This is a genomic window from Terriglobus roseus, from assembly GCF_900105625.1.
GTDB classification, from domain to species: domain Bacteria; phylum Acidobacteriota; class Terriglobia; order Terriglobales; family Acidobacteriaceae; genus Terriglobus; species Terriglobus roseus_B.
The window spans coordinates 2188619-2419304 of the sequence record NZ_FNSD01000001.1; the positions used below are offsets into that span (position 1 = coordinate 2188619).

The window sequence follows — 230686 nt, forward strand, 5'->3', positions numbered from 1 at the left end:
AAGCAGGAGCACTGCATATCGATATGGGCCTGGCAAAAGTAGTGTCGCTTCCCGCCGACGAGACTTCCGCACGTTGGAATGAAGTGACGCGGCAATGGCCCATGGTGAGCGTGGTAACGGAGGGCGTTGGACGCGATGCCTTCATGGCGCGCCACCGTGCAAACCACGTCAGCATTGCTTACGCCGGCAGCCGCGACCAGGCGATGCATGCGCTGCAGACTAAGGCTGCGATGTGTGCCGCGCTCGGCATCCGCGTAAATCTTTGTGGTGTGACGGTGTAGGCAGTCTCGACGGGAAGGAAACCAGCCACTAGGATGGCTGCACAGGTTTCCGGCCTCCGCATGAGTTCTGAACTTACGCACCCCGAACACGCTGAAGTCCTGCGCGCAACTGCGTTGACGAAGTCCTACGCCGGCGTGCGCGCGTTGCGTTCCGCGTCGCTGGATCTGCGGCGTGGCGAAGTGCATGCACTTATCGGCGAGAACGGCGCAGGCAAGTCCACGCTGACCAAGATCATCACGGGTGCCATTACCGCAGACCATGGGGACTTGCACGTCTTTGGGGAGCGGGTCAGGGAGAACGACCCTAACCGCTCGCGCGAACTTGGCATCTCTGCCATCTATCAGCAACCATCTATCTTCCCGGATCTGTCCGTCGCAGAGAACATCGCGCTGGCCCTGGAACAGGGCCGCAGTGGCTGGACGGTTCACTGGAAGTCGCGTCACGCGCGTGCCGGGGAACTGCTCGCATCGATGGGTGCTGACATTGATCCGTCACGCCCCGCACGCACGCTGAGCATGGCGGAGCAGCAGCTCGTCGAGATCGCCAAAGCCATCGGCGCGGATGCGAAGATCCTGCTGATGGACGAACCGACCGCTCTGCTGAGTGACCGCGAGACAGACAACCTGTTCGCACTGATCCGGAAGCTGCGTACGAAAGGTGTTGCCATCGTCTACATCTCGCATCGGTTGGAAGAGATCCTCTCTATCGCCGACCGCATCACGGTACTGCGTGATGGCGAGACCATCGCCGTGTGCGACGCGTGTGATGTAAATAAGGCCCAGCTGATCCAGTTGATGGTGGGCCGTGAGGTCGCGTCGGTCTATCCGAAGCGGCCCGTGCCGCTTGGCGATGTCGCTCTTGAAGTACGTGGTCTGTCGCTTGCCTCTGCAGGTCTTCGCAACATCTCGTTCCATGTACGCAGCGGCGAGATCCTCGGTTTCGCCGGTCTTGTCGGATCGGGCCGGACGGAGCTTGCCCGAGCGCTCTTTGGCCTGACGCCTTCGTCGACCGACATCTTCGTGCATGGCTCTCCCATCCGCATCGACGACCCAAGCGATGCGATCGCTGCGGGCATCGCCTATCTTCCCGAGGACCGGCGGCAGCATGGCGTGGTCCTGGACATGCCCATCGCACAGAACATCTCCATGGCTGACCTGCGCGAAGTATCGCGGCATGGTCTGATCCGTAGCGACAAGGAAGACGCGCTCGCGACCGGTTATCGCGACAACCTGCGCATCAAGGCGGCCAACATCCATGCGCCTGCCGGTACGTTGAGCGGCGGCAACCAGCAGAAGGTGGCTCTGGCGCGGTGGCTTGCAATCCATCCGAAGATCATGATCCTGGATGAACCGACGCAGGGCGTCGATGTGGGCTCGAAGTCGGAGATTCATGAGCTGATCATGGGCCTTGCCGAGCGCGGTATGGCGGTCATTCTGATCTCGTCTGAACTGCCCGAGGTGATGGGCATGAGCGACCGCATTGCAGTCTTCCACGCGGGCACCATCGCAGGCTTTGTCGAACGGGAACACGCTACGCAGGAACGCATCATGGCGATGGCCTTTGGCCATGCGGTGGAGACCGCCGCATGAAGCAGTACACCCGCGAGATCGCCATCGGCATCACCAATGTCCTGCTGCTCTTGCTGCTGGCCACGACGACGCATGGCTTCTTCACCGCCGACAACATTGCCGACCTCTTCCTCGCAAACATGCCGGTGATGCTGATGGCGCTGGGCATGACCGCGATCATCGTCACGGCTCAGATCGACATCTCCATCGGATCGATCTTCGCGTTATGCAGCATCGTGGCTGGGATCAGCGCCCGCGCCGGCTTGCCATCGCTTGCCTTCCTGCTCATTGCAATTGCCGTGGGTGCAGCCTGTGGTGCTTTGAACGGGGCGTTGACCGCTTATGTCAAAGTGCCTTCCATCGTCGTGACCCTCGCAACGATGGTGGCGCTGCGCGACGGTCTCCGCTGGGGCACACAGGGAGCGTGGGTGGGAGATCTGCCTCCAGGCTTTCTGCGTTTCGGTATCGGTCAGAGTGCGTACACGCTCCTGGTCCTGCTACTCACCGTGCTGTTGACGCTCGCCTCCGCCTGGGGCCTGCAACATCTGCGTGCAGGCCGCGCCGTCTTTGCGACGGGATCGAATGAGGCCGCGGCCACACAGCTTGGCATCAACACAAAGCTGGTTGTCTTCTCTGTCTTCACACTGACGGGGGCGCTCACCGGCCTGGCCGCAACATTGAACGCCGTGCGCTTTAACCAGGTACCAAGCAACAGCGGCCTTGGGCTTGAGATGAAGGTGATCGCAGCCGTCGCGGTGGGTGGCGCGGCCATTACCGGCGGCTCAGCCACGATCACCGGAACGGTGCTGGGCGTGATCCTGCTTGGCACCATTGGTCCCGCGCTTACGTTCCTGGGTGTCAGTGCTTATTGGGAGAAGGCTTTGCAGGGCGCGATCATTCTGCTTGCAGTCAGTGCCAATGCGTTGAGCGCCTACCGCCGGCGCAGAACCGCCGTGGAGGCGCCCGTTGCCGCCTGACACTCATCGCAAACCATTGCTCTCAACAGGCGAGTCAGCGCTGCTGCTTGCGCTGATCGCTGAAATTATCTTCTTCGCGTCGGCCGCACCGAGCTTTGCGTCGTTCGGAAACTTCTTTGAAGTCCTGCGGTTTTCCGTGGAGCTCGGTCTGTTGGCCGTTGCACTCACGCCCATCCTGATCACCGGCGGCATCGATCTCTCCGTTGGATCGACCATCGGCCTTACGGCTGTGCTCTTCGGTGTGATGACGCAGGCAATGCATCTGCCGATGCTCGTTGCCGTGCTACTGTCGTTGCTGCTTGGTATCGCAGCGGGAGCGCTGAATGCCGCACTGATTGCGGGCCTGCGGTTGCCTGCGCTGATCGTCACGCTCGGCACGTTCTCGCTCTATCGCGGCATCGCGGAAGGCATCACACACGGCGCAGTCAGCTTCACCGGTTATCCCGCGGGCTTCCTGCACTTCGGCCAGGGTTACTTCTGGAAGCTGGTGCCGGTCCAGTTGCCGATCTTCCTTCTGGTTGTGATCGCGTACGGCGTCCTGTTACATCGCTCTGTCATCGGGCGATCCCTGTATGCCATCGGCTTCAATGCGGAAGGTGCGCGCTATGCGGGCCTGCCCGTGCGTCGTCGGCTTGCGTTGATCTATGTGCTCTCGGGAGTTGTGGCATCGCTCGCCGCGATCATCTACGTCGCGCATCTTGGACTGGCGAAGAGCGACCTTGGCACCGGCTATGAGCTGCAGGCAATCGCAGCCGTTGTGCTCGGTGGCACGTCTGTCTTCGGTGGACGGGGCACCATCTTCGGATCGATGCTGGGACTGTTCTTCCTGTCGGTACTGCAGAACGGCATGCACCTGATGGCGTTGCCGTCGGAACTGTATGGCGTCCTCACGGGCCTTCTCCTGCTGTTGATCGTCTCTGCAGACCGACTGCGCACGAGCGCTGCAACCAAGCCGGACGAACTGACCGTGACGACGAGCCGCAGGCCGATCTACGCCATCGTCGCAGTTCTCGCAGTCGCGGGCGTCATCTTCGCGCTCCTTCATCGCGGTCACGCGGGCGGCAGTGGAGGCAAGCAATTAACGATTGCCGTCATGCCGAAGGCGAAGGGCGATCCTTACTTCATCAGCGCGCGCGCCGGTGCCGAAGAAGCAGCGAAGGAACTTCACATCAACCTGATCTGGGATGGGCCTACGAGTCTGGACGCATCCCAGCAAAACGAACTGGTGGAGAACTGGATCACGCGCGGTGTGAATGCCATCGTCGTTGCTGTAGAGAACAAGGGCAGCATCAGCACGGTGCTGCGCAAGGCGCGCGCACACGGGATCCCGGTGATGACATGGGATGCGGATGCGCAGACCGATGCGCGCGACTACTTTCTGAACCAGGCCACGCCGGAGGGTATCGGCACATCGCTTGCCGACGAGGCCGCTCGGCTGATGCCGCAGGGCGGACAGTACGCCATCGTGACCGGCGCACTGAGCGCAGAGAATCAGAACGACTGGATTCGCAACATCAAGGCACGCGTCGCAGCAGCGCATCCGAACCTGACGCTCGCGACCATCCAGCCCAGTGATGACGATCGCGATAAAGCCTTCAACGCAACGCAGACGATCCTGAAGGCCTATCCGCAGGTGAAGATGATCATCGCCATCTCAGCACCTGCGGTGCCCGGCGCGGCGGAAGCCGTCACGCAGTCCGGCCGCACAGGAGTGGATGTCATCGGACTCTCGCTGCCGTCGATCTGCCGCGCGTATATTCATGCCGGATCGGTGCAGACGATCTTCTTATGGAACACACGGGACCTTGGCTACCTCACGGTCTATGCGGGCGCGCTGAAGGCCCAGGGAAAGATTGCACCGGGCGCAACGTCGGTGCATGTCGGCCGCCTTGGAGACTTGAAAGTCCGCGGCAGCGAGATTGTGCTGGGCGTGCCGCTGAAGATCGACAGGAGCAATGTGGACCAACTGAAGTTCTAGAGGTTGCGCTCATGGCGCATCAACGCGGTCGCCAAGGGTGAATGCGGGTTCTATAATCGCGGCGTTGCGGTATGAGACGAACCTATCGTCCATGCGCTGAAAAGGCGTGGCGGGAGAACGTTAACGCATTTGGCGTCCGGGTGACCGGACGAAGCGAACTGCACAATTAGATCAACAAGGACGGACCATGCGGAACACGCGTCACCTGGTACTTTCGGCAAGCCTGCTCGTCGCCCTCACCGGATGCAAGTCCGCACCCAAGTCCGAGGCGCCTGCCGCGCCCGCGGGTCCAACCATGGAGACGGCCAAGGGACCGCGCATCTACGTTACGGACGAGGTCTCCGGCGAACTGACTGTCATTGACGCGACCACCATGAAGCAGTTGGAGCAGTTGAAGATCGGCACGCGTCCGCGCGGCATTCATGCCAGCCCGGATGGTAAGACGTTGTACATCGCACTGAGTGGCACGCCCATCGGCGGTCCGGGCGTGGATGAGAGCACGCTGCCACCCAGCGACCACTCCAAGGACGGCATCGGTGTCTTCGACATCGCAGCGAATAAGCTGCTGAAGATCATCCCGGGTGGCAGCGATCCGGAAAACTTCGACCTGAGCAAAGACGGCAAGAAGCTCTATGTGTCGAACGAAGATGAGAGCGCTGTTTCCATCATCGACATCGACAGCGGCAAGATCGACGCGACCCAGAAGATGGGCGCGCAGCCGGAGGGCGTGAAGACGTCGCCGGACGGCAGCTTTGTCTTTGTCACCTCGGAGGCAGGCGGAACCATCTCCGTGCTGGATCCGAAGACTGGCAAGATCACCGCGACCTTCCCGGTCGGCCATCGCCCACGCAACGTGGCCTTCACGCCTGACGGCAAGACCGCGTATATCAATGCGGAAAACGATGGCACAGTCACTGTCATCGATGTTGCAAAGAAGAAGATCGTGAAGACCATCGAACTCGGCAAGCCGGGTGAGGTGAAGCCCATGTTCGTGCTGATGTCGCCCGACGCGTCGAAGCTGTACACCAGCACCGGACGCGGTGGTAAGGTGGTCGTCATCGATACAAAGACACAGGCACCGGTGGGCGATGTGGCCGTGGGCAAGCGTCCCTGGGGTATCGCACTGTCACCCGACGGCAGCACGCTCTACACGGCCAACGGCCCTTCGAACGATGTGACCGCTGTCGACCTGGCCACCATGACCGTCAAGGCCAAGGCGCCCTCGGGCGGAAGCCCCTGGGGTCTGGTGGTTCTACCGTAGTTTTGCTCCTATGAAAGGCCGCGCCACAGCAGATCAAACGCGGGCGCGGCCTTTGCATCTTATGATTCGTCTTACCGTCGAACCCACTTCTGCCACCGGCCAATGCCGGGGCCAAAGGATTTACCCAGCATGCGCAACAGCAGCAAGGTTCTCTTCTCCAGCGTGGCCGTTCTTGGCCTGTCGTTCCTGAGCGCGGGCGCGCAGATGAGCGAAGCCGCCACCCACGGCAAGGCCACCTTCGACTCCAAGTGCGCCATCTGTCACAGCGCCGATACCACCGACAAGAAGATTGGCCCGGGCCTGAAAGGCCTGTACGCCCGCGGGGTGATGGCGGACGGCACCACCAAGGTTACCGACGAAACGGTGACCGATCGCATCATGAACGGCAAGGTTCCCATGCCGCCATTCAAGGACCAGTTGAAGCCCGTGGAGATCACGGAAGTCGTCGAGTATCTCAAGACGCTGTAATCGGCCTCTTCCCTTCTCGCTTATCGCAGGACCTGTCATCCTGAGCGAAGTCGAAGGACCTGCTTTCTCTTGCAGCGCTACAAATGTGTGTGGGAGTTCCCATGCACATTTCGAGCACCGCAGGCGGAATGCAGGTCCTTTGACTGCGCGCTGACGCTCAGGATGACAAGTCTTTGTGTGTGTGAGGGTCAGCGCTCCAGCACTGGCAATCCATCCGCCGCGGCCACCGTGCTCACCGGCCGGTCCGCATGGAAGTACTTCTTATAAGCCGCAACCCAGTCCGTTGCCAGCTCATGCTGAGCCGCCGTCAGATCCAGTTGGCCGCCGCAGACCATGCTGTGCAGCTTTGTCTCCAGCGCGTCTTTCGCCGTCGCATTCCAGACGGTTGAGTGATACGGCTCAGGCCATAAATTTTCGACATCGTCATCACCGCCGAGTTGCGGGTTGATCAGGTAATCCACCTGGTATCCGCGAGCCGCACGATCATCCATGCCATAGGCACGGAAGACGGCGCGCTGTTTCTCCACGGGCACCTTCGGATCCAGATCGTTGTCCGGCAAACTGCATAATTCGGACAACGCCACGGGACGCACGGCACCCGGAGTCAGCGCACGGACTGGCTTCGGGCCGGTCTCCTCATAGGGCCCCATCCGGTCCTGCAGTGGCCGGTACGCCTGCTGCCAAGCGATTGAGACTGCCAGCAGAGCGGCCACGGACGCCAGCCGCGCGAGCATTTTTGGTTGCCGCAATGTATGCAGCCAGGAAACTTCGCCACGGACAGCAGCAGCCTCCGCCAACCGGGATTGCAGATGGTTGCGCAACGCGTCCTCCGCTGCATCCGCAGGGACCACCTTGAGCTCGTCCAGATGCTCCGAAGCTGCCTTCAACGCTGCGTGTTTCGCCTGGCAGATCCTGCAACTGTACAGGTGCTTTGCAAACTCCGTTGCCTGCTGCTCCGACAACTCCCCCTCCTGCAACAGAAGGATGTCCTGGTCGCGAAGGTGTTGGCCGCGCAGGAAGAGTGTCATCGCGCGTCCATCCTCTGCAGTCGCTCGAATGAGCGCGCGAGCGACGCTGCGACGGATCCGAGGGAGATGCCGAGCGTACCGGCAATCTCGCGATACCGCATGCCATCCGCGCGCAGCCTCAGACACATCTGGTCCGTCTCCGGCAGCGCACGAACGACGGCGCGCAGGCGCTCCTGACGTTCGCTGAAAAGCACATGCTCTTCCGGCCCTGGACCGTCGTCGCACACCTGGATCTGGGCTGTCTCCTCCGGCACGGCAGCGCGATACTCGGCATGCACTGAAGCGCGACGCTTGAGCGAAAGATTGTGAGTCGTCCGGAAGGCCCAGCCGGAAAGGTTCTCACGCGAGCGACCGGCCTGCAGATGCCGGAAGAGCGCCAGGAAGCACTCCTGCAGAACATCTTCCGCATCATGACGTGCGATCCCGAACGACAGGCTGTACCGCAGCAGCCGATCACGCAGATCGTCAAACAGAGCCAGCACTTCAGCCTGCAGCGCCGCAGTGTCCTGCGATGAGACGGCTTCCACCCCCGGTGCACTCTGCGCGGCAGTGCGGAACAGGCTGATCGGATTGGAGAGGCCGGCCATGGAGAGGATAAGCAGCATTATGGCGCACGGACGTAACGCGTGTCATCGCACAAAGCTGCGCAGGGAAGCAGAAACAAACCCGCAAAAAAGGCTGAACAGATTGGTGCGCCCCGGAATATAGATGTGAATCCGCTCTCTTCTCCGCGATGTGCTCTTCATTCCGTGGAGCACGACATCTCCCGGTATCCACCCGGCCGCAGCACTTGTTTGTCTTGAAGGAATAAGCAGCATGCCGTTTGTTCGCAGTACCTTACTTCTGCCCGTTCTGCTCTCAGCCGCTGCATCTGCGATCGCGCAGGAGCCCATGAGTAGCATCCACCTGCAGGTGAACGATCCTGCGGGCCGCGCGCTCGTCTCGCACGGCGTGCTCTACGGGCCCAGCCCCAGCCGTCGTGTGCAGACGGAGAGCGATGGATCGCTTACGCTCTCCGACCTCGCCTTCGGCCGCTACACGCTGGTGTTGTCTAATAGCGGCTTCGCAGCGCAGACATTGCACTTCAATCTTCGCTCTACTGAGCCGGTGCAGCGCACCGTCGTGATGACCATCGGCAGCACGAACACCAGCGTGAATGTCATTGCATCCACTCCGATCGGATCGCTGGATGTCCCTCTGAGCGATGTGCCTCTGCCCGTTCAGACAGTCACCTCGCAGACCATCGAAGACACCAACGCCATTGACCTGACCGACACATTGAAACGCCGTCTGAACGGCGTTTATGTGAACGAGAATCAGAACAACCCCTTTCAGCCGGACGTGAACTATCGCGGCTACACCGCATCGCCGCTTGTCGGCGCGCCCGCGGGACTGTCGGTCTATCTCGACGGTGTTCGCCAGAACCAGCCCTTCGGCGATGTCGTGCAGTGGGATCTGATTCCCAAGGTCGCCATCAGCACCACGGAACTCATCCCCGGATCAAACCCTGTCTACGGCCTCAACACCCTGGGCGGCGCCATCGCGGTGCAGACGAAAGATGGCATCAGCAACAGCGGGTTCTCCATCAGCGGCTATGGCGGCGGCTTCGGCCGACGCGCCGTCGATGCGGAGTGGGGCGGCAGCAAAGGTCCGTGGAACTGGTTCGCAGCCGGCACGCTCTTTCATGAGGACGGATGGCGCGTTCAGTCGCCATCCAGCGTGAAGCAGTCCTTCGCAAAGATCGGCTATGCGCACAAAGACACACTGCTCTCGCTCTCCGGCGGCTATTCGATCAACAACCTCATCGGGAATGGCACGCAGGACTTCCGCGCGATGAATCGCACGACCGGCCTCAATCATGGCTATGGCAGCGTCTACTCGATCCCCGATGCCACTTACCAGCACCAGCCTTTCCTGACGCTCAACGTGACGCAGACCCTGAGCCACGGCTTGAGCATCAACGGCAATGCCTACATCCGTTCCACACGCACCAACACCAGCAACGGCGATGTCAACGACAACAGCTTCGATCAGTCGCTTTACACCCTGAGCACCGGGGACAAGACCGCTCTGACGGCGGCACACATTCCGTTCCCAACAACGCCCATCACCGCGGCGAACACTCCGTTCCCTTACCTGCGCTGTGTCGCGCAGACGCTCGAAAAGGCAGAGCCCGCGGAGAAATGTACCGGCGTAGACACGGACACGGTCAATCGTCAGCATGCCTATGGCGCCAGTGCCGCGCTCTCATGGAACACCACGCACAACAAGCTCGCCGTGGGTGCGGGGTTTGACCGTGGCGGTCTGACCTTCATCCAGACGTCGCAGTGGGGCTACCTGAACCCGGACGGCATCACCATCACACGTGTTCCCTCGTTCTCTGACGGCAGCGAGATTGACGATAGCGGCAGCCCGATCGACAGCCGCGTCAATCTGCATGGTGTGACGACAACGCCCAGCTTCTACCTCACAGACACGCTGAGCCTGGGCAAGTGGGTCTTCAACGCCGGCGGCCGCTACAACCACACCAACATCGACAACACAGACCGGCTGCCACCATCCGCCGCGCACGGTACGCTGACAGCCGTAAACATCTTTCAGCGTTTCAACCCGACTGCGGGTATGGTCTACAAGCCCAGCGCAATGCTCAATGCCTACTTCGATTACGGCGAAGCAAGCCGCGCACCAACCTCCACAGAGCTTGGCTGCGCCGACCCCGACTTTCCCTGCTCGCTGCCCAATGCGCTTGTCAGCGATCCGCCGCTGAAGCAGGTGGTCAGCCGCACCTACGAGTTCGGCTTCCGCGGCAATCCAGACGGCCGGTACCGCTACTCCGCCGGCTATTTCCACACAATCAATTACGACGACCTGCTCTTCGTCGCATCGCAGGCGACCGGTTTTGGCTACTTTCAGAACTTCGGCAAGACGCGGCGCCAGGGCGTTGAGGCATCAACCGCAGCACATCTGCGCAACGTGGATCTTGGGGTTGACTACACCTTCCTCGAAGCCACGTATCAGAGTCCGCAGGTCATCGAGGCCGACAGCAACAGCAGCAACAGCAACGCACTTGCGGGCGAGAAAGGCGTAACGGACGGCGGTCTGATCACCATCCTGCCCGGCAATCACATCCCGCAGGTGCCGCAACACATGTTCAAGACCTACGTGGACTACCACCCGCTGAAGAAGCTGGGGATCAGCGCCGACTTCAACGCCATCGGCAGCTCCTTCGTGAAGGGCAATGAAAACAACCTGCACCAGGCGGACGGTCAGTACTACCTGGGCAGCGGTAAGTCGCCGGGCTACGGCGTCGTCAATCTCGGCTCACGCTACACCTTCAATGCGCACCTGCAGCTCTTTGCAGAGATCAACAACCTGCTCAACCGGCACTACTACACCACCGGTCAGCTCGCCACGACGCCCTACGACAACAACGGCAACTTCATCGCGCGGCCCTTCACGGCGTATGCCAGCGGAGATTACCCGCTGCGCAACACCACCTACTTCTCGCCCGGTGCACCCATCACGCTCTTCGGTGGTGTAAAGGTCAGCTTCGGCACACGCTGAGCAGCCTCGCAGAGCCGCACGACGCAAGACAAGCATGCTCGAAAAGCCGCATCATAGAGTTCGTGGCGGAGAACTTTCGATCCCAACTCGTGGCATTTGACTGGTCGAAATCCGAACCACTCCATGCATTTCTCTGCCTGCCGGGCATCGCACTGCCGCTGATCGTCGGCCTGCATTTTGGCTATCCCGGTACAGCCGCACTGATGGTCGGCGGAGCACAGTGCGTCGGCTTCGGATCCTATCAACCGCCACTCTTCCATCGCTCCGGCGCGATGCTTGCTGCGTCCATCGGCATTGCCATCTCGGCACTGGTCGGAGCGCTCTGCCGGGACAGCACGACTGCGCTGCTGGTCACGTCCGTCGTGTGGGCTGTGCTCTACGGTCTGTCCAACAGCATCAGCACAGCGACCGCATGGGTCGGCCAGCAGTGCTGTATTTTTCTCGTCGTCTCGTCCGCAGCGCCAAGCACGCCCGGCACAACGCATGACCTGGTTTATTCCGCGCTGCTGCGTGGAGCGGGCGTGCTGGCGGGTGCCTTGCTCCAATACGCAATCCTGCTGCTCTGCCGATACTTCGTTGCAGCGGCGCAGACACGTTTCTCAAGCCCGGACTTTGATCCTACGCACTTCCAGCGAGCCTTCCTGCTGGAGCAGTTGAAGCCCCGCAGTGGCGCCTTTCAGTTCGCACTGCGTATGGGCGTCACAGCAGCGGTTTCCATCGCAATCTACCGGGCGCAGACGTGGACGAGCGCCTACTGGATCGGCATGACCGCGTTGTTAATCCCGAAACCGGAGTTTTCCGCCACGGCCCTGCGCGCCTTACTACGTGCTGCCGGCACACTCGCGGGCGCCGCACTCTGCACCGTCATTGTGGTGGAGCTGCAGCCTCGCGGCATGTGGCTCGCACTGCTGGTCCTCGTCTTCCAGTTCGCCGCCTACCTGCTGGCCAACGTGAACTATGGCGCTTTCGCGCTCGCGCTGACGGGTTACATCTGCTTTGTACTGGCGGTCGCACATCAGCCACCACGCGAGGTGATGCTGCATCGCGTTCTTGCCACGCTGGCCGGCACAGGCATTGCGCTCGCCGTGCACCTGGCGTTCATCCTTGGCCGTAAGGCGCTGAACATCACGCCGCCAACACTCCACTCCCTCGAAGAGCGGCTGTAACACCACCGATCCGGATGCCCGTCCATAAGCGATGCCGATGGACGGGAGTTTCGCAAAGTGCGGCAGGACTCACGACGGCTTCTGCGCTGAGTAGAACCCACTCATGCGCAAGAAGGCCGCGCATGAATGGGGCACACCGACGGCGTTGGATTACTGGACGCCGTGGCCGATGTCCGTCGCCGTACCAGCCTGGCGCAAATACTCCTCCATCGACTCCAGCAGGACGCCCTTCGCATCCAGGATCAGATCAATCGTGTCGCGACCCGCGCCATGTCCACCCGCGCTGGGCGTGACATAGTGCGCCGCGGCCTTCACCTGCTCACGCGCATTCCACGTCGCGACCGCAAGCCCAACTGCACGCATCGGCGGCAGGTCGATGATGTCGTCCCCGACATAGGCAATCTCATCCAGCGCGACATCCGCCTCTGCCATGATGGAGCGGATCGCCTCCATCTTCTGCTGCGATCCCTGGTGAATGAACTCAACTTTCAGGTCGCGCATGCGAACGGCAACCGTGTCGCTCGACCGCTTGGTGATAATGCCGAAGCGCAGCCCGGCAATGCGGCCGATGCCCATGCCCAGGCCGTCATGCGCGGAGAAGCCCTTGACCTCAACGGACGCGACAGAGCCATCCTCTTTCTTACCGGTGGGGATGAAGTACAGCATGCCGTCGGTCAGCACACCATCCACATCGAAGACGACAACTTTAATCTTTGCGGCGCGTTCCTGAAGTTCGATTTCCATAACTTCCATCTTCTCAGAGGACCAGATTGCACCAGAATCGAGGCGCCAAAGCGAACAAAGGACGAAGGCGATAGAATTCGGCATGGCCGCCTTCGCTCCCCTGCCGATTGCCGCAACACTGCCGGAGGTCCCTGCCGCCCTGGCGTGGGCGCACCCCGTGGTGCAGCGATGGTTCGTGGGAAAATTCGGCACACCGACGGAGCCGCAGATCGAGGGCTGGCCCGCCATTCTGCGCGGCGAACCCACACTGATCTCTGCACCGACCGGCAGCGGCAAGACACTCACGGCCTTTCTCGTCGCCATCAACCGCCTGGTCACGGAGGCGATGGCGGGCACACTGTCGCCATACACGCAGATCGTCTACGTCTCACCGCTCAAAGCGCTGAGCAACGATGTGCAGAAGAACCTGGAAGAGCCACTGCGCGAGATCCTGCAACTCGCGATGGAAGACGGCTATCTCTTCCCAGGCATCCGCACTGGCGTGCGCACCGGCGACACACTGCCAAAAGAGCGCGTGGCCATGCTGAAGCAGCCGCCACACATTCTGGTCACCACACCGGAGTCGCTCTACCTGTTGCTGACGAGCGCGAAGGCGCGCGAAAACCTGCGCTGCGTGCACACCGTCATCGTCGACGAAATTCACGCCATGGCCGACGACAAGCGCGGAGCGCATCTCGCACTCACCCTGGAACGCCTCGACGCACTCGTCACCGGAGAGAATCGCCTGACACCGGGCGCCATGCTGATGGGTATGGCCAAAGCACCACAACGCATCGGCCTCTCCGCAACGCAGAATCCGATCGAGCTGGTTGCGGATTTCCTCACGGGAGTGCCGAGTGGAAGGTTTAGAGAACAGGGAACAGGGAAGAGCGCCCCCTCTGAGATTTGTCATCCTCAGCGAAGCGCAGCGAAGTCGAAAGCCTGCCCTGAGCTTGTCGAAGGGGACCTGCATTCCGCGCGCACATCACAAATACCGGAGGAAGCCAGCAACTGTTCCCTGTTCCCTGTTTCCTATCCCCTTTACCGTCGCGCCACCATCGTCCAGGTAGGACAGCGTCGCACGCTCGATCTCGCCATCGAAATTCCCGCCACCGAACTCGGCAGCGTCCGCGACAGCAAGATGTGGATCGAGATCGTGGATCGCATGGCCGAACTTGCGCGCGAACACCGCTCCACGCTCGTCTTCGTCAACACCCGCAGCATGGTGGAACGACTGTGCTGCGCGCTGGGCGAACGGCTCGGGGAAGAGAACGTCGCAGCACACCACGGCTCCCTCTCGCGAGCACTACGTCTCGACGCGGAGCAGCGCCTCAAAGCCGGCGAGATCCAGTGCCTCGTCGCCACCGCATCGCTCGAACTGGGCATCGACATCGGTGCCGTCGACCTGGTCATCCAGCTCAACAGCACACGCGCCGTGGCCGTCGCCATGCAGCGTGTGGGACGCGCAGGCCACTGGCGCGGAGCCATCCCTAAGGGCCGCTTCTTCGCCTCCACGCGCGACGACCTGTTGGAGCAGGCAGCGCTCGTCCGCGCCATGCGCTTGGGCTCGCTCGACAAGCTGGAGATTCCACCGCAGCCGCGCGATGTATTGATGCAGCAGATGGTCGCCATGTGCGGCGCGGAGCCGTGGGAAGAGGATGCGATGTTCGCGCTGGTCACCCGCGCGTATCCGTATCGCGACCTCTCACGCACCGAGTTCGACGAGATCGTCACGTTGCTGCACACCGGCATTGAGAACTCTCGCGGACGCTACGGCGCGTACCTTCTGCGCGACGGTGTCGCCGGCGTGCTGCATCCACGGCGTGGCGCACGCATGACCGCCATCGGCAACGGTGGCGCCATCCCGGACACGGCGATGTTCTCCGTGGTCCTAATGCCCGAAGGCCACACCATCGCCACACTCGGCGAACACTTCGCCGTCGACAGCGGACCGGGCGATGTCATCCAGCTGGGCAACTCAAGCTGGCGCATTCTCACCGTCGAAAAAGAAGGCCGCGTCCTCGTCGAAGATGCGCACGGCGCGCCGCCCTCCGTGCCTTTCTGGGATGGTGAGGCACCGCAACGCACGGACGTCCTCAGCGACTTCGTCGGCGACCTCCGCAAAGCCATCAGCGACCGCACGCAAGGCGTGCACCATGAACGTGTCATTCCTGAAGATCCCGTCGTCGCGGACGCCGTCGCATGGCTGATGGAAGAATGCGCCGTGTGCCAAAGCGCCGCGATGCAACTGGTGCAATACATCGTCAGCGGCCGCGCCGTTTTGGGCTGCGTGCCCACCAAGACCACCATCGTCGCCGAGCGCTTTTTCGATGAGGGCGGCGGCATGCAGCTCATCCTGCACGCACCCTTCGGCGGCCGCATCAACAAGGCGTGGGGACTCGCGCTGCGTAAGCGCTTCTGCCGCGGCTTCAACTACGAGCTGCAAGCAGCCGCGACCGACAACGGCATCAACATCTGCCTGGCCGAACAGCACAGCTTCCCGCTCGCCGACGTCTTCCACTTCCTGACAGAACACACCGCGAAAGAGCTGCTCGAACAGGCCTCGCTCGCCTCCCCCATCTTCAAGACACGCTGGCGCTGGGCTGCGAACCGCTCGCTCCAACTGCTGCGCTTCAGCAAGGGCAAGAAGGTACCGCCGCAGATTCAACGCACGCGCGGTGAGGACCTGCTGGCCTCCGTCTTCCCGCAAGCCGCGGCATGCTTCGAGACGATCGTCGGCGACATTCAGATCCCGGATCACCCGCTCGTCCGTGAGGTGATGCAGGACGTGCTGCAGGAAGCAATGGATCTGGAAGGTCTGCAGCAGATCCTGCGCGCGATGCACGATGGCACCATCGAATGCATCGCCGTCGACACGCCCGTGCCCTCCCTTTTCTCGCACGAATTACTCAACGCCAACCAGAACGCCTTCCTCGACGAAGCCGACCTGGGCGAGCGCCGCGCCCGCGCCGTCTCCCTGCGAGGCACCATCCCCGACTCCGTCCTCGGCGAAGCAGGCCGACTCGACCCCGCAGCCATCCGCCAGACCCGCTGCGAGATCTGGCCCGACCTCCGCGACGAGCACGAGTTGCACGACCTGCTCTTCAGCACCATCGCTCTGCCGGTGGCACTGTTCAGAGAACAGGGATCAGGGAACAGCGAACAGCATCCGCGAGGCGAAAACGACCGGGTGCCCCATTCTTGCGAAGCAAGGGCGGGTTCCGATGCCTGCAATGACGAAGAAGTCCAGGCTCACCGAGCACAAGCAAGCCGCCACTGGCCGCTCTTCTTCGAGCGCCTGCAAGCACGCGGCCGCGCTCAGATCCTCCGTTTCGGCAAAGAAGACTGCTGGGTCGCAACCGAACGCCTCGAGCACGCACAGGCACTGCAAGCAATCACCTCAAACGCCGGCCCCGCAGCGAAAGGCGCAGAAACTGTTCTCTGTTCCCTGATCCCTGTTCCCTCTCACGAAGAAGCCCTCCGCCTCCTGACCCAGGGCATCCTCCAGATCCTCGGCCCCACCACCGCCCGCAGCATCGCCGCGCTCCTCTCACTCCAGCCACGAGCCCTCGTACAGCAACTCGTCGCCATGGAGATGCAGGGCCTCGCGCTCCGCGGCATCTTCGAAGCACCCGCCGCGGCCGAGGACGACAAGGACGTCGAGTGGTGCGAACGCCGTATCCTCCAGCGCATTCACCGCCTCACACTCGGCGCACTGCGCAAGCAGATCGAAGCTGTCACGCCCGCCGTCTTCATGCGCTGGCTTGTGCGCTGGCAGCATCTCGGGCCGCAGACGCAGCTCGCCGGAGAAGAGGGCGTGCTCGAAGCCCTCCTCCAACTCGAAGGCTTCGAAGCGCCTGCCATCGAGTGGGAGCGGAACCTGCTGCCGCAGCGCGTCAAGGACTACGACGGCAAGTGGCTCGACCAGCTCTGCCTCAGTGGCGCTGTCGGCTGGGGCCGCATCTCGCCGCACCCCGCGTGGGCCGCCGGCGACGGTGCCGCACCGCGCCGCGTCATCCCCACCAACATGGCGCCCATCACCTTCTTCCTGCGTGAAAGCGCCGACTGGCTACCGGCAGCGCTCGCCGCCAAGTGCATCGAAGAAGACAAACTCCAGCAAGCCCTCTCGCCCGAAGCGCTCTCCATCCGCAACACCCTGCGCGAGCGCGGCGCATGCTTCGCCAGCGACCTGCAGCGCATGTGCGTCCTCAGCAAGCAACAAACACAGACCGCCCTCTGGGAACTCGCCACCGCCGGCATCGCCTCTGCTGACGGCTTCGACCAGTTGCGCATCATGATGGATCCCAAGCGCAAGCCGCTGGCCGCCGAACCCGTCGTGAACGGCGCGCGCCGCGGCACACGCAGCACCGCGGGCCGCTGGTCGCTCTTCACAGAAGAAGAGCACCGCGAACTCTCCGCGCCCGAACGAGCCCGCGAGCAGGAAACCTCCCTAGCCGCCGCCGCACGCATGTTGCTGGCGCGCTACGGCGTCGTCTTCCGCGACCTTCTGCAACGCGAGGCCAACGTGCCCAAATGGCGCGACCTGGTCCGCATGCTGCGCCGCCTGGAGGCGCGCGGTGAGATTCGTGGTGGCCGCTTTGTCCACGGCTTCAACGGCGAGCAGTTCGCGCTGCCCGAGGCCGTCGAAAGCCTGCGCGCCACACGTGATCTGAAGCAGGACGACGTGGTGACACTCGCCGCCAGCGACCCCGTCAACCTCATCGGCGTCATCGTCCCTGGCGAGCGCACCAACGCCGTCGCCGGCAAAAAAGTCCACCTGCGCGGCGGCGTGCCGTGTGACGTAGCAGGAGAGCCTCTTGACGCAGTCGCAACACCGCAGGGCATCCGCCGCAACACCGCGCCGCGCGTAGACAAACCCATCCCCGTCCTCGAGCCTCCACAAAGCGGCCTCTTCGCATGAGCGACTCGCAGCAGCCCCTGGCCGACGAAGACACCTACTACGACGGTCCATTCCTCGTTTTCACCGCGGCTTATCTGCGTAAACGCGGTACCTGCTGCAACAACGGCTGCCGACACTGCCCCTACGACGAGAATGGCGAGATCGTGCCGGGTAAGGGCGAGCGCGATGGAACGCCCGCCCGCTAACAGATCGCCCAGCCATGTTGATCCCACAGCACTCCGCCGATCCTGCACCGGTACAATCAGAGGTGGTTTAGGAGCACGGATCGACATGGCACACATGGTTTTCTGTTCGAAGTACAAGGCTGAGATGGAAGGGCTGGATGAGCCGCCCTTCGATTCCGATTTTGGCAACAAGATCTACAACACCGTCAGCAAGAAGGCATGGGGCGAGTGGATTGAGCGTCAGAAGATGCTGCTGAACGAATACCGTCTGCAGCCCTGGACACCGCAGGCGCAGGAGTTTCTCGTCGAGCAGATGAACGACTTCTTCTACGGTTCCGGCGGCGAGCTGCCGAAGGAGTTCGTCGCTCCGACGGCGTAGCAGATGACCGACGTTTCAACAGTTGTCAAAATGTCAAAACAACGCGCTGACGGCCTGTCTGACAGCCGCTTTGTCCGTGCCTGCCTGTGTCAGCCGGTCGACCGCACCCCCGTGTGGTTCCTGCGCCAGGCCGGCCGTTACATGCCGGAGTACATGGCCGTACGCCGCAACCATTCGCTGCTGGAGATCTGCCGCACGCCCGATGTTGCCGCCGAGGTGACCATCACCGCGGCCGAGCGCCTCGACGTGGACGCCGCCATCATCTTCGCGGACCTGTTGCTGCCCTTCACGCCCATGGGTCTCGACTTCGAGTTCGTCAACGGCGAAGGTCCCGTGGTGCATCAGCCCATCCGCACCCGCGAGCAGGTCGAAGCGCTGCGGACCGACCGCGCGGATGAGTTGAACTACGTCGCGCGCGCGATTGAGCAGGTCGCGAAGCACTTCGCACCAGCCCGTCCGGACGGCGATCGCCTGGGCATCATCGGCTTCATCGGCGCTCCGTTCACGCTCGCCAGTTACATGATCGAAGGCGGATCCTCTCGCAACTACGTCGAGATGAAGAAGCTGATGTACAGCGACCGCACCGCGTGGTCCATGCTGATGGACAAGCTGAACACCGTGCTCGCAGCCTACGCCGCACAGCAGGTGCAGGCCGGCGCGGACGTCATCCAGATCTTTGATAGCTGGGCCGGTGCGCTCTCCGTCGCGGACTATCGTGACTTCGTTCTGCCCTTCACCACCGAGCTTGTGCAGCGCGTCAAGGCACTGGGCGTCCCCGTCATCTACTTCGGTGTCGACACTGCGTCGCTGCTCAGCACCATGCGCGAGACCGGCGCAGACGTGCTCGGCCTGGACTGGCGCGTGCCGCTCGAGGAAGGCTGGCGTCTCGCGGGCGAAGGCGTCGCCGTACAGGGCAATCTCGATCCCATTGCACTCTTCGCACCGGAAGACCTGCTGAAGCAGCGTGTGCAGCAGGTACTGGATGCGGCAGGCAATCGTAACGGTCATATCTTCAATCTGGGACATGGCATCGTTCCCGGCACACCCGTCGACGCCGTCATCAACGTGTCGAAGTGGGTCAAGGAGCTGAGTGCGCGATGATCAAGGACCTTCCCTATTTTCTGATTGGGCTCGCCGCGGAAAAGCTGAACCTCGAAGAGCAACTTAATCCGAACGACCGGGCGCCCCACGCCTCGCCTCCGAGACATGGGAGTGATGCTTCCGTAGGTAAGGAGGCTCGCATCCTCGCGCAGTATGAGGTCAGCAACGCCGACCAGATCGCCGCAGCGATGGCCGCGCCCGAAGTGAAGCAGCCGGAGCCGGAACACTTCGACGCCATCCTTCTGCTGGCACACGGCACCCCCGATGTGCTGGGCGAGATGGATGCGTACCTGAAGCTGGTCACCGGTGGACGTGGCGTCCCGCCGCACGTGGTGCACGAACTGCAGGAGCGCTATGCCGAGATCGGTCTGCGCGACGAACCCACCGCAGAAGGTCCGCACCTGACCCGGTGGACGCTGCTGCAGGGCAAGCTGCTCCAGCAGCGCATCGGCACGCCGGTGTACGTGGGCATGCGCAACTGGAAGCCCTTCATCGCCGACACCGTCGCGCAGATGAAGGACGCAGGCGTGAAGAAGATTCGCGCCATCTGCCTCGCGCCGCAGAACTCGCGGACCAGCGTCGGCCTCTATCGCCGAGCGCTGGAAGATGCGGCAGCAGGTGCGTTTGAGATTGACTTCGTCTCCGGCTGGAGTGAGCACACACTCCTCGTCCGCGCCTTTGCAGAGAAGATGCGCAAGGCCTATGAGACCGCACTTGCAACCGGCGGGAAGACGGCCATCCTGTTCACCGCGCATTCGGTTCCCTGCCGCACCATTCAAGCAAAGCCCAGCGAACATCACGGCATGATGCTGACGACCGATGCTGATACCTACGCCATCGAATGCAAGGCAACGGCGAAGCACATCGCCGAAGAGTTGAGCGACATCCTGGACGAGAAAGACTGGTACTTCTGCTTCCAGAGCCAGGGCCTCAGCGGTGGCCCATGGATCGGACCAGGCGTGCCGGACCTGCTGGCTGCGCTGAAGCAGGAAGGCTACACGCGCGCCGTACTGCAGCCCGTGGGCTTCCTCTGCGATCACGTCGAGATCCTCTACGACATCGACATCGACTTCCAGAAGGTCGCTGCGGAGATCGGCGGCATCACCGTCTCCCGTGCCGAGAGCCTGAACGATTCGCCCACGTTGATCGCTGCACTCGCGGACCTTTCCCGGCGCGGCGTGCGGAGCCTCCCGACCCATCCTGTGCAACAGCCGCACGTTGCTGCAGAGATCCTGCTGACGCTCGCTCCCGTGGAAGAAGCACAGACTGTGAGCGCCTGACCGATGGCTCGCTCCGTTGCTATCATCGGCGGCGGCATCGCTGGACTCGCCGCAGCCTACGAACTGCAGCGGATGCGCGAGGCTGGTGCGGATGTCTCCTTCACACTCTTCGAACAATCGAATCGTCTCGGCGGCATTGTGGAGACACATCGCCAGGATGGTTTCGTCATTGAGTGCGGCCCCGATGGCTGGGTGACGGACAAGCCGTGGGCACGCGAACTGGCCGAGGAGCTTGGCCTGGGCGACGAGGTCATCCCGTCCCAAGACGAGGCGCGCGTCACGTGGGTGCTCCGCGATGGCAAGCTGGTCGCCATGCCCGACGGCATGCGCATGATGGTGCCAGAGCGGCTGGATGCCGTGATGCAATCGCCGCTGTTCAGCGAGACCGCGCGCGCCGCATACGCTGCGGAACCGGGCCGCGCCGACGAGTTGAAGGCGTCGGCACCAGATCATGATGAGTCCGTTGCAAGTTTCGTAAGGCGTCACTTCGGCGAAGAGGTACTGCGCGTCGTGGGCGCACCGCTGCTTGGCGGTGTCTTTGGCGGCGACGTCGAAAAGCTGAGCGTGCGTTCGGTCATGGCGCCGTTCGTTGCCATGGAGCGCGAACACGGATCGCTGACGCTTGCACTTCAGGCCCGCGCAGCAGAGCGGGGCGGCAGGCGTGCGGCGACGGTCTTCACCTCGCTGCGCAGCGGTACGGCGACGCTGATCGATCGCATGGTCGCCGCAATCTCTCCAGACGCCATCTGGATCGGACGCGGCATTGTCTCGATGGAACGCACGTCCGTGGGATGGCAGCTGCAGGACACGCTGGGCGCCGAAAAAACATACGACCACGTGATGCTCGCAGCACCTGTCCACGTGGCTGCTTCGCTGCTTGAGCCGGTCAATGCCGAGGCTGCAGCGCTGCTCAATATCCCATCAAGCTCCGCCGTCATCGCAGGCTTTGGCTACGCGGCTGACGCCGCACCGAAGCTCCCCGCAGGCTTCGGCTTTCTCTCACCCGATGGCGAAGATTGCCAACTACTCGCAGGCACCTTTGCCGATCAGAAGTTCGACGGACGCGTCCCGCCGAGCGGCAAGTCCGTTCGCGCGTACTTCGGTGGCGCCCGCGCCGATGCACTGATCCCCTGCAGCGATGAAGAGATCGCCGCGACCGCAAAGCATGAGTTGAAGAAGGTACTGGGTCCGTTGCCTGAAGCCGCTGTAACCATCGTGCGCCGCTGGCCTGACGCGCTGCCGCAGTATGAAGTGGGCCACGGCGATCGCATGGCGCAGTTGCAGCAGTATGTCGATGCCATTGGTGCGCTGCACCTGCTGGGCAACGGCTACCGCGGTGTCGGCCTGCCAGACCTGGTCCGCGACGGTCGCGCAGCAGCACGATCCCTTATCGCGTAAGTGACGCCGTCACTTGCGAGCAAATGCTTGTTTTTCAGAGGGACATGGCTTCAGCCATGTCGTATCGGTGCAAAAGAAACGCGGCTTTAGCCGCTGAGGCGAATTCTTTAGGGGCTGAAGCCCATGCATCACTCGACTAAGAATGGCAGGGCTAAAGCCCTGTCCCTCCAAAAGCGTTGCTCCGCTCAGCACCCTCGCCAAAGAAGCTGAACCGTTGCATGTATTCCCACGGGCCATCGAGATAGCGCCAGAGATCCAGTCCAACCGCACGCACTGGGATCGGCTCAAACCGCACGAGCAGCAATGCCAGCGTCTCCTTCGCAACCTCAGGCGTGACCTTGTTTTGCACCACCACGTGCGGCCGGAATCCCTGACGATCCTGCGCGCTCAGGTGCTCCGCAAACGCCACGGACAACCTGCGATGGAGCAGCACGGCGGACGGCGCGTCGAAGAAGTAAGCTACACCGCGGCCGATGGATTTCGGTGCGGTCATGTCCAAAGAAAAAGCAGCCTGCGAGCCGCTAATCTCCCGCAGACGCGCGACTGTCTCGTCCGTCTCCGGCAGCGTATGGAAGAGCGTCAGATGGGCGGGGATGCGATTGCGCGCGATCGGGAAGTGCCGCTGGCGCAGCGACTCGAAGCGGTCTTGCGCTTCGTCGTCGAGCGCCAGCGTTAGAACACAGCTCATTACTTCTTGGTGGCAGGTGCGGCCGGCTTCGCCGTTGTGGTGGAGGGCTTCGCTGCGGGTGCAGCGGGCGCAGCAGCAGGTGCCGGTGCGGCGGCCTGCATCTTCTTTGCGTAGTCTTCCGTCATGGCGCCCAGCTTCGGCTGCAGATCCTTGATCTTGTCCTGCACCATCGTCATGGTCTTACCGGCAATCTCCGGGCTCTTGGTCAGCAGCGCCATGCCTGCCGGCGACTTGTAGAACGCGATGATCCCGTCGAGGTCCGCATCGGTAAAGGTGTCAGCGTAACTCTGTACGACGGCCGGGCGCAGCTTCTCCCAACCAACTTCGTCATTGGTCAGGTCCTGTACCTGCTTCAGGTAAGTGGTGGTCAGCGTCGTCTGCGCGGGCGTCAGCGTACCCTGGCCGGACTGCTGCTTCGCCATGCCGTTAATGCGCTCCTGCAGGTTGGAAAGCTGTTCCTTCATCATGCTGTCAGTGTGGGTCAGTTGCAGCATCTGCTCAGCCTTGGCGCGGTGGCTGGCATCATCGGCATGCGCGAAGGGCGCAGCGGCCAGGCAGAGTGCAACGGCGAGGGTGTGCATGGAACGCATGAGTCGATCTCCAATGTTGTTGCTGGGGCTGGCGCAGAACATCGCGCGTGAGTGCTGCTGGGCGTTGGACGGAGCGCGCTGCAAATTGGCTCTCATCCCCTCCAGACAGGATACGCGTTCCCGGCCCATGTACCCTCAGGAACATGGCACTGTTGTCCTGTTCTGACGCGTTACAAATCGTTGCTTCCAAGATGCCGTCCCAGGCCCTGAGTACTGCGACGGAGCGTATCCCGCTCACATCCGCCCGCGGCCGCGTCCTGGCGCAGGCGATCATGGCAGACCGTGACCAGCCCCCCTTTCCACGATCGACGCGCGACGGTTTCGCCCTGCGATCCAGCGATGCAAACTCGCCCATGCGATTAATCGGTGCAATCCGCGCCGGCGAGCAGTGGACCGGAGCGCCTCTGCAGCCGGGGGAGGCGCTTGAGATCATGACCGGCGCTCCCGTCCCCGAAGGCGCCGACGCCGTGGTGATGGTGGAACACGTCACTATCGAAGACGCGATGCTGACGCTGCAGCCGGGCCGCACCCTGTCCGTCGGCGAGAACATCGTCCCGCGTGCCGCCGAGGCCCGCGCCGGAGATGTCCTGCTCCAGGCCGGCGTGTGTATGGGTGCTGCGGAGATTGCATTGGCCGCATCGGTCGGGGCGGCAGAGATCGCGGTCTTCGCGCAACCGGTCGTAGCCGTGCTTGCCACCGGCGATGAACTGGTCGCGCTCGACATCACTCCGGATGCGATGCAGATCCGCAACTCCAACTCACACGCACTCGCCGCGCTGGTGCAGGAACATGGCGGGGTCGCGCGTATCCTGCCACCCGCGGCGGACACGCGCGAGTCGCTGCATGCCGCCATCACCGGAGCGCGCGATGCCGCGATGCTGGTGCTCTCCGGCGGCGTCTCCGCAGGCAAGTACGACTTTGTGGAGGACGTCCTGCTCTCGCTGGGCGCGGAGTTCTTCTTTACGGGCGTCGCCATGCAGCCCGGCAAACCAGCCGTCTTCGGCCGCATCCCACCGACCGCGGAATTCCCCGAGCAGTGGCTCTTCGGCCTGCCCGGCAACCCCGTCTCCACGCAGGTGACGGCACTGCTCTTCGCCATGCCTATGGTCCGCGCGCTCGCCGGGGAAGCCGAAGCGCAAGCCAATTTTGCATTGGCGAAGCTGACCGTTGAAGTCAAAGTCAGGCCGGGCCTTACGCGATTTCTTCCCGCGCGCATGGACTCGTCCCTGGCCGGTGCGACCGTGAAGCCCACGGGCTGGCAAGGTTCCGGCGACCTGAACGCGAACGCCCGCGCCAACTGCTACCTGGTCGTACCGCCGGACGCCACCGCGCTGCAGCCGGGCGACGTCGTGACGGTCCTGCTGCGTTCGCGGTAAGCTCGTCCGCATGAGGCCGGATCGCACCAACCCGGAACCGCGCGAACTCACGGCAAGCGAGCGCGCCGGCGCCATGCTGATCGTAGCGGCCATCGTGCTGCCGGTGCTGTGTACCGTGGCCATCCTCGTCACAAAGCACTTCCTCTGGGTGCACTACAACACGCACACCATCGAACTGTGGCTGGTACTCGACGCAGCCATGCTGATCACAGGTGTCCTGCTGCGCGGTGAACAGCACTCCTGAAGCTCACTGCGGTACGCTGAAGTCATGAGCACGGAACGCCGACACACCATGCGGGGCACCATCGCAAAAGCAATGATCGCACTGGCAGTGCTGGCGCCGGCCCTGCTGCTGCTGAGTGTCTTCATTGCCCGCAACTTCGGGCGTAATGTCGTCTGGAGCCGCAGCTTCGTGCAGACGATGTTTATCGTCTCCGCAGGACTGCTGGGTGCGGGCCTGCTGCTGCACCGTGGAGAAGACCTGTGAGTACACACCGAGACGGCGCAAAACTATCGCACTTCAACGACGCCGGTGAAGCGCACATGGTCGACGTCAGTGACAAGAAGCCAACACGCCGCGAGGCTGTCGCCGAGGCCTTCGTCGAACTAAACGCCGACGTGCTCGCCGCACTGCCGCAGAACCCCAAGGGCAATCCGCTGGAGGTCGCACGCTTCGCCGGCATCACCGCCGCCAAAAAGACCGCGGACCTCATCCCCATGTGTCACCCGCTGCCGCTCTCGTTCATCGATGTCGAAGCGACCATCGTGCATCCGGCCGCGCTGCTCAAGACCGGCGGTGGCGTTCGCATCCGCGCAACCGCCGCGACCGTCGCAGGCACCGGCGTCGAGATGGAAGCGATGACCGCCGCAGCCGTCGCCGCACTCACCGTCTATGACATGACGAAGGCGCTGGACAAGGGCATCCGCATCCGCGAGATCGTTCTGCTCAGCAAGAAGGGCGGGAAGAGTGGGGACTACGTACGCAGCGCCGAGCCGCTATAGATTGAAGAGTTCGCGCAGCCGTTTGATCTGCGCGCGTGCCACGGGAATCTCCGTGGCCTTGCGATCGTCCATCCGCAGCAGGTAGCTCGACTTGAACCACGGCACCACCTCGCGGATATGCTGGATATTCACGACAAAGCTGCGATGCGCGCGCCAGAATGTCTCCGGATCCAGCTGGTCTGTCAATTCTTCCAGTGTGCGGACGTTGCTCATGCCTTCGATCGCCGGTGTCACAACGGAGATCGCGCCCTCTTCAATTGAAGCAAAGCAGATCTCACGCTGATCGACCAGCAACAACCGCTGCGCGGAACGCACGACCACCTTGCCGGAACGCGGACGCGTCTGCGTTGCGGCAGCGGTCGCCTGTGTCTCCAGTAGCTTCAGCAGTGACTCCAGCCGCTCCTCCGCGCTTGCCTGGGGCACGGTCTCAATCGCAGTTTCGGACTGCGCCGTCGATGCGGCGGCGCGGCGCATCCTTGCCTTCTCGATCGCCAGTGCCACACGCTTTTCTTCAAAGGGCTTCAACAGGTAATCAATCGCGTTCACTTCAAACGCGCGCACCGCGTACTGATCGTAGGCCGTGGCGAAAATAACCTCCGGCATCACGAATTCGCGATTTTCCATCAACCGCTTCAACACGGCGAAGCCGTCCAGCCCCGGCATCTGCACATCCATGAAAACCACATCCGGCGCATGACTGCGAACCGTCTCAACGGCCTCGATACCATTGGAGGCCTCGGCAACCACCTCCACCTCGCCCACCCGATCCAGCAGGTAACGAAGCTCGCGCCGCGCAAGCGCCTCATCATCGACGATGACTGCAGATAAACCCATCGAGAGAAGTATAGGCGCGTAGGAATCCAGCAGTATTCTCAGGGCATGATCGACGCCGTCGCATGCATCGGCCTCCTGCTCATCGGCGGCGTCTTCGGCAGAAGCCTTCCTGCTCCAACCCTGATCTGTCATCCTGAGCGAAACAAAGCGCAGCGTCGTGCAATCGAAGGACCTGCATTTCGCTTCGCGGTTTCACAAATGTGGAGGGCGCTCCAGCCATATTTGTGCCGCCACCAGCAGGATGCGGGTCCTTCGACTTCGCTGCGCTTCGCTCAGGATGACAGCTCCTAGTGAGGCGGTCCGTTCTGCGCTTCGCTCAGGATGACAGCGCGAGCAAGGGAACGATCCGGCCCTGAAAGCAACGCAATCTGGCTCTGAAACCAACTACATGTTCGTGTGGCCGCCGCGCATCTCTTCGTTAAAGGTGGGACGCGTGAAGGCAAGTGCCTCGGCCATACGCTCCTCGTACTCGCCGTGGTGGCTCATCAGAGGCTCGGTGCTCGCGGCAAACTCGAACTTCGGATCGAGCTTCAGGATGCCCTCGCCGGCCAGTGCCTCAGCCGTCTTCTTCAACGACTCAACCGTTGTGTTGAGGTACTGCGCATCGCGCGGATCTGCAATCCACACCGGCTCACCGCCGCCCAGGATGCCGCTGGCCCAGTAGACCTTGGCCGCAAGGAAATCCGCGCGCTGCTGCTCGTCGGTGTCATTGAAGATGAAGCGGCCCTGCTTCGCCGAGTAGTAGCGCGTCGTCACCGGCACCGGCTGGCGGTTGCCGCTCTTCGTCAGTTCGATCTGGCCCTGATCCAGGATCTTGCGGACGGCGTTGTAGATAAAGCTCTCCGCAAAGATCTGCTCAGGCGCCGGAACGACCTCGGCAAACGTGACCGTCATGCTGGCCGAAACCTTGGCCTTGAGCTGCTGATCGGCGGGCGTCTTGCCGTCTTCCAGCTTGGTGTCGCCGTGCACGATGTAGGTGTCGGCGCCGCTGGTGGACAGGTGGAACGGCCACTGCCAGCCGCTCATGCTCATGGGCAGGCCGCCCAGCGTGACGTAAACATCAGGCCGAGGATTGCGCAGACGCTGCGCGACTTCCAGCAGGAAAGTATGCACGGGCTTGCTGCAGACAGGGTTCGCCAGGTCGAAGCCAACACCCAGTTCCAACTGCAGGGTCTTCTCCGGCGCGGACGGCAGCGCCAACGTGTACTTCTCGGTCGGCGCGCCGTTAAAGCCAGAACTGACGACACCATCCAACACGGCCAGACCGGCCTCTTGCGCAGCCTTCTGCACACCCTGCGACAACTTCGTATCCAATGCGATTGCCATTGCTGCTCTAAGCCCTCTTGCGGTTTCCGTACGCAGCCCTCACAGGGCCGCGCCAAATCTGAAATTTCGTGACACTCCATGGTAACGCGACGGGCCGGACGGGCCTAAACCGGCCGGTCTCCACGAGATCGTCCCGATGCCGGGTGCCCCCTCAGAGTTGTCATCCTGAGCGGAACGGAGCGTGGCGTAGTGCAGTCGAAGGACCTGCATTCTGTTTGTCGTTGCACACAGGTTGACGGCAGACCTCGCACATCTTTGCCGCTGCAAGCGGAATGCAGGTCCTTCGACTCCTCTACGCTCCGCTCAGAATGACAAATCCAGGAGGAGGACAACTCGAGATGATGACAACTCACTCAGGAGGAAACATCGAGAGAATGACAACTCGCTCGGACGACAACTCGAGGGGATCGCCATTCAGGCCCATTGAGTCCCGCTCCCGCGAACCCGTACCATGGAGGACGATGGCAAAGCGCCCCACCAAGACGGCAACTGCGGACGATTCGCTGGAAGTGCGCCTCCGCTACCGCTTCCGCGACGCCGCTCTGCTGCAACTGGCGCTTACGCACAGCTCCCTTGCCTTTGAAGCGGGAGACGGCCGTACCAACGCTACCGGCGAAGACAACGAACAGCTCGAATTCCTGGGCGACGCCGTCGTCGGCCTGCTCATCACGGAATTGCTCGTCCGCCACTTCCCGGAGCGCCGCGAGGGCGACCTGACCCGCATGCGCGCCATGCTGGTCAGCGGCAAGGGCATGGGCGAGGTGGGCGTCCGGCTGGGCCTTGGACGCGATCTGCATCTGGGCAAGGGTGAGGACGCCAGCGGCGGACGCACCAAGTCTGCCTTGCTGGCCGACGCCGTCGAGGCACTCGTCGCCGCAATCTATCTCGATGCGAACGCAGCCACACCCGGCGGCAACGGTGGCGCCGGCCTGAAGGCCGCGCGATCGTTCGTCGAACGAGAGATCTTCCAGCCGCGCCTGGCCGAACTGAAGTCTGCCGCGCAGCAGGGCGCACGTTTCGGCGGCATCGTCGGCGATTGGAAATCGGCACTGCAGGAGCTGCTGCAGGCGCGCGCAGCCGGCCAGCCGCTCTACCGGACGGTGGAAGAGATCGGCAACGACCATAACAAACGCTTCCGCGTGGAGGTTCTGCTGGGCGACCGCGTCCTCGCCGAAGGTGAAGGCACCAGCAAGAAGTCTGCGCAGCAGGCTGCCGCGCGCGTGGCGTACGACGTCCTCTCTCCTGCAGTGGGCGAACTCGCGGACGACTCCGGCATTCCGGCTACGGGCACGCAGGGATGATGGCCCGTATGGGCAATGCGTTCGCGGACGCCCTGGGGCAGGTGGTGGGATCGCTTGCGCGCCTGACGGTGGTCTCACTCTTCATCATCACGTTCCTCGTGCAGCCCTCGCAGATCCCCACCAGCTCCATGGAACCGACGATGCTTGTCGGCGACTTCGTCCTGGTGAACAAGCAGGTCTTTGCAACACCCGGCCACTGGCGCTGGCTGCTGCCCTACCGCGAGCCGCGCCGCGACGACATCATCGTCTTCCACTACCCGGTCGACCCATCGGAACTGCTGGTGAAACGTGTCATCGCCACGCCGACAGACCGCATCCACCTTCGCCGAGGGGCTGTCGTCCTCAATGGCAGGCCCGTCGCTGAGCCCTTTGCCGCGTACTCTCCTGCGGAACGCTCCGCCTACCGCGATGAGTTCCCTAACCTGCAGCGTGCCGACCCGGCAGCCGAAGCGACATGGTGGATCGAGCTGCGGCATCGCATTCGCGGAGCCGATCTACCAATCCCGGACAGCCGCTACTTTGCCATGGGCGACAACCGCAACAACAGCCAGGACAGCCGCTTCTGGGGCTTCGTGCCCCGCGAAAACATCGTGGGCGAACCACTGATGGTCTACCTGAGCACCGAACGCACGACCGGATCTGCACGAGGGCGGCTGCGCTGGGATCGCATCGGCATGGTGCTGCGATAGGCAGCCGGATGCCGACCCCACCAGACTTGTCATCCTGAGCGGAGCGTAGCGAGGTCGAAGGACCTGTATTCCGGTTGCAGCCACAGAGGTGCCAGGCATGCCTTCCATATGTTTGCCGCCATTAGGCAGAATGCAGGTCCTTCGACTGCACTCCGCTGCGCTGCGTTCCGCTCCGGATGACAAACTCTCTTTTCGACTTCGCTACGCTTGCTCAGGATGACAAGTCGGTGGGGGCTCGAGGAAGCGCCGGGACACGAATCTGCCCGGCCCCTCGTAATTCCCACTAACCGGCAATGCATCGCCGCCACGGCTCCGGTAATCTAAGAGCACACTATGCGCCTCTTCCGCGCCACCATTGCCGCTCTCTTCGGCGCTTTTATCGCACTCGCGTTCTACCTTGCGTGGTTCTTCCGGATCACGCACCACGACACGCCATGGGATGGCGCGCCGGTAGGATTCATTGCGCTGACAGCGGTAATCGCGGTGATCTGCGGCCTGATTGGCGGCTACCTGGCTGCTGTGCTCGCGCCGGAGACACCGCGCGGATCGGCAGAGGGCGCTGCTGGCTTCATCGCACTGGCAGCGCTGTTTGCGGAGACGCACACGCCCGGCCAGCATCACTACGCGCAGATGGTCGCGCTGCTGGCACTCGCTCCCGCAGCTTATGTCATCGGCCGCACGCGCCAGCCCAGGCTCGCAGACACGTCCTCGTAAACAGACTGACCCGGGTCAAACCGTTCCAAACTTCTGGCGCTCCGCGTGCGGTGCTATGTTTTGAGCGATGAGCTTCCGACCCTCGCGCCGCCGCTTCCTTGAGACATCCTCCCTCGCTGCTGCGGCCCTTGCGCTGCCGTCTATCTTGCACGCGCAGGACGCTGGGCCCTCTCCAGTCACGCTGAAGATCGGCTCGGGGGTTGGTCCGAAGGTGCCGGTGGACTTCATCGGCCTCTCGTACGAGAACATGCAGCTTGAGGATCCGACGTTCTTCGCACCGGAGAATATCGGGCTGGTGCAGCAGTTCCGCAACATGAGCGCACGCGGCGTCCTGAGGCTTGGCGGCAACACCAGTGAGTTCGGATGGTGGCAGCCCACGCCGGAGACACCCGCTCCCAAGCGAGTCGATTCGCCCTGGAAGCATGAAGGCGAGCCGACCTCTGCAACGGTCTTCGCCATCACGCCCAAGGCCATCGACAACCTGGACGGCTTTCTGAAGGCGACAGGATGGACCTGCATCTACGGCCTGAACCTGGGCTATGGCACACCGGAGACCGACATCGCCGAGGCGACGTACGTCTTCCACAAGCTGGGTTCGCGGCTGCAATACTTTCAGGTGGGCAACGAGGTCGACCTGTTCAAAGGCCACCTTCGTGATCCCGAGACATGGAACGTGGACGCCTACCTGGCGGAGTGGCTGAAGATCGCGCGCGCTGTGCAGAAGGCGCTGCCGGCCGCGAAGTTCGGCATCCCGGACGTAGCCAGCGATGTGACCTGGCTGCCGCAGATCGCCGAACGCTGGGCCGGCCTTGAGGACAAGCCGAACGTCATCACCCTGTCGCACCACTACTACTGGAGCGGCCCGCCCTCAAATCCCGCAGCCAACATCGAGAACCTGCTGAAGATCGACCCGAAGGTCGCGAAGCATGCGGCTATGACGAAAGAGGCTGCGGTAAAGATGGGCCCATCGGTCACCTGGCGCATGACCGAGGGCAACACCGTCTATCGCGGCGGCAAGAGTGGCGTGAGCGACGTGCTGGCAGCCGCCCTGTGGGGCGCGGACTACCTCTTCCAACTGATGAGCGATGGCTATTGCGGAGTGAACCTGCATGGCGGGTCGGGCCACGCACAGGCCGTCTCAGTCGGCGGCGTCTTCCATGGTGAGGCCCTGATGAAGGACCCGACCGCCCCTCACCCCAAGCCCTTCTACACGCCCATCGCCAACGAGGGTACGCTGGCCGGAGCAGGTGTCGACGGCAAGCTGAACGGCAAGTACGTCATGGAGCCGGCGGGCTACGGCATGAAGTTCGCCGCAGCCTTCGCAGGGTCTACGATGCTTCCGGTCGAGTTCGATCCGGGCGGTAAGAACGCCGTTGCCTACGCGGCAAAGCGGCCCGACGGCAAGACGATCGTCGCCATCCTGAACAAGGAAGCAAGTGAGCCGATCCGAATCACGGCTCCGCAATTTGAGACGATTCACGTCCTGACCGGATCCGCTCTTGATTCCCCGGAAGCCCATGTAAATACAGTAGTTAGAGAGACAAGCAGCAGACGCTCGGCGACCGGCCAAATCTTCACACTTCCGCCGCACATGGCGACGCTGATCGTGCTGAACTAGGCCTCGGACAATCACCCCAAGACAACCGCTCCGACATCTGTTCGAATGCTCATCGTGAATGCATTCGTCGAAGCAGGCTCTCTGAACCGCCGCAAGCTGCTGAAGTCCGCAGCGATGCTGGGCGCTGCGCAGGTTGCGCAGACGCTGTTACCCGCGCCCATGCTGGGCCAATACACCAAGCGCGACCTGACGACTCGTCCCGCGCCTGAGGCCCGTCTCTTCCGCTCCGCAGCGGTCGAAGAAGCGATCACGGTCGTCGGCCGGTCGATGGTTGATTCGGAGCTGCGAACGATCTTCGCCAACTGCCTGCCGAACACGCTGGACACGACCGTCTTCCACGGCACACGCGGCGGCAAGGCGGATACCTTCGTCATCACCGGCGACATCGACGCGCTGTGGCTGCGCGACTCCTCCGCGCAGATGCACCCCTACCTGCCCTTCGTAAAGCAGGACGCTGCGCTGGCTCGCCTGATCGTAGGGCTGATCCACAGGCATGCGCAGTGCATCCTGCTGGATCCTTATGCCAATGCGTTCCGCCGCAACCCGAACGACTCCCCGCTGGACTGGGCCGTGAAGGATGCCACGGATCACAAGCCCGGCGTGGGCGAACGAAAGTGGGAGGTCGATTCGCTCTGCTACCCCATTCGCCTGGCACATGGCTACTGGAAGGCGACGGGCGACACCAAGGCCTTCGACAGCGAGTGGGTCGCCGCCGCAACGCTGACCATCAAGACCTTTCGCGAACAGCAGAGGCAGCATGACCGCGGTCCTTATCATTTTCAGCGGTCGGCGAAGAGTCCCACGGACACCGTAATGCTCGATGGCTACGGCGCGCCCACGCGGCCCAATGGCATGTTGCATTCCATCTTCCGTCCTTCGGATGATGCGTGTACCTATCCACTGTTTGTTCCGGCGAACCTGTTTGCGGTGGTCGCCCTGCGGATGTTGGCGGAAATCGCATCCGCGATTCACAACGTCAAACTCGCAGGCGATGCCACCGCGCTTGCGGACGAGGTACTCGTTGCAACGGCTCATCATGGCCGCGTGACGCATCCTCGCATGGGCGAGATCTGGGCTTACGAGATCGATGGTTTCGGCAACGTAAACCTGATGGACGATGCCAATGCACCCGGACTGCTCTCCATCGCGTACCTGGGCGCGACGGGCCGAGACAGCAACGGCCAGCCCGAAGATGCACTCTACGCAAGGACCCGTGCTTTCGCGCTGAGCGATGAGAATCCCTACTTCTTCAAGGGCCGCGCCGCAGAAGGCATCGGCGGTCCGCACGTCGGTCTGGGCTTCATCTGGCCGATGAGCATCACGATGCGGGCGCTGACCAGTACGGACGACGCAGAGATCCGCACCTGCCTGCGCACGCTGCGCGACTGCACAGCTGGCACCCATTACATGCATGAGGCCTTCCACAAAGACGACCCCACGAAGTTTACGAGGCCGTGGTTCGCATGGGCGAACACGCTCTTCGGTGAGCTGATTCTCAAGCTCCATCGCGAACGCCCGGCGGTCCTGCGCGAGCCTCTCTAGCGGACCAGAAGTCCGCCGAATGCCCTGTCCCCGGCCATTTGCTCATTCGCCCCCGGCAGGCGCGTCTAAACTGAAGCTATGAGCCTCAAGGAACGCCGTGATGTCGTGGGACTGTGCCAGGCAGCCGGGTCCGGCGCGAGCGGCGTGCTGTTCAGCCTGGTGGCTGTACGTGGATCGTCCTACCGGCGATCCGGCGCACGGCTGCTGGCGCTGCCGGATGGACGCGCTGCCGGAACCTTGAGCGGTGGCTGCCTGGAAGCGGAACTACTGCGGCGTTCCGCCTGGTTCATTCGCGATGGCGCGCGCCTGGAACACTTCAGCACATCCTTCGATGACACTGCGGAGATTCCGTACGGCCTGGGCTGCGGCGGCGAGTTGGACCTGCTGGCAGAGCCACTCCATGCACCCGAAGCCGTCGCGCTCGCAGACGCCCTGCATGCCACCTTAAACGGCGAGCATCGCACCATCGCCACGCTGCTCCCGCAGGACGGTCAGCCGCTACAGCGCTTCGTGATGGATGCGCATGGCGATGTGCTCTTTGCGAGTGAATCTATCGAGACAGAAGACATTGTGGAGTACCGCCGAACCGCATTGCGCGCAGCGCACGGGAGTATGACAGGCCGCATCTTCACGGAGCGGATCGATCCGGCGCAGCGCCTGGTCATCTTTGGCGCGGGTGAGGATGCTCGCCCGCTGGCTCAACTGGCGCATGCGATGGGATGGGCTGTGGCCGTGGTGGACAGCCGTGCGGACCGTGCTGCGACCTCCCGCTTTCCTTCAGCAGAACAAGTACTTGTTGCGACCGATGTGGCCTCCGTGCCGGTGCACGCACACGACGCCGCCGTGCTGATGACGCATTCGTATGAGCAGGACCGGCGACTGCTGGCAGAGCTGCTGCCTCTGCAGCCTCGCTACCTGGGCGTACTGGGCGCGCGCCACCGGTCTGCTCTGCTGTTATCGGAAGCCGCCGAGCTAGCCGGACTGCCGTTGGCCGATGCACTGGAGCGCACGCATGCTCCCATTGGACTGGAACTGGGCGGGGACGGACCAGAGGCTGTGGCCCTCTCCATCGTCGCGCAGTTACAGCGAATCTTCACGCAGGACACGGCACCGCCATATAACCGCAGCGCCGAGACTGTCGCGCCAAGACGCATGTCTTTGGATGATCTTGAACATCTGCTTGCGGACGGGCCCGCGCGTCCCGCGGTAGAGAACTGCGCGATCTACACGGAAAACGAAATTTATGTGGAGACCGTGATTTCAACGTCGCCGGCAGACCGACCTGGGGTTAACGGATGAGCCGCAAGGTGGCCGCACTGGTGCTGGCGGCCGGCGGATCTTCGCGTCTGGGCCAGCCGAAACAACTGGTGGAATATCACGGGGAGCGCCTGATCGATCGCGCCATCCGCATCGCGCGGGAGGCGGGTGCCTCGCCAATCTTCGTCGTGCTGGGTGCCGAGTACGAAAGCATCCTGAAAGTGCTGACCCCGTTTGACAGCACCATACGCATCCTGATCAACAAGGGATGGAAGCGCGGTATGGCTTCATCCATTGCGCTGGGTGCATCGGCCGCGGAGCGCGTGGGCGCGGACGATCTGCTGATATTGACCTGTGACCAGGTCTCAGTGACGCGGGAACACCTGAAGAAACTGATGGAGTCGTCGCGTCGCGAGCATGTGGTGGCCTCGTACTACTGGGAACGGCGCGGCATTCCCGCGCTGTTTCCGGACTTCGCCTTTCACGCTCTGCAGGAACTGACCGGCGATACGGGCGCACGCGATCTGCTGCAGGACGACGCTGTCTTCACGGTACCGCTGCCCGGCGGCGAATTCGACGTGGATACGCCGGGAGACCTCGAACGCCTGCGCGCGATGGAGCACGACGCCGGCCACAAACGGGACACCACCAGCCCTGAACCAGAGGGCAATCCGTCAGCGACGGCAGGCACGTCTGGCTTCTGACGGGCGACCCTGATGGCAGCTTGCGCCGTACCAACGAAGTGGCCATCTGGTTGCCATGTAATCGAGTGCTATCAAAAAGTATTGCGTGTGGAGGACACCACGCGCTCTTATGCCTGAATCTGACATACAACACCAGCGTGATCTCCGCGCTTCCGCCATTGCTGCCGGAAGCGTAACGTGAATCAACTGTTGGATGTATCGAGGGAGCGCGTTGGACAAGCGTGTTGTCATAGTGGGTGCGGGACCGGGCGGACTGGCATCTGCCATGTTGCTGGCGTCGTCGGGCGTTGATGTCACGATCGTTGAGAAGCGCGACCACGTGGGCGGTCGCACCAGTACGTTCGAGCAGGACGGCTTCCACTTCGACTACGGTCCAACTTTCTTTCTATATCCGCGCGTTCTGCGGGAGATCTTCGCGGCTTCCGGCTACTCGCTGGAGCGTGAAGTACCCATGGTGCGACTGGATCCGCAGTACCGCCTGGTCTTCGGCCAGGGTGGTGAACTACTTGCGACCGGCGATCAGGAGCGCATGAAGGCCGCAGTCGCGCGGCTGTGTCCTGCCGATGCGAAGAATCTCGACCGCTTCATGCGGGATAACCGCGACAAGCTGCAGAAGTTCCTGCCCTTCCTGGAGTCGCCCTTCGAAGGCTGGAGTGACCTGCTGAAGCCGGGCATGCTAAAGCTGCTGCCCATCTTGGCGCCATGGCGTTCGCTGGATGACGAACTGCGGCAGTACTTCAGCGATGAACGCATCCGGCTGGGCTTCTCCTTCCAGTCAAAGTACCTGGGCATGTCGCCCTTCCGCTGTCCGGGCCTGTTCTCCATCCTGTCGTTCCTCGAGTATGAGTATGGTGTCTTCCATCCCATCGGCGGCTGCGGCGCCATCACGCGCGCCATGGCCCACATCTGCGAAGAAATGGGTGTCAAGATTCTCTGCGACGAAGCTGTCGAAGGCATCGAGTTCACCGGTCGCAAGGCAACGGGTGTGAAGACCGCAAAGCGTCAACTGAAGGCGGACGCCGTTGTGATGAACGCCGAGTTCGCCGAAGCTGCGCGACGGCTGATTCCACAGCATCTGCGTTCGCGCTGGTCCGACGACAAGATCGAGAAAAAGGACCATTCCTGCTCGACCTTCATGCTCTACCTCGGTATCGAGGGGCGCTACGACGACGTCTCGCACCACACCATCTACCTGTCGAAGGACTATCGCGGCAACCTGCACGACATTGAAAAGAACCATATGCTGTCGGCTGATCCCTCGATCTATGTACAGAACGCCAGCGTCAGCGATGACACACTCGCACCGCAGGGTATGAGTTCCCTGTACGTCCTTGCGCCCGTGACACACGGCTGCGATGGCGTGAACTGGGAGCGCGATGTTGCCCCCTTCCGCGAACGCGTGCTGGACCAGATGGGCAGCATCGGCATGGGCGATGTACGCAAGCGCATCCGCACGGAACGCGTTCTGACACCGGCCAACTGGGCGGCAGAGTTCGCCCTGCACAAGGGCAGCACCTTCAGCATGGCGCACAGCCTGAAACAGATGCTGCACCTTCGGCCGCACAATCGGTTTGAAGAGACCGAGGGTGTCTACCTCGCAGGCGGCGGCACGCACCCGGGTTCGGGTCTTCCTGTGATCTTTGAGTCTGCTCGCATCTCCGCGCAGTTGATGCTGGATGACATGGGTCTCAAGCACGCGTGGAACTTCGATCGATCCGCCTTCGACCAGTCGCATCTGCAGGACCGCGACCTCGCAGTGCAATAGGCTAAGGCACCGATCTTTGAAATACCCGTATTACCGTTAAGGGGCTCGGCCCCAGGAGTTCGCACATGCGCGTTGCAGTCATTGGTTCCGGTCTCGCAGGTCTTGCCGCAGCAGCAACACTTGCGGCACGCGGCTACAACGTTGAAGTCTTCGAGAAGAATCCGTGGCTGGGCGGCAAGGCTGCCGTGCTGCAGGAGCAGGGCTTCCGCTTCGACATGGGCCCAACCATTCTGATTCAGCCGTCGATGCTTCGCAAGATCTTTGCCGAAGCAGGCCGCAAACTGGAAGACTACCTCGCCATGGTGCGGCTCGACCCTTCGTGGCGATGCTTCTTCGAAGACGGCACTGTCATCGATCTGAAGGATTCCACACCAGAGATGATCCGCTCGCTGAACCAGAAGCAGGCAGGCCTTGGCGACAAGTATGGCGAGTTCCTGAAGGTCAGTGAAGATCTCCACGACATCAGCGACAAGTTCTTCTTCTGGAAGCCAGTCGGCTCCATGCTGGACACGCTCGACTGGCGCGGCGCATTCGACATCAACGTGCTGAAAGACGTGATGAAGATGCGCATGGGCAAGACCGTCAGCGGCGTCATCCGCGAGCACATCAGCGACGACAACACAGCCCAGATGCTGGACCACTTCGTCCAATATGTTGGTTCTTCCCCGGATGCATCGCCCGCGATCCTTTGTGCGATCGGTCACATGCAGACGCAGGAGGGCATCTGGTATCCCATGGGCGGCACGCGCGCTGTGCCGGAGGCGCTGGTCAAGCTTGGCGAAGAGCTCGGCGTGAAGTATCACGTGAACGCCGACGTCGCACGCATCGAAATCAAGCAGGGACGTGAGGCGAAGGAAGTCACCGGCATCACGATGACAACGGGCGAGCGTTACAGCTTTGACGCTGTCGTTTCCAACGAAGACGCGGTGCGCACCTATCGCGAACTGCTGAAGGACACCGACGCCAGCGCAGCCTTCGACCGGCGCAAGAACTGGGAGCCTGCGTGCAGCGGCGTGGTGCTCTATCTTGGCCTGAACAAGCGCTACGACCACATCGCACATCATGACTTCGTCTTCTCGCGCGATCCGCACGAGGAGTTCAACGCAATCTACAACCTGGGTATGCCGGCGCCTGATCCGACGTGCTACCTCGCGTCCACAGCACGGACAGAGCCGGCGACCGCGCCGCCGGGAGGCGATGCTCTGTACGTCCTGGTCCACACGCCTTATCTAAGGCCCAATCACGATTGGCGCAAGATGTTCCCGGGCTATCGCCAGGTCATTCTCGACAAGCTCAAGCGCACCGGAGGCATGCCCGATATCGAAGACCGCATCGTCTTTGAGCACGCCCTGACGCCGCAGGATATTCACGACCGTTATCGCGTTCTGGACGGAGCCATCTATGGCCTGAGTTCACACGGCCGCATGAACGGCGCCTTCAAGCCGTCGAATGTTGTTCGCGGCATTGAGGGTCTGTTCCTTGCAGGTGGAGCGGCGCACCCTGGCCCCGGCATGCCCATGGTGATGATGAGCGGATGGATCGCAGCCGATGCGCTCGACCGCCTCTATCAAAAGGGCAGTTCTACTAACCATTTCAGCGCTGCCGATCGAAAAGTGATTCAACGCGAAGAGGCAGAGACGATCAGCTTTTAGCCTGCATCTCTGCCCCTCTGCGACTAGCCCTGAATAAACTTCAGGATCTCCGCATTCACCGCATCCGCATCCACCGCGCACATACCGTGCGGTTGCCCCGGCAGGACGACCAGTGTGGAGCCCGGTACCAGCGTGTGGCCGATCTTCGCCGCGTCGTCGATGGGAACGATCTGGTCGTCGTCGCCGTGCAGAAAGAGCACGGGAATCTTCAGGCTCTTCAGGTCTTCGGTGAAGTCCGTCTCGCTGAACGCTTTCACGCAGTCATACAGGCCCTTGATGCCGCCCTGCATGCCCTGGTACCAGAAGTTGTCGATGACACCCTGGCTCTTCCTGGCACCGTCGCGGTTGTAGCCATAGAACGGGATCGCGAGGTCCTTGAAGTACTGTGAACGGTCGCCCAGAGTACCGGCGCGAATGCCGTCGAAGACATCGATCGGCAGGCCACCGGGATTCTTCTCGCTCTTGAGCATGACAGGCGGAACGGCGCCGATCAGGATCGCCTTCTTCACGCGCGAGGAGCCGTGACGGCCAAGGTAGTGCGCGACCTCCCCACCGCCCGTGGAGTGGCCGATCATGATGGCGTCCTTCAGATCCAGAGCTTCAAACAGCGCCGCCAGATCGTCCGCATAGGTGTCCATTTCATTGCCGTCCCACGTCTGCGTGCTCCGGCCGTGGCCGCGACGATCGTGCGCAATCACGCGATAGCCCTTGCTGCCCAGAAACATCATCTGCGGATCCCAGGCATCGGCGTTCAGCGGCCAGCCGTGGGAGAAAACAACCGGCGTACCGGTACCCCAGTCCTTGTAGAAAATCTCTGCGCCATCTTTGACCTTGATCGTTGGCATCTGTCTGCTCCTTAGTTGAGGGTTGAACCCTGAAGATCGCATTCCACGGGCCGCGTGTCCACACGAAGCTGTGTGAAAGTACGACGACCAAAGCTGCCGTCAGTCCACGTCGCCGCGACCGGATCCTGCATCCAAACCGGCTGTGAGTCTGCCTCTGTCATCCCCGATTCTTCCCATGCTCGCTAAGCGCGTGGACGCGATTCCAGGCGAAGGTGCCTGGAGTTTTGAGCCGAAGTGGGACGGTTTTCGAGCGGTCATCTTTCGCAATGGTGATGAACTGCTGATCCAAAGTCGCGATGGCAAACCTTTGGACCGCTACTTCCCGGAGCTGCGAGGACCGCTGTTGCAGCAACTGCCGCAGCAATGTGTTCTGGATGGCGAAATCGTCATCAAGCGCGCGAGTGGCCTGGACTTCGACGCCCTATCGCTGCGCATCCACCCGGCCGCTTCACGCGTGAAGACGCTGGCAGCGCAGATGCCCGCATCCGTTGTCTTCTTCGATCTGCTGTATGCAGACGACCGCGATCTACGAGACGCGCCCTTTCACGAACGACGTGCGGAATTGGAACGCCTCCTCGCGAAGGCCGAGGCGCCGCTCCACTTGACTCCCGCAACACGTGAGCAGGCTGTTGCACAGGACTGGTTCACACGCTTCGAAGGTGCCGGGTTGGATGGTGTGATGGCCAAGCCTCTGGAAGGTCCGTATACGCCGGACAAACGCACCATGCTGAAGGTGAAGCATGAGCGTGATTGCGACTGCGTCGTAGCCGGTTTCCGCTGGCATAAGGATGGCGAGGGATCGGCAGTCGGATCTTTGCTGCTCGGACTCTATGACGATGCTGGTGCGCTGCAGCACGTGGGTGTGTGTGCAAGCTTCACAGGAGCGAAGCGCAAAGAGCTCGTTGCATTCCTGGCACCCTATCGCGAAGACGCCCTGTCGAATCATCCATGGGCAAACTGGGCCGATGAAGCGGCGCAAGCGAGCGGACGCATGCCCGGCGGGCAGTCGCGCTGGAGCAATGGCAAAGATCTAAGCTGGCAGCCGCTGCGCATTGAACTGGTCGTTGAAGTCGCCTATGAGCACATGCAGGGAGATCGCTTCCGGCACCTGGCGCATTTTCGTCGTTGGCGTCCAGACAAGCCCGTGGGACAGTGCACCTACGCGCAGCTCGAGGTCGTACCACCGCAGGAATTGATGACCATCTTCTCCGGGGAGCGCTGAACTCAATAGCGGTTGCGAAACATCCGTTACACGCATCGTGCTTCCCTGTTGCTATCCATACGCGCACAATAAAGCCATGCCCACTTCCGCCAACACTCCGCTCCTGACGCCGCGCGAGGCAGCCCACATGCTTGGCATCAGTTATCCCACCATCAAGCAGTGGATCCTGAACGGAAAGCTTGCGACTACGGCCACCCCGGGCGGCCATCATCGTATCGCGTTGAGCAGTCTCAAGCCGCTGTTGCAGCAGGATGCCAGGAAGCCCGCGGCGGAGTCGCGCGAGCGCTTTCGAAAGGTCAGCGGGCGCAATCAACTCATCGGCAAAATTGTCAGCGTACGGATTGACGGCCTGCTGGCGCAGGTGGTTCTGGCCGTCGGTGATGCGGAAATCACAAGCATCATCACCGCCGATGCAGCGCGCGATATGCAACTTAAAAAAGGGGATACAGCCGCTGCCCTGGTCAAGTCGACTGATGTGATGATCGAGCGGATGGACTAAGTCTGAGCGCAACCTTAAGAACTGCAGGAGATCTCTCCACCTCTGCCTCCATTAGCGCAACCTTTGCGGTTACCGGTGTTTGTAAAGAGGTGAACGACGGACGGTCTGACCGCATCTGACGTTCCCGAGGTACGTATGAAGAACTCGATGTTTCGCACATCTGCGCTATTGATCTCCAGCATGAGTTTACTGCTGACCGGATGCAAGAACAATCAGGTTGGCCAACCCGCGCCTATTGTCGACGGAAATGCAGCCTTTAGCGATCCCGCCGCGGCGAACCTGATCGGCACACAGGTGGCTGCAGCCAGCTATGAGAATCAGCCGCAGAGCTCCGCTACCAGCTATGCTCCACTGGCGCCTGCGCCGCCGTACGGGACTTCGCGCCAGAATGAGGCCTACCAATACAACACCCAGCCAAATCAGGGACAGCCGACGCAGGGCTACCAGCAGGGTTACGCAGGCGATCCGCAAAGCGATGCCGATGAGTACGACCAGTACTCTCAGTTGTTAGACCCCGGCGACGGCGCAACGCAACCGCCACCCCCGCTGCCCGCTGATTACCAGCAGCCACCGGCTCCCGGCCCGGACTATCTGTGGACGCCCGGCTACTGGGATTATGCCAACACGGGCTACTACTATGTGCCTGGAACCTGGGTTGCTGCGCCCTACCAGGGTGCTCTGTGGACGCCTGGCTGGTGGGGTTATGTGGGTCATCGCTATCGCTTCCATCACGGCTATTGGGGACGCCACGTCGGGTACTACGGCGGCATTAATTATGGCTTCGGTTACATCGGCTTCGGCTACCAGGGTGGTTACTGGAACGGGGACCATTTCTTCTATAACCGGGAGGTCAACCGGGTTGATCCGCGGCGCGTAAACAACTACATCTACAGCCGCAACATCAGCGTGACGAATCGCGAATACATCAACAACACCCGCGTCTCGTACTACGGGCCGGGAGGCCTGAACCGTCGACCCGCACCTCAGGAGTTTGCCGCACTGCGAGAGCAGCACACGGCCCCCATGCAGGCGCAGATCGAGAATCGCCGCGTCGCGGAAGGAAACCGCCAGCAGTTCTTCGCGGCCAATAACGGTCGTCCGGCCACAGTGTTCGCGGCACGTCCACTGCAGGCCGACCGCAACATCGCAGCTCCGCCCCGCACCATGGTCCCGAACTTCGTCAACAACGGCCACCCTGGTGTGCCGAATGTACAGATGCCTGCAACTGCATCGCCCCAGCAGCGTCAGCAGTTCGAGCAGCAGCGCATGCAGCAACAGCAGGCAAACGTGCAACAGATGCAACAGCGCAACCTGATGGATCAGCAGCGGCAGCAGAATCTGCAGCAGCGCGGCCAGAACATCCAGCAGCAACAGGCCAACGTCCTGCAGCGTCAACAGTTCCAACAGCAGCAGCGCGTACAGCAGCAGCAGGCCAACGTGCAGCAGATGCAACAGCGCCAGCAGATGGAACAGCAGAGTAACCAGAATCTGCAGCAGCGTGGTCAGAACATCCAGCAGCAACAGGCCAACGTCCAGCAGCGCCAACAGCTGGAGCAACAGCGCCAGCAGATGCAACAGCAGCGTCAGCAGGCCGCGAACGTACAGCAGCAGCAACGACAGCAGCAGACGCAGCAGTTAAATCAGCAGCGTCAACAACAGCAACAGGCCAACGTGCAGCGTGAGCAGCTCGCGAACCAGCAGCGTCAGCAGCAGGAGCAGCAGCGCGTGCAGCAGCAAGCCAATGTGCAGCGAGAGCAACTCGCGAATCAACAACGCCAGCAACAGATGCAGGCGCAACAGCAACAACGTGCACAACAGATCCAGCAACAACAGGCACAGCAGCAGCAGCGCGTACAGCAGATGCAACAGCAGCAGCACGTTCAGGAGCAGCATCAGCAATCGATGCAGGCACGCCCCGCGGCACCTGCACCGCATTTTGAGGCTCCCCATCCAGGGCCTGCCCCGCATGCGGAAGGACCCCACGGTGGACCGCACCACTAGATGCAGGAACTCTAAACAAGAACGCCCCTCGCGAAATGCGAGGGGCGTTTTCCTTTGCGCTGCTTCTCGTTCTCTGTGGCTACCTCCCTAATTGCATGTTGAAGAAGCTGGCCATATAGCCCCAGGCTTCGCGTGTCTCCGGCAGCGTGCTGTTGTTCCAGAAGACGTGTGGCAGCGCTTCGAAGACGATCAGTCGCGCATCCCCACCGGCCTTCAGAAACGCACGATGCATATTGCTGGTGCTGCTCAGCAGCAGGTCTCGCTCACTCGTGATGAAGAGTGTCGGTGGCATACCACGCAGGTCCGCATAGATTGGCGATAGGACAGGATCCTTCGGATCGGTTGCGCCAACGTACTCACTGTTGATGGCGCCGCTCGCAACAGGGACATAGCCGCGCAAGCCATCGGTGTTGTAGAGCGACCGCGTGTCACCGCCTTCATCCATCCCGGCCTGTGTTGAGAAAGGTCCCAAGGCTGCAGGCATTGGCAGCTTCAACTGCTTCAGCTTCACCGCAGTCTCAAGCGTCAGACCGGCCCCCGCAGAGCTGCCAAAAATCCCGATGCGATTCGCTTTATAGGTCTTCAACAGTTCGCGATACACCGCGACTGCATCATCCACAGCCGCAGGGAATGGATGTTCCGGCGCCATGCGGTAGAGCACACTGACCACACGTGTGCCCGTCAGACCCGCAACAGGAATCGACTCAGAGTAGGAGCCCGAATCAGCGTTGAAGCCGCCGCCATGCAGGCAGATAAGGACGCGATCGGTGTGCTGCAGCTTCGACGGGATTACGTCCCGCACCGGAACGCCGGCAACGGTCTTGTCCGTGATGGTAGCCGGGAACATCTTCAACAACTCATCGCGATGTTTGGCCTGCGATGTATCGAGCTGCGAGCGACGCTCGGCAAGAGTCTGCGGCACGCTCACATCACCGGCCGGACGGCTGAGCCACGCCTGCGCCTCCGGGCTGATGGTGCGTGGCAGCGGCATTACTCGCTGCATCCGCACCGTACCATCGGCTTCTGTCACCGCGTGATTCGTTGTGATGGAAGAGGCGGGCGAGCCCTGTTGCGATTGAGCAGTCAGCGTAAACAGAGTTGCGAGCAGGACGAGATAGGGAGCGCGCATTGCGAAGATCTCCTGGAGTAGCAGGAGAACTTTACTTCAGATCCCGTTGCTCTGCAGAGATCTCAAGCGCTGAACATCTGCCAGAGCAGGACACAGTTGAGGCCGATGATAAGCGACGCTACCAACCAGCCTGCATAAGCCGTAAAGCGGTTGTTGCGAAACTCGCGCATGACGGTCTTCCTTCCGGTAAGGATCAAAAGCGGCACCAGTGCGAACGGTATGCCGAATGAAAGCACTGCCTGCGACAGCAGCAGCACCTTCAATTCATCCAGGCCCATGGCGATGACGATGATCGCGGGGATGACGGTAATCAGTCGTCGCAGGTAGATCGGGAATCTCACTTCCAGGAAGCCTTCGATGACGACCTGCCCTGCCAGCACACCGATTGTGGACGATGACAGGCCACTGCACAGCAGCGCGACAGCAAAGGCGACCTGTGCCAGCGAACCCAGCAGCGGTCCCAACGTCTGGTGCGCACCTTCCAGCTTGCTGATCGCAGCCTCTGGAACGCCAGACAGCGCGGCTGCGGCCATGATGAGCATGGCACTGTTGATGAGCCAGGCGCCATTCATGGCGACGATGATGTCGATCCGCTCAAACTTCAGATAGCGGTGGCGGAAGTCCTGCAGTTTCGCAGATGCTTCGGCCTTCGCCATGTTGGTGCTGACACCGTGTTGTACGAAGCTGGTCATGCGCGGCTGCATCAACGACGAGTGCAGGTAAATGACATGCGGCATGACCGTCGCACCCAGCATTGCGACGGCGATGTACAGCGTCTCGTGGTTCAGGTGTGGGACGAGGACGCCACGCGCCGCGCGCGACCAGTCCGGATGCACCAGGAAGATTTCGATCGCGTAGCAAAAGCCAATGGCACTGACCAGTGCAATGATGATGCCTTCAAAGTGCCGGAAGCCACTCTGATTCAACGCAAGCAGAAGGAAGACGAACACGGTCGTCGCCAGCGCGGCCAGCAGCATCACCGACGTTCGATTCATCCCATGCGCCAGGAAGTATGGGCCCACTAGCAGGTAGAAACCGAGCGCAGCCCCAAGGAACTCAGCAAGGTCGGTCGCGATGGCACTGACCTCCGCACCTATCCACAACACCCAGACCACCGGTCGTGAAAAATGTTCGCGACAGCATTGCGGTAGCGTGCGGCCGGTTGCAATGCCCAGCTTGGCGGACAGGTACTGCACCAGCATGGCCATCGCATTCGACCACAGCAGGACCCACAGCAGGGTGTAGCCGTAGCGTGCGCCGCCCACAATGTTACTGGCGAAGTTGCCGGGGTCAATATATGCGACCGAAGCAACGAAGGCGGGCCCAAAATAAGCCGACAGCTCACGCAGCGTAATGCGAGGCTTGGTTACTTCCACCGTTCTGTCCGGATTTAGGCTCACCTAAATCAGTATAGTGCAGCAACCGTCTGCGATATAACCGGAGATAGAGACAAACAGCGTGGGGTACCTCGCGCAGCAAGTGTTGTGGAGGATGCATTGAAGGTTCTGGTCATTGGTGGCGGCGGGCGTGAGCACGCAATTTGCTGGGCTCTGCGGCGTTCCGCCCGCGTGACGGATGTCGTGTGCGCACCGGGCAATGCCGGCATTGCCGCCGTCGCGACCTGCGTTCCCGTCCTTCAGGACGATGTGGCGGACATGCTCCGCGTCGTCAACCAAACTGAGCCACAACTGGTAGTGATTGGACCAGAAGTACCGCTAGCCGCTGGCATCGTCGATGCCCTTGAAACACGCGGCGTCCGTGTCTTTGGACCTACACGGGAAGCCGCACAGCTCGAGAGCAGCAAGGCCTTCACGAAGGACTTCCTGCAGCGTCACAACATCCCAACGGCCCGCTACCGTACGGTTCACACCATGGAAGAGGCGCGTGAGGCGCTTCCTCAGTTCTCCCTGCCCATCGTGGTCAAGGCAGACGGACTGGCGGCGGGAAAAGGTGTCGTCATCGCCGCAACGCAGGCGGAAGCCGATGCCGCCGTCGTGGAATTGCTGCCGATGAACGGCTCCGTGGTCATTGAAGAATTTCTGGAAGGCGAGGAACTCTCGTTTTTCGCGCTGTGTGATGGAACGCACGCCATTACCATTGCCGCCGCGCAGGATCACAAGCGCATTGGCGAAGGCGACACTGGTCCAAACACAGGTGGCATGGGGGCCTACTCTACTGATGCCCTGTTGCCAGACGAACTGCGGACGTGGCTCCTTCGGCATGTGGCCCAGCCCACTGTGGACGGCATGCGTGCCGAGGGCACTCCCTTCAAAGGCATCCTCTTCTGCGGCATCATGATGACCCCGGCGAAGGGCGTCGCAGGCGAGAATGTCGTCAGCGGCTTCGCTCCGAAGGTGCTCGAGTTCAATACTCGATGGGGCGATCCCGAGACCCAGGCGATCCTGCTTCGCATGGAGACGGACCTGCTGGACCTGGTGAATGCTTCGATCGATGGCACTGCCGATGAAATCTCTGTGAAGATGAAGCCCGGCGCCAGCATCTGTGTGATCCTCGCCAGCGCCGGATATCCCGCTGGCGCGGAGAAGGGTGTCGCGATCCACGGCCTGGATACGAGCACGCCCGCCGGCGTTGAAATCTTCCACTCCGGCACGGCGTTGAATGCAATTGGCGACACCGTCACAGCAGGCGGGCGCGTGCTGGGTGTCACAGCACAGGCCGAAAACCTCCGCCGAGCCAGCGGAAAAGCCTATGACGCGCTCGCGGGCATCAGTTTCCGAGGCATGCAGTTCCGGCGCGACATTGGCTGGCGCGCCTTGAATCGAGAGCGCGGCCAGGGTTGATGCTGGCATAACAACAGCCTGTGATTACCTACGGCCCGGGCCGCTGGAGTGTGCTCGCAAGAGGCAATAATCGGACAATTGGCCGCAGATGGCGCATAAGTCCGCGCGCTGCAGTTCGTTGACCTTACTCGTTTGCAGTCCTATACTCTAGTTGAGCTCTGGCGCCTTTGAGATTTGCGCGGGCTACTCCTGACATTTCGCATCTGTGTTTCGTCTACGGCTTTCATGCCGTACGTCTTCACGTCGAAACCGTTGCTGAGCCGGAAGTGGGCCTTCTGAATCCCCGAAGGACGTCAAGGCGTCAAACGCTTAGACCCGCCAACCACGGGTCCCAAGCAAAAATTGCTAGCGACCCAAACCATCGCTAAATCCCGCTTACTGAGAGCAAATCCCTGAGCACTGAACTGGAAACCATGCCGACCGAAACTTCCACCACCAACCCTGACACCCTCCACGAGGCCAACGGCCCTGTGACCGAGACGGTGGCTAACCCCGCTATGGGCGCCAACCACCTCGTCACACCCGCGCCTGAGACCGTTTCCGCCGCAGCCGATGGCCCTGATGACATCGACTACGACGCCGCCGACTTCGCTGCAGCGCTCGAGAACTTCGACCGCGAGCAGGCTGAAGACAAGGCTGCCGCCTCTGCCGCTATGGAAGAGGACAAGGTCATCACCGGTACTGTCGTGAAGATCACCGACAAGTATGTGGTGGTCGACATCGGCCTGAAGAGCGAAGGTCTCATCCCGAAGGAGCAGGTGCTCGACCACACCGGTGAGCCGAAGCTCGCAGTGGGCGATGCTGTGGAAGTGGTCGTCGAGCGTGAGGATCACGAAGGCGGCTACCTGGTTTCGTACGAGAAGGCTCAGCGTCATCGCCTTTGGGACCAGCTGGAGAAGGCTGCTGCAGACAAGACGCCCGTTACCGGCACCGTCCTGTCGCGCGTCAAGGGTGGTCTGACGGTTGATATCGGCGTCAAGGCGTTCCTCCCCGGCTCGCAGGTAGAGATTCGCCCCGTCCGCAACCTGGACACGTATCTGGGCACGCAGCTGGACGTTCGCGTCATCAAGCTGAACAAGAAGCGCGGCAACGTCGTCATCTCCCGCAAGGAAATCCTTGAGGAAGAGCAGAACGCACGCAAGTCCGTGACGCTTGAGACCCTGGAAGAGGGTGCTGTCCTGACCGGTGTCGTCAAGAACCTGACCGACTACGGCGCATTCGTTGAGCTGGGCGGCCTCGATGGCCTGCTCCACATCACCGACATGAGCTGGGGCCGCCTGACCCATCCGCGTGACCTGGTACAGGTTGGCGATGAGATCCAGGTCAAGGTTCTGAAGTTCGACAAGGATAAGCACCGCGTTTCGCTTGGCTTCAAGCAGCTGACGCCTGACCCGTGGCTGGACGCGATCGAGCGCTACCCCATCGGTGCGCAGGTCAAGGGCCGCGTTCTCTCCGTTACCGACTACGGCGCATTCGTTGAGCTGGAGCAGGGCATCGAAGGCCTGGTCCACGTCTCGGAGATGACCTGGTCCAAGCGGATGAAGCACCCGTCGAAGATGGTCAAGCCCGGCGATGAAGTCGACACCATCATCCTCGCAGTGAACCCGAACGATCGCCGCATCTCGCTTGGCATGAAGCAGCTGCAGGACAATCCATGGGAGCAGCTGGAGAACAAGTACCCCATCGGCGCAACGGTCGAAGGCCGCGTACGCAACCTGACCGACTTCGGTGCATTCATCGAGATCGAAGACGGTATCGATGGCCTGGTACACGTGTCGAACCTGAGCTGGACCAAGCGCATCAAGCATCCTTCGGAGGTCCTGAAGAAGGGCGAGAAGGTCAAGGCTGTCGTCCTCGGCGTTGAGCCGGAGAATCGCCGCCTGTCGCTTGGCGTCAAGCAGCTGGAGCCCGACGTCTGGGATACGTTCTTCGCGCAGCACCGCGTGGGTGATGTGGTGAAGGGCAAGGTCCTTCGTACGGCACAGTTCGGCGCATTCGTTGAGATCGCCGAGGGTGTTGAGGGTCTCTGCCACGTCTCTGAGGCTGTTGATCAGACCGGCAAGCAGTCCGCACTGGAAGTGGGTTCGGAACACGAGTTCAAGATCGTGAAGATGAGCCCCGAAGAGAAGAAGGTCGGCCTGAGCCTCCGCGGTGTTGGTGAAGAAGCCAGCCGTGAAGAGGTGGAGAGCTACAAGACGCCTTCCAACCAGTCTTCATCCTCCTCCTCGTCCTCCAGCACCACGCTGGGCGACCTGCTGAACTGGAAGCGCAGCGAACGCGAGTAATACTCGCTCCGCAGCAAGAAGTGAAAGGGCCACCCATCGCGGGTGGCCCTTTCTTCGTCTTCGATATCATCCATGTTCGAGCTGTGTGGCCAGCAGTTAACCCACTTTCGGCACCGCCAGCAATGTCAGGCCAGCTCCCTACCGCTCGCATGCTCCCTTCGCCACGCTCTCACGTCTCGTGAGCTATCCGTGCGCCCATAGCATCGTTGCGCCTTACTTCTCCAGGCGATCGGGCTTGGGCGCCTCAGTGGGTTCACCCAGCGCGTTCATTTTGGCAGATGCGCGGTGGAAGACTTCGATTTCAGCCGCGGCAAACGCCTCTGGCGGAATGCCGCCAATGGCAACATAGCCAGGATCCTGTCCGAGCAGCTCGGATATTTGGTTCCAGCGATGGAATGGTGACGTGGTGGGCAGCAGGATGAACTTTCGCTGCGGCTCTGGCACGGCGAAGTAGTAGATCCAGATCAACTCCACGACGCAGTTGGTCGCGGTATGGATAAGACCGTAGGTGCTGTACAGTACGCGTGGCTGCAGGAAGTAATTCGACTGCAGGGTGTTGATCAAGGAAAGCACAAACAGACCAATGCCCGTGCCGAAGATGCGACTACGAACCGACAGCCCCATCGGCTGGATCGCAATCCCGACGAAGAGCACCAGGCTGACCGTAATGATGCCACTGGCATGCTGCAACTGGCTGATCAGCGACTGGAAGAGCTCGTAGAAGTCCTTGCTCGGCTGCACACCCGCCTGCAGGGCGAGGACGACCGAGATGGCTGCCGCCCATAGGTACACGATGCGGCCCAGGCTCTGCAGGCCCTTCAAGGGACGCATGGCATTGTGGAGGATGCTGTAGGTCAGCGCAATTGCAGCCACTGCCTCGAACGCGAAGAGCGTCCAGTACATGAAGTAGAAGGTCGCATAGGCGTGTTGCGCACTGAAGTAGCGGAAGCGCTTCAGCAGTAGCAAAGCGAAATACGGCGGGGCCTGCCAGAGAGAGAGCACAAGCACCGGCCAATACGTCCCTACGGCCTTGGCTCGGATCAATAGGGCGAGCGTTAGCAGACCCAGCACAATCTCGATCCAACTCAGGCCCAGGTATAGCGTTGCGCTCGACACGGTCTTCGCTGCTCCTCCTAGACGGAGCATACTCAAGCCCGTACGGAACAGCAACGGAACAGGGCCGACCCGTGTGGGTCGGCCCTGCAATCAAAGAGAGAGTCGCGAAATCCTACTGGTAGATACCGCAGCCGTTGGGGTCGTTCGCGGGGCAGGTGGGAACCGGGATGGCGGCGGGCTGCGGCGTGGTCTTCTTGACCTGAGCCTGAGCGACGGGAGCGGAGACGGTGTACACGGAACCAACCAGCGCAAACAGGGCGACCGAAGTAAATACGAGTTTCTTCATAGTAAGGAAATCCTCCAGAAAACTTAGCGCTGGAATGGCCAGGCAGGACTTACACTAAGTCGCTCTTGAAGGAAGGTCCACTACTTAGACAGGTATGTCAGATCGTACAACGAGAAAGATTACTGAAGTCATCGAGTTGCTGTGCAGAACCGTCCAAAGCTTGCTCGTGAAGCAAGCTTTTGACGCAAAGCTCCTGTTTACCCATGGAATAGCAATGCGAGCCCCAATCAGCAACAGCGCCCCCGAGAACTGGCGGGCGCTGTTCATGTTAGTGACCATGCGCCCACTGTCAATCCAGAATATGTGGGATAGTGAAATTCAGAAGTACCCCCTGCTCATCGTTCCCTGTGAAGAAATACGAGTGGCAACGCGGAATGGATGACACAAAGTAAGTCAATTACGCTTCAAAGTAGAGATACTTTCGCCAGGTGGCATCCCCAGATCCCAGCATCCGCATGATGTGTCGCGACGTATGCAGGGAGAACGGCCGGGGCTCGCGAGCCAGCCGCATGTCCTGTAGTTCATGCAACAGTTGATTGCCCTTGCGGCGATTGCAGTCGTGGCAGCAGGCCACCAGGTTCTCCCACGTCGACAGGCCGCCACGCGACCTCGGCAGTACATGGTCGAGGGTCAAATCGCCCGTGGTCAGGATGCAGCCGCAGTATTGGCAGGTATTGCGATCGCGTAGAAGGATGTTCTTGCGCGACAGTGCGCGCGTCTGGTGCGGGATCCGGCGATACTCCAGCAGCCGGATCACCGATGGCATGGGCATGCGCACACGTGCAGCATGCAGCATGTTGTCCTGCTCTTCCTCCGTGCGAGCGACCCCTTTCAACACCAGCACCAGGGCGCGCCGGGCGCCACAGATATTGATCGGTTCATACGAAGCGTTCAGGACCAGCACCGGGGTCTGCAGCGGCGTGGCGCCGCGACGGGGTCTGTGATCTTCCCCGGGCGGGGTCTGCGCGTGGCACTTAACGAGTGACTTCTGTTTGCGGGCTTTGGCGGAATGCATCGATCACGGCTCCTGGCGGATGTTTCGATCTCGTTCTGTCTGGCCTTGCTGTTCTGTCGTTCGGTCTCGCTTGATTTGGGGACTGCATCTGAGTCGTGTCAGAAAGGCTTGGGCAGGTTCATCTGCGGGCCTGCGCGCGCCGCGATCTCTGGCGGAGGTTGCCAGCGCACAGCAATGTCGCGGCCTGCGCGTGCAAGCGTTGCCACCCGGACACTTTGGGCGCCTGCCTTCAATAGCACGCGCGTACATTCCGCAGCGGTGGCTCCCGTGGTGTAGACGTCGTCGACCAGCAAAATGTCCTGTCCGTTGACATCGCCGCGAACGGCGAAGGCTCCGCGAACATTCTCGCGGCGCTGGGCGGGTGTAAGCGAAAACTGACTGTCCGTCTTTCGAGACCGGACAAGGATGCCCTGGGCCAGTCGCAGCCGCCATCCCGGCGCCGTAAGGTGCACGCGCTTCAAGGCGCTCTGCGCCAGCAGGACGCTCTGGTTATAGCGGCGCTTCCCGCGGAAGAGTGGCACCGGAACGACCGTCATCGCTTCCGGCGCATCTACGCGCAACGAGAGGATCGCCTCCGCCAGCAGAAACCCAAGCGGGCGAGCCAGCGCGGGGACACCTTCAAACTTCATCAGGCGGATGGCGGGGCGCAGATCGTCATAGAGGCCGAAGGCGACGGCACGCGTAAATTTTGGCGGCTGTGTCTTGCAAGCAGCACAGAGAGACGTTGCCGACCGGGACAGATCGGCCGCCGCCACTGACTCAAACCCAAGCGGCTCGCAGCACAGGCTACAGACCCCGGAAAGAACGCTGGCGGCAAACCAGTCCGTGCAGTGATCGCATACGGGATAGTCCACCGCACGATTCAATGAGGCATGGCAAAGACGGCAATTGCCCGGCGCCAGGAGCGAGATGATGCTGTTTACAAAGTGCTGCGGAAGTGAAAAGAGCGGGTGACGCGATTCCGGGGCGCAGGAAGATCTCAGTCCTGCCGCGACCGCGCCGGATTCGGCAACTGCCCAACTCGCCGTAGGGAAGACGCACCTCACTCGGCTCCATCCGTGCGTTCCGGCTGCGGGAGCAATTGCGTCCAGCGCCGTGAAAAAGATGGATTGCCCGCAGTATATGCCCCCGCGTGTAGCGACGAAAGCACCATTCGCAGAATCGCCGCTGGTTCTACTTTTGCTCCTATGAAGCGTCGTGCGTTTGTCGGTGACGAGACCCATCTCCCGCCGTATGCTCTTTTTCACGGTGGCGGACGAACATCGCCGCGTATCGTGTTTTTCGGGTCAACAAGCGACAGGGTCATCGGTCCCAATCGGCATCAGCGTGCATCCAATTGCCCTGCGTGCCCTTGGCATGTCCCAACTTCTTCTCGCCCTCAAACGCTGAGGGCCCAGCGTGAAAGGCTCCCAGCATGGCAACCATGGCCCTTAGCCCCGCCACAAGTTCTGTCGTCGACAGCGCCGGTTCCGTGGCAAACGCGCTGCTCGTTCGATACCGAGCGGCCCGCGCCGCCACCGCGCACTGTTGTGCGCCGCTATCCGCGGAAGACCAGATGGTGCAATCCTGCGCCGAGGCCAGCCCCACCAAGTGGCACCAGGCACACACCAGTTGGTTCTTCGAAACCTTCGTCTTAACCCCTCTTCTGCCTGGCTACCGCCCCTTCCACCCCGATTTTCATTGGCTCTTCAACAGCTACTACAAGTCTCTCGGGAACGAGATTCCTGAGAAAAAGCTGCGCGCCTCCTTTTCTCGGCCGTCGCTGGAGCAGATCCTGGCCTTCCGGGCGCATGTGGATCACCATGTGGATCAGCTGCTGCAACGTCCAGACGTCCCTGAAGATGCTCTCCGTCGCATCGTGCTCGGCATTCAGCACGAGCAGCAGCACCTGGAACTCCTGCTGACCGACATCAAACACGCCTTCTTCACCAACCCGCTACATCCTGTCTATCGCGAGAACGCTTCCCTGCCCACGCGTCTGCCGCAACCAGGACAATGGGTGGAGTTCGATGGAGGTCTGCAGCAGATCGGCTATCCACTGGACGCGGCGAACCCTCTCGACTTCTCCTTCGACAACGAGACACCACGGCACACGGTCTACCTTCAGCCCTATGCCCTGGAGAACCGGACCGTCACCTGCGCGGAGTATTTCGACTTCATGAACGACAACGGTTACAACCGCGCCGAACTGTGGCTCAGTGAGGGCTGGGACACCGTCGAATCCGAACGTTGGGACGCACCGCTGTACTGGCAACGGTCCCCCGCGGAACCGAGCGGCTGGCGCATTTTCACACTCGGCGGATGGCGCCCCCTGAGCGAGATGCTTCACACTCCGGTGTGCCACGTCAGCCTGTTCGAAGCGGACGCCTACGCACGCTGGCGCGGTTGTCGACTTCCCACAGAAGCGGAATGGGAGTACGCTGCCGCCTCTTCGCCCGCAGATAACGGGAGTCTTCTGGAAGACAGCACTCTGCATCCGCAGGCATCGACATCCCGCGATCTGACGCAGATGCTGGGCGGCTGTTGGGAGTGGACCTCGTCCGCATATACCGGCTACCCCGGCTATGCACCGCTGCCGGGCGCTTTGGGTGAGTACAACGGCAAGTTCATGAGCAGCCAGATCATCCTCCGCGGCGGCTCCGCCCTTACCCCCGAAAGCCATATCCGCGCGGCATACCGAAACTTCTTTTCGCCAGCCACGCGCTGGCAGATCTCCGGCATCCGGCTGGCCCGCGCCTTTGCGGCCGAGCAGCCCACAGCATCGAACGGATCGGCACAGTGAGCACATCGTCTACCGCACCTGAAGTGATTGCATTACCCGCTGCAACGCCCGTAAATGAAGCCGTAGCACAAGCCGTCCTGGACGGCCTGTCGTCCACGCCGAAGTGGCTGCCTGCGTGGTTGTTCTATGACGCCCAGGGCTCGCGTCTGTTTGAGCGCATCACCCTGCTGCCGGAGTACTACCTCACACGCACCGAGCGCGCCATCTTCACCGGCTACTCCGACGGCATTATCGCGGCAGCGATTGACGCTTACGCCGCAGCAGGCGGCAAAGGTACAGGCAAGTTGCGTTTGCTGGAACTCGGCGCTGGATCGGCGGCAAAGACAGGAGTCCTGCTGGATGCGGCCGTCCGCTCCCAGGGCTCCACGGAGTATCTGCCGATCGACGTCTCCGAAACCGCGATGGAAGAGGCCTGCGAGTCCATCGCGCGCTCGTCAAGCGGCGTCGTGGTGCAGCCGCAGGTGGCGAACTATGTCACCGACACACTCAGCATTCCACCGCACGACGGCCCGACGCTGGCGCTCTATATCGGCAGCAGCATCGGCAATTTCGCACCGGATGAGGCCATCGCCATCCTGCAAAACTTGCGCGCGCAACTGCGCCCGGGCGACACCTTGCTGCTCGGCACAGATCTTGTCAAGGACTCGAGCAAACTCATCGCGGCGTATAACGATCACGATGGCGTCACCGAGGCCTTTAATATCAACATTCTGCGACGTATCAATCGTGACCTGCGCGCGAACTTTGATCTTGCGGCGTTCACCCACCAGGCTATCTGGAACGCAGAACAGTCGCGCATGGAAATGCATCTGCAAAGCACCAAGGTGCAGATGGTCCGCATCGGCGCCCTGCGCACCTCGTTCAACTTCGAAGCTGGTGAGACGATCCACACGGAAAACAGCTACAAGTTCACGCAGGAAGCAATCCGCAACCTCTTCTCCGACTCCGGCTTCCGGATCGCTCACCAGTGGACCGACGAAGATGGCTATTTCGCCGTGACCGTCGCGTCTGTTTCATAGTCCGGACCTGAACAACAAAAGGCCGCCAGTGACCACTGGCGGCCTTCCTTTTGTTCGGAATGCGTTTAGCGGTTCGTTAGCCCGGCAACGATGTCCATGACATCAGCGACGATCCGCGTGGTCGGATTGTAGGCAACGACGTAGCCGTCATAGTAACCGTACTGGTAGCCCGGCGGCGGCGCTGCCATGCCGTTCCAATAGGAGCGTGGCACAGGGCGAATTGCATAATTCCGCGGAATCACGTAACCCGGTGTAAAGTTCGGCCGGCGCTTGTTGTTCTGCCAGCGCCTCGCATCGCTGCCATAGTGCTGAGCGAACTGATTGCGATTGTTCTGATCGAAGTGGAAGTCAGGGCGCCCCTGCTGTCCGCGCGGCCCGCCTTGGCCACGGTTGTCGTCATGACGAACTTGGCCCGGAGGTGGCATACCATGCCCCGGCTGCGCGACAGCGGTGGCGGCAGATGCCATCATAGCTGCGGCAAGGGTGAAGGATACGATACGGTGCAAGGTCTTTCCTGTGTGCATGTGTCTTCTCCCTCGTGTGTGATGCGAACGCACTCACAATGACTGCTTGAACACATACTTTCGCGATAAGTCGCTTCTCTACGCAGGATGACGTCCACCGCTTCACAGCGTTACCCTGAAGGCGATGAACATCACAAAGTCCTATCACCGTGTCTGGCTGTGTTGCTTGGCTCTGGCAGCTTGCGTATTTCTTACTCCCGCAAACGCACAGGCGCCGGTCGCTCAAACTCTTGTCTCCGATGTTGATCCGTTCATTGGTACAGGTCCGGAGGGACATACCTTTCCCGGCGCAACGGTTCCCTTTGGCATGGTGCAGTTATCGCCCGATACGCAGATACGCCCTTTTAAGCAGAGCTATAAGTGGGCCGCAGGCTACCGGTATGAAGACACGACAATCCTCGGCTTTTCACACACGCATTTTTCCGGCGCAGGTCACAGCGATCTGGGTGACGTGCTGCTACAACCGATCAGCGGTGATGTCCGCCTGGAGCCAGGTGATATTGACAAGCCTGAGTCGGGCTATCGCTCGAAATTCTCCCATACCTCTGAGAAGGCCTCACCCGGCTACTATGCCGTCACTCTGGAAGATTACGGCATCCGTGCTGAGCTCACCGCATCGGCCCGCGTTGGTGTTCACCGATACAAATATCCAGCCGGTAAGTCAGAGCATGTGTTACTCGACCTACGATCGTCGATTTATAACTACCCTGGAAAAGTGCTGTGGTCACGCGTCCGTGTGCGCGCCGATGGCACCATCACCGGCGTGCGCGAGACACGCGGTTGGGCACCAGGTCGGCAGCAGTACTTTGCCATGCGCTTTTCGCAACCCATGGCATCGCACGAGCTCTATGACCGCGAGCCACTCCCTGTTGAATACAAGGGCTTCAAGACGCCGGGCAGCACACCACAGGACACGCAGAGTATCGAGGGCCGCGGCCTTATCGGTGTCTTCGACTTTGCCTCCTCTTCGGAACCGCTAGTTGTGAAAGTAGCGTTGTCCTCCGTGAGCGAAGACAATGCCATCGCCAATATGACCGCCGAAGTTCCCGCCTTCGATTTCGAGTCGGTGCACGCGGCCGCTGCAGCGCAATGGCAAAACGCTCTCAGCGTCATAGAGATCACTGCCCCCGAGCCCGTGCGTAAGAGCTTGTACACCGCGATGTATCACGCACTGCTGGCTCCATCGCTCAGCATGGATGTCGATGGCAGCTACCGCGGACCGGACAATCAGGTCCATAAGGCCAACGGGTTTCACTACGTCAGCAGTCTCTCACTCTGGGATACCTATCGCGCAGAGCAGCCTCTGATGACGCTGCTGCAACCACCCGATCGCACCAGCGATCTCGTAAATTCGCTCATTGCGTCGCAGCAGGAGAGCCCCTTCGGAATTCTTCCGGTGTGGCAGTTCCAGGGCATCGAAACATGGTGCATGATCGGCTATCACGCAGTACCGATCATCGCCGATGCTTACCTGAAAGGCATCAAGGGATTCGACGAAAAAGCAGCCCTCAACGCCATGGTTGCAAGTGCAAACTACGCGCCCTACGGCAACCTGGGCACTTACATGAAGCAGGGCTACGTGCCCGTCGACAACGATGGCGAGGCTGCATCGAAGACTGTGGAATATGCCTTCGACGACTGGACCATTGCACGTACCGCGGCGGCGATGCATCGCAAGGACGTCGCCTCAACGTTTTACAAGCGCGCGGGATATTGGCGAAACAACTTCAACACCGCAGACGGTTTCGTAGAACCGCGCCTGGTGAACGGCGACTATCGTAAACCCTTCGATCCCACCAAGGCGGGCGCGAACAGCGGCTTTACCGAAGGCAATGCATGGCAGTACTCCTGGTACCAGCCGCAGGATGAGCAGGGACTTATCGGCCTGCTCGGCGGACCAGATAGGTTAGTTGCAAAACTAGACGAGATGTTCGATCAGAAGGTTGATCCCGCGAAGTATGCGGATGTGGAAGATATCTCCGGCATGATCGGCCAGTACATTCACGGCAATGAACCGAGTCACCACCTGCCGTATCTCTACATGTACGCTGGACAACCCTGGCGCACACAGGCGCGGTTGAAGCAGATCATCGATACACAATACAAGCCGGCACCCGATGGTCTGGTGGGCAACGATGACCTGGGACAGATGTCCGCATGGTTTGTCTTTACATCGCTTGGCTTCTATCCGGTTGCACCTGGATCGAATCAGTATGTACTCGGACGTCCTTTTGTGGATCGCGCCGTGCTGCACTTACCCAATGGCAAGACACTCACGATTGTCGCGGACAGACTGACCGAGACGAATGCCTTCGTGCAATCCGTCACGCTGAATGGAAAAGCTCTGGATCGTAGCTTCGTCACCCACCAAGAACTCATGAGCGGTGGCGAGCTCCGCTTCGTGATGAGTCCGAAAGATAAAGCAGCCTGGTCCCTGCATGCGCAGCAGCCTCCCTACTCGATGAGCACAGCGAAATAAAGCGGGGCGCGACTGTTACGTGTCGCGCCCTTTTGGATCGACTACAGACGTTGCAGTTAGAAGATGATCTTCAAACCAAACTGCACGATGCGAGGATCCAGCGTCGACGTGATCGTGCCACCCGTAAGAGTGGTGCCGCTACCAGCCACGCCGCCTGCTGTTGCGAAGTTGGTATGGTTCAGGATGTTGTAAAGCTCACCGCGGAACTCCATGTTCAGGCGTTCGATTGGTGTGTTGAAGCGCTTGTTGAACGCCATGTTCAGGTAGTTAATGGCTGGGCTACGACCTGCGTTGCGTGCCAGGCTGCCAAATGGATTCGCTGTCGAAATAGATAGTGGCGACCCGCTCGTTGGTGTGTAAGCTCCAACATTCAGATATTGCAGCGCTGTGCCGGTAGAGCGTTTCTTGTCCAACGTGTAGAGCGGGCTGGTACCGACGCGATTGGGACGATAGATATTGCCGCCACGATAGCTTGGTACGCTGCTGGCCGTGACTTGGATCGCGGCCACCGGAGTATCCGTGATGTTGAACTGGTAGCCGCTTGCAGCGGAGTTGATGGCCGATACCTGCCACTGCCCCAGCACGGCATTCACGATGCCGCCGGTGTTCAGGAAGCGCTTGCCCCGGCCGAATGGCAGGTCATACACAAGGCTGGTCGTGTTGTAAATCGGCTGGTTGTAGTCGCTGTTGCCGTAGTCTCCGCGCAGATTCCGCAGGTCCTGCGGTGCTGGGGTTGCACTCTCAAGCGATGCGCCTGCGTTGTCCAGGGCGTGGCCGTAGGTGAAGCTATTCAATAGAGTCAGGCCAGCCACCATCTGCTGCTCATACTTCACCTGCAAAGAGTCATAGTGCGAATAGGCCTCACGGATCGGGTAGGTAATATCGCCGTACGCAGGCAGGGGACGAACAAAGTTATTACTTGGATCTTTCTGGTTGTAGTTCGCGAGCTGCAGCAGCTTCACACCGTGGTTCCCAACGTACGCAATATCCAGAAGTGTGTTCTTCGCCAGCTGTCGTTGCACGCTCAGGTAGTAGCTCTCCACGTAGCTGTCGCGGTAGCGCTTGCCATCGATATAGCTGGGGTTGGCCGTGACCGGATTGAAGGTGAGCGTGTTGGACGGGAAGCCCGCGTCGAAGCGGACATAGCCTGCTGCACTGCCACCGGCCTGCGGCGCCACCTGAGAGGCATTGGTGAAGAGCGCATTGGGTGGGTTGATGGCGAGCACGTTCCCGCTGCCAGCCCGGTCATAGTGAGCAAAACTGATGCCGAAGGCGCCCCGCACGCTGGTGTTCCCGTCCGGCGAGTAGGCAAAACCGAAGCGCGGCGCAAAGTTATTTTTGTCCGGGCTGAAGCCATACTTGTTGCTGTCGGTCGCAGGGACAAACGCGCTGATGGAACCAGTGGTCGCACCGGTTGAGGTGGGATCGAAATTTGTCAGGCGCTTCTGCCCATCGCTGTACGGCGAAACATACTCGTAACGAAGGCCGGCATTGATGGTAAGTTGCGGCGTGACCTTCCAGTCATCCTGCACATAACCAAAATTCGCCACTGTACGCAGCTGCGCTACGAAGTAGCTGGAGAGCGAATAAATACTGGATGCGCCGAAGAGGAAGTCTGCGACATAGTTATCACTGGTGGCTGTCTCCGTTGTCTTGCCACCGACATACTGGCGCGAGAAGCCACCGCCGAAGGTGTACCCACCATAGAGCGGGTTGGTATCCTGCACATCCATCCACACCTTCTGGAATTCATAGCCGAACTTCAACGAATGCTTGCCGCGGATCCATGAATAGTTCACCTTCGGGTTGAAGATGGCCGGGTTCTGGAACTGCGGATTGGTCGTCTGGCGGCCCAACGCGCTGAAGCCAGTGATGCCGATACCGGGGATGCCACCGGCAACCGCAGGGTCCGTCGGCAGTCCCGCAAAGGTGAAACCTGGGTTTGTACCAATGGACGTCGAAAACTTACCCGCCTTGGTTTTGGAGATACCGACACGCACATCCAGCAGCTGGTTTGCACCAACCACGCGCGTGTAGCCAACGGCTAGCTGCTGATCGAGAATGCGCTGGTACCCGTTCGAATTGCCATCGAGCGGCAGACCAAAGATCGGATAGTCGATTGCATTGGTCTTCAACTGCGACGCGCGCACGAACATGGAATTCCGAGGATTGAAGGTCCAGTCCAGCCGCAGATCCCCCTTGTCTCCCTTATTGGTGGAACGCTGCAGCGTGGTGAAGTTGGAAGCGGCTGCAGTCCCCGGTCCAAGCTGCGCAATGAAACCCGCGATCTGGCGCGCGATGGGCGAAACGTTTGGGGAGCTGAAGATAGAAGTTCCTGCCGCATACGCTGTGCCGGTATACGGGTCGTACACGGTCTTGGAGAAGACGCCACCAAGTTGGTTAGGCGTAGGCAGCGTGGCGCTGGCAACCTGCTTACGAACCTGGCGCAACCCCTCATAGTCCAGAAAGAAGAACGCATGGTCGCGAACGATGCGGCCGCCGATGTTGCCACCGAACTGGTTGCGGTTGAACTGCGGCTTCTTCCCACCGGGAGGGTTGAAGAAGCCGACGGCGTTCAGATCAGTGTTGCGAATGAACTCGTAGACGCGGCCATGGAAGGTGTTCGTTCCCTGTGCAGATGCGACGTTAATGGTCGCACCCGCGCCGCGTCCGTATTCTGCACCCGCATTATTCGTGACCACCTGGAACGCTGCAACGGAGTCAGGAATGGTCGGAATGATCTCATTGCTGAAGCCCTGGTTACTTTCGCCATAGGCGTTATTGTCCATGCCATCCAGAAGATAGTTGTTAAACATGGATCGCTGACCGTTCACATTGAACGAACCTTCACGGACCAGGCCGGTATTGCTGGTGGTCTGCACCCCGTTCGCGGTGGCACGCACGCCCGGTGCAAGGCCGACCAGGTCGCTGAAGTTACGGCTCACCAGCGGCAGGCTTACAGTCTGTCGCTGAGTTACAGTTTCACCACGCTGGCTCGTGTCGGTTTCCACCCCCAGCGCAACATCACTGACTTCGACGCTTGTGGCAGCAGATCCAATGTTAAGGGTCATGTCAACGCGCTGACGGGATGACACCAGGATGGTGATGTTTGTAGCCGTGGCGGCCGCGAAGCCTTCCTTCTCTACCTTTACGTCGTACTGACCCACACGCAATGCGGGCACTTCGAAGTTTCCCTGATCATCGCTCTGGCGCTTGCTCGACACGCCGGTGGCTCGGTTTGTGACGGTCACCGTGGCATCGGCAATGGCAGCTCCGCTGCTGTCACGTGCGGTGCCCACAACGCTGCCGTTCTCATACTGTCCGAGCATGGCGGCAGGCGCGGACAGACACACGGCCGCCACAAACAAAGGGGTCAAACGAAAAGTTCGCATGGGCCGAAACTAGGTTGGTTGTGTCAACGGCAAGCGAACAGAGTGTGAAAGACCTGTTACGCCAGCTATCTACTTTCAACAGCCGTCGGAGACTTGCCCAAGATAGGTGAGCAGCATGGTGTTTCGCGCGGCTCAAATTCCATCATCTCCACGCGCGATAAGTCGGGATCGTACAGGTTCATCTGCACCTTACCGTCCAGACCCACCTGCGACTTACCGCACTCGGCGTCACTGCAGCCGTTGGCCCTCAGCGCGGCTTCCACCTGCGCCATGTCTTTCGTGCCCAGCGAGACATGATCGTTGACACCGATCGACTTGAGGCTGGCATCAGCGGGAATGTTCAGCATGAATTCAACCCAGTCCGTTCCGTCTGGCACCTGCAAACTTACCCAGCTTCTGACGTTGTTTCGGCCTCCATGCCAGTACGGACGAAAACCCAGCAGGTCCTGATAGAAAGCTGTCTCTCTCGCCTCATCCTTCACCACATAGCCAACGTGGATCAGCCGTTGTGAGACGGCACGCGGCGCGGGCTTCGTATTCGCCACACGCTTGTTTGCCCCGGCCTGCACGAACCAGACCTGGTTGCCCTCCGGATCACGCACAGCGAAGATGCCATTCCGTAAGGGCTCTTCGACGACGACACCCTTGGACTTAACGAAACGTTGTAAGGCGGCAACATCACGCGTGGTGAATCCAACGGCCTCCATGCGTGATTTCATCCCTTCCGGCAGGGGTACCGTCTCGATCCACTGAAGAGAATTCACTGGATAGATAGTGGCCTTCCCGGCCTTTAGTTGGGAAAGTCCAAGTACGCTGCCATAAACATGCTGAGACGCACCGGCCTCTGCTGTGTAGAAGCGTGCAAAGGCAACGCCAGTGATCGCAGGACGAGTCACCTGCGCCGTCAACGGCAGCGCACAACAGAACAGGATCGTTTTCAGCACAAGAAAGGCAGGGCGTTTCATCGCCCAAATACTTTAGGCCGACCGCCGCTCCAGGGTCAAAGCAGCGGCAGTCTTTTCGGTATTAATTCAAGCGCAACCCGGCAGGCACAAAGTCACTCGACAGCAATTTGTAGTTATCTGTCAGGTAGAAGGTCTGTATCTTCGGTTGCTGCTCTTCAATCAGCTGCAGTGTACGGAAGTCAAAGCTCTGCACCGCTGCGCGGCCTTCCATGCGTTCCTTCAGGATGATGCCTGCCAGCGCATCAACAAAGGCCTGCGGTGGCAAAGTCTGGTTCTTGTACATCTCTGCAGGAACCTTGGGATCCTGGGCCCCGGCGACTGCAGGCGGCAGACGATCCGGCAAGACCTTCGTTTCAATATTGAAGCGTACGGTCCGCGCATTCGCGGCGCGCTCTTCCGCGTGCGGTGTTCCCTTGCCCGGTCCTACGGAGTAGTACTCGACATAGAAGCGGACAAACCGGAACAGCTCCGCAACATAGGTCGGCGAATAGATGCTGGGGCGACCTTCTTTGGCTGAAAAAGCAACCGTCACCGGTGACAACGACGGATCGTTCTTCTGGTCAGCACCGAAGTGCAGCTTGTCACAGATGAACGTCTTCTGCGCCTCGGTCGAAGAGATATCGCGCAGATAGATACGGTTTGCAATTGTGTACTCACTGCCGTCAGCCTTGCGGCACGCCTGTGGATTGAAGAACTGGTCGTGCCAGATGAGTGATACATGATCCGTTGAGACACCGGTGTCCGTTTCCAGTTCCGTGGAGAGCTGATCCAGGCCGCTCTCAAACGAAGGCAGTGTGTTTTCAGGGCGCAGGCCGCGTCCGCCACGGTGCGCGCTCACAACAAAGCGCTTCAGCTTCGCATCCTCGGGCCGCGCTGCGCGCTCTTCGGCGAGCACTTTCTGCAACAGGTCCGGACGGTCGCTGATCAGGCCATCGACACCGGTGCGGATCACCGCGCGCATCGCCTCGGGATCGTTTGTCGTCCATGGCACTACGCGGATGCCCTTCGCCTGCAGATCGGCAACCGGTACCAGCGGGGCATCGGCCGGCGTGCTCTTCATCCGTACCACGCTGTGGTCTACCGGGCTCAGGAGCGGCGTCGGTGCGCCGTGCGCATGGGCATGCGCCGCCGCCTTCGTCATCAATTGCGTCCATGGGTTGGGTACAACCGCTGCGTTCGTCACAGTTGGTGTAGATGCGCCGGTCTGGCCTGGAAGTGGTGCCGTGAGCAGCACAGCGGCAATTCCAACGGTGGAGAAAGCGATTCGTACGTTCATAGCAATCAGCATGCCTGCCCTTTGTTGCGTAGTAGTGAATGACCGTCAAAACTCGGCAAAGCAGTAGGAGCCGGGCGATCTCTCGCCCGGCTCCTACGCCCTGATTTCGAACGCTTACTTCTGTAGCGTGAAGGCATACATCGTATCGCCGGCACCGACCAGGATGTACTGCTGGCTGTCCAGCATGTAGCTCTCCGGGGCGTTGGTGGGATTGATGTGTGTGTGCCACAGCGGCTTGCCGGTTGCCGCGTCATGCGCCACCAGGTTGCCGCGTGCGTCATTGGCGAAGAGCAAGTGGCCTGCGGTCGTCAGCAGACCATTCATGCCACCGCCGGCCGTGACGCCGGGGTAGCGAATCTTCCACGCGGGCTTGCCCGTGTGATAGTCCATCGCCACAAGGTAGCTGCCAAGCGAGCCCAGCCCCAGCTCATCCTTACCGCCCAGCCCCATCGCTCCGCGCGGATCAGTGGTGGCCAGGTAGTACATGGCGTAGCTCTCCTGCGCGTGCGCATAAAACAGGCCGGTCTGTGGGCTGTACGCCGGCGGTGGCCAGTTCACAATGCCGCCGTTCGCTGGTGAGACGAGTGCACCACCCAGGTCATAGTCCTTTGCCGGGATGCGCACCGGATGACCGTCCTTATCCAGCTTCTCGTCTGCCCAGTTTGGCGAATCGACCAGTTTGCTTGTCAGCAGATGCTCGCCGGTCAGTCGATCAATGACAAAGAAGTAGCCGTTGCGAGCTGCCGTCAGAACCAGCTTGCGCGGCTTTCCATTCCACGTGCCATCGACAAGCGTCGGCGTCTGTGTGGAATCGAAATCATGCGTGTCATGCGGCGAGGTCTGGTAATACCACTTCATCTTGCCGGTTTCGATGTCCAGCGCAACCAGCGAACATGTATACAGGTTGGCCCCGGGCCCACGGTTCATCGACGTGTAGGCAGCAGTGGGATTGCCCGTTCCGATGATGTAGAGCTTTGTCTCCGGATCGTACGCGCCCGGCACCCACATATTGCCGCCGCCATGCGACGCTGCATCCAGATTCTTCCAGGTATCCAGCCCGGGATCGCCTTCCTTCATTGGCACGGGATAGAACTTCCATTGGACCTCGCCCGTCTGCGGATCGAACGATTGCAGCAGGCCGGGTTCGTCGAGATCATTCCCAGTGCCGACAAGCAGGTGGTTGCCAACAACGATCGGCGACATCGTCGAGAAATACTGCAGATCGAAGCTGGCGATCTCTTTGTGCCAGATCTCTTTGCCGGTCTTGTTCTCCAGCGATACCAGGTAGTTATCCGGAGTCTCAAAGAAGAGGCGATCCTTCCAGATGCCCACGCCGCGGTTGCCAATGTGCGTACCGCCACGTGTCTTCCATAAGTAGTGCCAAAGTTCATGCCCATCGCGTGCGTCGAGCGCCCACACATTGTCTGGTGTGGTGACGTAGATCACGCCATCTACCTGGAGCATAGCGCCCTTGATCTGGCCCATCGGTGCTTCCAACGTGCCGATGCCGCCGACAATCGTCTTCACTGCCGGCGCAGCCGGACCAAACGGAGCTGCCTGCGGCGCTACGGAACCCGCAGTCAGACGTTGCGACCAGGCCAGGCTCAAGCCCTTCACGTTGGCCGTATTGATTTCCGTCAGCTTGCTGTAGCGATCGCTCGTGTAATCCCCCGAGTACGTCGGCCAGCTATCGGCCTTGGGGTGCAAAATATCGGCCGGGTCAAGAGACTGCGCGCGCGACGCGGCAGGTGCCGTAAGTGCCACGGCGAATCCCAATGCAAGTGCAAGCTTTGCTGATTTCCGCATCGTCATCCTCTTCACTTCAACGAAACCAGGTAGGCCGTGATGTCGTGAATATCCTTATCGTTGTACTTGCGCATCAGTGCGCGGTGCTCCGCCAGCGGGTCATGAATATCGACCTTCGGCATGCCGTTGTTCCGTGTCCACCGATGCGTCTCGCCATCGTCCGTGACGACCGAGACATAGAAGTCATCGATAGCCTCAAGCCTGCCCGTCACCTTCTGCGTTGGAGATGCCGTCACTGTCGCGGTCACTGGCGGCACGTGCAACTGCACCTGCGGACCTGCCGGCCCAGGCCCACCGCGTCCACCGGCACCGCCCGGCAACATCCATGCCTGCTGCATTGCGCGCGGGTCAGTGTACTTCGCTGCGAAGCCCTTCAGGTCGCCCGACACCGAGTGGCACGAGCCACAGGTACGATCGAACGCGGCCTTTCCTTCATTCGCGTTGCCCACCACGATGTTGATCTTCTCTGTCATGACGGCGCGGCTGCTGACCTTCAGGCTGTGCAGCCATGCCGCAATGTCCTTCACCTGCGCGTCATTGATGTCGATCTTAGGCATGCCCTTCTCAACGCGTGCGCCGTGCACGATCGGCATGATCAGTTCGCCATCCTTGTCCTGCAGGACAACTTCACTGCGCAGCAGGTTTGGTCCCACCGATCCGCCACCAGCGTCCGAGCCATGGCAGAAGGCGCAGTTCACACCGAAGTTTGCTTTGCCACGTTCCAATACGGCAGCGGGCGCCTTCGGACGATCGGGATAGGCGACGAGGCCACCGCGTGCTGCGGGTCCGGCCGGTGCCTGCCCATGCTCCGGATCAGCAGCAACTGCCTGCGCTCCCTCGCCAGGACCAGCAGCAGCACCACCTGTTGCATTCTGCGATCCGCCCGCAGCGGGTGCTCCACCGCGTGGTCGCGCGGCCGCGGGAGCCTGTTGCTGCGCGAGAACCTTGGTTGAGTTGGGAATCGCGTATCCTGCGAACACAACACCAAACGCAACTGCGACACCGGTAAATAGGCTTCGGCGAAGAACGTTCGAGGGCTTTTTCATGGAGCCAACCTTGAATGGACCGTTTACGGTGCGCAACGTTTGTAACACCTTCCGCATAGCGCGGAAAAGGGACTTGGGGCCCTCCCCGGAAATTATTGATAATCCCGCATTACCCGGAGATTTTAGGCATGTCACAACGCTTCGCCGCTCCAACGCTTGGACTTACTGCCCTTGCCTTCCTTCTTCCTGCTGCCTCCATCGCGCAGAACACACAAATTCGACCGCACAGCATGTATGAGCCGCCCGCCGCTGCCGCCGCCGTCTCGCTTGCAGCCAGCACAAAGGACGTACCCGCTGACGAGCTCACCACCGGCGAAAAGACCAGCTTCGAGAAGACCGCGCGCTACCAGGAAGTCATCGACCTGGCCCGCCTGTACGAGAAGCGGTCGAAGTACATCAAGGTAATCACCTTCGGCACCACCCCCGAAGGCCGGCCCATGACGGCCATCATCGTCAGTAAGGACAAGGCCTTTACCCCCGAAGCAGCACATAAGACCGACAAGGCCGTCGTGCTGATCCAGAGCGGTATCCACTCCGGTGAGATTGAGGGCAAGGACACAGCGCTGATGCTGATCCGTGACATGGCCGTGACTAATCACCCAAAGCAGGCGGCATGGCTGGACAAGACCATCTTCGTTATCATTCCGCTCTTTGAGATCGACGGCCACGAAGATCGCAGCCCATTCAACCGCGCGCAGCAGCAGGGTCCGGACATCACCGGCACTCGCCCGCAGGAGCAGCAACTCAACCTGAACCGCGACTACATCAAGGCAGACGCGCCGGAGATGCGCGCCTTTCTGAAGCTGTACAACGATTGGCTGCCTGACTTTATGTTCGACAACCACGTTACCGACGGCGCGGACTTTCAGTACGACGTCACCTGGGATATGACGCAGCATGAGGACATCGGTCCCGGCAGTCGCGCGTGGGTCAACAGCCGCTTTGTGCCCGAACTGAATAAGCGCATGGAAGCAGACGGCCATCTCGTCGCTCCGTATGGTGGACTCCGCGGAGACTTCCCAGGCACCGGCGGCGCCGGCCTAGCGAATGGAAACGCTCCCGGCGCTCGTGCCGCAGCAGCAGGTGCGCCAGGTGCGGGCGGGGGCGATGATCGCGCGGCCCGCTCTGCTCGACCGTCAGGCAATGGTCAGCGCGACTTCAATGTTGAGGTCTTCTCGCCCCGCTACAGCCACTACTGGTCCGGCGCACGGAACCGTCCCTGCCTGCTGGTCGAGACACACTCGCTGAAAACGGCAAAGACACGTGCCTGGGCAAACTACGACATCATGGTGCACTCCATCGACATCGTCGCGGAAGATCCTCAGGCGCTGCGGAAGGCGGTGCGCGACAGCGATGCTGCAGACGCCGCGATGGCCGGCCACAAGGATCTGCAGATGTTCCTTGGCGGTAAGACAGCCGACAGCTCACACCCCATCGTCTATCACTCGCTCAAGCGCGCCAGTGAGATCAGCCCGATCACCGGCAAACCCGTGATGCACTTCACCGCAGAAAAAGACGACATCACCGTGAACATGCACGATGGAGTCGATACCACCGCTGCCGCCCCTGTACCCACTGGCTTCCTGATCCCGCTCGCATGGAAGTCGATTGCGGACGAGCTCGCACTGCAGGGCGTCGTCATGGAACGGACGACGAAGGATCTTGGCGATCAGACCTTCGACACCTGGCGCTTCACAAGCGCGAAGAAGCAGTCCACCCCCTTCGAAGGCCGCACCTTCACGGACTACACATTGCAGCCCGTCAGCGAGAGGGTGCACATGCCCGCCGGCAGTTATTACGTGCCCATGAACCAGCCGCGCGCACGCATCATCATGGCCATGCTGCATCCGGCCGCGCCGGACGCCCTTGTACGCTGGGGCTTTATGGACGCGATCTTCGAAGGCTTTGGGCGCATTGGCGCAGGTGAATACCTCTCCGTGCCCATCGCAACCAAGATGGCCGCTGACCATCCAGAGTTGTGGACCGAGTTCGATGTCAAGGTGAAAGCCGACCCAGCCTTTGCTGACGACGCCGACGCACGCCTCCGTTGGTGGATGAGCCGCAGCAACTACCAGCCCAGCGCTGCGAACAAGTACCCGATTGCAGAGGTCTGGACGAAGAACTGGTAAGTCTCCGTATCCAAAGCCGCAGAGACAAAGACCTGCAAGGGAGTCCTTTCGACTTTCCTGCAGGTCTTTTTCTGTAAATTGTGCCGTCCGTCGGTTACGTCGCAGAACAATCAGGGCAATGGCTTTATACTCCTCGCATTCTGAACGGGCATTTCATTGAAGACTTTCGCTGCTGCGTTTGCACTGCTGCTTGCCACGACGACTGCCTGCCATGCTCAGCTTGGCCTTTACGGTGGCTTCACCACCTCAACCCTCAAGCTTGCGAACACGCCCCGCCTGAACGGCGGTACCTTCGGTCTCTATTACGACACGACATATGGTCAGGTCGTCGCCTTAGGAATCGATGCGCGGGTTGAAATTGTCACCAACACGACGAACCCTGGCACCACGGTCACCTCTGTACTGTTAGGTCCTCGTCTCGCGATACCGTTACCGGCGGTGGGGCTGCGCCCTTATATTGAAGTGCTCGTCGGTGGAGCGCATAGCAAAGCAGGACAGGGTTTTGCTTCCACCGACAGCGGTGGAGTGGTTGCCGGCGGCGCTGTGGGAGCCGACCTTCGCATCCTTCCCCACGTCGATTGGCGCGTGCTTGATTACAGCTACATGCGCGTCCAGGGTCTCAACACCTATCAGCAAAGCTTCACCACGGGCGTTGTTGTGCGATTCAAGTGAACGTGGGCGTTGCAAGCACCGTTGCACAACAGTCCGTTGAACCACGCAGCAATCCGTCGCGCAGACTCAACCCGCACGGGGCGCCCGGTACAGCTCTTTCTGAGGTGCTTGTTTTGGTGCATCAATTCCCTGCCCCTTCCGAAGCCGCTCCAAAGCAGTTTCTGTTTGTTGATGCCGTCCGCTTCTGGAGCATGCTTGCCGTTGTCGCGCTGCATTCCACCCAGTGGATCGTCAGCAAGCCTTCGGAGGGTATCTTCCCACTCGCAGCAGAGTGCCTCTTCAAGTACGGAACGATCAGTTTTTTTCTGATCTCGGGATTTCTGCTTGGAAACCGGATCGACACGGCTGCTCCGTTGCCCTATCTTTCGCGGCGACTCAAAACCCTTCTGGTTCCCTGGACGTTCTGGTTTGGTCTGTACGTCCTTTACCTGATCGTGGGAGACTTCGGCCACCGTCGCATCGTTTCGTTATCCCTGGTCTCGTGGGCCGACATGGTTTTGACCGATGTATGGATCGCAGCATTCTCGACCTCCTTCTGGTTCGTTCCAAACCTCGCTCTGGGCCTGTGCATTCTCGTGCTCTTCCGCCGCTATCTGCACCATGCAGGACTCGGAGTGGCGCTCTTCTCCATCAACTTCCTCTACGTCCTGAATATCTACAAAGAATGGTTCCCGCCCCGACATACCTACGCGCTCTTTGCCTTCGTCAGCTTTCTCTGGCTTGGAAGCTTCGCCGCGCAGAATTTCTCGCGTGTCAGCCGCGTGCTTGACGGCGTTCCCATGCCGGTGATCGTGGCTCTTGCCGGTCTGTCTTACGCAGGAACTATCGTTGAGGTGCAGATCCTGACCGCTCGGCATTCTGTTGATCCACTGAATACGCTTCGGCTCAGTAATCAGGTGTTTTCTACTCTCCTGGTACTTCTGATCGTCAGGCTGAAGTCCGCTTCGTGGCCGGGCTTCATCCGTGTGCGCGAACAGACATTCGCCATCTACCTGACGCACACGATCTTTCTCCGCGCTGGATCATTCCCCCTGAACCACTGGATCCGCCCAGGCTTCGTCGAGGAGTCCGGCCCTGCCATGTCGTTTCTGCTTCGCGCCCTGCTTTTCATTTTTGCCTACGGCGGCAGCCTGCTTCTGGGCAGATGGATTTCGACCCGTGACCGTTGGCGTTGGACGATCGGGCTGAAGCCTCGTGCCGCCTCGGCGCAGACCGGAAGAGCGCTCGCCGGTGAAGAGGTGCCGACCTTTGGCTAACAAACGGTTGGCCGACGACCACTCTCAAGTCGCGTTAGTTTTCCCCACGCGATCGCACTGGGCGCGCAAGCGGTTACTGCTGTTTCCGGTTACTGGTCTGGTGGCAATGCTCGGGTGCAAGACTGTCGTAAGCGTGGTCGCGGAAGCAAATCCGGTAAGTACAACAACCACAACGACGCCGACTCCCGCGCCGTCACCGACACCCACCCCAACGCCTCCGCCAACACCGACTCCTCCTCCGACCAACCTGAGTCCGGAACTCAATGCGACATCGATCTTCATCGGTGCTTCCATCATTAACCGCTGGCCACTACCTCTACACAACGCCGGTATCTCCGGTGAAACAAGTGGCCAGGTGCTGCAGCGTTTCGCAAGGGATGTTCTGGGGCACGGATACTCCCGGGTCATTATCCAGGTAGGCAGTAACGACGTCCTGCAGCAAGTCAAGGACCCGCCGAGTACGGTGTCAGCCAACATTGCATCGATGGGAGAAGAGGCACAAGCGGCCAGCATGCCTGTTTACGTCATCTCCTTAGGTCCCATCACCTCGGGAGGCCAAAACCTTGATGCATCGGTGATCGCAGTCAACTCAGCTCTCCGCGACCTCGCGACGAAACGGGGCTATGGGTATGTGGACATCTTCACTCCCATGCAGGGACACCAGGAGTTCTTCGTCGATGGGCTCCATCCAAGCGCTGATGGATACGCGGTCATCGAGCGCGCGCTGGCGCAGGTGTTGGCGAGTAAGTAATAGATAAGTTAGTTATCGAACTTACCTAAGGACCTCTCAGCTGCGATACACGATTTCAGAGCAGCATCATTCATGACTCAACCTCATGGTCAATTACTCCTTCGTTGCAGGAATGGAGCATACATTACCTGCTCCGTTTCCTAAGTAACGTTAACTGTGCATCAGTTTGCTTAGTTTTGGTGCGCAAGTGCTTTTCATCAGGGATAATGTAGGCGTGAAGCCCACTTACATGAATTATTTGTGCGCGTGCGTACTTATTGGTTTTGCGTCGTCGGCTATCGCCGGCGCGCAAGCTGTCGCGACTGCGAGCCGTTCGGTCTCGCCGTCAGCATTTGTTATGGGTTCCGCTGTTTACACAGGGCTCGAAGCCAACGGATCCACCTCCTGGGGGGGTGGCAAGAATGTGGGCGTGACCGCCGGCTTTGATATCGGTGTGTATGCGTTGGGCCGGTACGTCCTGGGCATCGAAGCTCGCGGCCGCTTGCCCGTGGACAAGGGCAACATCGTGTCCGAGACGAACGTGATGGGGGGCCTGCGGATCGCCCGTGAGCCGGTTGAGGGCGGGCGTTTCCGGCCCTATGTCGACGGCCTCTTTGGACGTGGACAAATGACTTATCAGAACGGCGGCTTTGTCTACACGAACCTGCTCTACACCCAAACGGCAGGCGCCGTTTATGGCGGCGGCGTCGGCGTCGAGTACGACGTGTCCCAGCACTTCTCCGCAAAAATCGATGGACAGGTCGAGCACTGGAGCACACCGGTCACTACGAATGGTTCCGTTCACAGCACAGTCGCGAGCGTGGGAGTGGCCTACCGGTTTGGAGCGGGCGAAGGACCGCGCTAGATCGCAGCACCGAATACAACTTGAGACCAAGGCCCGCGTGAAGCGGGCCTAATCTTGCTGTTTGCGACGACGCCGAAGGAATGCGAATCCGCTGACGCCGCACGTGGTGCAGACCGCGACCAGCAGGGCCAGCAGGGCAACCACCGCCAGCAGCGCCGGTACAAGGTGCGTAAAGACGGCAAGCAGCAGAGAGGCGATCGCCTGCACGATGGCATGGATCAGAAACGTAATGATCTTGAAGACAGCCACGTGGAAATACCTGTGTCGCATGGGATGCGGTTTGTGCAAAGCAGGATGACGTCGCTTGCAGGTAACTTTGCGAAAGCGCAGCCGGATCGGTGCGTGCCCTATACTCCGAGACATGGACAGGCTCTGGACACCCTGGCGATACGCCTACATCACTGGCTCCAAGCCCTCCCGTCCAGGCGTTCCCGCGGAACTGGAAGCCTACCCGGATGATCTGGGATCCGTCTTCCTCAATCTCATTGGTGCCGTTCAGTGGGCGATCGCAAGCGGCTCATTTTCTGCAACCGTAGCGGAGAGGTCCGGCGGGGTCCTGTTGCGGGCAGAGCATAACTTCGTCTGCCTGAACGCCTATCCCTACACCTCTGGCCATGTGATGGTGGTTCCCTACCAGCAGCTGGATTCTCTCGCCAAGCTACCTGTCGAGGCCGCAGAGGAGATGATGTCTCTCGCCCAGCGTCTGGAGACAGTCCTGCGCGAGGTGTATCGGCCCGACGGTATCAACCTGGGCATGAACCTCGGCGAGGCCGCAGGTGCCGGCGTCGCCGAGCACCTGCACCTGCACCTGCTTCCCCGCTGGTTTGGCGATAGCAACTTCATGACCGCCACCGCAGAGACACGGGTGCTGCCAGAGTCCCTGGGAACGACATGGACACGCCTAAGGCAGGGCCTGCGTCAGCCGATACTCTGACCTCGGAAGGAGATTCCTGAGGTTGGGCACAGATCGACATTTGGCCAAGTTGATCTGTTCGCCACCCGACAGGGCAACTCCCGTTCCCGCGACGCCATCCGACCATAGAACAGCAGCGACCTTTCAACGGGCCACGGGCCCACAACGCAATACAGTCGGGGTTACTTATGATCGGGACTCGTCGTGCCTGGCCCACCGATATCGTTTCTGGCATCGCTTCGCGTAAGCCGGAGATTGCAACATTAATGGTTGCAGGTTCACTGCATGGTCGCCGCAACGCGGTAGCCTCGGCGGAACCGGAAGACGCTCACATTACGGGAATGACCCGATCCCTCGACCGGCGCCTTCTGGCGCTCAATCTCAAACCAGTCGCTTCGGCGTCCACTTCGACCATGCGGACTCTTCGCGTGGCGTAACGTCCCTCCCTCAGGATGTACAGAAAGCCCCGCTGCGGCGGGGCTTGTCTGCGCTCACGATCAGAGTAGGTTTGAACTCTTGCTGTCACTGACGGCCGTGGGGATTCGCCTCGATCGGCATGCCGCGTTGCATATCTGTCTCGTCGCCGTGCGGCCCTGAGACGCGCGTCGCTTCAAAGTTCAGCACGCGCCACTGTCCACCCTGAGTGCGGGCATAGACCTTGGTGTAGCGGTAGATTCCGTCAATCACGTGGCCGTCCAACTGGCCGGTGACGCGGGCCTGAGAGATCACAACGGCGGACATGGGCTGCACGCGAACCTTAGTATCCATCAGATCGATGCGCGAGAACTGGTTCGCATGGGATCCCAGGCGACGCAGATACTGCTCCTTATCGCTGAGCGTGCCATTCGCGGAGATCGCCAGGAAGTCGTCTCCCATCAGCTTTTCCAGCAAAGCGGTATCGGACTTCAGAAGGGCCTGCCGCCAGTTCTCTTCAAGACTTTCAATCTCGCGCGATTCCATGCGCTTGTTTTCTTTCTTGAGCTTGACGGTCTTTTCGGCGTATGCAGAACATACGGCGCCTGACACCAGACACAGGACCACTGTCGCCGCCAGAGCGCGGGCGATGCGTGCCGGGATGGAGAGCCGCAGGTCCATCGCGTAGGGCATCCTATTCTCAGGATTCATGCTTCGTCAAAACGGTTGCATGATCCGCACAGGACAAGGCACGTCTCGATGCGCCGGGAGACTGGCATCTCATACAGCACCAGTGTCCTCATCTTCGCGCACAAACCTTGATCTGTGGTCGTTTCTTTTCTAGACGATTTCCTGCAGCGTCTCTAGAGTGCGTTCGCGCAACTTGCGGTAGAGCCCGTTGGTGGCCCACTGCTCGAAATGCGGTGAGCTGCGGTGCGCCTCCAGCGCCTCTGCGTCGCGGTACTGCTCGTAGATCAAGACAGTGTCTGGATCGTTTTCAAGGGTGTGGGCCACATAGTTCGCGCAGCCGGGCTCCTGCCGCGAGGCAGCCCCCAGATTCTGCAGGATCGAGCGGATCTCCGCGCGATCCTCTTTGGCGAAACGCATACGAACCGTAAACGAGATCACGCGGATACTCCTGCATTGGTTGCGATGTCGAAATCCGGCACGGCAAAGGTTTCGTTACGGTCGGGCCCGGTGCTCACCATACCGATACGTGCGCCGCTATTGTCTTCCAGGAAGCGCAGGTACTTCTGCGCGTTAGCCGGCAGAGCCTCCATGCTCTTGGCGCCAACAGTCGACGTCTGCCAACCAGGCAGGTTGGTATACACCGGCTCAATCCGGTCAAACTGACGGATGTCTGCCGGGATGACATCGGTCTCGACACCGTCGATCCTGTAGTGCGTGCAGACCGGAATCTCGGCCAGCGAATCCAGCACGTCAAGCTTGGTGACAACCAGCCATTCCGTGCCGTTGATCATGTTCGAGTAGCGGAGCAGCGGCAGATCGAGCCAACCACACCGGCGCGGCCGGCCAGTGGTCGCACCGTACTCCTGCCCGCGGGCGCGCAGTTCGTCGCCGGCTGCAGTGAAATCTTCCGTTGGGAATGGGCCTTCGCCTACGCGCGTGACATACGCCTTCGTAACGCCGATGACGGTGCCGATCGTGGTCGGACCAACGCCCGTGCCAATCACCGCGCCACCCGCCGTTGCAGACGAGGACGTGACGAACGGATAGGTGCCATGGTCGATGTCCAGTAAGGCGCCCTGTGCGCCTTCAAACATGACGGACTCGCCATTCTTGATGGCCTTGTTCAGCAGCACGGCAGTATCGGTAACGTAAGGAGCAATCTGTTCGGCGAAGCGAGCATACTCCTCGTAAATCTTCACGGGATTCAGAGGCTCCGTGCCGAACAGCGCATGGGCAATCTGATTCTTCTCATTGCACGCGTTCGTGATGTGGGTACGCAGCAGCTGCGTATTCAGCAGGTCAACGATGCGAAGACCGTTGCGGTGCATCTTGTCTTCGTAGGCGGGGCCGATGCCGCGTGAGGTGGTGCCGATCTTCGTACGGCCTGGGGCGTTCTCTGCCGCCAGTTCGATCATGCGGTGGTACGGCAGGATGACCTGCGCACGGTTTGAGACAAAGAGCTGTCCATCGACCGGCAGGCCCTGATCCTTCAACATGCGGATTTCCGTCAGCAGAGCCGCTGGATCCACCACAACGCCATTGCCGATGATGCCCAGGCAGCCCGGCCGAAGAACACCGCACGGGATCAGGTGCAACACGAACTTCTTACCATCGATGATGACGGTATGGCCGGCATTATGGCCGCCCGCATAGCGCGCCACTACCTTATACCGCTCACTCAGGACATCAACAATCTTGCCCTTACCCTCATCGCCCCACTGCGCGCCAAGCACAACAGCTGTTTTTTTCATGGTCATAACTTTCCCAAATCTCCGCAGGCGCACAAGGGTCGCGGCGCGCGGGCCGCGAAGCAAAGTCGCAATTGTCTTGGACGCAAAGCAGGTAGGCGAACGAGATCGTACGTCTTCCCAAACAATTTTACCCCGGCCCGGCAGCGATGGCACCACGGAAGCCGAACTGCCTTTGGCGCAACGAAAAGAGAGCCGGGGACACTTGCCCCGGCTCTCCTGATTCTGCGAACCGACTACATGCGGCCGGCGAACTCGCGACCTTCAGTTGCGATCTTGATCTTGTCGCCTTCCTTCACGAAGGACGGCACACGCATGACGAGGCCCGTCTCCATGGTGGCTGGCTTGCTGGTGGTGCCGGTGGCGGTATCGCCCTTAAAGCCCGGTTCTGTCTCCTTGACGGTCAGTTCCACGTGCATGGGAAGCTGCAGACCGATGGGATTGCCCTCAAACTTTTCGATCTGGACGGCAGTTCCTTCCAGTAGGAATTCCAGTGCATCGCCCAACATTTCGTTACTCAATTGAAGCGTCTCAAAACTCGTCTGATCCAGGAAGTAAGCGCCGTCTCCATCGCTGTAAAGGTACGTCGCTTCAACGTCTTCCAGGTCAGGTTCCTTAAACTTGTCATCCGCCTTGAAGGTCTTGTCAAAGACTGCGCGCGTCAGCAGGTTGCGCATCTTCAGGCGTACCAGGGTCTGTCCGCCGCGCGCTGTCGGCGTGCTGATTTCCTTGTCCAGGCAGTGGTAGGGCACGCCCTCAAGTTCGAAGTACATCTTGCGCTTGACGTCGATCGCGTCGATCAGTGAGGCCATGGGTGCTGCTCCCTTTTGCGGTAAAAACCTCACACCAGCATAGCGGAAGCTCCCGCCGCTGGCGCGCATCCAATCCTAGCGATGCCGGAACTCCCTGAAGTCGAAACCGTAGCCAATGGTGTCCACGAGCGTGTGCATGGCGCTCGCATTGATGCCGTCACCATCGGTCCACACAAAGAGCCGCTGAAGTCCACGCCCGCGCACATCGAAGAGACGCTCACGGGAGCACGCATCGAACGAGTCAGGCGCGTCGGCAAAACCATCGTGATGGATGTCGCGCAGCGCAACTGCAAACCCGCGCAGATGACCGTGCACCTTGGCATGACAGGCAGACTCCTCGTAAGCAAACGGGACGTGCCCATGCCGCCGCACACGCACGTTACGCTGCATCTGCACGATGGCCGCGATGTACGCTTCGTCGATCCGCGCCGCTTCGGCCGCGTCGGCATTGTGGACGATGGCACCGCGTATGAAGGACCCGGGAAGGAGCCGCTGACCGTCTCGCTCGACGACTTCGTCGCACTCTTCAAAGGCCGCAAGACACCGATCAAGTCTGCCCTGCTAAATCAGTCGCTGCTGCATGGTGTCGGCAACATCTACGCGGACGAGAGTCTCTTCCGGGCCGGCATTCGGCCCAAGCGCCACGCAGGCCGCCTTACCCGCGCCGAACTCACCAAGCTCCACGCGGCATTGAAGACAGTGCTGAAACACGCGATCCAATTGGGCGGATCCTCCGTCAGCGACTATGTGGACGCCGACGGTGTGCGCGGCTTCTTTCAACTGGAACACCGCGTCTACAGCCGCACCGGCGAACCCTGCAAAGACTGTGGCGTACCCATTGAGAAGATCGTGCTAGGAGGCAGGTCAACACATTTCTGCAAGAACTGCCAGAAGTAGACATCACCTTGTGAACTCAGTAGAGAACGGCTTCAGCCGCCAAGATGAAGGATCAGGCCCCGGAACGGGCAGCAGATCATGCGCACCAGGCAAACATACGAATCCCCGCGACACCCGCGGCTCCCGAATCCACGCAAGCCTGAGCATTTGAGTCGTCCACGCCCCCCAGCGCGAAGACCGGCATGCCTTCTGCCGCAGCGCAGGCTTCGCGCAGCAGATCGAGCCCAACGCCCTCGCTCACCAGTTCGCCTGCAACACGCTTCTCGAAGACAGGCCCAAACAGGATCAGGTCCGCAAACTCCGCGGCACGCCGGACATCGGCAATGGTGTGGCACGAGGCGCTGACGATCAGGCCACGCATTGTTTGCAGGTTCTGCGAGAAGGTCGTGGACGACAAGTGAACGCCATCGGCGCCTGCCCACTGCGCCAGTGCAGCCGTGCCGTTCAGCAGCAGTTTGGTCGATCCGCCCGCGGCTGTTAACGCAGCGCGTATTGTCTTGACCAGCGCGACGGTCTCACTCTCGGAGAGGTCTTTTTCGCGCAGTTGCAGATACTCCACGCCGTCGCGTGCCAAAGTCGCGGCCTGTGTCGCTAACGCCTCGCGGCGTCCCTGTTCATCACCCGGAAACATGCTCCGGTCTGTAATCGCATATCGCAGCATCGTTCTTCCACGATACTTGCGAAAGCATGCGCCATGCTCGCGACCGCTGCAAAGAGAAGGAGCCAAAGCGGTTTGCCGTGCATCCCACACAAGACGGATCTACGGAGAAACGATGAGCCCCATGCAGGAACAGCAGCATCCCGCGCCGCGGAGCTATGAGCGGGAACAGCAGGCACAGGACACGCAGGCAAACGAAAATCGTGCGGGCACCTCTGCAAAAGATCTTGAGATCTCTTTCTGCAATCACATGATCCACACCGTGGGTAAGCCGCTGGAGGCAGCGTCCACACTGGACCAGTACCACGCATTGTCAGCCGTAGTGCGCGATCGCCTGATGGACCAATGGCTTGAGACGATCGAGACCTACCGCGCGAATGACGTCCGCGTGGTCAGCTATCTGTCGGCGGAGTACCTGCTTGGGCCACATCTTGAAAATGATCTGTTGAACCTCGAACTGACGGCACAGGCCGAGGAAGCCTTGAGAAACCTCGGGCTCGACCTGAAGACCATTGCTGCGGAGGAGCCCGAACCGGGTCTCGGCAATGGCGGCCTGGGTCGGCTGGCCGCGTGTTTTCTTGACTCGCTCTCTACGCTCGATATGCCCGTGGTCGGCTATGGTTTGCGTTATGAATTCGGTATCTTCCGGCAGGAGATTCAGGACGGCTGGCAGGTCGAGAAATCCGACAAATGGCTGCAATATGGCAATCCGTGGGAGATCGCTGCCTCCATGTCGTACGAGGTAGGCTTCTTTGGTCACACGGAAACCTATACCGATGACAAGGGAGCTCTGCGACACAAGTGGCTGCCGGGTCAGCTCGTCAAGGGTGTTCCCTACGACACGCCGATACCCGGCTTCCAGACCCGCACGGTGAACCGCCTGCGGCTGTGGAAGAGTGAAGCTGTCGACAGCTTCGACCTGGCCACCTTCAACACTGGCGATTACATGGGCGCGGTGCGCGCCAAAATGGAGTCAGAGACCATCAGCAAGGTGCTGTATCCGCCAGACGAAAAGATTGAAGGCAAGCGCCTGCGGCTGATGCAGCAGTTCTTCTTCACGTCATGCTCTCTGCAGGACATGGTCTGGATGCACCTGTCACTCGGCAAACCGTTGACCGAATTCGATAAGAAGTGGACCGTGCAACTGAATGACACGCATCCGTCGATCGGCATTGCGGAGCTGATGCGGTTGCTGATCGATGAGCACGACATCCCGTGGGATGAAGCATGGCGCGTGACGCAGAACACCTTCGGCTACACCAACCACACACTGCTGCCGGAGGCGTTGGAGCGTTGGCCGCTGGAGATGTTCGGCAATTTGCTGCCGCGCCATCTCGAAATCATCGACGAAATCAATGAGCACTTCCTGGATGCCATGCGGCTGAAGTTCCCCAACGATGACGCGCGCATGCGCCGCATGAGCATCATCGGGGAAGACGGAGAACGCAGCGTACAGATGGCAAAGCTTGCTGTCGTCGGCAGCAAGGCCGTGAACGGCGTTGCAGAGCTGCATACGCATCTTCTGGAGGAGAACACGCTACACGATTACTACGAGGCCTTTCCGGAACGCTTCAGCAACAAAACCAACGGCGTCACCCCACGACGCTGGTTGATGCTGTCGAACCCGGAGCTGAGTGCGCTACTCAATGAGAGCATCGGCACAGCCTGGCATAAAGATCTGTACCAACTGAAAGCGCTTGAAAAGTTTGTCGACGACAACGGGTTCCTGGAGCGCTGGCGCAAAGCTCAGGAGGATTCAAAGGCGCGTCTGGGCAGCTTCATCAAAGACACCATGTCGATTGACCTCGACCCCGCATCGATGTTCGATGCGCAGGTGAAGCGGCTGCACGAATACAAGCGCCAGCATCTGAATGCATTGCACATCCTTTCGCTCTACTGCGCTATCAAGAATGGCACTGCGAAGAATCTGACACCGCGCACGTTCCTCTTTGGCGGCAAGGCCGCGCCGAGCTACACGATGGCGAAGCTCATCATCAAGCTGATCTGCAGCGTGGGGGAATTAGTAAACAACGATCCCCAGACGCGCGACCTGTTGAAGGTCGTCTTCGTACCGAATTACTCGGTCTCGGTCGGACAACGCATCTATCCTGCGGCGGATCTTTCGGAACAGATCTCAACAGCCGGCCTGGAAGCAAGTGGCACGGGCTGCATGAAATTCATGATGAACGGGGCAGTCGCCATCGGCACGCTGGACGGCGCCAACATCGAAATCCGAGAAGAGGCAGGCGAAGAGAACTTTTTCCTGTTTGGTCTGACGACGCCACAGATCGCCGAGCTCAAAAAAGGCGGATACAAACCAACAACGTACTACGACAAGAGCCCGGCGCTGAAAGAAGTGATGGATGGCTTGCGCGACGGTCGCTTTTCGAACGGAGATCGCGACCTGTTTGCTCCACTGGTCAATGAGTTAATGACCACCGATCGATACTTTGTCCTTGCCGACTTTGACGCGTACGCTGCGGCGCAAGCGGAGGCGGGGAGCGCGTACGCCGATTTCGCACGATGGGGCCGCATGTCGCTGCTGAATACGGCACGCTCCGGCAAGTTCTCAAGCGATCGTACGATTCGCCAATATGCTCAGGACATCTGGAAGGTGCCGACGCGATAACTACCGCTTCGGAGAGGACATTAAGCGTCAATGAGCCGCGGTGCTGTCCACCGCGGCTTTCACCTTTGCCCAGAACGATGCGCGCGCCGCGGTGTGCGAGGCTCCGGTCGCTTCCGGCCAGTCGCCCAGCGTGACGATCACCAGTTTCCGTTGCGGGTCGATCAGAATGGACTGCCCAAAGATGCCCAGCGCGGCGAAACTACCGTCCGGCTGCGGCCACCAGCCGTAACCGTAGGCGGTATTGCCGGCCTTCACCTGGGCGCGGGTCGCCTCTGGGAACCAGTCAGGGCTGACCGCGCCGTCACCGCCACGCAGAACCCAAAGGCCCAGCCGCCCGAAATCGCGCAGACTTGCGGACAATCCCGACCCGCCGAACTCTTCGCCGGCTGCGCCGGGTGCCGTCGCAATCCAGGTCGCGTCGTGCTCCATGCCTGCATGCTTCCATATGGCGGCCGAGAGTTGCTCCCCCAGAGTCTTCCCCGTGGCACGGCGCAGCAGGACACCCAGCAGGTCGGTTTCACCCGTGTTGTAGTGCCAGCGAGCACCCGGAGGAGCGTCGCGTGGGAGAGTCCGCATGTACTCCACGGTGTTGTTCTTTCCGGCGGCGCTGGACGTGGTGTAGAGACGGACGTTGTCCGCGTCCGAGGAGGTGTAGCTCTCGTTCCAGCCCACGCCACTGGTCATGGTCATCAACTGCCGCACCGTGACGCCGTCATAGGCACTGCCGCGCATCTCCGGCAGATAGGCTGTTACAGCATCGTCCAGGGACCGCAGCGATCCGTCGCGCAGGGCGGTCCCGGCCAGCGTGTCGGTGACTGCCTTTGTGACGGAGAAACCAGTCCAGTGGCCGCTCGGTTTCAGTCCCAGCGCATATCGTTCAGCCCACACCTTGCCGTCCTTCAGCACCAGAACTCCCGCCAGGTGTTCGGCAGCCATGTACCCGGCCACCTCCGTATCGAGCAGACGGCGCCCGGGGGGCAGCGGCAGGACCGGCTGTCTGCCTCTGCGAACGACATGCACCGGGAAGACCTTATCCATCTGCTGGAAGCGGTCATCCCTTTGCGCGACCGTCCAGTTCAGGTCATCCGCGAGCCGTTGACCAACCGTTTGCGATGGCGCTCCCAGGTCTGTACTGGGGCCATCAGCATGCGCCGTAACGACAAAGATGAGGAGTAGCGCAAGGGCTAAATTCCTGCTCCGAGCTGAGGAACGCAAAGTGCAATCTGTGGAAAGCGCGGATTTCGTAAATTCTCGCCGGAACATCACCTTCATGCCCTATTCATATTGCAGGTTTCGCCAAACACATGATTGCAGGGATGATAGCGCACAAATTCACATAAGCGGCGAAGTGCGACGTCGCTGTAACAATATAGACCGGTCCAAAGCTGCACGGCGATCCACAGAAATTTCCACAGCTTGGAGTGTTCGAGAGCGAGCATTTGCCGCCTATGTGCGGCTAAACACTTGAAAGGGCAGAACCAATCGGTTCTGCCCTTCCAGGATGCTTCAATCGAATGCGCTTCGACTTACTTGGCAGCCGGCTTGGGAGCTGCAGGGCGGGGTGCCGTGCGGGCGGGTGCAGGGCCGGCAGCAGGCTGCGCTGCAACGCCCGAGCTGGTGTTGTATGCATCGATGACGGCGCGCGTCACGTCGGTCTGCGGTGCAGCAAACAGGACAGCGCTCTGCTGACCGCTTACATCCAGCATCAGGGTATAGCCGTTGTCGGAGGCGTACTTCTGCATGACTACATTGAACTTCTGGGCGACCTTCTGATAGGCCTCCTGCAGGTCGTTCTGGTACGCAGTCTGGGCGTCCTCACCGTCGCGCTGCAGTGCCTTCTGCTTCGCATCGATGGTTCGAACGCGGCTTGCGCGGTCTTCTTCCGAGATGGTCGTGGCAGCCTGCAACTGCTTCTGCAGGCTTTCGATCTCTGCCTCTGAGGCGGCGATCTTGTTCTTCTGGGGCTCGTACTTCTTGCCTACATCGCCCAGAGCCTTCTGGCCCTCGTTGGTTGCGAAGACTGCCTGCTCAAACGCGATCAGAGCGATCTTGGCGGGAATAGCCTGCGGCGCAACAGGGGCAGCAGCGGTCGGCTGCGGAGCAGCGGCCTGGGCAAACATGGCGGGGGAGCACGCAAGAGTAGCGATTCCGACGACCAGCGCCGAGAACTTGGAGACGTGATTCATGAGATTTGGTATTGCTCCTTGGGACCCGAAGATCCATCATGGGCCCGGCGCCCAAAGGGCAGCCGTTAGCCTTGCTCCTGTGCGGTGTGTGAGCGCGCGACAGGGAGAGCCGCGTCGCCGACGAAACGCCCGGCAATGCTACGGATTATAGGGGTCTGCAAAGTGCGGGTCAAACAGGACGCGGACTTCGTGCGCCAGCCATCGTCAGGCTGTTGCAGGCGCCACCGCTGCCGTCCGGCCGATGACAGCCGCACCCACCACGACCATCTCCAGGTTCTCCGGACGGATCTCGATCGAGAACGCCTGCAGCGGACTCATGCGCACCATCTGCTGCACGTAGTGGTTCAGCAGCGGAAGCTCAACGAACCGGACGTTATAGCCCGTCAGATAGAACTTTCCGGCACCAGCCATGTGGATCGAGCTGGCCGTGCCTGCAGCCAGCGCCTTATGCCACAGCTTCTTGAACTCAATGCAGCGCTGGTCGCCTTTATCCGCTCCCTCGAAGACGTCCTCAGGCTCCATGTCCAGGAACCGGAGGCGCATGGCGCGGTGCCCCATGATGCCCTCAATGTGGCCTCGGCCACCGCAGCCGCAGTAGGTCTCCCGGTCGTCGAGCGTCACCACCGTATGGCCACCCTCACCTACGCCGTCCACCATGGGATACCGTCCAAAGCCGATGCCGGTACCGATGGTCCAGACACGGATCATGCTATCCAGCTTTCCCTGCTGCTGCGCCAGACCGGCTGCAGCCGCGTCGGCATCGTTCACGGCAGTCACCGGGACATCAATTCCGTGCTCCTTCAAGAGAGCAGAAAGCTCTGCGACGATGCGCGCGCCCTTCATCTGCGGCAGGTTGGGCGCATCTTCCACCACGCCATGGCGCACGACGCCGGGAAGTGCAACGCCGATGCCACCCAGCTCCGCACCCTTGTTCTCCCTGGCGACCGCAACAATCTGCTCGCACATGGCCGCGATCAGATGCTCGCGTGGCATCTCCACCAGTGCATCCTCATAAGCCTGGTCTTCCGGATAGGAGAGAAGATCGCCAATCAAACCCTCAGGTCCAACCAGCCCTGCGATGATGCGTTTCGATAGCGTCAGTCCAATGGTGCGTGCCTGTTCGGTCATGGCTGGTATCTGCTTTCTGTGTCTTAGATTGCGAGTCCGAAGTTCTGTCCGAGTCGTTCAGGCCGCCCGCGGAGAGCGGCGGCAGGTAATGCAAGGCGGAAGGTGCCGTGCCGCGGATTATGAACCCGCAAGGGCCGCAAGCGCAAGCGGTCCTACGCCCTTGGACTTTTTAAGTCAGAAAAGGCACCTGCGTTGAGACGATTCAGAACATAGAGCCGAGGCCGGGAACGGCGTCGCTACTTCGCCGCTGCGTTCTGCTGCTTGAGCCAGCGATACAGCGGAGCAAAGTAGTCGAGCATGGGCTGCGCGTCGAGGTGATCCGTGCCCGTCATCGCTTTCAGCGTCTCCTGCCACGGCTGTGACTGACCCGCCATCAGCATCGCATTCAGCTTGTCGCCCGCTGCCTTCGATCCGTAGAAGCTGCAGCGGTTCAACGCGCCCTTATAGCCGCTGGCGTCGCACATGGCTTTGTAGAACTGGAACTGGTAGACACGGGCCAGGAAGTATCGAGCGTAGGGCACGTTGGCGGGTACATGCATCTTCGCGCCTGGATCGAAGTCGGTTTCGGAGCGCTCCACCGGCGGCACGATGCCCTGGTACTTTGCGCGGAGCTGCCACCATGCCTTGTTGTAGTCGGCCGGCTTGATCTCGCCGCTGAAGACCTGCCAGCGCCATGTATCGAGCGCAAGGGCGAAGGGCAGGAACGCCACCTTATCCAGCGCCGTGCGCAGTTGCAACGGGATGTCCGCTTCTGCAGGTGGTTCGGTGTTTGCGAGCTTCAACTGGTTCAGATAGCCGGGTGTGATGCTGAGCGCGACCGCGTCGCCGATGGCCTCGTGGAAGCCGTCGTTCGCACCGTTGCGGAAGAGCATGGGCTGCTTGTTATAGGCGCGCTGATAAAAGTTGTGGCCCAGCTCGTGGTGCACCGTGGTGAAGTAGTCGTCGCTGACAGTGATGCACATCTTCACGCGGAGATCGTCCGCCTGGTCGATGTCCCATGCGCTGGCGTGGCAGACCACATCACGGTCGCGCGGATGCACGAACTGCGAACGCTCCCAGAAGGTCTGCGGCAGTGCGGGAAAGCCGAGCGACGTGAAGAAGCTCTCGCCGTACTTCACCATGTCCTTCGCAGCAGCGGTCTGCGCTGCGTGTCCCTTGTCGTCGCTCAGGTCCGCCGCCGTTACGAACGAAGCTGCTGCGGCCGGGTCCTTTGCAGCGATCTGCTGCTTCAGTGCCGCCTCAAGATCCAGCGGCTTGAATTGCGACAGCTTCGGATCGGTCGGCGCGACGATGTCGTAGATGTTGCCCCACTCCTGCGCCCAGGTATTGCCCAGCAACTGCGCTGGAATCAGACCATCCTTGCGATCGGCAACCGCGCCGTACTTTGCGATCAGGCGATGACGCACATAGGTATGCAGCTCCCGGTAGAGCGGTTCGAGCTGCGTCCATGCGCGATTCAGCTCCGCTGAGAACTCCGCAGGCTTCATGTCATAGCCCGCACGCCAGAGTTCGCCGGTGTCCTTATAGCCCTGCTCCTTCGCGCCGATGTTCTGCAGATTGACGAGGCGAGCATACTGCTGCCGCATGGGTGCCCCTACGCTGTGCCAGCCCACCCACACCTTCGTCAGCGCATCCGCATCGCGGGTCTTCGCCATGAAGGTGTCGACGTCATCGATGCTCATGCACTTGTCCGGTGTGGGACAGTACTTCCCTTTGCCGTATGCACCGGTTAGTGCGGCAGCCAGTTGCGACTCTTCTGCCAGCAGCTTCGGATCGTGTGGCGCGGCGGGTGCGTTCACCTGCAGCAGCATCATCTGGCGGCGCATGTCCGCGGGCAGCGTCAGCTTGTCGAACTTGTGGCTCTCTTCGATCAGGTCCAGCGACAGCTTCGACGACTGCTCACTAAGCAATGCAGTCGTGGCCTCACTGTCTTCGTTGATGTACGTCTCCGCCAGCCACTCCGCGTGGCTGCCGTCGACCGCGGCCTTAAGCAGCGAAGCATTCGCGCGATCGAGGAACGCTTTGGCATCCGCCACGGTAGGTGGTGTCTGCGCGACTGCGGAGAGGGACAGCGAGGCTGCGAGGACGAGAGACGGAAAACGCATGGCGCGAGTGTATCGCGGGATTGGTCCCCTGGGCTTTGCTTGTTTGGCTTGGTCGCGCGTTGCGCGAACGGGGCGGGTGGTGGTGCTGCTGGGATGGAGTTGGAGCGTTGGGCAACTGCGGATCCCGGCTGGTCTCGCCTCGCGCGATACCCCACCCTTTGCTTCGCAAAGAAGGGGGAACCCGCTTTGGAGCCCGACTAGTGGCAAGCCATGGTGGATCACCTCCGCTCAGGTATTCCCTGGGCCCATCCACACCCGAATCTGCGCCATTCAATGAAAAGCATGGGTGGCAAATATCTAGGACCGAATTAGTCTTAATTCCAGAAGCAGCAGCGATGAGGGGCGTTGCTCTTTCCGGAAGCCCGCGTGAATCGCGGGTTTGAAGCCGATCCGTCGGAAGGAGTGCACCACGATGAGCCACAAGACGAAGTATAAGATTCAACGCGCACTCGGCCTGGAACTGCCCGGCCTGGGCAAGCCCGGGGCATTGGACAAGCGCAACTACCCACCGGGCCAGCACGGCCAGAGCCGTCGCGGCAAGCTGAGCGAGTACGCACTGCAGCTCCGCGAGAAGCAAAAAGTCATGTTCCACTACGGCCTTCGCGAAGAGCAGCTACGCCGCTTCGTGCGGCAGTCCATTGCAGCCTCCGGCGGATCGAACTGGATTGAGCAGTTGCTCAGCCTGCTGGAGCGGCGGCTGGACAATGTGGTGTTTCGCCTGGGCTTTGCGCGGAGCATGGCGGCGGCGCGGCAGCTTGTGTCACATGGGCATGTGCTGCTGAACGGCCGCGCCGTCAACATTGGCAGCATGGTCGTGCGCGTGGGGGACTTTATCAGGCTGACCGAGTACGCGGCAGGCAGCATGACGGAACCTGCCCGATCGAATCCGCGCCTGACATTGCCCAGCTACCTGCAGTTCGCCATGCCGGAGAACAACACGCATGGACGTGTGCTCTCGGTGCCTGGGTCGATCCATGTGCCGTTTGAACTGAATGCCAAGCAGGTGGCTGAGTACTATGCGCAGCGCGGTGTCTAGCGGTGGTCGTAAGAGCTACTCGCCTGTCTCGAAGACAGGCCATACCGTCCTTTGCTTTCGGGGGCTGGGCCCTGCCCCTTCCGAAAGCAGTTCATTCCGAGACTCGTCCTTCACGCCCGATAAGGAGAACCACCATGTGCACTTCAGACACGTACTCTCTCGCCGAACGCAAAACACTTGGCGGCGTCTCCATGTGTTCCTGCGGAACGATCCACCTGACTGTGGGCGGCATCACAATCCGTCTGGAGCCCGAAGCCTTCGGCGAGATGGTTCGCATGTGTCAGGATGCTGCCGACCGGCTGATGATGCATGCCGAGATGACGCCGGGACTCTCGAGGCTTGCCAACTAAGCCACCGATCTGTGCCAAGGGCAATGACTGCACAGTAAAGACAACGGTTGCACTTACTGGCGGACTGAAGGTCCGCGCCTTCCTAGCCCAGGGCAAAGCCCTGGGTCTTGGGAAGAGCGAAAGATTGCGGGCTGAAGGCCCGCGACAAACTTTCTTTGCTGCGAATGAGTTATCAAGGATTTCGCTCTTTGTCGCGGGCCTGCAGCCGTCTGACCTGTCCTCCGCGATCGCGACTTGTCATGAACTCTCTACCGACAGGATTTGAAAACGACGCACAGGTCATGGCACGCTTTATGCTCTTCACGAGGGTGCCATGGCCATCTCCGCTCGTTGCGTTCGCACGCTGTGCCGGCGGTTCGTGGGCCATAGCATGCTGCCGTTGCTGCTCGCGACCTCTGCCGGGGCACAGCAGGCCGATACGCTGCGCGCCACGAGCACGCTGGTGCTGGTACCCACGCGGGTGACGACAACCTCCAGCGCCTCCGGCAACGTCACGCTGCATGCAGAAGACTTCATGCTCACCGACAATGGTGTGCCGCAGATGCTGCGACTGGAAGAGGCCAGCCGCGAACCGCTGGCCATCATTATTCTGCTGCAGACGGGCGGTGCCGCACCGAAGCAGTTTGCCAACTATGGCGGCATCAGCAGCCTGCTGGAGTACGCGTTGGGATCGGTTCCCTATCGTGTATCGCTCATCACCTTCGACAGCAAGCCGGAAGATCGCTGGCCCTTCTCCAATGATGCGTCGAATCTACGCGATGCGTTCCAGAAGCCGACGCCCGGCGATGGAGGTGCAGCCGTGCTGGATGCCATCGACTATGGACTCGACTGGTTTGGGGATCAGCATCCGCGCGGCCGTCGCCTGATCCTGCTGGTGAGTGACGAACACTTCCGGGCCAGCGACGAGGCACTGCGACAGATGACGCGACGGCTGGCTGAGACGAACACCACCATCTACAGCCTGAGCTTCAATGCGCAGAAGACATACCTGATGGATGAGCTGAAACACAGTAGTCCAGAGAACCCGCCGCTCTTTATGTCACCCGATCATCCGCCCCTGCTGCACACCTTCAACCTCGACCGTCCGCTGCGACAGGCGTTGAGCGCGATGCAATCCAACGCGGCGGAGGGCGTGGCCGCACTCTCGGGCGGGACGTACATGCCCTTCACCAATCGCAAGGATTTGTAGTTGCGGTTGACGACGTTTGCGAACGACCTGAGCAATCGCTACATTCTGAGCTTCCAGCCGACGAACCCGACCGTGGGTCTGCATTCCTTGCAGGTGAGCCTGCCGCAGCATCCGGATCTGAAGGCCACAGCACGCACAGCATATTGGCATGCGGCTACCGACGAAAAGCACTAGGCGTAGTGTCCTGATCCTGCGAGACTGAAGACACTCCCTTTTGCATTTTGATTTGCAGTCCTACCGTTCTACTTATTGAAGGAGATCCATGCGATCGATCCGTATTGCCGGTGTTGCTGCCTGCGCTGCCTGCCTGCTTGCCACCAGCCTTTTCGCCCAGATGGGTTCCGGCCCTGCGCCGACCGGCATGGCTGGTGTGCCCGGTCCGCTTGCTGCGAAGTACAAGGCGACGGCTGACAAGATTCTGACTGCGGGCATGGCCGATGACGATGGCTATAAGGCGCTGACCTATCTGACGGACCACATCGGCAATCGCATTACCGGATCGACGCGGCTGAACGAGGCGACCAACTGGGGCGCGGAGTTGATGCGCAGGGCCGGTCTGCAGAACGTGAAGGTGCAGCCTGTGATGGTGCCTCACTGGATTCGCGGCAATGAGTCTGCCGAGATTGTTGGACCGGTGAAGAAGCCGCTGCACATGCTGGGCCTGGGTATGAGTGTTGGGACGCCGAAGGGTGGCATCACGGCTCCGGTCGTCTTCTTCAGCGACTTCAAGGAACTGGACGCGCTTGGCCCGGACGCGTTAAAGGGCAAGATTGCACTCTTCAACCCGGGCTGGAAGGGCTACGGTGTTGGATCGCAGTACCGGACCGGATCCGCTTCGAAGGCCGCTGCGCATGGCGCGGCTGCGGTGCTGGTCCGTTCGGCCACAGGGCTTGCGATGCAGACGCCACATACCGGCACGCTGCGCTATGACCCGGCGGTGCCCACGAAGATTCCTGCGGCTGCGCTGTCGGTCGAAGACGCTCTGCTGTTGGAGCGCCTGATCAAGGAAGGTCAACCTGTCACCGTGCATCTGCAGATGGACGCACGCCTGGAAGCGGATGTGGAGTCTGCCAATGTGATGGGCGAGATTACCGGCAGCGAAAAGCCGAATGAGGTGGTCGTGCTGGGTGGCCACATCGATAGCTGGGATGTGGGTCAGGGCGCGCAGGACGATGGTGGCGGCATCATGGCGACGTTTGAAGCTGTGTCGCTGCTACACAAGCTGGGATTAAAGCCGAAGCGCACGGTACGTGTGGTGTTCTGGGTGAGTGAGGAGAGCAACGACTCCGGCGGCATCGCCTACCGCAAGATGCTGGGCGACAAGGTCAGCGAGCACGTCGCGGCCATTGAGATGGATGGCGGCGCGGAGAAGCCGCTGGGCATGAGCTATGGCGGATTCGGACGTCGCAGCGCACCGGGCGCCGCTGCGCCTGCGACGTCGCCGGAAGATCAGCAGTCGCAGGCCGTGATGCTTGACATTGTGTCGCTGCTGGGACCGATTGATGCAGCAACGCTATCACCGGGTGGCGGTGGTTCGGACATCAGCCCACTCACGGCGGACGCTGTGCCCGGCCTGTCGCCCCGCACCGTGGGCGAGCACTACTTCGACTGGCACCACACGGAGGCTGACACGCTGGACAAGGTCGATCCGGACAGCTTCAAGCGCAACACCAGCATGCTGGCCGTGACCGCGTACATCCTGGCGGATATGGATGGGAAGCTGACCGGGCATAAGAGCCGCGGCGAATAAATCGGTCTTGCTGATTGCAAAGAAGGTCCGGCCGCGTGCCGGACCTTCTGCTTTTGGATGGGCTGGGAAATAGCATCGAATGTGCTGACATCCCTTCCCCCGAGGCCTGCCGTGCACTTGCTGCTCCTGCTTTTCCTGGTCGCAACTACCTCCTTCGCACAAGCGCCGGACTCGGATCGCGATGGGCTTTCCGATGCGCTGGAGAACGCGCTGCTGCAGCAGTACGCGCCCCGTCTTGAGATCTCATCGGACGATTGCTCCGTGCGGCCTGCCTCGTTTACCCCGGGAATCGCCGTGCCGACAGCTTTGGCGGATGACGGAACTTTGTACGGGCAGGCAATGCAACGACACGTCGCTGCGGGAGCGCCGCGTGAGATCGAGCTGCACTATTACCACCTCTGGCGACGCGATTGTGGCCGCATGGGGCATCCTCTGGATGCAGAGCATGTGGCCACGCTGTTGCGTCTCAACGACCCGGCGAAGCCGACCGAGCCCGATAGCTGGCACGCCGCGTACTGGTATGCGGCGGCGCATGAAGACACCGTTTGCGACGCCAGCCACCTCACGAGGGCCAGCACTATTGGCGCGGAGACGCGTGGTGCGCGCGTTTGGGTCTCCACAGGCAAGCATGGTTCGTTTCTGACCGAGAAGATGTGTACGCACGGCTGCGGTGGCGACCGTTGCGAACGGACCGTGGAGCTCAAGAGCCCGCCCGTTGTGAATCTGGGTGAGCTGCATGTGCCGATGAATGGTGCAGTCTGGAGCACCTCACCCAACTGGCCGGGACCGCTAAGCGACAAGATGCTGCGCAGCGACTTTCTGCCGGAGCGCACGGCGCGCGTGGACAGCCTGCGGAAGACCGACGTGGCCTGGGCCAATCCGGCGAAGCGGCCGGCGCAGGCTGCAATCCTTGGCGGGAATTCGGCCATCGATGGCGCGGTGGTCGGCGGTGACTCTACGGGAAAAGCGATCTCCGTTGCGGGAGACCAGACCGGCGACGCGCTCGGCACAGCGGCGCACAAGACCGGCCACGCTCTAGGCAAGAGCTGGCACGCCGTCCGCAAGGCACTGGGAGGCGGCGAGGCCGCGGCGGCGAAGTAGCGTGGCCACAGATATTCTGGAAGGCATGAGCGAATCAACCGCATTCACACTGCGCCGGTGCGCTGCCGGCGATGAGGCGCGCCTGCAACTGGTGGGCGGCGCCAGCTTTCTGGAGGCCTTTGCCGACATCCTGAACGGCGACGACATCCTGGCACACTTCCACAAGAACCACTCGGTGGAGACGTACGCGAAGTACCTGGCCATGCCGACGGGACGCACCGCCGTTGCGGAGGTGCCACCGGGTGACGGGCCGGTCGGCTACATTGTCTGCTGCGAGCCGGACCTGCCGGTCGATGTGACGCCCGAAGACTACGAGCTGCGCCGCATCTACCTGCTCCACCGCTTCCAGGGTCTCGGCATCGGCAAAGCGTTAATGGACCAGGCGATCGCGTACGCGCAGGAACTCGGCCGGAAGCGACTGCTGCTGGGTGTCTATGGAAAGAATCATGCTGCCATTAGGTTCTACGAGAAGGCTGGCTTCGCCCAGATCGGCGAGCGATATTTCACCGTAGGCGCGACGACGCACCACGATGCTGTGATGGCCCGACCACTGTAGTGCGGGGATGACCGGCAAAGACAAAGGGCGCTCGAATGAGCGCCCTTTGCGTATGCTTTACGACCGGAGCTCTACCACTGGCCCCATGCGCGGGTGAAGTAGTCCAGCATGGACATCATCACGAGCACGAAAAACGTGAAGAAGCCGGCTGAGACCGTCAGCTTTACCAGGCGCGAGCTGTACTTCACGTGCATGAAGAACAGCACGACGAATACAGCCTTCGTGCAGGCAATCGCGATGGCGATTGGGGCGTTGAAGATGCCGAGAGGAAGCATCGACGCGCCGACCGTCGCCAGGGTGCCGATCATCAGCACACCGAAGATCATGCCGTAGACGGCGGGGCTGACGATGTGGTGCGCCACATGCTCCGGGTTTGTGACGTTCATCGGATCGTGATAGTCGAGATTGTGGTGCTCGCTATCGACGGGAGCCAGATTGTGGGATGTAACTGGTTCGCTCATGCTGCTTCCTCAAAGTGTGCTGTTGCGGTGGCGGCGGCTCTTGCTGCACGGCCCGGCATCAATGTCGGTTGATCAGGTACAGGAACGGGAATAGGAAGATCCACACAATATCGACAAAGTGCCAGTACAGGCCGAAGTTCTCGATGGGTTGGACATACCCCGTTGTGTACAGGCCGGATCTCGCCTTCACCAGCAGCACAAACAGGATGGCGATTCCGATGATCATGTGCAGCGCGTGGACGCCGGTCATGGCGAAGTACAGCGAGAAGTAGATCTGCGTGTGGTTCGCCATGTCGACGGTCAGCGGCTTTTCCTTGCTGTCCGCGGGCGGATGCACAAAGTCGCGGATGTCGAATGAAGCGCCGGGCACGTGATGCTCTTCAAACTTCTGCGTGTATTCCACGGACTTGATGCCGAGGAAGATGAAGCCCAGACCGATGGTTGCGATCAGCGACCATTCCAGAAACTTCTTGTTGCGGATCTCTGCGGACCACACACCCATCGCCATGGTGAATGACGAGCTGATGAGGACGACCGTGTTGATCAGGCCCAAGGGCATGCTGATCGAGTTCGAGGCCGCTACAAATGCGTCGTAGTACCAGTTGCGGTACAGCAGGTACGCGAAGAACAGCCCGCCGAAGAACATGATTTCCGTCAGCAGGAAGAGCCACATACCAAAGGACGCCGCCTCGCGCTGCTGCTCGGCCGTCTCAAAGTGGTGCTTCTGGTAAAACGGGTGCTCGTGCACGTCGTGCGACGCGTGGATCTCGGGCTCCGGCGGATGCGTGATGGTCGAAGCGATCGACATGCAAAACCCTCTCAGGTACAGCGTAGTTCGTCTGTTACGAAACTCGTTTGAAACCCGGCGGACCCGACACCTGTCCGGTCCGCCGATAATGCTTAGCCGACGTGCTGCAGCTCGCGCTGTGTCTTGCGCTCAAGCCATTCGTAGTCGTATGCCTCGTGATCCACAATCGGCGTCTCGAGGAAGTTCTCCGTCAACGGTGGCGACTGAATCTGCCACTCGAGGCCGGTAGCCTGCCACGGGTTGTTGCCCGCAACTGCACCATACTTCAGCGACCAGGCGAGGTAGAAGATCGGCAACATGTAGCCGACACCCAGCACCGTTGCACCTGCGGTCGACAGTACGTTCAACACCTGGAACTCAGCCGGGTAGGCTGCGTAACGGCGTGGCATACCGAGGTAGCCGACGATGAACTGCGGGAAGAACGTCAGGATAAAGCCGATGAAGGTGACGACCGCGGCAAACTTGGACATACCTTCGGGATACATGCGGCCGGTCATCTTGGGCCACCAGAAGTGGATACCCGCGAGGAATGCCATCAGCATGCCGCCGACCATGACGAAGTGGAAGTGCGCCACGATGAAGTAGGTCTCGGTCAGGTGAACGTCCATACCGAGCGAACCCAGGAAGACGCCGGTCAGTCCACCGATGGTAAACAGGCCGATAAATCCGAAGGCGTACAGCATCGGGGTCTCAAACGTAATGGAACCCTTCTGCAGTGTGAACGCCCAGTTGAAGATCTTAATGGCCGAAGGTACAGCGACCAGCATCGTCAGCAGCGAGAATACGAGCGCCGAGTAGTTCGACACACCCATGATGAACATGTGGTGGGCCCAGACGAAGAAGCCGAAGACCGCGATGGCGACTGAGGAGAATGCGACTGCCGTGTAACCGAAGACGCGCTTACGGCTGAATGTCGAGATCACTTCCGAGATCACACCGAAGCCGGGCAGAATCATGATGTACACGGCCGGGTGTGAATAGAACCAGAACAAGTGCTGGAAGAGCAGCGGATCGCCGCCCTTGGACGGGTCAAAGAAGCCCAGTCCGAAAGCACGCTCGAGAGCGACCAGGACGATGGCAATTGCGAGAACCGGCGTGCCCAGAACCATCAGGACCGATGCCGCGTAGTTCGACCACACGAAGAGCGGCAGGCGGAACCACGTCATACCCGGCGCACGCATGCGGTGAACCGTCACGATGAAGTTCAGGCCGGTGAAGATCGACGAGAAGCCGGCGATGAAGATGGCCGTCGCGGTGGTGACCACGTGCGTGTTCAGGTAGTGCGTCGACAGCGGCGTGGTGAACGTCCAGCCGGTATCAACACCACCCAGGACCAGCGTGGTCAGGACGAAGATGCCGCCGGCCATGTACAGGTACCAGCTCAGCAGGTTGATCTTCGGGAACGCGAGATCCTTCGCACCGATCATGATCGGGATGAAGAAGTTGCCAAGCGTCGCCGGGACAGACGGCACCAGGAACAGGAAGATCATCACGATACCGTGCATCGTGAACATCTTGTTGTAGGTGTCGGCTGCCATCAGATCGCCCGCGGGCGTCAGCAGCTCAAGGCGTACCATGCCGGCGAAGAAGCCACCGATGAAGAAGAAGAACGTGATGCTGAACAGGTACAGCATCGCGATCCGCTTGTGGTCCGCGGTCAGCAGCCAGCTCAGCAGGCCATGCTCAGCCGTAATGTAGTTCTTCTTCGGCACAACGGCCGTCGCCTGGTCAGGCAGGGAGACGATGGTACTCATTGCGTCACCTTTTCGGGCACCATGGGCGCCGCGTCGTTTGACTTGGAAGTGTCCAGCGTCTGCTGCACACGGTAGTTGGTCTTCAGGCCCTTGATGTACTCCACCAGATCGATCAGACCTTCTTCGCTGATCTGACCCTGGTAGGTCGGCATAATCGGCTTGTAGCCCAGTGGGACGTGCTGCGAAGGATTGAGGATGGTGTCGCGCAGCCAGCCGTCGGTCGCTACCTGCTCGGTACCGTCATCCATCCTGATTTTAGACCCGTAGACGCCTGCGAGGTTCGGGCCGGCTGCCGTTGCGTTTCCACTGTGGCAGCTATTGCAGCCCATGGACGCAAACAGTCGCTCGCCGTTCTGAGCAAGGCTCATGCCGCTGGTAGACTCTTCCGTCCAGCGCTGGTAGTCTTCCGGCGCCATGGCAACAATGTCACCGATCATGCCGGAGTGAAGCGTACCGCAATACTGTGTGCAGAACAGGTGATATGTCCCCGCCTTGGTCGCGTTGAACCAGACGGTCGTATAACGACCCGGAATGACTTCACGCTTCACGCGGAACGCCGGGATTGAGTACGAGTGGAAGACGTCCTGCGAGATCATGGTCAACTGGACTGGACGACCGGTAGGGACGTGCAGAGCGTTGATCTCATGCTGGCCACCGGGATGCTCGGCCTTCCACATCCACTGCTTGCCCACAACGTAGACCTGCATCGCGTCTGCGGGCGGGTTGTAGATACGGAAGTAGAGCCACGCACCCCAGACGAAGACGAACAGAAAGATTCCCAGAGGGATGATGGTCCACGTTGCTTCCAACAGCGTGGAGCCTTCGATCTGCGTCGCAACCGGGCTCTTCTCTTTGCGGTACTTGATGCTGAAAACAAGCAGCAGGGTGCCCACCAGCACCAGGCCCAGAAGCGTCACCAGCCAAAGGAAGATGTAAAGCGCATCCGCCCATGGCGCGATGGTGGAGGCCTCCTGCGGCCATAGCGCCGAGGTGGTGAGCCACTTGGTTAGAAACTGCCAAAGTACTGGACTGATTCCCATCGTCTGCCTTTATCTCTTCCTGTCCGGATCTCTCGTTGCGGTGCTGCTGTTTCGGCGGCGGTTTCAAACTGCGCTGGAACCTACGTATGGTCCTGGTCCTTGCGGGTCAGAGCATGGTCGCGCCCTAATTTCAGGTCACGCCGAAACATCAAAAACATGAATCCACCCAGACCCGCCACCGTGATCATGCCGCCAAATTGCACCACGCGGGCGACGATCAGGCTGTGCTTGTTGCGATGGGGGTCGTAGTGGTAGCAATACGTCAAAATATTCGCGACCGGCGATCCGATCTTGTGGTCCGAAGACTCCACTAGACCCAGCATCAGGTCCTTCGGGGAGTACTCCACGCCCAAGTAGTACTGGGAGATCTTTGCTTCCGGCGTCAGCAGCTGGATGGCGCTGGCGTGGGCAAACTGCGTCGTCTTGCCGTCCGGCGAAGGGATCTTCACATAACCGAAACCCACGGCTTTCGTGACGGCGTCGATCGATGCCTGCTGCCCGGTCAGGAAGTGCCAGCCGGCCTCGGTCCCCGGACGGGCGTAGCGGCGGGTGTAGAGCGCCTTCTTCTTTGCCGCCTCGGCAGGCGTATCCGTCGGATCGATGCTGATGACGAGGACGTTGAAATCCTTCGAAGGATCCAGGTGCACCATGGCCAGGGACTGCACCAGGCCATCCAGCTCTTCCGAGCAGAGCATGGGGCACTTGAAGTAAACCAGGGCCAGTACTGCAGGCTTGCCATGACCGAAGTAGTCGGCCGTATTCACGGGCTTCCCTGTCTCATCGACAAAGGGCACGCCGGGCAAGGTGGTGTTGAGGTGCTGGTCGATTGCCGCGCCCTTCAGGACGGCCGGCAGTTCGTTGCCATACTCTGATCCGGTCTGCTTGTCCCCGTAGCTGGAGACCTGGCTACGCGACGGCAGCGCAGAACACAGCAGGCCGAGCGTCAGCGCCAACAGGCCGAGCCTGTTGGTCGTACGCTTCATCCGAATTGTGTTCTGCTGCTGCATTGTCGCTCCCTGCTTCTGTACGACTTACTTCTTTGCTTCGGCTGGATTCTCACCCAGGCTCATCTTCTGTTCGCGGCTCTCGATCTGGTCGAGTTCGTAGCCGGTGCGGGCGAACCCGCTGGTCAGCGGTGCGACTGCCGTGTACTGCTTGTCACCGGTCAGCTTGCCCTGCGTGGCGCTTGCCATCGAAGACGCTGCCGGCAGACCGCGCTTCACGACGAGCTCCATTGCCTTTTCGATCGGGATACGAACCGTTCCAGCCGGTCCCTCAGAGGCTTCTGCTGCGGTGTAGTGCTCCAGCAGAAGATCTTCCCGGGCGTGCATGTCCGCCGTCTCCTGATTATCGTCGTCGGTCGGGACGCGGGGTGTCGGGAAGCTCTGTGCGATCTTCGCTGCCGCTTCCTGCTCCTGCACCGGGTTGTTTGCCAGGCTCTCGCCGCGGCGCTGAATGCCGGCCGGGCTGCCGCCTGCAAGGGCTGACTTCGAAGCTTCATCCACGTCCTGCTTCAACAGGCCGTAGTTGATCGCCTTACCCATCGCGTAGCAGAGCACGAAAAAAACGATGAGGAAGCCCATGAGGCCGCCAAGGAAGACGACGACGCCGCGGGTGTTGACGTCCGTGGTCTCATAGCCCGGGTGCTCCGCGTCAAACTTCTCGGACGGGTGCGGAACCGGCTTGGGAAGGCCATGCTCGTCGTGCGAGGTGGACGGCCCCTTGACGCTCTCTACGTGATCGCGGTCATTGAACTCAGTGGGCATGTTCGGGCTCCAGGACCTCGGCGGTGTGCGGGTCGTTCAGGACGATCACCGGACGCGAGGCCAGGTTGGTCAGGTAGAAGTACAGCCACACACCAAGCACGAATACGGGCACAGTGATGTAGGCAAAGATGCCGAAGCTGAAATGCAGGTTCGCAGCCGCATCCGGGAAGTTCGGCTCGATCATCCAGAACAGATCGAAGCAGCGGGCGAAGATCATCCAGCCGGTGAGGGCGAGCATCTTGCGGCTGTCGTACTTGAACTGGCGGCTCAGCAGGAGGCAGAACGGCACAACCCAGTGGAAGATGAAGTCCAGCGAGCAGATAACCCACCAGCCGCCACGAATGCGGTTCAGGTACCAGGGAATTTCTTCCGGCGAATTGGCCGACCAGATGATGAGGAACTGCGCGAAGCTGAGATAGATGTTCAGCATCACGAAGCCCAGCATGAACTTGCCGAGATCGTACTGTTCCGTTTTACGGAGAGCGGTCCGCAACGGCTCAAACTTCGAGAGGCGGATGATGGTGTGGACACCCAGTGCCAGTACGCCGTAGCCCTGGCCGACCAGGAAGATGAGGCCATACATGGTGGAGTACCAGGTGATGTCCAGCGACATGACGAGGTCGATCGCCACAACAGTCAACAGTGCCACATAGATCAGGATGCCGATGCCGGAGAGGTTCTCGGCCTTGATGCGCCAGTACTCGAACGAGGTCAACGAACCTGCTGCGGGGTCTGCGTCACGCTGCAGGGACCACTTGCTGAGGATGCCGCCCCAGAGCGCCATGAATCCGAAGACCACGACGAACTCGATGATCACGCTCGTCGGGCTGAGCATAATGCGCTTCCAGTCGAGCGAATGTGCCTGGCCCTCGTCGAGGAGACCACTGTGCAGGGCGTTCTCGACCGCTTCGTGCGTCGGGAAGGCAGCCCACATCCAGAGGCGCTTGGCGAAGATCATCAGCGGGATGAACAGCACCACGATGACCGGGAGCGTGTTGCTCATGGCTTCCATGGGGCGACGCATGATGAGGCCCCACTTGCCGCCGGTGACGTACTGCAGCATCAGGAAGCATAGGCCGCCGCCGCAGAAGCCGAACGTCAGCATGAAGCCGAGCAGGTAGGCGCGCAGCACATGGTCAAAGCCGAGCGGTCCGCCCAGGAGGGCGATGATGGCCGACAGAATGAGGCCGGCACCGGCGGCGATGAGCGCGCGCGTCTTCCAGACCGCGACGACCGGCGGAGCGTTCAGGTCGGCGGGCAGCACCCGCGGGCCGTGATCGGCGTGCAGGGCGTGTGCCGCTGCGCCGGGGTCTCCGGCTCCTTCGTGGGCGAATTGTTCGTGTCCGTGTGCCATGCGTTGCGGGCCTTCTCGATTTCCTTCAGGACTTGGTTCTGTTACTTGCTTGCTGCGAGGAACGCGATGATGTCATCCACGTTCGCCGTCGTAAGTTGCGGGAACGCCGGCATCTTCACCGGGCCCGTCTGCGCGCCGTTTGCAACCTGCGCGTGAATGTGTGCCGCGCCTACGCGGGCAACGATGCCCACCAGGGACGGAATCATGGGCGCCATGCCAGCGCGGTTCGGCTGGTGGCACACACTGCAATTTGCCATGTACAACTTCTGCCCGTTTGCGACATCGCCTGCAGCAGCGTGCGGTGCGGCAGCCGAGGGTGCACTGGCGCTCGCTTCCGTCTTTGCTGCAGCCGCCGTCGCAACGGTGGGCTTGGCTCCGGCTGGCAGGGCAGATGCCAGAGGAGCCGTCTTAGGGTTTGCTTCAGAGACCTGGGCCGGCTTTGCTGCTTCGGCTGCCGGTGCGGGCATGGGGGCAGGCAGCGGAGCAGCGGCCGGAGCGGAGCCCTTGATCTGACCAGCCGTTGCCGGCAGGTCCCAATCCTTGATGAAGCCGGCGGCAAAGCCTTCGTGCGCCTCGACGTCTTCCATCTTTTCGATCTTCGCTCCACCAGCATCTGCAGTGGTCGCGTGCTGGCTCAGCTGGAGTGCGCGAACATACGCGGCAATCGCCCAGCGGTCAGCCGGCTCGATCTGTCCGGAATAGTCCGGCATGGCGCCGTAGCCGTTGGAGATCACGTTGAAGAAGTGACCCAGCGGTGCAGAGCGCAGACGCTCCGTGTGGAAGTTGCCTGCTGGCATGAAGCCACGCATCACGATCATGCCGCGACCGTTGCCGGTACGCGAGTGGCATGCGGTGCAGTACACGTTGTAGCGCTCCTGGCCCCGCTCGATGAGCTCGGCCGTCAGCGGTACAGGCAGACCATCACCCTCGGCGCCGTTCACCATTCCTGTGCGGAAGTACGATCCCGCATCTTCCTGGCCGCGCGCGATCGTGCCCTGCACCTGCGGACGGACCGAACGGCCGTCTGCATAGAAGCTGGTACCGCGCTGCGGATAGAACTTCGGCTGGTTGTGCATGTCCTGACGGCAACCTGCCAGTCCGAGCATGCTGGCGCAGGCGATAGTTGCCGCGGCAAGCCGCTGGAACCGTGTCCCCTTTGCCCTGTCTGTCGCCTGCAACTCAGGCTGGGACAGTGTTCCGTGTTGCTTGATCCCCAGAGCCTGCATTACAGATCTACCTCCACCACGCTGATCGCGCGGAACTGTTCCAGGAACTGGCGTGTGTTTCCCAGGTCGAACTGGGGGTCAGTCGCCTCCAGGCACAGAAAGAACTTGTCATCCGTGGCGCCAATGCGGAAGTTCGGAGCATTGAACAGCGGATGGTACGGCTGCGGCAGGCCATTCAGCGCGAGCATCGAGAACGCTGCCGACAGACCTGCGAACAGAATCGTCCACTCATATGCCGGGATAATGAACGCGGGCCACGAGAACAGCGGACGACCGGCAATGTTCTGCGGGTACGAGATCGCGGACATCCATGTCTGCATGGTGAACGCAGTGGTCAGGCCCATCAGGCCGCCCAACAACGTCAGCAGGGGCACACGATTGCGGTGCACATCCAGCGCGCTGGCCGCTTCTTCTACGGGATAGGGTGTGTAGCACTCCATCCGGCGGAAGCCCGCGTCCCGCGCCGCGAGGGTAGCTTTCACCATCGCCTGCGGCGTATTGAATTCGGCCAGGAGGCCGTAGACTCCCTCTTCGACTGGCATTAGACAGTCTCCTCGACGGTTTCTTCCGCATCCATGCCGCCCGCAAACTTAGTCTGCGGCAGCATCATCTTGATTTCGTTCATCGGGATCATCGGAGCGAACCGAACGAACAGCAGGAACAGGCTGGTAAAGATGCCCATGGTGCCGATGTACAGGAGGTAATCCCACTTCGTCGCGCGGTAGGTGCCCCACGAGGATGGCAGGAAGTCGCGGTAGAGCGATGTGACAACGATCACGAAACGCTCAAACCACATACCAATGTTGATCACAATGGAGATCGTGAACAGGTAGGCCACGTTGGTGCGCAGCTTGCGCCACCACAGCGTGCCCAGCGGAAGCGCGATGTTGAAGAGGATGAGCAGCCAGTAGCCCCAGCCCATCGGTCCGAACATGCGGTTCCACATCATGAAGAACTCCCAGTGGCTCGCGGAGTACCAGGCCATGAAGACTTCCAGGCCATAGCCATACGCCACGATCAGGCCGGTGCCCAGCATGACCTTACCCATGTTGTCCAGATGACGCAGGGTGACCAGATCTTCCATGTGGTAGAACTTCCGGATCGGAATGGCCAGCGTGAGCACCATGGCGAAACCGGAGTAAATAGCACCCGCGACGAAGTACGGCGGGAAGACTGTCGTGTGCCAGCCCGGCAGAGCAGCGACCGCAAAGTCGAAGCTGATGACGGTGTGCACAGAAAGCACGAGCGGTGTGGACAGGCCGGCGAGCAGCAGCGATGCCGTCTCATAACGCATCCAGTGGCGGGTCGAACCGCGCCAGCCGAGCGAGAGAAGACCGTAGGCCCACTTGGCGAAGGGCAGCTGAGCCTTGTCACGCAGGGTGCCGAAGTCAGGGATCATGCCGATGTACCAGAACACAACCGAGATGGTCGCGTAAGTGGACACAGCGAAAACGTCCCAGCAGAGCGGCGAACGGAACTGCGGCCAGATGTTCATGGTGTTGGGCAGTGGCAGTAGCCAGTAACCCAGCCAGGGACGGCCGATGTGCAGGACCGGGAAGATACCGGCGCAGACCACGGCGAAGATCGTCATGGCTTCTGCGAAACGGTTGATCGAGTTACGCCAGCTCTGCTTGAAGAGCAGCAGAATTGCCGAGATCAGCGTACCGGCGTGGCCGATACCGATCCACCAGACGAAGTTGACGATCGCGAAGCCCCACGCGCCCGGGATGGTGACACCCCAGATGCCGACGCCCTTGAGCACCAGCCACGTGATCGCGATAACCGCCAGCGAAGCCACACCACCGGCCACGATGAGGCCAAAGAACCAGCCGAGCGGCGTGTGCGAGGTGAGGACGACGTTCGCGATCTTGCGCGTAACGCTCGTAAAGTTGTGGCCCGGCGCGAGTACCGCAAACTCACCCGTGATCGGATCGATCATGGGGTCGTTTACCGGGTGGCGGTACGGATCAATGACAGGTTTGGTCGCCATTACGCCATCTCCAGCTCAGGGTTCGGGTTGGACACGCCTGCGGTGTAGCTGGTCCGCGGACGGTAGTTGAGGTCAGCGAGAACCTGGTAGTTCCGCTCCTCTGCCTTGCGCCGAGCGACCCGGCTGCCCTTGTCGTTAATGTTGCCGAAGACGATTGCGTCGGTCGGGCAGGCCTGCTGGCATGCCGTGACGATCTCGCCGTCGCGAATTGCGCGGCCTTCCTTGTCGGCCTCGATCTTCACGGCCTGGATGCGCTGGGTGCAGTACGTGCACTTTTCCATGACACCGCGCGAACGCACGCTGACGTCTGGATTGCGCATGAACTTCAAGCTCTCCGTGTCGTAATCCGAGTACAGCAGGAAGTTGAAGCGACGAACCTTGTATGGGCAGTTGTTCGAGCAGTAGCGTGTGCCCACGCAGCGGTTGTAGACCATCTGGTTCAGGCCTTCCGGCGTGTGAACCGTTGCGCCGACCGGGCAGACCTGCTCGCAGCCTGCATTTTCGCAATGCTGGCAGAGCATGGGCTGGAAGTGCGCCTTGGGCGCGTGCAGGTCACCTTCAAAGTAGGTGTCGATGCGGATCCAGTCCATTTTGCGACCGACCTTGACCTGTTCGCGGCCGACGACGGGGATGTTGTTTTCCGCATAGCAGCTGACCACGCAGGCGTTGCAGCCAATGCAGGAGTTCAGATCGATCGACATGCCCCAGGCGTTCTGAATCTGTCCGGTGGACTTATCGACGTTGTCGTACTTCCAGGCCTCCGGGAAGAAGCTATCGTCCTTCTTCGGAGTCTCGTACAGGAGGTTGCCCTCATGCGCGAAGCCGGGATTCTTCTGTGCCTCTGCCAGGGTTGCCGTGCGGATGACACCGCGCTCCATGGCTTCGTGGCCAGGTTCGGAGATGGCTGCGTTCGGATCGGTCTTGACGGCGAGATCGCTCTGCGCGAACTTGCCACGGTGATCGAGGTCGTGCACCTGCGTAACGCAGAGGTCGTACTTGCCCTCAGCAGGCTTGACCTTCACACCGCTCTGAGCCCACTGCGCGTCGATGGAGCGAAGCTTGTTCGCATCCGAGCCGACATACTGGCCGACACGACCGAACCAGCGGCCACCACCGAGATGCACCGTGATCACGCCTTCCGGGTGACCGGGCAGGGCGAACGGCGGGAAGACGACCTTCTGACCGTTGATCTCGAGCTCGATGAGATCGCGCTCTTCGATCTTCAACGCGGCCATGGTGTCGATACCCATGATGGCGGCGTTGTCCCACGCCATGCGTGTGACCTGCTTCGGCAGTTCCTGCAGCCAGCCGTTGTTGGCGAAGCGACCGTCATAGATCGACGGATCCGCCTTGAAGGCAATCTCGTACGTGCCGGCAAGTGCTGCGCTCATGGTCGGGGCGATGCTGCCGCCCTTGCCGCTGACGCCAGACTTCGGCTCGAATGCGGTGCCTTCGACCCAGCCGTCATGCAGGGCCTTCTGCCATGCCGCGGCGTCGCCGCCCTTGGCGTAGGTCTTGAAGTTTGCCTGAACGACTTCGTGCGAGGTCATCTGCGCGTTGTCGAGGGCAGCCTGCAGCATGTCATGCGCAGTCTTGCCACCGTAGAGCGGATCGATCATCGGCTGGATGACGGAGATGGTGCCGTCATACGAGCGGGCATCGGACCAGCTCTCAAGGTAATGTGCCGCGTTGACGTGCCAGTGAGCGCGCTGTGCGGTTTCATCGAGGTACAAACCGTGGTGCGCGACGAACGGCACCTTGGTCATGGCATCGCCGAAGCGGAGGTCAGCCGGTGCGTTGTACGCCGGGTTTGCACCCAGCATAACGAGGACGCGAACCTGGCCGGCGCGCATGGCGCTGACGAGAGCCTTCAGATCCTGGCCGCCTACCGAGGGCAGAGCCTGGACCGTCTCGGTGTAGACCACGGTCGATCCGACTGCGCCGAGCTGTGCGTTCAGGGCATGCGCGGCAGCCTGTACCGCGGGCGAACTCTGCTCACCGGCGACAACGACTGCCTTGCTGCCAGCCTTCTTCAGGTCGGCAACCACTTCCTTGAAGAACTTCTCAGCCCACTCGCTGCCATTAAAGCCCGAACCGGAGACGAGTGCTGCTGCAAACTTTTCGATGTCGCTGGGCTTCAGGCCGAGGCGATGCTCTGCCTTGCCACCGGTCACCGTCGGCATGCTTTCGACGACGTACAGGCGGTTCATGACCTTGCCGGTCTCGTAGCGATGACGCTCAGCGTACGCAGCCGACATGGGCAGGAAACCCGGGAAGGCGTTGGACGAGAGGAAGTCGGCATCGAGCGACAGGATCACATCGGCATTTTCGAGCTTGTACTGTGCGTCGTAGAAGTCGCCCAGGGCAGCCTTCGACGCGATGCGTGCCGAGTCATTGTTGACGGGGGACCACTGCACCAGCTTCGCGCTCGGATACTTGGCCACGAACTGCTTCCACTGCGCCGCCAGCGAGGGCGAAACGATGGGCTCGCTCAGGACATACACGCCCTGGCCGCCACCGCTCATCTGCAGGGCACTGCGAAGCGCGTCCGAGAAAGCACCGAAGTCAGAGTTCAGCGTAGCGCCACCGACGTGCTTGATCACGTGGGCCGAGCGGTCCGGGTCATACAGGTCCAGCAGGGTCGCCTGGGTAAAGACGTCCGAACGACCCTTGGAGACCGGGTGCTCCGGGTTACCATCGATCTTGATGGGCCGGTACGCCTCGCTCTTCACCAGCACCGGTACAGCACCAGTGGGGAACGGATAGGCCGTTGCGAAGTAGTTCGGCTTGCCGAGGACGAGGTCTTCGGGCGACTTCACGTAGGCGAAGATCGGCTCGTCCGGCTGCTTGGTGCAACCGGTGGTTGCGGCCAGCGCCAGCGACGCGCCCATGACCTTCATGAAGCCGCGGCGGCTCACGCCGTCGGTCAGTTCGGATGCCTGCCGCGGAAACTCCTCGTGCAGCATGTCTTCAAAACCCGGCGCGTCGGAGAGCTCGTTCATGCTCTGCCAGAAGCGCTTTCCGTTCTTGCCGTCCAAGCGCTTGCGCACGTCGGCCAGAGTCAGCTTCGCTGACTGGATCGTCGTGACAACCGTCGTGCTGGCAGTCGCGGGGGCGGTTGCGTCGAAATTTACTGACTCAGCCATTCCGTTTCCGTTCTTTTCCGTGTACGAGGTGCTCATCGGTGGCAGACCTCGCAGCTCTGCAGCTCATTCGGGGTACGAATGCGGTACTTGTCCGCCAGGTAGGTTCCCAGCGCCTGTTGCGAGGTGAACTTGTGGTAGCTGGCTGGCAGGATCGCCATGGGCGGTACGTCGGTCATGGTCTTGCCCGCGCCGCTGAGTGCGTTGGGGGAAAGCTGGACGCCGCTGCCCTTGTTCGATTCGCCATCGCTGGTGCGAGCAGTTGCGTTGGGCTGCTGCTCGGCCTGCAGGAATGCCAGCTGCGGATTCACCGAGCCGGGGTCCTTCGTGGTGCAGGTGACTGCCTGTGCCGTGGGAGCGAGCTTGCCCGTCTCAGCGCACCAGACAGGCTTGTTGCTGGAGGCACCGGCCCATGCCATGTTGTAGATCTCACTGGTCGGACGGAGATTCTTGACCGGGTCACGATGGCAGTTGAGGCACCACTCCATCTGTAGCGAATTTTCCGCGTACATGATGGGCATCTCGTCGACGCGACCGTGGCAGCTGGCGCAGCCGATACCCTTGTTCACGTGAATCTCGTGGTTGAAGTACACGTAGTCCGGCAGGTCGTGGATACGGATCCACTGGATCGATTCGCCCGTCGCCCAGCTCTTGCGAACCGGCTCCAGCATCTGCGCGTTGGTCCAGATCTCTGCATGACAGTTCATGCAGGTCTTGGTCGGCGGAATGCCTGCGTAGGCCGACTTCTCCACCGAGACGTGACAGTACTGGCACTGAATGCCAAGACCCTCAACGTGGTGGCGGTGCGAAAACGGTACCGGCTGGTCGGCGCGCTGTCCCTGCTTGGTTACCCAAGGGGAGCGCTGCAACTGGTTCAACGCCACGCCCAGTGCGACCACGATCAGGCCCGTCAACACCAGAGCGGCGCGGGCCAGAGCGTTCGAACTGCGGTCAAAAACTTGCGCCATGAGTGCGTCCTGCTTCCTCTAGTCCGTCCGGCAATCGTTCGCCCGGCGGGGGAACGCTGTCCAGAATTCTTCAAAACACCCCGGGAAGAGCCGCAAAGTGGCTCTCCCTGTCCTGGCCTCAATACCTTTCGGTAAGGGCGGAGTCTAAGTCGGATTTCTACCAAAACTATAGCAGTGCAATGACCCGGATAAACCTGCGCCAGTACCCGCCTGAGCTACTTTCCTTGGTTCAACTTCGATAATCGAACCCAGCGAAAAGTGCCGCTGCACAATATCTCGTGCACGCATTTCCTAAGTGTCGAAATGACCACAATATGTACCTTCTCGCGGAGGCATCCTGCTTGTAAATTACGGCCAATCTGGTCCGAGTTCGATCAGGCGATGATCGGTCAGAGGACCTTCCCAAGAGTGCCCGAGGAACGCGCTAAGCGCGGTGACGATCATCACAAATTGTCCCCGATCGATATCATCCGGCTCTTAATTTCGGTACTTGAGCCATGCCGGTCCCGATATGGGAGACTGGGTGGCAATGCCGCGCATGACTGCCACCCGCAAGCCGCCCTATCGCGCCGACGAGGCCATCGCAGCGCTCTCTGCTGCAGACCCGAAGCTGGCGCGGCTGATCGAGCGCGCCGGGCCCTTGCGGCTGCGCATCTCCGGATCCCTTTCGCCGTTTGAGGCGCTGGCCGAGTCGATCATCTATCAGCAACTCCACGGCAAAGCGGCAGCTGCTATCCACGCACGCATGGTGGAAGGCTTTGTCGAGGTCTGCGGGATCGGCGTTCACCCGTCGCCGGAACATCTGCTGGAGTGCCCGACGCAGCAGCTGCGTTCCGCAGGCCTCTCCGCGAACAAGACGCTCGCACTGCGCGACCTGGCCGCCAAGACACTCGACGGAACCGTGCCGCCGCTGGCGAAGATCCGCCGCATGAGCGATGAGGCCATCATCGAGCACCTGACGCAGGTACGCGGGATTGGCCGATGGACGGTGGAGATGATGCTGATCTTCCGCCTGGGTCGTCCGGATGTTTTCCCTACCAGCGACTACGGCGTGCGCAAGGGCTTCGCACTGACCTTCGGCAAACTGAAGCCCACGGACAAGATCACGCCCGCCGACCTGCCCAAGCCTGCGGAGATGGAGAAGCGTGCGAAGAAGTGGCACCCCTGGTGCTCGGTGGCGAGCTGGTATCTGTGGCGAGCCTGCGACCTGGCCAAGCCTGATGCGGCGGCGAAGCAGCCGATTTAAGACTGTTCGAATCAGCGGCGTGTGACACTAGGGACACCCATGGGCTTCCTGCTAATGATCGCGCGCGCATTCATCAACACCTTCGGCATTACGCAGCCGAGTGCCCAGGGCGAGCGCAACATGGCTTATTACATCGGTGGCCTGCTGGGGCTGATCGTGCTGGGCATGATTGTCGCGCTTGCAGCTTTTCTGCATCTGCGCGGATAGAACTCAGCGCTCGCGCACCATCCGCACAATGCCATACTCCTGCGGCGGCTGGAAGAGTCGAGGATCCGGCTCACTCCGATTGATGGACTGCATATCGAAGTCCTGCGCTCCGCCCCGCGGCTCAAAGCGCTTCACCTGCACATTCAGGCCGAGCAACGGCGAATACCAAAGCTCCTTCACTGTGGGCTCCGCATCTCCGAGGCGTGGTGAGACGGAGATCTCATGCGCGCCCTGCACCTGCAGGCTTTCCATTGTCTTTTGACCAATACTCTCGCGCGTGATCTTCAGACCGGCAGGCGTGGTCATGCTCGCGGGCAGAGGCAACGGATCGTCCACGGGCAGTGACGCTGCACGCACGGTGCACAGCCTGCGGACCGGTTCGCAGACCGTCAGCTCTTTGCGCGCCGGGTCGTAATAGTCCAATTCCGAAAGACGTGTGACATCCGTGTTGCCGGACGGCGAGAAGAAGCGACGCTCCTGAAAGATCCGTCCTGTGCTGTCACGCGCCACGGTGCGGTGGTTGTACACCGTCACCTGCGAACCATCCTCCAAGCGACGTTTCCAGGTCGTCGTGACCGTCGCCTGGAATGGCGCACCGGGCTTCGCTGTAATCGTCAGGCTTTGGATCGTCTCGCGTGTGCCGCCGTCCGGCGCATACGTAACCTGCGCAGCCGCAGAGAGAGTTGACAGGGCGATGGCGGAAGCCAGCAGAGCGCTTCGCAGACTCTTCGCTGAAACGATCATGAGAGCCGAGCTCCTTGTGAGCGGCAGTCTACGGCACCCGATGAGAGACCGCATCGGAAATGTCAGGAAGGCGTGGATTGGCGGTTGTACCGGTAGACCCAGTGGCGCTCGATGCCGCCGTGGGTCATTCTCACATCGCGTAACTCGCGAACGAAAAGGCTGCCGGCATCTTTGTGCTCGGTGAACCCCTCGTACTCATCCAGCGCTCGCAACATCTCTGGACCTTCCGGAATGGCAAACACTTCGCCGGGTACAGATTCCAGTTCTCCATCGAAGACAAGGCCCGGATACTCACCCAGGTCGAGCAGACGTCCCTTCACCGTGCCGGTCCCGAGCGAGACGAACTGTCGCGTCAGGTGGCGAACCTCAGCCGGTGCACGGTCCGGATGCAGTGTCCCGTAGACGAACAAACCGAGCTTCATCCCTGCTCAAGCGGCTTGCGTGCGAAGTAGTAGAGCGAGAAGGCCAGCAGGGCGAACATTGCGATCGCGATGGGATCCCGGTACAGCGGGTTATGTTCGCTGAAGCGTGGGAAGAGCCAGTGGCCGCCGCGCTCTTCGGAGATGCTCTCCATGGCGGCGACCGCGACGCCCAGCAGACCGGTGATGCCGCCTGCCGCGATGAGGCCGCTGGCGAAGAGTGAGCCGGGGCTGATCTCGTCATTGTCCAGGTCGGTGAGCGCATCGTTGTTGGTGAGTGCGGCCTCCTGCTCGTCGACGGTGGGGAGGACGGGCATGCCCGCGTCGTCGTAGCGCACGACGACCGTGGTGCCGACTGGTGCTACCGCAACGGCGCGATCGGCAAGGGCCAGCGCACGGTCTCGCGCACGTGCCTTCGCGACCGCGGCATCGGCCATCCAGCGCACGATGCTACCGACGAAGATGGCGAGCGTGGTCGCGATGGAGAGGTACGCGCCGACAGCCAGTGTGAGCGAACGGATGCCGGCAAGTTCCACCGCCAGCACCAGCGCGACGCCCAGCAGCACGAGCGACCAGGGCAGCTTGCGCGACAGGATGCCGTTGATGACCGTGGCCATCAGGCGGCCCTGCGGAGCGGCGACCTTTTCACTGCCGATGCCCTGCACCCATTGAATCTCAAGCTTGCCGGTCTGCCGGTTCATCAGGTACTTGCCGTCTTCCAACTGCGCGGAACCGATGGCGTTGATGAGCTCATAGTTCGTAGCGTCATTCACTTCGTGCTTGCTGCTGCTGTCCTTCGGATCGACGACGCTGATGTGCGGGCGCGTAAAAGCACCCTTGTCCTGCAGCCCTTCCGGCAGTGCTGACAGGCTATACGTCGCGGACGTGGGCATGGGACGGAAGCTCTCAAACGCCTTGTTCATCGCGCTGAGTGTGAGGCCGATGACAAAGGTCGACACGACCACGCCGATCATCACGGCGAGCTGCGTCTTCCACGGCGTTGCGCCGATGATGTAGCCCGTCTTCAGATCCTGAGCGGTATCACCTGCGTTACTCGCAGCGATGCAGACCACGCCGCCGATGGTGATGGCGAGCGCTCCGAAGGCGGGTGCGGTCCAGCCCTGCACGAGAAAGATGGCGGCGGTTGCCATGAGTGTCGCGATGGTCATGCCACTGACCGGCGATGCGGACGATCCAACGATGCCGACGATGCGTGCGCTTACCGTGACGAAGAGGAATCCGAAGACAACGATCAGCAGCGCTGCTGCCAGGTTCGCCAGCGCCCCTACCTGCGCTCCAGGTACGGGCTTGAAGTAGAGGAAGGCCCACATGATGATGATCAGCAGCACCGATCCGCCGTAGACAAAGCTGTTCGGCAGATCGTGAGAGGTGCGTGCGATCGTATCCGTGGTGTTGCCTGTGGTGGTCGCCGCGTTCTTCTTCGCTTTGAGAGAGCCGGTCACCGCGCTCACGATGGTCGGCAGCGTACGCAACAGCGTCAGGCAGCCCGCGGCGGCCACGGCGCCCGCGCCCATGGGGCGGATATACGTGCGCCACAGGTCGCTGGGGCTCATGTCATGGATGGGCACAGTGCCGGGATAGAGCGGCGCGGTCAGGTGCGATCCGAAGAAGTAGATGGCAGGCATCAGCACCAGCCAGCTGAAGACGCCGCCCGCCAGCATGATGCCCGCGATCTTTGGCCCGATGATGTAGCCGACGCCGAGGTATTCCGACGTCGCATCCACGCGAATCGAACCGCCCTTCAGCAGGTGCTGGTCGCCGATGTCGAAGTTCTTCGTCGGGGTGCCGGGCCAGAGCTTGAGCAGATTCTCATTCTGGAAGAGCGTGTAGAGCGACCCGAGCCCCATGCCGAGAAAGATGCGTGAGGCAAACGATCCGCCACGCTCGCCCGCGATCAGCACGTCCGCGCACGCCGTGCCTTCGGGATACAGGAGCGTTCCGTGCTCCTCGACAATGAGTTGTCGTCGCAGCGGAATCATGAAAAGAACGCCGATCCAGCCACCGAAGAGTGCCAGCGCAAAGATGCGTGCGTACTCCAGGTCAAAGCCCAGGAAGATCAACGCGGGCAATGTAAAGATGACGCCGCTGGCGATCGACTGGCCGGCGTTGCCGGTGGTCTGCACGATGTTATTTTCAAGGATCGACGACTTGCCCAGGACACGCAGGATGGAGATCGACAGCACCGAGATGGGGATCGAAGCCGCGACGGTCAGTCCGGCCTTCAGGCCCACGTAGACCGTGACCGCGCCGAACAGAATGCCGAAAAGCGCGCCGATCAACACGGCGCGGAACGTCAGCTCTGGCCGCGACTCGTGCGCGGGGACAAACGGTCGGAAGGCTGGGGTCTGCGGCGGGGGTGCGCTGGTTGTGGCCATCTGCGAATCACTCGGGTGTTGACGTTCCTGTGCCACTCGGCGCAAGTGGAGCGAGTGTATCAGCGCCGCGCAGTTCGGCGTCATGGCATGATTCCGACGAACGCACCGCGTCTTTCCGTGAGAAAAAGCGTCTGAATGAGCACGCGCCTGTGCGCATGAGGATCTGGAAATGAGCCGCAATCCCTGGAAGTCTGCCGTTCTATGCTGTGCTTTTCTGTCTGCCGTAAGCCTTTCTGCCATGGCGCAGAACGCAACCACCGGGGGCGATCAGCAACCGCAGCCCGATGCCCAGACGGGTGCGCAGGCCAGTGCACAGGGCCGTGGCCCCGGCGGCCCTCGTCGCGCCGGTGGTGGCGTTCGCGGCACGGTCACAGCGGTCAGTGGCGCGAATGTCACGGTGAAGGACGAAGCCGGCACCACGTGGACTGTCATCACCACGGACAACACGCGCATCATGCGGTCGCAGCAGGTAACCCCAATCAGCAGCGTGCAGGCGGGCGATGAGCTCATGGCCATGGGCATGCCCGATGCCGAGAAGCACGAGCTGCACGCCATGATGGTGATGGATGTCAGCGCGGCCGATGTCGCCAAGGCCAGGGCCAACATGGGCAAGACTTACATCGTCGGCCGTGTCACCGCGATCGACGATACGAAGGTCACGGTGATGCGCACGGACAAGGTTTCGCAGACGATCAACCTGGACGAGACCACTTCCCTGCACAAGGGCGGCCGTATGAACCCGGACGCCATGCGAGCTATGGGAGTGGACGCGGGCATGATGGGTGGCGTGGGTGGCGGGATGGGCATGGGGGGTGGACGTCGAGGAGGTGGCCAGGGTACGCCGGGCGCCGGTGCTCCTCCACCCGAAGCAGGTGAGGCCATCACGCTTGCAGACGTGAAGGTCGGCGATAGCGTCCTTGGCATCGGTTCGATCAAGGGCGGCAGCTTCGTTCCGACGGATCTGCGTGTGCAGGACCGGCCGATGGGTGGACGCCGCGGCCCGGGTGGCAGTGGTGCATCGCCCGCAGCACCACCGCAGTAAGGGCTCAGACGGGTGCCCCATTCTTTCGCGGCCCCATCGTGAAGGGTGGGTATTAGCACGAAGTGCGAACCGCCTTTCGCCCGGCGGCATCCTCAGCCCTAAGGGGAAAGGTCGCGCTAACGCGCGATAGCCCCACCCTTGCTTTCGCAAGAATTGGGCGCCCGGATTTGGAAGCCACTTCCGGTCAAGCTGCCTGTTTGGCACGTCCGCGAAGCCAGATCAGCCATGCGCCAAGCACCATGCAGACGGCGACACTGATCCCTGCATCGGCAAGCATGCCGCCGGTAAGGCCGTGCAGATCATAGATGTGCGAATCGATCAGCCCCATGTAGGTGATGGGCACACCGCTGGCTGCCATCAGCAGCGAGAACTGCGTACTAGCCAGCGGGTTGTCGCTGCCGATGCTTTCAAACGCGATGCCCGCCTCGACGGAGAACGCGGACGCCTGGAAGATGTTCTCGCCAATCAGTGCAAGCGCGAAGACCCACGGCATGCGCGGCATCGCCCACACGCCGAACGTAAAGAGCGCGCCGACCACACCGATGGCCAGGTAGAGACCTTTCAGCGGGATGCGACGCGCGAGGATCGGTACGGCGAGACTACCCGCAAGGCCGGCAAGCAACACCCCGATGCCGCCGGAAAAATTGATGACACTCGCGCTCGCATGAAAGTCTGCGCCCACACCAGCAAGGATGTTGCAGAGCGCAAACGACGCTGCCGGCATCAGGAAGAGGACCAGCACGATCAGCACTGTGCGCCGACGCAAAAGCGCGACGATCTCCCCGAAGAACTGGCGGAAGCTCTCACTGGCTAGGCGCCGGTCCGGCCCCGGCGCGGGTACGACGAGGTAGATCAGCGTTGGCAGCATCATCATGGCAGCGAGCGCCGCCGCCGCCGCCGCTGGGCGCAATCGAAAGACCAGGTCGCCACCGACCAGGATCATCAGCCCGCCAGCGCCGGTGTTGCCAATGGCGAACCATGCGCCCAGCTTTGCGTCGTCCTGCCGCGAGATCAACGACCCCATCCATCCGCCCACGGCGGCCTGCAGCAGGCTGGCAGCGGCGTAGGTGGCCACCATAACCATCTCGACCAGGAAGGAGTTGCCGTGGTGCATGACCGTGACGGCAACGCCGCTGGATGCGAGCGCGGCGAAGACGAGCGCGTAACGCCTCCGGCTGAAGCGGACATCGAGCATGGGCGAGAGGAAGAAGCTCCACACCAGTGCCAGCAGAATCCAGGCCACGATGGCGCCGATGCGACCACCGGAGACGCCCTGCGCAGCCAGCATCTCCGGCAGGACCACGCATGCAAAGCCGCCGGCCATGCCATAGGTTGAATTCGTCAGGCCCAACAGGAAGATGGGCGGCAATTTTGCTCTGCGATCCAAGATGAATTTCCTGTGACGATATTTCACACGCGCCGTTTACATCGGCAACCGTTAGCTTTCCTAACCAAATCCACCGAAACAAACGGGATGGCGCCTGCGTCTGTACTCTACAGAACAACGGCACGGCTTCCATACTTGTGAGGTTTACTTTTGCGCGCACGCCGTCCATGGCAGCGTCTTTCTCTGTCGGCTCCACTGCTCAGCGGCGCGATGTTCAGCGCTGCCATGCTGCACGCGCAGGTGACGACTCCGGCACCGGATGCGGCGGGACCCCCATCGCCCACGGCTCCCCAGTCGACGACCGCACCGGCCGAGGTCCAGGGCGGCATCATCACGGGTACGGTCACCAGCAGCACCACGGCAGACAACAGCGGCAAGAAGCCCACGGGAACACCGCTGCCGGGCGTGACGGTCACGGCGACGAACACTCTTACAGGTAAGAAGTACACCGCTGCGACCGACATTACGGGCAGCTACCGGATGACGATTCCGCGCAACGGGCGCTATGTGCTTCGCGCCGAGTTCGCCGCATTTGCACCCGTCACCGCAGAAGTTCTGCTGAACGCCACACAGCATGAGGGCAAGGCAGAGTTTGCGATGGAGCTGGCATCGCGCGCTGCGGCACGTGCTGCCGCAGCCGGGGAAGGCACCGGCATCACTGCTCTCGCGGGCGGATTGAGCGCACAGGCGCTGGGTCGAGGCCTGCAGGCCCTGCGTGCAAGTGTGGGGGGCGATGCCGACACAATTGCCAGCGGCGGCGCGGGCGCGGAGACCTCTGCGCTGCCCACCATGGCATCGCTTGGCGGTGCGGATAACAGTGGTTCGGATTCGGTTGCCATCAGCGGACAGGGTGGCCAGATCAACGGCCTTGCAGGCTTCAACGAAGACGACCTGCGGGACCGCATCCAGGGCGCCATTGCCGACGCGCAACGCAACGGTGGTGCGCAGGGCGACATCGCCAATTCCATCGTCAGCCTCATTGGCGGCATGGCCACGGGCGGTCCCGGAGGCTTTGGCGGACCGGGTGGCGGCGGTCCTGGAGGCTTCGGCGGCGGACCGGGTGGCGGTGGTGGTTTTGGTGGAGGGGGCTTCGGCGGGGGTGGTTTCGGCGGACGCGGCGGGGGTGGCTTCCGCAACTTCAACCCGACGGCGATCCACGGCAACGTTTACTACACGGCCGGCAACGGTGCCCTCGATGCAACGCAGTTCTCCATCACCGGCAACGCTCTGAAACCCGGCTACAGCACCAACCGCTACGGCATCGCGCTCAACGGCTCCCCGTACATCCCGGGGCTGACCAAGCCGAACACCAAGCAAAATCTCTTTCTGAACTGGACTGGCCAGCGCAACGAGAATCCGGTCAACATCTACGCGACGGTGCCCACACTGTTGCAGCGCACTGGTAACTTCAATGGCCTGACGCAGACAACCAACGGCGTCGTCGCCCCGGTGCTGCTCTACAACCCTGCTACCGGCACCACCTATGGCGACTGTTCCAGTTACCTGAATCCAGGCTGCAACGTCATCACCACGCCGCTCAGCGCGCAGGCACAGGCGCTGCTGCAGTACATCCCCACGCCGAACACGACCACCACAGGCACGGGCACTACCGCTGAGAATTACAACTACCAGCGCATCACCACGGCAGGGTCGAACAACTCGCAGATCTCTGCCCGCTTCACGCGTGCATTTGGCGCATCGGCAGGTCAGGGCTTCGGTGGTGGTGGTCGTGGGGGTGGCGGAGCCCGCGGCGGTGGTGGGCAGCGCGGCCAGGGTCAGCAGAACGTTAAGATGCTGCGTCAGAACATGAGCGCGAACTACTCCTACTCGCACTCGGCCAGTGATCTGCGTGGATTAATATCGGCGCTGGACGGTAAGACCGAGAGCAACGGCTACAACCTGACCACGGGCTACCAGCTTAGCTACGGCCGGTTGAGCAACAGCTTCACGCTTGGCTGGAACCGCGCGCACGCCATCACGACAAATAACTTTACCTACGGACAGGTGGATCCGGCACAGGCTGCTGGCATCAGCATCCCCAAGCCTGTCACAGCGCAAGCCGGTCTCTACAACGGCGTTCCGGGCATCACGCTCAGCAACTTCACCTCTGTCTCGGACACGCAGCCCGCGAACCGACTCCAGGAGACCTTCAGCCTGAGCGACGTGGTGAGCTGGCGCCACGCCAAGCACAACTTCCGTTTCGGCTTCGATCTGCGGCGCGCGCACAACGACCTGATCGCCGGCAGCAACAGCCTGGGGCAGTACAGCTTTACAGGGTACGCGACGAAGAACCCAGCCACCGGCAGCAGCACCAGCGCGGCGGTCAGTGGATCGTCCTTCGCAGATTTTCTGCTGGGTGCGCCGCAGAACTCCGCGATCCAGACAGGAGCGCAGAAGATCTACCTGCGCGAGTGGGTCTACGACGGCTATGCCAATGACGACTTCCGCGTCTCCAGCAACATCACGCTGAATGCGGGCCTGCGGTATGAGTATTTCTCACCTTATATCGAGGAAAACAATCGCCTCGTGAACCTGGATCACAATGCGGACTTCACCGCCTTCTCCCGCGTCACACCGGGTGTTACCGGCGTCTACAGCGGTGCGTTCCCGCGTTCGCTGGTGCAGCCGGATCGTTCGCTTATTTCGCCACGATTGGGCATTGCATGGCGTCCGAAGTGGACGAAGAACACCGTGATCCGGGCTGGCTATGGCATCAACTTCAACACGGGTCAGTACAGCAGCTTTGCGAATTCGCTGGCGTACCAGCAGCCCTTCGCCGTTACACAGAACAATGTCGCAGCGACGCAGGGCTGCGGCACGTTTACGACTCCAGGCACGACGGTCACAAATAACTTCACACTGACCAATGCCTTCAACTGCACCAGCAGCACGGTCCTGCAGAATACCTTCGCCATCAATCGCGCTTACCGCCTGGGCCGCGTGCAGGCCATCAACATGGATATTCAACGGACGCTGCCGTTGGGTACAGTCCTCAATATCGGCTACAACGGGTCGTTCGGCAGCAGCCTGGATCTACGCCGCGCACCGAACCGTAGCGCCACGACTGTCATCAGCAATGCGCAGTCGATCGTCTACGAAGACTCTATCGGCGAGTCGCGCTTTCATTCGCTGAGCGTCAACCTGCGCAAGCGACTGCAGAAGGGTGTCTCCATCCAGGCGACGTACCAGTACGGCCACTCCATAGACGACGCCAGTTCGATCGGCGGCACGGGGAACAACACCATCGTGCAGAACGACGCACGCATCGACCTGGAGTTCGGCAACAGCACCTTCGATGTGCGGCACAAGGTCACTGGCAACTATGTCTTTGAGTTGCCCTTCGGACCGAACCGGCTATTCCTGAACAAGGGCGGCAGGTTGTCCCGCGTGATGGACGGCTTCAGCGTGAGCGGCAACTTCACCTTTGCCACCGGCACGTATGCCACGCCGCAGTATCAGAACTCCATTGCGCAGGCCGCCACCGGCAACAACTATACGCTGCGCCCCGACCGGGTATTTTTGCAACCGATCGCAGGCGCGGGGACTCTGCGCAGCTGGTTCAACACCGCGGCGTTTGTCTCGCCGTCAGCCGCAGCGGTCTTCGGCACAGCATCGCGCAACAGCATTCAGTTGCCCGGCACCATCAGCAACGACATGTCCCTATCACGCACGGTCGCGCTGGGCGATCTGCGCAACTTTGAGGCGCGTGTCACCGCATCGAACGTCTTCAACACCGTTCAGTACAGCGGCATCAACACGGTGCTGAACTCGTCCACCTTCGGCCAGGTCACCGGCACCGCTGCACCGCGCAAACTCAGCTTTCAGGCGAGGTACAGGTTCTAATGACGACGCTCCGAACCCTAGCCTCAGTAGCGCTTTGTGCCACGCTTGCGGTTCCGCAGACCAACGCGCAACAGACGCCTGCGCCGCAGACCACGCAGCCGCCCGTGCAACTGAACACGCCGATGCAACAGGCTCCCGCACCGCAACCAGGAGCACCTGCATCCACCGGCACGACGATTCAGCAGGTAGGCAACAGCACGTCAGACAGCTTCACCCTGCGCGTCAACACGCAGCTTGTTTTGACGAACGTCGTTGTCCGCGACAAGAAGACGGGCAACGTCATCCGCGATCTGAAGGCGTCTGACTTCACCATCCTTGAAAACAACAAGCCGCAGAAGATCACTTCGTTTGATTTCCAGACGGTCGACGCGGCCGCGCGCCTGAATGAAGCGACAGTCAGTGGTACGTCGCCCACCATCGCGCAGATCCTTGATCGCAGCATGGGCGCCGACGCGAAGCAGCTGCGCGACCACCGCCTTATCGTGCTCTTCTTCGACCTGTCCAGCATGCAGGATGAGGACATTGACCGCGCTGTCGCTGCCGCGCAGGACTACATCAAGAACAAGATGGCGCCAGCCGATCTCGTTGCCGTTGCGAGCCTCAGCACAGCACTCACGCTCGACCATGACTTCACCGCGAACAAGGCCGATCTTCTTCGCGCCGTCGACAAGTACAACGGCAGCAATGAATCAGGCGCCTTCGCCGCCGGTGCTACGTCGACCACCGACGTCACCAGTGACGACACCACCGGCTTCACCGCGGATGACACCGAGTACAACAACCTGAACACCGACCGCGAACTGTATGCGATCCAGTCGATCGCGAAGTCGCTCGAACGGCTCGACCAGCGTAAAAGCATGCTGTACTTCTCCGGCGGCCTTGCCCGCAACGGTATCGAGAACCAGGCGAGCATGCGCGCGGCAACCAACGAAGCCGTCAAGGCCAACATGGCCATCTACACGGTGGATACGCGCGGGCTGGAAGCGTTGTCGCCGCTCGGCGACGCCTCCTCCGGATCGCTCCGCGGTACCTCTGCGTACAGTGGCCGAGCCATGCAATCGCGGCTCGACTCCAACTTTGCCTCGCAGGAGACTCTTGGCACGCTCGCCTCCGACACTGGAGGAAAGTTCTTCAGCGACTCCAACGACTTCGGCCCGGCGTTTCAGCAGATCCAGCACGACACCGAGGCGTATTACATCCTGGGCTTCCGCTCCTCTGATCCGAAGCGCGACGGCACCTTCCGCCACCTGACCGTGAAGCTGAACCGGCAGGACGCCAAGCTGGAGTACCGTCCCGGCTACTACGCTCCAGCAGACTTCCAGCACCAGAAGACGGAAGACCGCGAACTCGCACTGAGCGAACAGCTCAAGAGCGATCTGCCCGCCGTCGATATCTCGATGTATCTCGAGGCCTTCTACTTCCGCGAAAACCCCAACCTGTACTACGTGCCCATGTCGCTCATCGTGCCGGGCTCGCAGATCCCGTTCGTGAAGGCGAAGGACCAGGACAAGGCCACGCTGGATGTCATCGCACAGGTGAAGAACGCGCAGGGCATCGCCGTGGGCAATGTGCGCGACACGTTGAAGCTCGCGGTTGATGGCAACGTCGGCGCGGCTCGCCGCAACATCCAGTACTCCACCGGCTTTTCGCTGGCACCGGGGCACTACCACGTGAAGTTCGTGGCGCGTGAGAACGAGACAGGCAGCATGGGATCGTTCGAAACGGACCTTGTTGTCCCCGACCAAAAGAAGCAGTCGATGAAGCTTTCCAGCGTCGTTGTCAGTTCGCAGCGCACGCCCGCAGCGCAGCAGCCACGCCGACCCGGCCCCATGCCGCCGGGCATGCAGGCGCCCGTGAATCCGCTCATCCAGGATGGTCAGCAATTCGTACCCAACGTGCCGCACGTCTTCCGCCAGGACGCACATCTGTACCTGTTGTACGAGCTCTACGATCCGGCGAAGGAAGCGACCGCGGCAGCGGCCCAGGCGACGACACAGGCTGCCGCGCAGCAGAGCGGCCTGAAGGCACGCCAGTCGGCCGGTGGCATCCGCGTCCTCACGTCCATTGAGTTCCTGCAGAACGGCGCGAAAGTGCTGGAAACACCCATCGTCGCAACCGATGTGCTGAACGAGCCGGAGCGCGGCGCGGTGGCCTTTAACTTCGACGTACCGCTCGCGCAGCTGAAACCCGGCACCTACATCTGCCAGGTAAATGTAATCGACGATGCCGCGGGGGCGTTTATCTTCCCTCGGCTTGCGTTGAAGGTCGTGGCGCCACCGGCGGCGGTTGTGCCGGGTCCTCCGACGGCTCCGGCACCACCGCCTCCCGCAGGCAATTAGCCCTTCAAGATTTGTCATCTTGAGCGGAGCGCAGCTAATTTGTCATCCTGGGCGAAGCGTAACAAAGCCGATTTGTCATCTTGAGCGGAGCGCAGCGCAGTCGAAAGACCTGCATTCTTCTCCTGTGGCACAAATGTGGATGGACTGCCATAAATATTTGTGCCGCTCCATGCGGAATGCAGGTCCTTCGACTGCACTTCGCTTTGCTCCGTTTCGCTCAGGATGACAAATTTATTGTGCTGCCTCCGCTCACGATGACAGATCGATGGCACGTTAGATTGGATCTATGGCCACCACACGCGACATCCTTCTGCAGACGCCGCATCTGCAACAGGCCACAGACTTCTACCGTGACGTCCTTGGCCTGGAGGTCTTCCTGACCACGCCCGGCATGGTGGGCATGGAGGCCGGCAGCTTCCGCCTCTTTCTTGAGGACGCCGAGCCGCTCGGCCCCGTCCTCGAATTCCTGACGGACGACTTCGACACCACACGACGCGATCTGCTCGACCACGGCTGCACCCTGATCGTGGAGGATCCGGAGATTCCGCGCTGCTATCTGCGTGACCCTTTCGGGCTGATCTTCAACCTGGCATTGAATCCTCTCGCCAACCCCACCGCGCAGGCCGACGCGGACGACCCCACGCTCGACCGGGGGAACGAAAAGCCTCCACACTACTGACGCGCCACGCTGAGACATTACTTTGCGAGTCAAAGAAACCCTGCGCTAGACTGGTGCGCACCTCAGGGAGACCCCTTTCGTCATGCTCAATCGCCGTGACTTCGCCCGTCTTGCCGCTGCCACCGCCGCCGCTGCCACGCTTCCCTCCTCGCTGCTCGCACAGGCAGCGCCGCCGAAGAAGATCCGCTACGCTGCGATCGGGCTTGGCCGCATTTCGCTGCAGCACTTCATGCCGGGGACGAAGGCCAGCCAGTACGGCGTGATCACGGGACTTGTCAGCGGCCATCCTGAGAAGGCGCACAAGTATGCCGCGGAGTATGGCGTGCCCGAAGGCAACATCTACACTTACGAAAACTTCGACACCATCAAAAACAACCCCGACATCGATGCGGTGTATATCGGCCTGCCTAACAACATGCATGCGGAGTACACGATCCGTGCCGCGCAGGCGGGCAAGCATGTGCTGTGTGAGAAACCCATGGCGAATACGCCCAAAGACTGCGAGGCCATGATTGCAGCCTGCAAAAAGGCGAACCGCAAGCTGATGATTGCCTACCGCTGCCAGCTGCAATCGACCTGGCTGCAGGCAAAGCAGATGATCCACAACGGCGTCATTGGCAAAGTACAAGCCATCGAAAGCGCCAACGGCTTCAACATTGCCCCGGGTGAGTGGCGCAGCGATGCGAAGTTTGCGGGTGGCGGACCGTTGATGGACGTAGGCATCTATTCCCTCAACGGGTGCCGTTTCCTGCTGGGCGAGGAGCCGAAGGAGATCTCCGCCTACATGTACACGGACCCGCAGGATCCCCGCTTCAAGGGCGTCGAGGAGACTTTGGGCTGGACGATGAAGTTTCCGTCCGGAGTCATTGCCATCTGCAACACCACGTATGGCGCCAATATGGAAGGATTTACCCGCGTCCACGGGAGCAAAGGGACGCTGGAAATCTTTGGCTTCGGCTACGAAGGCATCCACATGACCGTGACACACAACCTGCCCAGCGGTCCCGGTCGCGCGGAAGAAACGCAGGTCGACAGTAGCAAGGATCCTGCGCAGTTCGTCGTGGAAAGCGACTATTTCTCCCGCTGCATTCTCGACAACAAGGAACCCGGTCCAAACGGCGAAGAGGGCCTGCGCGACCTGCAGCACATTGCGAATATCTATGCTGCAGCACGCCGATCCGCCTAAAGAACTGCTCTCGAACTTCGGGCATGGTCGTTTTACCGCTTTACTGCGAAAAATTGTCTTATTCTGACCTCGCCACGTGGGCGGGTATTCTAGCGTTGAGCTTTTCGTGTGGTTGCAGGCAGTATTGCGCCTGCTGTCATGACTCAGATGGAATGCGCTAGCCGGAGTATGTCGGCAGGGATTGGAAGCGGTTTGGCCTCAGTACAGAAAGTCGCGGAGCCGATGATGCCGGCCGCCACACACGGTGGGTCGCCCTTGGAACTGCGTCTCCGAGAATTCGCCGACGAAACCGAAGCCAGCCTCGCCAGCCTGTTGCAGGGCGATGGCCCGCCGGAGCTGAGCCGGGCCGAGCACTATGCTCTCTTCGGCAGCGCAAAGCGCTTCCGGCCGTTTCTTGCCGCAGCCTGTTTCGATCTGCTGGAGCTACCTGCCGAACAGGCGAAGACCGTCGGTGCCGCGGCAGAGATGGCGCACGCCGCCTCGCTGGTCTTTGATGACCTGCCCTGCATGGACGCCTCCGAGATTCGCCGGGCAGCGCCGTCCCTCTACCGCGCTACGGACGAGGCGACCGCCGTTCTCGCAGGACTATCACTGGTCCTGCGGGCCGTACAGCTTCTGACTTCACCGGCATCGGGCATCGATGCGGAACTCCGGGCACAACTGGCCATGAGATTTGCCGAAAGCTGCGGCGCGGCCGGCCTTGCGGGCGGACAGTTTCTCGACCTCGCCGGTGCCGTGACGAGCAACGCCCAGAAGACAGCGCCGCTGATGGGTTTCTGTTGCGAGGCTGCCGCCATCTGCGCCGGGAAATCGCCTGTGATCGTAGAGCAGTTCCGTGACTTTGGCGAAGCCCTGGGCCGACTCTACCAGCACCGCGACGACGAGCTGGACGACGACGGCACGGGCGAGCCTTCCGCCAAGCAGGTGGAATACGAGCGCACGCAGCATCTGCTGGCGCTACTGCCGAAGCCTGCGCCGGGGTCTGAACTCGGCGCGCTACTGCCCGCAATGGTGGATTGGGTCGCGGGCCGGGCAGCCTGAACGCTGCCCGGCGATCTTTTATCCCTTGATCACTGCCTTTACCGTGGGCGGCGCCGCGATTGCATCCTTGATGGCGGCGTTCGAGGCCATGGCATCGAGCAACAGGTGCACGATCTTCTCATCGGTCGTCGCGGCATCCTTGATCTCAACCGGGAACAGGACGGCGTACTGCAGGCCGTTCTCCGCCAGTTGCAGCCGCGGCTCGATGTGCGGTGCCTCCAGAGCGGTGTCCATCCATGTCTCCACCGTGTGGTGCTGTTTTTCGATCAACGCGCGATAGCTGTCATACGTGGTTTGCACCGCATGCAGGACAGCTTCGGTCGCCGGGCGGTAGTCCGTATCGGGTTTCAGTCGAACCGTAAGCTCATGCCAGGCGTATTCCGTGCCCGGCATCTGCTTGTAGAGCGGGGTTCCGCTCTGGAACAGGATGGAGTTCGCAAAGACCGCAACACGACCCGTTGGATGCAGCTCAGTGCCCGTCCCCGTCAGCTCCATCATGTAGAAGCGAACCAGGCCAACCTCCACTACGTCGCCCGTCACGCCCGCTACCGAGATCCGGTCGCCAACGCGCACGCCATACCGTCCGATGATGAAGAAGTACGCCGCAACTGACAGCAGGATGGTCTGCAGACCGACGGCGATACCTGCCGTAATGAATCCGGCAAAGGTGGCCAGCGAACTGAACTGCGTTACGAAGCCGAAGATGACAATCAGACCACCGAGGAAGCCAAGCACGGCTCGACGAATGAGCATGATCTGCCGCCGGCGTCGCAGGTCGCTGATGTACTTCACCGTCAGCCGCTTCCACACATAACTCGCGATGAAGAGCGCCAGCAGCGCCAGTGCGATGGTAAGCACACGCAATAGCAGTGACCGCAATACGGTGCTGTACTCCGCGTTCACGGCGGCACGCCAGCTCTGGAGATTGCTGCGCGTCTGTTCCAGCATCACCATCTCCTGGCTGAGCGGGATGACTGCAGTGGAGAGCACACGGAAGGTTGTAGCCAGTGTGTCGTAGCGCTTGCGGGTAGCCGCAAGGGTCTGTGCGTCGGACGCCGTTGCATCCGGAGCGGCCTGCATAGCCGCATCGCCCTGCGCGATGGTGGACTTGAGCAGGTTCACCACCGGCTCACGCATGCTGCTGGCCTGCTTGGTGAGCGCGTCGACCTCCCTGGTCATGTCGTCGATACTCGTGCGAGCGGCCAGCAACTGGAACAGGTTGACCGCCTGCGTGGAAACGCCACTGTCGCGTTCCGCGGCGAGGCTTTCAATGGGTGGCGGAGCCAGCGGCTTGTTCGCAGCGGCGCTGGAGAGTTCCGGAGCCGCGCGCAGCAGCCGCTGAATGTCGCCGGCAAGGCCGGTGCTGGTCTGTGCCTGGGCCATCGAAGCGACCTTGCCCAGGGCTTCCAGCATCGCCTTCTGCAGCTCTAACTGTCCCTCAATCTGCTCGTCTTTCTGACGGAGCGCGGGCAGTTCTTTCGCCTTGGCGGTCTGAATCTGCTTGTCCAGAGCCGCGTCCTGGGCGGTCAGGTCCGCCAGCCGCGCCTGCGTGGTGGCGCGGAATGCCGCAATTCGCTGCGCCTGCGTTGGCGCCGGCGGTTCATCGCCCGCTGGTGCGTTATCGCTGCCGGAATTGGGAGACGGCGCGACCGCACCGCCGGACAGCTTCGCCAGCAATGCAGCTTCGTTGCCCGCGGCCTGAAAGGCAAGTTGCGCAATCTGGGTCGACTGCTGCCTTAACTGCTCGCTGTACAGCACATCGCTCGGCTCGCCGATCTTCTGAATCTGCGCGGCGGCGCCCCGGTAGAAACGCAGGACGTCGTTGAGGTGATCCAGGATCTCTTTGCTGCGCGCGCTTACGTCTATCCCGGCATTGTCCAGCTTCGGCAGGGCTGCGATCTGCTGTGGCAGCGTCAGCGCGGCCGGTGCGGACGCTGCCGACTTCGCCGGTGCTGTCGGAGCGGCGGCCGTCGTGGTTGCTGCTCCACTTGCAGCGGGAACCGAAACGGTCGGCGCAGTGTGGCTCGCCTCAGTGGATGCAGCTGTACCGGCCGCCGGCGGGGACGCAGGCGCCTGCGTGGCCGCCATGGTCACACGGGGCAGGCTGAGCGCGGCGGGAAAACACAGCAGTGCAGCAACTAAGCCGGCACGCTTGACGAAGACGGATGACGCAATGCCCATCCCATAAGGATAGACGCCCTGCCGCCGTCGCATAAAAGGGGCCACCCAACAACGGCGTCTGCTCCGCGCGGTATCCTGAATCGATGCTTGCAAAGTGGTATGCGGACTGGATGATCCGCTGGGAGACCGAGTTAACGACGCGCGACACCAATCGCGTGGTGCGTCCACTCGAGTGGGGTTTCGACTGGCTGGCGGACTTCAGCCCGCTCGCCGCCGAATCGCGCGAGGACAGCCCGGATGCATTGAGCCGCATGGTCGCCATCAACCAGGACATTGTGGCCAGGGGCGAAGAGTTTTACGGCTACACCACGCCAACCGACTTCCGGCTGGAAGAGCGCCATCCCGAACTCTTTCCGACCAACGTACGGCCGGAGACGCTGGCACAGGCGCAGCAGGTGCGCGACGACGCCGCCAGCGGCAAGCTGAATCCGGCACGGTTCCTGCGTTTCACCTCGCCCGTGCGGACGAAGTATCCGGAAAACGACATCGTCAACGCGCGCTGGTACCCGGAGACTCCACACAAGGACCCGAAGCGCAAGAAGCAGGCCATCATCGTGATGCCGCAATGGAATGCGGACGCCTTTAGCCACAACGCACTCTGCAGCATCTACAACAAGTTCGGCGTGGCCGCCCTGCGGCTCTCGAAGCCGTACCACGATATCCGCCGCCCGGCCGAGCTGGAACGCAGCGACTACGCCGTCAGCAGCAATGTGGGCCGCACCATCGCCGCCTGCCGCCAGGCCGTCCACGACATCCGCGCCTGCGTCGACTGGCTGCAGTCGCAGGGCTATGAGCAGTTCGGCGTCATGGGCACGTCACTCGGCAGTTGCTACGCCTTCATGGCCGCGGCGTTCGATCCGCGCCTGCAGGTCTGCGCGTTCAACCACGCGTCGACCAACTTTGGAGACGTCCTGTGGCAGGGCCAGAGCACACGCCACGTGCAGGCTGCCTTTGAGCGCGCCGGCATCACGCAGGATCAGGTGCGTGCCATCTTTATGGCCAACAGCCCCAGCAGTGTGATGGATCGCTTCGCTGCCGATAAGACACGGCAATCGCTGGTGATCTACGCGCCATGGGACCTCACCTTTCCGCGAGCGTTGTCGCTGGACGTGCTGGCGAACTTCAAGGCGCGCGGCGTGAACTTTGAGAGCCGCATTCTGCCCTGCGGCCACTACACCACGGGCGAATCGCCCTTCAAGTTCATCGACGGCTGGTACCTCGGCTCGTTCATTCACCGTGCCTACAAGAAGATGCGAGAGCGTGCCATATGAGAAGCGTTCCTCAGGGGCTAAAGCCCAATTTTTTGCCCGGGATCTTCGGCACAGCTAGAGCTATGCCCTTCCGAACAACGGGCGCCGTTGCAGCAGCCGCGATGCTCTGCATCCTGGCACTCACTGGCTGCAAGACCATACCGCCACCCAAGCCGCTGGACCAACTCACCGCGCAGGAACAGGCTGGCCATGCAGCGTTCGTCACCAATTGCGGCGCCTGTCACTATGACCGCGAGAATGGATCGCTGCACGGGCCTTCGCTGCTTGGCACCTACAAGAAGGACTATCTGCCCAGCGGCGCGCCCGCAAACGACGACCGCATTACACATACCATCCTGTTCGGCCGCGGCAACATGCCCGCGCTCGGTTCGCAGGTGGGTAAAGACGACATCGCCGACATCCTCGCCTATCTGAAAACGCTGTAGAACCGGGTGCCATGTCTTGCTTCGTCGCACTCCGATACGATGGAGAAGCCTATGAGTGACGAGATCAAGCGCATCAAGCTGCCGCCCGGTTCCATACCGCCGCAGAAGACGTTCGAGGGCCCACGCATGCTGCCGGGTATGGCAATGATCGCCATCTTCATGCTCTTCATTGCGCTGGCAAATTCCATCAACGTGATCGCGCATCGCTCCACAACGCGGCCCAGCGCCACCTACGCGATCCTCTTCGTCTCAACGATGATCGTTCTCGGAGTCTTCGGCTTTCTGCGCCTGCGCCGCTGGGGATGGGCGCTGCTGCTGGGCGGCTGCTTCTTCTACTCGCTTGGTAACGTCGTGCTCTTCGCACAGACACATCTGCCCGGCTACCTGCTGCCCGCTGCCTTCAGCATGGTCTTCTTCCTCTACCTTGTCCGCACAGAGATTCGCGAACGCGTCCACTAGGAACGCTTCGGCGACCACATACCACCCTGCTTATAAGCGAGGTTTGCGATATGCCCCGCATTCGCGCAAGCAACACCAGCCTCGACCGGAGCATTCGGCTCCTTGCGTGACCGCATGCAGTCGAAGAAGTTTTGCATGTGATCCACCGTGCCGTCCTGGAAGCTGTCCGCCTTCAGCACGGGGTTCTGCTCTTTTCGTACGCGTTCGCGATAGACATTCATGCCACTGCGCGTCAGCTTCAGCGTCGCGTCGAAGCCGCGGAACTCCAGCCCGCCGTCATCAATCGACGAGTTGAGCGACCCTTCATAGACCACGTCAAAGCTGGGATAACGGAGCGCAGCCTGCTGCGTGTCCGGGCATTCCCACTTCTGCTGCACAAACTTGTCGCCCAGCATGAAGGCGGTCGTGGGCTCGTTCTCCTTCATCGCCCAGTGCGCCACATCGATCCAGTGCGCAAACAGGTCGGTCATCGCGCCGCTGCCAAAACTCCAGTACCAGCGCCACCGGTTGTACTTCTCCGTGTCGAACGGCTGATCCGGCGCGCCGCCCAGCCACATCTTCCAGTCCAGCTTCGATGTGTCGATGTTCTCGGGAATCCACGTGGTGTTGTAGTTCTGCCACCAGTAGGTGCGGATCTGCGTCACGCGACCGATCGCGCCGCTCTGGACCAGATTCACCGCGTCGCGAAAATGCTCCCAGCTCCGCTGTTGCATGCCGCACTGCAGGATCTGCTTGCTGGACCGCACCGCCTTCTTCAGAGTCACGCCCTCTTCCAGCGTGTGGTTGACCGGCTTCTCCAGGTACACATCCTTGCCCGCGGCCAGCGCTGCAACCGCAGCGCGCACATGCCAGTGATCCGGCGTTGCGATCAGCACGGCATCAATGGACTTGTTGTCCAGCACCTCATGAAAGTCGTTGTGAAGCGTGGCATTCGTGGCGCTGGGACGCGTCTTCACCTGCTCGCGATGCGGCTCATAGACGTCGCTGACGGCAGCAATCTCAAAGTTGAAGCCTGTTCGCTCCGCCGCGCCCGCCAGCGAACGCATCCGGCTCCCCGCACCGATAATGCCGAGGCGAAGTCGATCATTCGCTCCAAAGGCCGAGCGTGAAGCGAGAGCAGACATGCCCGTGGCAAGCAGAAAGGTGCGGCGGTTTGGCCTCATGGGCATCGTCTCCTCAGACAGGGTGAATGATTGCAATTTCTTGGTGGGCGAATCAGATCACGATTCTTATGCCGGGGACAAGCTGCCGACGACTGTGCCCTGATGAAAGAGCATCTGCCAGTTCTCTTCGGAGCGAATCCAAAGCGAAGAACGCAGAGACCTTCGCCCGTTTACGGTCACCCGATAGGTAAGCAGGGCCGACATGGCATTGATCTCTGCGCAACGAACATCGCTCATTTGGTATACCCGCTCTGCAGTCGATGCCAACTCTGCGAGGATCGACTCGCGGGTCCAGACTGTGCCTGATGCTCCGAACTCCACAAAGTCGGGCGCCAGCAGTCGCTCCATGCATTCGCGTGGGCACTCCGGACCAAGCCGAAGCAGCCGCGCCTCCAGTTCCTGCAGCTCTTCGCACAAGCTCATGCAGCCGAGCATAGAATAGAAAGCGTGACACCCGCCGCCGCAGCCGAGTTAATCCAGATCGATCTGTCGCCTCGTAAGCCGGAGCGCAAGCCCGAGTGGCTGAAGGCGCGCGCCCCCATGGGCGAGACCTTTCACGCACTGAAGGCGCTCACCCGCGAACTGGGTCTACATACCGTCTGCGAGAGCGCGCACTGCCCCAACATCGGCGAGTGCTGGAACCACAAGACCGCGACGTTCATGATGCTGGGCAACAGCTGCACCCGCCGCTGCGGCTTCTGCGCGGTACCTAGCGGCAAGCCTGACCCGATCGACTTCGATGAGCCGCGCCGCGTCGCCTATGCCGTCGCAAAGCTCGGCCTGCAGCACGCCGTGATCACCAGCGTGAATCGCGACGACGACAATACCGGCGCCGCCCGCGCCTTCGTGGAAGTCATCCGCGAGATCCGCGCACAGGCGCCCGGCTGCCAGGTGGAAGTGCTGACCCCCGACTTCCAGGGCACGGAGGAGGCCATCCGCCTCGTCGTCGCCGCGAAGCCCGAGATCCTGAACCACAACATTGAGACCGTGCCGCGGCTCTACCGCGTCGCCAAGTCCGGCGGCCGCTATGAGCGCTCCATCGGCTACCTGAAGCTGGCGAAGGACCTGAACCCGAACCAGGTGACCAAGACCGGCATCATCGTCGGCATGGGCGAAGAGACGCACGAACTGCTCGACGTCTTCCGCGATCTCGCCGCCATCAAGGTCGACATCCTCACCATCGGCCAGTACTTGCGCCCATCGAAGGATCACATCCCGATGAAGCGCTACTACACGCCGGAAGAGTTCGAGTTCCTGAAGATCGAAGCGCTGCGCATGGGCTTTCGCCATGTGGAGAGCGGCCCGCTCGTCCGCAGCAGCTATCACGCGCACGAACAGGCGCAGTCGACCGGCCTGCGGTAAGTCATGCGCGCGAACCGAATCGCGAGCAAATGGAATCACTTCATACAGCAATACACGCGGCGAGCGCAACGAGGCCAAGAGCCCAATGACCGTGGTTATGATCGCAAGGTTGAACAGACCTTGCGTCGTATGAAGCCTGAAGCCGTCGACGAATTGCTGAACGGTGATGTGGGCGATATAACTTCAGACGAAACCAAGCTGGAGCCATTCTGGAATGACGTTGACCGCTAAGACACTCCTTATATTTGCGTTGACGCTGCCCGCCTACGCCCAGCGCGAGGTCGCGCCCACCGACTTCGTCCAGCCCACAGCGAAGGACATCGTCATCGGCGGCAACGACCTGTCGAAGGACGTGACCTGTACCAACGGCAACTCTGTCTACGTGGAAGGCCAGCACAACGAGGTGCAGGTGCACGGCTCCTGCGGCAGCGTTCGCGTCCAGGGCAATCGCAACTTTGTGTGGGTGGATCACTTCACCACCGTGCCCGTCGAGGGCAACGACAACACCGTCTTCGTCAGTGACATCAAGACCCAGTACAGCAGCCGCGGCGAGGGCAATCGCTTCGAGAAATCGAAACATTAGAATCGCCGGAGGTACGATAAAGTACCTCCAGAGGTATCGCCATGCCGTCTAGAATCAAGCTTTCCGAAGACATCCAGCCGATGACCACCTTCCGGAACAACTCCGCGGAGATGCTGCGCCAGATGAAGAAGAACAAGCGTGCCGTCGTGTTGACTGTGAGTGGCAGGCCGCAGGCAGTAATCCAAACCGTAGAAGACTATGAGCGACTGCTCGACCTTGCATCCGAAGCCAGCGAAGAGGAAGGACTGCGGCAAGCGCTTGACGACCTGAAGAATGGACGCACCCGACCAGCAGAGGAAGTCTTCAAGGAGATACGTCAGCGCCATGGCTTTTCCGATAAAACTGACTCGGCGCGCCGAGCGTGATCTAGCCCACATTGCGAATTATGTTGATGTGCAATTGCACCTGGCTGCGAGCGACTGGTTTGTAGGCCTGACGGATACGATCCTTAGCCTGCGGCATCTCCCCAAACGGGGCTCTCTCGTGGCGGGAAAATCAGGTCGACGGCAGCTCTTCTACGGATCGAAACCGCACGTGTACAAGGTCATCTATGTGGTGAATGACGCGGCAGGAAAGGTGACGATCCTGCAGGTGCGCCATGGCGCGCGCCGCCCCATCCGATAGAATCGACAAGTCGCGCAAACGCGCTTGAGGGAAGCACTAATGGCATCACAGATGGCAAACATCCCCGCCCTGAAGGACCTGCAGGGCCAACTGACGGCACGCATGACGAAGGCCGTCGAGGACTTCCGGACGAACCTGATGGCAGTGCGCACGGGCCGCGCCAGCGTGCACATGCTGGACAACATCCGCGTGGACTACTACGGCAGCGAGATGCCCATCAACCAGCTGGCACAGCTCTCCGCGCCGGAGCCGCAGCAGATCGTCGTGCAGCCCTTCGACATCGGCGTTGTCGGCCTGATCGAAAAGGCCATCCGCACCAGCGGCCAGGGCTTCAACCCCATGCACGACGGCAAGACCATCCGCGTGCCCATTCCGCCGATGACGGAAGAGCGCCGCAAGGAAGCCGTCAAGCAGTTGGCTGGCATCCTGGAAGATCACAAGACGGCCATCCGCAACATCCGCCGCGACGGCAACGACACCATCAAGAAGGCGACCAAGGACAAGCTCATCAGCGCCGACGACGAGAAGCGCGCGCAGGAAGAGACACAGGCCATGACCGACGCCCAGATCAAGACGCTCGACGACATGTTCAAAGTGAAGGAAAAGGAACTCCTCACCGTCTGAGTGCTTCGCACCGTTCTCGACGCTTCGCGTGTACTTGCAACGATTGGAATTGGAGAAGCCCGGCCTCGCGCCGGGCTTTTGCATTAGTGCTCAAACGAAGGCTAGAACAGCCGCTCGGCGCGCCGTAGATTCCCTGCCGTGCCGATGTTTGCAAGCGAAAAGTTGAAGCGATACGCGTTCTCGTTGCGCACGCTGCCAAGTTCGTACTTGCGATACTCCGCGCTGAAGCCGCAGCAGTTCCAGTTGTAGCTGAACTGACCAGTGGCGTACTGCACCTGGCTCAGCTTGAGGTCCAGCCCCACGTTGCCTGCGATACTCAGGCCCGGTTTTGCGGGGTTGCCGTAGCCCATCAGGACGCGCAACTGGCTGAAGTCAGAGATGAGGGATGTAGCGGTCGTACCGCTACCCGTATCTGAGGTGAATCGTCCTGGTGCGTACAGCCGCGCATGGCTCAGGCCCGCGAAAAAACCGTTCTGGTGGACTTCAACAAAGACGTTGCTCTGCCGCATCGCGTTGGCCTTCAGGTCGTAGTTCATATCCCACTCGATGTCGATGTGGTCGGTCGCGCTCAGCTTCATCTGGCTCACGATCGGCGACGCGCTGCGGCGATCGGTGAGGAAGGCCACTCCGGAGAGATCCAGCGTGCTATCGAGCACATTGCGCCGGTTCAGAACGAGGATGCCGGAGGGGTTAGCGAGAGAGATGTAGCCTCCGAAGCTTTCATCGAAGTAGTGCCGCTGCAACAGCTTCCAACGGATGGTTTCGCGCGTTCCACCGCAGGTTCCGTCGGTCTCCGCCGGAGTCTCGCCCGTCTCACAGGCGCGTGTTTTGGTCGGCCGTAGAAAGAGCCGCTGCGTGAAGCCGTATTCCAGCTCGTTCTTGTTGGCGACGACGTCCGCATCGTCAAAGCGAAGCGTGCGGGAAAAGTCATCGACGCCGCTAGCATAGCGATAGTGCAGCTCGGGTTCGATGGTGTGTTTCGCCTCGCGCCCCAGCAGTTTGCCGAAGCTGCCCGTTTCAAACGTGCGCTCCAAAACTGGCATACGCACTTCCATCTCCGCCTCAGTCACCAGGCGATTCAGACCCGCGCCGCTCTCGGTGGGCGTGGGCCCCGGCAGCGGGGACGTGATGCGAGAGTGCGTGTAGTACGTGTCGCGTATGCCGACGGTTGGCCGGAAGTGAAAGCCCGCCAGCGCGAATGGCAGAGACAGCTTTGGATGCAGATCGACCCGGTTGGTAAAGTCCGACGCGAAACCAGTCTGCGCCACCGGCGTTCCCTGCGTGCGCTTCAGAGCCGCGTACTGCGCTGTTGCGCTCCAGACGAACGGCGTATTGGCGACATGCCGTTCCATCACCTCGCCCTGCAGCATGGGCGCGTGGAAGATGCGGATCTGCTCGCCTGTGCTGACGATTTTCAGGCCCTGGTAACGATCGACTTCGCCCGACGCAACGTAGCCGTTGCGTGCGTGCGTTCCATACGCATACGACGTAATGTCCGACGACACCGCCTGGTTAAAGTTGTCGGTGAAGGCCTCGCGATAGATGTAACTGCTCAGGTACTCGACGTTGGCAGCGACACGCGTGTGCTGCCCGATATCCCTTCGCCCACTGAAGGTGGCATCTTCACCGCCCTGGTTTACGTAGGTATTCGCGGTGGTCGTGGTGCCGTTGGCGTTGGTGGTCGTCACGTTCTGGTAGAAACCGCGGTCCAGCAGGCCAGAGTAGTGACTTTGGATGAAGTCCAGTCCCCGTCCACGCATTCGGAAGGTCGCCGACTGCTCCCAGCCACGCCGCGAGTAGTATTGCGCACCCACCGTCAGCTCCGACGATCGCCCCATGGCGAAGTAAATCTGCTCGCCGATCACGATTCCCTTGGAGGAAGAATTGCCGATCACCGGGATCAGAAAGCCGCTCTGCCGCTCTCCCTCCGCAGTGGGGTGTGTTGCGTAGGGCAAAAAGAAGACGGGTACGTTCAGCAGGCGGAAGATCGTCTTCGTTGCGCGCGCCTCACCGTCATGCACGCTGAAGTGAGCCGATGCCAACTGCCAGTCGGGCTTGGGCAATTGGCAGCTGGTGACTGTGCCGTCGTAGATATCGAATTCCGCCGGACCGTTCTTGACTACCATGCGTCCGGTAAAGAGGAATGGATTCGCCGTGGTGTAGACGTTACTCAACTGCGACGTATTCCCCATCACGCCGCCCATCGCCTGGTTCCCCGGGGATGCCGTGGCGTGCGATACCATGCGCACACCGACGGATCCGCTCACATCATAAAATTTGCCGGTCTCTGTTTTGATGTTGAGCGTCGCCCGCGAGGCATGGATGTTTTCGCTGCGGCTGGCGCCCGTGACCACGATATGGCCTGTCGCTTCCAAATCGCCGGTCGCCTGGTTGTAGGCGACGCGGTCCGCATCGACGCGGTAGTCACCATAGGTGATGGTGACATTGCCTTCCAGCAACACGGTGTCGCCGCTGCTCTTTTGCGAGAGACTTTCCCACGTGACCTTGGTCGAGGCTGGTTCCGGCACAGGTACGGCCACGGGATAAAGATCGGCGCCGGGCGAATCCGGCAGGCTGGAAGCGCTGTCCTGATGCGTCAGATCCGGCGGTGCCGAGGTCGTTCCACTCCCGGGCACCGGCGCATTGGCACCAGCGTGCACAACGGGTGCCGAAGTCGTTACCTGCTGCGCGCACGCCGAGACTCCAAGTGCCATGCCCAGCGTGATACACCAGCAGATACAGGCTTCCTTACGCTCCGATGCGGATCGTCCGAAGCTCGAGAACCGGCTCCATCGGCGTGTACGTTCCACCCGCGTAACCCGACCGAATGTGCCTTTGTTAACCACTGAAGTTTCTATTCTACGAAAGCGAGACGCCTTGAGCACCGCCAGCCCTCTCCCACTGCAGCCGTTGCCGACGTCCACCCTCTCCGAAGACGAAGCGCGCGCGCTGAAACAGCAGGTCGCCAACCGCCTCGCCGAGCACCGCCAGCGCCGTCCGCGCCCGCACGAATCGCAGCCCAGCCTACCGCTTGAGAACGCGCCCACCTCGCGCTATCGCGTCGCGGACCAGGTAGCCGCACGCTTCGCACAGTCTCTTTCGTACCGCGACTTCCTGCAGCAGGAAGCCGAGCAGGCCATCCGACAGGCTGAAGCTGCTGCCGAGGTCGCGCGTCGCAGTGCCGAGGCGATCACTGCCGTGCAGCAGGAGCTGCTGGACGAGATCCATCATTGGGACACGGAGGCAGGCGCCCCCCCGGCTGGCCCCGCGGAGGTCATCACCTTCGCGCCCACCACGGAAGAATCTTCCGTTCCCCTGCGCAGTGAAGCGGCAGTCGAGTTGCGCAGCGAGGCGACGGTAGTCCTGCGCAGCGAAGCCATTGCCTCCGAGCCTCAAGATCTCTCACCGACGATCAGCACACCGGCCGTTACGACGCCCGCGATCTTCGGCAGCATAACCGGCAGCTTTGCCGATAGTCTCCCTGCGGCGACCATCAGGACCAGCTACGTGGCTTCAATCGGCGACGGGACCGCCGAAGAGTACATTGTGGAGCCGGTGGAGCCTGCCGTCGCCCTGCCCGCCAACCTGATCGAATTCCCTCGTCAGCTTGTCGCTGCACGCCGTGCCCGTCCGCGTCTGGCGGAAGGTCCTCTGCGTGACGAGGCAGACAACTCTCCCGAACGCGCCCAGCTGCGGATCTTCGAGGTGGAAGCGAGCTCCGTCTCCATCGAGCCGATGACCGACAGCGTCCTGCCCGAATGGCACACCATCCGGCTTGAGGCGCAACTGCAGACCCGTACCACAGATGACGCGGATTCGGGGATCTCGTTTGGGATTCCGCTTCACGTCGCTCCCATTTCGCAGAGGATCATGGCAGCGACGGTCGACGGCTGCTGCATCGCGACGGGCTTCCTCGCAGCGGTCGCGGTTGCAGCATACGCATCGCCGAGTTTGCCCACCGGCATCCCCGCGGCCATCGCCGCCGCGGGATCGCTCTTCGCCTTCGCGCTGATGTACCTGACGCTCTTCTTTTCGCTCTCGGGCATCACGCCGGGCATGCGGTACGCCCGCATCGCCTTCTGCACCTTCAATGACGAGAATCCAAGCCGCTCCGCCATGCGCCGCCGCATCTTCGCTCTGCTGCTCGCCGGAGCTCCGGTTGGCCTGGGACTCGTCTGGGCCTGCATGGACGAAGACAAGCTCGGCTGGCACGACCGTATCTCGCGCATGTACCCGCGCGCCTATTAGTCACAGGACCGCGCGACAGGACCACACGAATCGGGTGCCCCATTCTTTCGCAGCTTCCTCGCGAAAGGGTGGGGTCTTCGCACGAAGTGCAAACCCTCTCGGCCCTCCCTGCCCCTCTGACGTCCCCCCGAAAAGCTCGCGCTCTATGCGAGACCCTATCCTTTTGCTTCGCAAAAGATTGGGGAACCCGGATCCATTGCCCGTAACACCCGCGATAGGCTCATCTCAGCATGTTTGAAGCCTCCACACCTCGACGCAACCGATTGATGCTTGCGGCGTTGTGGTTCTTCCTCTACGCATCGTTCGCCTTGCTCTCTCCCCCGCTGCTTGACGACGCAGACTCCGTCCACGCCGAAGTGGCGCGAGAGATGATTCAGCGGCATGACCCTGTGACGCTGTATGCGAACGGTATCCGCTACCTCGAAAAAGCGCCGGTCCTTTACTGGTCCATGGCTGCCAGCATGCGCGTCTTCGGCGTTGGAACCGCGCAGGCGCGCTTGCCGCTCGCGATTTTTGCACTGCTGCTCTTCCTGCTGACCGAGAACTTTGCCCGCCAAGCCTTTGGCAGCGCGCGCGCCGGCCTTTACGCAGGCGTGAGCCTGATGCTCAGTTTCGGACTCTTCATCTTCACGCGCATCCTGATCCCGGATGCCATCGTGTGCCTCTGGCTGACGGCTGCGGTGTTTTGCTTCTGGCTGACGGAACGCCACGGTGAAGGCCACGCGCCTGTGCTGCCCTGCCTTGGCTTCGCGGCAGCGTGCGCCATGAACGTTCTGACGAAGGGCCTTATCGGCCTCGTCTTCCCCGCCGGCACAGTTGCGCTCTACCTGCTGACGACCCGCGGCTTCAAGGGAACGTTACAGCGCATCGCGCAACTAAACCCGCTCTTCGCGGTATTAGCCTTTTTTGCCATTGCCGCACCGTGGCACATCCTCGCGGGCCAGGCGAACCCGACGGAAGGTCACCCCGTTGGCCTGACGCACACGGGCCACGCATGGATCTTCTGGAAGGGCTGGCAGGTCGGCTCGCCCGCGGTGGGCAGCGTGCATGGATGGACGTGGTTCTATTTCATGAATGAGCACCTGCTGCGTTATCTGAACCTGCGGGTGCCGCGCGACTATGACACCGTGCCGCTGCTGCTCTTCTGGGGGCTGGTGCTGGTGTGGATGATGCCGTGGAGTGCCTTCCTGTTCGAAGCGGTAGCCGCTGCGCCCTGGCGCGCCCTGCGCTCACGCGCGGAAGCAACGCAGCTTAACGGCGAATCCCGCACGCTGCTGCTGTTCTCCATCGCCGGCCTGTTGCCGATCGTCTTCTTCTCCTTCTCAACGCGGCAGGAGTACTACGTGCTTCCGTCCCTGCCGTTCTTCGCCCTCCTGGTTGCGCGCTGGCTGGACCGCGAGGCCATCGAAGCCGAGACGATGACGGTGCCGCCCGTGCTGACGCGCGCAGGACAGCGCATCTCGGTGTTGCTGCTGATCGGCGGGACAGTCGCTTCGCTGGCCTGCGTCTTCTTCCTGATGCACACGCAGGTGCCTCCGCCCAACGTGGACCTGGCTACACTGCTACAGCAGAATCCAGGAGACTACGCGCTCTCATTCGGCCACTTTCTGGACTTGAATGGTCCTGCGATGGGAGCCTTCCGGAGGCCCTTGACGTTCACGGTCGTCGCGCTCTTTGGTGGCACAGTCGCAAGCTGGTGGCTGCGTCGGAGCTTCCGTCCGCATGAGGCAAATATCGCGCTGGCGGCGGGCACGCTTCTGTTCCTGGTGGCGGCGCATATGGGCCTGACAATCTTTGCGCCGGTATTGTCATCGCAGAAGCTGGCTCGCGCCATCGCTCCGCTAATCAAGCCGAACAACATGATCTGCATCAACGACGAATACGAAGCGGGCTCAACGCTTGGCTTCTATCTGAAGCGAAATGACATTCACATCTGGCATGGCCACTCCGCGAACCTTTGGTACGGGTCGTTCTTCAACGATGCACCGGACATCTTCGAGACGGACCTCTCCATGCGCGAACGCTGGCTGGGGCCGCAACGCATCTTCCTGTGGACAGACCCGGCGAAGCTGCCTGCGCTTCCGAGCAAGGCATACGTCATCGCCGAAGGCGGTGGTAAAGAGATCATCAGTAACAAGGCCGGCGATTATTAGTACCGGCAGCATCTGAAAGGCAACATGCGTTCTGTTCTTCCGAACCACACGCGGCCCATCTGGGCCGAGATCTCTGCCTCGCGATTACGCGATAACTTCCACGCGTTGCAGGCGGCCGCCGGGCCACAGATCGAAGTGCTTGCTGTCATCAAGGCGGATGCCTATGGCCATGGCGCGACCGAGTGCGCACCCGTGCTGGCTGGCGCCGGCGCGCAGTGGCTCGGTGTTACGTCTGCGGAAGAGGGCCTTGCCGTACGGGCATCGCTCGCTATCCTGCCGCAGGGTATGTCGCCACGCGTGCTGGTGATGTGCGGCCTGTGGCCGGGCGAAGAAGCCGGCATTCTCGATCGCGGACTAACTCCCGTGGTGTGGGAACCGTATCACCTGGATCTTCTCGAAGCCGAGGCCCACCGCCGCAACCTGCCTGCGCAGTCTGTCGCAGTGCATGCCGAGATCGACACCGGCATGGCGCGGCAGGGCGTTACGCCGGGCGATCTGCTGGAACGTCTGCTTGCCCGCTTTACAACTGACTCACCCCTGAAGCTTGAGGGCGTAATGACGCACCTCGCATCCACCGAGGTTGGAGACGACCCGCAGAACCAGGTGCAGATGATCGCTTTTGCCTCGGCACTGCAGCAGGTCGCCGCCGCTGGCCTGAAGCCAGAGTACGTACACGCCGGAAACACCTCATCGACCGACAGTGGCTACATCCCGCAGGATCTGCCCGCACTCGCGGCAGGTCTGGGAGCACGCGCCATGACCCGCGCCGGGCTTGCCCTTTACGGCTACGCCCTGCCGCTGGAATCAGCAACAGATCGGGTGATCCAAAGCGAGGGCTTCCTGAAGCCGCATCTTGCCTCCAGCCTGAAGCCGGTGATGACCTGGAAGACCCGCATCGTCAGCCTGCGCGAGGTGCAGTGCGGCGACAGCATCGGCTACAACGCCACGTTCGTGGCACCTGGAACCATGCGTCTGGCGCTGCTGCCTGTGGGCTATGCAGATGGCTTTCGGCGAGCGCTCTCTGCCTCGAATGCGGAAGCGGGCGGATTGGTACTCCTGCACGGCAGACGAGCGCCCATCGTCGGCCGCGTGTCGATGGACCTGACGATCGTCGATGTCACCGCGATCCCCGAGTGCAGCATCGCCGATGAGGTCATCCTGCTGGGCGAAAGCAATGGTGAGCGCATCGGCGCGGACGAGCATGCGAGGCTCGCGGGCACGAGTGCCTACGAGGTGCTGTGCGGCATCAGCAACCGCGTGCCTCGCGTCGTCGTCTCTTAGCTTCTAGACGCCGAGTTCGGCACGGATCGCGTTTGCGATGGCGTCCGCATGGTGCCGCATGACGGTCTCATCTTCGGCTTCGATCATCACGCGTGCGAGCGCTTCTGTGCCGCTATAGCGGATGACCACACGTCCGGAGTCAAGTAGCGCTTTTTCAGCATCTTGGATCGCTGTGGCGACAGTATGAATCGATTCAAGTGGCTTCTTTTCGCGCACTTTGACGTTCACGATTACCTGCGGGAAGGTCTTTAGATCGGCCGCAAGCCCCGCCAGCGACTTTCCGCTGCGATGCACGATGTCAAGCAGCAGGAGCGCCGTCAGCAGGCCGTCGCCCGTGGTGCTTCGACCGGTGAAGAGGATGTGTCCGCTCTGCTCGCCACCGAGCGACGCCTTCGTCTCCTGCATCTGCTGGAGCACGTACTTGTCACCTACCGGCGCGCGCAGCATCCGGATGCCACTGCGCTTCAGAGCAGCCTCAAGTCCCATGTTGGACATAGTCGTGGCGACGACCGTGTTTTCGTGGAGCAGACCGCGCTCCTGCAGGTCGCGCGCGGCCAGCAGCATCACCGCGTCACCGTTGATGACGCGCCCATTCTCATCGGCGAACATGGCACGGTCAGCGTCGCCGTCGAAGGTAATGCCAATGTCCGCCTTGTCTTCGAGCACATACTTTGCGACAACCTCGGGCTTCGTCGCCCCGCAGTCCACGTTGATGTTGCGGCCGTCCGGGCTGGCGTTGCGAATGCGTACTTCGCCGCCCAGGCCCGCAAAGAGTTGCGGTGCCACGGACGAAGCTGCGCCGTTCGCACAGTCGATGACGATGCGCTTGCCGTCGAGGCTCAGGCCATCGACAGCGGCCAGCAGAGAGCGGACATACTCGGCGCGATCACTCTCTTCGACAGCAGGCGCAGCGGCGTCGTCCGCAGTCTCAACATGGTTGGTGGCGAGCTGCCTGAAGATCTCATCTTCAATGGCGAGTTCGGTTGCGTCCGGCAGCTTGTAGCCATCCGGCCCGAAGACCTTGATGCCGTTGTCCTGCCAGGGATTGTGCGACGCGCTGATGACTATGCCCGCGCTGAAACCATGCGAACGCGTGAGAAACGCGATGGCCGGTGTCGTGATCACGCCGGCGCTCTCGACGGTTGCACCACCTTTACGAAGACCCGCGGTGATCGTCGCTGCAATCCACTCGCTGGACTCGCGCGTGTCCATGCCGAGAATGATCTTTGGCTGCTCGCCGGCCTTTGCGACATGGTGCGCCAGTGCGACGCCAACAGCGAAGATGGTCTTGCGATCAAGGGGTGCTTCGCCTGCAACGGCGCGGATGCCGTCCGTTCCAAAGAGCTTTCTCATGCGTTTTCGTTTCCTGTTCCTGTGTTGCCGTTGACGTCAGACGAAAGGACGCGGGATCGCACTTCTCCCTCGCCCAGCCGTGTGCGAATTTCGTCACCGGCCGTTACATCCTTCGCGCTCCGCAGAAGTCTACCTTCCCCGTTGAAGACGAGGGCATAGCCGCGTTGCAGCACTGCCGTTGGGGACAGCGCATGCAACCGTGTCTCGGCGCGCGCCACACGTCGCGACGGTGTTGTCAGCAGCGAGGAACCTGCACGCAGCAGCCGCTCGCGCAGGCGTTCATTCTTTGTCTGCGCACGCAGAACACTGCGGTGCACATCCTGCCGCTGCAGGCGTTCCGTCAGCAAGCGCAGACGCGCGGCACGTTCGCGTAGCAGCGCTTCGGTCGCGGCTTCCAGGCGGAAGCGATCCTGATCCACACGTTGCTGCCGGCGGCCGATGCTGTCACGCATGCGCGCAAATGCGCTGGCCGCAGAGACGCGTGTGAAGCGCTGCTGCGCGTGCATCTGCTGATACCGCATGGCACGGAAGAGCCGCGCGGCCAGCGACTGCACACGCTCTTCCACGCGATGCTGCGCGGCCGTCACCAGCTCGGCTGCAGCCGAGGGGGTGGGTGCGCGAAGGTCTGCAACAAAGTCAGCAATGGTGAAGTCCGTCTCATGCCCTACGGCCGAGACGACCGGCAGATCGATCGCAGCGATGGCGCGTGCAAGCGCCTCATCGTTGAAGCCTGCGAGGTCTTCCGCCGACCCGCCTCCACGCGCAATGACGATGACATCGACGTTGTGTTGCGGGTTGGCGTTCAGATAGCGCAGACCGCGGATGACATCCGGCGCGCAGGTCACACCCTGCATCGCCGCAGGAAAGACAAGGATGTCGAGGCAGGCATGACGGCGTCGCACCACGGTGACAATGTCACGCAGCACCGCGCCCTGCGTCGACGTGATGACGCCGACGGTGCGCGGGAAGGCCGGCAACGGACGCTTGCGCTCCTGCTCGAACAATCCCTCGGCACGTAGCTTCGCCTTGAGCTGTTCGAAGGCAAGCTGCAGCGCACCGGCGCCACGCGGCTCCAGGGTTTCTGCAATAAGCTGCAGCTGTCCACGGCTCTCAAAGACGGAGATGCGGCCACGTGCCAGCACCGCCAGGCCATCGGTCGGTTTGAAGCGCAGAAGAGATGCCTCGCGCCGGAAGAGCACGACCAGTAACTGCGCATTGCCGTCCTTCAGCGTGAAATACAGGTGGCCGCTGGGAGCGGGGCGGCAGTTGGAGATTTCGCCCTCCACCCACACATCGCTGTACTCACGCTCCACCTTGCCACGTAGCGCGCTCACCAACTCGGCAACAGCCCACAGCTTGCGCTGTTGCGGGACCTGCGCTGGCGACGCGGGAGCCTCGATGCGTTCGCGCTCGGCGATCACGTCGGCAACGGTCACCGCGCCGTCTTCTGTGGCTGATTCCGGCTCTGAAAAAAGCAGTCCGAACTGACCGAGCTTGTCCGGCTTCGGCTTAAGCGACGACGGCGGCCCGGAGGACCTGCCAGCCGCTGCCCTGCGCCGGATGAACTGCGCGAGCGATGCTGGTGGGTTTTCCGGAGCCGCCATGGTGTCTGCGAAGCCCTTCCTGCGATTACTGCGCGGAGGGTCCGCTCAGTTTCTGCGTTGCGATCTCGGCCGAGGCGCTCTTGGGGTCCTTGTCCTTGATCTGTGCATAGATCTTCTTGGCTTCCGCCTGCTTGCCGTTGGCCTCATACATCTCAGCCAGTTCCAGCTGCGCCAGACCCGCGGGAACCAGCGTGCTGGGCTTCGCGATCACCTTGTTGTACTGCTCAATGGCAAGGGACTCGCGCGCAGTGCTGCGATACAGGCCGGCAAGCGCCATCTGTGAGAGCGTGGCGATGTCGTGGTTCCAGCTGTCGGAGGACTTCTTCAGCAGTTCCTCAGCGCTGGCGTTCTGGCCTGCCTGCATGGCGGTCACGCCCTGCAGATAGAGTGCGTTACGACCGGCATCGGTTGAACCGTATTTGTTTGCGACATCCGCAAACTGAGCATTGGCGGCCTTCGCGCGCTCTTCCAGACTGCTGAAGCTCTTCATGTTCGCGGGCACGGGCTGATCCGGTGTCGCGATGGGTGCGTCGTACGTCTGCATCGCCTCGGCCAGAGCACTGCTTGCAGCCTCAGCGCGGTGGCTGCTGACGAATGCGAACACGCTCGCGATGACGACGAGCGCAACGACCGCGACCGCAAGGCGGATGGCCAGCGCACGGTTGTTCTGGATGCGGTCGAAGAAAGCAGTGCTGCTGCTGTTGGTGTTGACGGCAAGAGGACCGTCTTCACGGATGGCAAGCGGCTTGGTGCGGGTCGGTGTATCCAAGGTCGGGAATCCTTTTGGCGGCGCGAAAGGCCGCAGATGAGCCGGCGCGGGTGCGGAATCCGCAGGTACATGCGCCATCCGTAAGTCTAGCAGCGGCAGGAAAGGTGGGCAAAAGGGTCGCCCGGTCGGGCCTCCCGTTTAACGGTGAGACAGCATAGGGCACGGCTGAAGCCGTGCCCTTACGACTCGTGCTGTCCGGCAGCGGCTGTTTCGTGCTGTCCCCCGCAGCGGCCGGGCGGTGGTGCTTGCCCATCGTTCCGTGAATCCATACTCTGAATACAGCACCGTTGAAGGATGGGCCCAGGCATGTATGAGGACTTTGTCGTAGTCGACAAGTGGACCGGCGAGCAGTTGCATTGCGTTTGGAAGGCGACCATGGTCGCCATTGCGACGCGTCACGCCGACGCTACGGATATCCGGTTCGACGTGAATGGCCGGCCCATGTGGATCGCCATGCCGAATGTTGCATGGGTGCAGATGAAGCGCGCCACCGGCTACGTCATCACGGACTACGCCGCGGCACAGGCTGCCGGGCGGTATCTGAAGACCATTGTGGAGAACGGCTATGACAATGGTCGCGAGATGTACACCATGACGGTCGAAGAGGTTCTGACCAACGTGAAGGCCGTGGTCGACCAGGCGGGCAGCACGCTCAACCTGCCCTCCCTGCCCGTCATTAACAACGACGTGAAGCCGGAAGAGTACGCAGGACATCTGCCAGGCGAAGGATAGGCTGATCTTCGGGGAACTCCGGGCGTATGCTGGTCAGCGTTCCCCGGAGTGCTCATGCTTGATCGCCGAAGCTTTCTTGCCACGCTGCCTGCAGCCGCGCTGCTTGCGCGCACGTCCTTCAGCCAGATGACACCGCCCACGCTCGGCACCCAGCGTGCCTTCATCGGCAGCACCGGTAAAGAGGCGCAGGGCATCTTCTCCACCTACTTCGATCCCAAGACAGGCAGTTTCTCTCAGCCGGAGATGGCGGCAAAGCTGCCCGGCAACGACAGCATGACACTGCATCCAGAGCGCCGGCGCCGTCTCTATGCAACATGCGTCGTCGACGGTATTGCGAACGTGGCCGCCTTTGAAATTGTGGACACGCCAGACCTTCTGCGCCCCATCAACCGTGAGACGGCGAAGGGTATGGGGCCGAATTTTCTCTCCATCGACCCCAGCGGCCGTGTTGCCATGGAGGCGAACTGGGGCAGTGGGGACATCTCGACCTACACGATTGCAAAGGACGGGACGCTGTCGCCGCTTGTCGAGCACATTGAGTACGGCGACGCCCACCACGGCCCCGCGCCTGCTCAGCCCCACAGCCGCTGCCACTCCATCCTGACGGCGCCAGGCGGCAGGTTTGTGTTGGTGAATGACTACGGCGCCGACAGGATCTACATCTACGCGCTGGACGCCGCAACGGCGAAGCTCACACCGCACGATCCGCCGTTCTATCAGGCTGCGCCCGGCTCTGCGCCGCGACACCTGGTCTTCTACCCCGGCGGTAAGTGGATCTACTGCAACAACGAACTGACCAACACCGTGGACCTGCTGGCCTGGGACGAGAAGCGTGGCACATTGACCAAAACGGGGTCGTGGCCGACGCTGCCTGCGGACGCCCCACCGAAGTGCCGCACGGCAGACATGGCATTGTCGCCGGATCACCGCTTCCTCTACGGCAGCGTGCGCGGGCTTGAGAGCATGGTGGTGTGGGCCGTGGGTAAAGACGCTCGGCTGCAGCAGATTCAACAGACCAAGGTGGATGGCGTGGAGAACCGTTGCATCACCCTTGATGCGACCGGCAAGTGGCTGATTGCGGCGAACCAGCGCAGCAATGACGTGACGGTCTTCCCGCGCGATCCGAAGACCGGGATGCTGAGCGCGCCCGCCAGCAGCGTCAAGATTGCGGGCGCGTGTTTCGTGTTGTGGGCGTAGCGATGTTTGTGCGACGGATCACCATCGAGCGTGTGACGGCGGACGGCGTGGTCATGCCGTGCCCTCTCAAGGCAATCGACAGCTTCTGCATGCGCAACTTCACGAATGACGCGGTCTTCGACGACACGATGCCGATTGCCGATGGGTTACTGGAAGCTGGTCTTCGCGTGCCGCTCCCTCTGCTGGAAGAGCGCATGACGGATTGGTTTCGGCGGAAGCGGTATCTGGGTGAGGGCGAGACATTGCGAGTGACGGAAGTGCTGCGGTGAGTCAGTAAACTCGGGCCGCTTCATCTTTTATGCATTTGTCATCCTGAGCAAAACACAGATCGCTCAGGATGACAGGTCATGGGAGAGAACGCAGATCGCTCAGGATGACAGGCAGATCGGCACAGGAAGCATCCCGCCGAACTGCGACAGCGGGCCAACCTGCTCATGATGTGACACCATCGTTAGCGAAGACCTTAAGCCGGAGAAGCACCATGTCACACGAACGGATTTTTCTGGGCACCAGCGGTAACGATGGCCGCGGCGTCTACACCGCTACCTTCGATACACAGACGGGCACGCTGACCGAACCCGTACTCTCGGCCGAACTGCCGAAGGCCAGCTTCCTCTGTTTCGATGGCCGCAATGAGAGCCGTCTCCTGGCCATCTCGCAGACACCCGGCGCGCCCGCCGGCGAGGTCGCATGCTTCCACATCGATGTTGCCGAGGCGAAGCTGACGGAGGTCCATCGCGCCAGTACACAGGGCACGGGCGCAGTGCATGTGTCCGCGCAGGGGGGCACCGTCGTGGTGGCGAACTATGTTGGTGGATCGGCCGCATCGTTCCACATGGATGCGGATGGCACGCTGCATCCGGCGTCGTTCTTTCAGTTCAACGCGGCGGATCACGGTCCGGACACGAAGCGTCAGGACCACGCCTACGCGCACGCCGCAGACATCACGCTGGACGGCGGCTACGTGCTGATCAATGACCTCGGACTTGATCGCATCCACGTCTTCAAGCTGGACGCGGAGACCGCGAAGATGACGCCGCACGGCGAGTGGCTGTCCGCACCAGGCGCGGGCCCGCGACACATCGCCCTGCACCCGAACGGCAAGTGGATCTACAACATCGATGAGATGGGCTGCACGATTAATCAACTCGCGTGGGATGCGATTGCGGGTACCTTGACCACGCTACAGACCATTGAGACGCTGCCACCGGGCGCGAGCAAGGTCGATGTGCGCGCCTGTGATCTCGTCTTCAGCAAGGACCTGCGCTTCCTGTACGCAGCGAACCGCGTGCATGAGGATTTCGTCGTGTTCTCGCTGGATGCTGCGACGGGCGCACTCACTGAGGCACATCGGCATGCCAATCCCGGCAAGGAGGCGCGCCACATCGCCATCGATCCATCGGGCAAGTGGTTCCTGAGCGCGAACCAGTTTTCGAACGAGGTTTCGGTCTTCCCGATCGATACGGCCACGGGCAAGCTGGGTGACCGCTCCAGCTCGGCACCCGTCAACAACCCAAGCTGCCTGCTGTTCGGCTGAGGAGAGAGATGCTGACACGCCGAAAGTTTTTAGGGAGCGCCGCAGCCGGTGCAGCCATGATGCTGCGCACAACAACGTCATCGGCGCGCGAGATGGCAGGGACGCAACGATTATTCGTTGGCACCAGCAGTCAGACGGAGTTTACCGGGCACGGCGAGGGCATCTTCGTCACATCCTTCCGCGATGGCCGGCTCGGTTCCCCGCGACTGCTCGCGAAGGTGACGAGTCCGAGCTTCCTTGCAGTACCGCAAGCCGGTCACCCGCTCTTCGCGGTACTTGGGGGAGACGACGGTGCGTCACGAGCCGCAAGCTACGCGATCTCGCAGGGTCATGACGTTGCGACGACCACACTTACTCCGATCGACACGGCAAGTTCCGGCGGTGGCGGCGGATGCCATGTGAGCGCCTCGCCGGACGGTCGTTGCGTCTTTGTCTCGAACTACGGCGGCGGCAGTGTGGCGTCGTTCCATGCGGACTCGTCAGGCAAGCTGACGCAGGCGAGCGTCATCCGCTTTCCGCCGACAGAGCATGGTCCCGTCCAAGATCGGCAGGAGGGCAGCCATGTGCACTCTGCGATGGTCTCGCCGGATGGCGCTTTCGTGCTGGTGAATGACTTCGGCCTCGATCGTATCCACGTCTTCGGGCTGGACCGAGCGACGGCAAAGCTCACACCGCACCGACCGGACCACTGGCTATCCGAGCCGGGCTCCGGGCCGCGTCACCTCGTCTTCCATCCGAATGGCCGCTGGATCTACTGCATCTGCGAACTGAACTCGACCGTGGTGCAACTGCAATGGAACGCCACCCACGGCGTCCTCACGCCGAAGAGTGTCGCCAAGACACTGCCGGATGGCGTGGATGCCGCGAAGGCACGCGGCTGCGAGATGGTCTTCTCGAAAGACATGCGGTTCCTGTACGCATCGAACCGCCGCGCCAGCGAGAGTTTCGCTGTCTTCGCGGTGGATGCATCGACCGGTGCGCTCACGAAGATCCAGAACAAGCCGAACCCAGGTCTGGAGGCTCGCCACATTGCCGTCGATCCATCCGGCAGGTGGTTCCTGGTAGCCAATCAGTTTTCGGGGGATGTTACTGTCTTCGCACTCGACATGGCAACTGGTCACATTGGAGAGCCGGTCTCAAAAATCGAAGTCAGCGGCGCGAGCTGCCTGTTGTTCGCGTAAGGATGTACCCTGGCCCGCGTCCTATCATCCTGAGCGGAACGCAGCGCAGCGGAGTGCCGTCGAAGGACCTGCATTCGGCTCGAAGCGGCACAGAGGTGTAAGGTCTGCCGTGCACTTTTGTGGGGCCGCGGGCGGGATGCAGGTTCTTCGACTTCGCTGCGCTTCGCTTCGCTCAGGATGACAGATCGATGATTACAGCGGCAGTTCCCAGAACTGGCCGATGAGCGGCACGCCAAAGCTCGCGTGAGGCTCTTCGCTGACCAGCTTGAAACCTTCGTTTTCGTAGATGCGCCGGGCGGAGCTGAGTATGCTGTTGGTCCACAGCGTCAGCTTCCCGTAACCGGCCTCGCGGGCGAAGGCGATGCAGGCTCGTACCAGCATTCGTCCTACGCCCAGGCCGCGTGCCGTGGGTTCGACCAGCAGCAGTCTCAGCTTCGCGGCCGATTCCGCAGAGCGGTCACGGACGAGGAAGACACACCCCAGAAAGACGCCATCGCGCTCGGCGATCCAGCAGCGTTCGCGCTCCGGCTCTAGCTGATCGATGAAGTCGGCGGTGATACGCGCGACCAGCGCCTCAAAGCGCTCGTCCCAACCGAACTCCTGCGCATACAAAACGCCGTGACGGTGCACCACCCAGCCCATATCTCCTGGCCTGTGGGGACGCAATGTCACGGCGCTCGTCTCGCTCACGTGCGGTTACTCGTTGTAATGGAGAAGGCTGTAGACGTCGACCTCCGGGAACTTCGACCGGCCCTTGAGGAAGTCGAGCTCCACGGCAAAGGCCACGCCGGCGATCTCGCCGCCAAGCTGCTTCACCAGCTGTACCGTAGCCTGCATGGTACCGCCGGTTGCGAGCAGATCGTCGACGATTACGACTCGCTGGCCGGGCTGGATCGCATCCAGGTGGATCTCGAGCGAGTCCGAGCCGTACTCCAGGTCATAGGTGACCTTGGCGGTGGCTGCCGGCAGCTTCTTCGGCTTGCGCACGGGCACGAAGCCAGCGTTCAGCCGGTAGGCCATGGCCGGTCCAAAGATGAAGCCGCGCGCCTCGATGCCGAGCACCAGGTCGACCTGCTTGTCGATGTAGTACGCCGCTAAGGCGTCGATCATCTGCGCAAAGCCGGCCTTGTCCTTCAGCAGCGTGGTGATGTCGTAGAACAGGATGCCGGGCTTCGGAAAGTCGGGAACGGTGCGGATGAGCTCCTTCAGGGGCTCGCAATTGATGGTGTGCGACATGGCTCCATTGTACGAGGGCCGCCAGCGCGGCAGCGAGATTCCGCATCCCAAAGCGAAGGAGGGTACCTTCATGTCCACCGAGAAGCACTACTTCGTCGAGGTCAATCACGACGGTCGGTTTGCCGTTCGTGCAAAGGGCAGCGAACGCGCCAGCGCCCTGTTCCACACGCAGGCCGAGGCCATTGCCGAGGCGAAACGCCTGAACCCCACCGACCATCCGAATGTCGAACGCGTAAGGGAACGCAGCGAAGGCGGCCCCGATAAGTGGCGCACCGCATAGCCCGCTCTGGCGGTCGCCCAAGCGCCGGCTAGAAGGCGCCCTCAATCACAAACGCCTTCAGATCCTCGGCCTCGCTGTCCTGCAGGTCGTGGATGTGGACCCGGTCGACACGGCTGCCGCGCGATCCCTTGTGGAGCGCCACCTCCAGCACGTCAATCTGGTCTGCCGAGCCTGCGGCGACAGCTTCCACATGTCCAGCGGTGGTGTTGCGCACCCATCCCCGCAGCCCAAGTTCCGCAGCCTCGCGATGTACAAACCAGCGGAAACCCACGCCCTGCACACGTCCTTCGATCTGGTAGTGACGAACCATAGGGTCGATTTTAGCTGGACCTAAGTTGGCTCACTGCCCAGCAGTGCGTTCGCCCAGATGCCGCAGGATCTCCTCCGCCACCAGCTGTGGGTTCTCGCGCTGCGGGAAGTGGCCAACGGAGTCGATGAGGACGCGACGGTAGCCGTTGGTGAAGTAGCGGCCCATGCCGTCACTGGTCTCTGGCAGGCCGCAACGATCTTCCAGGCCCTGCAGAAATACCGTCGGAACGTCCAGCGTTACCGTCCCCTCGAAGCGAGTCTGCAGCATGGCATAGCTCGGATCCAGCGGCGAGTGTCCCCAACGGGAGCGGTAGCTGTGAAGGACGACCTCCGTGAAGTCCTTGCCGGTCCAGCTCTTTGCCGCCTCCGCCAGGTCGGCCGGGGAGTACCAGCCTTCGGGGCTCCAGGTATCCCACATGCGCTTGCCGTACGCGACAGGGTCTTCGCGGAACGCCTTCATGCCGGGGTCGGTGCAAAGAAACCACTGGTACCAATACGCCTGCGACTGCGGCAAAGGCGGTGTCTTCGCAGGCCCCGGCTGAAAGACGGAGGACAGCACCACCATACGTTCCAGCCGCCGGGGAAAGAGCGCGGCCAACGCGTAGCCCGTACGGGCGCCCCAGTCGTGACCCACAAAAGCAAATGTCTGAAGCTTCAGCTCATCCGCCAGGTCGATGACATCCTGCGCAAAGGCCACTGGCTGGCCCGTCCGCCGTGGATTGCGCCCGAAAAGATGCGAACGGAAATGCGAGAGCCCGTAGCCGCGCAGGTACGGAACAATGGTCCGGTAGCCCGCAGCGTGCAGCGCGGGCAGAACCTTGTCCCACGTCCGCGGCGAGTCCGGCCAGCCGTGGACAAGAATCACAGGCTTGCCGCCCTTGGAGCCGCCCTCTTCGTAAACCATCTTCAGAACGGAGGTCTTGATCTCGTGAACGCGCATGGGATTAGGATGCACCCGTTGCTGGGGTCGTGTCGCTGCGATGCCGCGGGAAAGCTGTTGATTTCCTTCACCTGATGATCTCCAGCGCATGAGGAAGGGGTGGCACCGCTCGATGCGGCACCACCCCCTTTGGATCTTCGAGAGCCTCGTTTGTTATGCGCGTGACATGTAGGCGCCTTCTGCGGTGTCAATGCGGATCTTCTCACCCTCATTGATGAAGGCGGGAACCTGCACGACGAGACCGGTTTCGGTCGTCGCGGGCTTCGTCACGGACGATGCCGTGGCAGAGCGGATGCCCGGCTCCGTCTGGACGACGGTCATCTCGACGACGGTCGGCAGTTCCACGCCGACGGGCTTGCCGTCGATGAAGCTGATGTCGATCTTGATGTTGGGCAGCATGAAATCCACGGCATCGCCAAGGATGTCGCGACCCAGCGTGGTCTGCTCATAGTTGTTCATGTCCATGAACACGTAGTCGTCGCCGTCCTTGTACAGGAACTCCATCTCGATGTCATCGACGATGACGCGGTCGATCGCATCGCCGGAGCGGAAGCGGTGCTCAAAGATGGCGCCGGATTCAAGGTTGCGCAGCTTGGCCTGGATGAAGGCGCGCAGGTTGCCGGGGGTGCGGTGCTCCACGGCAAAGACCGAGTGCAGCTTTTCCTTGTGCTTGATGACCATACCGGGACGCATCTGTGTGGCGGGAATCGACATTGAAAACTTCCTAAGTTGCAGATCTTGATGGACCGGAGGGGCGCGAATCCACAGTTGTGGGCCACACGCAGGCACCCGGGCCGCAGGTTTGATTGTAGCGCGCTGGCTAATGCACCTGCAGCAGCGCGAGCACGGGCTCTGCGGTCGAGCGATCAAGTCCAAGCAGGGTTTCCGCTTCCCCCTGCAGCCGTCCGAAGCAGGCCTCGCAAAGGTCATGCAGCAACAGACGGTCGGCCGGCGGCAGATCGTGCAGTGCTCCAAGCATGCCCTGCTGCGTGACGGGAGCAAGCTTCGCATCCAGCGTGGCCAGTCGATTGCGCAACGAACCATCAGCCAATGCGAGCTGAGCGGGGCCACGCAACACAGCGTGCAGCGTGTTGCCGATGAGTATCCACGCGTTCAGGCTGAGTTCCGGGTCCATGCTGCCTTCCTGCGCCCTACTTCGACACGCCGAAGATGCGGCGGAAGAAGCGGCCGATGGCATGAAAAGGATTGGGACCGGCGGGCGGCGGTGCTGCACTTTCAATGCGCATATCGGTCGCGTCAGGGGCGGGGGGTGCCGGTCGGTTGGCTGGCGTAGGTGTCTGGCTTGTGACCGTCGCGGCCGGTATAGCCGGCGGTGCAGAAACGGCAGCCACGTCAGCCGGAGTCGTCGTCTGCCCGGGCGGCCCGCTTGCCGTGCCCGTCTCTCCGCTGTAGCTAAGTTGCGAGGTCACCTGTGCATGGACCTCCCCGACGGGTGCCTGTGGGGTGTCCGGTCTGACCAACCCCTGGCTTACGGCCTCTGGAAACGGGTTGGTCCTGACGGCTTCCGGGATTTTGCCGTCGCCGTGTTTGCCCTTGCCTGCCAGCACCAGGTTGTCGCCGTTGCGCGGGCAGCCACAGCTATTGGCCTCATGGTCTACGACCTCGCGCAGGCTGCCGCGCTCAAACAGCACACGCTGGCCGGGCCGGATGAAGTACGTTGCATCGCCGAAGGTCTGCGTTACGTGCAGAACGGGCGCGTCCTTGCCGACGTTTTCGACGCAGGTATCTCCGCTCGGCACAACTCGGATACGTAGATCAAGTGCCGCCGCGCCGGAGAGTTCAAAACGCAGGTCCGGCGTCAGGATGCTGTCCGTCTTCTCGGCCGAGGTATGAATCTCGACAGCTCCGCGATCCAGCGCAAGCATCAGCGGCGGCTTTGCGATGGTCATGGTGGTTTGCGAAATATGGATGGCGGAACCCGCGCAGACCTTCACCTCGCCGCCACGCTTCAGGCTGATCTGTGCCGGAAGCGCGCCTGCGGTGACCGCAGCACTGTTACCGATGGTGGCACGGCCATCGCTTACGGCGACCATGCCGCTGACTTCAGCGCCTTCGGTTTTGAGGGAACCCAACGGGGCTTGTGCGTGGATTGTTGTTGCAGCAACCAGCACGAATGCTGGCATCGCGAGCCGAAACCATGTCTCAGGGGCGAGCCACGGGGCACCCGTTTCTCTAGCGGGAACTTTCACGGCGATGGGGCGGGGTGGCATCCGCTACATCTTCAGGAAGTTTTCGATGAGGCGTTTGCCGCCGTTGGTCAGCACGCTCTCCGGATGGAACTGAACGCCTTCGATGGGCAGTGTGCGATGGCGCAAACCCATGATGACCTCGCCCTCCGGATCCTGCGTGCGGGCAGAGACTTCCAGTTCATCCGGCAGGCCCTCCGGGCTGACGATCAGCGAGTGGTATCGCGTGCAGGTCATGTCCTGGTCCAGTCCCTGGAAGATCGTCTTGCCGTCATGCTGCACCGCGCTGGTCTTGCCGTGCATCAGTCGCGCCGCGCGAATCACGTTGCCACCGAAGGCTGCGCCCAGCGCCTGGTGCCCCAGGCAGACACCAAGAATCGGCGTTGGCTTGCTCTTCTCCGCGTAGTGCCGGATCAGGTCAATGGAGACACCTGCCTCCTGCGGTGTGCACGGGCCGGGCGAGATCAGGATGTGATCGGGGTTGAGCGCTTCGATCTCTTCCGGCGACAGTTCATCGTTGCGCCGGATGACCATCTCCGCGCCAAGTTCGCCCATGTACTGCACCAGGTTGTAGGTGAACGAGTCGTAGTTGTCCAGAACAAAGACCATTGCGGAACCGCCTCACCCATAAGTGTAATCGCGTTGCAATCTCCCACGGGCAACTCTGAAATGCACCAATCGTTTTCCGGAAATGTCAACTCTGCCGAGTGTTGCACAGGCAACATTCGGCGAGCGTTAGGACTCACACTTCCAGAGATTGCTCAGCAAGATGTTTTGCGATGCTGCGGAGTGATGCAGCGACCCGAGAGCGTCGATAACAAAACAAAAGGAGAAAACACGGTGCGCGCACTTACCTTCACTGCTGCCCTTTTGCTTTCGTTACCCGCCTGCTGCTTCGCCGCCGAACACGCTGCGCCGGTCATGGTTTCCGCCGTTGATTCAATCCCTTCGATTCCTATCGCGCAGCCTGTCGCAGGGCCGGTCTCCGCGGGCGTTCTGGCCGCACTGCCGGAGGAACCGTCGACGAGCCGGTTGCCGGGCGCTCCGCTTTCGTTCTATCTCTACCGCCTGCGCGGTCGGGTGGAGACCAGGACGCCGGCACCTAGTGAACCCATCGAACAGATGGAAGCTCCCCGCTTCAACGACCAATCGATGCTGCACATGATCCAGGCTTCGCCGCTGGCAAGTATCTCGCGCGAGATTCGTGCGGACAAGTTCAATATCGATGACGGTGTCGCGGATGACTTTGCCATCTGCTATCGCATGAATGCACGCACCAGCGTGCAGGTGATCCCAGGTGACCCCGCGCCGGTGAAGCTGCCGATCACCAGCATGGCGAACAACATGGGCGTCACCGTGGGCATGGTCCTTCGGTTGTCACGCAACCGGTAGACGCAAGGAAGTCGTCCTTTACCGGCTGCCGTTTTCTATCTCCACCTCAACTCTGCTTCGACTGCATTTCCTTCCAGGGGATCCGGGCGATTTCGAACATGTCTCGTGTCGTCGCGTAGTCGCCACCGCCGTGCATGCGACCGATGAGACGCATCTGCGCCGGATCAATGTGCAGGCGTGATTCATCCTCGAAAGCATCGTGGCGAATGTGCATTTCGAGAGCCTTCGCGACCAGGATGGTGCTGCTGCCGCCGGGCTCGATGATCTGAAACGTGCGGCACTCCAGCGATACGGGTGAGCCCGCGATTCGGGGTGGCGCTACCTGCAGACTTGGAACGGTTGCAAGGCCGGCGAGCGTCAACTCATCCAAGCCGCGCGGTGCGTCCGTCGCGGTGATATTCATCGCCTCCGCGAGTTCCTCGGGCACGAGGTTTACCACCAATTCGCCCGTGCGACAGATGTTGGCAAGGGTGTCCTTCCCTTCGCGGTCCGGCGCGGCAGAGAAGCCGACCACGATCAGTGGCGGGTCTGCCGATACGACGTTGAAGAACGAGAACGGCGCGGCATTCGGTTTGCCGTCGTCATCGAGCGTAGTGATCCACGCGATGGGTCGCGGCAGAATGGTGGACGCCAGCAGCTTGTAGGTGTCGGACTTTGAAAGTGTGCGGAGATCAAATGCGGCGTGCGTGTCGCTCATGGGTATTGGATGTAATCCATGCGCCAACGGGATCGGGTGCCCCATTCGTGCGCGCTCTTGCGCATGAATGGGATTAGGCGAAGTACGCATTCTGTAAATCCATTCATGACGATGAAGCCATCATGAATGGGCCCCGATTCTGTCGACGGCTCTACGCTCGCGAGCGAGCTCGTTCGATCGCTCGCACGACTGCCTTGGACTTGTTGACGGTCTCTTCGAACTCCGTCTGCGGCACGGAGTCTGCCACAACGCCGCCGCCGCTCTGGATATAGCCGGTGTCACCGTGCATGAAGAGTGTGCGGATGGCGATGCAGCTATCCAGATTGCCGCTGAAGTCCGCATAGAAGACACTGCCGCCGTAGACGCCGCGGCGGGTTGGCTCCAGCTCTTCAATGACTTCCATGGCCCGGATCTTCGGAGCGCCCGAAAGCGTACCTGCGGGGAAGCAGGACTTGAACGCGTCGATCGGCGCCATATCTCCACGCAACTTGCCTTCGAGCGCGCTAACCAGGTGCATGACGTGCGAGTAGCGCTCGATGAACATCAGCTTCTTCACGCTGACGGTGCCGAACTCGCTGACGCGACCGACATCGTTACGGCCCAGGTCGACGAGCATCACATGCTCCGCAGTCTCTTTTGCATCGCGCAGCAAATCTTCTTCCAACCGCTTATCGCTGGCTTCATCGCTGCCGCGGGGACGCGTGCCGGCGATGGGATGGTACTCGATGGTGCGGTTGTGCACGCGCACCAGCAGCTCAGGTGACGAACCGACGATGTGTGCGAGTGTTTCTGTCGTCGCACCCGGGGCCTGCATGGGAAAGCGCAGGAAGTACATGTAAGGCGAGGGGTTCACGATGCGCAGCGAGCGGTAGATCTCAAACGGATCGACCTCGGGCTTGCAGTCGAAGCGCTGCGACAGAACGCACTGGAAGATGTCGCCCGCGGTGATGTAGTTCTTCACCTTGTCGACGGCCTTCATGTAGTCGCGCTTCTTGGTGCGGGGCGTCAGCTCAAGCGGGCCGAGCGGCTTCCTTCGTTTCGACACTGCCGGCAACGGGTTGGCGAGCTCCTTCTCCAGTCGGTCCAACCGCTTGAGGGCGCGCTTGTAGGCTTTCGCGGCATCTGGCTCGCGCGTAAGGTCCGCCGTCAGAATCAGGTAGATCTCCTTCTTGACGTGGTCGAAGGCGAGCACTTCGTCAAAGAACATCAGGCAGGCATCGGGCACGCCGAGTTCGTCGATCGCTGTCTCGGGCAGCCGCTCTATCTGGCGCACGACGTCATACGCGAAGAAGCCGACGGCGCCCGCGGTAAAGGGCGGCAGGCCGGGCAGCTTGGCAGGATTGTGCTCGCTAAGGGCGCGCTTCAGCTCTTCGAAGATGTCACCTTCAAAGCGGCGAAACCTCTTGCCCTCGGTCGCGACAATGGCCGTGCCACGCGACACAAGCTTTTTGTAAGGACGGATCCCAATGAAGGTGTGCCGGCCGACGTGTTCGCCGCCCTCCACGGACTCCAGCAGAAACGCCTCGGGCTCCTGTGCGGCGATGCGCAGGAAGACGGAGACCGGTGTCTCCAGGTCGGCGGTGACGGTGCGGTAGACGGGGATGAGGGTATGCTTCTTCTTCGCGAGGGCGAGGAAGGCCTTCTCATTCGGTGTGGCGGTCTGGCTTTGCTGGCGGGGCATGGCGGTTGAGAACCATCGTACAAGGCCGCTTACCCGAATTACGGGCAGGAAGCGAAACCGGTGTCCGGAGGCCGGTGTGCGGAGCGGCTCTCGCCTCTAGCGGGTCTCGAAAGGAGACGCCGGTTACAGCTTGCGGCCGTCGTCCAGAGGCATGCAGAGACGGGCAACGACGCAGGGAAAGATCACGGCGGCAAACGCCAAGAGAACAAGCGCCAGGTGATTCATGAGCAGATCCTCGAGCTCTCTTGTAAAACGTGGAGCTTACTTAAAGAACGATGCCCGTCGCATGGCAGATGCAGCGACGGGCATGACGCCAGCAGAGATCGCAAGATCAGCCGGGTTCAACCTCGCGACCGCGGTAGCGGATTGCGATGTAGCAGGGCATACCAAGCATAAAGAGATATACAACGACCGTCAGCAGAGTCAGCACTGTTCCCTCTTTTTTCCGGAGACTTTCGTTCTGTCTCTCTCTGCATGTACCTTCGCCCACGCCGTGCGAGAGGGCTATTCAACATTGGCGCGCCTGCTGTACCGGTTCGGGGATGCCCGATAACTTTGGTGTTAGCCGCGCCACGCGCGACCGGGAATGAAATAATCAAAAGGTATTTTGCCGCTGCGAATGGTTTCGCACGCAGGATTCATCCCAGTTTTGCCATCGGAAGGAACCCAAATGATTGATCTGCAGGCCCCGCTCTCAGTCTCCGACCCTGAGATTGCGGCACTAGTTGCGCAGGAAGTTACCCGCCAGCACGATGGCCTGGAGATGATCGCCAGCGAGAACTTCGTCTCGCGCGCCGTTCTGGAAGCTGCGGGCACCGTGTTTACCAACAAGTATGCGGAAGGCTATCCAGGCAAGCGCTACTACGGCGGCTGCGAGTTCGCAGACGTGGTGGAAGACATTGCGCGCGATCGCGCGAAGGCGATCTTCGGTGCGGAACATGTCAACGTGCAGCCGCACAGCGGCTCGCAGGCCAACGCCGCGGCCTACATGACGCTGATCAATCCGGGCGACACCATCCTGGGCCTTGACCTGGCGCACGGGGGCCACCTGACACATGGCCACAAACTCAACTTCAGCGGCAAGCTGTATCGCATTGTGGGCTACCAGGTCCGCCGGGATACCGAGACCGTCGATTATGACGAACTGGCGGCGCTGGCCGCACGTGAGCGGCCCAAGGTAATCGTTGGCGGCGGCAGCGCATATCCGCGCATCTGGGACTTTGAGCGTATGCGCGCCATTGCAGATTCGGTTGGCGCATACCTGATGGTCGACATGGCTCACTTCGCGGGATTGGTCGCCGGCGGCGTACACCCATCGCCTGTGCCGCATGCGCACATTGTGACTACCACCACGCATAAGACACTGCGCGGACCGCGCGCCGGTATGGTGCTGTGCAAGCAGGAGTTTGCCGCAGCCCTGGATCGTTCGGTCTTCCCGGGCCAGCAGGGTGGACCGTTGATGCACGTGATCGCCGCGAAGGCTGCGGCCTTCAAGGAAGCACTGCAGCCCGAGTTCAAGACGTACGCGCGTCAGACCGTCGCCAATGCTCAGGAACTGGCCGATGCGCTGGCAGGTGAAGGCTTCCGCATTGTCAGCGGCGGCACCGATACGCACCTGATGCTGGTTGACGTCTTCGCCAAGGGCATCCTTGGTTCGGAAGCGGAAGTGGCACTGGGCAAGGCTGGCATCACCGTCAACAAGAACGCGATCCCCTACGACACGAACCCACCGCTGAAGCCAAGCGGCGTACGTTTCGGCACGCCTGCTCTCACTACCCGAGGGATGAAGGAACCGGAGATGCGCCAGATCGCCTCATGGATCGCAGAGGCACTGGACCACCGCGGGGACGACGCAAAGCTGAAGTCGCTGCACGGTAAGGTGTCGGAGATGGCCGAGAATTTTCCGCTGTACGGCTGGCTGCAGCAGGGCGCTCCACACTTGGAAGAAGTACTCGCCGACTAAATCGCCGAAACCTCTGCGCTTCGTTGTGCCATCCGCGGCGAAGCGCAGGGTGTACCAATGACCGGCACCTGCGTGGTGACGCGGAAAATCATGAATCCTTTGGGGTCGCTACGGTAAGATGAACACACCGCCCCGGTTCTAACGGTGCAAGGATTTGTGAGCAGGTAGCGAATTTGCCGAAGTATTTTTCCTCAACCCTGTTCGTCAGACTGCTCGCCCTGACTTGTGCCGCGACCGCTCCATTCGCCTCTGCGCAGACGACGCCGTCCCCAATCACTGGCCAGAGCGGCTACACCGGTACCTCCATAACTGGCGCGAACCAGTCCGAGTACTGTCTCGACCCAAGCCTGGGCTGCATGACGGGTATGCCGCTGAATGGCAACAACCAGACAGGCCTGCCGGTCTCGGGTTCGGGTATCGGCATTAACGGCTACGGCAATGGGTTCGGCCAGAATTACGGCTCGCAGTACTCGCAGCAGAGCGGCAACGTTTATGTCGACTCCGCCGGCTTCCCAACGACAAACAATCAGAACAGCCAGACACCGCTCGGACCGCAGCCTTTAACCGATCTGCAGCGCCTGGCGCGTGAGTCCACCGGTGTCCTTCTGCCGATCTTTGGACAGGATCTGTTCTCAAAGCCACCGTCGACCTTTGCACCGGTGGACCAGATACCGGTTACGCCTGATTACGTGCTTGGGCCCGGCGATGAAGTGTTGCTGCGCATGTGGGGGCACAACAGTCTCAACGCCCGTTTGACCATTGATCGCACGGGATCCATCTACATTCCTCAGGTCGGGTCGGTACACCTGTCCGGCATGCACTTTGCCGAAATTCAGCCGCTTCTGCAGAAGGAGTTGAGCCGAACCTATAAGAACTTCGAATTCTCAGCAGACCTGGGTCGCCTGCGCTCGATCTCCGTTTTCGTCATGGGAGAGTCGCGACGGCCGGGCAGCTACACGGTCAGTGCCCTCTCGACCGCTGTGAATGCGATCTTTGCCTCCGGAGGCCCCACGCAACAGGGTTCGCTGCGGCACATTGAGATTCTTCGCGCGAGCAAAGTTGCCGCAACACTGGATCTCTACGACTTCCTGCTGAATGGCAATCGAACCACCGACATCCCTCTGCAGGATGGCGATGTTCTCTTTATTCCCTTTGTCGGTCCGCAGGTCGCAATCAGCGGAGCAGTGCGACATCCGGCAATCTATGAACTGCCGACGACGGCCCCGGCGAGTTCCGCACTGCCCGCAACGGCGCCTGTTGCGGCCACCGGAGTCTCGGTCGATGACCTGATCAAGCTGGCAGGCGGATTCACCTCCACCGCCGCTGCGTCGCGGCTGTCCATCGAACGGATTGAGAACCACCGCGAGCGCCGCGCCATCACGATTGCGCTGGACGCGGCCGGACTTGCCACGAAGGTTACGGACGGCGATGTACTGCGAGCTGATTCGGTTCTGCGGGGCTATCGCGACTCGGTTACCATCCGCGGAAACCTCGCGAACTCCGGTCGCTTTCCATGGCATCCGGGCATGCGTCTGAGTGAGATCCTGCCAGATCGCGAATCGCTGCTGACCCCTGAGTATTGGCAGGCACGCAACCGCCTTGGCTTGCCCACGCCGCTCTTCCAGCCCGCTCCAGCACCGCCCGTAACTGCCCCCACCACACCGGGCCGTGTCGGCGCTAACGCCGGTAACACCGTGGCGAATCAGATGAACGTCCCTGGCTCGTCTGTCCCGGCAGATGCGCAGGTCATTACCGGTGTCGACTCTGCAGCATCTGCGTCGACCAGCGGCCCTACCCGCCTGGTTGGCGCGACGGAACAGCGCGATGAAGTTCTGCCAAGCGCTGAAACACGCGCTGGTGCCTCAGCCATTGCGGAGCAGCAGGAGTCGGCGGCCGACCGGCTTATGGCGTCCAACGCTCGTCGCACGGACATTACAATCGCCGCGCCGGAGATCGATTGGTCTTACGCCGTGATTGAGCGTCTTGACGCAAATACGCTGCGTAACTCGCTCATTCCATTCCATCTGGGTCGCCTGGTGCAGGATCACGATGCGAACGAGGACAAGGAACTGCAGCCAGGAGACGTCATCACGATCCTGTCGCAGTCCGATATTCATGTGGCGCAGGATGAGCAGACGAAATACATCCGCCTCGAAGGTGAGTTCGGCAGCTCTGGCGTATACAGTGTCGCTCCCGGCGAGACGCTGGCGGATGTTGTGAAACGCGCTGGTGGCCTGACCCGGAATGCCTATCTCTATGGCGCATCCTTCACCCGCGAGAGCGCCCGTGTGCTGCAACAGCAGCGTCTCGATGAGTATGTGACGAGCCTGGAGCAGCAGGAAGAACGGGTCGGCTCAATCCGCGCGATCTCGGCTACCACGCCCTACGGAGCGTCGCAGACTGCCGAAGAGCGCGCCCAGTTGGAGCAATTGCGCAAGCTGCGTGCGACCGGTCGCGTTGTGCTTGAGTTCAGTCCGAACAGTGCTGGAGAAGCTGCCGTACCGGCGATCCCCCTGGAAAACGGCGACTCATTCCGCGTCCCGTCTCGTCCCGCCGTAATTAGTGTGGTCGGATCGGTTTATGGGCAGAACGTTTTTCTCTGGAACGGGTCTAGACGCTTGGGTGACTATCTCAACCTGGCGGGCAAACCCACCCGGATTGCGGATAAATCCCGGTCGTTTGTGATTCGTGCGGACGGGTCCGTTCTGAGCAAGCAGACCGTGAAGAGCGGTCTGTGGAGCAACAACTTCAATGCCCTGCTGGTCTTCCCCGGCGATACGATCGTTGTTCCGGAGAAGCCCATTAAACCCACCATGCTGCGTAACTTCCTTGATTACTCGCAGGTGTTATCGCAATTCGGCGTAGGTGCGGCAGCTATCACCGTGCTGAAGTAGAAGCCGGGATGATAAGTCCCGCACAACCTTTACGGGGTGGCCTGAACGCGGCTAATACCCTTTAATTTCAATGGCTTATGCCGCAACGGGTTGGCAACCAAAGCCATCGCCATTATGATGACACGAGCGCTTGAGAACGTACGGGAAACCAGCCGGGGATACATCGGCACCTGTCGGTTGGTTTGAAGCGATTGTAAGCAGTTCTCTTTTATCGCTCGTCACACGGAGCGCCTCCCTTTCCGCAGTCCAACGAAGCCAACCCACGAAACCAGAGAATCGATGAGCTACTGGAGCAGCGGATATCAAGGGCTATTGGGTGTCGCCGACATCGGCCTGCCAGCGCAGGACGCTGCGGGGGGCGAGACCGGCTACGCCACGGAGGCCGAGCTCTTCCGTAGTTTTGCGTACACGGGCTGGACGACGTCCGCCCGCAAGCGGGTCTTTGACGCAGCGATTGCGGTCCCTGCCCTGCTGGCGTTCCTGCCCCTGATGGGCGCGGTCGCCGTCCTCATCAAGTTCACCTCGTCTGGCCCTGTACTTTTCCGCCAGGAGCGCGTCGGCCTGGGACAGAGGCCTTTCACCATCTACAAGTTCCGCACGATGGTGCCAGCCTCCCATTGCTCCGGGCCTTCCGTCACGCGCCACGGCGACTGCCGCATGACTGGCATTGGTCGCGTTCTCCGCAAGCTGAAGCTCGACGAGATTCCCCAGTTGTTCAACGTTGTTCGCGGCGATATGAGCCTTGTAGGCCCGCGTCCCAAGCTGGCCGAGCATGAGCAGATGTACCTTTTCTGCCGTCCCGGCATCACCGGGGCCGCCACGCTCGTCTTCGCGCGTGAGGAAGAGATCCTGGCGAAGGTTCCCGAAGAGCACGTGGAAACCTACGCGGTTCACGTCCTGAATCCCATTAAGGCAAAGCTCGACCTGGACTATGCCCACAGCGCCACACTTCGGTCGGATCTGCGAATGTTGCTGGATACGGCATTCCGTCTGGGCAGTCGCGTTCGCGTCGAGCACCTGCCGGAGCTCTCCAAGGTATCGCTGCCGTCCAACTCCTAGCCTCCAATCGCGATATCCTCCGAGAGATGAGGAGCACGCATGACGGAACGCTATGACGCAGTTGTGATCGGTTCGGGCCAGGGTGGCAATCCACTGGCAAAAGCAATGGCAAAATACGGCTGGAAGACTGCCGTGATCGAGCGCCGCTATGCCGGCGGCACCTGCGTCAATGACGGCTGTACCCCCTCCAAGACAATTGATGCCAGCGCTCGCGTCGCCTACCTTGCGCGCCGGGGAGCAGACTTTGGCGTCCACGCCGGCGACATCCGTGTGGATATGGCGGAGGTCTACGCGCGCAAGCAGAAGATCGTGCTCACGTCCCGCGAGAACAATGCCAAGGGCCTCACATCGCAGGAGAACGGCTCTTTGCTGATGGGCGAGGCGAGCTTTGCCGAGCAGCAGCCCGGAGACGGCACCTACCTGCTCGATCTGAAGATGACCGACGGCACAGCGCGGCAGATCAGCGCAGCACGCGTCTTCTTGAACACTGGCGAACGGCCGCATATCCCCGAGGAGATTGAAGGCCTGCGCGATGTGCCGTACCTCGACAGCACCTCCATCATGGAGTTGCAGACGGTGCCCGCGAAGCTGGTCGTAATCGGCGCAGGCTACATCGCGCTGGAGTTTGCGCAGATGCTCCTGCGCTTTGGCTCGGAGGTCACGGTTCTGGAGCGCGGTGAACGGCTCGCTCCACACGAGGATGATGACGTTGCAGAATGTCTTCGCGGCATCCTGACCGAGGATGGTATCCGGATCATCACCTGCTCGGCCGTTTCGCACGTCTACGGCTCGGGAGAGGCTCTGAAGCTGGATGTGGTGACCGATGACGGTCCGCTGACCCTTGACGCCACGCATGTGCTGGTCGCGACCGGCCGTTCGCCGAACGTGGAGCCGCTGCACCTGGACCGCGCCGGGATCGCCCAGTCGAAGTCCGGCCATGTGCAGGTGAACGAAAAGCTGGAGACAACGGCGCCCAACGTCTGGGCGCTGGGCGATGTGAAGGGCGGCCCCGCCTTCACACACGTCTCCTACGACGACTTCCGGATCCTGCGCGACAACCTGCTGCAGGGCGGTCAGCGCTCCACGAAGGATCGTCTGCTGACCTATGCGATGTTCACCGACCCGGAACTGGCGCGGGTCGGCCTGAACGAAACCGATGCGAAGAAGCAGGGTCGCGAGGTACGCGTCGCCCAGATTCCCATGAAGTGGATGGCGCGCGCGCTGGAGATGGACGAGCCACGCGGCATGATGAAGGCGCTGGTCGATCCGAAGACCAACCTGATCCTGGGTGCCACTGTGCTCGGTGTCGAGGGCGGCGAGGTCGCCGCGCAGCTCCAGATCGCCATCATGGGTGGCCTTCCTTACACGGCGCTGCGCGAGGGCATCTTCGCCCACCCGACTAAGTCCGAGGCGCTGAACACGCTGTTTACCACCTTCCGGGACGGGAAGGAATAAGCCTCCAAGCACCCGGCTTGATGACAGAACGCAAGATGGCAGAAACACAAAGGGGATGCGCTCACGCGCATCCCCTTTGCTATTCCTTATCCATTGGTTCTGTTCCCTATCTCATTAGAACGTCGTGCTGACGCTCAACCGGATGGTCTTACGAGGTTCGCGCAGGATGTAATCTGCGCCGTAGAACTGCAGGGCCTGTGCGTACGAGTAACGGCCTGCTCCGGTATCCGGGAAGAACGACTTGAAGGTCGCCGAATCGGTTGCCAGTTGCTGGGGCAGCGTCTCGTAGAGACGCAGCGGGTTGTAGGCGTAGAAGAGCCGGAAGGGCGCGTTCACGATCGGCAGAATCACCTGAAGCTCGGCGCCGTTGGACATGCGCGGCACGTAGTTCGTACCGGGAGCCGTGTTCAACCGCGTCGGGAAGGTAAGCTGCTTGCCACCCGAGCATGCTCCGTTGGTGAAGGTGGGGCAGCCATACAGTGGGCTGGAAAGCGTTGCCGCGCCCAGAACGCTCTGCTGCAATTGGCCCGGCAGCGCGTTGAAGGTCATGTTGAAGTCCGTAAAGAACGCGAACGTGACCTGCGAGATGATCGGAATTCGATACTCGAGATTCGCCGTGAACGACGTATCGCCACCGACCGTGACCAGGCGATAGATCGGCAGAGGAATCTGCACGTTGCCCAGCGTATTATTCGTTGGGTCGCGCGGAACCACGGATCCGTCCGGGTTGGTCAGGTTGAACTGTACCCGCGTCGGGATAAAGACGTAGGGCGTTGCCGACCGGATATCGAAGCCACGGATATCGCTTTCGCCGCCGCCGTAGACGCGGTTGAAGGGAGGTGCAACCTGTCCGCCGAAGCCCTGCGCGTGCGCCAGCTGCATACGCATGCCGAGCACGTTGTGGCCTTCGCGGTTGATGCGCAGACCCTTCATCGGGAAGAACTGACGGAAGCTGGCGGCCGGTGAGAAGTACTTCACGTTGCCGCCCGCGCCTGCGACCTGGATGGCCAGGTTGAAGTCGCGACCGCTGTGCGGGCCAGCCGCACGATCCACCGACGAGTAGGTGAACGACGGCGTGATGACCGACGAGATGATGCCGCCAAGCGCATTGGTCTGCTGAATGCCGCTACGGAAGTTCAGCGTTTCAAAGACGTTCCGCGTGTTGTCGTTGAACGTTGTGATGTTCGAGCGCTGCAGTGCGTACGAAATACCCACGCGCTTGAATGAACGGCGGATGGGATATCCCAAGCTGACCGTCAGTCCCGTGCTGGACTGGTTGTAGTTTGTCAGCAGCGACTGCTGAGCATTGCTCAGGTTCGCGCTGGCGCCGGTCGCCTGGTAGCTCTTCGCAGGGTTGTAGTCATACTTGCTGGCGAAGACCTGGAAGCCGAGCGACAGTGGCTTGTTCCGCAGGTAAGGCTCGGTAAAGCCGAAGGTCAGGCTGCGCGACAGGTCGCCGATGTTGGCGACAACGCTGAGCGTCTCGCCGAGGCCCAGGAAGTTGTTCGTCTCGTAGTTCAAGCCCACGAAGGAGCCGGAGAGGCCGGATAGACCGCCATTCAGGCCGATCGAGTTCTTGCCCTTTTCCTTCAGCTTCAGCAACAGGTCGACGGTGCCTTCGTCGTTGTTGGTGCGGACTTCGCTGTCCTGGTCGGCCTTCAGCGTGTCGAAGTAGTTCAGCTGGTTCAACCGGAGGATGGATGTCTCCCACGCCTGGTTGTTATAGAGCTGTCCTTCTTCCAGCATCAGTTCGCGACGGATGACGCGATCGCGCGTGATGGTGTTGCCACTGAATTCAATGCGCGACACGTAGAAGCGCTTGCCCGGATCGATGTCGATCGTGAGGGTGATGGTCTTCTTTGCTTCATCGAAACTCGGTGTTGGCGTGCCAACGAAGTTGATGAAGCCGAGCGAGCCGTATGCCTTACGCAGGTTCTCAAGTCCCTTGCCGAAGACGGTGGCGTTGAAGTATTCGCCGTCCTTCTGCGCGAACTGAGCGCGCAGCGCACGCTCATTCACGATGGTCTTGTCGTAGCCAGTGAAGTTGATGGCCGCCAGCTTGTAGCGGGCACCCTCTTCAATTGGAATCTCGATGTCGATGCGCTTGCCTGACGACGGATGCATGGTCAGGATGTTAAGACCGCCTGCATCGCGCACCTTTGTGGCCGGCTCACCCGGCTGCACCTTGAAGTAACCGCGTTCGCGATACACCTGGCGAACGCGCTCCACGTCTTCATCCAGCTTGGTCGCGTCGAATGTCTGCGCGAACAGGTTTTCCAGGATGATGGAGTGCGGAATACCGATGGGCTTGGAATTCTTCATGGCCGCACGCAGCGTGCGGCTATTGATGCGCTCGTTACCGCTGAAGCCGATCTTTCCAACCTTGACGGTAGGACCTTCCTTCACGATGAAGGTGACGGCGACGCGTGCCGGCGGGATGGTGCGGATCTCCGTCTTGACCGTTGCAAACTGGTGGCCATGCTCTGCCAGAAGCTGCTTCAGGATGACTTCCTTGCGCTTGATGCGCGTGGGATCGTACTGACTCTCAACCGTGACGCCAACCTTGGCCTTTTTGTCACGCTCCAGAACGTCACTGACGGTGACGGAGCTCAGGCCCTTGTAGTTGATCTCGCCAATGGTCGGTTTTTCCGACACATAGATGATCAACTGCGCGCAGCCATTGCCCTCAGCACGTTCAATGATGATGTTCTCGAAGAAGCCTGAGTTCCACAGCGAATTGAAATCGCGCTCAACCGTGGCGGCGTCGTACGGATTGCCCTGGCGCGAGAAGAGCCGGGCGAGAATGGATTCCTTCGGGTAGCGGCGGTTGCCGATGACCTGGGGAGCGCACAGCGGTTCCTCCGCCGAGGGCGCCGCACTGGGCAGAGCCGTAGGGACAACCGGCCGCCCCGCAGTCTGCGCCCATGCGCCCGCAGGCAGCATGCCGGCAACCAGTACAGCCGCCATGGAGAGCCCAACGGCTCGCTCTCCAACGGTGGCGCGACCGGCCCCGATCAAACGATGAAGTGAGGAGTACCGCACATTCCGATGCTCATGGTCTGGGACGCCGACGGCGCCCTGTTTTACGGTTTTGATAACAACACCCTCACTGCCTGAAACTCGCCCGCACGCGCTTCCGCGAGGTCTCCGTTCGCGCGGTCTGCGTGTACGTATGTACGAAAGACGATTATAGGGGAACGAAGAGAGCGCGACCACGCCCGCAATCTCGTACAAGGTATCGAAGATCGCACTGTGCACCGAGCTTGGTGCAGCCCACCGAGTATTTTGAGGCGAATCTGCTTCGACCGAGGACCTGTGCGGCTTTGGCATTCCCGCAGTCGCAGCGGAAAATATGCAAATGCAGCGAGCCGAGGCCAGCCTCTGTGCACCTCTCATCCTGCGTTCAGGAAAGATGGCGATCCAGGCACGCGCCCGCAAAAAACTTCATACGCGTGAAGTGGCGCAAAGAAAGTAGCGTTCCTCGCCACCTTTCACGCGTCTCATCCTATGAACCCAACTGCTGGCCGAAACTTGCACCGCTTGAATCGCGATGCGTGTCCAGACGAGACGGTCCCTGAGGAGTTGCCTTGAAGCGGAAGCTGTCTGTGACCATCGTTCGCCACGCTGCGGCCCTGCTGGCCCTCACGGCCTGCCTGGCGGGCACAGCCCAGCAGGCATCTGCGCCGCGACTCCTCAACGCGCAGTACACACGCAACACGCCCCGCAACATAACCGGGACGGTGCATGATGGTGGCAACGAGCCGCTGCGGGGCGCTGTCGTCCAGGTGGAGCAGGAGGGCACGATGGTCATCCAGAGCTACGTCACGGATGAGCGCGGGACCTACCGCATACGCAACCTGAGTTCCAACAGCGACTACCAGGTATGGGCCACCTTCCGGGGACACCATTCGAAGCACTTCGACATCAGCAAATTCGACAAACAGGCCGACCGCGATATTGCGCTGGTCATCGATCTGACGAAGGAGTAGCTGCTCGTGCTCCCGTTGACAGCGACGCGAGCAACGAGAACAACCGTATACTCAAGAAGCAGGCGGACCGAACGATCGCTGCTGCCCTACGCACGTTTGTTGGGGCAGGGGAGGAAAGTCCGGACTCCGAGGGGCAGTGTGCCGGGTAACGCCCGGGATCGGCGCTTCAAGGCGACGAGACGGCCAGTGCCACAGAGAAGATACCGCCCTGAGCAATCGGGGTAAGGGTGAAAAGGTGCGGTAAGAGCGCACCGCGCCGGCAGTAATGCAGGCGGCATGGTAAACCCCACACGGAGCAAGACCAAATAGGCGGGAAGACTGCCTCCGCGCAAGCAGAGGCAAGATGCGTGCCGGCCCGGCGCGCCAGACTCGCGGGTAGGTTGCTGGAGCCATGCAGCAATGCATGGCCTAGAGGAATGATCGTTCAGGGCAGCAATGCCCGGACAGAATCCGGCTTACAGGTCCGCCTGCACATTAATCAGGGATTCAATCCCGCCGAAATAGCGGCTGACCCATGTCTCGCCTTTGAGACATGGGTTCTACCTCGGTGATCCCGCACGGGGATACCCGCGCGCTGCTCGTCTCAGGCACGAGACTAGCGGCACACGGCTTCGCTACTTGACCCAAGTCCCATCGTTTCCGACAAACAGCACGCTATGCACAGCGGCCAGGTGCAGCAAGGTAATGCTGAGGCCGATGGCGATGACGTCCTCCAGCAAAGCGACCGGCAGATCCGGCACCTTCAACGCAGTAACCACGCGCGTGCGCACGAACCAGCCGCCGAACGCCCCCGCAACGCCTCCAAGGGCGCCAAGCGCAGCGGCCGCGAAGAGGTTCAGTTGCAACGGCTGAGCCAGCAGCACGCCACCCAGGGCTCCGAAGACGATGCGCGCGCCGAGGCCCGGTGCCGCAGTGCGGGCCGGTGTGTTCGGCAGCTTGTCGCCGATATATTCCCCAAGCGCCGCCAGCGTGAAGATACCCACAGCGATGAGTGATGCCGTGAACGAGCGCCAGCCGGAGAAGTGCAGCAGTTGCCGATAGGCGAACCAGCAGAGCACGGCGATCGGCGTCATGGCGCGCAGCCCCGTGCACGCGCCCAGGAGAGTTACCAGCAGAAGATTCATGCTGCCTAGCTTGCACCACCGCGGCTCGGAATTCCAGTACAGTCTTCACCGGAAGAAGCAGCGCAGCGACCACGGGTTGTGATCGCTGCGTTCCTGCTTAGCGAGTCGACGGCAGTTGCAGCATCATGCTGCTGCTGCCGGCGGTCTCCACGCTGGGCAGTTGGCCGTTCCATCGTTCAATCAGCGCGCGCTGATTCTCCAGGGAACGCAGTTGCAGTAACTGCGGCGTGATGCTGGTCTGCCGAATGCGGTTGGCCTCCGCCTCACCCTGCGCACGGGTTACGCTGCTCTTCGCCTCGCCCTCCGCCTCCGCCACCTGCTTGGCAGCTTCCGCCTGGGTCTTGGCAAGTTCATTGCGAGCACGCTCTGCATCCTGGATCGCCTGAGCCTTACCCGTGATGGCATTCGCAATCACAGCGGGGACACGCGGCGCACCGATAAAGCCAAACTGCTGGATGCCGACACCCACTGCATCCATCTGTTGCTGAATGTGGCGCTGCACCTCATTCAGAAAAGCAGCCTTCTGCTCCCCGTAGATCTGCTCGACCGTGTAAGTCGATGCCACTTCATTCAGCGAGTTACGCACCACATCGCGAAGAATACCGTGCGTGAACTGGCCCAGGTCCGTGACCCGGTATTTTACATAGAAGTCAGGCACGCGCTTCGGCTCGATCGAGTAACTCAGACTTACATCCGAATAGATCTCCATGCCTTCCTTCGAGTTGAAGCTCATCGCTTCATCCGTCGCGCGACCTTCATTCAGATCGCGAGTCCACTTCACGGTCTGCACATACGTCGGGAACTCCACAATCTGCGAACGCAGGGGCGAGTAAAAGACCCAGCCAGTACGAATCGGAATCTCGGAAGCACCACGCTGCGAACCGCTGAGCACCACCTCAACACCCACGTGTCCCGCGCCGATGCGCGTGACCGACACGATGTAGTTGAACAGGATCGACAATGCCACAATGCTGGCAGTTAGCATGCCGCCGAGCTTGAATGCAACTTTCAGGCGGCGCATGCCGTCGTCGTCATTGTGATTACTACCATTAAAAACTTCTCCAAAGAGCGTCATCGCGCACTCCTCCTCCAGAGGAGTCGAACCATGGCTAAGAAACCGATCACCGAAACGGCAAGCAGGAGCTCACCCCCATAGAGGGCTTTATCGCTTGGCTTGTTCATCAGGGAGAACGCAGTCACCATCAACTTATAAGAAAGGACGGTAGACAAAAGCGTGAGGACTAACTTACGGTACTGCAGCGTACAATCGCCTGGCAGCGCACTACTTAGCGGCCTAACAACATCTCTATGTTAGATCCGATAACATACCGCTGCTAACTGATCGAAAGTGCTATGGACAGTGCAGGAAACCGGCGTATCATGAGTACAGTGAATTCCTAGGCGCGGCCAACCTGGCGGCGCCTTTCGTATTTTGCGGCTGGTATACCCTGATGCTGCGCATGAAGCTACGCAACGACAAGCTGGAGCCGGGCACACAGCCCGCAACCGAACTCATCTTTGGCGAGTGGTATCCGGCGTTACGGGCGGACACTCTTGCCAGGGGCAAAAGCACGACACTGCTTCTGCTGGGTGTGCCCCTGCTGATGGGTCGCAAGAACGATGGCAGCGTCTTTGCCATGCGGGACCTCTGTCCGCACCGCGGCATCCCTCTCTCCGCCGGCTGGTTCGACGGCGAGACAGTTCAGTGCCGCTACCATGGCTGGAAGTTCGAACCATGCGGTGGGCAGTGTACGGAAATCCCCTCGCTCACACAGATCGACACACTCGAGCCCTCGAAGATCTACGCTGGCGCCTACCCTTCCCGCGAGCTCGACGGCTACGCCTGGGTCTATCTGCCGGAAGCCGGCGCAGGCCGCATCACCGACGAGTCCAAGCTGCCGCCCGTTCCCGAAGTGCCCAAGTTCTCCCCGAAGTTTCGCAGCGCCCACCTCACCGCGGACCTTCCCTGCAACGTGGACCACGGCATTATCGGCCTCATGGATCCGGCGCACGGACCGTTCGTGCACCAGGCATGGTGGTGGCGCAGCTCCGCGTCCATCCACGAGAAGACGAAGCACTTTGAGCCCATCCCCGACGGCTTCCGCATGAGTTCCCACGCACCCAGCAAGAACTCCGCGCCGTACAAGCTGCTGGGTGTCTACGGGCAGGACGTGACGACCACCATCGACTTCACGCTGCCAAACCGGCGCTACGAAGTGATCCGCGCCGGCGAGAAGTGGTTCGCTTCCCTCACCACCGTCACGCCGGTCACGCCATCGTCATGCCGCATCGATGTCATGGCGTGCTGGAACATCTTCTACAACGTCCCGCTGGTACCCACCATCGCCTCCTACTTCGGCGCAAAGTTCGTCCGGCAGGACCAGGAAACCATGGTGCAACAAGCCGAAGGCCTACGCTACCGCCCCGCCATGATGCTGATCGACGACGCCGACAAACCCGCAAAGTGGTACTTCGCCCTCAAGCAACGCAGACTCACCGGCAAAGGGGAACACCCACTACAGGGGCCAGTCGAACTGCACTGGCGCTCGTAATCGATTCACGACTCACAACGATCTTGTCATCCTGAGCGAAGCGCAGCGGAGTCGAAGAACCTGCATTCTAATGGTCGTGCCGGAAATATGCACAGCAAGACCTGTAGATCTCGACCATCCACATTTTTGCGACTGCAAACGGAATGCAGGTCCTTCGACTGCACTTCGCTGCGCTCCGTTCCGCTCAGGATGACAAATCTTTACGACAAGAGCCAGGTCGCACTCTACCGCTGAATCGTCACGCTCTTGATCATCACCGGCGTAATCGGCCGGTTATGCCCCGTCCGCGGCACCCTCGCCATGCGATGCACCAACTCCACCGTCGCATCATCGCACTGCCCAAAGACGGTGAACTTGTTATCCAGCGTGTGCGCCGGCGCGTCCATCACAAAGAACGATGAGTCATTCTTCTCCGGCCCATCATTCGCCATCGCCAGCCGTCCGGGCCGGTCAAAGGTCAGCCCCGGCACCGGCTCAATGCCGTAAGCAAACCCTGCATCCTCCGCACCACCGGGATAGTCCTGCTGCTGCACCATGAAGTCGGGGATCACACGGTTGAAGTGCAGACCGTTATAAAACGGCTTTGTGGTCGTGATGTGCGTGGTGGGGTTGGTCCACGGCCGCTTGCCCTCCGCTAATTCCATGAATGTTGCCGTGGCGATCGGCGCCTGTTCGGTAAACAGCTTGCAAGTGAGCGTTCCCATTGTGGTGTCGATCACCGCGGTCGGCCCCTTCGGATCGGGGGATGGCAGCGTCTCGAGTGCGGGCGGCACGGGCTGCGGCACGATCTTCTTCGGATCGACATCCGGCGCAACGGGCGGCATCGGCTGGCCCGGCTGCACGATGGTCAATTTGTTGATGGCGATCGCCTTATCCGTGCGATTGCCCACGATCATCATGGCGTGCGAGATCTGCGCTGCGACCGCCACACCCGCGTCATCGCACTGCCCGAAGATCGCTCCGCGATGGCCCTTGTCGAACTCATCATCCGCGTGCAGCGTGATCAGGTAGAACGAACTGCTCACCTCGCCCAGCCGCGTCGCCATCGCAAGACGCCCAGGCCGGTCGAAGGTAACACCGGGAATCTTCTCCTCCTCGATGGGATCGTTCGCCGCGCCCTCTCCGCCGCCATAGCGGTCGCCGCCGCGAATACCGTCTGCAATGCCCGCGATGGCCGTGCCGTCATAGAACGGCGTGTTGTGCACGACGGACAGGTTCAGGTGGTCGTGCCAGTCCTTCGTACCCTGCGCCAGTGCAATGAAGTTAGCAACCGTCTTCGGCGCCTGCTTCGCGTACAGGCGGCAGCTAATGCGACCCATGGTCGTGTCGAAGACTGCCGTCGGCCCCGTCGGCTCAGGCCCCCGGTGTGGCTGGGCGAACGCGAAGGCGTTCGACAGGAGCAGGAAAGTGACGGCGGCAACGTTGCGCATGCACATTGCCTCATGATTTCACGAAGCAGCACCGTCTTCGCGTGGCAAGATGGGAGCGGAAAGCGGAGGTCAGGAATGCGAAGAATCGTATCGGTCGGTCTGCTCCTAGCAGGTTCAGCTGGGGTATACGCGCCTGCACAAACAACCTCTGCAGATGATGCGACCTTTCAGAAACTCCAGAACGATTGGGCAGAGGCCCGCAAAAAGCAGGACGTCCCATTCCTGGAACGCTTTTATACCGCTGAGTTCAGCGTCGGAAACATGAATGGCCAGGAGGCTACCCGCGAGCAGGACATCGACATGTTCCGCAGCAAAATCCTGAAGCCGGCAGTCATCACCGATACAGCCATGAAGGTCGTACGTATGGGAGACGCGGCGATGGTCACGGGCGCGGAACATCTCGAAGGCATCTACGCGGGACATAGCGGTTCGTACGATCTGCGCTTCACAAATGTGTATGTCCATCGGGATGGCCGTTGGCAACTGCTGCGACACCAGGCGACCCCGATTGGCAAGCCCTAAGTGTTCTCCAACGCACGTTCCAACTCCACCCTACCGTTCGTCACAAGACGTCCATGTCCGGTCGCAATACAGACCATCCGACATTCCAATAAGCGACGTGCCGACGCATCCGCTAACTGGAAATCCCACGTTGCCATCTTCGGCAGCGGGAAGTACCAGGGCGGATTCGTAACCGGATGCAGGCCCCCAATGGAGGTCAGGGCGTCGCCCGCGAAGAGCGTGCCGTCTCGCTCATCCAGAAAACTCATGTGCCCCGGTGTATGGCCCGGCGTACTGATGCAGCGCAGCGATCCGTAGAGTTCGCCATCGGTCAGCGTGTGTGTGGGCCTCGACTTCGCGCCGGGATAACTGCCCTTCAGTTTGCCCTTCGGTTCGTCCGCCCGGAGCGTCATGTCCTTATGCAACAAAGGCGCTTCCCGTTCGCTGATCGCAACATCCACCCCGCCCAGCAAATCATGCAAGGCGTCCAGCGAACCGATGTGATCTCCGTGTGCGTGCGTCAGCAGAATGCGCCGGATTTCGCCGCCGAACTCCCGCGCGGCCGCTGCGATCTGCTTCGCGCAACCACCTACGGACGTATCGATCACCGTGAATCCATCAGCCTCGCGCAGCAGGTAACAGTTGGAAAAACCAAGGAAGGTGATCTGGCGGAGATTGTTGCTGTGCTGTGTGATTTTCATCGCGATGCACCATACCGGTTCAATTCGAGCGAATCCAGAAGTAAGGATGCGAAGCGCGCGACGCGGTTTGTTTGGAACTCCGGATTCTGCGCCCTTCCAACGCCCCATAGAATCGTGAAGGCATGAATCGTGAAGGCATCAATGTAGACCCGCAAGGCCGCGTTGCAATCGTTCTGGTGCGTGCGCGCAATCCGCTCAACATCGGCGCAGCCGCTCGCGCGATGAGTAACTTCGGCTTTGACGATCTGCGCGTGGTGAACGACTATGACGTACCGTTCGCCGAGGCGCGGTCCGCAATCGATGCTGCCCCCGTGCTGGCCGCGGCGCGGCAGTTTGGCAGTGTGGCCGACGCCATCGCGGACTGCACACTGGTCTTCGGCACAACAGCCCTGGGCGATCGCCGCCTGCAGCATCCCGTTGAACTGCTTCGCGACGCCGGACCACACGCACAGGCGGCGAGAATGGCTGGCGGCACCGTTGCCATCCTCTTCGGATCGGAGAAGACCGGCCTGTCCGCCGAGGAGATGAGCCACTGCCACCGCCTGCTCACCATCCCGATGCACCGCGGCGGCGTCTCCATGAACCTGGGCCAGGCCGTCGCCGTCTGCCTGTATGAACTGGCGCGCGATGGCGCCGCTCCGCGCACACTGCCGGAAGAAGCACGGCCCGCAACCGCTGCGGAACTGGCGCGTTATGAGACGCTTTTGCGCGAGGTGCTGGTTACCAGCGAGTACGACCGGCGCTTCCCCGGCAACATGGGCGAAGACGCTTTGCGTCGCCTTGTCCGAAGACTGGCTCTGCAGGGCGATGACGTGGAAGTGTGGCTGGGCATGTTACGCCAGGTGCTTTGGAAGCTTCGCCAGTAAGCCGCTGATCGCTTGGTACACTCGCCAGCATGAGACTTTCCCATGTGTCCGCCGTTCCGATGTTTCTTTTCGGGACGCTGCTCGTTGCACAACAAAAGGTAGTGACGACGGCGGACTACGCGCGCGCCGAGAGCCGTCTCTCCGGCACCACGGCCGAATTGATCGACCACGCGGTGGCGTCAGTGAATTGGCTGAAGACCAGCCCCGGCACTACCGGTCCCGATCGCTTCTGGTACCGCGACATGGTCGGCAGCAACAGCACCTTCATGCTTGTGGACGCCGCGCAGGGCAAGTCTACGCAGGCGTTCGACCATGCCCGCATGGCATCGGCGCTGAATGCTGCGGGAATCCGCAATGCCTCGCCGGTTCATCTGCCCATCACCGAGATGGAGTTTGCGGACGGGGACAAAACTGCCGTCGTAACCGTCAGCGCGGAACGCTATCGTTGCGACCTGACGGCCTATGCCTGCGCCAAGCAGCCGATTCCGCTAGCCCGCCAGCAGGGCTCGAATGGAACAACGCCGCTGACGGGCGGGAACTCTGCAGCCGTGGATAGCCGTGCAACACAATCGCCGCTGGGGCCCGGCCATGACAAGGCAGTGGTATCCCCGGATGGCAAACGTGCTGTCTTCATTCGCAACTGGAATCTATGGGTCGTCGACACAGGCACCGGCGAAGAGAAGCAGTTGACGACAGACGGCGTCGAGAACTACGGCTACGCTACCGACAACGCCGGCTGGACTCACAGCGATCGCGCTGTCGTGGTGTGGTCTCCCGACTCGAAGATGGTGGCCACCTTCCAGCAGGACCAGCGCAAGACCGGGATGATGTATCTGGTCACCACCAACGTCGGCCATCCTTCGCTACAGGCCTGGAAATACCCCTTCGCCGGCGACAAGGATGTCACCATGATCGAGCGCGTGATCATCGATACGGACAAGGCCGTTGTGACACGACTGCAGATGCCAGCGGACGAGCACCGCTCGACACTCTGCGATGACATCAGCTGCCGGGGCGGCGGTTGGGATGATGTGCAGTGGGCAGCAGATGGGAAGACCCTGGCGTTTGTCTCCACGTCACGCGACCATCGCAAGGAAGATCTGCGGATGGCCGATGTCGCTACCGGCAAGGTTCGCGATGTTCTGCACGAAGAGGTGCCGACTTATTTTGAGAGCGGCGCCGGCCGCGTCAACTGGCGCTACCTGTCCAAGCGTAATGAAATTCTCTGGTTCAGCGAACGCAGCGACTGGGGCCAGCTTTACCTGTACGACGCGGGCACCGGTCAACTCAAGCATCCGGTCACCACCGGCGACTGGAACGTCGCGCAGGTGATGCGCGTCGATGAGGTGACAGGCGACATCCTGCTGCAGGGCGTGGGCCACGAGAAAGGCTGGGATCCGTACTACGCCGCGCTGTATCGCACGAACCTGGAGGGCGGACCAGTTCGTCTGCTGACACCGGAGAACAGCAACCACAGCCCCAAGCTGAGCGCTGACGGTAAATATTTTGTCGACACCTTCAGCACCACGCAGGTGCCGCCGGTGACGGTGCTGCGCGATACCGAGGGTCGACAGATTGCTGAGATCGCGAAGACCGATATCGCACGCCTGAAGGCATCGGGATGGAAGGCTCCGGAGAGCTTCACGGTGAAGGCTCGTGACGGCAAGACCGATCTGTACGGCATCATGTTCAAGCCGTCGAACTTCGATCCCAAGAAGAAATACCCGATCATCAACTACATCTATCCCGGACCGCAGACCGGCTCGGTGGGCTCGCGTTCGTTTGCTCCATTGCCGGGAGATGAAGCGAGTCTTGCACGCACGCGCGGCTATAACGCCGGTCTCGCGGAACTTGGATTCATCGTGGTGTCGATCGACGGCATGGGAACACCGGGCCGCTCGAAGAAGTTTCATGATGCGTACTTCGGCAATCTCGGCGACAACACACTGCCGGATCAGATCGCCGGCATGAAGGAGCTTGCAGCGAAATACTCCTGGATCGATCTCAGCCATGTCGGTATCTGGGGCCATAGTGGCGGCGGCTATGCCACGGCGGACGCGATGTTCCGGTATCCCGAGTTCTTCAAGGTGGGCTGGTCTGAGAGCGGCAATCACGACAATCGTAACTACGAAGACGACTGGGCCGAGAAGTGGATTGGCGTGAGCGATGCCACCACCAGGCAGGCCTACGAAGATCAGGCCAACCAGTCCCTTGCAAGCCACCTGACAGGCAAGCTGATGCTGACGCACGGCACGACCGACGACAACGTCCCGCCAACAAACACCTTGCTGGTGGTGGATGCGCTGATGCGCGCCGGGAAAGACTTCGATCTGCTGATGATCCCTAACTCGCGTCACGGTTACGGTGACGCAACACCCTACATCTCGCGCCGGCGCTGGGACTATTTTGTGACCAACCTGATGGGGGCCACGCCGCCGAAGGAATACCACTTCAAGTCACCTCAGTAACGACGACAAAAAGGCGGCGGAGCCAATGGCTCCGCCGCCTCTTGCGTTGCAGAAGAGCTACTGCACGATGCCGCTGTCGCCGGTCGCGCCCTTGGCCACGGGCTGCATCTTCCAGCCATCACTGGTCAGTACCAGCGTTGCCTTGCCGTTGTTGGTGGCGGTTAACGCGGTGCGCAACTGCGGAAACGCATTCTGCGTCTCTGCTGCCTGCGCCCAGTCCTTCACATCACCCAGCGTGTAGGTGTAGTTGACCGTGGTGGTGGCACCGGGCTCGGTCCCCGCGGGCGTGTTGCTCACGATGTCCTTCACCTTGCGGTGTGCGTAGCAGAAATTGCCATAGCCAGGCTGGTTCACATTCGGAGTCCAGTTGGTGCGGCCCTTGTCGGTGAGGTCGTAGCTGTTGGCCTCTTTTTTCAGCACCAGCAGCTTTGTCTTCTCGACTGGGGTGCGCGACAGCAGCCCCTGATCGACCAGCGCGTCAAAGGGCATCACCTTGGTCGCATCGTCCTTGTCATGCTGCTGCGGCATCTGGATGGGATCGGGCCACAAGCACTCCGGCCACTGGTCGTAATAGCCGTTGATCGCCGACTTCAGGTTGCTGCTCGTGTCCTTTGGCTGCTTGCAACCAGTGGTGACCAGAAGGGAGGTGGCAGCGAGTGCCACACACAATTGCAGATTAATTCTCATACTCTTCAACTCCAGGGCTTGTGTGAGCCCTCAATTCCGCTCACGCCTGCGATATAGATGCTTGCTCAAAGCAGTTCCGCCGCCCGGCCCGGTGGCTGCGCAGATTGATATGGTGCACATCCGGACGTCGGCTTAGGCTAGCCTTAGGGAGGAGAGCAATTGAGCACGTTGGCCGTCAAGGCAAAATCCGGAACAACGCCGACACGGACGAGCGAGTCGATCGACGACTACCTCAAGGCAGTTTTCACCCTGGGCGGAGATGAGCAGCGCCGCATCGGCAGCTCAGAACTTGCCGTACGTCTGCACGTCGCACCCGCCTCCGTAACCAACATGCTGCAGAAGCTGGCCGCCGAGCGCAAGCCGATGATCGAGTACGAGCGCGGCCGGGGTGTCCGCCTCTCCCTCTCCGGCAGGCGCCGTGCACTGGAGATCGTGCGGCATCATCGCCTGATCGAAACCTTTCTGTTCGAGATTCTGGGCTATCCCATCGAAGACCTGCACGATGAAGCTGAGAAGCTGGAACACTTCATCTCGGAGCACTTCGAACAGCGCATCGCTGCGAAGCTAGGGCATCCTGATACCGACCCGCACGGCCACTGCATTCCTGCGCTGGACGGCACCATGCCGGCGCGTCACGGCGTCAGCTGCCGCTGCGGTCTGGACTAGAAATCCGTCGGAAACAGATGCAACACACCTACATGTAATCCACGCCATACTGCACAGGAATCTGCGTAAAGGCAATCCGCGTGGGGGCCGAATCGCGCGCGGGCAGCATCCCTGCGAAGTGCAGCGTGGTGTGGCCGTACTTCAGGTTCAGCTTGTCCAGCGTGCGAGACAGTTGGCCGCGATTGTCCGCATCCGCAAACAGTGTTGGCTGCTGTTCACTCTCCGGGATCAGCCTCCCCAGCGTGACACCAACAAAGAACGGGCGTTGAAATTCGGGGCCCCTGGGTTGCTGCGACCATAGCTTCTGCAACGCCTCCAGCAGCGATAGCGTGTCCTGGCAGGTCGGAAAGCGCGCCTCCATGCCCCATGCATCGTGCTTGATACCGCTCTGATGGTGTCGAACTTTGCTGCGGCCCTCAGCCTCCTGCCGGTTGAGCTGATAACGGATCGTCAGTCCCAGGGACGCCGTTGCAAGCTTCTCCATCCGAAGTCGCATCGCGGCCTTGTGCAACAGCTTGTGAGCAATGGCCCACGATCCCTCCGGCGAACGATGATCCGGGCCCAGCACGTGCGAGTGGCCCAGAGACTTCTGCATCTCGTTGGGCAGCGGCGCGCCATCATCGCCCGTGTCGTGTCCGCGCAGCCAGTGATACAGCCGGTCGCCCCACACGGAGTTCCACAGCTTGTGCATGCCCTCGCGGTCCAGCTCCAGCAACTGCGGCATCGTTGTGATGCCCTTCCTGATCAGCATCTGCTCGGTCTTCGCGCCGACGCCGGGCAGGTCGCGCAGTTCCAGGTGCGTCAGCGCGCGCGGCAACTGCGACGGCAACAGGCCGATCAGGCCATCCGGCTTCTGCATGTCGCTGGCGATCTTTGCCAGGTAGCGATTTGGAGCCATCCCGATCGAGCAGCGAAGCGTATCGCCCACATCGTCATAGATAGCCTGCTTGATGTCGAGCGCGATGCGGCGTGCGAGCGGTGGTTCCCGTTCGCGCCCCATCAGCTGACAGGTGACTTCATCAATCGACGGGATGTGGGCCACCGGACAAACCCGCTCCACCGCGGCGTGGATGCGGTGCGAGTATTCGGCATAGGTGCTGTGATCGCCCTGGACCATGATGATGTCAGGGCAGATCTTCTTCATGTCTCCGACACGCGTGCCAGTCTTGATGCCCAGCGCCTTCGCCTCATAGCTGGCCGCAATAGCCACGGTCGTATCCGCAAAGGTGGGCACCACGGCCAGCGGGCGATTGCGATATTCAGGATGGATCTGCTGTTCGACGGACGCAAAGAAGCTATTCAGATCCACGTGCAGGAAGCTGAAGCGGTCGTCTGCCGCTGGGATTCGATGGTCACTCGCGAAAGGGTCAGCAGCGGACATGGCGTTGCCCCATTCTACCGCCTGGATTCGCCGCATCTTCGCTTTGTATGCTGCCGAAGAGCGGCGCGCTTACCATGGGGAGATGGTCGCATGCGTGGTGGTGAACTGGAACGGCTGGCGCGATACGATCGCGTGCCTCCGCACGCTTACAGAACAAACGGTGCCGCTTGAGGTCATCGTCGTCGACAACGGCTCGAGCAATGACTCCGTCGCCCGGATCAAAGCCTTCCTGGCAGAAGTGGCGCATTGCCAGGTATCAATTACGCTGATCGAACATACGGAAAACGGCGGCTTCGCCAAAGGCACCAACATTGGCATCCGCGTCGCCATGGAGCGCGATGCAGAGTTCGTCTGGCTCCTGAACAACGATACGGAATGCCCACCGGACACGCTCGCCAAGCTGCTGCGCGAGGCAGGCGGAAATCCCGGTATCGGCATTGTGGGAAGTGTCCTGTACTACCATCACGATCCAACCAAGGTGCAGGCCTGGAGCGGTGGCCGCATCAATCCATTGCTTGGTACCAGCATCCATTACTACGCGCCGACCGAGCAGATCCGCCACTCCTACACGACCTTCGCAAGTGTCCTGATTCGCACCGCAGTACTGCGCCAGATCGGGCTGCTGTATGAGGGGTTCTTCATGTATTACGACGACTCGGACCTATGCCTGCGCATGGAGCGCACCCCCTGGAAGATCGCCGTAGCGGCCGACACCGCGGTGCTTCACAAAGAGAGCGCGAGCACGGACGGTCCGCGAAATCCCTTCATGGAAAAGACCATCGCCGTCTCCGGGATGCGGTTCCTGCGGATGCACTCACCATTCTTCGCGCTTTCGCTACCGCTCTTTCTCGGGATCAAGCTCCTGAACCGAGCTCGTCGTGGCGAGTGGGCTGCCTGTCGCGCGGTCCTCGTAGCAATCGCAGAGTTCAGCCGCACCCCTTTGCCACCACCACCTATTCCCGAAATGACACGCCCGAATCGCTAAAAGACAGAAAAGCAGTCGGCTTCACGCCGGACTCGTCCGATCATGGAGTGGATGACGTCCTCGTTCCTCCGCTCAGATATTGATTTTGATTCGCTTGTGCCAGCCTTCAATCGCGGCAATCCCTTCCGTCACGTCATCATCGACAATTTCTTTCACGAGGATGTAGCGCAGCGACTTGCCGAGGAATTCCCGGCATTCGACGGACCTGCCTGGTCGGTGTATCACAATCCCATCGAGATCAAGAAGGCGCTCAACCACTGGGATCGCTTTCCAAAGACGACCTATGCTGCCTTCAGCTTTCTGAACTCCAAAGAGTTTGTCGCCGAGATGGCAAAGCTTGCGAACCTTCCTCTGTCGGCCGACCCCGGCCTGCACGGCGGCGGCTGGCATGCCCATGCGCAGGGCGGCAAGTTGAACGCGCACCTGGACTATTCCATCCATCCGAAGCTGGGCAAAGAACGCATTCTGAACCTGATCATCTACATCACGCCCGACTGGAAAGAAGAGTGGAACGGCGCGCTTGGGCTTTGGAAAGATGACAGCGGGGCCCCTGGCGAACTGGTTCGGCGCATTCCAAACCTATTTAATCGCGCCGTGATCTTCGACACGTCCCAAAAGTCCTGGCATGGACTGCCGGACCCGGTGGAATCACCCAAAGAAAAGGTCCGCAACAGCATGGCCGTGTATTACCTGTGCGAGCCACGCAAAGAAGCCAGCGACCGCGGTCGCGCTCTATTTGCACCCCATGGAGCCCAGGCCAACGACCCTGAGGTGCTCGAACTGATCAGGAAACGCAGCCAGGTCACGACGTCGGGATCGGTGTACCGCACGGGCGAAGAACAGAGCTAGCGAGACCCACATCGCAATGCATTCCCAGAACGGGGAGCCTTAATGCTCCCCGTTCTTTTGTGTCATTTCAAAATCAGGCCAAAGAATTTCCCAAAAACATCTGACAGTCGTGTCGGCAACAGGAAATTCAATTTGCCAAAGTTTCGCAGTCTGCTGAGCTGTCGTCAATTGACAGGCGCAGCGGATTACGTAATGCTTCCCTGAAACCAGTAAAAAAGCTTCTCCCCATGTGTCGATCTCGGTCGGTCCAGGCAGGATTAGCAGCTCGTAGCGCAGATATCCAGGTTTTGCGCATTTTCAGGAGGCAGTAGATGAAAAAGTTCTTGCTAGCCGCACCGCTGGCGATCGTCAGCGTGTCGGCCTACGGACAGGCCGTGTCCGTAAACGGTGGAGCGATCCAGGGCACCATTACCGATCCGTCCGGCGCCGCAGTTCCCAACGCGACCATCAACATCGTGAGCGCGGACCAGGGATCTACCAAGACCATCACCACCGACAAGAGTGGCTTCTACTCTGTCGGTCCCCTCAACCCCGGCACCTACACTATCAAGATCAGCGCCGCAGGCTTCCAGAACACGGAGGTTAAGACCCGCATTCTCACTGGCACAGCGACGCCCGGCAGCTTCAAACTCACCGTGGGCCAGTCGTCTGAGACCATCGAGGTCACCGCCGGCGACATCCAGGTCAATACGGACCAGGCCGGTGTCAGCGACGTCATCACTCGGGAGCAGATCGCAAGCCTCCCTGTGAACGGGCGTAACTTCCTCGACCTCGCGCAGATCGAGCCGGGCGTTCAGCTCACCAACGGAAATACCTTCGATCCCACCAAGTCGGGCTATACGGGCATCTCGGTCAACGGCACCTCGGGCCGTACCACGCGCATCCTGCTTGATGGCCAGGACATCACCGACGAGTTTGTCGGGACTACCATCTTCAACGTCTCGCAAGGCGCCATCAACGAGTTCCAGCTAAGCCGCTCCACGCAGGACGCAGCCGGTGAAGTCACCTCGCAGGGTTCTGTTCAGGTCTCCACGCGTTCCGGCACCAACAGCATCCATGGCGAAGCGTTCTATATCTTCCAGGATCAGCGCGCACTGGATGCGAACCCGAACTCGACCGCTAATGCGGCCGGTGCTCACGTAGCTCCGTACTTTCAGCGGAACCAGTACGGCGGCAGCGTAGGCTTTCCAATCATCAAGGACAAGCTTTTTGCCTTCGGTAACGCCGAGCGCATCGTGCAGAACAGTGCTTCGCCTTCGAATCTGGGTACCGTTTTCAACACGGCAGGCAACAACCCGGTCGGGCAGACGCAGACTCTCGCCTCTCTTTACCCCACAGTAGGGACACCCTACAGGCAGACATACTCCACAGCGCGTCTCGACTATCAGGGACCGTTCGGTGGACATTATTTCGCTCGCGGTAACTATAACGTCGATTCCACGCTGACAGCCGGTGGCACCACCCGTTTCGCGGCCTATCCGAATCGTGACAATACCTTCGGGGGCGCATTCGGCGCAGACTTCTCAAAAGGGCGGATGACTCACTCGTTCCGCGGGTCATACGAGAAATTTCACAACCTGATCGTGGACGGCAGCGCAACGTCTGGGTACGATCCACTCGTAACAGCCAACGGCCCCGTCGCAGTCAGCTATTCGGGGCAGATCTACTTTGGACCGAACGCTAACGCACCGCAGGCGACCTACCAGTCAGATAAGCAGCTCCGCTATGACGGCGGCTATACGGTCGGTAAGCACAACATCCGCTTCGGCGGTGCACTCAACCGTATCCAGTCTGGTGCATATGCCGCGTTCTATGGCATTGGTCCTCGTCTGAATCCGACTGCAAGTAACCTGCTTGCCGGCACTGTAACCGCAACCAATCCACTTGGCCTTGGTTGCAGTGGCGTCCCCGGTGCAGCAGCCTGCCCGGGCGACCCCATTAATGGCTACAACACCAGCTCTGCAACAATCGGCAATGGTCAGGGATACAGCAACAGTTCTCCCGCATTCGGACTTCCTGGTGGCGGCGTCGGCTCTTGGCGCTTCTCGTTTTATGCCGCTGATGCATGGAAGGTCACGCCCAGCCTGACGCTTACAGCGGGTCTGCGCTACAGTGCGGATACAAATCGCCAGAACAACTCCGTCAAGCTGCCTACCTGTGCTGACCTGAGCAGCACGGTCAGCTATGTTTGCGGAAGCGCATCCGGTTCCACGAATGCATTCAGCCTATTTAATTCTGCCTATACCGGTAGCTATGTAAATCAGCCATACGGGAACCTCGGACCGCAGGCCGGCATCGTTTATGCCCCTGGCAACCATAAAACAGTACTGCGAGCTGGTTTCGGTCTCTTCTACGAGAGCGTTGTATTCAACAACTCCTCCAATGCTGAGGGCGCGCTCCTGAAGGTTTCCCCGTCTTACTACTCCCGGAACCCCTGCACGTCGCTCACCGGCATCAACTTTCCGGATGGTAGCGTCGTCTCCACAACCCCTGACGGCACTTCCTTCACCACAAACTGCCTTGGCAGAACAATCGCACAGTCCGCGCCGCAGTTTGCCGCGCTCGAGAAGTCTCTGCAGGCAAATGCGCGGGCGAACTCGGCCACGGTCAACGGCAGTTACTTCGGCAATACTCTGAGCGCAAGCGGACTGTACGCTCCCGTCTACCGCCAGCCACTCTCCGAGCAGTGGAACTTTGGTCTGCAGCGGGAGCTGTTCAAGGGCGGAGTTCTTAGCGCCGACTACATTCACAACATGACTTGGCGAATCGGTCAGACCATCGACCTCAATCACCAAGGTGCCGCCCGCAACTTCAACGCCGCATATGCACTCGCAGCGATTAACCGCTTGTCAGCGACAGATGGCTGCGGAACAGCAACAACTGCTACGTCACAGGCCGTCGTCCAGTGCGAAATCGGAAAGGGCCGCTCGATCGCGAGTTTCGCGAGCGTAGGACTGGACTCGTCTTCGGTATACGACGCCAACAACAACTGGAAGTACGCCAAAGGTGACCCGGCAGCCGCGACCGCGACGGCCGCGGCAAAAGCAAATACTCCGGCCGCGTTTCCTGGCAGCAACCCCGACTTGGGCAGCGGTTCCTTCATTCGCCCCACTGGGCGGTCTGGCTATGACGCTCTGCAGGTTGTCTATCGCCAGTCCACTTCGCATCCCGTTCCGGGAATCGAGCACGGCAACTTCCAGATCTCTTACAACCTATCCCGCATCGTCTCCAACCTGACGTCATCGGACCAATTCTTCACCTCCGGTGCCTATGACGCCGATAATCCGAACCAGTACATCGGGCGCAACGGCCTCGACCGGAAGCACCAGCTTTCTTTCGGCGGCTCCATCAATCCGAAGTATGGTCCAGAAATCGGCGTCATCGGCCACTTCTTCTCCGCACTTCCGTCGACGCTGTACCTTGACTCGAATCTGGCATCCGGCAATATCTTCACGACTGATATCACCGGCGACGGAACCACGGGCGATGTCGCTCCCGGTACGCTGCCGGGTGATTACATGCACCGGATCAAGTCAGACACCCTTGGTCAGTACATCACTACCTTCAACGGCAGCTACGCCGGCAAGCCGACACCCGCAGGACAGGCTGTCATCAACTCTAATCTCATGAGCCTCTCGCAGCTCACGGCGCTGAAAGGCGTTATTCAGCCGGTCGCTCAGTTACCCACGACCCGCGCTGTAAACAACCCAATGTTCCGTTCTCTCGACGTGAACTTCTCGTACCCGATCCGCTTCAACAAGGTCCACGAGGGGTTCAGCCTTACGCCGAAGATTGCGTTCTACAACGTGGCGAACTTCAGCAATTTCGCCAGCACCGTCACGAATCCGGGTACCCTGCAGAACACCACCACCGCAGGCGGTGCGTTCAACAGCGGAACGGGTGGAGCTGGATTTATAACCGGCCCCAACAATTTCGCAACTTACTCAGCAAGCCGGACCTACCGCGGCGTCGGCACCTTCTCGCAGGGTGCGCCCCGCCAGACGGAATTCCAGCTGACGGCCACCTTCTAACTATCACTGCAACCAACATCGAAAAGGGACCGCCTCGGCGGTCCCTTTCGCTTTGTTATGGATCCGGCTAACTCTCCATGGCGGGCAGGCCTGGACCACGCGTTGGCCCGGTTGGTGGCGTAACCTTCACACTCCGTGCGGTCGCTGCCGACTTATAGATCGCTTCCACCAGACGCATATCCTGCAGACCTTCCTCGCCGCCCGTATGTGGTTGCTGGTTGTTCGTCACGCAGGATGCCATGTGATCCATCTCGAGCGCGAACTGGTCTTTGTCCTCGATCGACGGCGTCATCTCCGTGTCCTTGCCGTCCATCAGTTTCACGAACCGCAACTTCGATCCGTGATAACCGAAGGCGGGATCCATCTCGGCAAAACCGTCGCTGCCTTCAAGCCGCAGGAAGGCTGAGCGATGAGTGTCATAGGCCGTCGTGAACGTCGCCGTTACGCCGTTGGGAAAGCGGGCAATGACCTCACACCGGGCTTCCACCTCGCGAAAGCGCGGGTCATCCTTCGGCTGCACGACCGTCGCGAAGACTTCCTCCGGCTCGATCCCCGTGAGGAAGCGTGCAGCGTTCAGGCAGTAGATCCCCACATCCGGCATCGCTCCACCACCCGCCAGCTTCTTATTGAGACGCCACTGCGTCGGATCGCCCTGGTCCTGAGAGTTCGATGCCACAATGGAACGTAACGTCCCGATCCTCCCATCGCGAACGGCCTTTTCAAGCGTGCGATTCATCGGCTCATACTGCTGCCGATACGCGATCATCAGCTTCACATTCGCAGCCTTGCAGGCGGCGATCATCTCCTCGCACTCGGCGGCGCTGTTCGCCATGGGCTTCTCGCACAGGATGTGTTTGCCCATCTTTGCGGCGCGCATGACGAACTCGCGGTGCATGCCATTTGGCAGAACGATGTAGATCACATCGACGCCGGGCATCTCCTTCAGCTTCTCGAAGCCGGCGTAGTCGGTGATGCTCGTCTCTGCAATGCCATACTGCGCGGCAATCTTCAGCGCTTTCCCGCGGTCGCCGCTGACCAGTGCCACGGGCTTGCACGAGTCGCTCTTCGCGAAGGCCGGCAGAATTTGGTTCAGCGACAGCCGGCCCAGGCCAACGATGGCGAAACCAACGCGCCGGTTCGTTGGGAGAAATGGTCCGGGCGCTTTCTCCGCTGCTTCCGTGCTGGCGTGGATCTGCGATAGCTGCACTTCGTTTCCCGCGTTCGGTTTCTGCTGCGCTGCGGCAGCTCCCAAGGCAGTCACAGCGGCCACGGCGCCGCCAGCGGTCCTCAGGAAGCTACGTCGCGATGTGCCGGTCGTTTCGTTCGCTGCGATGTTTACGATCTCACTCATGCAACGTGGGATGCGGCGCCTCCCAGACACGAAAACCGCACTCCCATGCCAGAGCGTGCCAGTGCGCGGTATGCTTTGTGGGCCATGAAACTCAGCCGCATCGCGTTCACTCTATCGACTGCAATCCTCGCCACCGCCACCGCGCTCGCGCAGGGAAAAGGCTCTCTGCGTATTGCAGCCATCGACGTGGAGGGTGGGCAGGCAACACTGTTCGTCGCGCCCGGTGGTCAGTCACTGCTGGTAGACACCGGCTGGCCCGCTCACGATGGTCGCGACGCCGACCGCATCGTTGCTGCAGCCAAACAGATGGGGCTAAGCCGCATCGACACCGTGCTCCTGACGCACTACCACTCCGACCACGCAGGCGGCGTCCCGCAACTGGTTGCACGAATCCCCGTCGTCACCTTCCTGGACCACGGCGAACGCTTCAGACCCGACCCCAACTCACCTGTGGATTATGACGAATACCTCAAAATCATCGCCACCGGGAAGTACAAACGAGTCATCGTCAAGGCGGGTGATAGGCTGCCCATCCTAGGCTTCGACGCCATCGCTCTCAGCGCCGCGGGCAAGGTGATGAACACCTCCCTGCCCGGCGCGGGCAAGCCCAATGCCCTCTGCGCCAAGGCGCCCACACCCACTGAGGACATGCAGGAGAATGGCCAGTCCCTCGGCATCCTTCTCCGCTTCGCCGGTCTGAAGATCGTGGATGCGGGTGACCTCACCTCCGACCGCGAGCGCCTGCTCGTCTGCCCCGCGAACAAGATCGGCCGCGTGGACCTGATGATCGTCTCGCACCACGGCTCGGACTGGAGCAGCAGCAAGGTTTTCGTGCATTCGCTGCAGCCGCGCTTGGCCGTGATGGACAACGGCGACCACAAGGGCGGCAGCACCTCCGTCATCGACACCCTCAAGTCTTCGCCCGGCCTGGAGGCGCTCTACCAGCTGCACCTCGCACCGCCCGCAGGCACGAAGAACCCGGGAGGCACGCCGCAGGAAGGCCCTGAGCACAACGCTTCCGACGAGTTCCTCGCCAACACAGCAGGCACCGACGGCAAGCGCATTGATGTCACGGTCAACGTCGATGGTTCCACGGACATCCGCAATGAACGCACCGGTGCCACGAAGCATTTCGCGAAGCGCTAAGGACCGGCGCGGACGCGTCGGCGTATCCTCAAGGCAGCATGCCGGGCCACCCTTATCCCCACACTGATCGCGAACTCCTGCGCCGCGTCGAACGCGCGGGCGGTCGCGCCGGCTACAAACAACTTGTCCGCGAGCTGGGCATGGGCGGCGGCCGCGAACGCCGCATGCTCCTCGAGCAGCTTGCGAAGATGACGGCGCGAGGCGCCCTCGTCAAGATCGACGCCGAGCAATGGGCGCTGCCGCAGGTTCACACCGAGCGCGTCAAGAACGACACCGGCCGCCGCGCCGTCGCACAGGACCGCCAGCGTCTCGTAAAAGATCGCACCGCAACCCGCAGCGACCTCATCGCAGGCAAGCTGCAACTGCATCGCGACGGCTTCGGCTTTGTGCGCCCCACGGACGCCACCACGCAGAGCGATGGCGACTACTTCATCCCGCCCCACGACCTGAACGGCGCCATGCAGGGCGACGTTGTCCTCGTGCTGCCGGCGCCGCCCTCGCGCGATGGCCGCAAGTCGGGCCGCATCGTTCGCGTGATGACGCGCCGCAACGCAACCGTCGTCGGCATCTTCCACGCGGCCGGCGCACGTGGTCGCAGCGTCGATCCACGCAGCGAGGACATGCGCCTGCGCGGCAGCTACGTCGTGCCGCTCGATGAGCGCATGACACAGCCCGTCCTCATCGAAGACGACACGGATCTTCCCTCGGCCGCCATCACGCCGCACCGCACCCTTGGCGCGGAATCCGCAGCGCTCGAACACCGCTGGGACGGCACGCTGGAAGACCTCAACGGCCTCGCCGTCGACGTCGAAATCACGCACTACCCCACGGAACACTCGCCCGCGCGCGGACGCATCCTCGAAGTCCTCGGCGACCCCGATGCCTTCGGCGTCGACGTCGAGATCATCATCCGCAAGCACCATCTGCCGCACGTCTTCCCCGCAGGCGTCCTCGCCGAAGCGGAAGACGCCGCCGAGCGCAACGTCGCAGCGCTGCTCGAAGAAGAACTCAACCTGCGCCGTGACTTCCGCGACGAGCCGATCGTCACCATCGACGGCGAAACCGCGAAGGACTTCGACGACGCCGTCCTCGTCCGCAAGCACGCGGACAACACCTGGGAGCTGCAGGTCCACATCGCCGACGTTGCCGAATACGTCCGCGACAACAGCGACCTCGACCTGGAAGCGCGACTGCGCGGCAACAGCGTCTACTTCCCCGACCGCGCCATCCCCATGCTGCCGCAGGAACTCTCCAACGGCGAATGTTCGCTGCGCCCCGACGAAGACCGCATGGTCCTCTCCTGCATCGCGCGCATCGACGACGAGGGCAACGTCCTCGGCTACGAGATCTGCGAAGGCCTCATCCGTTCCGCACGTCGCATGACCTACACCAACGTGCAGAAGATTCTCGACGGCGACGAAGAAGTCCGCAAGCTCTACGAACCCTTCCTGCCACAGTTCGAACGCATGTTCGAGCTCGCGCAGATCCTTAACGGCAAGCGCGTTCGTCGCGGGTCCATCGACTTCGACCTCCCCGAACCCGTCATCGACTTCGACGACCTGGGCGCCATGAAGGGCGTCCGCAAGGCCGAGCGCGCATGGGCCAACCGCATCATTGAAGAGTTCATGCTCTGCGCCAACGAGTGCGTCGCACGCTGGATCGAAGCCAGCGGCGTTCCCGGCATGTACCGCATTCACGAGATGCCCGACCCCAAGCGCATCATCGACTTCGAAGATGCCGCCGCAGCCTTCGGTATCACGCTCGGCGTGGGCGCTCTCCCGGTCAAGTCCATGACCATGAAGGCCGAACGCCGCGATCAGCAACGGCGCGGCCAGCAGGGTCGCGTGGCACACCGCGCACGCGAGCACGAAGTCTCCACCTCGTCGTCCATCGAAGTCACGCCGCACATGTACCAGCGCCTCGCCGCCAAGATTCACGGCCGGCCGGAAGAGCGCATCCTCAGCTACCTGATGCTGCGTTCGCTCAAGCAGGCGAAGTACTCCGCGAACAACGAAGGCCACTTCGCCCTCGCCGCACCTGCCTACACACACTTCACCTCACCCATCCGCCGCTATCCCGACCTCGTCGTCCATCGCATCCTGAAGACGCTCCTCGCCGACGGCGCCGACCCCTTCGGTGACGCAGAAGAGATCGCCGCGCCACAGGGTTACCTCGGCATCGACGAAGCACCGAAGCGCGACATGCACCACACGGAGCAGCAGTTCGAAGACGTCTATCCCAAGGACGAGCTCATCGCCATCGCGCAGGAGTGCAGCGAGACCGAGCGCCGCGCCGCCGACGCCGAACGCGAGCTGATCGAGTGGAAGAAGATCAAGTTCATGACGGACCGTGTCGGCGAAGACTTCGACGCCATGATCCTCTCCGTCACCAAGTACGGCATGTTCGTTGAACTCGCGGACATGTTCGTCGAAGGTCTCGTCCCCATCTTCACGCTGACCGACGACCACTACACCTATCGCGAAACCACCCGCGAAATCCGCGGCGGCAAGAGCAACAAGACCTATCGCCCCGGCATGAAGGTGCGCGTGCTGCTCGACCGCATCGACCGCGGCAATCGCCGCCTGCAGTTCGCCATCATCCCCGACCACGCCGCAGGCGAAACCGCACTGCCCGAGGGCACACGCCCCTTCCCGAAGCGCGCCGGCAGAAGCACCGAACGCCGCGAAAAGACCGTCGCCGAATTGCCCACAAGAACCCGCAAGCCAAGCCCCCGCTCCGCCAAGCGCAGCAAGGCAAAGGCAGCTCCGCTAAGCTCGTCTTCACCGTTCGCAAAATTCGGCGCAGACGGCTCCTCGGTCCGTAAGAAGAAGAACAAGGACCGCATCGCCGCCAGCAAGAAGAAGGGTAAGAAGCGGTAGCCTTGTCTGCGTTGAACGAACAGCTTGGCTCACACAAGGCCGGGTGCCCCATGTCTCGCCTTTGAGACATGGGAGCGATGCTGGCTCACCTCCCTCGCCATCCCCTCCCGGAAAGCTGTCATCCCGCAGCGCAGCAGAGGGATCTGCATGTGTGCCCGCCCAACGAAGCGATACCAGCGGTCACAACCGAGTGCATGTTCGCGCCATGCGCGAACGGACAAACATCCGGGGCCGCTGCAATGGCATGGGCGCGTCGGTTGAAATGCAGATCCCTCCGCTGCGCTGCGGGATGACAAACGTTGTGGGACAGGGGATGACGCCCGCAAATCACGCTGCGGGATGGCAACGCTGAACGGGGAGGATCAGCGTCCCTCCCAACGCTCCGGCACCAACTCATAGAAGATAGAACCGATGGCCGCCACCCCCCGCAAACCCGCACTCCCCATCGACGACCTCCTCCCCGAGATCACGGCAGCCCTACGCGCCGGCAACAACCTCGTCCTGCAGGCAGAACCCGGCGCCGGCAAGACCACCCGCGTCCCACCCGCACTCCTCGAGGTCGTTCCCGGCGAAGTCATCGTCCTTGAACCGCGTCGACTCCCCGCACGCATGGCCGCACGCCGCGTCGCATGGGAGAGGAACGAGCAGGCCGGCGAAACCGTCGGCTTCCAGGTGCGCTTCGAAGAAGCCATCGGCCCGAAGACGCGCCTTCGCTTCGTCACCGAAGGCATCCTTGTACGCCGCCTCATCAGCGACCCGCTCCTCCCCGGCGTCGACGCCGTCGTACTCGATGAGTTCCACGAGCGCCACATCGACAGCGACCTCGCGCTCGCACTCCTCCGTCGCCTGCAGCAGACCACGCGCCCCGACCTCAAGATCATCGTCATGTCCGCCACACTCGACGCGGCCCCCGTCGCAGCCTTCCTCGGCAACTGCGAGATGCTCTACGCCGCCGGCCGAGTCTTCCCGCTCACCGTCGAATACACGCCCTACTCCGTCGAGCCACTGCACGTGCAGGTACGACAGGCCGTCGAACGCCTGCATCGCGAAAGGCACGCGGGCCACACCCTCGTATTCCTGCCCGGCGCCGCCGAGATCCGCCGCACCATGCGCGAGTGCGACGGCATCGCCCGCTCCGCCGGCCTGCTCATGCTGCCGCTCTACGGCGACCTCTCACCCGCCGAGCAGGACCGCGCCGTCGGCCCCAGCACACAGCCCAAGCTCATCCTCTCCACCAACGTCGCCGAGAGCTCCGTCACCGTCGAAGGCGTCACCGCCGTCATCGATAGCGGCCTCGCACGCGTCGCCGCACACTCACCGTGGACCGGCCTTCCGACACTCGAGATCCGTCGCATCAGCAAGGCTTCCGCCACTCAGCGTGGAGGCCGCGCAGGCCGCACCGCACCGGGTCGTGTGCTGCGCCTGTACGCAGAAGCCGACTTCGCACAACGCGCCGAGCACGACCGCCCGGAGATCCTCCGCACCGACCTCTCGCAACTCGCGCTCACCCTGCGCGCACTCGATCTCCGCATGGGCGATGTCGCATGGCTTGACGCACCCGAAGCCATCGCGGTCGATCATGCGGAGGCGCTCCTCGACCGACTCGGCGCAGTCGGCGCCATGGCTCGCCGACTCGCACGCTTTCCGCTGCCGCCACGCCTCGCACGCATGCTCGTCGCGGCAGAGGACTCGGGCGTTGGGCAGGAAGGTGCCACCGCCGCAGCGTTGCTCTCCGTAGGCGCATCCGTGGAGCGCAACGATCTGCTGGAAGCCATGGACGCACAGTTCGCCGTGCCTGATCACCGCGTACGACAGACCGAATCGCAGTTGCGCAGGCTCGTCGGCAAGGCTCAGCCAAGGCACACCGGCGACAGCGACGAACCACTCCTCCGGGCCATGCTGCAGGGCTTCCCCGACCGCGTCGCCCGCCGCCGCACCGGCAAGGAAATCCTGCTGGGCACCGGCATCACGGCAGAGATGACCGGCGCCGCGCCCCAGTATGAATTCATGGTCGTGCTCGACGCCGAAGACCGCAGCGACAAGCCGCTGCCGCTCGTCCGCATGGCCGCACGCTTCGAGCCGGACTGGCTTATCGACCTCTTCCCCGACCGCGTGCGCGAAGAGTCCACGCTCGTCTGGAACCGCTCCGCACAACGCGTCGAAGCTACCACCTCCCTGCGCTATGAGGGCCTGCTGCTGCAGGAGTGGCGCGATGCCAAACCCGACGCGGAAGCCGCCGCTGCCATGCTGGCGCACGAAGCCGTCGTTGCCGGCATCGCTCGCTTCGTCGATGAAGCGGCGATGGAGAACCTGCAGGCACGTGCCGCCTTCGCCGGCCTCGACGCGCCGGACGTTGAAGCCGAACTTCGCCAGCTATGCCTCGGACTCACACGCTTCTCCATGGACGAATTGCGCAAAGCCGCTGTCGGCCTGCTGCCCTCCATGGAAGCGCGGCTCGATGCACATCGCCTGCGCGACCTCGCACCCGGCACACTCAAGCTCAAGGCGGGCCGCGCCCTCAAAGTCCACTACGAGACCGGCAAACCGCCATGGATCGAATCGCGCATGCAGGACTTCTTCGGCATGACCGACGGTCCCCGCATCGGCCCCGAACAGACGCCGGTCGTCATGCACCTGCTCGGCCCCAACAACCGCGCCGTACAGACGACCGCCGACCTCGCAGGCTTCTGGCAACGCCTCTATCCCGAAGTCCGCCGAGGCCTCATGCGCCGCTACCCAAAACAAAAATGGCCCGAAAATCCACTGCGCCCCAACGCCCAACCCAAGCTCGCGTAACCCTGTCTCCGCTTCGCCTCGCGTAGCTCTTTCGCCTCCTCGCTGCAGCTCTCTTCGCCTCCCTCAAAGAGTTGTCATCCTGAGCGGAGCGAAGTGTAGTCGAAGGACCTGCATTCCGCTCGCAGCAGTACAAATGTGGATGGATCAGAAGGGCGCTGTGCCGAAGGCTTTCTCGACACGACAACGGGGTCAGCCTTCGCGCATGCAACGAAGAAAGCTCAACCTCTGCGGTTTAAGCCCGTTCGCCTCGGTTGGATTGTTGGCAGAGCTGAAGCTGTGCCCTTCCGATCCATCCACATTTGCGGTGGCATCAAGAGAATGCAGGTCCTTCGACTCCGCTGCGCTCCGCTCAGGATGACAAACCTTTGGGGAAGCGGAAACAGGCTCGCTCAGGATGACAGCTCTCTGGGAAGGCAGAAAACAGCTTCCACCCCGCTCAGGATGACAACTCCGTGTGGGCAAGGCCCACGCATCGACCCGCCGCCCACTGCGTCTAATCTTGTAAGAGGAGCGGCGAGGATCTGCCGCCGCTGTTTGGAGACCCATGTACGTCAATCGCACCAACGGATTCCCAACTGTCATCGACGTGCCCCGCGAAGGCACCGCGCCCCTGCTGGCCAAGGTGCTGGGCATTACCGCGCTCGGCTTCTTCGTTACCGCCATCGGCGTCGCCACCGCGCCCCCGTGGAGCATGCTGCCCGGCTTCATCGCCGTCCTGGCGCTGGTCTTCGGCATCAACGCCGTGCGCCGCACCAACGCCGGCCTGGCCATGGGCCTGTTTATGGCGCTCGCCTTCTTCATGGGCTGGGAGATCTCGCCGATCATCCACATGTACGTGCGCATGATCGGCCCCGGCATCGTCTTCCAGGCGGCGGTCACCACCGCGCTCGGCATGACGGCCATGGGCTGCGTCGCCTACCTGTTCAGCATCGACTACCGCAAGCTGTCGGGCATCGCCCTCGCCGGCCTGCTGCTGCTGATCCTGGCCAGCGTGATCAGCATCTTCTTCCACTTCCTGTCGCCCAACACCTACTCGTGGATCGCCCTCGCCATCTTCACCGCGCTCACCGTGGCAGACTTCGCCCGCATCCGCGCAGGCGGCGACGGCATGGGTGCAGTCTCGCTAGCACTCGGCATCTATCTGGACGCAATCAACATCTTCATGATCCTCCTCCAACTCTTCAGCGGCCGCAGCCGCCGCGACTAATGCTCCGTCGAGAAGATGCAACGGCCCGGCTCATCGAGTCGGGCCGTTTCGCGTGGGGCGAAAGTATCGGCCTTCGGGAACGCAGATCCCCCTTTCGAATCTGTCATCCCGCAGCGCAGCGAAGGGATCTGCATGTGAACCTACGCGCCCACCCCATCCCAGAGGTCACAGATCCCAGCCCGTTCGCGCATCGCGCGAACAAGTACCCTCCAATGCCCCAGGTGTAAGACACCCGACACCTACCCGCCGAACGAGAAGTTCACCGTAATGGTCGTCTCCACCTCCGTCGGTTCCCCGTTCAACAGGTACGGCCGGTACCTCCACGCCCGCACCGCTGCAACGGCACTGGCGCGCAACATCTCCAGCCCGGACACCACCGACAGGCTCTCAATCGCGCCCGTCTTCGAGATGACGGCGTGCAGCACCACCGCCCCGGAAACATGCGCCGCCTTCGCAATGGGCGGATAGACCGGCGTCGTCTTCGTGACAATCTGCCCAGCCATCACACGCTCGAAACCCGCGCCGGGCCGACCGGCCTCGACGGCGCAACCGTAACCACCGGAGGCGCTGGCCCCAGCCCAAGCGCACTGATCACGCCGGGACCACTGGCCGAACTTCCACCCGTCATCCCCACAACGCCAGGAACCGAAGGCGGCGGATCGTCGTGCGTCATGTCGATGTGCCGAGGAATCCGCGTGGGAGCCAGAAACGGGTCCACACCGGCGGTAACGCGAGCGACCCGCGCCGGCACGACCGGCGGCGGCGCAGGGGCAGCCGGTGGTGGAGGCGGAGCCGACAGCATGGCCAGCATGGCCGTCCTCGGCAAGGCATCGGGGTAGAGCAGCGGCAGAAGAACGGCAACGCCGACCACCGCGGCGTTGAACGTTGCAGTCACCCAGACATAGCTGCTGGACCTCGACTTCAGCCGCCCGGACGATTCGACCAACGAGTCCTGAAACATAAGCAATCCCATCTGCGAGAGGAAAAGCTGGGACTGTAGACACCGCCGGACGGCCGTTTGTTACAGGAACATCGCGAAAGTTGACTGAGACGTCTCAACACACACCGTCCTTTGCCTTTTGGGCACCATCTTTCGCAAGTTTTTCGGGCAAGACAAAAGGCCCACCAATGTCGGCGGACCTTCTGAACTACATCGAATTGTTGGAGCACCGGGTGGGGATCGAACCCACGAATACTGGTTTTGCAGACCAGCGCGTTAGCCACTTCGCCACCGGTGCCCACTTACTCTGCACTGAGGTTCTGCAGAGGAGCTTACTGGCTTCACTTACTCCGATGCGATCTCGGAGTAAGTGAAGCCTGAAGAAAACTTACTTCGGTTGTGCCGTCGTGCGAAGGTAAGGCTTAACCGTCTTGTACCCCGGGAACTTCACGGCCGCGTCGTCGTTCGAAACTGCGCCGGTGATAATGACATCTTCGCCGACCTTCCAGTTCGCAGGTGTTGCAACAGGGAACTTCGAGGTGAGCAGCATGCTGTCCAGTACGCGGATGATCTCGTCGAAGTTACGGCCGGTCGTCATCGGGTAAGCCAGTGTCAACTTGATCTTCTTATCCGGTCCAATGATGAATACGGTGCGCACGGGCGCGTTGTTGGCAGGTGTGCGGCCTTCGCAGCTGTCGCCCTCGTCGCCGGGCAGCATGTCATACAGCTTTGCAACCTTCAGGTCGAAGTCCCCAATGATGGGAAAGGTAACATCGGCGCCGCTGACATCCTTGATGTCTTCAGCCCACTTGCTGTGGTCGCTGACCTTGTCGACGCTGAGGCCGATGACCTTCACACCGCGGTTGGCAAACTGCTGTTCGAGCGTTGCGACTGCACCCAGCTCGGTGGTGCAGACAGGCGTGAAGTCCTTCGGGTGCGAGAACAACACAACCCAATTATCGCCAATAAATTCGTGAAAGCGAATCGGACCCTGCGTTGTTTCAGCGGTGAAGTCCGGAGCTACATCGTTGATGCGGAGTGACATCGGAATCCTCTGTGCAGATGGTATGAAGTCAAACAACAAACCCACCAGGCTTGGCCGGTGGGCGGGGTTCGTGCAATTCGCTGCGGTGTTTGCGGCGCGCTACGACCCTGCCTGGACGCAAGGACAGCAGCGGCAGGTCAGAAGAGTCGAATTCGAACGCGTCGTCATCACCTGCAACAATATGCCGGAGGTGATGGGATGTCAACGTGGTTCGCAGCAGGTCGCACATTGGATTGGGCTCAGGTCGATGTCTTTGCCGAGCGCGCGTATGAGGGCAACATGCTCGCCATCTTCCCCGATGGCCGTGGCCTCACAGACGAACAGATGCAGTCGCTGGCGCGCGAGACCAACCTCTCCGAAACCACCTTCATTCTGCCCACAACACCCGAGGAAGAGCGCGCACACGGCGTCCGTGTGCGCATCTTCACCGTGGAAGAGGAACTGCCGTTCGCAGGTCACCCAACCCTTGGGACCGCAAGCTGGCTGTGGGCGAACCATGCCCTGTTAGGTGGCCAGGGCGAGGTGAAGCTGAAGCTGAATGTCGGTACGATCTCCGTCCGTTTCCGTAAGCAGGCCGAGGGCGAAGCAGGTGTCTACGCCGAGATGCGACAGCGCGATCCCGAGTTTGGCGCGAGCCCTGGTCAGGATGCCATCGCAGCGGCTTGTGGCCTTGCGCCCGGCGATCTCCATCGCGAGCTGCCTCCCCAGGTCGTCAGCACGGGTCTTCCCTTCTGCATTGTGCCGCTGGCATCACTCGATGCGCTGCAGCGCTTGCGCATTGACACGGCACGCATGGCCGAAGCTCTTGCGGGGACTGCAGCGAAGTTCGTCTATGCCATCACGCCCCAAGGCAAGGCGTGGCGCGCACGCATGCCGTTCCACGGCGCGGACGATCCAGCGACTGGCTCCGCTGCGGGATGCGCGATCAGCTACCTGGTGAAGCACGGCGCCGTGCCGTCGGAAGCAGCAACCACCATTCATCAGGGCATCGAGGTTCATCGTCCCTCGCACATCGACGTGCGTGCATCGCTTCGTGACCATGCGGTGACAGACGTGTTCGTGGGAGGGCGCACCATTCCTGTTGCATCGGGGAGATTTACGCACCCGTAATACAACGGCTTTCCACGAGCGTTGCACAGGCCAAGTGACACACTCTGTGCGAGTTGATAGCGACGGTGGAAACGCAAGCAAAATGTTCGCACAGCTTTCGCCTGGTCTTCGCTGTTGCACAGGTCCTCTGCGCTCCGTACTGTTGGGAAGCGTTGGACAACGGATCCCTGAACGACCGTTGAATCCACGCAGTCGCCGCGCGGCTTTTCGCGGGCCTTACAAGACATTCAGCACCACCGCCACGCATGCATAACCTACATGCGCACCATCCCGGCTGCGCGCATTTTTCATGCATGCGAGCCGAAAGAATTCCTGCGCCCAAAACGCGCAAAGCACGCCACTCCGCTAACCCGCGGAGCCCGAGGAGAACGACCGAACATGCGCCCCAAGAAGATCATCCTGTGTGTCGACGACAACGAGCAGACCCTCTCCGTTCGCAAGTTCCTTCTGGAGACTCGCGGCTATCGCGTGCTGAGCACCACCAGCGCACACGAAGCGCTGGAGATCATTGCCAGCTATGCGCCTGGTGAACTGTCGCTGCTGCTGACCGACCTGATCATGCCGCAGATGGATGGTGTGGAGTTGATCAAGCGCGTTCGCGAGATGGGGATCGGTCTGCCTACACTGATGGTTTCCGGAACGGTTACGGCCTTCGAACGTGGCAACGGCGCAGATGTCTTCCTGCCCAAGGGCGCATGCTCGCCAGTGGAACTGCTGGAGCGCGTACGAGTCCTGGTGGCCCGCAAGCGCGGACCTAAGAAGCAGGTGCAGTCTGTGCCAGCAGTCGCGGCATCCGCTCCACTGCATGCGCTGGTTGCTGCCTAGGCCTCTACCAGGCCGTAACGCCGTTGCCAGTGCAGCTTCAACTGTGATCGAACGATGCCCCGCTCCTCATCCGTAACGTTCTTCGTACGCAGGTTTGCGAAGTCAGAAGCTTCACTCTTCGCCAGCTCCAGCAGCCGTCGATCGCGTACAAGATTCGCAACACGGAAGTCCGGCAGTCCTGCCTGGCGCGTGCCGAAGAACTCGCCGGGACCACGCTGCTGTAGATCCAGCTCGGCAAGCTCAAAGCCATCCTGCGTGCGGACCATGGCATCCAGCCGCTGCTCGGCCTCCGGTGACACACGGCCACCCGTCATCAGGATGCAGTAGCTCTTCGCCGAGCCGCGGCCCACACGTCCTCGCAACTGGTGCATCTGCGCCAGACCGAAACGCTCCGCATGTTCAATCACCATGAGCGAAGCATTCGGTACGTCCACACCGACTTCAATGACCGTCGTCGAGATCAACACATCAATGTCACCACGCTTGAACTGTTGCATGATGATCTCTTTTTCATCAGACGGCATACGGCCATGCAGCAAGCCCAACCGCAACCCGTGCAGGGCGCCGTGGCGAAGCTCCTCGTACATGTCTGTCGCGGCACGCAGCGATGGCTTCTCAAAGAGCTCATCGTCTGCCTTCTTTTTCGATGATTTCCTGGCAGTTTTTTTGGCTGCAACTTTCTTCGCTGCTTTCTTTGCAGGTGCTTTCAAGGCCGGACTTGGAGCTTTGATGTTCTGACTCGCTTCGGCTGACTCACTCGGATCCTGCGGGAAATCCAGTTCCGGCTGATCATCCTTCGTGCCTTCAATGACCGGGTAAACCACATAGGCCTGTCGACCTGTTGCCACCTGCTTCCGCACGAACTCCCACACATCGTCGGCGCGTTCTTCACTGGTGCGGCGTGTGACGATGGGCGAGCGGCCCGGCGGCAGTTCGTCGATGACGCTGACCTCGAGATCGCCATAGATGGTGAGCGCTAGCGTACGTGGGATGGGCGTTGCCGTCATGACCAGCACGTCCGGCTCGGTTGCTTCGTCCTTCTTCATCAGTGTGAAGCGCTGCCGCACGCCAAAGCGATGCTGCTCATCCACGATGACGAGCCCAAGGTTCGCGAAGTCCACCTTGGTCTGAATCAGCGCCTGCGTGCCGATGATCAGTTCCGCATCACCCGCGGCAATGCGACGCCGCGCACGCCGCTTCTCTGCCTCATCCAGCGACCCCGTCAGCAACGTCACCTTGTACTGCCGTGACGACCGCTGCAGGAGCTTGCGTGCCGAGAGGTAGTGCTGCGTCGCCAGAATCTCTGTAGGCGCCATCAGCACCGCCTGGTATCCACCTTCAATCGCCACCAGCGCGGCTTCCAGCGCGACGATAGTCTTGCCGCTGCCCACATCCCCCTGCAGCAGGCGCCGCATGGGTTGCGGCTTGCGCATGTCTTCCACAATCTCGCCAAGCACTCGCTTCTGCGCGGCAGTGGGGCGGAACGGCAGCACCTGCTTGATGGCATTGCGTACGTTGTCATCCGCGATGAAAGCAATGCCGGCGCGGTCGCGCAGTCGCATGCGCTTCAGTTCGAGCCCGAGTTCCAGATAGAACAGCTCTTCGAAGATCAGCCGCGCATGCGCGGGCGTGGTGAAGGCCTGCAGGTTCCCCATGCCGGTGCCGGCTGGCGGAAAGTGTGCCTGACGCAGAGCTTCCAACCTGCCCGGCAGGCCGAGACGTTTCCGTAACGAATACGGTACAGGGTCGATCAACTGTGGCCCGGCAGCAAGATCGTCGAGCAGGCGCCACACCACCTGCCGCATCCACCGTGAACCCAGCTTTGCGCCCCACGGCGTGGTGCCTCCAAGTGACTCATAGACCGGTACGATGCGGCCCACTTCCAACAGCACGGCCTCGTTCTCATCCTCGGGTCCGGGCAGGATTTCAAACTGCGGCTGGACCATTTTGAAGCTGCCGACGCTGGAGCGCGACGGCTCCAACTTGCCGTAGAGCGCGACCATCTGACCTGGCTTGAACTTGTCCTGCAGATAGGTGCCGCGGAACCACATCGCCTTCAGTGTGCTCAGTCCCTGACCGACGGTCATCTCGAAGATAGGCATGGACCGCGCCTTCAGCACCGCGGTCCCTCGCACCTCGCCGATGACAGACGCCATCTCGCCGGCCTTCAGCATGCTCAGCGGTTTCGGGTCCAGACGGTCTTCGTAACGGAAGGGCAGGTGATAAAGCAGGTCTTCCACGTTCTCAACGCCGCGCTTGCGCAGCGCCTCCGCGTTGCGCGGGCCCACGCCTTTGATCAACTGCACGGGCGTGGCGAGATCAAGCATCGTAAGCAGCCTAACAGTGAAAGGAAGGCGAATACCAGAGGTCCCCAACGCGCTCCTGCGGCGTTCTGCTCGATGGTCCGAGAGCCGCCCTCCACGCAGCAACCCACCCTTTGGTTTGCAAAGAATGGGACGCCCATCATGGCGAAGCTTCACTGCTATGCTCGTCTTTGAGGGATTCCATGCCGGTTATTCACGTGCAGATGCTGGGCAGCGCCACCCGCGAGCAGAAGGCGCAGATCGTTCAAGAGTTCACAGACACCATGGTCCGCGTTCTGGGCAAGAATCCGCAGATGACTCACGTCATCCTGGATGAAAAAGACCCTGAAAACTGGGGACACGCGGGCGAGCTGATCGCCGACCGACGCGCGAAGCAGCAGGCGTAGGCGCATGGCAACGGTTGTACTCGACAAGATTCGTAAAGTGTATGAGACCAAGGTCGCGGTAGAGGGCCTGTCCCTGCGCATCGAGCCGGGCACGATGTTCGGCCTGCTGGGCCCGAACGGCAGCGGTAAGACATCGTCCATCCGCATGATGATCGGCATCACCGTGCCGGACAGCGGAACGGTCACGCTCTTCGACAAGCCGTTCGAGCGGGATGCTCTGAAGCGCGTCGGCTACCTGCCGGAAGAGCGCGGCCTGTACAAGAAGATGAATGTGATGGAACAGATCACGTTCATGGGCCAGTTGCGTGGACTGTCCGCCACCGAAGCCGACAAGCGCGGCAAGCTGTGGGCAGAACGACTGCAGATCACCGAGGCTCTTCCGAAAAAGACGGAAGAACTGAGCAAGGGTATGCAGCAGAAGATCCAATTCATCACCGCGCTGATCCATGAGCCGGAGCTGATCATCATGGACGAGCCGTTCAGCGGCCTCGACCCGGTGAATGGTGCGCTCCTCCAGGACACGTTGCTCGAACTGCGCCGCGAGGGTAAGGCAATCCTCTTCTCGACACACCGCATGGACCAGGTGGAAAAGATGTGCGACTCCATCGCGCTCATCCATCGCGGCCGCATCGTGCTGGAAGGCAACATGCGCGAGATCAAGAGCCGCTATCCGAAGAATCGCGTTGACGTGACCTTCGAAGGGGACAACAGTTTCCTGCGCAACGCGGTCGTCGAAAGCGCGGAAGAGTTCGGTGGCGGCATGGCCAACATCAAGCTGCGCGGCGACGGCATCACGACGATGCCGGACGCACAGCCGCTGCTGGCCGAGGCGGTCGCACGCGGCACACGCATCTCCCGCTTTGAAGTGAAAGAACCGACGCTGGAAGAGATCTTCATCGAGCGCGTAGGAGGGAGCATCGATGCGTAATATCTTTCTGATTGCACGCCGCGAATACCTTGAGCGCGTGCGCACCAAGGGCTTCATGATCGCCACGATCCTGATCCCGTTGCTGATGGGTGGCGGCATTGCGGCGTCGATCCTCATCGCGAAGCACTCGAAGTCAAGCTCGCACATCGTCATCGTCTCGCCGGACCTGGCACTGGCGAATGATGTGCAGGACCAGCTCAATCGCGATACCGAAGGCGAGATGCTGCTGAACGTCATCGCTCCGCCCAGCGCGAACACGCTGCCCGGTCTGAAGGCGTCGTTGAAGTCGAAGGATATCGACGGTTATCTGTGGATCACACCGTCGACACATAAAGGCGCGAAACCGCTCATCGAGTATCGCCAGGGATCGTCTGCTGATCTGGCCACGCGCAACACCGTAAAAGACGCGCTGGACAAGGTGCTGACACGCGACCGCCTGGTAGCACAAGGCATGAACAAAGCTGACGTTGCGGACATGATGAGTCCCATCACCATGAACGCCACGGATGAGGAACAGGACAACACCAGCGCGAACTTCGCGGGTGCCTACGTGCTCTTCTTCCTCATGTACATGGTCATCATGCTCTATGGCATGAACGTGGCTCGATCCATCATCGAAGAGAAGACATCGCGCGTCTTTGAAGTAATGCTGGCCACGGTGAAGCCTGCCGAGATGATGGCCGGCAAGGTGATTGGTGTCGGCTCCGTGGGTTTGACACAGGTCTTTATCTGGATGGCTGCCGCCGTAGTCCTGACGGCGACGCCGCTGCTGACGCACTTTCTCGGAGGCGGCACACACATCTCGCTTTCTGCAGCGCAGGTTGGTTACTTCATCGTCTACTTCCTGCTGGGCTATCTGTTGTACTCGTCCATCGCCGCGGCACTGGGCGCCATGACCAACTCTGAGCAGGAGCTGCAGCAGCTGAATATGTTTCTGGTGATGCCGCTGGCCGCATGCATGGTTACGCTGCCGCTTGTGCTCAATTCGCCCAACAGCATCTACGCACGCATCCTGTCGCTGATCCCGTTCTGTACACCGCTGCTGATGTACATGCGCATCACTGTCTCGCCGGTTCCCTGGTATGAGGTCGCGGCTTCGATCGTGCTGATGATGATCACCATCTACATCGTGCTTTGGATCGCCAGCCGTATCTACCGAGTGGGTATTTTGATGTACGGCAAGAAGCCGAACCTGCCGGAGATCCTGCGCTGGATGAAGTACAGCTAAAACGCATTCGAAAAGTGAAGGACGAGGGCACGGAACGATCCGTGCCCTTATTCTTTTTCCATGAAGATCCGTATTCTGTGGAGCCTCGCGCTCCTATCCAGCGCCGTCACGCTCGCCAGTGCCGCACAAGCCGCCGTTACCCCGCAGCCTGATGCCGGCATTTCGCATGCGCTGGCGCAGGCGCGCGCGGCACGCGTCTCTGCGATCCGTTACGAACTGCACCTCGCTCTACGGCCGCATGCGGAGACGATGCCTGGTGAGGAGACCGTTCGCTTCACGCTGAGTGACACCGTCGCGGATCTTCCGATTGATTACCGCGAAGGCGTGCTCGCGTCAGCGCAGCTGAACGGCGAAAGCCTTGAACCGACCCTGGTGAACGGGCACCTCGTCCTTCCGGCATCACGACTACGCAAGGGCGACAACGCTCTGGTCACGACCTTCACCTCGCGTATCTCCAAGGCTGGCGCGGCGATCACGCGTTATGAGGACAAGGAAGACGGCAGTGAGTACTTCTACTCGTTGTTCGTCCCCATGGATGCAAGCATGGCGTTTCCGTGTTTCGATCAGCCGGATCTGAAAGCTCGATTCTCCCTCTTCCTGGCCACCCCCAATGACTGGACTGCCATCGCAAACACCAGTGAACAGGGCGCCAGGGGCAGCCGGGAGGTCGTGACGCGAGGCTTCGCGGAGACTCGTCCCATCTCCACCTATCTCTTCGCCTTCGCTGCGGGTCCATGGGCAAAGCTCTCCGGCAAGCCGGGGGAACCAGACCTCTACGTGCGCAAGTCTCAACTCGCACGCGCAAAGATCGAAGCACCGCATGTGCAGGAGATGACTGCGCGCGGAACAAAATGGCTCAGCGAGTACTTCCAGCAGCCGTTCCCTTTCCCAAAGTATGACCTCGTCCTGATCCCCGGCTTCCCCTTCGGTGGCATGGAGCATGCAGGCGCCACCTTCCTCAACGAAACGGGTGTCCTCTTCCGCTCGGCACCGACGGCCAACGACCTCTTCAGCCGCGACACGCTCGTCCTGCATGAGTTGACGCACCAGTGGTTCGGTGACCTGGTCACGATGCGCTGGTTTGATGACCTGTGGCTGAAGGAAGGCTTCGCGCAGTACATGGCCTACCGCGCGCTGGGCGATCTGGAACCCGCATCACTACCGTGGAAGCACATGTATGAGGAGATCAAGCCGCTCGCCTACGGCATCGACGAGACGGAAGGCACAACGCCCATCTTCCAGGACATCCCGAACCTGAAGGACGCCAAGAGCGCCTACGGCGCCATCGTCTACCAGAAAGCGCCAAGCATCCTGAAGCAGCTCGAATTCAAGCTTGGCCCGGATGCCTTCCGCGCCGGCCTGCGCGCTTATCTGAAGCAACATGCCTACGGCAACGCGCAGTGGGCTGATCTGGTCAGCGCGTTGCAAACATCCAGCGGACAGGATGTGCCGGCATGGGCGAACGCGTGGGTGCTGCAACGCGGTATGCCCGAGATCACCACGACGTGGAGCTGCGACAAGAACAACGCCCACCTGCAGCGTGTGACATTGTCCCAGACCGACGTGCTGCATGACGGCTATCGCTGGCCGATCGCGAATGAGGTGCTGCTGGCCTACCCGGATCGTGCGCCCGAGCGCGTGCGTGTGGAGTGGAAAACTGCCAGTGTGGATGTGCCCGGCGCAACCGGCAGAGCGTGTCCAAAGTATGTCTTCGCAAATGGTGGCGACCAGGCCTACGGCCGTTTTCTGCTGGATGCGAAGAGCGAAGCTGCCGCGAAGTCCACCTTGCAAAGCAGCAGGGGGATGTCTGATCCGCTCCAGCAGACGATGCTGTGGGGTGCGCTTTGGGAGAATGTCCACACGGCACGTTCTGCTCCGCGCGGCTACGTCGCGCTGGCCCTGCAGGACCTGCCGCATCAGTCCGACGAAACACTGGCGCGGTTGCAATATGCGCGCGTCAACGGTGCTCTGCAACGCTACGTGAGCGACACAACGCGCGCCCCGCTGGTTGCACAGCTTGAGTCGGTTGCGACGGACCGCATGCGGAACGCGCCTGCGCCAGGCCTGCGCATCGTCGCCTTCCGCATGCTGACAGCGGCCGCCGAAACGCCCTCCGCACGGGACACTCTGAAGTCGATGCTTGATGGCAAGACGACTATTCCCGGTGTCGATCTGCGGCCACTGGATCGCTGGAGCATGGTGGGGCGCCTCATCGCAGTGAACGACATGGAGGCATCCGCGCGCCTGGCGGCAGAGATCAAGCGCGACACCACGGACGATGGTCGCAAGTACGCCTTCGCCGTGCAGGCCGGTGTGCCGGATGCCGGGACCAAGGAGCGCTACTTCACCATGTATCAGCAACCTCCGACTGCGGCTGGAGCGCAGCAGGAGGACTGGCTCTCACAGAGCCTGGGCGCCTTCAACAATGTGCGGCAGACTTCGCTGACACTGCCCTATCTGCAACGCAGCCTGGACCAGTTGCCGGAGATCAAGCGGGATCGCAAGATCTTTTACCTGGGAGTGTGGCTTGGAGCATTTCTGGGTGGGCAGACCTCGCCGCAGGCGGAAGCGGTCGTGAAGGAGTGGCTGGCGAAGCCGGGCATCGATGCCGATCTGCGAAGGAAAGTATTGGAGAACGCTGACCCGCTGGAACGGACCGTGCGCATTCGCGCGAAGTTCCCGGACTAGTGTCGAGCTATTGGTCTCTGACGAATCGGATGGAGACTGTTTTCGGAGGGGCATGGCCTTAGCCGTTCCATTTACATCGCCCCAAAGAGCTGGGCTTTAGCCCCTGAGGAAATTCGCCTCAGCGGCTAAAGCCTTTACTGAAGTGCGTTGCTATCGCATGGCTAAAGCCATGCGCCTCCGAAAGCAAAGGCTAGGCGCGGATCGCGATCTTCGCCGCGACGTCGTCCGCGGCTTCGTTGCCATCCCGTACGGGGCTCATATAGCGACGCCACCACATGGTGTTGACCGCTTCGCCCGTGAACTCGGAGGGAGCGCCCGGCTCCGGCAGCCAGAGGGGCAGGCCCGCCTGTGCGGCCAGCTCCGTGATGCGCTCCGGCGGCTGGAACCAGTCGTGAAAGGCCAGGTTGAACAATCCCCAATGAATGGGAAAGAGTGTTTTCGCCTGCAGATCCGCGGCGGCTCGCATGGCATTATCCGGCCCCAGGTGAATCTGGTCCCACAGCGGGTCGAAGGCGCCAACCTCAAGCATTGCAAGATCGAACGGGCCGAAGCGTTCTCCGATTTCGCGGAAGCCTTCGTAGTATCCAGAATCTGCGCCGTGGTACAGGGTGTGCTTTGCCGTCTGCAGCGCAAAGGACGACCACAGTGTCGTGTAGCGCTTCAGGGAGCGGCCGCTGAAGTGACGTGCAGGCAGCGCCGTCACGGTCAGCGGCGTGGCGCTGGAACCGGGCACGGTAAAGCTGTCCATCCAGTTCAGTTCCTGGATTTTCGCAGCCGGTACTCCCCATCGCCGCAGGTGCGTTCCCACACCAATGGAACAAACGAACACCGGCGTGCGTTCTATGAGTTGTTGCACCGCTGCAGAGTCCAGGTGATCGTAGTGATCGTGTGTCAGCAGAACGGCGTCCAGTCGTGGCAGGTCAGCCATGGGCAGCGGCGGCGCGTAGAAGCGCTCCGGGCCGAACCATTGCACGAACGAGGCGCGCTTCGAAAAAACCGGGTCGATCAGCAGCGTGGTGCCGTCAATCTCAAACAGCAGGGACGAATGGCCCAGCCACGTGATGCGCAGGCCGGACGCGGGAGCTGCGCGGAAGATCGCCGGGGCGGTGTGAAACGGACCCAGCGTCCGGCGCGGCACGCGCTCCTCCTTGCCCGTGAGCAGACGGCGGAGCATTGCGGGAAAGTGCTGCGTGGCGCCCACCTCGGTGGGCACGGGGTTCAAGTAGATTCCATCTTCGAAACGTGCAGGCCGCAGGAGAGACATCGCTTATTTGGATGCGTCGGATTGGCACGAGCCGCAAAGATTCGCAGGAAACAGCTCGTCACACCGCCCGAAACGAAGAGTACCCTTGGGGAACGGGTGACACATGCATTGGACTGAGGCGCTGAAACTGGCGCTGCAATCACTCTGGGTGAACAAGCTGCGCACGGTGCTGACGCTGTTGGGCGTCGTAATCGGCGTGGCCGCGGTCATCAGCGTTGTCACGCTGGTGAACGGCGCCAACGCGTATGTGGACGCCAAGCTGAACACCTATGGATCCGACGTCTTTACCGTATCGAAGATGCCGAATCTGATCACCAGCTTTGCGGAATATACGAAGTACCAGAAGCGCCGCAACGTTACCAGCGAAGACTTTCGCATGGTCGAGGCAGGCTGCAAGCGCTGCAAACTGGTCGGCGCGGGCCAGGGGAGCCAGGTCAGCGTCAAGTCCGGCACCGACTCCGTCACCAGCGTCAGCCTGCGTGGCTGGACGGCGCGGATGCCCGAACTGAACAACATCAACATCACGGAAGGCCGCATCTTCACACCGACCGAGGTGGAACACGGCGCGCGTGTTGCCGTCGTTGGCACCGACATCCAGGAAAACCTGCTGAAGGGCGACGATCCCATCAACAAGGAGATTCGCGTCGATGGCGTACCGTACACCATCATCGGCATGGGCGAAAAGCAGGGTAAGACGCTGGGCAACAGCCAGGACAACTATGTCATTGTTCCGCTGACCACCTACCAGCACACCTACGGCTCGTCGAAGACGCTGACCATCTACGTCAAGGGACCGGGCGCCGGCGCGGCCCTGGAAGAGACGGGCGACGAAGTTCGCTCGATGATGCGCAACGCGCGTCACGACCGGCTCGGAGAAGATGACAGCTTCACGCTCGATCTGAATAACACCTTCCTGTCGCTCTTCAAGACGGTCACGGGCCTCTTCGGCGCCATCGCCATTCCCGTCGCCGCCATCTCTCTGGTGGTGGGCGGCATCGTCATCATGAACATCATGCTTGTCTCGGTGACTGAACGGACCCGCGAGATCGGTGTACGCAAAGCGCTGGGAGCACGCCGCCGCGACATTCTTCTACAGTTCGTCATCGAGAGTGGCCTGATGGCGACAGCAGGTGGCATCATCGGCGTCCTGTTTGGTGTCGGGGTCGGCTTTGGCATCTCGACCTTCGCGGGCTTTCCCATGAGCATTGCATGGTGGAGCGTAGTCGCAGGCCTCTTTGTCAGTACCGGCGTTGGTGTGTTCTTCGGCGTCTACCCCGCACGACAGGCGGCAATGCTCGATCCGATCACGGCGCTGAGGAGCGACTAGCCATGCGCTGTCCTATCTTCATATCGCGCGCGTCAGCGCTGGGGAGCGACTAAGCCATGAACTTCTCAGACGTCAAAGAGACCATCACCATCTCGCTCGACACACTGCGCGCGAACAAGCTACGCAGTGGCCTGACCGTGCTTGGCATCGTCATCGGTGTGCTCACCGTCATCATCATGTCCAGCGTAATCAATGGGCTGAATGAGAGCGTGAACGGCATCATCTCGCAGCTTGGATCGAACAACCTGTTCATTTTCCGTTTCTCCGTCTTCGGCTCGCGGCCGACTCTGGAGGAACTGGCACGCAAACAGCTCACTTACGACGACATGATGTCGCTGCAGGGCTTGCCGCACGTGGTCGCCGCGTCTGCAGGGCTGCGGTATGCCAGCTTTGGCGACTTCGGTGCCGCAGGCATGACCACCGTGAAGGGTGGCGGCAACAAGCAGGAGAATGTCGGCCTGGGCGGCGAAAACTTCACCTCCGCCATCGTGAATGACTGGCATCTGGCGCGCGGCCGCTTCTTTACAGAACAGGAGCAGCAGCGCTACGCAAAGGTGGTCATTCTTGGCAGTGACACGGCTGAAACACTCTTCGGGACAACGGATCCAATCGGCAAGGAAGTCACAACATCCGGCATCACCGCGACGGTGATCGGTGTGATGGACCCTGTGAAGGGACTGACACCTGGCAAGAATCCGAACGACAGCTTCCTCTATTTCCCGCTGACGACCTTCCACTACATCCACCCGGAGATTCTGGATTACTGGGTGAGCGTGAAGTACGACGACGCTAAGAACCGCGCGTTGGTGGAAGAGGAGATCCGGGAACGACTGAGAGTGCGCCGTAAGGTCCCCGTCGATAAAGACGACAACTTCGCCATCTTTGGTTCGGACTCGCTGACCCGTCTGTGGTCGCAACTCACCGGTGGACTCTTCCTGCTGATGTTTGCACTGAGCAGCGTTGGACTGATGGTGGGCGGCGTGGGTGTCATGAACATCATGCTCGTCTCCGTGACCGAGCGGACGCGCGAAATTGGTGTGCGCAAAGCCATTGGCGCGACCAAGCGCACGATCCTTCTGCAGTTCACGCTGGAGGCCATGGTGCTCTGCGCCATCGGCGGTGTCGTCGGTATCGCGCTGGGCTCGCTGATCGCTCTGACGCTGCACGTCTTCCTGCCATCGATTCTCTCCAGCGCATGGGTGATCGCGGCCTTCACCATCTCCATCGGGATCGGCCTGGTCTTCGGCATCTATCCGGCGTGGAAGGCGGCCAGCCTGAATCCCATCGAGGCCCTGCGGTACGAATAGCTTCCCCGGCGCGCGCATAGACTTAGAGCTGTGACTGCTGCTGAGATCGTTGAAACAATTACCACGGTGCTGACACTGGCCGGCCTGGCATACCTGCTGATCGCGCTGCTGGCTGCGCGTGCCTTTCGACGCGAGCCTGTTTCACCCGCGCCCCCGACATGGCCCACCGTGTCGGTGCTGAAGCCCGTAAAGGGCATGGACCCGAAACGGTACGCCGCCTTTGCGAGCCATTGCGTGCAGCAGTACGCAGGCCGCTATGAACTGTTGCTGGGCCTCTCCGATCCGGAGGACGCGGAACTCCTGGCAGAGATCGACCGCCTCAAGGCCGACTTCCCTGCCCTTCCCATTCGCGCGGTCCTGTGTGGCGAGCGCCTGGGGACCAATGGCAAGGTGAGCACACTGGCGCAGATGCTGCCGCATGCACTGGGCGAAGTGATCGTCATTAACGACGCCGACATCCTCGTCGGTCCCCAGTACCTCAGCCGGATCATGGCCGACCTTTCGCAGCCAGGGGTCGGCATGGTAACCGCGCCTTATGTCGGGCGCACCGCTGATAAGCCGGGATTATGGGCTCGCCTTGAGGCGCTGGGCATTTCAACGGACTTTCTGCCGGGCGTACTCACGGCTCGCATGCTCGACCGTGGCGTTCGCTTCGGCCTGGGCAGTACGCTGGCCATGCGACGGGCCACGCTGGACGCCATTGGCGGCTTAACGCCGTTGCTGGAGCATCTGGCCGATGACTACGAGCTGGGCGCACGGATCCACGCCCGGGGCATGCGTGTGATGCTGTCGCCGGAGGTCGTGGAAACGTCCGTTCCGGCATACGACTTTGCGGGCTACTGGCAACACCAGCTGCGGTGGTCGCGCGGCGTTCGCGACGCGCGGCGAGCGGGCTATGTGGGTCTCGCCATCAGCTACGCCATTCCATGGGCGCTGGCAAATGTCATCGCCAGCGGCTTTGCACTGCCGAGCTTCACCCTGCTCAGCCTGGTACTGCTGGCACGCGTGGCGCTGGCCCTTGGCGTCGGCGTGGGTATTCTGCGGGACGGCCAGGTGTTGCGCGACCTGTGGCTGCTGCCCCTGCGCGACTGCTTTGGCCTGCTGTTCTGGGCATGGAGTTACGCGGACGACACCGTAGTATGGCGCGGCGAACACTTCCGCCTTAAGCGCGGAATCCTGCTACGCAAGTAGCAGGATTCCGGAACTTCCAAGTTGACCACCCGGTAGCTACGAGCCGGAGCCGGCCTTGAAGATGTCCTCGGCATAGTAGTTTTCAACCTTCGCCTGGTCGCGCAGCATCTCCAGATAGGCGCTCTTCAGCAACTGGCTGCGCGTATTGCGAAGCTGATCGCGAATGCTCTGCTGCACGGCTGGATTATTCAGATCGCGCTGGCCCGCCACTTCACGGCTCACCAGTCGAAGGATGGAATATCCCACTGGAGCCTTGCCGCCCGGCGGTGTGATCGGGATGATGGGCGTATTCTCGCCCGCCTTCAGCTTGCTGACTTCATTCCAGACCGGAACGTCCTGACGCAGCTGCGACTCGGCAACGAAGCCCATGTCACCACCGTTGGACGCCGTCTGCGGATCCTCAGAGTAATTCGCAGCGACCGCCGCAAAATCAGCGCCGCTATCCAGCTGCGCCTTCAGCGTAGCGATCTTCTTGCGCGCGTCCGCGTCCGTAGTCGCCTTGCTGCCCTGCAGGTTGCCGGCTCCCTGAGGCGAGGGCTGAGAGGTCACAATGATCTGTGCCAGGTGCAGCTTGTTCTCGATCAGGTTGAAGTCGGCTTTGTGACTGTTGTAGAAGTTGCCCACTTCACCGTCGGTCACGTTGATCTTGCTGTTGATCTCTTTATTCAGCAGCTTGTCCAGGGTGATGGAACGGCGCAGGTCGCGGCGCACTTCATCGATGGTCCGGCCACTCTCCTTGAGCATCTGGTTAAACTGCTCTTCGGTGTAGTGCGACTTCATCTCCGTCAGCTTGCTGTCGACCTCTTCATTGGTCGCCGTCAGATTCATCTTCGCAGCGCGCTGCTCGATGATCTCGCCGTCAATGAGTGTCCGCAGGATGGAGAGCTTGTCACTCTTCGCCTGTTCCTCGGTCTCCGGCTGCTGATCCTGCTTGGCGCGTTGTGCGTCTTCGAAGTTCTTATCCATCTCCGACCGCATGATGGCATGGCCGTTCACGCTGGCAACAACGTCGGCACCGTGCTCCTTCTTGCAGCCGGTTGCAGCCAACGAGAGGACAGTAACGGCGGCAATGAACAGCCAGGATGCGCGGGCGCGGGTCGGGTTAGGGGTATTCAAATGCATTCCGTGTCATGGTATCGCGCCCGGGCCGAAAGATCACTTCCCCCGCGGTGAAATCACTTCGCGGACTACTGCGCCTGTGAGGAGGCTGGCGGTGCCTCCAAGTTCGGCAGCGGTACGGGCGGTGGCGGTGTAACGCCCTCCGCGGTCAGCGCGTCGTCCACCGCGCGGTAGACAAACTCGATGGGAACAGCGCCCGTGATCATCTGCCCGTTGATGAAGAGCGCGGGTACACCGCTCACGCCCAGGCCATCGCCCTCCTTCATGGAGGCGCGGACCGCCGTCTCATCCTGCCGCGCGATACATGCCGACAGCTTTTTCTCGCTGACCTTTTCGCGGGCGCCTTCCGCGAGCGTCTGCTTGTCGATCTGCTTCAGCGCCACGGGCAGTTGCTTCTCCTGCTTTTCCTTCGTTGCCGGTGCAGCAGGGTCCAGCCCGATTTCGTCGAGGTGCGCGTGCATATAGTCCACCAGGTTCCAGTAGGCGGTGGGACTTTCTTCAGCCAGGCAGTCCGCATTCACCGCGGCGTGGATCGCCCACGGATGGATCTGCGTCAGCGGGAAATCCTTGTAGGTGACGCGAACCTTGTCGCCGTAGCGCGCCAGCAGCGCCGGGAACATCGCCTGGTGCATGCGAGCGCAGAATGGACACTCAAGGTCGTCGAAGACCACGATGGTCACGGGAGCCTTTGCCTTGCTGCCACGCGCGGGACGGCCGCTGTCCGATACCAGCGTGCGCGGATCCTTCGACACATCGAAGGTGTTCATCTGCGCCAGCGTCTTCTCATCCTTGCTGAGCAGAAAGACCATCGGCTTCAGCGGCTTGCTCGCATCGCCCAGATAGACCGTCAGTTCATCGAAGCCGGTATATGGGCTGGGCTTGCGATCGCCCACCTTCACGTCGAAGTTGAACGGCAGACCGGCCTTGGTGCGGATCATGAGCGCGATCCGGCGCGCCGTCTCCGGCGACATCGTCGCTGCCGTTCCCGCGCCCGGCGGAGGCGCCGCCTGCGCACGGCAACCCGTCACACAAAACGCTGCAGCCAGCAGCAAAGAAGCGAAGGCGCGCGCAGACCGGGGACGTGTGGGAAGGGAGGAAAACATGCTGCTTCCATTATCTCAGGCGGGCCAGAGACGAGATCCCTACAGCACGCACGGACTACGACGTCGTGTGGTCGAGGATGATCTTCCAGCCGCCCGGCGTCTTCTCCAGCACCAGCGAGAAGACGCCGCCCGCGTTGCCACCGTGCTTCTTGTCGCGCTCCAGCGCAAAGTGACCGGTCAGCGTCGCGAAGTGATCGTCCAGCAGGTGCGGCTCCAGGTCGCTGAATGTCAGGCGGCCCATGGTGGCGCGGTCCGGATAGTTCCTGCGGTAGGTGGCGACCATGCCTTCGAAGCCACGCGTCACAGTGCTGCCGATGAAGAGCGTATCCGGCGAGTTCTTGTAGCTGGCCGTGAAGCCCTCCATGTTGCCTTCGTTCCAGGCGCGCTCCTGCGCCAGCAGCACCTTCACCACATCCAGTTCGGCCTGCGGCAGGACGCGCATCTGCTCGCCCTCTTTTTGGGCGAGGGCGGTGCTGGTCAGCGTGGCGGCGGGAATGCCCGCCAGTGCCAGGAATAGGGCAGTACGAATGAGGGAACGGCGCATCGTCAGGGACACTCCTGTGATTTGGAACTGCGCAACACTGTCTGGGACTTTTACAATCATCCCATGCCGCCGACGCCTACAAACGGAGCTGGTGTAAGCGCGTTTTCACAAGATGAAGACGTGGCACGGCCGCTCGCGGACGCATCGGCCAAGACACGCGTCGTGCACACCACCTGCTCGCTTGATTGCCCCGACAGTTGCGGCGTCCTGGCAACGGTAGACACTGCAACGAACCGCGTCGTCCGCATCGCAGGCGACCCGGCGCACCCCGTCACCCGCGGCTTCCTGTGCGGCAAAGTTGCCCGCTATCTTGACCGCGTCTATTCGCCCGATCGCCTGCTGTATCCCATGCGTCGCCGCGCGGGCGTCGCAAAAGGATCCCTGCAGCCCGGCGAGGAGCACCTGGCCTTCGAGCGGATCAGCTGGGACGAGGCGCTGGACGCCATCGCTTCTCGCCTGCAACAGGTCAGCGACACCCACGGGCCTGAATCGATCCTGCCTTACAGCTATGCAGGTATCATCGGCCAGCTTGGCTATGGGTCAATGGATCGCCGCTTCTTCCATCGGCTGGGCGCGTCGCAACTGGATCGCACCATCTGCGCCAGTGCGGGCACGGCCGCGTTCAACGCGGTCTATGGGGTGCGCGTGGGACCGGAGCCGCAAAGCTTCGCGCACGCGAAGCTGATCCTCGCGTGGGGCGCCAACCTGCATGGCAACAGCATTCATCTGTGGCCGTTTGTAGAACAGGCTCGCCGCAACGGCGCTCGCCTGGTCGTCATCGATCCGTACCAGACAAAGACGGCACGTCTGGCGGATCAACACATCGCGATCAAGCCTGGCACAGACACTGCGTTGGCGATGGGGATGATGCACGTCATCCTGCGAGACGGCCTGGAAGACCGTGACTACATCCGCGACTGCACCCACGGCTTTGAGGCGTTGCGTGACCGCGTGATGACCGCCGACTACTCGCCGGAACACGTTGCCGCGATCACCGGTGTCGATGCGGACGTGATCGTCACGCTGGCCCGCGCCTATGCAACCACACAACCCGCAGTGATCCGCGTGAACTACGGCATCCAACGCACCGACAATGGCGGCACGGCGGCACGGGCCGTGGGCATGCTGCCGCTGTTAACCGGAGCGTGGAAGTACCACGGTGGCGGCGTGATGCTGTCGACGTCAAATGCCTTCGGCTTCAACAGCGCAAAGCTCCAGATGCCGGAGCTGATGCAGGCCAGCCCGCTTGGTCGCGATGCGCGCACCCTGAACATGAGCCAGCTCGGCGAAGCCCTCACGCAGGTCAACGATCCCGCCGTGCATGCGCTGTTCGTCTACAACTCGAATCCCGCGGCGGTTGCACCCAATCAATCCGCAGTGCTGCGTGGCATGCGGCGTGACGACCTGTTTACCGTCGTCCACGACTGCTTCTTCACCGACACGGCCGATCACGCGGACATCGTTTTGCCCTCGCCCAGCTTCCTTGAACAGGACGACGTGCAGGGGGCCTACGGCCATTACGTGGCGCAACTGTCGCTGCGCGCGATGGAGCCGATGGGCGATTCCCGCAGCAACGTGTGGCTCTTCGGCCAGCTCGCGCAGCGCATGGGTTTCACCGAACCCTGCTTCCAGGAGAACGAGCAGGATCTCCTCGCACAGGCGCTCGACACACAGCACCCGTGGCATGCGGGCATTACGCTTGGTGCGTTGAAGCAACGCCCCATGATGGCGCTGGCACTCCCGCGCAACGATCGCGGGGAGTTCCTGCCCTTCGCTGACGCGACCTGGTTCCGCACACCCAGCGGCCGTGGCGAGTTCTACTCCGAATCGCTGCTCGAGCAAGGCCGCGATCCTTTGCCCGGCTATACGCCCACGCCCGAGCGTAACGACGCCACGCAGCCGCTGCGGATGCTGCCGCGCAAGGCCGATCACTGGATGAACTCGACCTTCGCAAACATCCCTCAGCACCGCGCCATGGAAGCTGCGCGCATCGGACTGGGGGCGCTGGAAATCCACCCGGATGACGCAGCCACGCGCGGCATCTCTCAGGACCACGAGGTCGAGGTGGCCAACGAGCGCGGCTCCTTGCGCCTCCGTGCTTCGCTGACCAACCGCGTCCCACGCGGCACGGTCGCCGCGACGCTGGGATGGAACAAGCTGTCGGCCGACGGCCATGGTGTCAACGTACTCACCAGCGAGCGCCTCACCGATCTCGGCGGCGGCGCCACCTTCTACGCCACGAATGTCGAAGTGCGGCTCGCGGTCGTGAAGGCGGACGAGGATCAGACGGCGTCGATGCAGGTGTTTGTCGCCGCGCCGTAACTGCTGTTTGACGCACAGCGTCGTGAGGCGTACGTTGTCCGCATTGGGAGGCGATGGCCGTGAAGTACTGCGCTGTTCTCGCCCCGCTGATGCTGTTCTGCAGTCTGCAGAGAACGTGTGCGCAGACGGCTCCCGCACCCAAGCCCTCCACAGAGCCTGCCGCGAATGAGACGCTAACGCTGCGTGTCGCATCGCGCGTCGTTGCGGTCTCCGCCGTTGTGCGCGGTAAGGACAACGTTCCAATCCAGGGACTGACGAAAGATGATTTCGAACTGAAGCAGGACGGCAAGGATGTTGCCATCCGCTACTTCTCCGAGGCATCGGAACTCCCCCTGACGCTGGCACTTTTAGTCGATACCAGCGGCAGTCAGCGCACGCTCATAGGCGACGAGGTCGTGGCCAGCGATGTGTTCTTTCAAACGATGCTGGGCCGGCCGCAGGACCGTGCCACGCTGCTGCGCGTGGATGCGGAGGTGGATGAGTTGATCCCCATGACCAACTCTCCTTCACGCCTGCACCTGGGCTTGCTCGGTCTATCCGCGCGGCCCTCTTCGGCGAACGGCACGCGGCTGCAGGATGCCATCTATGCCGTCTCGAAACTCACGCTGGCAAAGCAGACAGGGCGCAAAGCCATCATCGTCCTGAGCGATGGTGGCGACAATGGAAGCAGCAAGTCACTGGAAGATGCGATCCATGAGGCGCAGCAATTCAACGTGCAGATTTACTGCATCGACTACAGCGTCTTCAACTACGCCATGGATCTGAACCACAGCCTGGGCGGCGTGCGTGCCGGCAGCGTGGACAAGGGCGAGGAGATCCTGAAGAAGCTCGCCGAGCAGACCGGCGGACGGATGTACAACGTGGGCAAGATGAACCTGCGCACCATCTACGAACAGATCGCCCGCGACCTGCGCTTCCAGTACGAACTCGGCTACACGCCGCCGCCCGATCTGAAGCCCGGTAGCTTCCATCGGCTGGAGCTACGTACCAGGGACAGGAAGCAGACGGTGCAGGCACGCAACGGCTTCACCTTCGAGCCTTGAACGTTGGACTGTTCGCTAACAGGGAAGAAAGACCCGACGTGTTAAGCGGCATGTTCTCCGGTAGATCGAAGAGGTCGGCTACGCCTGGGTCTTTCACCGATGCGCGGTGCATCCAATAAATCGATGTGCGGACGCTACCAACGCCGAAGTGACAAGCAACGCATCGCCGAGGCCATGCGCGTGGATGGCCATGTCTTTGAAGATCCTCTGGCGCCTGACGACGACATCCGTCCCACCACCATGCAGCCCATCGTCCGCGAGAACCGCGACACGGGCCAGCGCGACCTGGTGCTGGCGCGCTGGGGGTTTATACCGCCGTGGCAGAAGCCGGGCGAGAAACCTCCACCAACGACCTTCAACGCCCGCAGCGAAGGCGTTGAGAAGGCCGCCATGTGGAAGCGAGCTTTTGCGCGGCATCGTTGCCTGGTCCCGGCGGACGCCTTCTTCGAGTGGCAGAAGCTGCGCCCCCGTAACAATCCCAAGTTCGCCTTTACCGTCGACGGTCTCACGCCCTTCGCCTTCGCCGGCCTGTGGAGCGCATGGAAAGACCCGGCCAACGGCCAGTGGCTGCAAAGCTTTACGGTGTTGACGACGGATGCGAATGAGACCATGCAGCCGGTCCATAACCGCATGCCTATCATACTGAAACCAAAGGATTTTGCGCGATGGCTGTCACGCGATGAGACGTCTCAGTTGCCGCTCGACCTGCTGCGTCCGCTGTCGGACGGCCTACAGTGCAAACCCGTGGAGAATGAGCCGGGCGTAGCTTCGAAACGCCTTGCCCAGAACAACATTCCGGCCGAGGCGCCGGATGCCGATCAGCCTGGACTCTTCGGCGATTCGCTCTAGCGGCTTCTGAGAGCCTTGTCTTTCAAGAGCGGAATGGAGCGTTGCACAGTACAGTCCGAAGGAACCGCATGTGCTCGGTGCTGAGGGCAGTCCCACACCTTTCTGCTTGCTGCCATCGGAATACAGAGCCTTCGACTGCGCTGCGCTCTGCCCAGGATGACAAGCCTCTTTGGGGGCACGCGCGGGGAGCCAGAGGGCAGCCAAAGCGGGGAGGATGGAACCTCGCCCGCGCACCTGTCGTATCTTCTAGTCGAGGCAGAACAAGGCCACGGAGGTCGAAGCAGACGATGCAGTCACGCATTCACGGCACCACCATGCCCGCCATTGAATTCCTTTTGCAGCCCGGCGAGACGGTCATCTCGGAAGCCGGCGAGCTTAGCTGGATGTCCGCGTCCATCGGCATGCATACGCACACGCAGGCCGGTGGTGGTGGCGGCTTTCTGGGCGCCATCAAGCGCATGGCCGGTGGCGGTACGCTGTTCATGACGGAGTACACCGCACAGCAGTATCCCGGCGAGGTCGCCTTCGCGACCAAGGTTCCCGGCCATATCGTGCCGGTGGAGCTGCACGGCAACGGCGATGAGTACATGATCCATCGCCACGGCTTTCTGTGCGCCACACCTGGCATCGGACTCGGCCTCGGCTTTCAGCAATCGCTGGGTGCCGGGATCTTCGGCGGCGATGGCTTCCTCTTGCAGAAGATCTACGGCAACGGCACCGCGTGGCTCGAACTCTCCGGCGAAGTCATCGTCCGTGACCTGCAGCCGGGTGAAACGCTGCGCGTCCACCCCGGCCATGTGGGGGCCTTCCACGCCGGCGTTCGCTTCGAAATCACCCGCGTGCCCGGCATCCGCAACATGTTCTTTGGTGGCGACGGCATCTTCCTCGCCGCACTCACCGGTCCGGGCCGCATCTGGCTGCAGACGCTGCCCATCAGCAACCTTGCCCACAAGCTGCAGGAATACCTGCCCGGCCCCGATCGCGAAACACGAGCCGGCGTGGGCGGAGGCATCGCAGGCGCTGTCATCGGCAGCATGTTCAACGACCGCTAGGCACTTCGTCCGGTCTTCGATGCCTTCGGCGTGTTCTTGCTCTTGCGGCTAATCAGGCAGAGCCCGGCCTTGCGCCGGGCTCTGTATCTTTGGTCCGTGCGGAGTTAGAGTGCCTGGTTCACATGCGCCTGCACTGCCTGCAGATGCGGCACCAGGAAGGTTTTGCGGTCCACCTTGCCGTGATTGACTGCCTGGACTCCACCTGCTGTGAAGAAGGTCGCGTCCGTGACACCCAGGAAACCGAAGACCGAACGCAGGTACGGCTCCACGAAGTTGTAGGAGGCCATCTGCGTCTGTGCGTCGTAGATGCCGCCGGTCGCAATGAGAAAGGTCGCCTTCTTCCCCACGATCAACCCCTTGGGTGTGCCGTCCGCGTAACTGAAGGTCTTGCCGACGCGAGCGATCTGGTCGACCCACAGCTTCAGGACCGACGGTGGGCCGAAGTTATGCATCGGCACGCCGATCACATACTCATCCGCCTCGAAGAGTTCGGCCAGCAGGGTGTTGGAGAGCGTCACGATCTCCTTCTGCTCTGGTGTCTGCGCCTCTTCCGGGGTAAAGACGGCTCCAACCCACGCCGCATCGATCGGCGGGATGACGGTGGCATTCAGGTCGCGCACCACGACCTTGCCGTCCGGGTGCGCGGCCTTCCACTGCGTGACGAACTCGCTCGTGAGCGCGCGGGAGATAGAACGGTCGTAGAGCGGGCTGGAATCGATATGAAGCAGCGTGGGCATGGCATTCTCCTTGGTGGACATTTGACCATTAATGGACATCTGTCTCGTAACGATAATAGACAGATGTCTATCTGATCCCAAGGGTGCAAAAAAGCTATGCTAAGGACATGTCAGCCCCGTCCGCACAACCCGATGTTGCGGAATCCACGGACCGGCGCTCGCTTCGCAGTCGGCAGTCCCTGATGGACGCGCTCGGCAAGGTGCTGACGAAGAAGGACTTCCAGGAAATTTCTATCCAGGAGATCGCCGACGAAGCGAATCTTACCCGGGCCACCTTCTATCTGCACTACCCGGACAAAGATGCTCTGCTGCAGGCCATGACTGCCGTTCGTTTCGGCGAGTCGCTGCGGCAGCGGCTCGACTCCTCACCGAACTGCGGAGGCGGCCTGCGGACCATCGCTCTGGGCGTCTGCGAGTATCTGTCCAGGGCCACCGGATGCCCCAGCGGCCTGAGCAGGATGTCGCTCGAGCGCTCCGTGATCCCGGTCCTTGAGGGCATCCTTCAGGACGGGGTGAAGAAGTTCAACCTGGCTGGCGGCGTCGATCCGGAGATTCTTTCAGCGATCGTCGCGTGGGCCATCTTCGGTGCGGCTACCCATTGGGCCCTGACGCCGAATCGCATGCCTGCGGAGCAGATGGCAGACGTAATTGACTCGCTCGTGAGCCCGCTGTGGCAGGGCGTTACCTCCGCTCCTTCGCTCTAGACTCCCTCGAAGGTCAGCTCACGCTCAAACGACCGACTGATCCTCGTCGTCTGAATCATCCACTGCGTGGATCCGTGGACACGAGATTTCAGTTGCGCACGTCGCTTTGCACAGGCATTCTCGTAGGGTTCCAATTCCCCCGAAGCGGAGACTGCGAATGACCACGGAAGACCAACCCTCAAAGCCCATGCTCTGGATCGGCTGGATCCTCACGGCGCTGCCGGCGCTTTTTCTCCTGTCCGGAGGCGTCACGGCTGCTCTGCAACTGCCGGTGGTGAAAGAGGGTCTGGGCAAGTACGGATTCACGCCCTCGATCCTGCCCATATTCGCGGCTGTTGAATTGACATGCGCCGTGCTGACCCTGATCCCGCGCACCGCACCGATCGGAGCGATCCTGATCTCCGCATATATGGGCGGTGCCGTGATCACGCACCTGCGTGCGGGCGAAGCGCAGTGGTTCATCCCTGTCATCTTTTCCGCTGTGGTTTGGATCGGCCTCTGGTTGCGCCGGCCCTCGCTTCGCCAACAGATGCTTGGCATCTGAATGTCAGGCGATACTTGAGTCACATGCGCATCGGCTATTTTGGCGGCACCTTCGATCCACCGCACCGCGCACACCTGCTGGCCGCACAGGCGGCGGCAGATGCGATGCGGCTGGATCGCGTATTCCTGGCACCAACCGGACTGCAGCCGTTGAAGGCGGCAGGCCCACATGCCAGCTACGACGATCGCCTGGCAATGACGCGTCTGCTGTGCGCCGAAGACCCGCGCATGGAGGTCTCCGAGATCGACGCGCCGCATCCCGACGGCTCGCCCAACTACACCATCGATGCGCTCGCGCGCCTGCGTTCCAGATTCCCCGATGCCGAACTATTCGTGATTGTTGGTGCGGATACTTTTCTGTCGCTGCCCCGCTGGCGCGAGCCGGAAAAGCTGCTGGCCGAAGCCGAATGGATCGTGCTTTCGCGGCCCGGCTTTGAGCTGAATGACATTGACCCGGACCACGGTGGCGAAGGCATTGCCTCGCTGAACCTGACGCCCGAACAGCGCGCGCGGGTTCACCTGGTCGAGACGCTGGATGAGGACATCTCTGCCAGCGGCATTCGCGAACGGCTGCGTGTCGGCGTCTCCTGCGGCAAGTCGCTCACGCCCACGGTTGGCCTGTACATCGCGCGCATGCACCTGTACCACGCCACCTAACCCAACACGGAGCGGACCGCCATGGAAGAGAAGCGCATCGACTATTGGAAGGTCTGGCCCGAAGGCGTTCAGGCGCTGACGGCCATGGGCAAAGCGGTGAACCAGTCCGGCCTGGAGCAGTCGCTGATGGAGCTGGTCAAGCTCCGCGCGTCGCTGATGAATGGCTGTGCCTTCTGCATCGACATGCACAGCAAGGACGCGCTGGCGGCAGGCGAAACGACCGAACGCCTCTTCGGGTTGAATGCGTGGCGCGAGACACCCTTCTTCACACCACGCGAACGCGCCGCACTGCAGTGGACGGAGAGCCTGACCAACATCAGCGAAGGCCACGCGCCGGACTTTGCCTACAACGAGGTGGTTGCAAACTTCTCGCCGGATGAGGTGGTGAAGCTGACGTTCGCCATCGTCGCTATCAACTCATGGAACCGCATCGCTCTGGCCTTTCGAAAACCGACTGCCGGCAGTTATCACGCACCCGCTGCAGCCACCGAATAGGCATCACCAATTGCCTATGTGCGTCGTCCTCGCCATTACAACCAAAAAGGTCCGTGCAATCGCTCTTTGCTGCGGCCGAAGACTAGGCGCAGCGCCTTCGTTGGCCTATCCTTAGGCTGACGAAGAGAATGTTCGCCCGGTAACCCCGTGGCGCGCTCTTCGAAGGAGATCAATGCCCTCACTGGAATCCAACCAGCTTCTCCGCGCCGCGGTCGATGCCTGCGATAGCAAGAAAGCCGAAGACATCACCATCCTGGCGCTGGACCCCTCGGAAAGCTCGCTGACAGACTACTTCCTCATCTGCAGCGGCACCAACGAACGCCAGAACGCCGCCATTGCAGACGAGATTGAGTTTCGTTTGAAGAACGACTTCGGCACCTATCCGAACGCGGTGGAAGGGCGCCGTCAGGGGGAATGGGTCCTGATGGATTATGTGGACTTCGTCGTCCACATCTTCATGCCGGAGAAGCGCGCCTTCTACGGCCTGGAGCGTCTGCGCCGGTCCGCAAAGACCATGTCCATTGACGATCTGGATGGCGAGATCAAGGCAGCGCTGGTGAAAACCCGCGCCAAGGTAGCCAAGAAGACCGCAAAGGCCGAATCTGCGGACGACTTCGCCGAAGCCAGCAGCGGCTCCGCATCCGGCAAGCTGCCAGCGGTGAAGACCGCTGCCAAGACCGTCGTAAAGAAAGCCGCTGCGAAGAAGACCGTCGCGCCAAAGGCCGTGGCACCAAAGAAGGCTGTGAAGACCGCCGCGAAGAAAGCGGAGAAGACAGTAGTGGCTGTGAAGGCCGCTGCACCCAAGAAAACTGCCAAGAAGGCTGCGAAAAAATCGTAGACGGACGTACTTGAGTTTGGGTTCCAAAAGGAAAGGGCACGGCTTCTGCCGTGCCCTTCGTCCTGTCTGCTGCTTGTCTTACTTCTCCGAAATGTTTTTTGCGCCGATCGCCTGTGCCTGCTTCCGCGCCACATCACCATCGGAGTGCTTCCCCGCCTGGTCGTCGAGCTTTGCAAGTTCGGTGTACAGCATGGCGTTCAGAGACTGCAACCGGCTTTGACGATTGAGCAAATCCATCGCCTGCGCCGGTTGGCCGGTGGTGACAAGCGCCTCGGAGACCAGGGTCAGCGTTGCCATGTCCACGGCATCCCGGAAGGCCGGGCGTTCCACGAGTTGCGCCGTCTCATGGACCTTGTGCTGTTCAGCCAGCAATGTGGCGAGCCGGCCCAGGCTGCGGATGTTTTGTGGATGCAGATCAAGATCCTTCGTGAGGTAGGCGATCGCTGCATCGTTCGCTCCGCTGGCCTCTGCTGAAAGCGCGCGCTTCATCTCTTCCTGCTGCGGTTCGGGCGGACCGTAGGCGGACCAGCCAGCCGTGGGAACCCCGGTTAGCTCGACGCGCAAGGTCATCGTGCCGAAGGCAGCGGGACTGCCGGGCTGCGTGGCACGGATGATGACGCGATAATTCCCAGGCTCGAGCCCTTCCGTGTGGAAGGTGTGGCCACTGACGAAGTTGCCACCCGCATCTGCATTCGACGGATCGACAGTCTCGTCTGCTTCATCCAGCGGCTTCGCGCCAGAGAGAGCCGAGCCGTAATAGAAGTGCATTGCAACGGGCTGCTTGTTCCATGCGCCGTCGGCATTGCGCGGCAGCCAGAGCTGGAAGACAGCCTGCAGCGGGTCGCCGGCGTGCAGTGAGATGGTGCCAACGCCTGCCGGGGCAAATCGGACCCCCGCGTAGGTGAAGGGCACACGCTGCCCGGCGATCTGGCCGGGACGACCTGCAAAGGCCACTGGATCTCCCATCGCGAGCGTCTTACCGCGAACAGGAATGTTTACCGTGCTGGTGACGCGGTGCGCCTGCAGGTTGATGTTGTTCGTCAGCGTCGTCTGGACCACATACTTGCCCGGCTCCAGGGGAAGCTGGTCTTCTGCCGCAAAGACCTTGTGGCGTGCGACGTCCAGGGCTGCGGGCGATAGCGGCGCTGCGATGGTACTGACCGTGTCATATACAGCGCGGCCGTCTGCCGTTGTAATGTGCTGTTGCAGCGTCAGATCGTAGCCGGTACCGCCAGCCTTGCGCGCGCCGGCGATGCCCGCATCGGGATGCGCGAGCCGCACAAACATATCCGCCGTCGCATGTCCGTTTTCGTCCCGTATGACTGCGTACTTCACCTCGGGCGGAGCATCCTCCGACATGATGCTGGACGTCACCTTCTCGCGGCGATTGCGGTTTACGCGCGCGATCTCCAAGGGATTGTCTGCAAGACCCCGGATGTTTGCCAGCAGCGCGTCCGACATCATGCTGGGCGAGAATTCCGCAAGATTGACCGGCTCGGTGGGGATCAACGAAACAGCCGTGCGCGCCACTTCGCTGCCGAGTGCTTTCCGCAACTGCTGCAGGCTGCGGGCCTGATCATTGCCCGTTTCCAGACCGGTGATCAGGCGATTGGGGCCGTCCTGATAGGGCGAGTACAGAGCGTAGTCTTCGCCCGTGCTCCGCTTGTAGAACAGCACCGAAAAGTAGGACTGCAGCGCCGGCGTCGGCGATTGATAGAACCAGATGATGATGGGGCGGACGTTCGCCCGGCTGGGATAGGTAATCTTCTGCTTCGGCTCCCCCAGCGTGATCCAGATCATGCCCTGGTCGGTAGCCCAGCCATCGCGCGCTTCGTAGTTTCCAAAGTGCTCGTTTGCGTAGGCGAGGCGCTTATAGTGCTCCTCTTTGTAGGTGTTGATCTCCGAACCAGGATCCGGATTCCTCGAATCCCAGAAGCTCTTCATGAACGCGTCGCGCTCGGCATCCGTCTTCAGCGTCAGGAACTCTTCCCGCTCTGGACTTTCGATGATGTAGTTCACCTCCTGCGTCAGCCAGTGCCGATAGACCGGCGGCAAATTCTTCACGCTCACCGCATGGAGAGACGGGCTGACAAGCAGCAAGGCAACGAGGATGAGAAGGAGGGAGCGAAGACGGTACAAGGGCACTCCTGGCCGGGCGGGGAGGCCCTTGGCTCAAAGAAAATTATAGGCCGCTACGATGCGGGCAAAGAAAGCGGGAGAGCCCGAGGGCCCTCCCGTTTTGACGTTCTGGTTTACAGGTTCGTTAGAACTCGTAGCGGACCGAACCACGTGCGTAGAACGGAGCCTGGAAGCTGGTGGGACGGTTGTAATCCGCGTTGAGCGGCGGCGTGGAGCCGACGATCGGAGCGGACGAAGCGCCAAGCTGCGAGGTCTGGTTGCGTGCGGTCTGGAACTGGCTGTTCGTTACGTTGAACATATCCCAAGTGACGCGCAGACGGCTTGCTTCACCACCGATGTGACCGAGCGGCAAGGCGTACTCTGCGTGCATATCGAGCTGGGTGTTAGCAGGTGTACGACCAGCAACACCACGGCCACCAAGCGGCACTTCACCAGAGTTCTGGTAAGCCGGATGGATGCCGAGCACACTCAGGGGCACACCAGACTGACCGCGAGCTCCAAGGCCAAGCGTGAGGCCCTTCACAGCGTTGCTGATGAAGCTGTTCGTCGATCCGCCTGCGAAGCTGTAGCTCAAGAAGACGTTACCAACGGTGCGGCGATCCGAGCTAAGCGGGCCAGGGGTGAACTGGTCTCCGAGGAGGCCAAGCTTACCGGAGGTGAAGTCAAAGAGCGAGCTGATACCAGGATCCGACTGACCGTTGTCGTTACGGTATGCACCCTCGTAGTTACCGTACAGGTTGCCCCAGCGGAAGTTGGTCACGGCAAGCCAGTGGTTGCTGAAGCGCTTGTCGAGTTCGAACTCAACCGAGTTGAAGCGGCGAATCGGCTTGACAAAACCATCGGGGATACCGTCGCCGCCGTTGGCATTGACAGCCGGGTTCGCTGCGTTGTCCGCGGTGTCGGGGTTCAGGATGCAGGCGCCACCGACAGGCTGGTTACGTCCGTTGACGAAGATACCGCCCAGCGCTGCAGCCGTGTCGTTATCCGCCGTGCAACCAGCCACGGGAGCAACATACGCACCACCAACAGACCGTGCCTGTGCGGCGGCATACTGAGCCGGCGTATAGGTGACTTCCTGCTCGTTGATCGCAATGTCGGTCTTCGGGCCAGGGTTGGTGATACCGCCGTTGAAGCCGCTCAGGATGTAAAAGCCTTCCGGCGACTGCGAACCCACGTCCTCGATGATGCGGCCGAGGCGGCGATCCGTGTAGCGAGCCTTGAATACGAGTGTCTTGCCAAGGGTGCGCTCGTAGCCAGCAACATACTCGTCTTCATACTCCTGCTTGGTGCCCGCGAGCACACCTTCTCCGCCCAGCGAATAGGTGGGCGCAGCGAAGTTGGTCGTCGAACCGCCAGAGGTGCGGCGGGGCGTACCGTTCAGAGCATGAGCCTGATCCGGAATGATCGTGAAGGTTCCGGTGGCGGCGTTATAGGTCGGCGCAAACGCCATGTTGTAGGAGTCGATTTCGCCGCCCAGCGAACGAATGGCGGCATCGAGCGGAGCAGCCCAGAAGTTGCGGCCGAAGTTGAAGAAGATCTTGCTCTTGCGATCGCCCATCGGGTCGATGTTGATACCAACACGGGGGGACCAGCTTGCGCCGTAGTTGTAGCTCTGCACGGGAGCCGTCATGCGCTGCTGTTCCCAGCGAACGCCCAGGTTCAACGTGATGAATTTGTTCATCTGGTAGACGTCTTCGCCGTAGGCCTGGTGATAACGGCCCTGCGCGAGGATGCTACGTCCAGCGTACTGACCACGGGTCGAAGAAGCATAGACACTGACACCGTTGACGATTGGGCAGGCAGTGCAGGTGTGATCCGTAAGATCGCTGGAATTGATCGGTGCGATGTTGAACTGGCCATCGGTCAATACGCCGGTCGGAACGTAGCTCTTCTTTGCGACCGCGCCACCGAGATAGTTGGTGGTGACAACCGGGAACAGGTTACCCGAACGCGTGGGGAAGTCAGCGAAGTTCGTGTGATCGTAGCCGTAGCCCACCGAGAAGGTGTGCGTACCGAATAGGTGCACAATCTTGGCCGTGTTGGCGGAAATGCTGTAGGTGTTGTTCACCGAGGGCTCGTACGCGCCCAGGCCCGACGTCACAGACGCGCCGCCCGAAAAGGTGGGCACCGTGTTGGTGACGGCGTACTGGTTGAATGCCGGAATCTCAGAGAAGTGGTTGTGGTTGTACGAGTACGAAAGATCCACAGTCCAGGAGTTCGACAGTGCCGTATCCAGGCGCGCGAGTTCATCCTGCGAACCGTAGTTCCAGGAGCTCTTGGTGGAGTTCGGGTCACCACTGGAAAGCGTGGAAGGAACCGTGTTGTGGCGCGAAGGATCGCCGAAAGCGGTGAGCTCCAGCGTGGTCCGCTCGCCCATCTTATAGGTGAGCTTGCCAGCGTAGTTCATACTGCTGGCGGTCGTCCCAAACGCACCCAGGGCGACGGATGCTGCGGGCGCATTGGGATTTGCCTGCACCATGCTGCGCGTCAGGGAAGGATCGAAGGCGCCGAAGAAGAACAGCTTGTCCTTCAGGTGCGGTACATAGCCACCGATTTCGATTGCAGCGTCGAAGGCAGGGCTCGAGAGCGTCTGCGACGGTGTCGAAAGCTTGTAGCCGTACTGGTAGAACTGGCGGCGGCTTGCGTAAAACGCAGCCGGTGCGAAGTATGCAGACAGTGCGCCGTGGAAGGCGTTGCCACCCGACTTGGTCACGATCTGGACTATACCGCCGGTTGCCTTGCCGTACTGAGGCTCAAAGCCGTAGGTCTTGACGTCAACTTCCTTGATGAAGGCAAGGTTGATGCCGGTGCCGAGCGAGCCGTGATAGCGGTTGAAGGTACCGATCGAGCCG

Annotated in this window: 194 protein-coding genes, 1 tRNA gene, 1 other RNA gene and 1 pseudogene (2 of these 197 cut by a window edge); 113 read left to right on the forward strand and 84 right to left on the reverse strand. The window is 61.3% G+C overall.

Annotated elements, in window-relative coordinates:
* From BLW03_RS09020 to BLW03_RS09045, 6 genes are all read left to right on the forward strand, one after another.
* A protein-coding gene (locus BLW03_RS09020; RefSeq protein ID WP_074653498.1) for a fucose isomerase crosses the window boundary here: on the forward strand, nt 1-281 show its 3' portion. 1306 nt of this gene lie to the left of the window's left edge; the window shows 281 of its 1587 coding nt (coding positions 1307-1587); its start codon lies off the left edge, out of view; it ends in the stop codon at nt 279-281.
* A 33-nt stretch (nt 282-314) separates the two neighbouring features.
* On the forward strand, nt 315-1871 hold the full coding sequence (locus BLW03_RS09025; protein ID WP_170835000.1) for a sugar ABC transporter ATP-binding protein: 1557 nt from the start codon (nt 315-317) through the stop codon (nt 1869-1871).
* Nucleotides 1868-2827, forward strand: a complete 960-nt coding sequence (locus BLW03_RS09030; protein WP_074653499.1) for an ABC transporter permease — start codon at nt 1868-1870, stop codon at nt 2825-2827. Before BLW03_RS09025 ends, BLW03_RS09030 begins: the two co-directional genes overlap by 4 nt.
* Nucleotides 2817-4805: an ABC transporter permease/substrate-binding protein gene (locus BLW03_RS09035; protein ID WP_074653501.1), complete on the forward strand. Its 1989-nt coding sequence runs from the start codon at nt 2817-2819 to the stop codon at nt 4803-4805. Before BLW03_RS09030 ends, BLW03_RS09035 begins: the two co-directional genes overlap by 11 nt.
* A gap of 187 nt (nt 4806-4992) precedes the next feature.
* Nucleotides 4993-6066 carry a beta-propeller fold lactonase family protein gene (locus BLW03_RS09040; RefSeq protein ID WP_074653502.1) on the forward strand — a complete coding sequence of 358 codons (1074 nt, stop codon included), beginning with the start codon at nt 4993-4995 and terminating at the stop codon, nt 6064-6066.
* Nucleotides 6067-6195: 129 nt separating this feature from the next.
* The gene (locus BLW03_RS09045; RefSeq protein WP_074653504.1) at nt 6196-6534 is read left to right on the forward strand and encodes a c-type cytochrome; all 339 of its coding nucleotides are present in this window, start codon (nt 6196-6198) and stop codon (nt 6532-6534) included.
* Nucleotides 6535-6722: 188 nt separating this feature from the next.
* Here the strand turns inward: BLW03_RS09045 and BLW03_RS20420 are convergent, their stop codons facing one another.
* Together BLW03_RS20420 and BLW03_RS09055 are read right to left on the reverse strand one after the other, a co-directional pair.
* The gene (locus tag BLW03_RS20420) at nt 6723-7562 is read right to left on the reverse strand and encodes an anti-sigma factor (RefSeq protein WP_139285157.1); all 840 of its coding nucleotides are present in this window, start codon (nt 7560-7562) and stop codon (nt 6723-6725) included.
* A complete protein-coding gene (locus BLW03_RS09055) occupies nt 7559-8149 on the reverse strand; it encodes an RNA polymerase sigma factor (RefSeq protein ID WP_212733165.1) in 591 nt (196 codons plus the stop codon). Before BLW03_RS09055 ends, BLW03_RS20420 begins: the two co-directional genes overlap by 4 nt.
* Nucleotides 8150-8453: 304 nt before the next feature.
* Here BLW03_RS09055 and BLW03_RS09060 point away from each other — a divergent pair, with 304 nt between their 5' ends.
* Together BLW03_RS09060 and BLW03_RS09065 are read left to right on the forward strand one after the other, a co-directional pair.
* Nucleotides 8454-11126, forward strand: coding sequence for a TonB-dependent receptor (locus BLW03_RS09060; RefSeq protein ID WP_244502021.1), 2673 nt, complete (start codon nt 8454-8456; stop codon nt 11124-11126).
* 62 nt (nt 11127-11188) lie between these two features.
* On the forward strand, nt 11189-12292 hold the full coding sequence (locus BLW03_RS09065) for an FUSC family protein (protein ID WP_074653508.1): 1104 nt from the start codon (nt 11189-11191) through the stop codon (nt 12290-12292).
* A gap of 150 nt (nt 12293-12442) precedes the next feature.
* Here BLW03_RS09065 and BLW03_RS09070 read toward each other — a convergent pair whose 3' ends face one another.
* On the reverse strand, nt 12443-13036 hold the full coding sequence (locus tag BLW03_RS09070; RefSeq protein WP_074655892.1) for a KdsC family phosphatase: 594 nt from the start codon (nt 13034-13036) through the stop codon (nt 12443-12445).
* A gap of 82 nt (nt 13037-13118) precedes the next feature.
* On the opposite strand from BLW03_RS09070, the gene BLW03_RS09080 reads away from it, so the two are divergent.
* The 6 genes from BLW03_RS09080 to hemG all read left to right on the forward strand — a co-directional run bounded on the left by BLW03_RS09080 (nt 13119) and on the right by hemG (nt 22258).
* The gene (locus BLW03_RS09080; protein WP_083350427.1) at nt 13119-17936 is read left to right on the forward strand and encodes a DEAD/DEAH box helicase; all 4818 of its coding nucleotides are present in this window, start codon (nt 13119-13121) and stop codon (nt 17934-17936) included.
* Nucleotides 17933-18121 carry a DUF5522 domain-containing protein gene (locus tag BLW03_RS09085; RefSeq protein WP_074653510.1) on the forward strand — a complete coding sequence of 63 codons (189 nt, stop codon included), beginning with the start codon at nt 17933-17935 and terminating at the stop codon, nt 18119-18121. Before BLW03_RS09080 ends, BLW03_RS09085 begins: the two co-directional genes overlap by 4 nt.
* 85 nt (nt 18122-18206) lie before the next feature.
* A complete protein-coding gene (locus tag BLW03_RS09090; RefSeq protein WP_074653512.1) occupies nt 18207-18479 on the forward strand; it encodes an oxidative damage protection protein in 273 nt (90 codons plus the stop codon).
* Between the two features lie 30 nt (nt 18480-18509).
* Entirely contained in the window at nt 18510-19580 is a 1071-nt protein-coding gene (hemE, locus tag BLW03_RS09095) for a uroporphyrinogen decarboxylase (RefSeq protein ID WP_244502022.1), read from the forward strand.
* Nucleotides 19577-20860, forward strand: a complete 1284-nt coding sequence (hemH, locus tag BLW03_RS09100; protein WP_074653515.1) for a ferrochelatase — start codon at nt 19577-19579, stop codon at nt 20858-20860. Before hemE ends, hemH begins: the two co-directional genes overlap by 4 nt.
* A gap of 3 nt (nt 20861-20863) precedes the next feature.
* On the forward strand, nt 20864-22258 hold the full coding sequence (gene hemG / locus BLW03_RS09105) for a protoporphyrinogen oxidase (RefSeq protein WP_074653516.1): 1395 nt from the start codon (nt 20864-20866) through the stop codon (nt 22256-22258).
* A gap of 151 nt (nt 22259-22409) precedes the next feature.
* Here hemG and BLW03_RS09110 read toward each other — a convergent pair whose 3' ends face one another.
* A complete protein-coding gene (locus BLW03_RS09110; RefSeq protein ID WP_074653518.1) occupies nt 22410-22946 on the reverse strand; it encodes a 2'-5' RNA ligase family protein in 537 nt (178 codons plus the stop codon).
* Nucleotides 22946-23632 carry a DUF2059 domain-containing protein gene (locus BLW03_RS09115; protein ID WP_170835001.1) on the reverse strand — a complete coding sequence of 229 codons (687 nt, stop codon included), beginning with the start codon at nt 23630-23632 and terminating at the stop codon, nt 22946-22948. Before BLW03_RS09115 ends, BLW03_RS09110 begins: the two co-directional genes overlap by 1 nt.
* 47 nt (nt 23633-23679) lie before the next feature.
* Between BLW03_RS09115 and BLW03_RS09120 the strand changes: the two genes are divergently transcribed.
* From BLW03_RS09120 to moaC, 4 genes are read left to right on the forward strand one after another with little or no spacing between them, the layout of a single operon-like run.
* Nucleotides 23680-24912: a molybdopterin molybdotransferase MoeA gene (locus tag BLW03_RS09120; protein WP_074653521.1), complete on the forward strand. Its 1233-nt coding sequence runs from the start codon at nt 23680-23682 to the stop codon at nt 24910-24912.
* A gap of 10 nt (nt 24913-24922) precedes the next feature.
* A complete protein-coding gene (locus BLW03_RS09125; RefSeq protein ID WP_074653523.1) occupies nt 24923-25156 on the forward strand; it encodes a hypothetical protein in 234 nt (77 codons plus the stop codon).
* Nucleotides 25157-25180: 24 nt separating this feature from the next.
* Nucleotides 25181-25399 carry a hypothetical protein gene (locus BLW03_RS09130; protein ID WP_074653525.1) on the forward strand — a complete coding sequence of 73 codons (219 nt, stop codon included), beginning with the start codon at nt 25181-25183 and terminating at the stop codon, nt 25397-25399.
* Nucleotides 25396-25914, forward strand: coding sequence for a cyclic pyranopterin monophosphate synthase MoaC (gene moaC, locus BLW03_RS09135; RefSeq protein ID WP_074653526.1), 519 nt, complete (start codon nt 25396-25398; stop codon nt 25912-25914). The genes BLW03_RS09130 and moaC overlap by 4 nt, the downstream gene beginning before the upstream one ends.
* On the opposite strand, the gene BLW03_RS09140 is transcribed toward moaC, so the two are convergent.
* Both BLW03_RS09140 and BLW03_RS09150 read right to left on the reverse strand, forming a co-directional pair.
* The gene (locus BLW03_RS09140; RefSeq protein ID WP_074653528.1) at nt 25909-26748 is read right to left on the reverse strand and encodes a LytR/AlgR family response regulator transcription factor; all 840 of its coding nucleotides are present in this window, start codon (nt 26746-26748) and stop codon (nt 25909-25911) included. The two genes, moaC and BLW03_RS09140, sit on opposite strands and share 6 nt — an antisense overlap.
* 384 nt (nt 26749-27132) lie before the next feature.
* Nucleotides 27133-28074: a hypothetical protein gene (locus BLW03_RS09150; protein WP_074653531.1), complete on the reverse strand. Its 942-nt coding sequence runs from the start codon at nt 28072-28074 to the stop codon at nt 27133-27135.
* Nucleotides 28075-28535: 461 nt separating this feature from the next.
* Between BLW03_RS09150 and rnc the strand changes: the two genes are divergently transcribed.
* From rnc to BLW03_RS09195, 9 genes are all read left to right on the forward strand, one after another.
* A complete protein-coding gene (gene rnc, locus BLW03_RS09155) occupies nt 28536-29375 on the forward strand; it encodes a ribonuclease III (protein WP_074653532.1) in 840 nt (279 codons plus the stop codon).
* Between the two features lie 8 nt (nt 29376-29383).
* The gene (lepB, locus tag BLW03_RS09160) at nt 29384-30064 is read left to right on the forward strand and encodes a signal peptidase I (RefSeq protein WP_244502023.1); all 681 of its coding nucleotides are present in this window, start codon (nt 29384-29386) and stop codon (nt 30062-30064) included.
* Nucleotides 30065-30397: 333 nt separating this feature from the next.
* A complete protein-coding gene (locus BLW03_RS09165) occupies nt 30398-30778 on the forward strand; it encodes an MFS transporter (protein ID WP_074653535.1) in 381 nt (126 codons plus the stop codon).
* A 67-nt stretch (nt 30779-30845) separates the two neighbouring features.
* Nucleotides 30846-32396, forward strand: coding sequence for a hypothetical protein (locus BLW03_RS09170; RefSeq protein ID WP_074653536.1), 1551 nt, complete (start codon nt 30846-30848; stop codon nt 32394-32396).
* Nucleotides 32397-32441: 45 nt separating this feature from the next.
* Nucleotides 32442-33938, forward strand: coding sequence for a glycoside hydrolase family 125 protein (locus BLW03_RS09175; protein ID WP_074653538.1), 1497 nt, complete (start codon nt 32442-32444; stop codon nt 33936-33938).
* A gap of 78 nt (nt 33939-34016) precedes the next feature.
* The gene (locus BLW03_RS09180) at nt 34017-35237 is read left to right on the forward strand and encodes an XdhC family protein (protein ID WP_074653540.1); all 1221 of its coding nucleotides are present in this window, start codon (nt 34017-34019) and stop codon (nt 35235-35237) included.
* Nucleotides 35234-35899, forward strand: coding sequence for a nucleotidyltransferase family protein (locus BLW03_RS09185; RefSeq protein WP_074653542.1), 666 nt, complete (start codon nt 35234-35236; stop codon nt 35897-35899). The genes BLW03_RS09180 and BLW03_RS09185 overlap by 4 nt, the downstream gene beginning before the upstream one ends.
* Before the next feature lie 211 nt (nt 35900-36110).
* Nucleotides 36111-37664, forward strand: coding sequence for a phytoene desaturase family protein (gene crtI / locus BLW03_RS09190; protein WP_074653543.1), 1554 nt, complete (start codon nt 36111-36113; stop codon nt 37662-37664).
* A gap of 65 nt (nt 37665-37729) precedes the next feature.
* The gene (locus tag BLW03_RS09195; protein ID WP_074653545.1) at nt 37730-39316 is read left to right on the forward strand and encodes a phytoene desaturase family protein; all 1587 of its coding nucleotides are present in this window, start codon (nt 37730-37732) and stop codon (nt 39314-39316) included.
* 23 nt (nt 39317-39339) lie between these two features.
* On the opposite strand, the gene BLW03_RS09200 is transcribed toward BLW03_RS09195, so the two are convergent.
* Complete coding sequence (locus BLW03_RS09200) at nt 39340-40161, reverse strand: alpha/beta fold hydrolase (protein WP_074653547.1); 822 nt, start codon at nt 40159-40161, stop codon at nt 39340-39342.
* Between the two features lie 11 nt (nt 40162-40172).
* The gene (locus BLW03_RS20615) at nt 40173-40322 is read right to left on the reverse strand and encodes a hypothetical protein (RefSeq protein WP_170834905.1); all 150 of its coding nucleotides are present in this window, start codon (nt 40320-40322) and stop codon (nt 40173-40175) included.
* A gap of 14 nt (nt 40323-40336) precedes the next feature.
* On the opposite strand from BLW03_RS20615, the gene BLW03_RS09205 reads away from it, so the two are divergent.
* The 3 genes from BLW03_RS09205 to BLW03_RS20845 all read left to right on the forward strand — a co-directional run bounded on the left by BLW03_RS09205 (nt 40337) and on the right by BLW03_RS20845 (nt 43883).
* On the forward strand, nt 40337-41383 hold the full coding sequence (locus BLW03_RS09205; RefSeq protein WP_244502024.1) for an ATP-dependent DNA ligase: 1047 nt from the start codon (nt 40337-40339) through the stop codon (nt 41381-41383).
* A gap of 76 nt (nt 41384-41459) precedes the next feature.
* Nucleotides 41460-41882: a TOBE domain-containing protein gene (locus tag BLW03_RS09210; RefSeq protein ID WP_074653550.1), complete on the forward strand. Its 423-nt coding sequence runs from the start codon at nt 41460-41462 to the stop codon at nt 41880-41882.
* Nucleotides 41883-42029: 147 nt separating this feature from the next.
* A complete protein-coding gene (locus BLW03_RS20845) occupies nt 42030-43883 on the forward strand; it encodes a YXWGXW repeat-containing protein (RefSeq protein WP_244502025.1) in 1854 nt (617 codons plus the stop codon).
* Between the two features lie 79 nt (nt 43884-43962).
* Here BLW03_RS20845 and BLW03_RS09220 read toward each other — a convergent pair whose 3' ends face one another.
* Nucleotides 43963-45012, reverse strand: a complete 1050-nt coding sequence (locus BLW03_RS09220) for an alpha/beta hydrolase (protein ID WP_074653553.1) — start codon at nt 45010-45012, stop codon at nt 43963-43965.
* Between the two features lie 62 nt (nt 45013-45074).
* The gene (locus tag BLW03_RS09225) at nt 45075-46412 is read right to left on the reverse strand and encodes an Nramp family divalent metal transporter (protein WP_074653554.1); all 1338 of its coding nucleotides are present in this window, start codon (nt 46410-46412) and stop codon (nt 45075-45077) included.
* A 96-nt stretch (nt 46413-46508) separates the two neighbouring features.
* Between BLW03_RS09225 and purD the strand changes: the two genes are divergently transcribed.
* Nucleotides 46509-47813, forward strand: coding sequence for a phosphoribosylamine--glycine ligase (gene purD / locus BLW03_RS09230; RefSeq protein WP_074655893.1), 1305 nt, complete (start codon nt 46509-46511; stop codon nt 47811-47813).
* A gap of 413 nt (nt 47814-48226) precedes the next feature.
* The gene (locus BLW03_RS09235) at nt 48227-50098 is read left to right on the forward strand and encodes a 30S ribosomal protein S1 (RefSeq protein WP_083350429.1); all 1872 of its coding nucleotides are present in this window, start codon (nt 48227-48229) and stop codon (nt 50096-50098) included.
* A gap of 213 nt (nt 50099-50311) precedes the next feature.
* On the opposite strand, the gene BLW03_RS09240 is transcribed toward BLW03_RS09235, so the two are convergent.
* The 4 genes from BLW03_RS09240 to BLW03_RS20435 all read right to left on the reverse strand — a co-directional run bounded on the left by BLW03_RS09240 (nt 50312) and on the right by BLW03_RS20435 (nt 53369).
* Nucleotides 50312-51214: a hypothetical protein gene (locus BLW03_RS09240; RefSeq protein ID WP_083350430.1), complete on the reverse strand. Its 903-nt coding sequence runs from the start codon at nt 51212-51214 to the stop codon at nt 50312-50314.
* A gap of 112 nt (nt 51215-51326) precedes the next feature.
* Nucleotides 51327-51500 (reverse strand): hypothetical protein, encoded by a 174-nt coding sequence (locus tag BLW03_RS20620; RefSeq protein ID WP_170835003.1) that lies wholly within the window; start codon nt 51498-51500, stop codon nt 51327-51329.
* A gap of 397 nt (nt 51501-51897) precedes the next feature.
* On the reverse strand, nt 51898-52515 hold the full coding sequence (locus BLW03_RS09250) for an HNH endonuclease (protein WP_083350431.1): 618 nt from the start codon (nt 52513-52515) through the stop codon (nt 51898-51900).
* A gap of 98 nt (nt 52516-52613) precedes the next feature.
* Nucleotides 52614-53369: a ComF family protein gene (locus BLW03_RS20435; RefSeq protein ID WP_170835004.1), complete on the reverse strand. Its 756-nt coding sequence runs from the start codon at nt 53367-53369 to the stop codon at nt 52614-52616.
* A 560-nt stretch (nt 53370-53929) separates the two neighbouring features.
* Between BLW03_RS20435 and egtB the strand changes: the two genes are divergently transcribed.
* Nucleotides 53930-55297 (forward strand): ergothioneine biosynthesis protein EgtB, encoded by a 1368-nt coding sequence (gene egtB, locus BLW03_RS09260; protein WP_074653560.1) that lies wholly within the window; start codon nt 53930-53932, stop codon nt 55295-55297.
* Entirely contained in the window at nt 55294-56316 is a 1023-nt protein-coding gene (gene egtD, locus BLW03_RS09265; protein ID WP_083350432.1) for an L-histidine N(alpha)-methyltransferase, read from the forward strand. The genes egtB and egtD overlap by 4 nt, the downstream gene beginning before the upstream one ends.
* Before the next feature lie 65 nt (nt 56317-56381).
* On the opposite strand, the gene BLW03_RS09270 is transcribed toward egtD, so the two are convergent.
* On the reverse strand, nt 56382-56822 hold the full coding sequence (locus tag BLW03_RS09270) for a hypothetical protein (protein ID WP_139285159.1): 441 nt from the start codon (nt 56820-56822) through the stop codon (nt 56382-56384).
* Nucleotides 56823-56964: 142 nt separating this feature from the next.
* Here BLW03_RS09270 and BLW03_RS09275 point away from each other — a divergent pair, with 142 nt between their 5' ends.
* Nucleotides 56965-59319, forward strand: a complete 2355-nt coding sequence (locus tag BLW03_RS09275) for a GH92 family glycosyl hydrolase (protein ID WP_074653562.1) — start codon at nt 56965-56967, stop codon at nt 59317-59319.
* A 56-nt stretch (nt 59320-59375) separates the two neighbouring features.
* On the opposite strand, the gene BLW03_RS09280 is transcribed toward BLW03_RS09275, so the two are convergent.
* The 5 genes from BLW03_RS09280 to BLW03_RS09300 form a co-directional block, all read right to left on the reverse strand.
* Nucleotides 59376-62711, reverse strand: a complete 3336-nt coding sequence (locus BLW03_RS09280) for a TonB-dependent receptor (protein ID WP_074653564.1) — start codon at nt 62709-62711, stop codon at nt 59376-59378.
* A 65-nt stretch (nt 62712-62776) separates the two neighbouring features.
* Nucleotides 62777-63676 carry a VOC family protein gene (locus tag BLW03_RS09285; RefSeq protein ID WP_074653565.1) on the reverse strand — a complete coding sequence of 300 codons (900 nt, stop codon included), beginning with the start codon at nt 63674-63676 and terminating at the stop codon, nt 62777-62779.
* Between the two features lie 61 nt (nt 63677-63737).
* Nucleotides 63738-64952: a glycerophosphodiester phosphodiesterase family protein gene (locus tag BLW03_RS09290; RefSeq protein ID WP_244502026.1), complete on the reverse strand. Its 1215-nt coding sequence runs from the start codon at nt 64950-64952 to the stop codon at nt 63738-63740.
* Between the two features lie 114 nt (nt 64953-65066).
* Complete coding sequence (locus BLW03_RS09295; RefSeq protein WP_083350715.1) at nt 65067-66758, reverse strand: acido-empty-quinoprotein group A; 1692 nt, start codon at nt 66756-66758, stop codon at nt 65067-65069.
* 11 nt (nt 66759-66769) lie between these two features.
* Nucleotides 66770-67804 (reverse strand): c-type cytochrome, encoded by a 1035-nt coding sequence (locus BLW03_RS09300; RefSeq protein WP_244502027.1) that lies wholly within the window; start codon nt 67802-67804, stop codon nt 66770-66772.
* Between the two features lie 128 nt (nt 67805-67932).
* On the opposite strand from BLW03_RS09300, the gene BLW03_RS09305 reads away from it, so the two are divergent.
* The 5 genes from BLW03_RS09305 (at nt 67933) to BLW03_RS09325 (ending at nt 73456) form a co-directional block, all read left to right on the forward strand.
* Nucleotides 67933-69933, forward strand: a complete 2001-nt coding sequence (locus BLW03_RS09305; RefSeq protein WP_074653571.1) for a M14 family zinc carboxypeptidase — start codon at nt 67933-67935, stop codon at nt 69931-69933.
* A gap of 156 nt (nt 69934-70089) precedes the next feature.
* Nucleotides 70090-70605 (forward strand): outer membrane beta-barrel protein, encoded by a 516-nt coding sequence (locus tag BLW03_RS09310; RefSeq protein WP_074653572.1) that lies wholly within the window; start codon nt 70090-70092, stop codon nt 70603-70605.
* Nucleotides 70606-70721: 116 nt separating this feature from the next.
* A complete protein-coding gene (locus BLW03_RS09315; RefSeq protein WP_348270853.1) occupies nt 70722-71861 on the forward strand; it encodes an acyltransferase family protein in 1140 nt (379 codons plus the stop codon).
* The gene (locus tag BLW03_RS09320) at nt 71854-72612 is read left to right on the forward strand and encodes an SGNH/GDSL hydrolase family protein (RefSeq protein ID WP_212733166.1); all 759 of its coding nucleotides are present in this window, start codon (nt 71854-71856) and stop codon (nt 72610-72612) included. Before BLW03_RS09315 ends, BLW03_RS09320 begins: the two co-directional genes overlap by 8 nt.
* A gap of 229 nt (nt 72613-72841) precedes the next feature.
* Nucleotides 72842-73456, forward strand: coding sequence for an outer membrane beta-barrel protein (locus BLW03_RS09325; RefSeq protein ID WP_074653577.1), 615 nt, complete (start codon nt 72842-72844; stop codon nt 73454-73456).
* Nucleotides 73457-73504: 48 nt separating this feature from the next.
* On the opposite strand, the gene BLW03_RS09330 is transcribed toward BLW03_RS09325, so the two are convergent.
* Nucleotides 73505-73726: a hypothetical protein gene (locus tag BLW03_RS09330; RefSeq protein WP_212733168.1), complete on the reverse strand. Its 222-nt coding sequence runs from the start codon at nt 73724-73726 to the stop codon at nt 73505-73507.
* 91 nt (nt 73727-73817) lie between these two features.
* Here BLW03_RS09330 and BLW03_RS09335 point away from each other — a divergent pair, with 91 nt between their 5' ends.
* The gene (locus tag BLW03_RS09335; protein WP_074653580.1) at nt 73818-74390 is read left to right on the forward strand and encodes an HIT family protein; all 573 of its coding nucleotides are present in this window, start codon (nt 73818-73820) and stop codon (nt 74388-74390) included.
* A gap of 501 nt (nt 74391-74891) precedes the next feature.
* On the opposite strand, the gene BLW03_RS09345 is transcribed toward BLW03_RS09335, so the two are convergent.
* The 4 genes from BLW03_RS09345 to efp (BLW03_RS09360) form a co-directional block, all read right to left on the reverse strand.
* Nucleotides 74892-75464 (reverse strand): nuclear transport factor 2 family protein, encoded by a 573-nt coding sequence (locus BLW03_RS09345; RefSeq protein WP_212733169.1) that lies wholly within the window; start codon nt 75462-75464, stop codon nt 74892-74894.
* A gap of 159 nt (nt 75465-75623) precedes the next feature.
* On the reverse strand, nt 75624-75911 hold the full coding sequence (locus BLW03_RS09350; RefSeq protein WP_074653585.1) for a putative quinol monooxygenase: 288 nt from the start codon (nt 75909-75911) through the stop codon (nt 75624-75626).
* A complete protein-coding gene (locus tag BLW03_RS09355; protein ID WP_074653587.1) occupies nt 75908-77230 on the reverse strand; it encodes an adenylosuccinate synthase in 1323 nt (440 codons plus the stop codon). Before BLW03_RS09355 ends, BLW03_RS09350 begins: the two co-directional genes overlap by 4 nt.
* A 227-nt stretch (nt 77231-77457) precedes the next feature.
* Entirely contained in the window at nt 77458-78033 is a 576-nt protein-coding gene (efp, locus tag BLW03_RS09360; protein WP_074653588.1) for an elongation factor P, read from the reverse strand.
* A gap of 81 nt (nt 78034-78114) precedes the next feature.
* Here efp (BLW03_RS09360) and mutM point away from each other — a divergent pair, with 81 nt between their 5' ends.
* On the forward strand, nt 78115-78930 hold the full coding sequence (mutM, locus tag BLW03_RS09365; protein WP_074653590.1) for a bifunctional DNA-formamidopyrimidine glycosylase/DNA-(apurinic or apyrimidinic site) lyase: 816 nt from the start codon (nt 78115-78117) through the stop codon (nt 78928-78930).
* 76 nt (nt 78931-79006) lie between these two features.
* Here the strand turns inward: mutM and BLW03_RS09370 are convergent, their stop codons facing one another.
* Nucleotides 79007-79591, reverse strand: coding sequence for a thiamine phosphate synthase (locus BLW03_RS09370; protein ID WP_074653592.1), 585 nt, complete (start codon nt 79589-79591; stop codon nt 79007-79009).
* Nucleotides 79592-79703: 112 nt separating this feature from the next.
* On the opposite strand from BLW03_RS09370, the gene BLW03_RS09375 reads away from it, so the two are divergent.
* A complete protein-coding gene (locus tag BLW03_RS09375; RefSeq protein WP_074653593.1) occupies nt 79704-82217 on the forward strand; it encodes a glycogen/starch/alpha-glucan phosphorylase in 2514 nt (837 codons plus the stop codon).
* Nucleotides 82218-82244: 27 nt separating this feature from the next.
* On the opposite strand, the gene BLW03_RS09380 is transcribed toward BLW03_RS09375, so the two are convergent.
* The 4 genes from BLW03_RS09380 to BLW03_RS09395 all read right to left on the reverse strand — a co-directional run bounded on the left by BLW03_RS09380 (nt 82245) and on the right by BLW03_RS09395 (nt 87636).
* Nucleotides 82245-83432, reverse strand: a complete 1188-nt coding sequence (locus BLW03_RS09380; protein ID WP_074655897.1) for a serine hydrolase domain-containing protein — start codon at nt 83430-83432, stop codon at nt 82245-82247.
* Nucleotides 83433-83743: 311 nt separating this feature from the next.
* Nucleotides 83744-84403, reverse strand: a complete 660-nt coding sequence (locus tag BLW03_RS09385; protein WP_074653595.1) for an OmpH/Skp family outer membrane protein — start codon at nt 84401-84403, stop codon at nt 83744-83746.
* 204 nt (nt 84404-84607) lie between these two features.
* Nucleotides 84608-85531 carry an ROK family protein gene (locus tag BLW03_RS09390; protein ID WP_074653597.1) on the reverse strand — a complete coding sequence of 308 codons (924 nt, stop codon included), beginning with the start codon at nt 85529-85531 and terminating at the stop codon, nt 84608-84610.
* A 236-nt stretch (nt 85532-85767) separates the two neighbouring features.
* Nucleotides 85768-87636 carry a M2 family metallopeptidase gene (locus tag BLW03_RS09395; protein ID WP_074653598.1) on the reverse strand — a complete coding sequence of 623 codons (1869 nt, stop codon included), beginning with the start codon at nt 87634-87636 and terminating at the stop codon, nt 85768-85770.
* A gap of 412 nt (nt 87637-88048) precedes the next feature.
* On the opposite strand from BLW03_RS09395, the gene rpsD reads away from it, so the two are divergent.
* The 7 genes from rpsD (at nt 88049) to BLW03_RS09425 (ending at nt 93618) form a co-directional block, all read left to right on the forward strand.
* The gene (gene rpsD / locus BLW03_RS09400; RefSeq protein WP_074655898.1) at nt 88049-88672 is read left to right on the forward strand and encodes a 30S ribosomal protein S4; all 624 of its coding nucleotides are present in this window, start codon (nt 88049-88051) and stop codon (nt 88670-88672) included.
* 134 nt (nt 88673-88806) lie between these two features.
* Nucleotides 88807-89022 (forward strand): hypothetical protein, encoded by a 216-nt coding sequence (locus tag BLW03_RS09405; protein ID WP_074653600.1) that lies wholly within the window; start codon nt 88807-88809, stop codon nt 89020-89022.
* A 313-nt stretch (nt 89023-89335) separates the two neighbouring features.
* Complete coding sequence (locus BLW03_RS09410; RefSeq protein ID WP_139285162.1) at nt 89336-90211, forward strand: VWA domain-containing protein; 876 nt, start codon at nt 89336-89338, stop codon at nt 90209-90211.
* Complete coding sequence (locus BLW03_RS20625) at nt 90212-90385, forward strand: hypothetical protein (RefSeq protein WP_170835006.1); 174 nt, start codon at nt 90212-90214, stop codon at nt 90383-90385. It abuts the gene before it with no gap.
* An 88-nt stretch (nt 90386-90473) separates the two neighbouring features.
* Nucleotides 90474-91961 (forward strand): M20/M25/M40 family metallo-hydrolase, encoded by a 1488-nt coding sequence (locus BLW03_RS09415; RefSeq protein WP_139285163.1) that lies wholly within the window; start codon nt 90474-90476, stop codon nt 91959-91961.
* A gap of 111 nt (nt 91962-92072) precedes the next feature.
* Nucleotides 92073-93062: a hypothetical protein gene (locus tag BLW03_RS09420; RefSeq protein ID WP_074653603.1), complete on the forward strand. Its 990-nt coding sequence runs from the start codon at nt 92073-92075 to the stop codon at nt 93060-93062.
* Nucleotides 93063-93087: 25 nt separating this feature from the next.
* Nucleotides 93088-93618 carry a GNAT family N-acetyltransferase gene (locus tag BLW03_RS09425; RefSeq protein ID WP_074655900.1) on the forward strand — a complete coding sequence of 177 codons (531 nt, stop codon included), beginning with the start codon at nt 93088-93090 and terminating at the stop codon, nt 93616-93618.
* Between the two features lie 71 nt (nt 93619-93689).
* Here the strand turns inward: BLW03_RS09425 and BLW03_RS09430 are convergent, their stop codons facing one another.
* From BLW03_RS09430 to BLW03_RS09485, 12 genes are all read right to left on the reverse strand, one after another.
* On the reverse strand, nt 93690-94079 hold the full coding sequence (locus tag BLW03_RS09430) for a cytochrome C oxidase subunit IV family protein (RefSeq protein ID WP_074653605.1): 390 nt from the start codon (nt 94077-94079) through the stop codon (nt 93690-93692).
* Between the two features lie 58 nt (nt 94080-94137).
* The gene (locus BLW03_RS09435; RefSeq protein ID WP_083350435.1) at nt 94138-94887 is read right to left on the reverse strand and encodes a cytochrome c oxidase subunit 3 family protein; all 750 of its coding nucleotides are present in this window, start codon (nt 94885-94887) and stop codon (nt 94138-94140) included.
* Between the two features lie 92 nt (nt 94888-94979).
* A complete protein-coding gene (locus BLW03_RS09440; RefSeq protein ID WP_074653606.1) occupies nt 94980-96641 on the reverse strand; it encodes a cytochrome c oxidase subunit I in 1662 nt (553 codons plus the stop codon).
* A complete protein-coding gene (gene coxB, locus BLW03_RS09445; RefSeq protein ID WP_074653608.1) occupies nt 96638-97681 on the reverse strand; it encodes a cytochrome c oxidase subunit II in 1044 nt (347 codons plus the stop codon). Before coxB ends, BLW03_RS09440 begins: the two co-directional genes overlap by 4 nt.
* Nucleotides 97682-97761: 80 nt before the next feature.
* Nucleotides 97762-98664, reverse strand: a complete 903-nt coding sequence (locus tag BLW03_RS09450; RefSeq protein ID WP_074655902.1) for an SCO family protein — start codon at nt 98662-98664, stop codon at nt 97762-97764.
* A 48-nt stretch (nt 98665-98712) separates the two neighbouring features.
* Nucleotides 98713-99447, reverse strand: coding sequence for a hypothetical protein (locus BLW03_RS09455; protein ID WP_074653609.1), 735 nt, complete (start codon nt 99445-99447; stop codon nt 98713-98715).
* Nucleotides 99437-100801, reverse strand: coding sequence for a hypothetical protein (locus tag BLW03_RS09460; RefSeq protein WP_074653610.1), 1365 nt, complete (start codon nt 100799-100801; stop codon nt 99437-99439). Before BLW03_RS09460 ends, BLW03_RS09455 begins: the two co-directional genes overlap by 11 nt.
* Nucleotides 100802-100842: 41 nt before the next feature.
* A complete protein-coding gene (locus tag BLW03_RS09465) occupies nt 100843-102027 on the reverse strand; it encodes a c-type cytochrome (RefSeq protein ID WP_074653612.1) in 1185 nt (394 codons plus the stop codon).
* Complete coding sequence (locus tag BLW03_RS09470; protein WP_074653613.1) at nt 102027-102569, reverse strand: DUF3341 domain-containing protein; 543 nt, start codon at nt 102567-102569, stop codon at nt 102027-102029. Before BLW03_RS09470 ends, BLW03_RS09465 begins: the two co-directional genes overlap by 1 nt.
* A complete protein-coding gene (gene nrfD / locus BLW03_RS09475) occupies nt 102569-104017 on the reverse strand; it encodes an NrfD/PsrC family molybdoenzyme membrane anchor subunit (protein WP_074653615.1) in 1449 nt (482 codons plus the stop codon). The genes BLW03_RS09470 and nrfD overlap by 1 nt, the downstream gene beginning before the upstream one ends.
* Nucleotides 104017-107163, reverse strand: coding sequence for a TAT-variant-translocated molybdopterin oxidoreductase (locus BLW03_RS09480; RefSeq protein ID WP_244502028.1), 3147 nt, complete (start codon nt 107161-107163; stop codon nt 104017-104019). Before BLW03_RS09480 ends, nrfD begins: the two co-directional genes overlap by 1 nt.
* Nucleotides 107164-107195: 32 nt before the next feature.
* Nucleotides 107196-108128 (reverse strand): cytochrome c3 family protein, encoded by a 933-nt coding sequence (locus BLW03_RS09485; RefSeq protein ID WP_074653618.1) that lies wholly within the window; start codon nt 108126-108128, stop codon nt 107196-107198.
* Nucleotides 108129-108657: 529 nt separating this feature from the next.
* Between BLW03_RS09485 and BLW03_RS09490 the strand changes: the two genes are divergently transcribed.
* Nucleotides 108658-109374, forward strand: coding sequence for a DNA-3-methyladenine glycosylase family protein (locus BLW03_RS09490; RefSeq protein WP_074655903.1), 717 nt, complete (start codon nt 108658-108660; stop codon nt 109372-109374).
* Nucleotides 109375-109413: 39 nt separating this feature from the next.
* Nucleotides 109414-109581, forward strand: a complete 168-nt coding sequence (locus BLW03_RS20630; protein ID WP_170835007.1) for a hypothetical protein — start codon at nt 109414-109416, stop codon at nt 109579-109581.
* A gap of 3 nt (nt 109582-109584) precedes the next feature.
* Here BLW03_RS20630 and BLW03_RS09495 read toward each other — a convergent pair whose 3' ends face one another.
* The 3 genes from BLW03_RS09495 to BLW03_RS09505 form a co-directional block, all read right to left on the reverse strand.
* A complete protein-coding gene (locus tag BLW03_RS09495; RefSeq protein WP_074653620.1) occupies nt 109585-110325 on the reverse strand; it encodes a hypothetical protein in 741 nt (246 codons plus the stop codon).
* Between the two features lie 62 nt (nt 110326-110387).
* Nucleotides 110388-110747, reverse strand: a complete 360-nt coding sequence (locus tag BLW03_RS09500; protein WP_074653621.1) for a gamma-glutamylcyclotransferase family protein — start codon at nt 110745-110747, stop codon at nt 110388-110390.
* Nucleotides 110744-113140: an OPT family oligopeptide transporter gene (locus tag BLW03_RS09505; protein WP_074653623.1), complete on the reverse strand. Its 2397-nt coding sequence runs from the start codon at nt 113138-113140 to the stop codon at nt 110744-110746. Before BLW03_RS09505 ends, BLW03_RS09500 begins: the two co-directional genes overlap by 4 nt.
* Before the next feature lie 169 nt (nt 113141-113309).
* Between BLW03_RS09505 and BLW03_RS09510 the strand changes: the two genes are divergently transcribed.
* Complete coding sequence (locus tag BLW03_RS09510; protein WP_074653625.1) at nt 113310-114182, forward strand: DUF5666 domain-containing protein; 873 nt, start codon at nt 113310-113312, stop codon at nt 114180-114182.
* A 184-nt stretch (nt 114183-114366) separates the two neighbouring features.
* Here the strand turns inward: BLW03_RS09510 and BLW03_RS09515 are convergent, their stop codons facing one another.
* Nucleotides 114367-115569 (reverse strand): MFS transporter, encoded by a 1203-nt coding sequence (locus BLW03_RS09515; RefSeq protein WP_074653626.1) that lies wholly within the window; start codon nt 115567-115569, stop codon nt 114367-114369.
* A gap of 150 nt (nt 115570-115719) precedes the next feature.
* Here BLW03_RS09515 and BLW03_RS21135 point away from each other — a divergent pair, with 150 nt between their 5' ends.
* The 5 genes from BLW03_RS21135 to BLW03_RS09540 all read left to right on the forward strand — a co-directional run bounded on the left by BLW03_RS21135 (nt 115720) and on the right by BLW03_RS09540 (nt 124657).
* Complete coding sequence (locus tag BLW03_RS21135) at nt 115720-119412, forward strand: TonB-dependent receptor (protein WP_074653628.1); 3693 nt, start codon at nt 115720-115722, stop codon at nt 119410-119412.
* Entirely contained in the window at nt 119412-121751 is a 2340-nt protein-coding gene (locus BLW03_RS09525) for a VWA domain-containing protein (RefSeq protein WP_244502029.1), read from the forward strand. Before BLW03_RS21135 ends, BLW03_RS09525 begins: the two co-directional genes overlap by 1 nt.
* A gap of 286 nt (nt 121752-122037) precedes the next feature.
* Nucleotides 122038-122430 (forward strand): VOC family protein, encoded by a 393-nt coding sequence (locus BLW03_RS09530; protein ID WP_074653629.1) that lies wholly within the window; start codon nt 122038-122040, stop codon nt 122428-122430.
* Nucleotides 122431-122512: 82 nt separating this feature from the next.
* Nucleotides 122513-123616 (forward strand): Gfo/Idh/MocA family protein, encoded by a 1104-nt coding sequence (locus tag BLW03_RS09535; RefSeq protein ID WP_074653631.1) that lies wholly within the window; start codon nt 122513-122515, stop codon nt 123614-123616.
* Nucleotides 123617-123808: 192 nt separating this feature from the next.
* Nucleotides 123809-124657, forward strand: a complete 849-nt coding sequence (locus tag BLW03_RS09540) for a polyprenyl synthetase family protein (RefSeq protein WP_170835008.1) — start codon at nt 123809-123811, stop codon at nt 124655-124657.
* 18 nt (nt 124658-124675) lie between these two features.
* On the opposite strand, the gene BLW03_RS09545 is transcribed toward BLW03_RS09540, so the two are convergent.
* Nucleotides 124676-126838: a mechanosensitive ion channel family protein gene (locus BLW03_RS09545; protein ID WP_074655904.1), complete on the reverse strand. Its 2163-nt coding sequence runs from the start codon at nt 126836-126838 to the stop codon at nt 124676-124678.
* 83 nt (nt 126839-126921) lie between these two features.
* Here BLW03_RS09545 and BLW03_RS09550 point away from each other — a divergent pair, with 83 nt between their 5' ends.
* The 3 genes from BLW03_RS09550 (at nt 126922) to BLW03_RS09560 (ending at nt 128993) form a co-directional block, all read left to right on the forward strand.
* Nucleotides 126922-128109 (forward strand): alpha/beta hydrolase family protein, encoded by a 1188-nt coding sequence (locus BLW03_RS09550; RefSeq protein WP_074653634.1) that lies wholly within the window; start codon nt 126922-126924, stop codon nt 128107-128109.
* 62 nt (nt 128110-128171) lie between these two features.
* Nucleotides 128172-128534 (forward strand): c-type cytochrome, encoded by a 363-nt coding sequence (locus BLW03_RS09555; protein ID WP_074653641.1) that lies wholly within the window; start codon nt 128172-128174, stop codon nt 128532-128534.
* A gap of 51 nt (nt 128535-128585) precedes the next feature.
* Nucleotides 128586-128993, forward strand: coding sequence for a hypothetical protein (locus tag BLW03_RS09560; RefSeq protein ID WP_244502030.1), 408 nt, complete (start codon nt 128586-128588; stop codon nt 128991-128993).
* Here BLW03_RS09560 and BLW03_RS09565 read toward each other — a convergent pair.
* Together BLW03_RS09565 and BLW03_RS09570 are read right to left on the reverse strand one after the other, a co-directional pair.
* Nucleotides 128990-130156 (reverse strand): Gfo/Idh/MocA family protein, encoded by a 1167-nt coding sequence (locus BLW03_RS09565; RefSeq protein WP_074653643.1) that lies wholly within the window; start codon nt 130154-130156, stop codon nt 128990-128992. The genes BLW03_RS09560 and BLW03_RS09565 overlap by 4 nt on opposite strands.
* 66 nt (nt 130157-130222) lie before the next feature.
* Entirely contained in the window at nt 130223-130579 is a 357-nt protein-coding gene (locus tag BLW03_RS09570; RefSeq protein WP_074655905.1) for a nuclear transport factor 2 family protein, read from the reverse strand.
* Between the two features lie 24 nt (nt 130580-130603).
* Here BLW03_RS09570 and lipA point away from each other — a divergent pair, with 24 nt between their 5' ends.
* The 5 genes from lipA to frr all read left to right on the forward strand — a co-directional run bounded on the left by lipA (nt 130604) and on the right by frr (nt 133349).
* Complete coding sequence (lipA, locus tag BLW03_RS09575) at nt 130604-131518, forward strand: lipoyl synthase (RefSeq protein WP_074653645.1); 915 nt, start codon at nt 130604-130606, stop codon at nt 131516-131518.
* Nucleotides 131519-131732: 214 nt separating this feature from the next.
* A complete protein-coding gene (locus tag BLW03_RS09585; RefSeq protein ID WP_074653647.1) occupies nt 131733-132101 on the forward strand; it encodes a DUF3060 domain-containing protein in 369 nt (122 codons plus the stop codon).
* Nucleotides 132102-132142: 41 nt separating this feature from the next.
* Nucleotides 132143-132466, forward strand: a complete 324-nt coding sequence (locus BLW03_RS09590; RefSeq protein WP_083350439.1) for a type II toxin-antitoxin system Phd/YefM family antitoxin — start codon at nt 132143-132145, stop codon at nt 132464-132466.
* On the forward strand, nt 132426-132725 hold the full coding sequence (locus BLW03_RS09595; protein ID WP_074653649.1) for a type II toxin-antitoxin system RelE/ParE family toxin: 300 nt from the start codon (nt 132426-132428) through the stop codon (nt 132723-132725). Before BLW03_RS09590 ends, BLW03_RS09595 begins: the two co-directional genes overlap by 41 nt.
* Before the next feature lie 39 nt (nt 132726-132764).
* Nucleotides 132765-133349, forward strand: coding sequence for a ribosome recycling factor (gene frr / locus BLW03_RS09600; RefSeq protein ID WP_074653651.1), 585 nt, complete (start codon nt 132765-132767; stop codon nt 133347-133349).
* A gap of 101 nt (nt 133350-133450) precedes the next feature.
* Here the strand turns inward: frr and BLW03_RS09605 are convergent, their stop codons facing one another.
* On the reverse strand, nt 133451-136063 hold the full coding sequence (locus BLW03_RS09605; protein ID WP_074653652.1) for an LPS-assembly protein LptD: 2613 nt from the start codon (nt 136061-136063) through the stop codon (nt 133451-133453).
* 1021 nt (nt 136064-137084) lie between these two features.
* Here BLW03_RS09605 and BLW03_RS21330 point away from each other — a divergent pair.
* From BLW03_RS21330 to alr, 4 genes and pseudogenes are all read left to right on the forward strand, one after another.
* Nucleotides 137085-137597 (forward strand): RDD family protein, encoded by a 513-nt coding sequence (locus tag BLW03_RS21330; RefSeq protein ID WP_432279825.1) that lies wholly within the window; start codon nt 137085-137087, stop codon nt 137595-137597.
* Nucleotides 137519-137803, forward strand: a pseudogene (locus BLW03_RS21335) (hypothetical protein); the annotation flags it as partial. The gene BLW03_RS21330 and the pseudogene BLW03_RS21335, both read left to right, overlap by 79 nt.
* Nucleotides 137804-137827: 24 nt before the next feature.
* Entirely contained in the window at nt 137828-139750 is a 1923-nt protein-coding gene (locus tag BLW03_RS09615; protein WP_074653655.1) for a phospholipid carrier-dependent glycosyltransferase, read from the forward strand.
* Nucleotides 139751-139774: 24 nt separating this feature from the next.
* Nucleotides 139775-141031, forward strand: coding sequence for an alanine racemase (alr, locus tag BLW03_RS09620; protein WP_074653657.1), 1257 nt, complete (start codon nt 139775-139777; stop codon nt 141029-141031).
* Between the two features lie 3 nt (nt 141032-141034).
* On the opposite strand, the gene glmM is transcribed toward alr, so the two are convergent.
* The 3 genes from glmM to BLW03_RS09635 are packed head-to-tail and all read right to left on the reverse strand — an operon-like array spanning nt 141035 to nt 144757.
* Nucleotides 141035-142384 (reverse strand): phosphoglucosamine mutase, encoded by a 1350-nt coding sequence (gene glmM, locus BLW03_RS09625; protein WP_074653659.1) that lies wholly within the window; start codon nt 142382-142384, stop codon nt 141035-141037.
* Nucleotides 142381-143988 carry an exodeoxyribonuclease VII large subunit gene (xseA, locus tag BLW03_RS09630; RefSeq protein WP_074653661.1) on the reverse strand — a complete coding sequence of 536 codons (1608 nt, stop codon included), beginning with the start codon at nt 143986-143988 and terminating at the stop codon, nt 142381-142383. Before xseA ends, glmM begins: the two co-directional genes overlap by 4 nt.
* A 25-nt stretch (nt 143989-144013) precedes the next feature.
* On the reverse strand, nt 144014-144757 hold the full coding sequence (locus tag BLW03_RS09635; RefSeq protein ID WP_170835009.1) for a tetratricopeptide repeat protein: 744 nt from the start codon (nt 144755-144757) through the stop codon (nt 144014-144016).
* A 306-nt stretch (nt 144758-145063) separates the two neighbouring features.
* Here BLW03_RS09635 and BLW03_RS09640 point away from each other — a divergent pair, with 306 nt between their 5' ends.
* From BLW03_RS09640 to BLW03_RS09660, 5 genes are all read left to right on the forward strand, one after another.
* On the forward strand, nt 145064-145489 hold the full coding sequence (locus BLW03_RS09640; RefSeq protein ID WP_074653664.1) for a hypothetical protein: 426 nt from the start codon (nt 145064-145066) through the stop codon (nt 145487-145489).
* A gap of 54 nt (nt 145490-145543) precedes the next feature.
* On the forward strand, nt 145544-146686 hold the full coding sequence (locus tag BLW03_RS09645; protein WP_074653665.1) for a lactonase family protein: 1143 nt from the start codon (nt 145544-145546) through the stop codon (nt 146684-146686).
* Nucleotides 146665-146955 (forward strand): hypothetical protein, encoded by a 291-nt coding sequence (locus tag BLW03_RS09650; protein ID WP_244502031.1) that lies wholly within the window; start codon nt 146665-146667, stop codon nt 146953-146955. Before BLW03_RS09645 ends, BLW03_RS09650 begins: the two co-directional genes overlap by 22 nt.
* 212 nt (nt 146956-147167) lie before the next feature.
* A complete protein-coding gene (locus tag BLW03_RS09655; protein WP_074653667.1) occupies nt 147168-148223 on the forward strand; it encodes a lactonase family protein in 1056 nt (351 codons plus the stop codon).
* Between the two features lie 8 nt (nt 148224-148231).
* Nucleotides 148232-149404 carry a lactonase family protein gene (locus BLW03_RS09660; protein WP_074653668.1) on the forward strand — a complete coding sequence of 391 codons (1173 nt, stop codon included), beginning with the start codon at nt 148232-148234 and terminating at the stop codon, nt 149402-149404.
* Nucleotides 149405-149596: 192 nt separating this feature from the next.
* Here BLW03_RS09660 and BLW03_RS09665 read toward each other — a convergent pair whose 3' ends face one another.
* Together BLW03_RS09665 and BLW03_RS09670 are read right to left on the reverse strand one after the other, a co-directional pair.
* Nucleotides 149597-150094, reverse strand: a complete 498-nt coding sequence (locus BLW03_RS09665) for a GNAT family N-acetyltransferase (RefSeq protein ID WP_074653670.1) — start codon at nt 150092-150094, stop codon at nt 149597-149599.
* A 6-nt stretch (nt 150095-150100) separates the two neighbouring features.
* A complete protein-coding gene (locus tag BLW03_RS09670; protein WP_074653671.1) occupies nt 150101-150640 on the reverse strand; it encodes an adenine phosphoribosyltransferase in 540 nt (179 codons plus the stop codon).
* On the opposite strand from BLW03_RS09670, the gene BLW03_RS20165 reads away from it, so the two are divergent.
* The gene (locus BLW03_RS20165; RefSeq protein ID WP_170835010.1) at nt 150639-150920 is read left to right on the forward strand and encodes a DUF2188 domain-containing protein; all 282 of its coding nucleotides are present in this window, start codon (nt 150639-150641) and stop codon (nt 150918-150920) included. The genes BLW03_RS09670 and BLW03_RS20165 overlap by 2 nt on opposite strands.
* Nucleotides 150921-150948: 28 nt before the next feature.
* On the opposite strand, the gene BLW03_RS09680 is transcribed toward BLW03_RS20165, so the two are convergent.
* The 6 genes from BLW03_RS09680 to BLW03_RS09705 form a co-directional block, all read right to left on the reverse strand.
* Nucleotides 150949-151230 carry an acylphosphatase gene (locus tag BLW03_RS09680; RefSeq protein WP_074653673.1) on the reverse strand — a complete coding sequence of 94 codons (282 nt, stop codon included), beginning with the start codon at nt 151228-151230 and terminating at the stop codon, nt 150949-150951.
* A gap of 30 nt (nt 151231-151260) precedes the next feature.
* The gene (locus BLW03_RS09685) at nt 151261-152169 is read right to left on the reverse strand and encodes an alpha/beta fold hydrolase (RefSeq protein ID WP_074653675.1); all 909 of its coding nucleotides are present in this window, start codon (nt 152167-152169) and stop codon (nt 151261-151263) included.
* Nucleotides 152170-152322: 153 nt separating this feature from the next.
* On the reverse strand, nt 152323-152883 hold the full coding sequence (gene efp, locus BLW03_RS09690) for an elongation factor P (RefSeq protein ID WP_074653676.1): 561 nt from the start codon (nt 152881-152883) through the stop codon (nt 152323-152325).
* Between the two features lie 106 nt (nt 152884-152989).
* Entirely contained in the window at nt 152990-153304 is a 315-nt protein-coding gene (locus tag BLW03_RS09695) for a hypothetical protein (RefSeq protein WP_074653677.1), read from the reverse strand.
* Nucleotides 153305-153320: 16 nt separating this feature from the next.
* Entirely contained in the window at nt 153321-154313 is a 993-nt protein-coding gene (locus BLW03_RS09700) for a nuclease (protein ID WP_074653679.1), read from the reverse strand.
* A 90-nt stretch (nt 154314-154403) separates the two neighbouring features.
* The gene (locus tag BLW03_RS09705) at nt 154404-154985 is read right to left on the reverse strand and encodes an anthranilate synthase component II (protein ID WP_074653680.1); all 582 of its coding nucleotides are present in this window, start codon (nt 154983-154985) and stop codon (nt 154404-154406) included.
* 231 nt (nt 154986-155216) lie between these two features.
* On the opposite strand from BLW03_RS09705, the gene BLW03_RS09710 reads away from it, so the two are divergent.
* Nucleotides 155217-155768 carry a hypothetical protein gene (locus tag BLW03_RS09710; RefSeq protein ID WP_139285165.1) on the forward strand — a complete coding sequence of 184 codons (552 nt, stop codon included), beginning with the start codon at nt 155217-155219 and terminating at the stop codon, nt 155766-155768.
* A 46-nt stretch (nt 155769-155814) separates the two neighbouring features.
* Here BLW03_RS09710 and BLW03_RS09715 read toward each other — a convergent pair whose 3' ends face one another.
* Both BLW03_RS09715 and trpE read right to left on the reverse strand, forming a co-directional pair.
* Nucleotides 155815-156465, reverse strand: coding sequence for a flavin reductase family protein (locus BLW03_RS09715; protein ID WP_074653683.1), 651 nt, complete (start codon nt 156463-156465; stop codon nt 155815-155817).
* Between the two features lie 151 nt (nt 156466-156616).
* On the reverse strand, nt 156617-158146 hold the full coding sequence (gene trpE, locus BLW03_RS09720; protein ID WP_074653685.1) for an anthranilate synthase component I: 1530 nt from the start codon (nt 158144-158146) through the stop codon (nt 156617-156619).
* A gap of 670 nt (nt 158147-158816) precedes the next feature.
* Here trpE and glyA point away from each other — a divergent pair.
* The 4 genes from glyA (at nt 158817) to BLW03_RS09745 (ending at nt 165517) form a co-directional block, all read left to right on the forward strand.
* Nucleotides 158817-160109, forward strand: coding sequence for a serine hydroxymethyltransferase (gene glyA, locus BLW03_RS09730; protein ID WP_074653688.1), 1293 nt, complete (start codon nt 158817-158819; stop codon nt 160107-160109).
* Between the two features lie 173 nt (nt 160110-160282).
* Nucleotides 160283-163003: an SLBB domain-containing protein gene (locus BLW03_RS09735; RefSeq protein ID WP_244502033.1), complete on the forward strand. Its 2721-nt coding sequence runs from the start codon at nt 160283-160285 to the stop codon at nt 163001-163003.
* 279 nt (nt 163004-163282) lie between these two features.
* Nucleotides 163283-164062, forward strand: a complete 780-nt coding sequence (locus BLW03_RS09740; RefSeq protein WP_074653691.1) for a sugar transferase — start codon at nt 163283-163285, stop codon at nt 164060-164062.
* 39 nt (nt 164063-164101) lie between these two features.
* Nucleotides 164102-165517 carry a mercuric reductase gene (locus BLW03_RS09745; RefSeq protein WP_074653693.1) on the forward strand — a complete coding sequence of 472 codons (1416 nt, stop codon included), beginning with the start codon at nt 164102-164104 and terminating at the stop codon, nt 165515-165517.
* A 114-nt stretch (nt 165518-165631) separates the two neighbouring features.
* Here the strand turns inward: BLW03_RS09745 and bamA are convergent, their stop codons facing one another.
* Complete coding sequence (bamA, locus tag BLW03_RS09750; protein ID WP_074653694.1) at nt 165632-168484, reverse strand: outer membrane protein assembly factor BamA; 2853 nt, start codon at nt 168482-168484, stop codon at nt 165632-165634.
* Nucleotides 168485-169104: 620 nt separating this feature from the next.
* On the opposite strand from bamA, the gene BLW03_RS09755 reads away from it, so the two are divergent.
* Both BLW03_RS09755 and rnpB read left to right on the forward strand, forming a co-directional pair.
* Nucleotides 169105-169506 (forward strand): carboxypeptidase-like regulatory domain-containing protein, encoded by a 402-nt coding sequence (locus BLW03_RS09755; RefSeq protein ID WP_074653696.1) that lies wholly within the window; start codon nt 169105-169107, stop codon nt 169504-169506.
* A 59-nt stretch (nt 169507-169565) separates the two neighbouring features.
* An RNA gene (gene rnpB / locus BLW03_RS09760) (RNase P RNA component class A) lies at nt 169566-169980 on the forward strand.
* A 140-nt stretch (nt 169981-170120) separates the two neighbouring features.
* On the opposite strand, the gene BLW03_RS09765 is transcribed toward rnpB, so the two are convergent.
* Together BLW03_RS09765 and BLW03_RS09770 are read right to left on the reverse strand one after the other, a co-directional pair.
* Nucleotides 170121-170630, reverse strand: a complete 510-nt coding sequence (locus BLW03_RS09765; protein ID WP_074653698.1) for a DUF4126 family protein — start codon at nt 170628-170630, stop codon at nt 170121-170123.
* Between the two features lie 97 nt (nt 170631-170727).
* The gene (locus BLW03_RS09770) at nt 170728-171705 is read right to left on the reverse strand and encodes an SPFH domain-containing protein (protein ID WP_074653699.1); all 978 of its coding nucleotides are present in this window, start codon (nt 171703-171705) and stop codon (nt 170728-170730) included.
* A gap of 376 nt (nt 171706-172081) precedes the next feature.
* On the opposite strand from BLW03_RS09770, the gene BLW03_RS09780 reads away from it, so the two are divergent.
* Nucleotides 172082-173182, forward strand: coding sequence for a Rieske 2Fe-2S domain-containing protein (locus BLW03_RS09780; protein WP_083350443.1), 1101 nt, complete (start codon nt 172082-172084; stop codon nt 173180-173182).
* Between the two features lie 224 nt (nt 173183-173406).
* Here the strand turns inward: BLW03_RS09780 and BLW03_RS20170 are convergent, their stop codons facing one another.
* Nucleotides 173407-174612 (reverse strand): peptidylprolyl isomerase, encoded by a 1206-nt coding sequence (locus BLW03_RS20170; RefSeq protein ID WP_170835011.1) that lies wholly within the window; start codon nt 174610-174612, stop codon nt 173407-173409.
* Nucleotides 174613-174687: 75 nt separating this feature from the next.
* On the opposite strand from BLW03_RS20170, the gene BLW03_RS09795 reads away from it, so the two are divergent.
* A complete protein-coding gene (locus BLW03_RS09795) occupies nt 174688-175134 on the forward strand; it encodes a nuclear transport factor 2 family protein (RefSeq protein ID WP_074653702.1) in 447 nt (148 codons plus the stop codon).
* Here BLW03_RS09795 and BLW03_RS09800 read toward each other — a convergent pair.
* Nucleotides 175131-175814 (reverse strand): MBL fold metallo-hydrolase, encoded by a 684-nt coding sequence (locus BLW03_RS09800; RefSeq protein WP_074653704.1) that lies wholly within the window; start codon nt 175812-175814, stop codon nt 175131-175133. The genes BLW03_RS09795 and BLW03_RS09800 overlap by 4 nt on opposite strands.
* A gap of 122 nt (nt 175815-175936) precedes the next feature.
* On the opposite strand from BLW03_RS09800, the gene BLW03_RS09805 reads away from it, so the two are divergent.
* Entirely contained in the window at nt 175937-176680 is a 744-nt protein-coding gene (locus BLW03_RS09805) for an RNA methyltransferase (protein ID WP_074653705.1), read from the forward strand.
* A gap of 29 nt (nt 176681-176709) precedes the next feature.
* A complete protein-coding gene (locus tag BLW03_RS09810) occupies nt 176710-179148 on the forward strand; it encodes a S9 family peptidase (RefSeq protein WP_074653707.1) in 2439 nt (812 codons plus the stop codon).
* A 57-nt stretch (nt 179149-179205) separates the two neighbouring features.
* On the opposite strand, the gene BLW03_RS09815 is transcribed toward BLW03_RS09810, so the two are convergent.
* The gene (locus tag BLW03_RS09815; protein WP_074653708.1) at nt 179206-179835 is read right to left on the reverse strand and encodes a hypothetical protein; all 630 of its coding nucleotides are present in this window, start codon (nt 179833-179835) and stop codon (nt 179206-179208) included.
* Nucleotides 179836-179994: 159 nt separating this feature from the next.
* Here BLW03_RS09815 and BLW03_RS09820 point away from each other — a divergent pair, with 159 nt between their 5' ends.
* The gene (locus tag BLW03_RS09820) at nt 179995-180501 is read left to right on the forward strand and encodes a metal-dependent transcriptional regulator (RefSeq protein WP_074653709.1); all 507 of its coding nucleotides are present in this window, start codon (nt 179995-179997) and stop codon (nt 180499-180501) included.
* A gap of 28 nt (nt 180502-180529) precedes the next feature.
* Here the strand turns inward: BLW03_RS09820 and BLW03_RS09825 are convergent, their stop codons facing one another.
* The gene (locus tag BLW03_RS09825) at nt 180530-181882 is read right to left on the reverse strand and encodes a DNA polymerase Y family protein (RefSeq protein WP_074653711.1); all 1353 of its coding nucleotides are present in this window, start codon (nt 181880-181882) and stop codon (nt 180530-180532) included.
* Here BLW03_RS09825 and BLW03_RS09830 point away from each other — a divergent pair.
* The 3 genes from BLW03_RS09830 (at nt 181881) to BLW03_RS09840 (ending at nt 187747) form a co-directional block, all read left to right on the forward strand.
* Complete coding sequence (locus BLW03_RS09830; RefSeq protein ID WP_074653713.1) at nt 181881-182867, forward strand: glycosyltransferase family 2 protein; 987 nt, start codon at nt 181881-181883, stop codon at nt 182865-182867. The two genes, BLW03_RS09825 and BLW03_RS09830, sit on opposite strands and share 2 nt — an antisense overlap.
* Before the next feature lie 51 nt (nt 182868-182918).
* Nucleotides 182919-183716 carry a 2OG-Fe(II) oxygenase gene (locus BLW03_RS09835; protein ID WP_074655911.1) on the forward strand — a complete coding sequence of 266 codons (798 nt, stop codon included), beginning with the start codon at nt 182919-182921 and terminating at the stop codon, nt 183714-183716.
* A gap of 311 nt (nt 183717-184027) precedes the next feature.
* Entirely contained in the window at nt 184028-187747 is a 3720-nt protein-coding gene (locus BLW03_RS09840; RefSeq protein ID WP_074653714.1) for a TonB-dependent receptor, read from the forward strand.
* Nucleotides 187748-187814: 67 nt separating this feature from the next.
* Here BLW03_RS09840 and BLW03_RS09845 read toward each other — a convergent pair whose 3' ends face one another.
* Nucleotides 187815-189098 carry a Gfo/Idh/MocA family protein gene (locus BLW03_RS09845; RefSeq protein ID WP_074653716.1) on the reverse strand — a complete coding sequence of 428 codons (1284 nt, stop codon included), beginning with the start codon at nt 189096-189098 and terminating at the stop codon, nt 187815-187817.
* An 84-nt stretch (nt 189099-189182) separates the two neighbouring features.
* Between BLW03_RS09845 and BLW03_RS09850 the strand changes: the two genes are divergently transcribed.
* From BLW03_RS09850 to BLW03_RS09865, 4 genes are all read left to right on the forward strand, one after another.
* Nucleotides 189183-190244: a ComEC/Rec2 family competence protein gene (locus BLW03_RS09850; RefSeq protein WP_074655912.1), complete on the forward strand. Its 1062-nt coding sequence runs from the start codon at nt 189183-189185 to the stop codon at nt 190242-190244.
* Nucleotides 190245-190282: 38 nt separating this feature from the next.
* Nucleotides 190283-193123, forward strand: a complete 2841-nt coding sequence (locus BLW03_RS09855) for a ribonuclease R family protein (RefSeq protein WP_074653717.1) — start codon at nt 190283-190285, stop codon at nt 193121-193123.
* A 411-nt stretch (nt 193124-193534) separates the two neighbouring features.
* Nucleotides 193535-195919 (forward strand): ATP-dependent helicase HrpB, encoded by a 2385-nt coding sequence (gene hrpB / locus BLW03_RS09860; RefSeq protein WP_074653719.1) that lies wholly within the window; start codon nt 193535-193537, stop codon nt 195917-195919.
* Nucleotides 195920-196463: 544 nt separating this feature from the next.
* Entirely contained in the window at nt 196464-197126 is a 663-nt protein-coding gene (locus tag BLW03_RS09865) for a Bax inhibitor-1/YccA family protein (RefSeq protein WP_074653720.1), read from the forward strand.
* A 239-nt stretch (nt 197127-197365) separates the two neighbouring features.
* On the opposite strand, the gene BLW03_RS21215 is transcribed toward BLW03_RS09865, so the two are convergent.
* The 4 genes from BLW03_RS21215 to BLW03_RS09880 all read right to left on the reverse strand — a co-directional run bounded on the left by BLW03_RS21215 (nt 197366) and on the right by BLW03_RS09880 (nt 199111).
* On the reverse strand, nt 197366-197629 hold the full coding sequence (locus BLW03_RS21215; RefSeq protein WP_348270840.1) for an energy transducer TonB: 264 nt from the start codon (nt 197627-197629) through the stop codon (nt 197366-197368).
* Nucleotides 197629-198099 carry a hypothetical protein gene (locus BLW03_RS21220; RefSeq protein WP_348270841.1) on the reverse strand — a complete coding sequence of 157 codons (471 nt, stop codon included), beginning with the start codon at nt 198097-198099 and terminating at the stop codon, nt 197629-197631. The genes BLW03_RS21215 and BLW03_RS21220 overlap by 1 nt, the downstream gene beginning before the upstream one ends.
* Nucleotides 198100-198288: 189 nt before the next feature.
* A tRNA-Cys gene (locus BLW03_RS09875) sits at nt 198289-198364 on the reverse strand.
* Between the two features lie 90 nt (nt 198365-198454).
* Complete coding sequence (locus BLW03_RS09880) at nt 198455-199111, reverse strand: peroxiredoxin (protein ID WP_074653722.1); 657 nt, start codon at nt 199109-199111, stop codon at nt 198455-198457.
* Nucleotides 199112-199309: 198 nt separating this feature from the next.
* Between BLW03_RS09880 and BLW03_RS09885 the strand changes: the two genes are divergently transcribed.
* The gene (locus BLW03_RS09885) at nt 199310-200221 is read left to right on the forward strand and encodes a PhzF family phenazine biosynthesis protein (RefSeq protein WP_074653724.1); all 912 of its coding nucleotides are present in this window, start codon (nt 199310-199312) and stop codon (nt 200219-200221) included.
* Between the two features lie 378 nt (nt 200222-200599).
* Nucleotides 200600-201046 (forward strand): response regulator transcription factor, encoded by a 447-nt coding sequence (locus tag BLW03_RS09890; protein WP_074655913.1) that lies wholly within the window; start codon nt 200600-200602, stop codon nt 201044-201046.
* On the opposite strand, the gene recG is transcribed toward BLW03_RS09890, so the two are convergent.
* Nucleotides 201043-203373, reverse strand: coding sequence for an ATP-dependent DNA helicase RecG (gene recG / locus BLW03_RS09895; RefSeq protein WP_074653725.1), 2331 nt, complete (start codon nt 203371-203373; stop codon nt 201043-201045). The two genes, BLW03_RS09890 and recG, sit on opposite strands and share 4 nt — an antisense overlap.
* A 179-nt stretch (nt 203374-203552) precedes the next feature.
* On the opposite strand from recG, the gene BLW03_RS09900 reads away from it, so the two are divergent.
* The 4 genes from BLW03_RS09900 to BLW03_RS09915 are packed head-to-tail and all read left to right on the forward strand — an operon-like array spanning nt 203553 to nt 208600.
* On the forward strand, nt 203553-203756 hold the full coding sequence (locus BLW03_RS09900; RefSeq protein ID WP_074653727.1) for a tautomerase family protein: 204 nt from the start codon (nt 203553-203555) through the stop codon (nt 203754-203756).
* A gap of 4 nt (nt 203757-203760) precedes the next feature.
* Nucleotides 203761-204684: an ABC transporter ATP-binding protein gene (locus BLW03_RS09905; RefSeq protein ID WP_074653728.1), complete on the forward strand. Its 924-nt coding sequence runs from the start codon at nt 203761-203763 to the stop codon at nt 204682-204684.
* On the forward strand, nt 204677-205912 hold the full coding sequence (locus tag BLW03_RS09910) for an ABC transporter permease (protein WP_074653730.1): 1236 nt from the start codon (nt 204677-204679) through the stop codon (nt 205910-205912). The genes BLW03_RS09905 and BLW03_RS09910 overlap by 8 nt, the downstream gene beginning before the upstream one ends.
* Nucleotides 205913-205972: 60 nt before the next feature.
* Nucleotides 205973-208600 carry a M1 family metallopeptidase gene (locus BLW03_RS09915; RefSeq protein WP_074653732.1) on the forward strand — a complete coding sequence of 876 codons (2628 nt, stop codon included), beginning with the start codon at nt 205973-205975 and terminating at the stop codon, nt 208598-208600.
* A 190-nt stretch (nt 208601-208790) separates the two neighbouring features.
* On the opposite strand, the gene BLW03_RS09920 is transcribed toward BLW03_RS09915, so the two are convergent.
* Entirely contained in the window at nt 208791-209864 is a 1074-nt protein-coding gene (locus BLW03_RS09920) for an MBL fold metallo-hydrolase (RefSeq protein ID WP_074653733.1), read from the reverse strand.
* Between the two features lie 103 nt (nt 209865-209967).
* On the opposite strand from BLW03_RS09920, the gene BLW03_RS09925 reads away from it, so the two are divergent.
* The 3 genes from BLW03_RS09925 to hpnI are packed head-to-tail and all read left to right on the forward strand — an operon-like array spanning nt 209968 to nt 213689.
* The gene (locus BLW03_RS09925; protein WP_074653735.1) at nt 209968-211191 is read left to right on the forward strand and encodes an ABC transporter permease; all 1224 of its coding nucleotides are present in this window, start codon (nt 209968-209970) and stop codon (nt 211189-211191) included.
* A gap of 56 nt (nt 211192-211247) precedes the next feature.
* The gene (locus BLW03_RS09930; protein ID WP_074653736.1) at nt 211248-212498 is read left to right on the forward strand and encodes an ABC transporter permease; all 1251 of its coding nucleotides are present in this window, start codon (nt 211248-211250) and stop codon (nt 212496-212498) included.
* A gap of 30 nt (nt 212499-212528) precedes the next feature.
* Nucleotides 212529-213689 carry a bacteriohopanetetrol glucosamine biosynthesis glycosyltransferase HpnI gene (hpnI, locus tag BLW03_RS09935; RefSeq protein ID WP_074653738.1) on the forward strand — a complete coding sequence of 387 codons (1161 nt, stop codon included), beginning with the start codon at nt 212529-212531 and terminating at the stop codon, nt 213687-213689.
* A 36-nt stretch (nt 213690-213725) separates the two neighbouring features.
* On the opposite strand, the gene BLW03_RS09940 is transcribed toward hpnI, so the two are convergent.
* From BLW03_RS09940 to BLW03_RS09950, 3 genes are all read right to left on the reverse strand, one after another.
* Nucleotides 213726-214811, reverse strand: coding sequence for a SurA N-terminal domain-containing protein (locus BLW03_RS09940; protein WP_074653739.1), 1086 nt, complete (start codon nt 214809-214811; stop codon nt 213726-213728).
* 65 nt (nt 214812-214876) lie between these two features.
* Nucleotides 214877-215911, reverse strand: a complete 1035-nt coding sequence (locus tag BLW03_RS09945; RefSeq protein ID WP_074653741.1) for a DsbA family protein — start codon at nt 215909-215911, stop codon at nt 214877-214879.
* 55 nt (nt 215912-215966) lie between these two features.
* Nucleotides 215967-216455 (reverse strand): YybH family protein, encoded by a 489-nt coding sequence (locus BLW03_RS09950; RefSeq protein WP_074653742.1) that lies wholly within the window; start codon nt 216453-216455, stop codon nt 215967-215969.
* A 63-nt stretch (nt 216456-216518) separates the two neighbouring features.
* Between BLW03_RS09950 and BLW03_RS09955 the strand changes: the two genes are divergently transcribed.
* From BLW03_RS09955 to BLW03_RS09970, 4 genes are all read left to right on the forward strand, one after another.
* Entirely contained in the window at nt 216519-218777 is a 2259-nt protein-coding gene (locus BLW03_RS09955; RefSeq protein ID WP_244502034.1) for a molybdopterin-containing oxidoreductase family protein, read from the forward strand.
* 53 nt (nt 218778-218830) lie between these two features.
* Nucleotides 218831-219820 (forward strand): VWA domain-containing protein, encoded by a 990-nt coding sequence (locus tag BLW03_RS09960; protein ID WP_074653744.1) that lies wholly within the window; start codon nt 218831-218833, stop codon nt 219818-219820.
* 123 nt (nt 219821-219943) lie between these two features.
* Nucleotides 219944-220669: an SOS response-associated peptidase gene (locus BLW03_RS09965; protein WP_074655915.1), complete on the forward strand. Its 726-nt coding sequence runs from the start codon at nt 219944-219946 to the stop codon at nt 220667-220669.
* Nucleotides 220670-220956: 287 nt separating this feature from the next.
* Nucleotides 220957-221721, forward strand: a complete 765-nt coding sequence (locus BLW03_RS09970) for a TIGR00266 family protein (protein WP_074653745.1) — start codon at nt 220957-220959, stop codon at nt 221719-221721.
* A gap of 104 nt (nt 221722-221825) precedes the next feature.
* Here the strand turns inward: BLW03_RS09970 and BLW03_RS09975 are convergent, their stop codons facing one another.
* The gene (locus BLW03_RS09975) at nt 221826-222458 is read right to left on the reverse strand and encodes an FMN-dependent NADH-azoreductase (protein WP_074655916.1); all 633 of its coding nucleotides are present in this window, start codon (nt 222456-222458) and stop codon (nt 221826-221828) included.
* 107 nt (nt 222459-222565) lie between these two features.
* Here BLW03_RS09975 and BLW03_RS09980 point away from each other — a divergent pair, with 107 nt between their 5' ends.
* The 5 genes from BLW03_RS09980 (at nt 222566) to rsfS (ending at nt 225695) form a co-directional block, all read left to right on the forward strand.
* Nucleotides 222566-223162, forward strand: a complete 597-nt coding sequence (locus BLW03_RS09980; protein WP_074653747.1) for a TetR/AcrR family transcriptional regulator — start codon at nt 222566-222568, stop codon at nt 223160-223162.
* Between the two features lie 157 nt (nt 223163-223319).
* On the forward strand, nt 223320-223706 hold the full coding sequence (locus tag BLW03_RS09985) for a DoxX family protein (protein ID WP_074653748.1): 387 nt from the start codon (nt 223320-223322) through the stop codon (nt 223704-223706).
* A gap of 23 nt (nt 223707-223729) precedes the next feature.
* Nucleotides 223730-224362, forward strand: coding sequence for a nicotinate (nicotinamide) nucleotide adenylyltransferase (gene nadD, locus BLW03_RS09990; protein ID WP_074653750.1), 633 nt, complete (start codon nt 223730-223732; stop codon nt 224360-224362).
* Between the two features lie 21 nt (nt 224363-224383).
* Nucleotides 224384-224857 (forward strand): carboxymuconolactone decarboxylase family protein, encoded by a 474-nt coding sequence (locus BLW03_RS09995; protein ID WP_074653751.1) that lies wholly within the window; start codon nt 224384-224386, stop codon nt 224855-224857.
* Nucleotides 224858-225029: 172 nt separating this feature from the next.
* On the forward strand, nt 225030-225695 hold the full coding sequence (gene rsfS / locus BLW03_RS10000) for a ribosome silencing factor (RefSeq protein WP_074653753.1): 666 nt from the start codon (nt 225030-225032) through the stop codon (nt 225693-225695).
* 78 nt (nt 225696-225773) lie between these two features.
* On the opposite strand, the gene BLW03_RS10005 is transcribed toward rsfS, so the two are convergent.
* Both BLW03_RS10005 and BLW03_RS10010 read right to left on the reverse strand, forming a co-directional pair.
* A complete protein-coding gene (locus tag BLW03_RS10005) occupies nt 225774-227834 on the reverse strand; it encodes a GWxTD domain-containing protein (protein ID WP_074653755.1) in 2061 nt (686 codons plus the stop codon).
* 124 nt (nt 227835-227958) lie between these two features.
* Nucleotides 227959-230686, reverse strand: the 3' portion of a protein-coding gene (locus tag BLW03_RS10010) for a TonB-dependent receptor (RefSeq protein WP_074655917.1). It continues 632 nt past the right edge of the window; only the last 2728 of its 3360 coding nucleotides appear in the window; its start codon lies beyond the right edge, outside the window — the gene reads right to left on this strand; it ends in the stop codon at nt 227959-227961.

Excerpts from the sequence above, each read along its gene's own strand:
- BLW03_RS09025 (WP_170835000.1), top strand. The coding sequence starts at position 315 with ATGGCTGCACAGGTTTCCGGCCTCCGCATGAGTTCTGAACTTACGCAC.
- BLW03_RS09030 (WP_074653499.1), top strand. The coding sequence starts at position 1,868 with ATGAAGCAGTACACCCGCGAGATCGCCATCGGCATCACCAATGTCCTG.
- BLW03_RS09040 (WP_074653502.1), top strand. The coding sequence starts at position 4,993 with ATGCGGAACACGCGTCACCTGGTACTTTCGGCAAGCCTGCTCGTCGCC.
- BLW03_RS09045 (WP_074653504.1), top strand. The coding sequence starts at position 6,196 with ATGCGCAACAGCAGCAAGGTTCTCTTCTCCAGCGTGGCCGTTCTTGGC.
- BLW03_RS20420 (WP_139285157.1), bottom strand. The coding sequence starts at position 7,562 with ATGACACTCTTCCTGCGCGGCCAACACCTTCGCGACCAGGACATCCTT.
- BLW03_RS09055 (WP_212733165.1), bottom strand. The coding sequence starts at position 8,149 with ATGGCCGGCCTCTCCAATCCGATCAGCCTGTTCCGCACTGCCGCGCAG.
- BLW03_RS09060 (WP_244502021.1), top strand. The coding sequence starts at position 8,454 with ATGAGTAGCATCCACCTGCAGGTGAACGATCCTGCGGGCCGCGCGCTC.
- BLW03_RS09070 (WP_074655892.1), bottom strand. The coding sequence starts at position 13,036 with ATGGAAATCGAACTTCAGGAACGCGCCGCAAAGATTAAAGTTGTCGTC.
- BLW03_RS09080 (WP_083350427.1), top strand. The coding sequence starts at position 13,119 with ATGGCCGCCTTCGCTCCCCTGCCGATTGCCGCAACACTGCCGGAGGTC.
- BLW03_RS09085 (WP_074653510.1), top strand. The coding sequence starts at position 17,933 with ATGAGCGACTCGCAGCAGCCCCTGGCCGACGAAGACACCTACTACGAC.
- BLW03_RS09090 (WP_074653512.1), top strand. The coding sequence starts at position 18,207 with ATGGCACACATGGTTTTCTGTTCGAAGTACAAGGCTGAGATGGAAGGG.
- hemE (WP_244502022.1), top strand. The coding sequence starts at position 18,510 with ATGTCAAAACAACGCGCTGACGGCCTGTCTGACAGCCGCTTTGTCCGT.
- hemH (WP_074653515.1), top strand. The coding sequence starts at position 19,577 with ATGATCAAGGACCTTCCCTATTTTCTGATTGGGCTCGCCGCGGAAAAG.
- hemG (WP_074653516.1), top strand. The coding sequence starts at position 20,864 with ATGGCTCGCTCCGTTGCTATCATCGGCGGCGGCATCGCTGGACTCGCC.
- BLW03_RS09110 (WP_074653518.1), bottom strand. The coding sequence starts at position 22,946 with ATGAGCTGTGTTCTAACGCTGGCGCTCGACGACGAAGCGCAAGACCGC.
- BLW03_RS09115 (WP_170835001.1), bottom strand. The coding sequence starts at position 23,632 with ATGAGAGCCAATTTGCAGCGCGCTCCGTCCAACGCCCAGCAGCACTCA.
- BLW03_RS09120 (WP_074653521.1), top strand. The coding sequence starts at position 23,680 with ATGGCACTGTTGTCCTGTTCTGACGCGTTACAAATCGTTGCTTCCAAG.
- BLW03_RS09125 (WP_074653523.1), top strand. The coding sequence starts at position 24,923 with ATGAGGCCGGATCGCACCAACCCGGAACCGCGCGAACTCACGGCAAGC.
- BLW03_RS09130 (WP_074653525.1), top strand. The coding sequence starts at position 25,181 with ATGAGCACGGAACGCCGACACACCATGCGGGGCACCATCGCAAAAGCA.
- BLW03_RS09140 (WP_074653528.1), bottom strand. The coding sequence starts at position 26,748 with ATGGGTTTATCTGCAGTCATCGTCGATGATGAGGCGCTTGCGCGGCGC.
- BLW03_RS09150 (WP_074653531.1), bottom strand. The coding sequence starts at position 28,074 with ATGGCAATCGCATTGGATACGAAGTTGTCGCAGGGTGTGCAGAAGGCT.
- rnc (WP_074653532.1), top strand. The coding sequence starts at position 28,536 with ATGGCAAAGCGCCCCACCAAGACGGCAACTGCGGACGATTCGCTGGAA.
- lepB (WP_244502023.1), top strand. The coding sequence starts at position 29,384 with ATGGGCAATGCGTTCGCGGACGCCCTGGGGCAGGTGGTGGGATCGCTT.
- BLW03_RS09165 (WP_074653535.1), top strand. The coding sequence starts at position 30,398 with ATGCGCCTCTTCCGCGCCACCATTGCCGCTCTCTTCGGCGCTTTTATC.
- BLW03_RS09170 (WP_074653536.1), top strand. The coding sequence starts at position 30,846 with ATGAGCTTCCGACCCTCGCGCCGCCGCTTCCTTGAGACATCCTCCCTC.
- BLW03_RS09175 (WP_074653538.1), top strand. The coding sequence starts at position 32,442 with ATGCTCATCGTGAATGCATTCGTCGAAGCAGGCTCTCTGAACCGCCGC.
- BLW03_RS09180 (WP_074653540.1), top strand. The coding sequence starts at position 34,017 with ATGAGCCTCAAGGAACGCCGTGATGTCGTGGGACTGTGCCAGGCAGCC.
- BLW03_RS09185 (WP_074653542.1), top strand. The coding sequence starts at position 35,234 with ATGAGCCGCAAGGTGGCCGCACTGGTGCTGGCGGCCGGCGGATCTTCG.
- BLW03_RS09195 (WP_074653545.1), top strand. The coding sequence starts at position 37,730 with ATGCGCGTTGCAGTCATTGGTTCCGGTCTCGCAGGTCTTGCCGCAGCA.
- BLW03_RS09200 (WP_074653547.1), bottom strand. The coding sequence starts at position 40,161 with ATGCCAACGATCAAGGTCAAAGATGGCGCAGAGATTTTCTACAAGGAC.
- BLW03_RS20615 (WP_170834905.1), bottom strand. The coding sequence starts at position 40,322 with ATGACAGAGGCAGACTCACAGCCGGTTTGGATGCAGGATCCGGTCGCG.
- BLW03_RS09205 (WP_244502024.1), top strand. The coding sequence starts at position 40,337 with ATGCTCGCTAAGCGCGTGGACGCGATTCCAGGCGAAGGTGCCTGGAGT.
- BLW03_RS09210 (WP_074653550.1), top strand. The coding sequence starts at position 41,460 with ATGCCCACTTCCGCCAACACTCCGCTCCTGACGCCGCGCGAGGCAGCC.
- BLW03_RS20845 (WP_244502025.1), top strand. The coding sequence starts at position 42,030 with ATGTTTCGCACATCTGCGCTATTGATCTCCAGCATGAGTTTACTGCTG.
- BLW03_RS09220 (WP_074653553.1), bottom strand. The coding sequence starts at position 45,012 with ATGCGCGCTCCCTATCTCGTCCTGCTCGCAACTCTGTTTACGCTGACT.
- BLW03_RS09235 (WP_083350429.1), top strand. The coding sequence starts at position 48,227 with ATGCCGACCGAAACTTCCACCACCAACCCTGACACCCTCCACGAGGCC.
- BLW03_RS20620 (WP_170835003.1), bottom strand. The coding sequence starts at position 51,500 with ATGAAGAAACTCGTATTTACTTCGGTCGCCCTGTTTGCGCTGGTTGGT.
- BLW03_RS09250 (WP_083350431.1), bottom strand. The coding sequence starts at position 52,515 with ATGCATTCCGCCAAAGCCCGCAAACAGAAGTCACTCGTTAAGTGCCAC.
- egtB (WP_074653560.1), top strand. The coding sequence starts at position 53,930 with ATGGCAACCATGGCCCTTAGCCCCGCCACAAGTTCTGTCGTCGACAGC.
- BLW03_RS09275 (WP_074653562.1), top strand. The coding sequence starts at position 56,965 with ATGAACATCACAAAGTCCTATCACCGTGTCTGGCTGTGTTGCTTGGCT.
- BLW03_RS09280 (WP_074653564.1), bottom strand. The coding sequence starts at position 62,711 with ATGCGAACTTTTCGTTTGACCCCTTTGTTTGTGGCGGCCGTGTGTCTG.
- BLW03_RS09285 (WP_074653565.1), bottom strand. The coding sequence starts at position 63,676 with ATGAAACGCCCTGCCTTTCTTGTGCTGAAAACGATCCTGTTCTGTTGT.
- BLW03_RS09290 (WP_244502026.1), bottom strand. The coding sequence starts at position 64,952 with ATGAACGTACGAATCGCTTTCTCCACCGTTGGAATTGCCGCTGTGCTG.
- BLW03_RS09295 (WP_083350715.1), bottom strand. The coding sequence starts at position 66,758 with ATGCGGAAATCAGCAAAGCTTGCACTTGCATTGGGATTCGCCGTGGCA.
- BLW03_RS09300 (WP_244502027.1), bottom strand. The coding sequence starts at position 67,804 with ATGAAAAAGCCCTCGAACGTTCTTCGCCGAAGCCTATTTACCGGTGTC.
- BLW03_RS09305 (WP_074653571.1), top strand. The coding sequence starts at position 67,933 with ATGTCACAACGCTTCGCCGCTCCAACGCTTGGACTTACTGCCCTTGCC.
- BLW03_RS09325 (WP_074653577.1), top strand. The coding sequence starts at position 72,842 with ATGAATTATTTGTGCGCGTGCGTACTTATTGGTTTTGCGTCGTCGGCT.
- BLW03_RS09330 (WP_212733168.1), bottom strand. The coding sequence starts at position 73,726 with ATGCGACACAGGTATTTCCACGTGGCTGTCTTCAAGATCATTACGTTT.
- BLW03_RS09335 (WP_074653580.1), top strand. The coding sequence starts at position 73,818 with ATGGACAGGCTCTGGACACCCTGGCGATACGCCTACATCACTGGCTCC.
- BLW03_RS09345 (WP_212733169.1), bottom strand. The coding sequence starts at position 75,464 with ATGGACCTGCGGCTCTCCATCCCGGCACGCATCGCCCGCGCTCTGGCG.
- BLW03_RS09355 (WP_074653587.1), bottom strand. The coding sequence starts at position 77,230 with ATGACCATGAAAAAAACAGCTGTTGTGCTTGGCGCGCAGTGGGGCGAT.
- efp (WP_074653588.1), bottom strand. The coding sequence starts at position 78,033 with ATGGCCTCACTGATCGACGCGATCGACGTCAAGCGCAAGATGTACTTC.
- mutM (WP_074653590.1), top strand. The coding sequence starts at position 78,115 with ATGCCGGAACTCCCTGAAGTCGAAACCGTAGCCAATGGTGTCCACGAG.
- BLW03_RS09370 (WP_074653592.1), bottom strand. The coding sequence starts at position 79,591 with ATGCTGCGATATGCGATTACAGACCGGAGCATGTTTCCGGGTGATGAA.
- BLW03_RS09375 (WP_074653593.1), top strand. The coding sequence starts at position 79,704 with ATGAGCCCCATGCAGGAACAGCAGCATCCCGCGCCGCGGAGCTATGAG.
- BLW03_RS09385 (WP_074653595.1), bottom strand. The coding sequence starts at position 84,403 with ATGAATCACGTCTCCAAGTTCTCGGCGCTGGTCGTCGGAATCGCTACT.
- BLW03_RS09390 (WP_074653597.1), bottom strand. The coding sequence starts at position 85,531 with ATGACCGAACAGGCACGCACCATTGGACTGACGCTATCGAAACGCATC.
- BLW03_RS09395 (WP_074653598.1), bottom strand. The coding sequence starts at position 87,636 with ATGCGTTTTCCGTCTCTCGTCCTCGCAGCCTCGCTGTCCCTCTCCGCA.
- rpsD (WP_074655898.1), top strand. The coding sequence starts at position 88,049 with ATGAGCCACAAGACGAAGTATAAGATTCAACGCGCACTCGGCCTGGAA.
- BLW03_RS09405 (WP_074653600.1), top strand. The coding sequence starts at position 88,807 with ATGTGCACTTCAGACACGTACTCTCTCGCCGAACGCAAAACACTTGGC.
- BLW03_RS09410 (WP_139285162.1), top strand. The coding sequence starts at position 89,336 with ATGGCCATCTCCGCTCGTTGCGTTCGCACGCTGTGCCGGCGGTTCGTG.
- BLW03_RS09415 (WP_139285163.1), top strand. The coding sequence starts at position 90,474 with ATGCGATCGATCCGTATTGCCGGTGTTGCTGCCTGCGCTGCCTGCCTG.
- BLW03_RS09425 (WP_074655900.1), top strand. The coding sequence starts at position 93,088 with ATGAGCGAATCAACCGCATTCACACTGCGCCGGTGCGCTGCCGGCGAT.
- BLW03_RS09430 (WP_074653605.1), bottom strand. The coding sequence starts at position 94,079 with ATGAGCGAACCAGTTACATCCCACAATCTGGCTCCCGTCGATAGCGAG.
- BLW03_RS09435 (WP_083350435.1), bottom strand. The coding sequence starts at position 94,887 with ATGTCGATCGCTTCGACCATCACGCATCCGCCGGAGCCCGAGATCCAC.
- BLW03_RS09440 (WP_074653606.1), bottom strand. The coding sequence starts at position 96,641 with ATGAGTACCATCGTCTCCCTGCCTGACCAGGCGACGGCCGTTGTGCCG.
- coxB (WP_074653608.1), bottom strand. The coding sequence starts at position 97,681 with ATGGGAATCAGTCCAGTACTTTGGCAGTTTCTAACCAAGTGGCTCACC.
- BLW03_RS09450 (WP_074655902.1), bottom strand. The coding sequence starts at position 98,664 with ATGAAGCGTACGACCAACAGGCTCGGCCTGTTGGCGCTGACGCTCGGC.
- BLW03_RS09455 (WP_074653609.1), bottom strand. The coding sequence starts at position 99,447 with ATGCCCACTGAGTTCAATGACCGCGATCACGTAGAGAGCGTCAAGGGG.
- BLW03_RS09460 (WP_074653610.1), bottom strand. The coding sequence starts at position 100,801 with ATGGCACACGGACACGAACAATTCGCCCACGAAGGAGCCGGAGACCCC.
- BLW03_RS09465 (WP_074653612.1), bottom strand. The coding sequence starts at position 102,027 with ATGCAGGCTCTGGGGATCAAGCAACACGGAACACTGTCCCAGCCTGAG.
- BLW03_RS09470 (WP_074653613.1), bottom strand. The coding sequence starts at position 102,569 with ATGCCAGTCGAAGAGGGAGTCTACGGCCTCCTGGCCGAATTCAATACG.
- nrfD (WP_074653615.1), bottom strand. The coding sequence starts at position 104,017 with ATGGCGACCAAACCTGTCATTGATCCGTACCGCCACCCGGTAAACGAC.
- BLW03_RS09480 (WP_244502028.1), bottom strand. The coding sequence starts at position 107,163 with ATGGCTGAGTCAGTAAATTTCGACGCAACCGCCCCCGCGACTGCCAGC.
- BLW03_RS09485 (WP_074653618.1), bottom strand. The coding sequence starts at position 108,128 with ATGGCGCAAGTTTTTGACCGCAGTTCGAACGCTCTGGCCCGCGCCGCT.
- BLW03_RS09490 (WP_074655903.1), top strand. The coding sequence starts at position 108,658 with ATGCCGCGCATGACTGCCACCCGCAAGCCGCCCTATCGCGCCGACGAG.
- BLW03_RS20630 (WP_170835007.1), top strand. The coding sequence starts at position 109,414 with ATGGGCTTCCTGCTAATGATCGCGCGCGCATTCATCAACACCTTCGGC.
- BLW03_RS09495 (WP_074653620.1), bottom strand. The coding sequence starts at position 110,325 with ATGATCGTTTCAGCGAAGAGTCTGCGAAGCGCTCTGCTGGCTTCCGCC.
- BLW03_RS09500 (WP_074653621.1), bottom strand. The coding sequence starts at position 110,747 with ATGAAGCTCGGTTTGTTCGTCTACGGGACACTGCATCCGGACCGTGCA.
- BLW03_RS09505 (WP_074653623.1), bottom strand. The coding sequence starts at position 113,140 with ATGGCCACAACCAGCGCACCCCCGCCGCAGACCCCAGCCTTCCGACCG.
- BLW03_RS09510 (WP_074653625.1), top strand. The coding sequence starts at position 113,310 with ATGAGCCGCAATCCCTGGAAGTCTGCCGTTCTATGCTGTGCTTTTCTG.
- BLW03_RS09525 (WP_244502029.1), top strand. The coding sequence starts at position 119,412 with ATGACGACGCTCCGAACCCTAGCCTCAGTAGCGCTTTGTGCCACGCTT.
- BLW03_RS09530 (WP_074653629.1), top strand. The coding sequence starts at position 122,038 with ATGGCCACCACACGCGACATCCTTCTGCAGACGCCGCATCTGCAACAG.
- BLW03_RS09535 (WP_074653631.1), top strand. The coding sequence starts at position 122,513 with ATGCTCAATCGCCGTGACTTCGCCCGTCTTGCCGCTGCCACCGCCGCC.
- BLW03_RS09545 (WP_074655904.1), bottom strand. The coding sequence starts at position 126,838 with ATGGGCATTGCGTCATCCGTCTTCGTCAAGCGTGCCGGCTTAGTTGCT.
- BLW03_RS09550 (WP_074653634.1), top strand. The coding sequence starts at position 126,922 with ATGCTTGCAAAGTGGTATGCGGACTGGATGATCCGCTGGGAGACCGAG.
- BLW03_RS09555 (WP_074653641.1), top strand. The coding sequence starts at position 128,172 with ATGCCCTTCCGAACAACGGGCGCCGTTGCAGCAGCCGCGATGCTCTGC.
- BLW03_RS09560 (WP_244502030.1), top strand. The coding sequence starts at position 128,586 with ATGAGTGACGAGATCAAGCGCATCAAGCTGCCGCCCGGTTCCATACCG.
- BLW03_RS09565 (WP_074653643.1), bottom strand. The coding sequence starts at position 130,156 with ATGAGGCCAAACCGCCGCACCTTTCTGCTTGCCACGGGCATGTCTGCT.
- BLW03_RS09570 (WP_074655905.1), bottom strand. The coding sequence starts at position 130,579 with ATGAGCTTGTGCGAAGAGCTGCAGGAACTGGAGGCGCGGCTGCTTCGG.
- BLW03_RS09585 (WP_074653647.1), top strand. The coding sequence starts at position 131,733 with ATGACGTTGACCGCTAAGACACTCCTTATATTTGCGTTGACGCTGCCC.
- BLW03_RS09590 (WP_083350439.1), top strand. The coding sequence starts at position 132,143 with ATGCCGTCTAGAATCAAGCTTTCCGAAGACATCCAGCCGATGACCACC.
- BLW03_RS09595 (WP_074653649.1), top strand. The coding sequence starts at position 132,426 with ATGGCTTTTCCGATAAAACTGACTCGGCGCGCCGAGCGTGATCTAGCC.
- frr (WP_074653651.1), top strand. The coding sequence starts at position 132,765 with ATGGCATCACAGATGGCAAACATCCCCGCCCTGAAGGACCTGCAGGGC.
- BLW03_RS09605 (WP_074653652.1), bottom strand. The coding sequence starts at position 136,063 with ATGGCACTTGGAGTCTCGGCGTGCGCGCAGCAGGTAACGACTTCGGCA.
- BLW03_RS21330 (WP_432279825.1), top strand. The coding sequence starts at position 137,085 with ATGACCGACAGCGTCCTGCCCGAATGGCACACCATCCGGCTTGAGGCG.
- BLW03_RS09615 (WP_074653655.1), top strand. The coding sequence starts at position 137,828 with ATGTTTGAAGCCTCCACACCTCGACGCAACCGATTGATGCTTGCGGCG.
- alr (WP_074653657.1), top strand. The coding sequence starts at position 139,775 with ATGCGTTCTGTTCTTCCGAACCACACGCGGCCCATCTGGGCCGAGATC.
- glmM (WP_074653659.1), bottom strand. The coding sequence starts at position 142,384 with ATGAGAAAGCTCTTTGGAACGGACGGCATCCGCGCCGTTGCAGGCGAA.
- xseA (WP_074653661.1), bottom strand. The coding sequence starts at position 143,988 with ATGGCGGCTCCGGAAAACCCACCAGCATCGCTCGCGCAGTTCATCCGG.
- BLW03_RS09640 (WP_074653664.1), top strand. The coding sequence starts at position 145,064 with ATGTATGAGGACTTTGTCGTAGTCGACAAGTGGACCGGCGAGCAGTTG.
- BLW03_RS09645 (WP_074653665.1), top strand. The coding sequence starts at position 145,544 with ATGCTTGATCGCCGAAGCTTTCTTGCCACGCTGCCTGCAGCCGCGCTG.
- BLW03_RS09655 (WP_074653667.1), top strand. The coding sequence starts at position 147,168 with ATGTCACACGAACGGATTTTTCTGGGCACCAGCGGTAACGATGGCCGC.
- BLW03_RS09660 (WP_074653668.1), top strand. The coding sequence starts at position 148,232 with ATGCTGACACGCCGAAAGTTTTTAGGGAGCGCCGCAGCCGGTGCAGCC.
- BLW03_RS20165 (WP_170835010.1), top strand. The coding sequence starts at position 150,639 with ATGGCTCCATTGTACGAGGGCCGCCAGCGCGGCAGCGAGATTCCGCAT.
- BLW03_RS09670 (WP_074653671.1), bottom strand. The coding sequence starts at position 150,640 with ATGTCGCACACCATCAATTGCGAGCCCCTGAAGGAGCTCATCCGCACC.
- BLW03_RS09680 (WP_074653673.1), bottom strand. The coding sequence starts at position 151,230 with ATGGTTCGTCACTACCAGATCGAAGGACGTGTGCAGGGCGTGGGTTTC.
- BLW03_RS09685 (WP_074653675.1), bottom strand. The coding sequence starts at position 152,169 with ATGCGCGTTCACGAGATCAAGACCTCCGTTCTGAAGATGGTTTACGAA.
- efp (WP_074653676.1), bottom strand. The coding sequence starts at position 152,883 with ATGTCGATTCCCGCCACACAGATGCGTCCCGGTATGGTCATCAAGCAC.
- BLW03_RS09695 (WP_074653677.1), bottom strand. The coding sequence starts at position 153,304 with ATGGACCCGGAACTCAGCCTGAACGCGTGGATACTCATCGGCAACACG.
- BLW03_RS09700 (WP_074653679.1), bottom strand. The coding sequence starts at position 154,313 with ATGCCAGCATTCGTGCTGGTTGCTGCAACAACAATCCACGCACAAGCC.
- BLW03_RS09705 (WP_074653680.1), bottom strand. The coding sequence starts at position 154,985 with ATGGTCTTTGTTCTGGACAACTACGACTCGTTCACCTACAACCTGGTG.
- BLW03_RS09715 (WP_074653683.1), bottom strand. The coding sequence starts at position 156,465 with ATGAGCGACACGCACGCCGCATTTGATCTCCGCACACTTTCAAAGTCC.
- trpE (WP_074653685.1), bottom strand. The coding sequence starts at position 158,146 with ATGCCCCGCCAGCAAAGCCAGACCGCCACACCGAATGAGAAGGCCTTC.
- glyA (WP_074653688.1), top strand. The coding sequence starts at position 158,817 with ATGATTGATCTGCAGGCCCCGCTCTCAGTCTCCGACCCTGAGATTGCG.
- BLW03_RS09740 (WP_074653691.1), top strand. The coding sequence starts at position 163,283 with ATGAGCTACTGGAGCAGCGGATATCAAGGGCTATTGGGTGTCGCCGAC.
- BLW03_RS09745 (WP_074653693.1), top strand. The coding sequence starts at position 164,102 with ATGACGGAACGCTATGACGCAGTTGTGATCGGTTCGGGCCAGGGTGGC.
- bamA (WP_074653694.1), bottom strand. The coding sequence starts at position 168,484 with ATGGCGGCTGTACTGGTTGCCGGCATGCTGCCTGCGGGCGCATGGGCG.
- BLW03_RS09765 (WP_074653698.1), bottom strand. The coding sequence starts at position 170,630 with ATGAATCTTCTGCTGGTAACTCTCCTGGGCGCGTGCACGGGGCTGCGC.
- BLW03_RS09770 (WP_074653699.1), bottom strand. The coding sequence starts at position 171,705 with ATGACGCTCTTTGGAGAAGTTTTTAATGGTAGTAATCACAATGACGAC.
- BLW03_RS09780 (WP_083350443.1), top strand. The coding sequence starts at position 172,082 with ATGCTGCGCATGAAGCTACGCAACGACAAGCTGGAGCCGGGCACACAG.
- BLW03_RS20170 (WP_170835011.1), bottom strand. The coding sequence starts at position 174,612 with ATGCGCAACGTTGCCGCCGTCACTTTCCTGCTCCTGTCGAACGCCTTC.
- BLW03_RS09795 (WP_074653702.1), top strand. The coding sequence starts at position 174,688 with ATGCGAAGAATCGTATCGGTCGGTCTGCTCCTAGCAGGTTCAGCTGGG.
- BLW03_RS09800 (WP_074653704.1), bottom strand. The coding sequence starts at position 175,814 with ATGAAAATCACACAGCACAGCAACAATCTCCGCCAGATCACCTTCCTT.
- BLW03_RS09805 (WP_074653705.1), top strand. The coding sequence starts at position 175,937 with ATGAATCGTGAAGGCATCAATGTAGACCCGCAAGGCCGCGTTGCAATC.
- BLW03_RS09810 (WP_074653707.1), top strand. The coding sequence starts at position 176,710 with ATGAGACTTTCCCATGTGTCCGCCGTTCCGATGTTTCTTTTCGGGACG.
- BLW03_RS09815 (WP_074653708.1), bottom strand. The coding sequence starts at position 179,835 with ATGAGAATTAATCTGCAATTGTGTGTGGCACTCGCTGCCACCTCCCTT.
- BLW03_RS09830 (WP_074653713.1), top strand. The coding sequence starts at position 181,881 with ATGGCGTTGCCCCATTCTACCGCCTGGATTCGCCGCATCTTCGCTTTG.
- BLW03_RS09825 (WP_074653711.1), bottom strand. The coding sequence starts at position 181,882 with ATGTCCGCTGCTGACCCTTTCGCGAGTGACCATCGAATCCCAGCGGCA.
- BLW03_RS09835 (WP_074655911.1), top strand. The coding sequence starts at position 182,919 with ATGACGTCCTCGTTCCTCCGCTCAGATATTGATTTTGATTCGCTTGTG.
- BLW03_RS09840 (WP_074653714.1), top strand. The coding sequence starts at position 184,028 with ATGAAAAAGTTCTTGCTAGCCGCACCGCTGGCGATCGTCAGCGTGTCG.
- BLW03_RS09845 (WP_074653716.1), bottom strand. The coding sequence starts at position 189,098 with ATGAGTGAGATCGTAAACATCGCAGCGAACGAAACGACCGGCACATCG.
- BLW03_RS09850 (WP_074655912.1), top strand. The coding sequence starts at position 189,183 with ATGAAACTCAGCCGCATCGCGTTCACTCTATCGACTGCAATCCTCGCC.
- BLW03_RS09855 (WP_074653717.1), top strand. The coding sequence starts at position 190,283 with ATGCCGGGCCACCCTTATCCCCACACTGATCGCGAACTCCTGCGCCGC.
- hrpB (WP_074653719.1), top strand. The coding sequence starts at position 193,535 with ATGGCCGCCACCCCCCGCAAACCCGCACTCCCCATCGACGACCTCCTC.
- BLW03_RS09865 (WP_074653720.1), top strand. The coding sequence starts at position 196,464 with ATGTACGTCAATCGCACCAACGGATTCCCAACTGTCATCGACGTGCCC.
- BLW03_RS21215 (WP_348270840.1), bottom strand. The coding sequence starts at position 197,629 with ATGGCTGGGCAGATTGTCACGAAGACGACGCCGGTCTATCCGCCCATT.
- BLW03_RS21220 (WP_348270841.1), bottom strand. The coding sequence starts at position 198,099 with ATGGGATTGCTTATGTTTCAGGACTCGTTGGTCGAATCGTCCGGGCGG.
- BLW03_RS09880 (WP_074653722.1), bottom strand. The coding sequence starts at position 199,111 with ATGTCACTCCGCATCAACGATGTAGCTCCGGACTTCACCGCTGAAACA.
- BLW03_RS09885 (WP_074653724.1), top strand. The coding sequence starts at position 199,310 with ATGTCAACGTGGTTCGCAGCAGGTCGCACATTGGATTGGGCTCAGGTC.
- BLW03_RS09890 (WP_074655913.1), top strand. The coding sequence starts at position 200,600 with ATGCGCCCCAAGAAGATCATCCTGTGTGTCGACGACAACGAGCAGACC.
- recG (WP_074653725.1), bottom strand. The coding sequence starts at position 203,373 with ATGCTTGATCTCGCCACGCCCGTGCAGTTGATCAAAGGCGTGGGCCCG.
- BLW03_RS09900 (WP_074653727.1), top strand. The coding sequence starts at position 203,553 with ATGCCGGTTATTCACGTGCAGATGCTGGGCAGCGCCACCCGCGAGCAG.
- BLW03_RS09905 (WP_074653728.1), top strand. The coding sequence starts at position 203,761 with ATGGCAACGGTTGTACTCGACAAGATTCGTAAAGTGTATGAGACCAAG.
- BLW03_RS09910 (WP_074653730.1), top strand. The coding sequence starts at position 204,677 with ATGCGTAATATCTTTCTGATTGCACGCCGCGAATACCTTGAGCGCGTG.
- BLW03_RS09915 (WP_074653732.1), top strand. The coding sequence starts at position 205,973 with ATGAAGATCCGTATTCTGTGGAGCCTCGCGCTCCTATCCAGCGCCGTC.
- BLW03_RS09920 (WP_074653733.1), bottom strand. The coding sequence starts at position 209,864 with ATGTCTCTCCTGCGGCCTGCACGTTTCGAAGATGGAATCTACTTGAAC.
- BLW03_RS09925 (WP_074653735.1), top strand. The coding sequence starts at position 209,968 with ATGCATTGGACTGAGGCGCTGAAACTGGCGCTGCAATCACTCTGGGTG.
- BLW03_RS09930 (WP_074653736.1), top strand. The coding sequence starts at position 211,248 with ATGAACTTCTCAGACGTCAAAGAGACCATCACCATCTCGCTCGACACA.
- BLW03_RS09940 (WP_074653739.1), bottom strand. The coding sequence starts at position 214,811 with ATGCATTTGAATACCCCTAACCCGACCCGCGCCCGCGCATCCTGGCTG.
- BLW03_RS09945 (WP_074653741.1), bottom strand. The coding sequence starts at position 215,911 with ATGTTTTCCTCCCTTCCCACACGTCCCCGGTCTGCGCGCGCCTTCGCT.
- BLW03_RS09950 (WP_074653742.1), bottom strand. The coding sequence starts at position 216,455 with ATGCGCCGTTCCCTCATTCGTACTGCCCTATTCCTGGCACTGGCGGGC.
- BLW03_RS09955 (WP_244502034.1), top strand. The coding sequence starts at position 216,519 with ATGCCGCCGACGCCTACAAACGGAGCTGGTGTAAGCGCGTTTTCACAA.
- BLW03_RS09960 (WP_074653744.1), top strand. The coding sequence starts at position 218,831 with ATGGCCGTGAAGTACTGCGCTGTTCTCGCCCCGCTGATGCTGTTCTGC.
- BLW03_RS09965 (WP_074655915.1), top strand. The coding sequence starts at position 219,944 with ATGTGCGGACGCTACCAACGCCGAAGTGACAAGCAACGCATCGCCGAG.
- BLW03_RS09970 (WP_074653745.1), top strand. The coding sequence starts at position 220,957 with ATGCAGTCACGCATTCACGGCACCACCATGCCCGCCATTGAATTCCTT.
- BLW03_RS09975 (WP_074655916.1), bottom strand. The coding sequence starts at position 222,458 with ATGCCCACGCTGCTTCATATCGATTCCAGCCCGCTCTACGACCGTTCT.
- BLW03_RS09980 (WP_074653747.1), top strand. The coding sequence starts at position 222,566 with ATGTCAGCCCCGTCCGCACAACCCGATGTTGCGGAATCCACGGACCGG.
- BLW03_RS09985 (WP_074653748.1), top strand. The coding sequence starts at position 223,320 with ATGACCACGGAAGACCAACCCTCAAAGCCCATGCTCTGGATCGGCTGG.
- nadD (WP_074653750.1), top strand. The coding sequence starts at position 223,730 with ATGCGCATCGGCTATTTTGGCGGCACCTTCGATCCACCGCACCGCGCA.
- BLW03_RS09995 (WP_074653751.1), top strand. The coding sequence starts at position 224,384 with ATGGAAGAGAAGCGCATCGACTATTGGAAGGTCTGGCCCGAAGGCGTT.
- rsfS (WP_074653753.1), top strand. The coding sequence starts at position 225,030 with ATGCCCTCACTGGAATCCAACCAGCTTCTCCGCGCCGCGGTCGATGCC.